Origin of the sequence: Paenibacillus macquariensis (genome assembly GCF_900156375.1) — a bacterium.
In the GTDB taxonomy this organism is placed as follows: Bacteria; Bacillota; Bacilli; order Paenibacillales; family Paenibacillaceae; genus Paenibacillus_AQ; species Paenibacillus_AQ macquariensis.
In genome coordinates, this window is record NZ_FTNK01000004.1 from 288,356 (window position 1) to 465,975 (window position 177,620).

Below are 177,620 nucleotides of genomic sequence, written 5' to 3' on the forward strand. Positions count from 1 at the left end.
TAGCGTGTAGAAGAACAGTATTTACCGGTTCTACTCACCTTGGGGTGAATCGCATGGAATGATAGTGCGTAGGGTTGACTCCCAATCCGAATCCGACAGCTAACTTCGCAGGCGTTAATACGAGGAGGAACACTAACAATGAATACGAAATTTAAAAAAATTAAAATGATGGTAGCTGCAATGGGCGTTGCTTTGGTCGTCCAAAATACACCGATTCACGCAGATACAGTTCATGTAGCCAAAGACGGAGATACCTTCTACAAATTATCTCAGCAATATGGTGTAAGTCTTGATAAGTTGATGAATGCGAATCCGAATACAACGGTGAATAACATCTATGCAGGTATTAACTTAAACATTCCAACCGTGAAGAACACGGTATCTGCTAGTGCTGTGAAATCAACAGCATCTACGGTGAGTGTTATACCAGATCAAAAAGTAGTGGAAGCTTGGGGTAAAACATTTAACTATAGTTCAACAGTACAAGTTAAAGCAACAGCATACTCTGCTGCAGCAAGTGAGAATGGTAAATGGGGTGCCGTTGATTATTTCGGTAATCCACTTAAATTGGGTACGATCGCAGTAGATCCTAATGTCATTCCTATGGGTACGAAAGTATTAGTTACTGGCCATAGTCATAATGGTCTTCCTAACGATGCCTTTGTTGCAACAGCAACAGACGCAGGTTCTGCTATAAAGGGTAATCGAATTGATATATTTATCCCAGGAAGCCAACAAAGTGTTAGTTCATTCGGATTTCAACAAGTTAAATTGTTTATTATAAAATAGATTGAATATGAAAAGACCGAGTGCCAGTAAAATCTGGTTCTCGGTTTTTTTGTATTTCTATGATTAGTTTTCAGTAATGCTATGAATCTATCCATTGTTTCAATCTACGTTGTATAATTTGGTTATAATATACAATTGGTAAGAAGAAAGGGAGCAGATGGAATGAACATAGAAGTCGTATTTGAGCAGTTTCCTATCCTAAAATCAGATGATTTCGTATTGAAGAAGATAGAAGATCATCATCTTGATGATGTGTATGAGATTTATAGTAATGACAACGTTTTTGAATACTGTGGCATAATACCGAAACACAATAGAGATACTGTAAAGAATATGATAGGGCATTTTGAGAGAGACTTTACTAAAAGGTCTAGAGTTAAGTGGGGAGTATTCGCCAGTACTGATTCTGATAGATTACTAGGTATTATTGAACTACTCGATTTCAATCTCAAGATAAATATGGTGTCGATCGGCTATTTTTTGGCGGAAGCGCAGTGGGGAAGAGGGATTGCTACTGAGGCGGTTAGAATGCTAGTAGAATTTTTGTTTACGGATGTTAACGTTAATAGGATTCAAGCTGAAGTCATGCCAGCAAATGAGAATTCTAAGAAAGTCCTATTGAAGAATGGCTTCATCAAAGAGGGTATGCTAAGACAAGCAACATTATGGTCAGGCAAGGGCGTCGTCGATTTAGAAATATACAGTATTTTAAAAGAAGATTATGTACAATGATTGATTATACTGGCTCGGGTTTATCATATTGGTGAATACCCATTTAAGGTCGAAAAAGCTGACCAGTAGTCAGCTTTTCAGTAGATAGGTATTAATCCTTATTGTCCAGAGCCTTTGTACGATTTGTTATGGCTCGGACCATAAACGCAGCGACGAAAAGGATGATTGTCGCAGTTGCAAGGACAACAACAAAGGATTTATCAAAAGCGGTTTGTGCCATTTCAATGAGAATGGCTCCAGCTGTGGCTGGGAGGTTTTCTACTACAATAAGTGCTTCGTCAAGGCTGTCTCGAACGATCGGCGAGACGCCTAGTCCTTCAGGAAGTGTATGGCTAACGGGTAACGATAGCTCAATAAAACAGCAGAAGGATCCGCGTCGGCGGATCCTTCTCACGTCCCCCTCGTCAATTGGGCTAAGGGGTAGGTTAGTGTAATAAATAGAGTAGTACTTTGCAAATACATTTTATTATAAATTTTTGTATTGCTTTAGTTTGAATTTGTATTCTTAAAATAGTTTTCGCTATCTATTCGCACTTTCTCAGGTAAAACACGATCCAGTTCCTTATTTAACCAAGCAAGAGTTTTATTACGTAGAACCTTGCGCATATGCTCTTCTGCTTCAAGCATTGTCAAGTTAATCGTACATAAAGGATTGCTTTGAGTACATGAAGTACATTCTTCATTATCTCTATACATTAAATTCGTTTTTAATATGTTTTTACATTGAAAAATAGTTTTTTTTCCTTCAACCGCTTCAATTACATCCCAAAACGAAATTTCCTCAGGGGTCTTAGCTAATTTATATCCTCCCTTTACACCAGGTGTAGAACTCACAATACCAGCCTTAGACAATTTACCGAAAACTTTCGAGAGATACGTTTCTGAAAGCCCTTGAAATTCTGAAAGATCCTTTATTCCTATGCACTCCTCTTCTGGTATGTCTATTAAATAGACAAGGCTATGCAAAGCATATTCAACCATAACACTATACTGCATATATTAAATCACCTACCTTCATGTTAATAGGCTTACCAAAAACATAGTATAGCATCAATTTCATTTTGTAAATTCACATAATCACATCGCTGTATAAATTGACATACAATTAGGAAAGTATTATTATAGACTACATTAATCGTCGATCATATTAATCGATGATTAATATGATCGACGATTAATGTAAATGAACTTTCATTTTAGGAGGGGATTTCCATGAGTAAACTACTTATTATCAATGCACATCCAGAATTTGATTCTAAAACCTCAGCAAGTCTAGATGTATTTAATTGCTTTTTGAAAGTATACAAAGAGAAGCATCCAAATGACGAAGTTATTGAACAAATTAATCTATACGACGATGAAGTACCCATGTTAGATAAAACTGTTTTACTAGCATGGGCGAAACAAGGAAAAGGTGAAGAATTAACAAGTCAAGAAAAAGACGTTACAGACCGCATGAATGAGATTTTAAAACAATTCAAAAGTGCTAATAAGTATGTAATTGTTTATCCATTGCATAACTTTAATATCCCATCAAAACTAAAGGATTACATGGATAATATTATGATTGCAAGGGAAACGTTTAAATATACCGACACTGGATCGGTCGGTCTTCTAAAAGATGGAAGAAGTATGGTTGTTATTCAAGCTAGTGGATCAATCTATACCAATGATGACTGGTATACCGAAGTGGAATACTCACATAAATATTTGAAGTCCATATTTAATTACTTTGGTATCGAAGATTTTGAAACAATTCGAGTTCAAGGAACAGTTGTTCTGGACAGAGAAGAAGTATTAAAAAAAGGATATAAAGAAGCTGAAGAGCAAGCTTTAAAATTAGCAGCGATATAGGAAATAACAAATATTTTGTCATAGTTCAAACAACCAGAGATAGTTTAAGATCATACGCGGTGAACCGTATCACACATAGTGGTAAAGCAGAAAATGATGAAGCGGCATTGATAATTATGCTTTTGGGGGATTAAGCGTAGATAAAGCTTATAACCTCTCGTATAATGAAACTATCTTCAAAAATGAAGGGACTGAACTATGCGCAGATGTCAATATTTTCAACCTAACTATTAAAATATAATGGAGGTAAAGGTATTGATTACAGAGTTACACACAGAACGTTTACATTTGAGAAAAATGAAGGTATCGGATTCGTCTAGCTTGTTTAAAATTTGGTCTGATCCAGATGTTACTAAATTTATGAATGTTAGTTGTTTCACTAATGAAAATCAAGCAAAAGAAATGATTACTCTCCTTGATGATCTTTCTCAAGACAGCAAAGCTATTCGTTTCTCCATAATTAAAATAGAATCCAATGAAATCATAGGTTCTTGTGGTTTTAATTCCTTGGATTTTGAAAATGCAAAAGCAGAAATCGGATATGACATTGCTAAGTCATTTTGGGGAAGAGGATATGCTTCAGAAGCTATCTATTCTTTGTTAGATTACGCATTCTCATCTTTAAAGATGAATCGAATCGAAGCAAAAGTTGAACCCGAAAACGTGAATTCAATAAAACTTTTACAAAAGCTAAACTTTACGTTTGAAGGAACACTAAGACAATATGAAAGAGTAGACGGAAAGTTTAATGATCTCAATATCTATTCAAAATTAATATCGGATTGATTTGATTATTCCTGCCTATTTTGAATTGTAAGTAGCATACATGGAAACTTACCGTTACAGAGCTTGGAATGAAGGGCATAGTTTACACTGGGTTAGTTCAATATTTTTTTTCATATTCATTATGCGTACAAAAGACCGTCAATAAATGCACGGTCTTTTGTAGTTAAACTTGTTCATATTCATTATTGTGTGGAACCATTGTAATTGCTCTTATTTTGACAACAGGGAACCTGTTCGCTCCATTTGCTAATAAAAAGGCACCCATTGAAGCCGCCATGCTAACATATAGGGTTGTTACAATAACCCCTTACATATCATTTTAAATTTAAAACCATATAATCCCATTTTGATTCTTTGAAAAATAGATGCCGCACTAAGCTATTCTTTTGTAAATGAGTCTGGAATGACAGGAGTTCGTATAGATGCTTGGCACGTGGGTTACTACCTACGACGTGCAAGCTCAGCACATCTAGGTGTGGCTCAGTTTGCACAAAATGCTGCGCCCACTGAAATAATAACTTTCCAATCCCCTTACTTCGATGGTCCGGATGTACAACAATGTCTGCAATATAACATTCTCCAGCCTGTGGTTTATGATCTAATAAAGATAACCCGATCAGCATTTTTAACAGGTTCCATTTTCCCAACCTATTGAAGCTCTTCCACGAAGGAAACTCTTGCTTTTGCTTTTTGTCAGATTCGGGCTTCCATTTGATAGATATCGTTCCGATCACTTCTCCATCTTGCAGGGCGACCATTCTTTGACTTGCCGGTTCGGTAGGGAAATGTTCAAACAGATTTTCGAAAAAAACAGCGAGATCGTCATCATTCATGTTCGTCAAGTGTTGAAACTTTCCGCGAAACCCGTGAACAAGTAGGTGGCCGACCTGTAGATTATATTTGGTCTGCATAGGTTCAAGTGTTATCGGTACTGTAGTCATGATTGTTCCTCCTTTCGGATTTTGTAGCCGATTCGATCAACAATTGCAACTCGTAATGCAACTCGTTCTTGCTGCTAAATAACGATAAATAGGATCTTTCAATAAGGATAAGGGGCCCCGTTATAGTATATGATTGTGCAGTAGCATAGTCGTACAGCTGGTCAATCATTTGTTCGAGCTCATCATCTTCAAGAATTAGGCTTTGCATAGAAAGGTAATTGCCTCCAGGTAAAGAAAAATCGCCAGGCCCTTGAGTTTCTAGACATAAGGTAATTGTGCTCGAACCATCGTATATATAATGAATGTCCGATTCGAACAAATTCGGAACACGCTTCGCTTGTTCAGCCAACAGTTTAGCATTAAGCTTAGTGTGTGAACCCATTTCGATCCAACTCGCAAAGTAGGTGGTGTCTCGCCGCTTTATTTGATACTGGTTGGACTGCGAATTAAAGTTTTGCTGTTCATGCAATAGCCCATTAATCCAAAAACACTTCCAGAATACGAATAGAAAATATTACAATAAATGATGACAATATATCGCGATAATTTTATGGATGCGCATGAAGCAAAGAATTATGGGCTCATCGATGAAATCAGTCCTTTAATTACAAATCTAAATGGTCTCGTGGATTTCATGAAAATGTATAACTTGACACATTAACCATTTGGAGGATATTATAGACACAATAAGTCTTTGAATGAGGTGTTACATTGAGATTTACAAAAGCAACAAATTATGCTTTGCACACCATGCTCACGCTCCTTGACGCTTCTCCGGTTAAGCCGATAGGTGTTCAACAGTTAGCAGAATTACAAGGTGTTTCACCAACCTATTTATCCAAAATTTTAACAAGGCTCGTGAAAGCAGGTATGATCGAGTCTGTTTCCGGAGTCAACGGAGGATATCGCTTATCTCGCAAAAAAGACGATATTACATTTTTGGATATTATCCACGCTATTGAGGGCACCGCATCCTTATTTGAATGTGATTTTGTTCACGGCGACGAATGCTCGATTCAAGCTGTAATGAAGGAAGCGGAAGAAAAAATGGAAAGCCATCTTAAAAACACGAAGTTGACGGATCTGGTCCAAAAGCAAACGCGGGTTTAAGGTTGAGCCATTTTATATTGAAAGGAGGTGTGCAGTTGCTACACCGTGAAAGATTTTTTGTCCAATCATAGATATAATAAGTCTTTAAAATCTATATAAAGGAGTTGAACGTCATGATTTACGAATGCGCCATTATTGGTGGAGGACCGGCCGGGTTGAATGCAGCCCTCATCCTTGGAAGGGCAAGGAGAAGCGTAGCTATCATTGACAACAATCGACCCAGAAATGCCGTTACACATGCGTCTCACGGCTTTATTACGAGAGACGGTGTAACGCCGACCGAGTTCCGCAAAATTGCTCTTGAGGAGGTTAAAAGTTATCCGTTAGTCGATCATCTTCAAAACGAAGTTGTTTCCGTTGACACTACCCAATTCGGATTTGAATTAGTTGATTCTGCTGGCCTTCACCTTCAAGCGCGAAAACTGATCTTGGCAACAGGCGTAAAGGAGATATATCCAGATATTGAAGGCTTTGATCCGCTTTACGGGAAAAGCTTGTTCAATTGTCCCTATTGCGACGGCTGGGAGCTCAAAGATCAACCGCTTGTTGTTGTTTCCGAATATCCAAACTTATTTCATACGGCTAAACTGCTTTTCAATTGGAGCAAGGATTTGGTTGTCTGTACGAACGGCAAGACGTCTCTGTCAGATGAGCACAAAAAGCAGCTTCAATCAATGGATATTGTGGTGATGGAACAACCTATTTCAGCTTTCATTGGCCCAAATGGGCAGCTTGAACATGTTCGCTTTGCAGACGGAACTCAAATTCCGAGGACTGGCGGCTTCGTGACTCCTAAATTTGTGCAAAGTGTTCCGTTCGCAGAACGATTAGGCTGTGAAATGACGACCTCTGGCGGGATTAAAACGGACGGAAAGGGGAGGTCCGCAATACCTGGTTTATATATCGCCGGAGATGCTTCGTACGTGGCTCCTTCCCAAGTGGTTTTTGCTGCAGGGGATGGCAGCCAAACTGCTATGAGCGTAAATATGGATTTGACGGAGGAATATTTTACAATTCGGGGGAGTTCTCCTACGGGATAATTATAGACATGATATATCTTCGATATCTTTGAAAAAATTAAATTGGGATGTACGTTCCAAATACATTCGGTTTCAGACGTGTTGTTTAAGTTTAAAGGAGGTGATGATATCCAGTCGATTCATCATTTTTGAAAATAATACGGCTCTCCGAATTCGGATTCAGAACAGTAAGCTGTTGTTTAAATGTGTGAAAAATTATGAAATGGAGGAAGATACACATGACTATTTGTCACTCTACGGATTCAACCTTTAAAAGTGATTTGAAAAATGAAGGGTTTACATTAGTTAATTTTTGGGCGACTTGGTGCGGACCTTGCCGCTCTTTTGCACCTATACTCGAGAGGCTCGATCAGGAGAAGTATAGCACAGAAGTGAGGGTGCTAAAAATCAATGTAGACGAACAACCAAATACTGCCGCTCATTATGGAATTATGAGTCTTCCAACTACGATTCTTTTTAAAAACGGTGAGCCGATCGATAAAATTGTTGGAGCTGTTCATATTGATAAATTAAAACAGTTCATATCAGATAAAAATAATTAAACAACGTAAAGCTCCCAACGAAAGCTGCCGGCCTTCGTTAAGTTGAGTAGTTAAATTTTAAGAGGAGATAAAATGAATGAAGAAGTTAGATAAAACAGCACAACCTAATTCTTTCATTATATTGATATTGTTTTTTGCGGGATTGGTAATTATGTCAAACTTATATGTTACAATGCCTTTAATCCCCGTACTATCAAAGGATTTTTTGGTTTCAGAAAGTGAAACTGTATGGATAAGCAGCATGTTTACGTTTTGTTTTGCTTTTGGAAGCTTACTGTTTGGACTATTATCAGATCGTTTTGGCCGAAAAAAAATCATGCTTTGGGGATTAGCTGCGTTAAATTATAGGGGGAGTAAGAAATATGCCTTTATTTTCACAAACGATAAGTGACTTTTGGGGTGCGCAATTTTTTAACGGATACGTCCTCTATAGCGATGAAGTCTTTACTGTCGCCATCAACCCTGACCTGAGCGAAGAAAGTCGGGTCATGATTCTGGAAACCTCCGACGGCTGGGTTAGGGCAGTCCTGACGCCTGCGCTGGCTGATAAGATAGGCCTCTATCAAGGACAAGACTTGTCTGAGCCGACCTTCCGCCGGAAATTGAATGACGCGGGAGTCACTCTGCATGGCGCAGATTATCTTTTTTATTTTTCAGAAGTCGATAAGAACGAATTGCTGCAAGAAAACCTGGAAGGTGACTTGCGCCGATTAACAGAGCAAGATGATGCGGTTTTCTCTGAGTTCCAATCCTCCGCCTCGGAACAAGATTTGGATGACGCATATGTGGAATTGGATCACTGGGGAGTGTTCGGCTCTTTTGAGCAAAACCGCCTGATCTGCGCCGCCAGTATGTATCCCTGGGAGGATGCGCAAATTGCGGATCTCGGCGTACTGACTCTGATGCCCTTCAGAGGGGTAGGTCACGCCCGCAAAGTGGTGCGTTCAATCAGCAAGTACGCCTGTGATCAGGGGTACGAACCCCAGTACCGATGCCAGCTCGATAACCTGGCGTCTGTGTCGCTGGCAAAAGCGGCGGGTCTAACGCTGTTTGGAAAATGGGATGTGATTTCTCCCGACTCCACTGACTGAGAGTCCGACTCAAAATTAAATTATCATACTTTGCTGGCCGAACCGGCGCCGCTGCAGCCAGGGTGAAATGTATACATATTTGCGCCTCGTCAGCTCGCCGCGATCGGTAATATGTATACAAGGGGGAGAACATGTCTCGAACACCTATACAAGTTCCAATTGAGTTAAAAGCGGAACTAGAGTAATTAAAACGAGAGTTGTACAGTAGCAGGTAATAGCTTACCGGAGGTTATAAGTCAACTCATTGAAGAAAGAAATCGAAATGCTGCATGTCGGAAGGAAGAACAAAAAAATAAAGATGCAGAGAAACAAAGGCTACGGAAAAAAGATGTTCATTTAAGAAAAAACTCTTGTTCGTATATCGGGCGTATTTCGGTGACTATGCCGATAGGCCCGGTAAAACAACTAAAATACGGACAAAGATCCTGTCGGGCAGCATAACTGACATCCACATCATGGTAAGGTTGGACGAAGGAATTTTAGAGCGAAGACTTTGTGAGATTTGGGAGGATAGTTTAAGATCGAGCGTGGTGAACCTTATCATAAGTAGGGCGAAATTTTTTGCTGACGCCACGTGGCCTGATTGTTCGTGGCAACGGCGAACAATTGGGATCTCAAGCAGCGACTACAGTGCCGCTGAAGAGTTCATGAAGCGGATCGAAAACGAGATGTAGTAGAGAGTGTAGAGACATCCAATTACCTAGGATCACTAGGATCATTCATAAAAGAGATCATTGAATTTAGGCGGGTCATTACACGTTTCTCGTAGAAAGACCATCACTCATTTGAAGTGCACCCCATATAGTTGATATTGGACAACCCTGATGCTTAGGACGATGAAGATGATAAGGGGTGCTTTTTGCAATGATAATTGAAGTTGCTAATCAATTTATTGAGGCAAAGGGGAGCTACCCACTATCTGAGCTCAAATTGAATAAAGAGTTACCAAATGGAACAACGTTTCGGAATTGTATTAATGAGTGAGGATGGAAATGACTTGAAATATAGTGTTATGGTTGATGTGAGATCAGAAAAGGTTGTCAAGTTCAGCAAGGATGTAATGGCGCTGCTTAGTTACTATACGTAGTAATAAGCAGGACGATAAATAGAGAACTATAGCAAGGTAGCCAATCGTTTATGCGATTGGCTATTTGTTATTTTGGGACAATTAATTTTACAACTTCAATACAACTTATCATATATATCCTCCCTATACTGATGAAGTACAGCTGTATTTTGAAAAGTCTGCTAATTACAGGAAGGGAGAACAACAATGAAAAAAAAGATGCTGATATTCAATGCGATTATAATGGTCGTCGTTTCTGCTTGCAGCAGCCCGAGTGGCAGCAATGGAGGTAATGGAGCAAATGGACAAGCAAACACTTCGACAGGAACTGACGAGAAAGCAACAAATTTTCCTAAGAATGGGACAGATGGTAAGAAGAATAATACGGACAAAAAAACGATTGTACTCTCTACCTTTTATCAGTCTAGCTTTTTTGTAGAAGCAAAGAAGCTATATGAAGCCAAAAATCCTCATATTACAATCGAAATAGAGAATATCGAATCCAATGACTCCGACTTTATGGAAAAGAAAGAGAAGTTCGTAAAGACGACAGGAACAGCTATGTTAGCCGGTAAGGGGCCTGACATACTAGATATGGATCAATTGCCAATCGATCATTATGTGAACAAGAAGCTGATAGCGAACCTAGGTGAGATGATCGATTAGGATACGACCTTTAAGAAGGAGCAATATTTCAGTAACATTTTGGACGGAATAAAAATAAACGGAGGGCTATATGGTATGCCGGTTGGCTTCTCCCTCTATGGACTTATTGGAAATGAAGCAATGATCGAGAAGAGCGGTGTAAAGATCGACGCCAGCAATTGGGATTGGAGTGAGTTGGCGAGTATTGCGAAGGAAATATCCAAGAAATCAAAAGATAATCCAGCGGGATTAAGCTTAACAACCTTATTAATTACTGGCACTGATGAACTCATGCTTGGCAATTTAGTCAAAGACCAGTATGCAAAGTTTGTTGATGTCGAGAGCGGAAAGGCTAACTTCGATTCTACCCCCTTTATCGATCTGCTCAAGGAAGTAAAACATCTGGTGGACGAAAAAGTGATAGACCCAGATGCGAATGGGGTCATTTTTCAACAAACTGTTATCAACTCGCCATCGACCTATGTCCAACTATTGAAACCGAATCTGTCAAGCACGAGCGGCTCAGAATACAAGTCAAAATTATACTTGAAACCTAATGCAAAAGACCAGGAATCGGGAGGTTTTTTTAGAACGTTTGTAACAATGGGTATTAACGAAAAGTCGGACGTAAAGGAGGAAGCATGGGATTTTGTGAAATTTGTCATATCGGATGAAATGAGGGAGCACTCAAGCGGCTTTCCTATAAATAAAGCGTCATATAAGTGGGGTGTGGAGAAGGTATTAAAGAAGGGAAAGGTCGGTTCTGGTCAGCCATCATGGGGGCCGTTGAAGGACGCTATCTATGAAATTACACAACAGGATATTGATGAATTGGAGAAGTTTCTGACAACCGCAAAATATTCAGTACCGATTGAGGAATCTAAAGTGATTGAGATATTGATGGAAGAGTCTAGAGCCTACTTCTCGGGACAAAAGACACCAGAAGCAGTAGCAAAGCTCATTCAAAATAGGGTGACCACTGTAATTAACGAGTAGGCATTCTTTTTACAACTTCAATACAACTCCTTCTAACTTACCATATATGTCCCCTCTATACTGATGAAGTAAAGCTGTAGTTTTAAAAAAATGAACAAGCCCAGGAGGGAAGAGCAACAATGAAAAAAAAGATGCTGATATTCATTGCGATTATAATGGTCGTCGTTTCTGCTTGCAGTAGACCAAGTGGCAGCAATAGAGCGAATGGACAAGCAAACACTTCGACAGGAACTGACGAGAAAGCAACAAATTCTCCTAAGAATGGGACGGATGGTAAGAAGAATAATACGGAGAAAAAAACGATTGTGCTCTCAACCTTTTATAATTATGACTTTTTTTTGGAAGCAAAGAAGCTATACGAAGCTAAAAATCCTCATATTACAATCGAAATGGAGAAAATCGAATCTAATGACTCCGATGGGAAAGTAAAGCTAGAGCAGTTTGTAAAGAAGACAGGAACAGCTATGTTAGCCGGTAAAGGGCCCGACATACTAATAATGGATCAACTGCCAACCGATCACTATGTAAACAAGAAGCTTCTAGCGAACCTAGGCGAGATGATCGATAAGGATACGACCTTTAAGAAGGAACAATATTTCAGTAGCATTTTGGACGGAGTAAAAATAAACGGAGGATTATATAGTATGCCGTCTAGCTTCTTCCTCTATGGACTTATTGGAAATGAAGCAATGATCGAGAAGAGCGGAGTGAAAATCGATGACAGCAGTTGGGATTGGAGTGAGTTTGCGAGTATTGCGAAGGAAATATCCAACAAATCGGAAAACAATCCAGCCGGATTAAACTTAGCAAACGGAATTATTATGGCTAATCCTGAACTCTTGATTAGCAATTTAGTAAAAGACCAGTATGCAAAGTTTGTTTATGACGAGAGCGGAAAGGCTAACTTCGATTCTACGGCCTTTATCGATCTTCTCAAGCAAGTAAAACATCTGATGGACGAAAAAGTGATAAACCCAGCTGCGAGAGATATTATTTTTCAACAAGTTCAAATTAACTCGCCATCAGACTATGTCCGAGAGACGAAACCGGATCTGTCTAATACGAGTGGCTCTGATTACAAGCGAAAACTTTACTTAAAGCCTAATGCCAAAGGCCAAGAAGCGGGAGGTTTTTTTAGAACGTACCAAACAATGGGTATCAACGAGAGTTCGAACGTAAAGGAGGAAGCATGGGAGTTTGTGAAGTTTGTCATATCGGATGAAATGAAGGAAAACTCAAGCGCATATGGCTTTCCTATAAATAAAGCGTTATACGAATGGGATGTGGAGAAGGTACTAAAGAAGGGGAAGGTAGATTCTGGTCAGCCATTCGGACCGTTGAAGGATGCTATGTATGAAATTACACAAAAGGATATTGATGAATTAGAGAAGTTTCTGACAACCGCTAAATATCCAGTACAGTATAAGGACTCTAAAGTGATTGAGATATTAATGGAAGAGTCTAAAGCCTATTTCTCAGGACAAAAGACACCAGAAGCAGTGGCAAAACTCATTCAAAACAGAGTAACCACTGTAATTAACGAATAGAAAGACAAATCGAAATGGGCCCTAAAAGGTACTTATAGGGTCCGTTCGCTTTTTAAAAATGGCAAAGGAGGGTTTGAAAATGATCAGACTGCTGCGTAAAGAATGGGCCGTTGCAGTTCTGTTTCTTGCACCTAGCCTAATAGGCTTCTCTATTTTTTATCTCATTTCGTTTGGTATGGGATTTCTATATTCGTTCCAGGATGGATGGAATCAGAGTTGTCAATTGGTGTGCTGGAAATCGTATATACGTGGAAAAATATCGGGTACAACGTTATTTTATTTTTGGCGGGATCACAAAGTATTCCTAAGGATTACTACGAGACGGCCGATATCGAAGGGGCGGGCCGTCACAAATGGTTTCATATTACGCTCGTTTATTTGACTCCGATACATATGTACAAAATACAATGTAATACTGGCATGTGATACGAAATTTAGGTGAATTTAATTTTATTTAATTTATAAGGATTTTCCATATACAGGGTATAATATTGATAGTTTATACAAGTGGTAATTGGGGAGTTTGACTTAATGAATAATGACTATAAGGAACGAAAAGATCACGCAATTCAATACATAGTGGACCATAATAATCAAAGAATTACTCTCGATATGTGGGTTTTATCTGAATCCTAAATGTTAAATAACGCGCTGGTAGAGAAGATAACTAATCTCTCGCCGACGCGTTATTTGTATTCCTTGAAGAGTGGGAAGGAAAGGGGTGATGAATAATCTCAATCCTATTATGTGAATAAATGAAAGTGACAAGATAGGTGATCACACTCACACGAGTAATCGTATTTAAGTTGCTTTGTACTTATGGACAATAACTTATTGATGCGATAAGAATATCGAAAAGAAGTACTGACTTCCACAATAGAATAAAATATATTATTTATCTAAAGAAGGAGTTAGTGCTGAACCTTACTGGAAGAAGCATATTGTTAAGAGAAACTCTTATCCCGATAAGGACGGAGATTTAGGAGGTACGGTACGAAGAAAACAATGGCACATTTGCACGTGAAGAAGAGAAGCGGGCAGAAGATCATAATGTTGAATGGCTACGATTATCGGACGGCAGTTCTGCAGGTGAACATTCTACTGAGCTGATTATACGAGCGCTGGCTAGGTTCGCAAAATGATCCTGACCGGTTTACTTTTAGAAGGCGAAAGAACCTATTGTGCTGCAACGTACTTGTCCTTCATTTTAATAATGATGTAATTCGAAGGTGGGTATATCCTATGTTTGATGGTACGGTGAAGGCAGGCGGTTCCCAAGAAAGCATAGCTGTCCAGATTGACCAGCTGGAACGGCATTATTTGGTAGGCCGGGACATCGAAATTCAGTATTTCATAGAGCAGCTGACAGACGACCAACAACAGGGACGGATATTGAATCTCTATGGTACCGGCGGCGTAGGAAAAAGCTATTTAATCGATGAGTTCCGTCGGCTAGCGATGAATGCGAATGCCGCCTTTCTGTTGATGGACAGCCGCGGGTTCTCTCATACACCGCAGGCCTTCTGCATGCAATTGTTGCGTATGCTCGGCTATCCGATGGAGAAGCTTCAGCAGATTACCGAGCCGCAGTCGCTTCTAGAGCTATGTCATGACATCCTGATTGAAAAGGCGCTGACTCAGAAGCTTGTCCTCGCATTGGACACTTTCGAGGATATGGGTGATATGGAGCTCTGGCTGAGAGAGGCATTTTTCCCACAATTGAACCCGGCAATCCTGATTCTCATTGCGGGAAGATTCCCCTTGCAAGGCATATGGCTCAGTTCTCCGGCATGGCGCCACTGGATACATCGGATGCCCATTGGGGATCTGGATTATATATCCGTTAAGCAATATCTGGAGCGCTCGGGTATTTCTCAGGAGACGATGATAAAACAGATTTGGGTAAAAACTAGAGGACATGCGCTCACGTTGTCTTTGATTGTCTCGACGACGATGGTTCAGAACAATCAGGGCTTGGAATTGGTGGATGGAAGCGAAGTGTTCGAACATATCGTGGGCATTTGGTTAAAGGAGGTTCCGGACGACAATCTTAGGGAGCTTGTAGAGACCGTAGCTGTCCTTCGGCATTTTAACCAGGAGCTGCTCTCCTATGTATTGGATCGGCAGATAAAGACGGATTTATTCCAATGGCTGATCGGACTTTCCTTCATTCGGAGAGTGGATAGGGGGTGGATCCTTCATGATTTGATGCGGGATGCCATCAGCTATGATCTACGTTTGCGGCAGCCTGAACATTACGACTGGTTATGGAAGCGTTGCATCATGTTTTACTACAGTAGGTTGACCAACCAGTCCAAGAGAAAGACGATCGCTTGGGAAGTCGTCGAATGGTACTATTATATCGGCGATCATGTTGTCCGCAATTTCTGTTTTCAGAAATCGACTCCCAATCTCATGGAGACGTTGAATCCGTCCAATTTGGCGGAGGCAGAGCAGTATTTGTACAATCGTCAACTCAATCTGAAGGAAGTTTGCCTTCCTCTCCAGAACCCGGACACGGGCGAGAGGTTCGAGTATATGATTTCTAAAGAAGAATGCTTTTACCCGATTAAGCATATACATCTTCAAGAGCTTTACGAGCTCGATCCTGGCATTGTTAAGCTGATGAGAGATCCTCAGGGGGCAATATGTGGCCTGACGGCAATCATTCCGATTCATACAGGAACACTTGACTATTTGTTAACTCACCCGCTGTCATCCGCTTATTTCCAAAGCCTACCGGAACATAGGCTAAGGGAACTCCGGGTGCCGATTGAACATATTGCGGGTTATTTTGTAAAAACGATCGATGTGACGGATTTTGAGGACGTGGCAATACGTACAACTGCAGGGCTATCGTTCATATCACTGCTTATTTCTTCCGATTTTGTCGTGACGACTGCTCCTCCAGATCTCTCCTTCTTAAAGGAATTCCACCTTAGCTTGGGTTGCGAGCAGGTAAAAAACGTTGCACATTACGATTATGACATTAATGCTCCTACGCCATATTACGTTCTGGATACGAGGGGCGGCAAGCTGCAGGATTATTTGAATAAAATGATAGCGTCATTCGGCCTTTTAGATCATTTCAAGCAACCGGATGATGGTATGTCGATGCTATCCGAGCGGGAAAAAGAAGTGGTGGGGTTGCTGGTGAATGGTTATACGAATCAAGAAATTGCGGCGGACTTATATATTACAGAAGTAACGGTCAAGAAGCATTTGACAGCGGTATTTCGGAAGCTGAATGTCAGGAATCGAACGCAACTGGTTAACAGCTACTTGAAAAAAACATAATCATTGTAATCGGACAAGCTTTCCTTAGGGAGAGCTTGTCTTATTTTTTTTGTTCGTGAGGAGAATGAAGGTATACCCGAATTCGACTATGTTGCTACGTTCGGATAATAGAATGCGCGAAGGTAAGTGGGTAATCTTAAGAAATCAAAGTAATCTAAAATGGAGGGAACTAAGCAATGAAGTTATAGGAAATTATTGGTGTTGTTGGTCCAACATTGTTCGGATACTACAATCATCTTTTTATTAAGGATAGAAATACATTAACGAGTTAGGAGAAATAATCAATGGAATTCGAACTAGGCAGCATTATGAAACTAGTGAAACGCAGGCTGTTGTTCATCATTGTGTTATGTATAGCTGCGATGGGAGTAGCCAGTTTCGTTAGCTATTATGTTATAAAGCCGAAATACGAGGCGACAGCTTCTATTATTATTCAAGGAGACAGGCAACAGAAACCAATCAATGACATTATGGCAGGGCAAAAGCTGGTAACAACTTTCGGGGAGATCATCCGAAGCAGTAGGATAGCGGAAGAAGTCGTCAAAAGGCTGCAACTAAAGATGACACCGGAAAAACTGCTCGAACATGTCAAGACAAGAACAAGCAGTGAGTCACTGTTGACGACGGTCATTGTGACGGATTCGAACGCAATACGAGCAACAGAAATCGCGAATGGTTTTGGGGAGGCATTCAACGAGAATATCCAATCGATAATGGGGGTAGAGAATGTCGTGTTTCTAGACCGGGCGAAGGTTCCTAATGAGGTCATCTCTCCCAAGCCAGCCTTTAATTTGGTAGTGGCCTTCGGACTAGCACTGATTGCGGGGATCGCAATATCCATCCTCCGAGAATTGATGGACAAAACTGTGAACAATGCCAAAGACATTCAACTGGATTTACAGCTACCTCTACTAGGAACGGTGGGTAATTTGAAGGTAAGTAAACAGCGGATCAAGACGAAATCCAAATCAGATGAAGGAGCAAGCAGATATGAAGAAGAATGTGCCAAGATTATATTGCCTGGAACAACCGAAATCCGCTAATGCAGAGCTATTTCGTGCGATCCGATCAAATATTCGCTATACCCGGGTGGGTGGAGAAATCCGATCGTTATTAGTCACAAGCTCTCTGCCTCAGGAAGGGAAGTCGACAGTGGCGATGAATCTGGCTATAGCCATGGCGGAAACCGGTAGGACCGTGCTACTGATGGATGGAGACCTGCGTACGCCAACCGTGCATAAGGCATTTGATCTACCAAATGGGGTAGGATTGAGCAGCATCCTTGTTGATCACACCTGCTTAGATGATTGCATTTATTCTATTAAGGAATTACAAGGGCTTTCTGTACTGACATCTGGCCCTATCTCAGCGAATCCAGCCGAATTACTCGGCTCCCAGGGAATGAAGAGTTTATTTGCGGAGCTTAGCGAGCGCTGGGATACGATCGTTATCGACTCTTCTTCTGTTTTAATTCCATTTTCGGACGCACTTACTTTGGCGAGAATGGCCGAGGTGGTGCTACTTGTTGTGAAATCTGGGAAGGTGTTGCTGAAACACACTAGTTCTGCGAAACAGCTACTTGAGCAGGAAGGGGCACATTTACTGGGAGCGGTATTGAATCACAGTAAGAATAGCAGACACCAAAAAATTCGCGGCGAAGATTTTGAAGATTGGGCCACTTCTTCAGTAATGGGTTAACATATTATGTCATTTGCTTCTCTTCGTTATTTATTTGGAAACATCACTTATGCAGGTGCTCAGTTCGTCATTGTGATATTGCTAAACAAATTTGGGTCGCCAGAAAATGTTGGGCAATATTCGCTTGGGCTTGCGGTGACTGCGCCCATCTTCATGCTGTCGCATCTGCATCTACGATCGGTCTTGATCATTGACAGATCAGGGAAATACGTCTTTGGGGATTTTTTTGGCCTTCGGCTAGTGACAACCACAGTTGCATTTACGATCACAGCAAGCTTTTGCATATTAAGTGGCATTGACTGGAACACAGCATTGGTTATTTTTTTCATCAGTTTGTATAGGATCGTCGAATCGCTCAGCGATATTATATTAGGTATCGTTCAAAAGCAGGAGAGGCTAGATCAAATATCTCTCTCAAGAGCTGCTAAAGGCTTGCTATCCATACTTATCTTCACTTTCGTATTTATCCCTACACAGAGCCTTGTTCTGGCATTATTTATCATGATCCTCGGATGGTTGGCTATAACGATCGGTTATGATGCTCGCAAAGCGAGAGCATTCACGTCTCTCGTTCCTATATTTAACAAGGGTCGACTATGGAACTTGCTGATCGTAAGTTCGCCGCTTGGTGTTGTATTAGCGTTGATGTCGCTTAATACGAATATTCCACTATATGCGATCTCTTACTTTAAAGGGGACTACTACTTAGGCGTATATGCTTCGCTCTCCTACATGATCGTTGCCTGCAATGTTGTCGTTACCGCCCTAGGGGAATCAATAACACCGCGTCTTGCCCGCTGGCACGCTGCCGGCAGACACAAGGAATTTGTTTCTTTACTCCGACGAATGGTAGCTATGGGCGTGGGGATTAGTGCAATCGCATGTTTAATCGGCTGGATGTTTGGCCAGCAACTGCTGACCTTGTTATACAGTCCTAACGTGGCTAAAGAGATAGGGCTATTTCGTTGGTTACTCGTCTCTACCTTGTTGGTGTTTGTTTCGTCCTATCTCTGGTATGCCATTACGGCCACCGGGAAATTCAAAGCGCAGATTCCATTGTTTCTTTGCACAGCGAATACGAATGGGTTAGCCTGTCTTATATTCGTACCTGAATACGGGATGATAGGGGCTGCGATGGGGGCAAGCTTGGCATTATTCGTACAGATGATTGGTAGCGTGGTCGTACTTTCTTATGTGATCCGCCAGGCAAAGAAACAGGTACAACGAGAAGCGGCCGCATAGAGGCTGTTTCCAAATAGGAAAGTAGGGGTTGTATGCGGTCTTTATCAGTTGTAGGGAGAACTCTCATTAAAAAAGATGCATTACATACCCCCTACACCATGAGCAAGTTATTTCAGTTTGCGGTCATGGGCTACATCATATGCCTTCCCGCACAATTTGATATCGGAGGAGCATTCCGAATCGCACCGTCGGATCTCTTCTTACTGTTAGGGTTGTTCGCTGTAGGTTTACACCTTAAATTGGACCGAAGACAGTTCAGCTCATGGCATTGGGGCATGCTGTTTATCTTTGTTCTAGCTTCATTCGTATCCATCTGGCGTAATGGGTTCATTACTCAATACGCCCTGTTGCAAAAGGATGTTGGACTTCTACTCCTTCTGCTGACATATATCATGCTCATTCAGGCAGTAGACAGTTGGGATCGGTTATATACGATGTTACGGGTCTTTTTAATCAGTGTACTATGTCTGAATGGTGTTGCTCTGTTCGCTTTCTTTAGCGGAGTAAAGGTTCCGTTCATGATACAAGACGGACGATTGTCCGGTATGCTGATTGATCCGAATGCATACGGAGGACTGCTTGTGACGGCTTTCGCCGTTCATATTATGACGAGTGGTAGTGGGGTGAAGCTTCTTCAGGGATGGGTAAGCTTAATAGCCACGGTAACCTTGTCCGGTGGTATTATGATGACCTTCTCTCGTTCGTCGTGGATTGGTCTAGTACTTGTGCTACTTACACTTTTGCTGAGTAATCCTTCCAGATTGATCAAGATCGCTATGGGGTTTATCGCGGCTTTCGTGGCATTGCTGCTGTATAAAGGTACGGCTTATCTAGATGTACTCGAGTCAATGTCCAGTCGACCTTCTCAGATTCAGGCCCGCCTCGATATCATTGGTAAGGCGTTGGATTGGATAGCACAAAGCCCGTTGTTCGGGATTGGACTCGGTACATATAACTATGAGCTACGTATTATCATTCATAACACGCCGCTTTGGTTTATGACGGAATTCGGCTTACTAGGGTTGATGGTGTATGGCGGATTCATGGTCTGGTTCTTCATCGTGGGTATCCGTTCTTACCGTACAGCGGATCCCGTTCACAGGCCGATCATTTTGGCATTACTGCTGTCTCATGCCGCGATGATTGGACTCTCAATGGGCATCGAAGCATTATTCCAACGCTATTGGTGGTTCATGATGGCTATGATCGCAGCTTGTATCCGATTAACGGATGCAAAACTGAAAGGAGAGTTGCTACATCGAACCAAGAGGATTGAACGAGCGACCGGACGAACGCCACACCAATCACAACCACCAGAACAAGTACAACAACAAGAGCATATCTGCTGAAGTCAGTGTGCCAGTGAAAGTTGCCTTTGTCGCCTCCATTTATGGGCATTTTGGCAACTTTCATTTACCTTACATGGATTTGTTGCAGCAAAAGGGCTGCGAAGTACATGCTTACGCACAGCCCGGGGAAGAAAGGCAACGGTTGGAACAGAAGGGGATCGTGTGCCACGATGTGCCTATTCAACGCAGCCCGCTGCAAGCGCAGAACTGGAAGGCTCTACGGGTCTTAACTGAAAGTTTCCGAAAGGAAGGATTCCAGTTCGTCCATGTGCATACACCAGTGGCCTCGATACTCGGCCGGATTGCGGCTCATAGGGCAGGCGTACCATGCACATTGTATACAGCGCACGGTTTCCATTTTTTCAAAGGAGCACCTCTCCTAAATTGGATGCTTTATTATCCGTTCGAGCGCTGGATGGCACGCTTTACGGATGTGTTGATCACTATTAATGGTGAAGATTTTGAGCGTGCCCTCAAATTTCCAGTGCGAAATAAAGTTACCTATGTGAGTGGCGTTGGGATTGATCTCAATGTTTACGGTGGCAGGGAGGAACATCCCGCAACCAAGACGGAGAAGACAGAGTGGCGTCGTCAGTTATTCGATTTACCGACGAACGCCGAAGAAGAACCTGCGTTCGTCGTACTGTGTGTTGCTGAGCTGAATGCCAACAAGAACCAGAAGCAGCTGATCGAAGCGCTATGTCAGTTGGGCGATCACGTAGGCAATATTCATCTGGCACTAGCTGGCACCGGTCCATCCGAGCAGACACTACTAGAACTAGCCAATCAGCTCGGCGTTCGGGATCGGGTCCATATGCTTGGATACCGACGGGATATTCCAGATCTGCTGAGAGCGTGTGATGCCGCAGTGCTCGTGTCATATCGCGAGGGATTACCCCGGGCGATTATGGAGGCGATGGCAGCAGGTAAACCAGTTATCGGTACGGATATTCGGGGCCTTCGCGATTTGATTGATCATGAAATAACGGGTATTTTAGTTCCAGTTGACGATGCAGTCGCAACCGCAAAGGCATTTCTTCAACTGAGGGACGATCCGGCTTTAGGCGCTGCAATGGGAGAAGTGAACAAGGAAAGGATCCTTCGCTACGGGTTACCTGCAGTGCTCCGTGATATGGACTCGATTTATATTGAAGCACTGAACGATCCAGCGCGGAATGTGATTTCGTCCGTTATGAGTGCAGGCATCGGGGGATAGGTAATTCGCACATATAAGTACGGGTAGTGTGTGACCATTCAGTTAATAAGGGTGAAAGAAGTGATGAGGAGAATGCGGCTCGTACGTTTGATCTTTTTGGATGCGGGGATTGTTGCGGCTTCAGTGTGGCTAGTGTTTTTGCTTCGGTTTGATTTTCAAATTCCCCAGCTCTATATGCGGATGCTTCCGGTGGCGATATTCATTCACATTGCGGTGCATATGTCAGGCTCTTTCGGTTTCAAAGCGTATAACAGTATGTGGCGATATACCGGTATGGGAGAGATATTATTGCTTCTTAAAGTGAGCGTCCTAACATTCGTTGGAGTTATCATTGTCAATGTATCAGCGCATTTACTTGTCCCCTCTTATCGACTACCGATTTCAATTTATTCTGCATCGGGATATGTGTTTCTGGGCATTACCGGTATACGAATTGTCAGCCGCCTCATGAATGATGGGTTTGTGTCATCGGGAGCGAAGGATTCATTCGAAGGAAATCTTCTAATCGTAGGGGCGGGGAAGGCAGGGATCCTTGTTACCAAAGACATCAAGCATTCCAAATTTAAGTTCATGAACCCGATCGCTTTCATTGATGATGATCCGACCAAACAAAAGCTGGAAATGATGGGATTACCAATTGTTGGTAACAGAAGTTATATTCCTGAAGCCGTCAAGGAGTTAGATATTTCTTTTATTATAATTGCACTTCCGACCGCTCCACAAAGCGCCATGCTGGAGATTATCGAGATCTGTAAATCTACCAAAGCACAGATCAAGATAATGCCTAGCATGACGGATATTTTAGATGGGAAAATGGCAGTTAATATGATCCGTGAAGTGTCCGTAAATGATTTGCTTGGTAGAGCACCAGTAGAGATCAATACGGAGGAGCTACGCGAGAATTTGGGGAGTGAGTGTATTCTCATCACGGGTGCAGGAGGCTCAATTGGTTCGGAGCTGTGCCGGCAGTTGGCTGTATATCGTCCGAAGGAAATGCTGCTATTAGGCCATGGAGAGAATAGTATTTACCTCATTGAACAAGAGCTACGCGAATTATACCCCCAACAGGTGATTCATCCAATCATTGCTGACATTCAGGATGTGTCGCGAATCGAAAGTGTCTTTCAAAATTTCCGACCTACGATCGTTTATCACGCAGCTGCGCACAAGCATGTTCCACTCATGGAAATGAATCCGGTGGAAGCGGTCAAAAACAATGTCATCGGAACGAGGAACGTAGCGGAGGCGAGTGACAAATATGGAGTCAAGCGGTTCATCCTCATCTCATCGGACAAAGCGGTTAATCCGACAAGTGTCATGGGGGCTACGAAGCGAGCAGCGGAAATGATCATTAATGATCAGAATGCATTCAGCAAGACTGCTTTCGCTGCTGTTCGTTTCGGCAATGTGTTAGGCAGTCGAGGGAGTGTCATCCCATTATTCAAAAGACAAATCGAGAATGGCGGCCCAGTAACAGTTACCGATATGGAAATGGTGCGTTATTTCATGACGATCCCCGAAGCGGTGCAGTTGGTTATTCAGTCGAGTGTGCTGGCACAGGGGGGCGAAGTGTTCGTGTTGGACATGGGTAAGCCGGTTCGTATATACGATCTGGCACGGGATTTAATTCGCTTATCGGGCTTGGAGCCCGAAAAGGATATTCCCATCGTGATCACCGGCATTCGTCCCGGAGAAAAACTATACGAGGAACTCCTGACTGAAGAGGAAGGGGGGGTTGTCACAAAAAACTATCGCATCATGGTCAGCCGTCCGCAAGACGTTTCAAGGTCCGAACTAAATATGGTTCTTGGTGTTCTGGAGAACTTGTGCAAGCCATATGAATTTGTACCTGGCAGTCAACAGATCAAAAAACTATTAAAGCAGCTTATACCAAGCTATACGGGCTTTCAAGAAGAACCGCAGGTGGGCACTCAGGAGCTTGAACGAATCAAAACTGAAGTTCAAGCTGGAATATGATCGATGAAGTCGCCAATGGGTACATGGATAAAAAGATTGCAGGGTAAGCGCGGCAGGGAGATTAGAGGTGGAGGTGCAGTCATGAGACGGATTGGAAGATTCGGATTCATTGGTTTTCTTATTCTGATTGTAGTTGGTGGTATCTGGATCTGGGGAGTGTTAAATCCGGAGCATCGATTCCAGAAGGCTGTCCTTAATCCCCTGACGGTACCCAGTTCGAATATTTCTACGGTGTCTGAGGGGAAGGAGCAGTCGGTGGATACGCCAAATAGTCTTCCTAATACGGAAGGGAATGTACTTCTACCGTCTTCGCAAGTGACCACAGCAACACAAGCTACTTCAGATAAGGAAACCTTATCCTTTAATGTGGTGTTAATCGGAACCGATACCTGGGGTGGGGAAAACTCGCGCGCAGACACGATCATGGTAGCACATGTGATGCCGGATCAGCGGAAGGTGAATATCGTCTCTGTGCCACGTGATACTCGGGTTTATGTGCAAAATGTCGGTTATACCAAGATCAATCATGCTCATATTGTTGGCGAGTTAAAGGGTGGTAATCAGCAGGGAACGTTAACGCTCGTTCAGGCCGTCAGCGACTTTATGAACATCCCTATACATCACTACATCAAGACGAATTTCTCCGGGGTACGTGATTTCATCGATTCGATCGGTGGGGTCGATATGGTAATCGATCAGGATGTGACCATAACCCCGGAGATTACAATCAAGAAAGGCGAGCAACATCTGGATGGAGAGCATGCACTCTACCTAGCAAGGGAAAGGTATTCCACCAAAGATGGTGATTTTAGTCGTCAACGGGAGCAATTCAACATCGTTCGAGCCGTAGCTAAACAGCTATTGAAACCCGAGCATATTCCTGACCTAGCTGGGTTATTACTGAAACAGCAGAATGACATAATCGATACAAGCTTTAGCGACAGTGACTTGATCAGCCTCGCTTGGTTGTTTAAAGGTATGGAATCCGATGATTTCACATACGAGCAAATTCCAGGTAAAAATAGTTTCGGTCCAGATCCGTTAGTCGGGAAGAAGGTGTACTACTGGAGTGTCGATTTTGCAGAGGTAAAATTACTTAAGGAACGTCTTTTTACGGAATAAGAGAAGGGCGGGAGATGTACTTACATGTATCGCTATATGAAACGAGGCTGCGATATTGTGGGAGCGATCTTAATGTTATGTCTGTTAAGTCCAGTCATGGCTGTGGTGGCGTTGTTGATTCGGATGAGGCTGGGAAGCCCAATTTTTTTCAAGCAGCAGCGACCAGGACGGGGAGAGAGACCATTCAACATCTACAAGTTCCGAACGATGGCTGAACTGTATGATACGAAGGGCCAGCTGTTATCGGATGATCGGCGTTATGTCAAGTTCGGCGGAAAGATCCGGAAGTTGAGTCTTGATGAATTACCACAATTGTTGAATGTCGTGAAAGGGGAAATGAGCCTGATTGGCCCACGACCTTTGCTCATGCGTTACAGCCCATATTACACAGAACGAGAGAGGACGAGATTCACTGAAAGGCCGGGTATTACGGGCTTAGCGCAGGTGTCTGGACGCAATCTTTTACCGTGGAATGAGCGGCTTTCTTATGACATCACCTATGTTGAGAAGCTAAGTTTTCGACTAGATACTTGGATATTGTGCAAGACAGTACTGAAGGTGATTCGACAAGATGACATTGTAGCAAATCCTGGTAAGCATAGTCTCCCCTTGGATGAGTACAGGATGAATAAAAAGGAGGGATCGGCATGAATGTGCAGTTTAGTCCGCTGCATGAAGACGATATTCACCAAGCATGCCAGCTCTTGCGGAGCTATTTGCCGGAGCAGGTTTACAATCAAACGATATTCGCCTGTACTGGTTACGCCGCTTATCTACAAGCGGCTTGTAGGTGTGGGAGCCATTCAACGACACTGCTGATAGGAGCCTATTCAGGAGATATTCTCATTGGATTCGCTGAATGGCGAAGAATGGAACAGATGTTGGTTCTGAACAACTTGAACGTAGATGCCGCCTATCGGAAAGATGGTATCGGCGGGCTGCTCATGGCATACGGCGAAAAACTAGCCCGGATGGAAGGCATTAATAAGTTGGCTTTGGATGTGTTCTCATGGAATGAACAGGTCCATGCTTGGTATCTACGACTTGGATTTGCGGAGGAAGGACGTACGTATTGGTACGAGGGGGGCTTGATTCAATCGCTAGATGATACGGAAGATGTTACTGCTACTGTTGCTCATGCAGATGAAAAAGACGAGCTGGACTACATCATTGATGATTACCCTATGGCAGAGGCACATCATTTTAAGTATGGTTTTTCTTCTTTTAGGATTAGAACGAAACAAAAGACTTCAGTCGTGGGTCGGCTAGGTGAACAGTATTTTCGCATCCAAATGCAAAGCGGGGAGTGGGATGGATGCTATCATTTGACCAACGTGCTTATCGATCTTGACCGAGAAAGAAAATTACTTTTACTTTCACCGGATGCATTCTTGCGTGAGAGTGACCGACGGTTGATCTTAAGTAATGAAAGTATTCGTATGATCAAAATATTGGAGAATTAGGAGGTGTTGTATGAGTAGCTTCACCGTGCTTCATAGCTCGAGTTCTGAAGAATGGGATGCTTATTTGAATCAGATGCCCGATAAGGATATCTATTTCTCCGCTGCTTATTTTTCGCTGTTCGAAGATGAAGATCATCAAAGGGCAGAGCTATTTGTATATAAGCGGGGGGATCAGCTCATTATGTACCCTTACTTGGTACGATCCATCAGTCATCTTCCCGCCGTAATCAAACTGGGGTTGGAAGGCGAATGGTACGATATCAGCACGCCTTATGGATATGGCGGACCGATATCGAATGTGTCACTGGGAGCTGAACGGACTGAGTTGTACCAACAATTCGGTGAAGTGTTCACCGAATACTGCAAAGAGAAGCGGATCATGACTGAGTTTGTAAGGTTCCATCCATTGATAGGCAATTCCTCCGAATATCAAAGTGGGCTAACGACGGAGTTGATTCGGAATACAGCCTATATGGATTTGACAGTTGGTTCAGAGTCGGAGCTAGTCCAGCATTATTGTAGCAATCATCAAAGAAATATTCGCAAAATAAAGTCGTCGCCATTTACAATTCGAAAGTCGGATCTGAGGGATCGGGTCGAGCCCTTTATCGACTTGTATTATGGAACGTTAGAAGATTTAAAGGCGGATTCCTTCTATTATTTCCCTCGAAAATTTATTGGAGAGACATTTCGTTTACTGGAGGGGAGCTTAGAACTGTTCGAGGTCATGGATGGGGAGAAAATAGTGGCGGCCTGTATTGTTATCCATGAACGACCATGGATGCATTATCACTTGTGTGGTTGGGATCGGGCATATCTACAGTGGTCACCGACCAAAATACTCATCCACGCAGCAGCCGTGTGGGGGATGGAGAATGGATTCGAACGTTTACATCTTGGTGGGGGATATAAAGGGAATGACAACTTATTTAAGTTTAAACAGGGGTTTGGGACTCATCTAGAACCGCTCGATTATTACTTGGGTAAGCGAATATTCTTTCCTGAGCTGTACGAACGCATTCTGTCGCTCAGCGACACTCGACTAGAAGGGAATTACTTTCCACTATATAGGCAACCAGCTATTTTGGAACAAAACACCATGGATCACGCTGTTAAGTAAATCGATGTAATATGTATTCCAACTGGACCAAACTGTCCAGATGGAGAGGGGAGTAACGCATGAGTATTCGTCAACCGAGCATACAACCACGGATCCTGTTATCCCCGCCGCATATTAGCGGACGTGAGCATGCCTATGTGACTGATGCATTCGAATCTGGATGGATCGCTCCAATTGGACCGCAAGTCGACGCTTTCGAGAGGGAGATGGCCACCTACACAGGTTCGAAAGGCGCCCTTGCGTTAAGCTCTGGAACGGCAGCGATTCATCTCGCACTGCGACTGGCTGGCGTCTCACAAGGAGATTACGTGATTTGTTCGACGCTCACTTTCGTAGCAAGCGCTAACCCTATTCTATATATGGGTGCTACGCCTGTATTCGTAGACTCGGAGCCAGAGACATGGAACATGTGCCCACTATCATTTCAGCGGGCTTGCCGAGATTTGGCTGAGAAAGGACTTCTGCCCAAAGCAGCCATCGTCGTCAATTTGTACGGACAGAGCGCAGATATGGAGCCGATTGCTGACATCGCCAATCGGTATGGTATCACCTTGATCGAAGATGCTGCCGAATCGCTTGGCGCTTTCTACCATGGAAAGGCAAGCGGCACTTGGGGCAGATTCGGCATCTATTCGTTCAACGGCAATAAGATCATTACGACCTCGGGTGGGGGCATGCTTGTATCGGACGATATCGATGCCTTAGAACAGGCTCGTTTCTGGTCTACGCAAGCCCGTGACAATGCCCCACATTACCAGCACTCCGAGATGGGGTACAACTATCGGCTCAGTAACCTATTGGCCGCTGTGGGTCGCGGTCAATTAGAACTTCTTGAGGAGCGAGTTGAACGGCGCAGACAAATTAGTCAGACGTACTCGGACCGCTTGGAATCTATATCGGGTCTCCATTTCATGCCGGAAGCGCCGAATTGCCGAAGCACTCGCTGGTTGAGCGCTCTAACGATCGATGAAGAGATCGTCGGTGTCTCAGCCAATCAACTCTTAGCTTGCTTGGAACATAACAATATTGAAGCTAGACCCGTATGGAAACCACTACATCTACAGCCTTTGTTCGCAAACTCCTCCTATTATCCATACTTAGGGGAATATAGCGTGTCTGATAAATTGTTCACAACCGGTATATGCCTACCTTCTGGAAGTTCTTTATCTAAGGAGGATCAGGTACGTGTGATTGAGACGATTGAGACATGTATTCAAAAGAGTTAGTAAGAGATTGTGGTTCTTGATTATTTGGCCTTCCAGCCGGTCGCACCCGTGCCGCTCTCCTTCACATACAAGGTAGTTTGCGCTGCACCATCTGTTCTCATAGCCAGACTACCGACCTGAGCGGTTACGACTCCCTCGGGAGAACCTTCCACCATGAATACTGCAGGAAGTAGTGTACCTCCAGTGAGACGAAGTGCCCGTTTGAAGTTGCCGTAGGTGGAGAACCATTCCGCAATGGAATAAGGATTGTACAAAGTGCCAAGCGACGTGCCCTGCATGGCAATTAACGTTTCGAATTCCAAAATACGTTTCACCTTTATAGCTCGGGTATCGAACACTGCCACATTGTTAAGGTGCAAGGATGGTTTTGCCACACCATAAGAAGAGACCAAAATAACCTGATTGGTACCACTATTTCGGACGATCATATTGTCGACAGTAGCCATTGTATCAGATTCCGTTGTGAATAATTGCAAAGTACTACCTATTAAGTCCTGTGCATCGATTGTTCCAACATAAAGATCTCCTCCGTCGATTCGAACGCCGCTTGCCAGTGTAGAACCGGATCCGTATATTCCTAGCGAGCCTATATGCAATCTTGGTTTGCCACCGGAGGCATTGAACGCAGCGTAGATCGCAGGACCTCCTATGCCATCGAATCGTGCACTCGCGATATCGATAAATTGTGAATAGATCGTCTGTAGACCGTATGTGGCTTTATGATCTGTGGAGCGGATAGTCAAATGGCTAATTTTTATCGTCAGCCCATATGACAACAATGCAGGTTGCAGCGTCCCACCCACACGCATGTCGAGTGAACCGATGTCGAGTATCCAGAGTCTCGCATTTGCATCCGTTAGACCGGCTGATAGATCATTACCGAAGCCAATGGTAGTCAAAGAGTCGAAACGCTGATAAAAACTGCGGGTCCCCATGAAATCGTCTGGTTCCAGATCGAGCGAGTTGGCACCGTTAAAGCCAGGAGCGCCACCACGGCTGTTATTTAGTACCGCTCTGTTGACATGAAGCTGATCTACAAAATGGATGACGAAGTTTTTTCGTCCAGCCGTTTCACAGCGCGCATAACCTATCTGTACATTGATGGATGGGTTTTCTTCCGTACCTCCAACAAAAATATTATCACCATAACAATCATGGGAGTACACCGATTCGATCCTTACATTTTGTGCAGAAGAAATAAACAAGCCATGAAGCTGATCGTTGACTGTTGATTTCACAGTGGCAGCACTTCCATCTATTTCGAGGCTACCAGATATCGTGATGTTAGAGACGTTGAAGATGACGAGAACCCGAGTGTCTGATGGGGGGTTCGAGGCAAGCACCAACTTGGATCCTGGTTCGAAGTGCAGATTGGTTCCAGTTAGCGTACGAACACACCACCAGTCTAAGATTAAAGGATTACGCATACGCCCAGAAGAGACTTTGTATACGCCGGAAGGGAAGATTACAACTTTGCGGCTGGAGGCTCCGGCATTGATCGCATTTTGAATTGCTACGGTGTCATCCTGGATTCCGTTACCTTTGGCTCCGAACGATCGGACGTTCACATAACCGTTTGTCTCAGGATCCAATTTAATAGAAGTGACTGCGCCGTCAGCAATAATGGACGTTGTCACCGAACCGTCTGGAATAGGGGAAGTTGCCATATGCATTCACTCCTTCATTCTATGATTTAGTAGTTTATGTAAATCTAGTAGAAGATGTGTGGTATAAACACCAGTCTAATCGGCCGAAAGGAGGTTTTTATTTGAAAGTATTAGTAACTGGGGGGCTTGGGTTTATTGGGTCTCATGTTGTTGATCGGCTCATAGAAGACGGCATTGAGACTGTGATCGTAGATAATATATCGGGTGCTTCCGGATCGTGTTATAGGAATCCAGCGGCAGTTCTATATGTGAACGATATTCGAGATGAGGCACTCGACGATGTTTTTGATCGAGAGAAGCCGGATGCGGTCATTCATCTGGCTGCGCAGATCGACGTAAGCGAATCACAGCGGAATCCGTTATTCGATGCTAACGTGAATATTTTCGGCACATTGAACGTACTGCGCTTGTGCGAGGTTCATCACGTTCACAAGATCGTATATGCTTCGTCGGCAGCCGTATATGGCAACCCTAAATATTTGGGAATTGATGAATTACATCCCTTCAATCCCGAGTCCTGTTATGGCATATCCAAAAGCGTCCCAGAGTCTTACATTCGGCAATTCGCCAGTATGCATGGGCTAAAGTATACGATTCTTCGTCTTGCTAACGTATATGGACCTAGGCAAAATTCGCATGGGGAAGCTGGGGTCGTCTCGGTTTTTCTGGATCGGATGAAGGCAGGCAAAAGTCTTGTTATCTATGGGGATGGTGAGCAGACAAGGGATTTCGTCTATGTTGAGGATGTGGCGCAGGCGTTTGTAGATGCGGTCTGGGCAGAAGAAAGGGTGGGCAATCAAACAATGAACATTAGTTGTGGAATAGCTACCTCGATAAATACGATTGTCGAGATGATAGGCAACATAACGGGCCGCCAAGTCCTGATAACCTATGAACAGGCAAGGTCGGGCGATATTCTTCACAGTTATTTGAACAATATGAAAGCAAAGGAATTGATGTCATGGTCCCCAGTTCATACACTTAACGAGGGGATGGAGAAGACGATTGCAGCCCGATTGACTGTAGAAAGAGCAGTGGGTAACTAATCGCAAGAATGAAAGGGGAACTCATCATGGAACGCAAAATAAATACGGAAATGTTCGTTCTGCGCAGCATTGCCTGCTTAAGTATAGCGCTGCTGCATGCCTTATATCGGGTCTATGACGACGGAAATACACCTTGGGTGGAGTCGGTGGGTCTACTGCTAACGTTCGGCACGCCGGTATTCGTATTTATTTCCCAATTCGTATTATCATTTGCTTACCCAGATGGAATACCTGCAGGATTCTGGGGGAAGCGGGTCAAGTATATTTTTCTTCCTTATATTTTTTTCGGTGCACTGTACGCAGGTTTAAAAGGATTGGACATGGCGAGCAGGGATGGTATTCCGCTTCTTAAGGCTTCTTGGTATTACCTCTGGCGTCATCTGCTGCTTGGAGATTTTCATGGCTACTTTATCCTCGTTATCTTTCAGTTTTATGCTTTGTACATCTTGTTTCAAAGGTATGAGAAGCGATTCACGCCCCGCACTATGCTGATTGTGTCGTTCGTTATTAACATAGTGTACTTGGGCTTCTTCAACTTCACCCAGCCCGCCGATACGGTAGCAGTTCAATATATCTGGGATAAAATGTATTGGATATTCTCCCCAGGGTGGATTTTCTACTTCACAGTTGCTTATTACTTGGGGCGCAATGAGACTTGGTTCCGGGAAAAGCTGAAACGGTTCCGATTGGCCGTGTACACACTTCCAGTATTAACTGGGGCGCTTGTGCTGTTCGTGAATGGGCAAGGCTGGATTACATCACATTCCTCCAAGAGAATCGATATGCTTCTATTCACATTGAGCATGATCCTGCTGCTCTTCATGGTGGCATCAAGGATGCGGAAAGTGCCGCGTGTGCTGGAGTGGAGCAGTAGGTACTCCTTCGGCATTTACTTGCTACATCCATTGCTTCTGGCTTTGTTCGTCAAACTACCATCATTCTTCGGGCTGCAAAACTTAGGACTATTCAGTGTTGTGCTGCAATTTGTCGGGTGTGTGGTAGGTTCAGCGATTGTGATGAACATAGCGAATCGTATCCCAGGTGGAGCATATGTATTCGGGCGTGTAGGGATTGGACTGAATCGGAGCAAGACAACCAAATCATCAGACACGCCCACAATTTCGAGTGTCGGGCACTCAAACCAACCTACCGTATAGCAGAGATCCTAAGGCTGTATAACTAAAAAGGCCGCTAAACACAAGGGTCTTCGTGTGATTAGCGGCCTTTTATGTGCTGAAAATAGAGTTAACGAACCGAGAACTTCCTGACAATATGACTTACCGTAATCATTACAAAGAAATTGACAGAAAGGGCAATGATTCCAACATTCAAATCTTTCGCTGCCTGTGGTAAGGATGGAAACAAGGTACCTATCGTTGCATGACTGAGCGTAATATAGGCTACGATGGCAAGTCCGCAGATGATGCCAGCGATTGCACCATATTTATTGATAACATTGTTCTTGGTTAGACTAAAGAGAAGCGACGGAAACAACTGTGTGATCAGGCTGTATCCCATGAGAATCAATGCAGACAACGTTTCGCCGCCGTTTAAAGTAAAGTAGACCGCGATAAGTGCAATAACAGGAACGAGGGACTTTGCTATTCGTACGACGTTCTGATCGGATACGCCGGGTACAAACTCCTTATAGACGTTGTTTGCGAGCAGTGTAGCAACACTCATCAATAGCATGGATCCTGGTACTAATGCGGTCAGCAGTCCAGCTCCGCCAATGACCCCAATAAACCATGGATCAAAGGTCTCGATCGACAGTCGCAGTAAAGAGAGATCTGCATCTGCACCTTCCAGTCCAGGTACTTTCAATATCGCAGTAAATCCTACAAAAAAGACGAACAATAACATGAGCGTATATAGCGGGCTGATAATCGCATTTTTTCGAAATACTTTCCCACTACGTGCGGAATAGACTGCACTGAAGACTTGGGGCCACATGTAAAACCCACTTACGAGTAATATGACTGTGGAGATGAACCACGATACACTAAGCCCCTGTTCTGGAAGCTTTAGAAACCCAGGCTTCGCTGCATTAACAGCTTCGAACATCGGTTGCAAGCCACCAAAGTAATGAATCGGGAAATAAATACCTAAGAACGCAATGATGACGATCATCAGGATATCTTTAATGACTGCAATCCAAGCTGAGCCATGTATGCCAGAGAGCATAACATAAATAGTAAGACAAATTGCGCCCATCCACACGGCAGTAGATATGGAGATTGCGCCATATGATGCTTCTGATACAATAATCCCTAACCCTTTAAGTTGCACAACGATGACAGGAATCATCGACACGACACCGACTAGTGCTGCCAGAATGCCTAACATTGGGCTCTTATACTTACTTACAAAGAAATCAGATTGAGACATTAGATTATTTTTCTTGGCATATGCCCATATTTCCGGTAGAAGCCAATATGACAATACATAAGATAATGTAATGTAAATAAGGACGTATAGAGCGGGTGCACCCTTACCATACGCCCAACCACTTCCTCCAAGAAAAGAAAAGGTCGTATAAATCTCTCCAGCCATCAACAGAAAGACGAATATAGCACCGAAACCACGTCCGCCAACCGTCCATTGTTCTAGATTCATATCTTTTCCTTTGGTCGATCTTATCCCAAGCCATATAGATAACACTAAGAATCCTAAAATGATGATAATAGCAATATTCATTCCTGTTCACCTTCTTGATTGCGGGGGTCCAACTTATACATGATACCCAAAATCACGGACGTAAGGACAACCCACATGGCCATCCAGAACATATAAAAGGGCATTCCTAATACATATGGTTCGATTCGGTTAACAAAAGGAAGAAACCCTAATATCCCGATAAAAGGAACTAGAGATAGAATATATATAATCTTCACCAACAACCCTCCACTCTTTCAAAAGTCAATATATAATACCTTACACTATTTACATATAAAATTTAAAGTTAATAGAGCATATCTTTTTTTGAAAGTAGCATTACCTCTGAATGTATAAGTCTTCACATTCATTGATTTAGTCATACATTCAAGAAGGATTTTCCAACCCAAACGTTGAATCTTGTTCATAGAGAATCGTTCTCTAACTGAACATCAAGATGGGCTGGGATAAAAAAGATGCAAGAATATGTGTTATCTGGTGGAGAAATTGTAAGACTGAAACAATATATTGAACGAAAGCACTTGGGTATTGAGCCGAAGCTACGGGCATCCATATTAGCTGATGCGGTGCATCGGATTATTGAGGGCCGTCTACCTTCTTTTCCAGATGAGGTGAAGAAGGCAGTGTGCTACGAGCTTCTTAAGCAGCATCGAGAGACGCTCGTCATTCAGACAGATGATGTGCTACAGCATTGTATGACCTTGGATTTGAGTAACGAAGATTTGTTATCTTCCTTAAGTGAATGGGTGTCTAACAGTTCTACTTTCCCTCTACAGGAAGAGATGTTCAGTGAGATTCTTCTTCAATGGTCACAGAAACAATCGTCTACTATTTCACTCCAAGCATTAGAGAGGGAATGGAGTCAGGGTCAAGAGGTTTCTAGTGTCTCTGTGGAGCTTGCGGTTGCTATGGAAGCCGAAGATACTACTGTACCTATAGTTGTTCCATACTGGAACAGGATAAGATTTAATCGTAGGATATCGATGACAATGGCGTGTATTTGTGCGATTGGACTCGTGATCATGGTGGTCCTATCAATGAATCAACAATCATCAGCACCCGCCACAAATGTAGATACGCTGAATATACAGCAGCCAATTAACAGGGCATCAAATTTAGAAGGTGGAATCCCAGAGGAACTCAAATATGTAGTTATAGATCGGAAGCGATTACAGCAATATTTGCGGAATAGGAACTCAATGTTAGCTGAGGAGCCCTATTTGTCTGAGATTATAGAAGCCAGCAAGAAATATGATATTCACCCACTCTTGTTGTTTGCGATCACTGGCCAAGAGCAGGGATTCGTTCCTAAAGATCATCAACAGGTCGAAGAAATTGCGAATAATCCGTTCAACGTATTTGGAAGTTGGGAGAGTTATAACACCTCGATTACACGGTCAGCTTCCATTGCGGCCAAGACGGTATTTAATATTAGTAGTAAGCGTCCGGGTGGAAGTCAACCCATTCAGTGGTTAAATCGAACTTATGCCGAGGACCCGAATTGGTGGAAGGGCGTCACGTGGTTCTTCAATGAGCTGAAGCGAGAGGTTGAAGATGAATCTTTCGTGTGGCCAGAGTAGGGTTCTTTCGAGGAATTCTTCTTGATTCGACGAACACCTTAAACCTAAACGGCAGAGATGCCGTTTTTTTGTTTGATTATTGTTGTCATATTCCACAGAGTGGAGTGTTTTTTGTGTTAGTACGGAAGTGGTATTTCAAGGCCACACGTACCAATGGTCTATCCTGTCAAAGTTCAAGTGGAGGTTCGCTTGGGCTTTTTTCTGAATAGGTACTGCCATTACCTTTGAAAATGTAAATAAAAGATACAAATGTAATGAACGTAAACTAGTTAGTGTCCCGTGCTAATTTTATAATAAAGATAGTAACAATGAAGCGAGGAACAATATGATAAGTACAAAATCATTGAGTTTCACCTCTAGTGAGATTCCTGATTTACTGATGTTGAATTCTTAGTAATTAAACTATATGAAGGAGTGAAATCGTGAATCAAACGATCGAAAGAGTACATGTCATTTTCAAAACGCATCTAGATATGGGGTATACCGATATGGCGAAAAATGTAGTAGATCGGTATATGAACCATTTTATTCCGCAAGCACTTGAACTGTCGGAACAGTTTGCGAGTGAAGAAGGAGACGTGAAATTTGTCTGGACGACGGGTTCATGGTTGATCAACGAATATTTAAAAGTGGCTTCACCAGATATGCGCGTACGTATGGAAGAGGCGATAATGCAAGGAAGAATAGCTTGGCATGGTCTACCATTTACGAGCCATACAGAAATGATGGATGCAGAATTGTTTGAATTTGGTCTGTCGATTTCCAAAAAATTGGATCGGAAGTACGGCAAAAGAACGATTGCCGCCAAAATGACTGACGTCCCCGGGCATACAATTGGGATGGTTCCATTGTTAGCCAAAAGTGGTATTCAATACTTACATTTGGGTGTAAATATGGTGTCCAAAAATCCGCAAGTGCCTAAAATCTTCGTGTGGCGCGCATCAGATGGGTCGGAAATCATCGTGAATTATGCTGATAGTTATGGCAAACCTTTTCAAATGGATGGACTGAAAGATGCATTGTACTTCGCACATACGGGGGATAACCATGGCCCTTCTAGTATGGAAGAAGTTCGCGAGTTGTTTGTGCAATTGCAACTTGAATACCCTGGGGCAGAAATCATGGCTTCGTCGCTTGATGCGTTTGCTGAGAAACTGCTCGAGCTTAAAAGTAGCTTGCCTATCATACGAGAGGAAATAGGGGATTCATGGATTCATGGGATCACTTCCGATCCATGGAAAGTAGCCCGATATCGCGAATTGCTCCGTTTACGGGAGAAATGGATCACCTTAGGGGTGTTAGATCCGGAAAGTGAGCAATATACTCACTTTTGCAATCATTTAATGCTTATCTCAGAACATACGTGGGGGTTAAATACATCGGTTTATCTGGTTGATTTTGATAATTATTCTGCTACAGATTTTGCTGAAGCAAGAGTTCGTGATGTCTTGGATGATACAAAGATGAAGAAATATAATTACCTTCGTCAGCTCGAAAATCCTAACAGATCGTTAAGTGTATTGGAAAGTTCGTGGCAAGAACAACGGGATTATATCGATCAGGCGCTTTCCTCGTTGCCCGAAGAATTGGCAAACGAGGCAAGACAAGAATTTGAACGTATGACTCCCGGAGAAAGTGCTGAAACGGAGAAAGGTACCGTTGCTATCGAGATGAATGAATGTTACCAGTTGGGACAATTCCATGTGAGCTTTGCTCCAGACGGATCGATCAATAAACTGATTGATCCATTAGGTAAAGTATGGGCGAACGAAGAACATCGATTAGGGACTTTCCAATATGAAACGTTTGGTAAAGAAAATTACGATCGATATTTCGACGAATATGTGACCAATTTAACAATCCACCACAGTTGGGCTGACAACGATTTAGGCAAACCAGGTATTGAGTATGTCGAGCCGAAACCGGCTCATAAACGGTACAAACCAACAGTCAGAACTCTTCATTTAGAAAAACAGACCGATTGCGATATTGTTCATGCAGAATTAAAGTTACCCCAAGATGTTTGTCAACATTTCGGAGCACCTAGAACATTGTCTGTGATTTATACTTTCCATCGGCGAGAGCCCAAGATGGATGTCGAACTGCAATGGAAAGATAAACAGGCGTGCCGCCTTCCAGAAGCGAGCTGGTTTTCTTTTGTACCGCTCGTCAATAATCCTAATCTTTGGGAGATGGATAAGCTAGGCATGCGGGTTTCCCCATTATTTGTCGTGAAAGATGGCAATCGCAATATGCACAGCGTCAACACTGGACTCTATTACGAGGGAGCGGACGGTAGCGCGGTTATAGAAACGTTGGATGCTCCGATCGTTTGTCCGGGAGAGCCGCGTTTGCTAGAATTAGACAATACTTACGCTCCGTTGGACGGAGGATTTCATTTCAATCTCCATAACAATGTATGGGGCACAAATTTTGTGATGTGGTTTGAGGATGATATGAAATTTCGATTTAGTATAACACTCCAGTCGAATCCAATATGATGGAGAAGACCCATTTACCAAGCGATGAAAGTAGTGTATCCTTTTTCTTATGCTGCTAGGTAATGGTCTTTGGATCGGGACATAAGTGATGATTTTCCGGATTATGTGTTTGTGTCAACGAAAAGAGTACCGCAGTAGATCGGGTTTCCGATTAATCTGTGGTACTTTTACTTTCTATAGAAGAACTCTAGAGGGTAACTAGTGCGATAGTCTTTTATCACTCTATAATACATATTGAGTTTTTTAGAAATCCATTGGAGGGTGTGACGATGAGGCTTCAGAAGAATAGATTCACCATTTACCCCAAATTGTTACTAGGTTTTCTAATTGCAATCTTACCCGTATATATGCTAGGTATCTTCCTTAATCATCAGGTAGCCAACAGTTTAAGGGAACAGATTCTGCAGTCCATGCAGTCGAATGTGAAGTTTTACTTATCTTCGCTTGAGAACGAAATTAGCAAAATAGATAAGTTCAAACGATCCTTAGTTGTTGATGAGGATTTAATGACTCTAGGGACTATAGCGCCTGCTTTATCAGATAATGAACTTCGAGAGAGTATATTACGCTTAGAGAGAAAATTGACACTACTTAAAGATTCCAGTTCCTATATTGCTGAAGTTAGTTTCCACATACCACTTATTAATAAGAAGATTAAGCCAGGAACTTATGAAGATGGGGTTCCTTTAGATTCATTAAATCAATTTAGAACTAAAATGCAACAACAGTTATCTCCTTTATTATGGTGGGATAATAAATTATTACTTAGCTCTTATTATCCGGAAAGTGCTTTTTCTAATCGGGTGCCTGTTTTTTTGATTGAAATAGAGATCGATCAAAATATGATTCTCAAAGATTTGAGAAATATGGTAGATCAAGGCGAAGCCATTATTTTTTTTAACAAGGATAATAAGTATATCTCGAATAATAGGCTAGGTGATGTATCGGATGAGATTCATAGTCTTTTAACTCAGAAGAATAGTAGTAGTAACGATCGAGCAATCATTGAGAATAAGGGCAAACGATATTTAGTGTCTTTACAGAGATCACCAATCTACGATTTCACACTTGCCATCTATACGCCAGAATCTGTAATTATGAGAGATTTTGATAAGTTTAACATCTTATTTTGGGTGTTGTTCGTTCTATCTATTCTTGTTATTGTGATGTTTTCTTATTGGATATTTAAAACGATTCGTAATCCCCTTCGTAACATGCTTATTGCATTTCGTAAGGTCGAGCAAGGTGATTTGTCGATTAGAATTTCACAAGTGAGCAATGATGAATTTCTTGATTTATCAGATCAATTCAATAAAATGGTGAATCAACTGCAATCGTTAATTCAAGAAGTATATGAACAACAGATACGTACACAACAATCTGAGCTTAAGCAGTTACAATCTCAGATTAATCCTCATTTCCTATATAATAGCTTTTTTATTTTACACCAGTTGATTGAATTTGAAGACATGGATAATGCAAGGAAATTTGTTGGGTATCTTGGGGATTACTTTCAGTTTATTACAAGAGATGCTAAATCGGAATTGCGACTTAGCCAAGAAGTTAAACATTCAGAAGCATATGTGAATATTCAGTCCATGCGATTTGGTGATCGAATTCGAGTCAACTTTGAGCCGATTCCAGAGCAGTATGGTTTAGTTCATGTACCTCGATTGATCTTACAACCGATAATTGAAAATGCTTTCGAGTATGGACTAGAGACCAAACCTTCAGAAGGTGTGCTACATATTACGAATTTTGTTCGTGATCATCTACTTTATATTCGATTCGAAGATAATGGTACATTATTGACGGAAGAAAAATTGGAGCACTTATCAGACATGTTTGGGATGAATTCAGTTGGGCTGGAAATAACGGGGATCCTAAATGTTCATCGACGGTTGCAAATTAAATTTGGCCGATCAGCAGGACTAGATGTGTATCGTAGTGACTTAGGTGGACTGGGAGTTTTGATGAAAATACCTTTGATGGAAGAAGATGAGACATAATGTATCGTTTATTAATCGTTGATGACGAACCACTAATTATGAATGGACTTGTTAAACTATGCAGCCGACTCACAGAGATTGAACTGGAAGTCTATTCGGCTTCTTCTTCACAAGAGGCGTTGATGTGGCTTGGACGAACCAAAATGGATATTGTATTGTCTGATATTCGAATGCCAGGAATGAGTGGATTGGAACTTCATCAGGAAATCATTAAACAATGGCCGAAGTGTAAAGTTATTTTTCTAACAGGTTATAGTGACTTTTCCTATATTCAACAAGCCATACGCCAAGGTGGCGTTGATTATATTCTGAAAACGGAAGGCAATAGTAAGATTGTGGAGACTATTACTAGAGTAGCGAGAGATCTTGATGAAGAACGGTTATTGGATTCATTGTTAATTCAATCCAAGCAGAAGGAAATGATAGTTCTTCCTTATCTACAAAAACAATACATGAATGAATTGGTACAAGGTGATCTGAAAGCAGTAGACTCTATTCAAGAGAAATTTGCTGAATTACAAATTCAGTTGGACGATAGTGTGCCGTGTTTATTGGTAATCGCTCGAATTGATGATTGGAGAGAACTACATAGTTCAACGGACCGTGCTTTATTTCATTATGCGCTGGACAATATTACAAGTGAATTATTATCCCCTCTTACTAAGATGTTATCTATGAATTTTGGGAAAAACAAAATGGTATGGTTTATGCAACCGAATGATTCAACACGATCACCTGAGGGTTGGACAAGAACGATACTCTTTGTACGCGAGATGTTAGAGGAAATTCAACAGACTTGTCTAAAATTATTGAAGTTACCTATATCTCTAGCATTGGCATCTGATGCGGTTGCATGGACAGAAGTTCCTCAAAAATTTGAACTATTGAATCTATTGTTCCACAGTGGATTAGGCATAGGTAAAGAGCTTATTTTACTTGAGCCCAAGGGCATGACAATACGTCAGGAGAATCAAGGTGAGCTTCGTTTAACGACGATTCATTTTAACAAAATCGAGTATTTGAGAGCTTGCATGGAGAATGGACAGGATAATTCCTTTTTTGTTACTTTAGAAGAACTGCTATCCTTTGCTTCCCTTGCGGGTCCTTTTCCAAGCGATATACAAATGGAGTTATATTTCTTACTTGTATCCGTATTCCTGCCCCATGGCCTACAGCATTCTATAAGTAACGCTCCGTCTAATGAAGACCTAGGCCGATTCACACAATTTGAGCGGTACGAATCGTGGCACCAAATTTGTGAGGAATTTATGCTCATTTCCAAAGGCATATTTGAACGGAAAATGGTTGGTATGAACATGCAAGAACATGAATTGATTAAAAAGATTCAGAATTATATTACGAGCCATATGTCCAGTGATATATCTTTAACGAAAATTGGAGAAGTTGTTGGCCATAATCCGTCCTATTTGTCGAGGGTTTATAAAAAGCTGACTGGACAAGGACTATCAACATATATCAATGAAGTTAGGTTGGAGAAATCCAAGTCTATGTTAGAGCAGAATCGTTTAAAAGTGAATGATATATCCATGGAACTTGGCTTTCTATCTTCGCAGTATTTTTATCGTTTCTTCAAGAAGGCGACCAATCTAACTCCTCAAGAATACCGAGATCTCAAGAAAAATTAAAATGTGTAAATAAAAGATACTAATGTAATGAATGGAAACTAGTTTGTGTCTCACGGAAATTTTATACTAAATGAGTAACGAAGAGAATTTATTTAAAAAGGGGGCTTCAAATATGAAGGGTAAGCAAAGTTTAAGTTTCATTCTCTCAACTCTTTTATTAACATCTGTTATTCTTTCTGGTTGCGGAGAGAATAAAAATGTAAAATCTGAAGGTGCAAGTGAAGCTAAACAACAGGAAACAACAATAAATCCACTAGGTAAGTATGATCCTCCAATTGATGTGACGGCAGCGAAATTTATCACGCAAGATGTCAAATACCCTGATGGACAATCGGAAGAAAATAATGCTTGGGAATCCCTTTATAAAGAAATGGGAATAAATCTGAAATATGATTGGATTGTTAAAGGAACAGATGCACAATATTTTCAGAAATTGAACGTTACCATTGCCTCAGGAGATATTCCTGATTTAATGATGGTGAATTCTACACAATTAAAACAATTGGTTGAAGCAGATATGCTAGAGGATATCACAGATGCCTATAACCAGTATGCTACACCAGAAGTTAAGAGTATATTTGAAAAGGATAAGATGGCTTTACAATCAGCTGCTTTCGATAATAAGCTCTATGCCATTCCGAAAACTGAACCTATGATCGGTGGACAAACACCCGTTTTGTGGGTACGTACAGACTGGTTGAAAAAGTTAAACTTACCAGAGCCGAAGACATGGGAAGACGTTTTAAACACTATGAAAGCGTTTACCACGCAAGATCCCGATGGTAACAGCAAACAAGATACATTCGGAGTTGCATTAAGCAAGGAAGTCGTTAATGGCTATCCTTCAGTAAATGGATTCTTTAACGCATACGGAGCATATCCGCGCATCTGGACGAAAGACTCTTCAGGAAAACTTATTTACGGTAGTATTCAGCCTGAAGTGAAAACTGCGCTTGCTCAATTAGCCGATATGTATAAAGCCGGAGAATTGGATAAGGAATTTGGTGTTAAAGACGGATCAAAAGTTGCTGAATCCCTAGTGAACGATCGTGTAGGTCTTCTCTTTGGACCTAGTTGGGCAGTTCAGTGGCCTTTGCAAGATAATAAAAAGAAAAATAACGAAGCAGAATGGAGAGCGTTAGCTATACCTTCTATTGATGGGGGCGATGCTGCTGTACAAATGCCGTTTGGTGCATCATTCTATTTCGTTGTGAAAAAGGGAGTAACACATCCGGAAATCGTGATAAAAATGGCGAACTTATTTACGGAGAAGTTATATGGTCAATCAGCTGATTATTTGAAGTATGGTGTAGATGCCGAAGGTATTACTACTGCGAAATATTCATTTGTTGATTTGGCTGCACCGGATAAGGATTTAAAGCGGTCACAGAACGTTGCGGAAGCGCTTAAAAACACAGATCCTTCAAAGCTGAATCCAGAAGAAAAATCAACTTATGATAAAATCATTACCTTCCAACAGGAGGGAGATCTGAATTTCTATGGTGAGACTTATCAAAGTGGGCCTGATGGCGCTATGATGGTTCTGCAAAAACTATGGGATGGAAAAAAGATCGTGTCTGAGGGATATGGTGGTGCACCGACAGAAACGATGGGAGAGAAAAAGGCAACACTTGATAAAATGGAAACAGAAATTTTTACCAAAATTATTTATGGTGCAGCATCCATTGATTCATTCGATAAGTTTGTAGAAGATTGGAAGAAGCTGGGCGGAGAACAGATTACTAAAGAAGTTAACGAGTGGAATGCTTCACAAAAATAATGTCCAAGGAGAAGGGGGGAGTAGGAAGTTAACAACTTGCCCCCTTCGATATTGTAGAGAACATGATTGAATAAAAAGGAAGTGAACATCTTGTTGAAAAAGGGATTTAAAAGGCAACTTCCACTACACTTGATGTTATTGCCGGGAATTGTACTTGTATTTATCTACTGCTATATCCCTATGGTTGGGGGAATTATGGCTTTCCAGAAGTTCATCCCATCAAAAGGGTTATTCCATTCCAAATGGGTGGGGCTAAAGAACTTTGAGTATTTATTCAGTATGCCAGATTTTTATCAGGTATTATGGAACACCGTGTTTATCGCTATTTTGAAAATTATTTTTGGATTAATTGTACCTATTACGATTGCTATTCTTTTGAATGAAGTGGGTAAAAGTGTCGTTAAAAGATGGGTTCAAACCTTAATTTATCTACCTCATTTTTTATCGTGGGTTATTTTGGGTGGTGTGTTGATTGATATCTTATCACCTTCATACGGATTGTTAAATCAATTTTTAGGTATATTCTCGATCAAACCCATATTTTTTCTTGGTGATAATCAATGGTTTCCTTTCACGATAGTTCTCTCTGACGTATGGAAAGAATTTGGTTTTAGTACGATCGTCTATTTAGCGGCATTGACAGCTGTTAATCCGAGTTTGTATGAAGCTGCGGTAATTGATGGAGCCAATCGATGGAAACAGACGTGGAACATTACAATTCCAGGTATCCTGCCAATTATTGTGCTAATGACTACATTAAGTTTAGGAAACGTTCTAAATGCGGGGTTTGACCAAGTATTTAATTTATATAGTCCGCTTGTATATGAGAGTGGGGATATTCTGGATACACTAATCTATCGAATAGGGCTAATTGATGGACAATATGGTGTGGCTACTGCACTCGGCTTGTTCAAATCACTCATTTCATTTGCGCTTGTATCCATATCATATTGGCTTGCTTACAAGATTGCAGACTATAGAATTTTTTAGCATAGGGGGTGCGCCATTATGGTAGAAGGAAAATCACTAGGACTTAAATTGTTCCGAATCTTTAATTACACCTTATTAATCTCGCTTGCCGTGGTATGCCTAGTTCCACTAATTCATATATTAGCAGTATCTTTAAGCTCGAATGTTGCCGCAAGCGCAGGGATTGTGAAACTGTGGCCCAAGGATCTGACTTTCAAATCGTATGCGTTTGTTCTATCTAAGGGCGAGTTTCTCTTATCCCTTTGGATATCTGTTAAACGTGTCTTGATAGGTACCGTGGTTAGTATGCTATTGACGATATTAATTGCGTACCCTCTTTCAAAAAGTGGTAGAGAACTCAAATTTAGAACAGGATATGCTTGGTATTTTGTATTTACAATATTGTTCAGTGGGGGATTGATTCCCTGGTACATGACGATTCGTACTACAGGATTATTAGACTCGATCTGGGCTTTGGTACTACCCAATGCAGTACCTGTATTTAATGTGATTCTATTATTGAATTTCTTTAGAGGACTGCCAAAAGAATTGGAAGAGGCTGCATTTGTTGATGGATCAGGGTATTGGAAAACCTTATGGCGTATATATGTTCCATTATCGATGCCATCGATTGCAACCATTGGGTTATTTACAATTGTGAGTCATTGGAATTCTTGGTTTGATGGCCTCATTCTAATGAATTCACAAAACAACTATCCATTGTCGAGTTATTTGCAGACCATCATTGTGCAATCCAGTCTAACGAATATGTCCGCGGAGCAGTTGAAAAATCTAGCATCCGTATCAGACAGAACCGTGAAATCAGCTCAAATTTTTGTTGGGGCATTACCAATACTTGCATGCTACCCATTTCTTCAGAAGTATTTTGTAAAAGGTATGGTTCTTGGTGGAGTAAAAGGATAGATAACAAAATAATAAATAATATACGGAATCTATAGAAGGTTATCTATATAGATGAAAGGGAGATATTTATGTTGCAAGGAACAAAACCGTGGAAAATTTATGCAATACATCATTCGCATACCGATATCGGATATACAGAGCGCCAAGAAAAGATTCAACAATATCATGTTGATTTTATTCGTCAAGTACTTCATATTTTGCGTGAAATTCATTCGGGTCGGCGGCCGGAATGGACAGGATTTAAATGGGTATGTGAGACATTTTGGCCGGTCGAAACATTTTTGGACAAAGCATCTGATCAGGAAAAGATAGAATTTGAAGAAGCTGTACGGCGTGGAGATATTGGGCTTTCTGGAACGTATTTAAATATGAGCGAGTTGATTGGAAAAGAGCTGCTTGAATCTATGATTCAACGTATTCGTGATTATGGGGAATCGATTCAAGTACCTGTGAAATCTGCGATGACTGCTGATATTACGGGATTCAGTTGGGGATATGGTCAAGTTTTACTTGATGCAGGAGTTCAAAATTTAATTACTTGTATTCATGCGCATCATTCCATGTACCCGTTATGGAAGAAACAACAGCCGTTTTGGTGGGAGATGCCAAATGGAGAGCGCTTACTGACATGGAATGGGGAACATTATGTGTTTGGTAATGACCTTGGATTAATTCCTGGTATTGGTGGATCTTATACGATTAAAGATGAATTCGATACAAGCAAAGGGATAACGTTTGAAATCGCGGAAGTACGGATTCAGCGGTATATTGACCGATTACAAGAAGATGGTTATCCATTCTCATTTGCACCAGTCATGTTTTCTGGTTTGCCAACAGACAATAGCTCTCCTAATGTACAGATGATGGGTTTTGTGAATCAATGGAATGAGAAACATGGTGATCGAATTTGGATAGAGCCTTCTACACTGGATGAATTCTTCACTGAAGTTCGCGAACATGCGGAGAACCATCCGAATGATATTCCAGTTCATCGTGGGGATTGGCCAGACTGGTGGACAGATGGTGTAGGTTCAACACCGAAGCACGTTCAGGTATTCCGGGAGGCACAACGCGTCTATCAAAAAGTGAAAAGACTTGATCCGAACCGTGAAATCGTATCATCAGAGTCGATGAAAGAAATGGAATATCAGCTTACTCTATTTGCAGAGCATACCTGGGGTTATCATTCCTCAGTTACAGAGCCTTGGAATCCCTTCGTGCAAGAATTGGGGCTACGTAAAGAAGCATTTGCTGCGAATGCAAGTACTTTGGTACATCGTGCGTTATATGACATTCTTGAGCAAAAGGGGGATGCACTCCTTTCTCCGGATCGACCTATGCGATTCAAGTTGCATAATCCCTATCATTATACACAAGAAGATGTCGCTCATTTCATTATGGAAGGATGGCATTACGACCTAATTAAAGATGGATTTGAAGTTCGTGATGAAGGAAGTGGTGAACTGTATTCTGCGCAACTTAGAGTAGCACCCCGAGGTGTTATCGTCAGTATTCCGGTTGTACTTCAAGCAGGTGAAGAGAAAACAATCCATATTCAATCTGTTAAGAGTGGGAAAGTAAAGACGGCATATCGTGACGATTATGTTGGTTCGGACCGAATGATGGATATCGATGTGTCACACGCGAAGCAAGCATTTAAGATGACATCAACCTATATCGATACGCCGTTTGTAAGAATAGAGTGGTCCAAAGGTGCAGGTATTACATCTTGGGTAGATAAACGCACTCAGAAGGAAATGCTACGGGGCGATCGTAATCATAATGCCTTTACGCCGGTATATGATGTGACCCATGCTTCAAAGATTGAAGACATGTATGAAGTACGTCGAAAAATGGGCCGTAATCGTAAAGGACCTGACGCGGTTACTTCAATAGGTATCCTAACAAGTGCAGAGGTTATTACACAAGGGGATGTTTATGGCACGGTTCAACTCACATTTAAGGTAGACGGGTGTGCTCATTATTCATTACTTATCACGGCGTATATGGATCGACCTCGTGTTGATGTGGCCGTTAGAATGCATAAAGACAGCGTTTGGGATCCGGAGAACTTATATATTTCGCTACCCTTTGGAAGTCCAATGACAAGTGATAGTGAAGAATTGTGGATTGATAAGATGGACGCATTAGTGCGTCCGCGAAAAGACCAATTAACAGGCAGCTTGGCAGATTACTACTGTTTAGGCGAAGGTATCGCTTACGTAAAAGAAAACAACGGTATAGCCATTGCGATGCCGGATACACCACTAATCCAGCTAGGCTCGCTTAAACATGAGTTCCGCTTGCTGAATGGTGATGAAAAGTTAGATCAGGATCCAGGTCATTTATATTCTTGGGCTATGAATAATTATTGGGAGACGAATTTTGCTGCGACTTTGGGTGGATTCTATGAGTTCCGCTATCTCGTTACATGGGGTGAGGAGTTAAATTCTCCTGAAGCAGCTATGGATATATGCCGCAGTATGAATGCCGGAATACTATCTTGGAGAATTCGATAATTGAGGGCATCGGTGAGGATATTATAGTCGGCGGAAATTCAGAAGCATTCCTTATGACCAACTTGAATGTTGTTTCAAACAAATAAAATTGTAGGAGAGAGGAGAATCTTGCGTCGTGAAAGATCATCGATTACCACAAATCGACATACCTAAATTTCCATTGCCTCACACCATTCAAGAGGTTTTACAAGAGGTGGAGCAGAGACTTGTCCATCGTCCAAAGCTGAGTCGATTATTTCGGAATTGCTTTCCAAATACATTAGAAACAACAACAAAACTACTAGAGGATGGTTCAACCTTTGTAGTTACAGGGGATATTCCCGCCATGTGGCTTCGAGATTCTGTAGAACAAGTTATTCATTATGTTCCTTTTGCCATAGACGATGTAGCGTTGCAACGTATTCTAGAGGGAGTTATTAAACGTCATATGTTCTATATTCAAATAGATCCGTATGCTAACGCGTTTAATGAAACATCTAACGATTGGCATTGGAATTCTGCAGATGAGACAGAAAGTTCTCCATGGGTATGGGAACGTAAGTTTGAACTTGATTCCATGTGCTTCTCGTTCCGACTTGCATACCAATACTGGAAAGAAACAGGCCGGACAAGCATATTTGATGAACATTTTAAGATTGCATTGAATACCATGCTGAGAGTATGGTGTGTTGAACAACAACATGCTGTACTTTCAGAATATCGTTTTCAACGACATAATGGCATTATGATTGATACCTTGCGGAAACAAGGGCTTGGAATGCCTGTAAATGATATAGGGATGATCTGGTCGGGTTTTCGACCTAGTGATGATGCATGTGATTTTCACTTCAACATTCCAGCTAACATGTTCGCTGTAGTGACACTTCGACAGATGCAAGAAGTTGCCCGTGATGTCTATCGGGACGAGATTTTAGTTGCCGACATGGCTCAATTGGAAGAAGAAATTCAACATGCTATTGAATTATATGGAATGGTTGATCATCCGAAATATGGCCGGATGTATGCTTTTGAGACAGATGGTTTCGGCAATCACGTCCTTATGGATGATGCAGGCACACCTAGCCTCATGTCAGCCCCTTATATTGGGTATGTTGATGCAAATGATCCTGTGTATTTAAATACTCGCGCGTTTATATTGAGTGAAGATAATCCTTATTACTATAAGGGAGAAATGATAAGTGGAATTGGAAGTCCACATACACCACCGGATTACGTATGGCCTCTTGCTTTTTCAATGCAAGGATTGACGGCTGTGGAACCGGATGAAATTTTGCAAATGATTCATTTGCTAGAATCGACAGATGCAGACACTGGATTTATGCATGAGGGATTTCATAAAGATGATCCATCGATATTTACACGCGACTGGTTTGCCTGGTCGAACAGTCAGTTTGCGCAATTGGTATGGAAGGCATTGCAATTAGATATTTTAGACAAAAAGTGATGGTATCATTATCGGCGATTGCGTTTATTAAGTACAAGAATTGTTACTTTTGTGAAATAAACGAGATGAAATAAGAATATGGGGGGCCACCTAATAGGGTGGCTTTTGCCATAAAAGATAATACATAAAATTGAGGAGGAACAATCCATGTTTAACAAATTTCCTATTAACCCAGTTCGAGAACAATTCACAGAGCATCCGATCTTTAAAGGATATGAATATATTGAATATACAATTCAACATATCATAGCGCACAAGAATGACGCCACCGATTGTCCTACGCTAATTGTTGTGGATGGTACACATGGTGCAGATTATCAACAATTCATTCAACAAGTTGTTGCAGCGACCGAGAAAAAAGGATGGATATTGAACATCCAGAGTACTGCAGGATACTTGAAATCTGGTGAAAGTTTACGTGAACAGTTCGCTGAGAATATTACGGATAATCGGACGTTTGGATTTGTTACGGAAGCTAACATCTCAGACTATTTCTTATCTGATGCTAGATCATTATTGGCGAACCGTATAAATTCGATAAATAATGAAGAGAAGCAAGTTACGATTGTATTTGGTCCAGGAGCATATTGGCTTGCAGGTGGACAAAGCAGCTTTATGATTTTCTTAGATGTATCTAGGGAATATCAGCAAATTGAGCATAAGAAGCAATTATTGAATTTTGGACTTTCATGGAACCGAGACTCTGTAGAAAAGTATAAAATATGTTATTTTGTAGAATGGCCTATTTTGGAGGGATATCGTAAACAAATCTTTAAACATATTAATTTGTATGTGGATATGAATAAACCAGTAGAACCCGTGGTCACATTGAGTGAGGCCCTAAGAAAGATGATAAGGAGTATAGCTTGCGCACCACTTCGTGTTAAACCGTTCTTCGCACCAGGGCTATGGGGTGGTCAGTATTTAAAAGAAATGGCTGATTTACCTGAATCATGGGCGAACTGTGCATGGGGATTCGAACCGATTGCACCGGAAAACTCTATTCTCATTGGCTACGGTGAGGATGTTATTGAAGTACCGTTCTTAATTGTGATGGCGTTAGAGTATAAGGCTATTATGGGAGAACGACCTGTTCGATTGTTCGGTGATTATTTCCCAGTTCGGTTTGATTATCTGGATACGATGGATGGGGAGCATTTATCATGTCAAGTTCATCCTAAGCAGGAATATGTGCGAGAGAAGTTTAATGAATTCATGACTCAGCAAGAGTCGTACTATATTATGGAGCACAAAGATAATGCTAAAGTTTATCTTGGCATGACGGAAAGTAGTACAAAAGAGAATTTCCATCAAGCTGTAGAACAGGCGCAAGAAACCGGTGTGCCGATGGATTTTACGGAGTATGTTAACGAATGGGACGCGAATAAGGGAGACCTGTTTCTGATTCCGCCAGGTACTGTTCATTGCTCGGGAAAAGACAATTTCGTACTCGAAATCTCCTCAACCACATGGTGGTTTACCTTTAAAATTTATGACTATTTGCGCAAAGATGTAGATGGTAAGCCTCGACCTATCAATATTGAACATGGATTTGAAAATATTGATTTCGATAAAACTACGCCATGGGTAAAAGAAAATCTCATTCCTTCACCGATACGAGTACAGAGTCAAGGAGAGAACGAAGAATTTCTTCTGGGACAACGAGATGATTTGCTATTCTACGTAGCTAGAGTTCATCTCCAAACGGAATGGAATGATGATACACAAGGGGAATTTGTTATGTACAACTTAGTAGAAGGAGAGAAAGTACGTATTGTTTCTACTGAGGATGAATCTGTTTTTGTTGAATTAAACTATGCAGAGTCATATATTCTGCCTTCGGTATTCGGTGCTTATAAAATAGTGAATATGAAGGAAACACCTTGCAAGCTAATCAAAGCAGGGGTTTCACCAACGTGGGATGTGAGTCTCCTTGACCACTAATCTTGTCTTTGCCTTGGATGTCGGTGGAACATTTGTGAAAGCTAGTATTGTGGAACGTGGTGTGGTTTTAAATAATACCATCTCACAATATCATGCATTCGCGAAGGAGTCTGAGTCTGTCATCATTTGTCAACTCGAGGCTATCATTTTGGACCTGTTGGAGCAATATCAGCGCTTGAAACGAAATTCAATCACAGCAATGAGTGATGAATTCATTTTTCTGAAAGATGAATCGATATGTATAGGATTGACGTTCCCGGGCCCGTTTGATTATGAGAGTGGAATCAGTTGGATTCGGAATCTCGATAAATTTGAATCGTTGTATGGAGTGAATGTACGAGAGAAGCTTTTACAGAGATTGCAAGAATCAGTACTATCCAAGATTGTAAAGGATATTAAAATACAATTTCAAAATGATGGGAGACTATTCGGACTTGGTGCCAGTAAGTTATTCCCGGAAGATCGAATTCTAGCAATTACGTTAGGTACAGGGATTGGATCGGCGTTTATCGATCGAGGAACTATAGTAACTAAAGGTGCAACGGTTCCTTTGGAGGGCTACTTATATAACCAATCCTATCGAGGGACAACGGCGGACGAGTGCTTCTCAAGGCGCGGAATTCTTAAGTTATTTGATGCTACGGATTCTCTTTATTCAGGAATGGATGTCAAGGAGTTATCACAGCTGGCCAAGGGGGAAGATCCTAAGGCGAAGCAGTTGTTCGTACAATTTGGTGAAGAGTTGGGCGTATTTCTCCGTCCATTTATTACAAGTTTTGAAGCAAATCGTCTTCTCATTGGAGGACAAATTGCAAAGAGTTTCGAACTATTCGGTGAGGGCCTGCATAACCAGCTACAACAAAGTGGGGTTCTCATAGAAGCATTGGACGACGCGCTACATCACACTTTTATTGGTGTGTCACGTTTATTTGAATCGTAACGCGTAATATGTAATAGAGACGGGATGAAGAAAGCTACTAAAAGGAGAAAACAATGAGAACAAGAAAAGACTTACAACATTACCCTTATATGAATGCAAGCTTGCCTATTGAAGAAAGAGTTGCGGACCTTATATCGAGAATGTCACTTGAAGAAAAGGTAAGACAGCTTGATATTTACTCGGGAAATGAAATTTCTGATTCAGTAGAAGGCTTAAATGCAGATTTGCTTAACTATAAAAAAATGGAAAAGGTATCAGCCGGAATTGGAATCGGATGCATCCAAAACCGAAATTCCAAAGCAGAGACTGCTAATAAAATTCAAGAGTATATCATCCAAAATTCAAGATGGGGGATTCCGGTACTCTTTAGTGAAGAGGGACTTCACGGTTTTGGGTGGAAAGGCTGTACAGTGCTCCCTCAGCAGGTTGCACTCGCATCAACATTTGAGCCAGAACTCGGATATAAACAAGCGAGAGTCATCGCTTCCGAAGCGCGCAGCTTTGGTATACATGAGGTTTGGGCACCTGTTCTCGATCTAGCTAGGGAAATCCGATGGGGACGAGTGGAAGAAGGATACGGAGAGGATCCTTATCTAGGGTCTCTGTTCGCGGAGAACATAGTAAAAGGACTTCAAACGGATGACCTTACAAGACCTGATGCCGTGGTGTCGGAACCCAAACATTTTACAGGTTACGGTGCTCCTAGAGGAGGACACAATTGTGCTCCGGCCATGATGGGGCATCATGACAATGCCTTCTACTGTCTGCCTGTATTTGAGGCTGCATTCCAAGCGGGTGCAATGAATACAATGTGTTCCTACAACTCCATTGACGGCACTCCTGTGGCTAGCGACCATTCGCTGCTTACTGGTGTACTTCGCGACAAGTGGGGCATGAAGGGCTTCGTACGAGCGGACATGACGGCTGTCTCCATGCTACATACCATGCACTTTGTTGCTGAAAGCAATCGGGAAGCTATCAAAATGGGCCTTGAAGCCGGCGTTGACATGCAGCTTTACGACTTTCCGCATGATATATACCAGGACAGCATTATTGACCTTGTGAAATCAGGCGAGGTGGACGAGAAGATTGTAGACACAGCCGCTGGACGTGTCCTTACAGTTAAATTTACAGTAGGGCTCTTTGAAAATTCATATACGGATATCGAACTTTCTTCGAAAGTTGTCCACTGTGAGGAGCACGTGCAGACAGCTCTTGAAGTTGCAAGAAAGTCGATCTGCCTGTTGAAAAACAGCAAAAATACGCTTCCCCTCAAAAGAGACATCGGCAAGATTGCAGTGATCGGACCAAGCGCGGATGTTCCCCGTTACGGAGATTACAGCAGCCCTGTTGTGCCTGAGCATGCGGTTACGCTTTTGAAAGGCATCCAAAACATCGTTTCGGACAAGACCGAAGTTATCTATGCCAAGGGCTGCGAAATTCTGGAGACCGACCTGATGACTATACCGGGTAAATGGCTCAAGGACAATGATGGCAACGACGGACTTGTAGGTGAGTACTACAATTCTCTTTCTTTCGAGGGAGATCCTGTTTGTGTGCGAAATGATAAACAGATAAACTTCAACTGGATTTACACAAAACCTGCTGACGGCGTAAACGCAGATAACTTCACCGTTCGTTGGACAGGTAAAATTAAACCGTGCGATACAGTGGATGGTTACATTGGACTCAGCAGCATGGACAGCATGCGTTTGTGGATCGACGGCACGCTGCTTGTTGACGGTTGGGGTGACCTTGACTCCAATCAGATGGTTGCGTTCAAATTTGTCGAAGGCGAAGAGTACGATGTTAAGGTTGAGTATCTCAATGATTCACGTGGGGTAAGGGTAATCCTCGGTTACAGCCTTGGCAACGATTATATGGACGCAGCGGTTAAAGCGGCAGAAGAGGCGGATGTTGCAATTGTTGCGGTGGGTGACAACGATCAGACTAGTGGAGAGAACCTGGACAGAGCGGACCTTAATCTTCCGGGCAGACAACTTGAACTCGTCAAGAGAATTTATGAAACAGGAACGCCTGTTGTTCTTGTCCTCCAAAACGGACGTCCGATGTCGATCACATGGGAGGCAGAGCATCTGCACGCGATTATAGAGGCATGGTTTGTTGGCGAGCAGGGCGGAAATGCCATTGCAGAGGTTATTTTCGGAGATGTCAATCCTGCTGGTCGCATTCCCATGTCTTTCCCGAGATCAGTTGGTCAGCTACCTGTATACTATAACCGTACACCATTCTATGGACATAAATATGTTGAAATGGACTGGCTCCCACTGTACCCATTTGGGTTTGGTCTGAGTTACACAACATTTGCGTATTCGGATCTTGACATTTCAGCAAAGGAAATTGCTCCGGATTCAACAGTAGATGTATCGTTTAACGTAACTAATACGGGAAATGTCGCAGGTGAGGAAGTTGCTCAGCTTTATATTAGGGATGAATTCAGCAGCACGGTCAGACCAGTCAAGGAGCTTGCAGGGTTTAAGCGAATTCTCCTTGAAATAGGCGAAACAAAGCGCATCACGCTGACACTGGGATACAGACAACTCCGAACACTTACTAGAAGCCATGATTGGGTTGTGGAATCGGGTAAATTTGAGGTGATGGTCGGACCTAACTCGGACGAAGCTCCATTGACAGGAGAGTTTTTCGTGCGGTAATAAATTTGTAAGAGTTACTACTGCCGGTTTTGATCCGAAATTAGGGAGGTAGTTCATTTGCCTATTCGATAAGGAATATATATAGTCAGCTGCCATTATTGGCGGCTGTTTCTTATTGTTCTATGAGATGAATGATTGTGTATTATAGGTTGAACCTTTAAGAAAAATTCCTATTATATATTTCACCAATATAAAATTTGACGGTAAGATGAATACACTTACTTAGATGGATGAAATGGCGTAAGGACACCAATATTGCTCGCAATCGGGCTGAATTATCAGGAAAGTTAACAAGCGTGTTAGATTCCAGATCGTTGACTAACTCTCATAAAAGGCTTTCAGAGATACTGAGTAAAGAGATGACGGTACTGGATGTTGGTTGTGGAACGGGATCAATTACACGTGGAATAGCTGAAATGGTAGGACCAAATGGACGTGAAAATATCATGGGAACCACAGCCTCCCGCAAGAATGCTTTCTTTCTATTCCGCATATTTGAAATGGCGTTCCGATGCAGGTATGGATAATGAGATTGCCGATCACCTTCCTGCTATGTTTCAAAAAGCGGGTATTGAAGAGATCTCAATAACCCCTCACCATGAGGTAAGTGATCGAACAATGCCTAATTTCCATACACGTATTGGAATATGGGCAGATACTGCTTCTAGCAGAGGAGTACAAAAGGAAAGAGACGGATAAATCACTGAGAATGATTATTTGACGGCGGAAAAGGAATATCGGGAATGGATTATTCAAGAGGCTACATCATTAACGATGTATATGTTAGCCGTTGAGGGTGTGAGAGTTGTATAAAGGAGGACATCATGAACTAAAACGGCAGAGATGCCGTTTTTTCTGTATACTCGTCACATGTGGAGTGCGTAATATTGATGGTATTGTAAGAATAGATGAAATTTGACAGAATTGCTCTGATAAGTTCAACGAAAGATGATACATATTATGAATACTATGTATCACCCTTTTGCTTCTTTTGCGCAGGAAGGTATTCACGTAGGTCTTGTTGGCCGTACGCTTGAAAATTTACAACAAGTTGCAGAAGAACTTAAACAGTATGATGTGAAGGTAGCAATCGCTGCAGCGAATGTAGCGGATTTAGACTCTATCACCACAGCGGTTGAGTCCATTCGTGGCGAGCTTGGTGCAATCGATATTTTAGTAAACAATGCCGGCATTTCAAAATTCGGCAAATTCATGGACTTAACGCCTGAAGAATGGACAAATATTATCGATGTCAATGTAAAAGGTGTGTACTACACAACACGTGCGGTATTACCGGAAATGATTGAGCGCAACACAGGAGACATCATTAATATCTCATCAACAGCGGGTCAAAAAGGTGCACCAGTTACAAGTGCATACTCGGCTTCAAAAGCTGCAGTTATCGGACTAAGTGAGTCATTAATGCTTGAAGTGCGTAAGCAAAATATTCGTGTTACAACATTAACGCCAAGTACGGTTGCAACAGATATGGCTGTTGCACTCAACTTAACAGACGGTAATCCAGAAAAAGTGATGCAAGCAGAAGATTTAGCAGACTTAATGGTTGCACAACTAAAACTTCATCCACGTGTATTATTAAAACATGCTGGACTTTGGTCGACCAATCCTTAATAAAAATATTCGAAATATCAAGACGCTATCCGATGTATTTTGGATGGCGTCTTCCTGTTAAACTAAGCTAATATGAGATCTCATTTTCTCTTCAACTAACGAGGTGCTATAGTTCAATATGGCAGAAGTAAATATTGATGGTTCTGAAAGAAAAGATGAGATGTGACAATATCGCTCAAGTTACAAAGCGGTGAACAATTTGATGTAGCACATTTACCTTAAAACATATAAGATTTTCTAATAAAGTGAGATGCCTGAATTATGAAGGAGAAAAACAGATGACCATAATCGACAAATTAGCAACTTCACTTAACCGCAAAGACGAAGGTCCTAATCAGGAACTGGCGAAATATATTGCCGACCGAGATGATAGAGGAGCTGTGAAAGAACTTGTTGATAACTTGTATAACAATGACAAGAACATTCAAAGCGATTGCATTAAAGTTCTCTATGAAATTGGAAATCTCAAGCCGTCTTTAGTTGTTGAATACAACAAAGAGTTCGTAACATTGCTTGATCATGGGAACAATCGACTTGTTTGGGGGGCTATGACAGCACTAGATGCGATAACTCTTGAAAATCCGGAAGTCATTTATTTTGCACTTGCAAAAATTGTTGATATTACTGACAAAGGATCGGTAATCACCAAAGATCACGGAGTAAATATCCTGATTAAACTTTGTTCTGTCAAACAATATGCTGATAATGCATTCACATTACTCATCGAACAGCTTAAGAGATGTCCGACAAATCAACTTCCAATGTATGCGGAGAATGCAATATCCATCGTTAACGATAAAAACAAAGCCTTTTTCATAAAGACGCTTTTCTCACGACTCGACGATATTGAAAAAGACACAAAACGAAAGCGAGTAGAGAAACTGATTAAGAAATTGAGTTGATTCTATCATTTATGTAAGATGTGACAGTATTAGAATGAAGTCTGATTCTTATCGCGATATGATGACTCAATGCAAGAGAGTTTGTTCGTTAGTAGGAGGAGATTAGTACGGTTGGGAATGAATAAACCAAGATGTATCGGTGCTAAGGCCTCTATTCGGTAGGGGCCTTTTGATTGTTGCATCTATTTTAAAACTTTGGATCAATATGATAGGCCAAAAAATACAAAACCTTACAGTTTGAATAAGGGATATAAGTTTGTCTAATAAAGTTAAAGCAGTGTGATTAGTAGCGAATACTGTCACATCACGATCCTGTCCATTGTACGCTACCCACACATGTGGAGTGTACAGTAAGACTTGAAAGGAAAGACACAGCCGACGCTGAAACCCGCTTGCGAATTAATCTCGAAACAGTCGCCATTGTATTTAACCTAATAGTGAATTAGCGTGTAAGTGGTACGATGTTCTATTAAGACAATGTGTTCTTAGAATTAAAAAAGACGCCGTAAAAGGGGTGCCTGTAAAGTCGTAGGTAAATGCCATTCCATTAGTATTAAAAGCTTGGACTCCTTGTCCGCTCGTCACACGCGTGGTGCCCAATATTGATGGTTCTGAATCAATGAATAAGATGTGACAATGTTGTTCAAATGCATTGTCTGTTCAATTCTTTCTTGATATTCCATCTGCCGACTCTCCGCTTTTATGAATGCCAGTCAGGTTCACTCTGCGTTCACATACTTTTGATATGCTCTCCTAAGTCGGGGGTTAGTGATCAAAAATATGCAGAATGTTGGGGGTTTATTATGTCATCGTATAAAGGTAAGTTTTCTGTCAAAATAATGTTACTGTTGTTACTGGTCACAATTGTGGGGGCGAGCTTATTAGGGGCTCAGACACATGCTTCAGCAGTACCTTCTGTGTCTACCACGCTATCTGCTAAATCAAAGGAAGCAGCGGATTTGAACGACGTTGCTCAACTAACGGCATTTATTGATGGTATCATGAATGTGCATATGGATAATTTCAAAATTCCAGGGGCGGTCATCTCGATTGTTAAAGATGGGAAGAGCCTGTTCTCGAAGGGATATGGCTACTCCAACATCAAAGATGGTACGTTAGTGGATCCCGAGACCAACTTGTTTCGGATTGCCTCGACAACGAAGTTATTTACTTGGACGGCAGTGATGCAATTGGTTGAGCAAGGTAAGATAGATCTCGACACGGACGTCAACCGATATTTAACGACGATGACAATACCGGAGACCTATCCGCAACCGATTACGATGCGTCATTTGATGACCCATACGGCCGGGTTCGAGGAAGGGGGCGTCGGCTATCAAATTACCACGGATATGAAGAAACTACCGGTATCGATTTCTGAGACGCTTGCTAAACATATACCGGCTAGGGTTAGACCTCCAGGGGAGATGATGTCTTATTCTAACTATGGCGCCGCGTTAGCAGGACTCATTGTCGAAGAAGTCAGTGGTATGGCTTATAATGACTATATACAGAAGTACATCTTTGAGCCGCTCGACATGAAACATGCTACGGTTCAGGAGCCTGTTCCAGCGTCTTTGGAGCCTTATGCAGTGCTCGGGTATGCTCGCGAGAACGGCCAATATGCAACTAGGCCGCTTACGTTCGAAGGAGGTTTTCGTCCCGCGGGATCCGGCTCAGTCTCGGCAAACGATATGGCTCATTTCATGATTGCCCATCTTCAGGATGGACGTTATGGAGACCAACAAATGCTCAAGCCGGAAACCGTGAAATTGATGCATTCACCGTCGTTCCAGTTTGACAAGCGGTTACCGGCAATGGACCTTGGCTTTATTGAGATGAATATGAACGGACTGCGCGTTATTTCCCATGGGGGCGCTGATGAGTTATTCAATACAGAGGTTTATCTTGTGCCCGATAAGAAACTCGGTATTTTTGTTTCCTATAGTGGTGGTGACGGGGGAGTAGCAGCGAGAGGGTTGATGCAAGCCTTTTTCGATCGTTACTATCCTCGGAAGGAAGACAATCAGCCTCCTACGTCTGCCATGCTTGAGAACTCCGTGCAAAAATACGCCGGTTCCTATCAATTCACGCGGCGTAATCACAGCGATATAGATAAGTTTTTCAATTTTCTGACAAAGATTAGCGTTACGGTTTCTGAAAACCGACTATCCATTGGAAGTGGAACCGAACAGCAAGTATACGCCCCGATCGGAACGGACTTATTCCAGGAAGTCGGAGGCACAAATAAGATGGGATTCCGCACCGATGCAGAGGGAAAGGTCACGTATCTGTTTCTTGATGTATTTAATCCCTTGCCTCTTGAGCCAACACCACTGATAGATCAAACGAAGTTCTGGCTTCCACTGCTTGGCATCTCGGTAATTATGTTCATCAGCGTCTTGGTGGGGTTCGCATACCGCAGACGAGAAATGAGAGAGATGCCGAAAGGGCAAAAGTGGGCACTAAGGTTTTCGGCGACTACCTCTGCTTGGGGGTTAGTGACCTTGGTCGCGACGTTCCTCGTGGTGTTAAATATGGATCTAATCGTGCGACTTAGCCGCATTACGCAATCGTTACAAATATATCTGTTTATGCCCATCATACTTGTCGGATTAACTGTGGCATTATTGGTATTAAGCGTACTGGCATGGAAAAACAAGTATTGGACAGTGCTGAAGCGCGTGCATTATACACTCGTAGCGCTATCCGCAGTATCGTTAAGTGTGTTCTTCTATCATTGGAATCTACTGGGTTGGCATTTTGGTTGAAGCAATATTTTTGCCCCTTCGGGGGCAATTAAGATCCATAATTGGAGGTATACGTTCTCATGGCTAAAATTCTTATCGCGGATGATGATGTGCATATTCGTGAGCTGATCACTTTATTCTTGCGGAATGAAGGATTCGAAATCGTGGAAGCAAGCGATGGTGCGCAAGCATTAGCAATTGTGGAAAATGATCAAATCGATCTGGTGATCCTCGACATTATGATGCCCGAATTGGACGGTTGGGAATTGTGCAAGGAGATCCGGCGCTTAGATTCAAATATCCCCCTCTTGATGGTCACGGTTAAGGGGGAATCGGGGCAAAAAGTAAAGGGATTTCAACTTGGTACCGACGATTACTTAACGAAGCCATTCGATCCGCTAGAGCTTGTTATGAGAGTGAAGGCGCTACTGAAACGGTATATGATTGTCTCTTCACAAACGATTCAACTGGGTGAAATTCTACTCAATCGACGTAGCTTTCAAGTGATTCGGGGAGATGAAACGCTCAATCTTCCGTTGAAGGAGTTCGAGCTGCTCTTCAAGCTAGCTAACCATCCCGGGCAAATCTTTACACGGGAACAGTTGATCACACATATCTGGGGGAAGAATTACGAAGGCGATGACCGAACCGTCGATGTTCACATTAAGCGTCTTAGGGAAAGGTTTGCCGGTGATTCGAATTCTTTTCAAATTGAAACGGCTCGTAGTCTAGGGTATCGGTTAGTGATTACATGATCAAAACCTTATATGTCCGTATTATTTGCACGTTTCTAGCGATCATTATCTTCAGCCTACTGTCGTCTTTCTTTATTGGGCGCTTTCTATTCCAGAAAGAAATAGATCATACAGGACAGAACGACATGATCGAAGTAGGACAAGAAATTATTCGTCTCTATGAACAATCAAGACCTGATGATCAGGATGCCTTTCTAAAGCGTATGGTGAAGGTATCTGCACATCCGATTCAAATGTATGATGCATCTGGCAACGTGACGTTCTATGACTTAGACGATACGAATAACGTTGAAATTGCGTCTGTTGCGGTTGAAGAGGTGTTGCGAGGAGAAGTGTATCGTTCTCCAAGTGAAGTAGAACAAACTTTCATCGGTCTTCCTATTTCATTGGAAGGTGAGCCTCATGCCATGTTCATGCAGTATTCCTCGCAGAACGAGAATATCATGAACCAGATGATGTTGATTGTATTGCTGGTCGGCCTGTTGATCGGAAGTCTATGTATTCTCATCGCGGCACGGTATTTGGTGAAGCCCATTCTAACGTTGACGCATGCGACCAAACGGCTTGCGAAGGGCGATTTCGACGTAGAAATAAAAACGAAACGCTTGGACGAAATGGGAACGTTGACTCAAAGCTTTAATGAAATGGCAGCTGAACTTAAACAGTTGGAGCAGATGAGGCAGGATTTCGTTTCGAACGTTTCTCACGAAATTCAAACCCCACTTACGTCTATTTCTGGGTTTGCTTTAGCTTTGAAGAATACTAACTTGGTAGCCGAGAGTGATCGGAATTATTATTTAAATATCATTATATCTGAGAGTAGTCGACTATCCAGACTTAGCGATAATTTGCTTGCGCTCGCATCCCTAGACTCGGAGCATCATCCATTCGAGGCAATGACGTATAATCTGGATGAGCAAATTAGGCAAATCGTCGTAACTTGCGAGCCCCAATGGTTGGCTAAGGGCATTCACATCGACTTAGAACTGCCTGATGCAGTCAAAATAACGGCAGATCGGGACGAGCTTAACCAGGTGTGGATGAATTTACTCGGCAATAGTATCAAGTTCACCCCCGCGGGAGGGCATATCGAAGTACGAATGACCCATTCGATGAATGAGATCCTCTTCACAATAACCGATTCGGGTATCGGAATAGCGCCAGAGCAGCTCGATTATGTGTTTGATCGGTTTTACAAGACGGACAGGTCAAGGAACCGCAATATCGGGGGAAATGGCTTAGGGCTTGCTATCGCTAAGAAAATTGTAACGCTTCATCGTGGAAGCATTGAAATGCAAAGTCAGGTAGGTGTAGGTACGACAGTGGTTGTTCATTTACCGATTCGATAAGGAATATATAGTAAGCTGCCATTATTGGCGGCTGTTTCTTATTGTTCTAAGAGATGAATGATTGAGTCTTATAGGTTGAACCTATAATATCAATTCCTATTATATATTGTACCAATATGAGGATTGACGATAAGATGAATACACTTAGATGAAGGAGATGGCATATGGACACCAATATTGCTCGCAATCGGGCTGAATTATCAGGAAAGTTAACAACCGTGTTAGATTCCAGATCGTTGACTAACTCTCATAAAAGGCTTTCAGAGATACTGACGAAAGGGATGACGGTACTGGATGTTGGTTGTGGAACGGGATCGATTACACGTGGAATAGCTGAAATGGTAGGACCAAATGGACGTGTGGTAGGGATGGATAGTAATCTAAATCTAATCGAAAAAGCACGTCAAGATCATGGTGATATACCAGGATTAACATTTGAAACAGGTGACATCTATAACCTTCATTATGAAGGACAATTTGATATTGTTACTTCGGCTCGTGTATTAGTATGGTTGTTTGATCCGCTGAAAGCTTTACACATGATGAAATCTGCCGCGAAAATAGGTGGTCGTATTGTGATTGCTGATTATAATCATGAGAAAATATCATGGGAACCACAGCCTCCCGCAAGTATGCTTTCTTTCTATTCCGCATATTTGAAATGGCGTTCCGATGCAGGTATGGATAATGCGATTGCCGATCACCTTCCTGCTATGTTTCAAGAAGCGGGTATTGAACAAATCTCAATAACCCCTCACCATGAGGTAAGTGATCGAACAATGCCTAATTTCCAGACACGTATTGGAATATGGGCTGATACTGCCTCAAGCAGAGGAGCACAAATGGAAAGAGACGGATACAACACTGAGAATGATTATTTGACGGCGGAAAAGGAATATCGGGAATGGATCATTAAAGAGGCTACATCATTAACAATGTATATGTTAGCTGTTGAGGGTGTGAGAGTTGTTTAAAGGAAGACATCTTGAACTAAAACGGCAGAGATGCCGTTTTTTCTGTATACTCGACACATGTGGAGTGCTGTTCACTGTTGGTGCGGACGGACAAATAGTTTAGATGTATTAGCGATATTTGTCCATCGGCATATCCTACAGTATTATGATCTGCATGCTGATTTATAATTTTTGGTAGTGATTTAAGAGATTCTCTACTCTATCTTGGATCAATTGTTTTAATGATTCAGGCTTCACGGATATAACATAATGACCATATCTCATCAAATAGTTAGCTATAAACTCCTCTTCGCCCAGATTGTAGAATCCCTTAATGACTGTTTTATTACCATGTTCTAATTTCATAGAAGGATAATGTTCTTTATAAAAAATATCCTTGGCTTGTTCTAACATCTCTACTTCAAAGTCAATACTCTTCTCAGATTGATAAATTTCTAATGAACGACTAAGGAGTTCATCAATAGAAAAGTGAGATTTTTTTTCCTTTTCTTCTATACGTGTAATTCTATCGCATCTGAAAACTCTATATTTATTCGTATTTAACTCTATTCCAGTAGCATACCATTGCCCAAACCTAGCGGAAATTTTGAAGAATTGAACGTGGTAACTTTTTGCCTGATTATCTTTTAAATATTGAATCTTACAGCTGCTCTCATTTAGAATGCTTTTTAGAATGTGATCTAAAAAACGACTAACATTATGATGCTGATTTATTTCAAAATGTAGGACTTTTTTCATTTGGTGAATCTGATTGATTTGTTTTTTAGAAAGACAGTTTTCAAACTTTTCATTTAGTTGATTTACACTTAAATGAAATGGTGTTGATTGATAAGATTCTAACGTCAACATTGCAAAGTACAGAGCATACACTTCATCTATCGTAAAAATAATGGGGGATAACAATCTACTTTTTAAAATGCCATATCGTCCATGTCTGCCATGTTCCGAATAAATAGGCATACCTAAATGTTCTATTGAGCTAATATCACGTAGAGCTGTACTTTTTGAAATGTTATATTTTCCCATTAGATCACTTAAATTAAAGAACTCTCGGTTGTTTAAGTATCTGGTCATGTCATTTAATCTTTCTGATTTCTTCATAATAAATCTCCTGATAAAGGTGTCATATTTTGATACCTTTATATATTATCATAAGTTTAAGACGATATATCAAAAGGAGAATGATACCATGAGTACAACACTAGAAATAGCTATTTTCTTATCCATGAATGGAAAAGCAAAAGAAGCTATAAATTTTTACAAAAACCATTTCAACGCAGAGGAATTGTTACTCGTTACCTATCAAGACATAGCAAAACGTGACAGTTCCTTACAGCTTACTGATGAGAATAAGAATTATATTTCTCACTCTGTATTATCAATCGGAAGAACAAAAGTCATGATAGCAGAAGATACTATGAATACCAGTGAAGAATATACAGTTGGTAATAACACTTCATTATGCATTCAAAGTGCTGACTTATCGGAAATTGAACATTTTTATAATAGCTTAATTACAGATGATCGAGTGAAAATCATTGTTCCTTTATCGAATAATGTGTTTAGCAAAGCGTACGGTATTATTGAAGATCCGTTCGGTATTCAAATTCAATTAATGTTTGATGATAGATTATAATAAAGAACACACGTATAGATTGTTCTCACTGTGTACTCGACTCATGTGGAGTGCTTAATATTAATGGTTCTTAATGAATAGATGAGATGTGACAGGATTGCTCAAAGGTATTAGTTATAAGGGGGTGATATAACAATAGCAACAGGTTACTGGTCATTGCAACCTACATAATACTAGTTTACTCCTATTCTGTAGAGAGAGGTATTGAAACAGTGAAGCTGTTGTAAATTAGATGGATAGCCAATGACTTTCATAAGAATGTGGCGGTTTACAATATCGTCTACTTTGACTATACTTCTGTTGTAAATGACACATTGTATGATACGTGGATAAATAGAAAGGACAGGTGTAACGAATGAACAAAAAAATTGGCTATGTAACGATTTTAGTAAAGGATTATGATGAAGCTATCCAGTTTTACACAGAAAAAATGGGGTTTGAGTTGTTGGCGGACAACTCTTTTGGAAATGGAATGAGATGGGTATCCGTTGCTCCTTCCAGCAACAATGAGACCTCCATTGTATTGGTCGAAGCTGATACAAGCGAGAAGAAAGAGAGACTGGGAAGTCAGGCTGCTAATCATGTGTTTCTTGTGATCAACACGGATGATTGCCGTCGTGATTATGAAGTAATGAAATCGCGAGGTGTTCATTTTTTCGGTGAACCGAACGATGTTCCATGGGGAGTCGAAGTCGTCTTTGAAGATTTATACGGCAATCGATTTGATCTTGTCCAGCATAACGGATTTTAGTTGAGGTGAAGCTTGAACTAAATTTCCGCATAGGACACATGTAACAAATAATATATGATGTTTTTAGAAGGGAGGAAGTAAAGGGTTCCGGTTTAGCCTTTTGGGGAATGATAACGCAATTTCCTCTCACGACTAAAGTCACGACTGCATTGAATGAATAATCTTACAAAATTCAAAATTTTAAAGCCTGCAAGTGAAGTTTTTGAAGCCTTCGTAGATCCTTTAAGAATTGGGGGATTTTGGTTTTCATCAAGTTCTGAAAGATGGGAACAAGGAAAGACGGTTACATTGAAATACGACGAATACAATGCAGAAGTGGATATAAAAGTAACGAAAATTGAAGTGAATGAGAAAATTGTGTTCATGTGGGGGGCGTCTGAGGAAGAACATATTGTTACGATTTCGCTGAAAGAGCAGGATGATATGAGTACCATTATAGAAGTTAACGAAGAAGGTTTTAAAGAAAATGATGATGAATTAATACATAAATTGATAGATAATAAAGAAGGTTGGGTTTATATGCTGACCTGTTTAAAGGGTTATTTGGAATTTGATGTTAGAAATTTGAGAGCAGGCTTAGTGAAGTGATTGTAAATGATGTAAGGGCAACAACATATAGTCCCTTCAAGTAGAGAGTAATAAAAAGAGTTGGTTAAACGGCGATCGCTTCACGGTATTCTACCGGGAAGCGGTCGCCTAATTTTTTCTGGAATCGCTCATTATTGTAGTATTCAATGTGTTCAGAAATGAGTCTCCGAGCACTTTCCTCGCTATCTGGATTCAATGACTTGAAGTTCTGCTTGTTCTAAATGCATGCGAATTAACAGACAAATTTCGGATTCATCCTATACAATTAAGATCTGATTGATGGTGAATCATCATCCTACTTCATATGGAATTAAATCAATGCTGATCACAATCAATTCAATAATAAATTGAAAAATACAAACATGGTTTATTTCAAATATAGATTTGGCTGAATCTTATATTAGAGAACATGAAGTAACCTATACAAACGTCTTCGCGATGGCTGGTAGTGCAGAAATTATGGAGTACATATAGGATCCAGTTCATTTAAGTGAAATTATTGAGGTTATTCAAATTACCGAATTCATGCTACAGATATGAATGATTTACTGACGATTTGAAGTTGGCTATTTGAAAAATATAAAAATAATGATTTTCAAGTGTATACGGACAAAGATTTCTATACGGATGTTTATGTGAAACTTAAAAGTAATGTAAAGGGGTATTATTTCTAAAGTTGTTTTAGAAACGGAAGGTTGCTTGTATTTAGTATTTAGTATGATTGATGTGTTGGTTATTGTATTATGGAGGATAGAACGACTGCCTCAATAGGTATTTGTAAAACACAACATAGGAGGATATATGTCCTGGAGTAAATTGAAGCAACAGCTAGAGAGTTTTCTCAGTCCTGCGTTAAATGGTAGGGTTGAATACACGGCAACCAGCTACCGTTATTTACCTGATAAAGCAGGAATTTGTTATATTGCCGTAGATAAAAAGAACGTACTCAATATGAGAGACATAACGACCTTAATCAGATGGTATCAGACGGATCTAGAAATTAAGAATGATTCAGATATCCAAATTCCGATCAATAATGAAGAAATTGATGCGGTTAGACAAGATACTAAGGGGACCGTACCGGAGGATCGTCTAATCGTAATTGCTAGAAGTAGAAAAATATCAGTATATGCAAAAGAGCTTTTGTCAGCACAGTCATCATTATGTAAATCTAACTTTAACGTTGTGGCTACTAAGTATTTATCCACTTCTATAGAGGATAGCTTAGAGAGCAATGATATTTTATTGAATATTCTAGCTTTGGTGGACAGACGAGTTGGGAAAAAGCGAATTATAAACATGACCGAGAAGATGAAGATGAAGCATCCAATTGTGCAGTATTTCTATGAACTACGGGTTAGTACGTTATAAAAATAAATGACTCTTTCACCTCCCATCGGGAGGTTTTTTCTTGAGACCTTACGCTTACTAACAGCTTAGTGTAGGTTGTGGAACAATAACAATTCTGCTGAGAAACAATCATAGGATTGAGGAGCAGCTTATAATTATTTACACAAAAACACGCCATTCATTGGCGTGTTTTTGTATGTTTGGTGGATCGACATTATGGATCAACCAGCATCCAAAGGTGCTTATCGTATAAGGGATCATAGAAGTCTAGGTCATAACTAGGTCTTTAGCATACTGCTTACCTGCCGAGAGAAGGCTTGCACTTAGTTCAGGATTATTAACAGACCGTGCAAGAACAAGAGAGCCGACCATGGTGCTAAACAGTGCGCTACCTTTGACCGTGTCTATTTCAGCCAGATTGGAGATGAAAGCAATCATTCGCTCCAGTTCTTGAGTGAATACCTGCCGAACCTCTTCTGAAGAACGGGATATTTCGCCAGAAAGGGCAGGAAGAATGCAGCCCATCTCCGTATTGTCGCGGTGATACGGACTTAAATAATAATCAATGACAGTATGGATTCGGGGGTTGTGCTTCTCCTCATCAGCGACTTTCTGCAGAAGTGTGATGGTATCACTGATGGCATATCGGCAGGCTTCGGCGACTAGCTGTTCTTTGTTGTCAAAGTGTGAATAAAACCCTCCATGAGTCAATCCGGCGCCCTTCATAATGAACGGAACACTTACATCGTGAATACCATTGGTGCGAAAAGCCTGAGCCGCACTTTCAACTATCTTATTGCGAACTTTTATCTTATGTCCTTTAGGATACGGTATTGTAATCACTCCACAGCTTCATAATTCTTCTTTTTTAAAATATTATAGTCGTCATAATAAAGCCTGTCAATTTAGTGGTTCCGTAACTGTTTGCTCAAGAAACGAGAATCATGGTTGTTGACGTATTTAAAATATGATGGTTATAATATATTACGGTCATCATATTATAAAACAACTTCAACAGGAGGTATCAGGATATGAATAAGTTGGAATCCGTAGAAACGTTAGTTATTGGATCAGGTCCGGGAGGTTATGTGGCGGCGCTGCGATCTTCACAGCTCGGTATGAAGACGGCGATTGTCGAACGCAGTCAGATTGGGGGAGTCTGCACGCATGTTGGTTGCATTCCATCCAAAGCATTAATTGCAGAATCGCATCGCTATAATGTGCTCAGACAGTTCAATAATACAGATGCGGCAACATCATTTAAGAATGCTCAGGATTTCAAGCAGGGGATTGTGAATAAGCAGGCGGGCGGAGTCAGTTATTTATTAAAGACTGCTGGTGTGAGAGTTCTGGAAGGAGAGGCAAGTCTACTTGATGAACATACAGCAATTATTAATCAATCTGGAACGGAGCAGACCATTACATTCAAGTACGCCATATTGGCAACGGGATCTCGTCCGATTGAGCTGCAAGCATTTCCGGTCGGAGGGCGTATTTTATCTTCTACAGAAGCTCTATCGCTTCCTGAGGTTCCGACCAGTATGGTCGTTATAGGCGGTGGATATATTGGTATCGAACTTGGGCAAATGTATGCGAAGTATGGAACGAAGGTAACGGTTATAGAGGGCGGAGAACAAATACTACCGGGGTTCGAAACAGATCTTGTGGGTCCAGTTGTCCGGCAGATGAAGGACGATGGTATTCACATAATTACTGGGGCGACAGCTGAGAAAGTGGTGCAGAATGCGGATTCAATTACACTGTATTATTCACATAATCAGGAGCAGCATCATGTGACGGCGGCATATGTGTTAGTCACGATCGGCAGAAAACCAAATACAGACGGTAAGCTAGGGCTCGAGCGTATAGGCTTACCGGTGACGAGAAGGGGGTTGATTGCGACGGATGAACAATGCAGAACGGCTATCCCTCATATTTTCGCAATTGGAGATATTACAGCTGGTCCAGGACTCGCACACAAGGCGTCATATGAAGCCAAGATTGCGGCAGAAGCTATTGCAGGCCATGCCTCTGTAGTTGATTATAAAGCCATTCCGCTCGTTGTCTTTTCGAATCCAGAGCTATCAAGCGTTGGCATAAGTGAAACGCAAGCAAAGGCCCAAGCCATCCCGATTGTTATTGGCAAAGCCTCTTTCGGGATAAACGGTAGAGCACTGGCATTGAGGGAAACCGAAGGATTTATCAAAATTGTGGCGAACCCGACGTCAGGCATTGTGATCGGTGCGCAAATCGTTGGGGTGGAAGCATCAACACTCATATCGGAGCTTGGACTTGCTATCGAGATGGGGGCCACCGTGGAGGACTTGGCTATGACGATTCATCCCCATCCCACATTGGGAGAAGTGATTATGGAGGCTGCCGACAACGCGGTCAGAAAAATGATGATGACAAATAAACAAGAGCAGTAGATTTAACAACATATAGAGAATAGGAATGGGAGAGATTTAAGGATGAAGATTAAAGTAGGTTTTTATATCGGGATTGCGATTGCGCTGATACTGGGAGGAACGCTCCTTGCTGTGAATGGAAAGGATGCTGTCAGTCAGGCTGAGAGCAGGAAACAGGGTATGCTTGAGGCGGAGCAAATGACAATATTGTATCAGAAGAGTCTTGGTTCGATTGTAGAGGTCGGTGTGGCTGTAGGCGATTCTATAAACAAGGGTGAGGTGCTTTTCAAGGTTAAATCAGCTGAAGATGGAGAAATGGATGTACTTGCGGCGGATGACGGACTCATTAACAGGATTGCTGTAAAGCCGGGAGATCAAGTACAGCAAGGAGCGCCGATGGCGGTTCTGCAAAAAAATAACTATTATACAGACCTCTACATACAAGAAAGTGAAATTCAAAAGCTTGAGGTGAATCAAAGCCTTGGTGTTCATTTTCCATATTTGGATCATGAAGCAGAGGTGACTGGCGTTGTTACTTCGATCTCAGCCGCTCCTCAATTTGCGAGCTTGCGCATGACACGTGAAAAAGGGCAAGCAGATTTAAGTATGTATCTTGTGCGAATATCTATAGATTCGAATGCTGACTTGCTTCCGGGTATGACAGCGGAGGTGAGACTTGATGAAATCACTGATTGACGAGTGGAAGCACGTAGCGGGCAGTAAGTATTGTCGCCTGATATTTATCGGACCGTTTCTCGCGGCCTTGTTCTTTGGACTCATGTTTTCGCAGAACCAAATTACTGAATCGCCTATAGTTGTCATTGATGAGGATCACAGTTCGTATTCACGGCAACTGATCTCGCAAATAAATGCTTCCCCATACATGAACGTCACCAATGTGTATGCCAGCCGCCTGAACCCAGAAATATTGTTGGAAAATGAGCAGGCTGTAGCGGTCATCATGCTTCCCAAAGAGCTGGAACTGCGTGAGCAGCAGGGGATGTCATCGAATATCGGCATCTTAATGGATAACACGATGCCCTCAGGGCTAACCGGCATCAGGACCGCGATTCAGGAAGTTATTCAAACGGAAAATATGACCCTATCTATGACCCGTCTGATCCAAAAAGGGATGGATGCACAAACATCCAAAGGGCTTGTCTCTCCATTGTCCCTTCAGCAGCGGATGCTGTTTAATCCGACAACAAGTTATGTAGGCTTTATGGTACTTGGATTTGTGAATATTGTGGTTCTGATGATTACAACAAGCGCAGCAGGCTCGATTGTTCCTCGCTTGCGTCAGGAAGGGAAGCTCTTTGCATACGGAAAGTCGCCTTTTCAGCTTTGGATACGTAGCGTACCTTACGCTGTCTTGACCTCCCTTTCGCTACTCCTATGCTATGGATTATTAAAGCAGGTGGGGGGGATGCGGTTTGAAGCGGAGCCTTATCTATTTATCATTCCACTGCTTGTCTATGCCTTTGCCTTGTCACTCATGGCTATGTTAATTGGCTATTCTTCCAAAGACCAGTCCAAAGTCAATTTACGAACCAATTTCGTATTGTATCCGTCATTTCTTGCTACTGGAATTCAACTGACTACACTTGCGTTACCAGAGCCCTTTCAAATTTCCGCATGGGTATTACCCATGAACTGGCTTAACCGCCTTATACGCGGCATGGCTTTTCGGGATGGGGCGCTAACAGCCTACAGTCAGGAGTTGGGCGCGCTACTGATTATTATTGGCGTTGTGTCCTTGATCATTGGATTGCTGGTACTACGAGAAGCAGGGAGAGCTTATCCCGGCCGGGAATCACTTGTGAATCCGGACGCTCTTCTGAGCAGTAGTTAATTAAATATGGAATGAATTAAAGGTTGGATTAAAGATTGGATTCGGAAGGGGGGAACTGGAAAATAGCATGTTCAAGAGGGCGTCTTTAAGCGGACGTTCTCTTTTTTTATGTGAAAATCAAACGTACGCATGCAGTGTGTTGAAGTTATGGCTCTACTAGTAAAGAAAAAAATATCGAATTTCATAGAATGGTGCTACAATAACTGATTAGAGATACATTTAGGAGATTATTTTTTATGTAGATAGTCTTATAGCGATATGATAACAAAATATGACAAGTGGGGCTAGTGTAACAATGAATTACAATCAGTATTTATCAGCTCTACTAATAATTGCTACCTGCGGCACCTTAAGCATGGTCTTTCTCTCATGGAAAAGAAGAGAGCTTCCGATTGCAATTAGTTACGGCTTGGGTATGTTGGCTGGCGCATTCTACACCTTCGGCTATGCTTTTGAAATTGTTAGCCCTACTTTGGATCTAATGCGTGTCTGGCTGCGCGTAGAATATATTGGGATACCCTTTGGCTCTACGATATGGATTATTATGATATTGCAATATACAGGCCGGCAGGCGTTTATACGCAAATGGTTTGTTGCATTGCTGATGGTCATTCCCATCACTACGCTTGTGGCTCATTATACGAATGGGTCACATCATTTATTTTATAAGAGTATGACGCTGGATAGTTCAGAGAGTTTCCCGCTGGTTTCCTTGATTAAAGGGCCATTGTATTGGTTACATGTGATGAATTCGTATATCCTTTTTATCATAGGTATGGGGTTATTGATCCAAATGTATCGTAAAGCGACACCTCGAATGAAGAAGCCAATTGCCTTTATGATGATAGGATCCTGCGGACCCTATGGAGGTACACTTATCTATTTAAGCGGTGTTACCAACATATCTATAGATTTCACTCCATTTGGGTTTCTTTTCTCAGGTGTGTGCTACATGTGGGGGATTTATCAATTTAATATGCTGAGGCTAGCTCCCTTTGCTATGCAAAAGGTATTTGAATCGATGCAGGATGCGGTCATTGTACTGGATATGGATCATTGTATTGCTAGTTTTAATCAGCCGGCAAGTCAGGCAATTGAAGGTTTAAACCGTAATCATGTGATTGGACAGCCTGCTGTACAGATCTTCTCCTTGTATCCCAAGCTTGTGGAGAGGCTTGTTCAGCAAGAGCCATTCTCGGATAACCAAATACAAATTACTGAAAAAGTGGATGCGAAATTCTATAATGTTCATTTATCGCTTATTAGCGACAACAAGCAAAGAATCGTGGGTAAGATGCTTTTGTTAAGTGATGTAACGGAAACAGTTCGTAACGAGGAAGCGCTACTACATAAATCAAGACAGCTGGCAGAGCTGAATACTTTCAAAGACAAGATGTTTAATGTAGTCGCCCATGATATCCGCGATCCGCTTGCCGTACTCATCAACCTGATGGAGTTAATGGAGGAAGAGATGCAGACTTGTGGTGAGAGTCATGATGAAATCGTCCATGAAATGGGGCATCAAATTCAGAATACATTTACATTAGTAGAAAGCTTGCTAGAATGGTTTCATAGTCAGAGGGGCGGCATGGTGTTTAACCCGGTTATAAGGGATTTAGCCCACACGGTTCAGACGAATGTACGATTGTTACAAGTTCGGAGCGCGGGCAAGAATATTAATATCATATCCGAAATATCGGATAGTATCTATGTGTTCGCAGATAAAGAAATGCTAGATTTAATTATCCGTAATCTTCTATCTAATGCCATTAAATTTACGGAATATGGTGGGAGTATTCGATTAAATGCCGAGTATGCGGATGGCAAAATAATTATCTCTGTAAGCGATACAGGCTCAGGCATACCGGCCGAACAAGCCGAATCCTTATTGCAGGAAGCCTATCCGGTCTCATCTGTGGGAACAGCTGGCGAACGAGGCGTCGGGCTGGGACTCACCCTATGCAAGGAATTTGTTCGCTTAAACGGAGGAGAAATTTGGTTTGATAGTGCGCTTACGCAAGGTAGCACCTTCTATTTCTCCCTCCTGACGCCTCCAGTAGCTTCAGATCAATCTGAACATCAGGTTGGAAGGTGGGAAGTCGTATGAAGGTTGTTATTATCGATGACGAGAAGGGTATGCATATCGTTATGAAGCGAATGCTTGGCAAGGTTGATGAAGTCGAGATCGTGGGGATCTTTCATGAAACGTCGACGGCCTATTCCTTTCTAACAATCCAAGATGTGGATTTGATCTTTATGGATATTAATATGCCGAAGGAAAGCGGTCTTGAGTTCGCCGGGCGGTTAAGAGACAGTGGCAGACAAATGAAAATCGTGTTCGTTACCTCACATAAGGAATATTCACTTCCTGCATTTGATGTATATGCATTTGATTACATAGTGAAGCCGGTTAATCAAGACAGGCTTTATCACACTGTGAAGCGGGCGCTTTCCGAGATGCCGTCACCTAAAGATTCGGTGGAACAGGACTCTTGCTCTACGCGAGTTCTGTTTAATTGTCTAGGTGGTATGGAGATTCGAAATGCTCAGAACGTGTTAGTCAAGTGGAAGACTAGCAAAAGTGCGGAGCTATTTGGTTATTTGATAATGCATAAAGGCAGACTTGTGTCCAGAGCGCGAATCATTGAAGATATGTTTGGCGAGATGCCTGTAAAGAACGGTGAAACCTACCTAAACACAACCGTCTATCAGCTTCGTAAATTGTTGGATAATTATGGACTCAAGGAGATCGTACATTCCAGCAGTAGCTATTATGCGTTAGATCATAACCAGGTTGATGTCGATTTCCTTCGTTTTGAAGAAGGCTGCAAGCAGATGGCTGTAGTGGATGATACCTGTATCGAACAGGCACTGGAGCTTGAACAGCGCTACACCGGGGATTTATTCGGGGATCGTGTTTACCCTTGGGCTCGGAGTGAGGTCGAACACCTATCGTTAATGTATACAACCTTTACCCAGCGGTTATGCGAGGCTTTATTAATGAGAGGTGATACGCAAACAGCAATCCGACTATTAATGAAGCTAATCAACCATAACGAGCTAGAAGAAGGAATAATTATGCTATATCTGAGGGCATTGGCTCTAACGAAGAACAAAGAAGCATTGAACCGACAATATATTCAATACGAGGAAACATTGTATATAGAGCTTGGGATAACCCCATCCTCTGAAGTATCTGCATTATATAGCCATCTGATGTCAGAGCTGGATTCATAGAATACGGTTAGATGAAGAGCCCTTCACATGAGGGGCTCTTTTTGATGTCGAGGTTTGTCATTCTGCTGTCATTGGGGTTGGTTATGCTTGTCTTAGTTAGGAAAAGTATGAAGATTTGAAGGGGGAAATGGCGTGCATAGTGTGTATAAGAGAGGAATTTCCATCATCTTAGTGATGTTGATGGTAGTAGGTGGATTGAATGGACTGTTTATTGGAGGAGGTAAAACGTATGCTGCGGGAGGCTTCGCTGGGGGTACAGGTACAATAAATGATCCTTATCAAATTGCAACCGCTGATCAGCTTGATGAAGTCAGGAATCATTTAGAGTTCGGCAATTATTTCGAGCTGACAGCAAATATTGATTTGAGCGGCTATACAACTGGCGATGGATGGAAGCCAATAGGTGATTCAAGATATGGATTTCAAGGAAACATGGACGGAAACGGTTTTAAAATCACGAATCTAACGATTAATAGGCCGAATGATCACATAGTTGGGCTTTTTGGTCAAACAACTAGTAGAAGTTCGTTTACCAACATCATGCTTGAGAATATTCGTGTACAGGGAAATTACAATGTAGGTGGATTGGTTGGAATCAGCTGGGGATCCATCCGCAACAGCTATACCACAGGAACTATTAATGGAGTTGCTTATGTAGGAGGCTTGGTTGGTGGAAATTGTGGATCCATTAGCAACAGCTATTCCACCGGAAGTGTGAGTGGCACGGAAGGTGTTGTTGGCGGCCTGGCTGGTTCAAGTGTTGGAACCAGCATTAGCAACAGCTACGCCACAGGAAGTGTTACTGGTCCTTCTGACTTAGGCGGCTTGATCGGGTATAATCTTGTAACAGTCAGCAACAGCTTCTACGACAGTGGAACAACAGGACAAGCAGATACAAGAAAAGGCGATGGAAAGACAACTGTAGAAATGAAGACGCAAAGCACTTATTCGAGTTGGAATTTCAATTCAGAGTGGTATATGCTCCCTGGTCAATATCCTCAATTATGGGCGCTTACATCTTTGACAAAAGGAATAGAAATCGGAAAAACAAAGTTGAGCAATATTGCAAATGGTATGGAGTATTCGCTTAACGGTGGCCAGTATATAGAGATCACGGATACCTCTATCGATATTACTGTAAATGTGGGAAATACGATCTCTGTCCGTGTAACTGCAGCTCCATCAAGCGCAAAAACATTGACGGTCGATCGGACGGACATCAGAGGACTTACTCCGCCTGTTTTAAGTGAGGACACGGAAAATAACTATAGAGCGATTGACACTGAAATTACATTCACGGACGATCCAGTGTGGAGTGGATTGATCACGGCGGTGACAGACGGCGTAACCCCGCTTGTTAAAGAAACGCAATACACAATCGATGCGGGGAAGATCACGATAAAAGCCGATGTACTGGCTAAAGGTAATCATTCTATTAAGATAACGGCAACCGGGTATGATGATGCTGTAGTGAACCAGCAGATAATGCTCTATTCATCTCCTGTTTTAACGGCGGACACAGAAAATAACTATACCGTGAATAGCATTGATATTATGTTCGTGGACGACTCAGTGTGGCGTGGAGTGATCACAGCGGTGACAGACGGCGTAACCCCGCTCGTTAAAGGAACGCAATACACAACCGATAATGGAAAAATCATAATAAAAGCCGGGGTTCTGTCACTAGGTGATCATAAGATCACTGTAACGGCAACCAATTATGATGATACAGTGGTAAACCAATCAGTGGGACATTTTTTTACAGGTGAAGGAACCGGGTCACTAAGTCATCCTTATCTGATTGCAACGGATGACCAGCTCAATGAGGTCAGACTTCATTTAGAAGAGGGCATTTATTATAAACTGACAGCAGATATTGATTTGATGGACTATGCAGCTGGCGATGGATGGATGCCGATAGGTAAAGAATATTACAATGAATTTAAAGGAAACATGGACGGAAATGGATTTAAAATCACTAATCTAAAGATTAATAAAACGAATAGTGATAGTGTAGGACTTTTCGGTAGAATAGGCTATGAGGGTAAAATATCCAATTTATCTCTAGAAAATATAAGTGTGATTGGTAGTAATAGTTACTCCGTAGGCGGCTTGGCTGGTTACAATGGAGGAACAATTAACAACAGCTACACCACTGGGATTACGAAAGGATTAAATGATATAGGTGGCTTGGTAGGGACTAACTATGGAACAATCAGCAATAGCTACAGCACTGTAAATGTTAATGGTGTTTCTAGGGTAGGCGGTTTGGCTGGTTCCAATCAAGGGGCAATCAGCAACAGCTACGCCATAGGAATTGTGAAAGGGACATCTGAAGTAGGCGGCTTGGTTGGTAACAATCGAGGCGAAATCAGCACCAGCTTCTACGACAAAGCAACAACAGAACAATTAGATACCGAAAAAGGTGATGGTAAGACAACTGAAGAAATGAAGATGCAAAGCAGTTATGGAAGTTGGCTGAACTTTTCTAACGTATGGGCAATAGATCCACAGCGTAATAATGGTTATCCCCATTTGAGAGCTTTCTACCTGAATGTGACCTATGACGGTAATGGACACACCGACGGGAGCGTGCCGATGGATAGTAAATCCTATACGAAAGAAGAGCCAGTTAGCGTTATTGCTAATACAGGTAATTTAGGCAAGGAGGGCTACACCTTCGCGGGGTGGAACACGTTAGCGAACGGAAGTGGCATAAACTATGAGCCAGCAGCCACATTTAAGATAACAGAGAAGAATATAACGCTGTATGCGAAGTGGACGCTTAATAATTCGCCTATTATCAAATACACGGTCAGCTATGAAGTATACGGAGGCAGCGCAGTAGCGAATGTGAAAGTTGACTATAATACGACGATCACAGAACCAACAGCACCAACGAAAGCGAATTACAGCTTTGGTGGCTGGTATAAGGAATCTGAGCTAACGAATAAGTGGGACTTTACCACAGATAAGGTGATTGGGGATACAATGCTGTATGCGAAGTGGACACTTAATAATTCGCCTATCATCCAATACACGGTCAGCTATGAAGTATACGGAGGTAGCACAGTAGCGAATGTGAATGCTGACTATAATACGACGATCACAGAACCAACAGCACCAACGAAAGCGAATTACAGCTTTGGTGGCTGGTATAAGGAATCTGAGCTAACGAATAAGTGGGACTTTACCACAGATAAGGTGATTGGGGATACAACGCTGTTTGCGAAGTGGACGTTTAATAACTCATCCAACAATGGCGGAGGCGGTTCAATACCAGCACCAACGCCAACACCAACAGTACCTACAGAAGCTCCACCGATAACACCAACACCTAAACCGTTCTTCAACGAAAAGGTTAATAACGATGTGATCAAGGCGCTAGTAGAAAAAGCAAATACTGCACCCGCAGTAACATTTAAGGATGTACCTGCAAGTGCTCCAAATGCTAGAGCAATCGAGTTAGCAGCTAAACTTGGGATCATTAAGGGGAATACGGATGGATCATTCCATGCCAATGCTACGATAACTAGGGCAGAATTTGCGACTATGTTAGTAAGAGCGCTTGGATTAACGTCTGAAGGTACTTCCAGCTTTAAGGACACTAAAGGTCATTGGGCGGCAGATACAATTGTAACGTTACAAGCTAGTGGTATTATCAACGGTTACGTGGATGGAACGTTCAAACCGAATCAGACCATCACAAGAGCGGAAATCGTGGCTATGCTATCCAAAGTAATGAACACTACATTAGTAAAAAATGATAAGTTCAATGATATTTCGGGTAACTGGGCAGAGGCTGAGATTGCTACGTTATCTGATATGGGAATCGTAAAGGGTTCAACAGATGGTTCATTCAAACCTAATTCCAATGCTACGAGAGCTGATTCGTTAGTTATGATTCTGCGGATGTTGAACGCAAGTCTTGGCGGTTCACTAGACATAGATTAGTAAAATAGGTATCACACATACGGTAGGTACTGGAACACAGTACCTACCGTATTTTTGTGTTTTTTTTATATATGTGGACTCTGTGTACACTACACATTCGTTAAAAGCTAGTGGTATTATAAACGGTTATGTGGATGGAACGTTCAAACCGAATCAGACCATCACAAGAGCGGAAATCGTGGCTATGCTTGCAAAAGTAATGAACACTACGTTAGTAAAAAATGATAAGTTCAAGGATGTTTCGGGTAACTGGGCAGAGGCAGAGATTGCTACGTTATCGGATATGGGAATCGTAAAGGGTTCAACAGATGGTTCATTCAAACCTAATTCCAATGCTACGAGAGCTGAGTCGTTAGTTATGATTCTGCGGATGTTGAACGCAAGTCTTGGCATTCACTAGACGTAGAGTAGTAAACAGGTATCACTCTTACGGTAGGTACTGGTAAACAGTACCTACCGTGTTTTTGCGCTTTTTTAATATATGTGGGGAATCTATCAATTCAATATACTTAGATTGGCTCCCTTGGTCTGCAAAAGGTGTTCGAATCAATGCAGGATGCGGTCATCGTATTTTCCCTTGGGCTCGGAGTGAGGTCGAACATCTATCGTTAATGTATACATCCTTTACCCAGCGCTTATGCGAGGCTTTATTAATCAGAGGTGATACGCAAACAGCAATCCGACTAGTAATGAAGCTAATCAACCGTAACAAGCTAGAAGAAGGAACAATTATGCTATATCTTAGGGCATTGGCTCTTACGAAGAGCAAAGAATCATTGAACCGACAATATATTCAATTCGAAGAAACATTGTATAGAGAGCTTGGAATAACCCCTTTCTCCAAAGTATCTGCACTATTTAACCAACTGATGTCAGAGCTGGGTTCATAGAATAAGCTTAGATGAAGAGCCCTTCACATGAAGGGCTCTTTTTGGCATCAAAGTTTGTCATTCTGCTGTCATTGGGGTTGGTTATACTTAGTTCTTGCAGCAAGTGAGGAGGGATGTAATTTGAAGGTTGTCATTATCGATGATGAGAAGGCCATGCATTTAATCATGAGACGAATGCTCGCTAAGGTGGATGAGATCGAGATTGTGGGAAGCTTCCAGGAGACCACGACTGCATACTCATATTTGGAGAATCATGAGGTGGACTTGGTATTTCTAGATATTAAGCTGCCACGAGAGAATGGTATCGAGTTTGCCAAGCGATTAAGAGGGAACGACAGACGAATGAAGCTAGTGTTTGTCACGTCCTATAAAGAATATGCATCGGCTGCATTCGAAGTGAATGCCTATGATTACATCGTGAAGCCCGTGGAGCAGGGCAGACTTCACAAAACTGTGTTAAGAGTACTTTCCGAAGCGGGGACTTGACCAATGGCTCCTTGGACTATTTTGCCGAAGTTTGTCATTCTGCTGTCATTGGGGTTTGTTATGCTTGTCTTAGTTAGGAAAAGTATGAAGATTTGAAGGGGGAAATGGCGTGCATAGTATGTATAAGAGAGGAATTTCCATCATCTTAGCGATGTTGATGGTAGTAGGTGGATTGAATGGGTTGTTTGTTGGAGGTGGCAAAGCATTTGCTGCGGGTGGCTTCGATGTGCAGCAGCATGCTGAAAAATAAAGATTATAGTATTACGAGGTATATCTTAAAATTTCACACCTCCCCCCCAAAATCGGGGATATGTTATTTGTAGATGCAGTGTTAGTATGAAAAAACTTTTCAAGGCGGAAGGTAGTGGATGCGACAAAATTTTTAAATGGAACATCTCGTATGTTAACGCATGCTTTAACTACAGCATAGCGACAATATAAATAGATTCAGCGGAGGTAACTACATGATAAGAAATGGTTCAAAGCGTTTAGTATCAGTTTTTATGGCACTTATTTTAGTTTTTTCAATGTTTGGCAGTTTGGTTTCAGCGGACGGAGGTGCACCAACGCCTGCTTTGACAAACGTAATTAACGATATTAACTTTGGCCCATACCGGGGTAAGATTGTAAACTACAGTGACAATACTGGTACCGTAGATTTCTATCTACCGCCTGGTACTAATTTGGGACAAACACCCTATTATATTAATCTTGTCATTTCAGATGGGTCCTCGATTTCTTATAATAATGGGGTCAAGGACTGGCCAGTCCCTGGGTCACGTCCCTGGTATGTTCACGATCCTATGATATTCAAAGTAGCCTCTGGGGATGGGACATACCGGAATTACACGTTAAAGGGGTACGCTTCAGAATTACCTACTTCAAATGATCTCACGAGTTTCAGTATTAATGGGATTGCTGGGAAAATTAATAATGATACCGATAGTGTTGAGGTTACTGTCCCATACGGTACAGACTTAACCAACATTAAGCCTCAATTCAGTCACAACGGATTTTACGCTGAGATTAATGGGGTTGCTCAGAAATCTAATGTTGATGCTGTTGATTTTTCTTCGCCCGTACTTTATAAAATACACAGTGTATCCGATGCGAGTACTCACGATTACTTGGTGACTGTCAACGTACTTCCCCATATGACGCTAACTTTAACCACGGACAAGGCTTCCTACAAACCTGGAGAGCCTGTTGTAGTTACTGTATCAGCCAGTAATACTACCAATGTCAACAAAGATGGCGTCCAAAGGATTAAAACCTACTTGGAGTTCGATCCAACTAAGTTCTCTGTGGAGTCTTACGTAGACGAGGATGATGAGTATACAAAGGGGTACAAACCGCTTGTAGATACAGAAGATGCGTTTATGAATGCTCCATATATACTTAAAAAGCCATCGCCTAGTGCGAAGTATATAATCTTAGACTTGCATTCAGATATTCCTTTTAAGGATGGACCTGTATATCAAGTAACTTTAGATTCTCTAGATACTTTAGGTAGTTATGTTGCTCCGCTAAGCATCTATATTGGTAATGTTTCCGCAGGTGGTGATTATATACAGGGGTCACCTATTATTGTTAATACCTTGGTTAATGTAGTGGCACCGAGTTCGGAGAAGCAAATAACCCAATTTTCATTGCTAGGAAATGAGGGGTCAATTAATCAGGATGTTAGAACGGTAGATGTACTGGTACCTTTTGATACCGACTTAGATGATGTAGCATCACAATTCACTGTTTCTGCTGGTGCATCTGTCAAGGTAGGAACAACTGAACAAGTTTCAGGAACTACACCTAATAATTTTACGAGTTCAGTTACCTACACTGTTTACGCAGAAGATAAATCGTACCAAGATTACTTGGTTAGTGTAAGTCGTGCAGCAGTCATACCAACACCAAACTCATCGAAGGATTTAGGCACTTTCTCAGTTCTGAATAAATCTGGGATTATCAATCAGGCTGCTAAAACAGTAGATGTACTAGTACCTGCTGATGCAGATTTAACTGCATTAGCATCGCACTTCACTACTACAGGAGCATCTGTTAAGGTAGGAGATATTACACAGGAGTCTGATGTAACATTGAATAACTTTACACATCCTGTTACCTACACAGTTTACGCCGAAGATGAATCGTACCAAGATTACAAAGTTACTGTTAATCTTGCACCACCAGTGGTTGTTGAACCACCAGTTGTAGTTACCCCGCCAACTGGTAACCCATCAACGGGTTCGGGTTCAACGCCTACTGCAACACCAACACCAACACCAACACCAACACCAACACCAACACCAACAGCACCAACGGCAACTCCCAAGCTATTCTACAACGAAAAGGTTAATATCGATGTAATCAAGGCGCTAGTAGAAAAAGCCAATGCTGCACCAGCAGTAACATTTAAGGATGTACCTGCAAATGCTCCAAATGCTAAAGCAATCGAGTTAGCAACCAAGCTTGGGATCATTATGGGAAATACGGATGGCTCATTCCATGCTAATGCTACGATAACTAGGGCAGAATTTGCGACTATGTTAGTAAGAGCGCTTGGATTAACATTTGAAGGTGATTCCAGCTTTAAGGACATCAAAGGTCATTGGGCGTCAGGTACAATAGCAACGTTAAAAGCAAGTGGTATAATCAACGGTTACGTGGATGGAACCTTCAAACCGAATCAGACCATCACAAGAGCGGAAATCGTGGCTATGCTTGCAAAAGTCATGAACACTACGATAGTGAAAAATGATAAGTTCAAGGATGTTTCGGGTAACTGGGCAGAGGCTGAGATTGCTGCGTTATCCGATATGGGGATCATAAAAGGTTCAGCCGATGGTTCATTCAAACCGAATGCGAATGCTACGAGATCCGAGTCCTTAGTTATGATTCTGCGGATGTTGAACGCAAGTCTTGGCCATTTACTAGATATAGAGTAGTAATCACATATCCGTTAGGTGCTGGTAAAACAGTACCTAACCTTAGATTGTCGAGAAACCCCCGTCTTTGTATAAAGACGTAGGGTTTCTCTTTTTTTAACGCCAGTTAAGGCCCTAAGTAAGGGTGTTAGCCCTATGTCCCACCTCCAGGTGTAAAGCAATCCTTTTCATATTCTGGGCACAGCACTCATTATCGCTTGTTGTGTCGCATTACGAATTCCCCGTAAACGGCAATTCTTGTATTTCCGGGCATATATAAAGATCTCTTTCAGATGCATCCCCCATTTGGGGGATATTTTTGTTGTTGATTTAAACGTATAATAGCGACACAACGGCATAAATCGACAATTGGACACACAAGCAATCGCAATTGAAACAACTGTAAAGGGAGTTTATACAATAGACGGATACAGTGGAAAATCAGGTATTTTGTTTCTTTCGCTGTTATGCCGTCGATATTTGTCATTCTGCTGTCATTGAGTTGTTGTATGTTTGTCATAGTTAGGAATAGGTTGAAAATTTGAAGGGGGAGGCGGTACTGTAAGTGACCCTTATCAAATGGTAACCGCTGCTCAGCTTGATGAGGTCAGGAATCATTTGGGTAGGCATTTATTTCGAGCTGACAGCAGATATTGATTTGAGCGGCGATGCAACTGGCGAAGGATGGAAGCCAATAGGTGGTGGTATCGTCAGTATGTTCCAAGGAAACAGTTTAACAATGACGGTTACACAGCGATCACAGTTACCTCTATTAATAATATTAGTGTAAATGTAGGAAATACATTTGCTGTTCGTATAGCTAGAGATCCAGCAAGTGGAAGAGTAAAGACGGTATCATACAAATAACACCGACTGTTTTAAAAGAGGGCAAGGAAAATAACATTGCGTGAATGGCATTGATATTACGTTCACGGACGACTCAGGATCGAACGGAGCGATTACAAAAGTGAAAGACGGAGCCACTCTGCTCGTTGCAGAAACGTAATACACAGTCGATGGAGGGGATCACCATAAAAGGCGGTGTGCTAACACCAGGTAATCATACTATCAATGAAACGGCAACCAATTATTATGATGCAGTGGTAAACCAATCAATGGGCCATGTGTATACAGGTGAAGGAGAAGGTTCACGATGTCATCCTTATCTGATTGCAACCGCTGCTCAGCTCAATGAGGTCAGGTATCATTTAGAAGTGGGCAATTATTATAAACTAACAGCAGATATTGATTTGAGCGGCTATACAGCTTGTGATAGTTGGTTGCCGATAGGTGATATTAATAATAAATTTCAAGGAAACATGGACGGCAACGGTTTTACAATCACAAATCTAACGATTAATAGACCAAATAGTGGCTATATTGGACTTTTCGGTTATACAGGTAGTAGAAGTTCAATTTCTAATTTGGCTTTAGAAAATACGGATGTGGATGGTTATTATGATGTAGGCGGCTTGGTTGGCAATAACAATGGAACAATCAACAACTGTTACACCATGGGAATTACGCGAGGAGGTTATTGCAACATAGGAGGCTTGGTTGGTAACAACAATGGACTAATCAGCAACAGCTACAGCACTGGAAATGTGAGTGGCATGTTTTATACAGGTGGATTGGTAGGGCTTAACGCTGGACTAATCAGCAGCAGCTACACCACAGGAAATGTTGAAGGAACATCAAAAGTTGGCGGATTAGTTGGTTCCAACGAACAAGGGACAATCAACAACAGCTTCTACGACACAGAAACAACAGGTCAGTCAGATACAGAATAAGGTGAAGGCAAGACAACTGAAGAAATGAAGATGCAATGCACTTATGAAAGTTGGGAGAACTTTTCTAACACATGGGCAATAGATCCACTGCTTAATAATGGATATCCCCATTTGAGAGCTTTCTACCTCTATGTGACCTATGACAGCAACGGTAGTAGCTATAATTCAGCATCCACATTCATTTAAAGATGTACCTGCAAGTGCTCCAAATGCTAAAGCCATCGAGTTATCAGCTAACAAGAGCGGAAATCATGGCTATGATGTCAAAAGTTATGAACAACGGTAGGTACTGGTAACAGTACCTACCGTATTTTTGTTTTCCATATTAATGCTCAGCTTCTATTATTGGAAGAATGGTTACTCGACTCATCTGGAGTAATTAATCTAGGTACCGTTACCGCGTATTAACTTCAATCATCCAATGAAATAGGTCTGGAAGTGCGCCATTTTGTATGCCTGTTAAAGTCTGATAAAGTTTGTTCGACAGCTCGCCTGTCTGACCATTCTGGATAACCAGTTGTTGTCCATGCAAATACAGTTCGCCAATCGGAGAAATGACTGCCGCCGTACCAGTTCCGAAAGCTTCTTCCAATGTTCCTTCCCGGCTAGCCTCATACACTTCCTCAATCGAAATATCCCCCGTGACTACTGGAATGTTCCAGTGCTGCAACAATTGCAGTATGGAATCTCGCGTTACCCCATCTAAGATGCTGCCTTTTAGCGCTGGCGTATAGACGATCCCCTTGATTTTGAAAAACACATTCATGCTGCCCACTTCTTCGATATATTTGTGATGCACGCCATCAAGCCATAATACTTGAGCATAACCATTTTGCTTGGCATCCTCCTGTGCCTTGAGGCTTGCTGCATAGTTGGCTGCTGTCTTGGCTTCGCCCATGCCCCCGATAACTGCGCGAACAGACGTTGATTCCACATAGATTTTCACAGGATTCAAGCCCTCCGCGTAATAGGGGCCTACAGGCGACATGATGATAATAAACTGAAAATGTGAGGATGGCGATGCGATCAACTCAGGCTGAGTTGCGATGACAAAAGGGCGAATGTACAGGGAGGTTCCTGACCCAATCGGAATCCAGTCCTGATCAATGGAGATCAGTTGTTTCAGTGCATCGAGCGCGAAGCTCTCGTTGATTGGAGGAATGCTTAGTCGCTCGTTAGAACGGTTTAATCGTTGCATATTTTTTTGCGGCCTAAACAGAAGAATTCGTCTATCCTCGGTTTTGTAGGCTTTCAATCCTTCAAACACAGTTTGCCCATAATGAAATACTTTGGCAGCGGGATCCAAAACAATCGGTTGATAAGGAACAATCCGTGCATGATGCCAGCCTTTCTCTGTCCTGTAATCCATCATAAACATATGATCCGTGAAATGAATCCCAAATCCAAGTTGATCCTGTGTCGGTTTTGTTTTCTTGGCTGCGCTCCGCTCCATGTGTATATCCAAATGCTGTTTCATCAAGATAATCTCTCCTTTGCTCCTTGATTAGGTGTGGAATAATATTACATTTAATAATTGAATCCTACCATGTCATCAAATATACTTAAAATATCTATTTAATTCGTTTTGCATACCTTTTAGGTATGGCTGATGGAGGGGAAGTTATGGATATACGTCAGTTAAAATATTTTTTGATGGTAGCTGAAGAAGGGCAAATCACTCGTGCGGCCAAGCGGCTTCATATGGAGCAGCCACCTCTGAGCCGACAGATGCAAATGATGGAACAGGAATTGGGTGTGAGATTATTTGATCGCAACCGTTCGGGCTTAAAGTTGACGGAAGCGGGTGAGTTACTTAGGCAAAGGGCTGAGTCGCTGCTGTTGCAATTGGATGAAACGACCAAGGAGGTGAAAGAGATTGAAGAAGGTGTTCGGGGCGTCCTTTCGATTGGTTCGGTCGTATCGTGCATTTCCCTTTTGCCAACGCATATTGGGCGGTTTAGAGAGCAGTATCCTCAGGTAACGTTTAAAATATCAGAAGGGGACCATTACCAATTAGGGGAGCAGCTTGAGAATAGAAAGATTGAACTCGTTATCGCCAGGTTGCCGTTCGAAGCGCAGACATCAACTTATCAGTATGACATTTTGCCATTGTCTTCAGACCCGTTTGTGGTAGTCATTCCAAGCTCATGGGTGTCATATTCCGGTAAAGAGTCGATCAGTATGCAACAATTAGCCAGTTTTCCCTTTCTCACATTAAAGACGGATCGCACAACACGGATGCATGAGCAGGTCATGGATGCATGCCGACTACATGGCTTTGAACCGGACGTCATTTGCGAATGTTCCAGCGTGGCAATCATTATGTCGCTCATCGCTGAAGGGATCGGGGCTACGGTATTCCCGAAATCGGTCATGTCTTCATTTCCGGCTACGGTTGTGAAGATGCTTGATATAGAAGATGCAGACTTTCAGTCGGACGTCGGTATTATTTGGTTGAAGGATCGCTATTTATCCAAAAGCGCGCAGCATTTCATCGATCTGTTCCGAATGGATTAACCATTCAACGGTAAGACCGCTTTATATTGATGATTCTCAATGTTACGATAGGGTAAGGTTAGATTACGTATTTGAGAGGAAGTGTAAGTATGACGATAGCTCCAGATAAAAATAAGCTTTATCCAAATGAGAATATCAGAACTGTTTGTTACATTCGGAACTTGCCGAGCAGATCCAACGTTGAGATAGGTGATTATACATATTACAGCGACAATACCAAGTCACCAGAGCGTTTCTATGATAATATCCAACATCATTATGAGTTTTTAGGTGATAAGTTGGTGATTGGAAAGTTCTGCGCGATCGCTGAAGGGGTAACGTTTATTATGAACGGTGCTAATCATCGGATGGATGGATTAACCACATATCCTTTCAATATTTTTGCCGGAGGTTGGGAGAAGGTCACTCCTACGATCGAACAGTTACCATTCAAAGGTGATACTTTGATTGGCAATGATGTTTGGCTAGGACAGAACGTCACGATTATGGCGGGAGTAACCATTGGTGACGGCGCAATTGTGGCTACGAACTCAACGGTTGTGAGAGACGTTGAACCCTACACCATTGTTGGTGGTAATCCTGCAACTGTTATTAAAAAGCGGTTCAGTGATGAGATGATTAAATTATTGTTGGAGCTTCAATGGTGGAATTGGGATGAGAAGAAGATATTTTCCAATCTCGAGCAATTAGTTTCGGTTAATGATATTGGATCACTCAAGAAACTGTTGAATGAGGAATAAGTCATGATGGATCTTAGTGGAGAAAATAGTTAAGAGGGGCGTGAGCCCCTCTTTTTCATGGATTTGTATTGGAGTTGGCGTGGAATCAGAATAGCTATTAATAACATTGTATTACTCCATAATACCGTCTTTCTCAGATTTCTTTAATCCTTTAAACACCAATTCGTAGGAGTGATCAATCATATTGAATAATTCCAGATCTGAAATAGTACCATCGATCATGATGGTGTTCCAGTGGTTTTTGTTTAAGTGATAACCAGGAGTAATTGAAGCGTATTGTTGTCTTAAGCTTTCCGCTATAAATGGATCGCATTTCAGACTGATTTTAAGTTGATTGTTATGCTCGTTAATCAATGCAAACATCTTGGAGACGACTTTTATAACAAGAACATCGTCACCGAAGGGATAATCCTCTAGGCTTCCCTTTTTTGACAAACAGTAACTGGATAATGATTTTATGTCCATATTTATTTAGTTCTCCTTTTAGTATATGTACTATATAAGTTGAGTTGAATAAATTGCATACTAGTAATATATCTTTTAATTTTACAGTGACCAAATGAACTTAATCAAGTAACACTTCCAAAGGGGATCACTTGTTAGATAGATAAGAAGCGTGATTATTTGTATGTTAATATATGATTGAACTGGAATGTACCATAATTTTCTAGTGTGATGACTTATTCGTTCATGGGAAGCACTGTCGCTACACTACGAAGGAGTGATTAAGATGGGATATATCTTACGAGTATTGCTATTATACTGTGGTCTGCTTCCTTTTGTTTTTTCGATAATGACATTGGTATTGATGGAAGGAAATTTGAATTTGACTATCCTTGTTGTTGTGATGATGCTCGTAAGTGGAGTAGCAACCGGGGTATTAGCCGCATGGGATAGACATCTTCCGGAGAGTTTAGGGAAACGATATTTGCCGGTTGTCTATCCACTTGGATATACAGGTATGCTATGGACGGTATGTATGTTATTCAGTGGTGGGTTTTATGGAAGTTCCACATGGGTTGTGTATTCTTTCTTGCAAATACCATTTCTCCCTATTAGTTTTATGGCATCATTCCAAGGGGTCGGAATCCTATATGCCATTGCACCAATTACTTATTATTTGGCTTTTTCACTTGGATTTGTAATTAAAGAGAGAACACGTCAGCCGAGAATCGTAATTCAGCGTAAACAGCTGATTTTGGTATCTATCGTTGTATTATTAACATTCAGTGTTGGGAGTACTGTACAGTGGCAGCGAAGTCAGACCGTTCTTTCATCCTATGGATTTAAGTATGGTGGAGGTTACTCGAGTACTGACTTATGGCCGTATGATGTATTAAATCCAAGCAACCGATTACCGAGGCTTGAAGATAAATCCACATTCAAGATTGAAGATCCCAAAGACATGCTTGTCTTGGATGGAGCGGAAGCGGCTTTCCCTGTCTACTCCGCTTTTGCTCAGGCAACATATCCGCAAGAAGGTTTAGTGGATAACTCTAAGGGGGAATACGTCAGCTTTACCAACACCATTAATGCTTACGAACGGCTACTAAAAGGAGAAGTTGATATTTACTTTGGGGCAGAACCGTCTGCCAATCAGCTGCAAATGGCAAAAGATAGTGGTCATGAACTGGTCATGACACCTATTGGCAAAGAAGCATTCGTATTCTTTGTGAACAATAACAACGCGATCAAGGGTTTGACGGTGCAAGAGATTAAGGACATATATTCGGGTAAGACCCGATTTTGGAAGGATGTTGGCGGGAGAAACAAGAAGATTATCGCTTTCCAACGTCCTGCAAATTCAGGAAGTCAGACCCTATTGGAAAAGATTATGGCAGACACACCTATCATCCAACCCCTGAAAGAAGAAGTGCCTCGGGGGATGGGAGGAATACTAGAGCAAGTGGCAGATTATCGGAATTATGAAGATTCGATAGGGTTCTCATTTCGTTTCTTCGCAACAGGGATGAATCAAAGTAAGGGTATTAAATTACTTGCCATCAATGATGTAGAACCCAATGCAGTTAATATTTCAGATGGAAGTTACCCATTTACCGCTAATTTATATGCAATCACATTGAAGAGAGATAAGCCTAAGTCGATGGTTGTGCCTTTTCTAGCATGGATGCAAGGACATCAAGGGCAACAGTTGATAGAGAAAGTGGGATATGTGAGATTGAAATCTCCATAATGGATAAGCCATTGATTCGTGCACACGATGTCCATACGGAGGAAGCCTAGCAGCAACAAGCAAGAATTGCACGGCAACGTCAAGCTACACACTTTATGATATTTATGAAAGGAGGGGGATAAATGGATTGGTTCGAACGGATGAATCGAGCGCTCGATTACATTGAAGCTCATCTCGATGGAGAAATCGACAATCAACAAGCGGCACAGTTGGCTTTGTGTTCTGTGTATCATTTTCAAAAAATGTTCTCGATGATTATGGATGCTTCGCTCGCAGAATATATTCGACGTCGGCGATTAACCATGGCTGCCTTCGATATTCAGCATAGCCAACACAAAATTATTGATATTGCATTGAAATATGGTTATGAGTCGCCTGAAGCATTCGCGCGTGCCTTCCAAGCGCTACATGGATTGACTCCTACCTCGGCGCGTGGGGAAGGGGTCATGCTGAAGGCGTATCCCCGGCTCTCTTTTCAAATATCAATTCGAGGAGATGTAGCTATGGATTATCGAATTATTAAAAAAGAAGCATTTGCAGTGTATGGCATCGATCGTGTATTCATGGCGGATCAAGGGGAACATCTTATAGACATACCCCAATTCTGGATCGACAGCATGCAGGATGGAAGCCTTGAGAAGCTCTCTCTTTCAGCACAAAAGGAGCCAGAAGACGAACGTAGTCTGATTAATGCCGTATGTTGGAGCAATGATGGTAAGATGGATAGTTCCTTTCGATATATGCTGTTCACCTATATGGCAGATCATTGTAATGCGGAAGGATATACGATGTTGGATGTTCCAGCATCCACTTGGGCTATCTTTAGAACAAGAGAACACTCGCAAGAAGACACAAGTATGGTCATTCAAGAATTGATTAAGAGAATCTATACAGAGTGGCTACCTACAGCATCATATAACCATGTCGATGAATACGAGCTAGAATTGTATTATGGACAGGATGCACAATGTTATTCTGAAGTATGGATACGGGTCATACCAAAGCCATAAATCGTGTGTCCATGAACGACATAACGCGATTAGCTTGGTTGTAGGTCGAAGTTCACCCCTTTAAAGTTCTAAATTGGGAACAGAGTAACGAGTTTTGGATTGTAGCGAAAGTATTACTGAAGTTGGAAATTCAGCCTGATTTCTTATGAATAGTCCTGATTTGTGATTTGCGTACATTAAACAAACAAGAAAATAGATTACATTATATGGATTAAAACCCAAGTACACCCTTGATTATAGAGATATAATTGGGTGTTTTTTTGTTTCAAAAGATATTAAAGCGCTTACAAAGATCTGTTTTTGATAAATATACGGTCGCAAATCATGTCGAAAATTGTTTTTGTCCTGATTTTGTAGGACGCTAGTCTATAGTCCCTAATTCGGTATGAAATGAACTTAAATTTCTACATTCACCCAATTTTAGATCTGTCAATTTTGTAGACGCAATCGTTATTTTAAAAGGGTGGGAGGCCATTCTTAGCGTTATAAAAATGAATCTTATAATCAAACCCTTAATGAATAACATAAAGCGCATTTATTTTACAAAATGCTCCGTTTTGGCACCTAAAAATGAAAATGATGTTCGATTATCTACATAAATTAGGAACCCGTGACCATGTCTTTATTCCCTCAAGAAATATTAGGATCTATGGCATACTATTAATCAAAGGGTAAGCAAAACTGGCATCTTCCTTAAAAAGTTGTTTATAAAATTTGTGATAATTACGGATTCGTGACTTCAAGATGGGTCGAACAGAATAGTGAATCTCCATTATTCAATGTAAATGAACGCATAACTTGACGAATGGAGGAAGTCAGATGAATATTTCCCATCGGGAGCAGAAGCGAGTAAAGCTTAAGCAATTTTTGGAAATACTATCCGAAGATCCTTTGCTATTAAATCAAGATGGACTAAATGAAATGAGACCGTTATCTGAGATTCTTATGATCTCAGGGTATCAGCCATGGCATGAACCTGTTGATATGGCTAGCGTGTTATCACTGTTAATGAGGAAGTTGGGCGTTGGTGCCGGTTCAGCAGATATGATGGAATACATGATGAATGGCGGATCTGTTGAGGATTTCATGAATACAGAGACACAAGTGGTACATCGTCGAAATTAATAAGAGTCTTATGACAAGATATCTATAGGAAGTATACACGTCCACAAGGTCGCGAAATGAATAGCCTTAATTAAATATTAATTCATAAAGAATGATTATCTGTAGAGCATCATGCTGCTACGGGTAAATTACATATAAAAGGTCGCGTTTTGAATAACAATATGTAATTTTTATTCGAAATGAATTTAAAAATTGTCGAAGCTGTCAAGGAGTTCAGACTTAACTAGTAACGGAGGTAACAATTTGGAACTTAAACAATATTGGTTAATCGTCAAAAGAAGGATTTTATTGATCGCATTGATTATCTCGGTAAGTTGCCTAACAATCGGCATTTACTCCTATTACTTAATCACACCACAATATGAAGCTTCGGCTAAATTAATTGTCAATCAGTATAAGGATAGTAGTTCGTTGCTATCGAGTATAGATCTCGGATCCATAAATTCTACGATTGGACTTATCAAAACCTATAAAGAAATTATCAAAACACCACGGATGATGAAGATTGTCGTCAAAGAATATCCTGATCTTGGTGTTACATATGGTGAGCTCATCGGAAAGGTAAGCGTAAGTTCAGTGAATGAGACGCAAGTCATGTCCATCTCTGTCCGGGATGATTCCTATGAGAAGGCAGCCAATATAGCAAACGCAGTAGCTGTTGTATTTCAAAAAACAATTCCTGATCTGATGAAGGTGGACAATGTTTCTGTCTTGGACAAAGCCGATCCAAAGGAAAACCGCGGTCCGATAGCCCCTAATCCAAAGATGAATATTGCCGTTGCCTTCATGTTGGCATTGATGTTCGGGGTAGGTCTTTCCTTTCTGCTAGATTATTTGGATGACACGCTCAAGACGGAGGAAGATATCGCGTTGGTATTAGGGGTTCCAGTATTGACTGCTATTCCGAGATTTAAAGATAGTGATATCACTGATCGGGGCAATAAATTTCCGCTAAAACCAACAGCTGGGGGGGATACCAATGTCTCGCTTGATTCCTAAAAAACTAATTACCGAAAGTTACCCGAAATCTCCAATTTCCGAAGGATATCGGATGCTACGGACAAACATCGAATTCTCAACGATAGATTACAAGCTGCAAGTTATTATGGTCACCTCATCTAAACCAAGTGAAGGCAAGAGTACGACTAGTGCCAATATGGCAGTTGCATTTGCTCAATCCAATAAACGCGTACTGCTCATCGATGCGGATTTAAGGAAACCATCACAGCATCATTTATTTGGTACATCTAATCGGGTCGGCTTAACGACTATTTTGTTTAAACAGAAGGAACTAAGCGAAGTCATCCAACCAACTAACACGGAGAACTTATGGATTATTCATGCAGGTCCTACTCCTCCCAATCCTTCAGAGTTACTGTCGTCCAAACAAATGGCTACACTGCTATCGACAGTAAGGGGAATGTACGATGTGATCATTATCGATACCCCGCCGATCTTGTCCGTTACAGACGCGCAAATTGTTGCTACTCAAAGCGATGGTGTTGTACTCGTTATTGACTCGGGGAAAGTGAAAAAAGACGTAGCACTCAAAGCAAAAGCTTCTCTTGAGCACGTGAACGCCAAGCTTATTGGTGTCGTTCTAAACAATATTAACCGAAATGAATCAGATTCCTATTCCTATTATTACGGAGAAAAAAACGACGCTTAGTCTAATGACTCCAATTTAAGAAGTGTTGAATAGGAAGGTAATGTCTCCTGCACCTCTATCACCGGAGGCACTCGGTCACACTGTGGGTCAATAGACCTTAGACGTTCGTCGTCAAGGGTGTGATGTGAGGAAGGGTTAAATGCCCTAGATTTAGTGTTAAGGATAGCTCCGTTTCATGTTTGAAAGTTCGAGCTATGCTTTCTCTAACAAGGATGGCATAGCTCGCATTTTTAGCATCTCGTGTACAATGCGAATAAAAAAATAGGATAGGGTGAATTCAAATGAAAAAAGTAACCAAAGCCATTATCCCCGCCGCTGGACTCGGCACACGATTCTTACCAGCAACTAAAGCGATGCCTAAAGAGATGCTTCCCATTGTCGATAAGCCAACGATCCAGTATATCGTGGAGGAAGCTATTGAATCTGGTGTTGAAGACATCATCGTGGTGACAGGTAAAGGAAAGCGGGCGATAGAAGACCACTTTGATATCGCATTCGAGCTAGAACATATTTTACAAGAAAAAGGAAAGCTCGACATCTTGGAGAAGGTTCGGAAATCTTCAAATGTAAATCTTCATTATATTAGGCAAAAAGAGGCCAAAGGTCTTGGACATGCTGTATGGTGTGCTCGTAATTTTATCGGAAACGAGCCATTCGCTGTTCTACTTGGTGATGATATCGTCGAAGCAGATGTTCCATGTACAAGACAGCTGATCGAGCAGTACGAACGTACGGGACGTTCGGTCATTGGTGTACAGACTGTAGGCGCGGATCAGACACATCGTTACGGTATTGTAGATCCGGGTGAAAGAATAGATAATCTGTATCAAGTTAATCGTTTCGTGGAGAAGCCACCTCAGGGACAAGCTCCTTCCAATCTAGCTATTATGGGCAGATATGTCCTGACACCTGATATATTTGAATATTTGGGAAGACATGAGCTTGGCGCAGGCGGAGAAATCCAACTTACGGATGCGATTCAGCGGCTAAACGAGGATAAAGGTGTTTATGCCTATGATTTCCAAGGCACTCGTTATGATGTGGGAGAGAAGCTCGGATTTATTATGACTACACTTGACTTCGCTCTGCGGAATAATGAACTTCGATACCAGCTAATGGCTGGAATTGAGGAAATGATGAAGCGTGAACTTGGCAAAGAATTAGTTGCAGGAAGGATGGATTAAGGATGAGATATTCACAATATCGGGAAGAAGCAGTTATTGGAATTTCTGATTATTATTCGAATACACGGGCAAAGGAAGAAAGGTTCAACTTCTATTCATTGTTCAAGCGTACCCTTGATATCTTCGGTTCTCTTGCTGGATTAATTCTATTAAGTCCGTTGCTTGCCTTAGTCGCTATCCTCATCAAATTAGAGGATCCATCAGGTTCTGTCATTTTCTATCAGACGAGAGTAGGTAAGAATGAGAGACTATTTCGGATGTATAAGCTTCGTTCTATGTATACCAATTCTGAAGAAAAGTTGAAAGATCTACTTGATCAGAACGAGATTAGTGGTGCTATGTTTAAAATGAGAGACGATCCACGCGTAACAAAAGTTGGGAAGTTTATTCGTAAAACAAGTATTGATGAGCTTCCGCAATTATTTAATGTGCTACGAGGCGAAATGTCCTTGGTAGGGCCAAGGCCACCTCTTACTAGAGAAGTTGCGGTATATACGAATCATGATAAGAAACGTTTAGCGGTCACACCAGGTTGTACAGGATTATGGCAGGTTAGTGGTAGAAACAATCTGGATTTCAAACAAATGGTTGAGCTCGATATCACTTATATTGAGAAAAAATGCATTATTTTCGATATTAGAATTATTTTGCGAACGGTGAAGGCTATGGTTGGATCCAAGGACGCATTTTAACTTAGAGATGGAGGGGAGATTATGGTCAAAGTCCTTCATATTTCAGAGTTTACTAAGGGTGGTATTGAAACCCATCTTAATGAAGTATTAAAATACCAATCGGTGAATCATGATATTTATCTCATGGTATCGGAGCAGAACTCAAACCGTCATTCATTACAAATTAGCCCTGATCGATTACATTTGTACCCTTATAAAAGGAGCCCTAAATACTTCCTTAAAGCGATGCAATCGATTCATATGAAGATGAAAGAGATTAATCCGGATATTGTACATGTCCATGGAACGTTCGCAGGGTTTTTCCTGCGGACGTTATTTTTTTTCAAGAGGAAAAGACCTGTAGTCATTTATTGCTCACATGGTTGGGCATTTCTTATGGACACGCAGTCGTGGAAAAAAAAGATATTTGCAGGCGTAGAGAGATTGTTATCGCTACGTACAGATTTCATCATTAACATTTCAAAGCATGAATACCAGATGTCGATGAACTACGGTTTGCCTTCTAAAAAGTCAGTGGTTGTGTATAACGGAGTATCAGATGCTCCACCTTCGAATGAATTTCCATTCGATGTACCGAAGGATAGGATTAATCTACTATATGTAGGTCGCTTCGACCGGCAAAAAGGTTTTGACTTGCTGCTCGAGGTGTTTAATGAGAATCCATTCGCGGATGTTAATCTCTATTTAGTAGGCGATACCGTATTGAAGGATTTCGAATACACTTATCCAAGCAACGCAGTCAAAATCGGCTGGGTGGACAATTCGGAAATCGATCGTTATATGAAAGCATGCGACGCTGTGATCGTTCCTTCACGATGGGAAGGGTTCGGCATTGTTGCGATCGAGGCTTTACGGAATAAGAAGCCTGTTATTGCAAGTAATCGTGGTGCACTTCCGGAGATTATACAGCATGAAGTCAATGGTTATATCTTTGATTTCGATAACAAGGTTGAGTTGGTTAACATTATTCAGGGGTTAAGTAAGGACAAGCTTGAATGGATGGGAGAGATCGGTGAGAAGATCTTTTATGAGAAATTCCATTCAGATAAGATGAACCAACAGATCGTACGACTATATGAGGATGGATTGAAGAAACAAGGTGGTCGATATTCCATCACGATAAAAAAATATGTCTAGATTTACGGGGATGAAAGAGATGATGAACGAAAGCTTACATAGCAATCATACGTCAAATGAAGAACTAGCTGGAAAGAAGCCAAGTAAGGAAAGTTTCTTTTTGGCTCTTTATCTCAGTATCTTGCTGGTACTGACCGTCTATCAGGATTTCCCTCTTGTTAATACGATCGGTGAGATAGGCAGATCGCCTATTATATTGCTGCTACCTCTCTTTATATTTTGTGAGATTGCGATGCTTTCTAAATATAAGAGGTTGATGGTGGTATCTAAGCTACAGAAGTACTTGTTCGCATTTATTGTTTATTTAACTTTTGTCAGTTTGGGATACATACTCGTTCAATTCATGCAGGGGAGTTACAGCTTCTGGTCTGAGAGCCTGCTTGGCAAAGGGATCAAGGTCTTAGTTTATTTTGCATTAATTCTGCTGTATATCCGGCATATGCAGCTCGTGTTCTCAAAAATAAATAGCTTTAAACTCCTGTATGGTTGTTTCCTTGCGGTGATGAGTCTCTTGTTAGTGATTATGATTGTGGAATTGGTTACCATGCCCAATGCGTTAACGTTCTTGCATTCGGGTAGCAATCCTTATTGGAGGGTGAGACTGCTTACTTCGGAAAGTAGTACCACGGGGTCTATTATCGTCGTGTATTCTTCGATACTAGTGTATTTGAGTCGATACTTAAATCGCTTTGCAAGGATTCTATCTAACGTATATACAGCAGGAATTTTTCTGTTCTATCTGTCAGTTACAGGATCCAAGGGGTTCCTAATCGTATGTTTATTGACGTTAGTCGTGACGATGATTAAATTTCTTGATTTCAGAAAAAAGAGGAATTTCATTGTCCTTATTGGTGTTGTCTTAGCCATGTATATGTTTATTGCGTATTTCTCAGCAGGATTGATCAGCTCGTTTAGTAACGATATGGAGAACTATACCTCGTCATATACGAGGATGGGAACGATAATCATCGCTATCATTACGGTCTTTCACCATCCGCTGGGGGTAGGTACCGGAGCCTACTTAATGTATTTCGATGACTATTTGAACGACTCAATCCTCTTCATGTCTCATTTCTATTACAACATCTTTGGGATCGGCCAGATTAATACGGGAGAGTTACTTCAATACTCGAACTCGGATAAAAATTTGGGTGTCAAATCGGGATTCTTCCAATGGTTTATGTTTGGCGGGATATTCTCAGTTGTTTTCTTTTATCTGGTCGCTAAAAACTTGATTGTGAAAGTGAAATCGAGCATCATCCTGTATTTGGCACTTGTTTGCATGTTGTTCTCGTTGCTCTTTGTGGCGCTTGAGATTAAATATGAGATTTGGCTGTTGTTTGCATTTATCAGCACTTTTCTAGGGAAGAACGAAATAAACCAATCCAAAATGTCGGGGGTTTCTAAATGAAAATACTTGTTGTATGTAGTGATTTTCCTTATCCTGCGGATCATGGCGGCAGGGTCGATACGTGGGGCCGCATTAAGGTGTTAGCTGAACTTGGATGGACGATTCATCTCGTTGTTTGTGGGAAACAAGTGCCTACACCCTCGGATATGAAAGTGGTATATCGCTACGTTGAAGATATAAAGCTGTGTGATCGGAGAAGTAAGCTTACAGATATGCTACATGTGGTTCCTATGCAGGTACAATCGCGTAACGAGTTAAGACACGTGAACATCGACGAGGATTATGACTATGTATTGCTGGAAGGAGACTATGTCTATCCCATCCTAAATAATCCGTTAGTCAAACACGCGAACGTTATTTTACGAGTTCATAACGATGAAGCGGTATATTTCAAGGCGTTAGCTAGAAGTACCCATAATGCCATTCATAAGCTGTATTATCACATGGAAAGTAGCAAGTTCTCGATATTACAGAAGAAGATGCGGAAGAAGGTTGATAAGTACTTATTTATTTCGAATAAGGAGTTTGAAATCTTCCATAGACTTTATCCTGCAACCCATAGTTTGTTTTTACCGCCTCCGGTCACCAAGGAAACATTCCTTGAGAGTACATTTGACAGCAAACATGTTGTATTTATCGGATCACTCTTCATGCCGAATAATCGAGAAGCGATTGTATGGTATCTGGAGCATATTCATCCTTTGATGTTGAAAGAGCCTGATTACAAATTTATCGTTGCTGGGAATAGTAGGAAGCAAAGCTTGAGTTGGCTCGACTCTTACGATTTGACGAATGTCATCGTACATGACACACCAGAGAGTCTGGACGATATTTACAAACAGGGCTATCTGTTTGTGAATCCGATGCGAAATGGAGCGGGTGTAAAGCTAAAGACGATCGAAGCCATTCAGAATGGATTGCCAGTCATCTCAACATCCATCGGATACGAGGGTACTGGGCTTGTGGATAACGAGCACATTATGGTTGCTGATAGTCCCGAGGAGTTCTATCGCAGAATAAAGCTATTGTTCGATAATCCCGAAAGAGCGAGAACACTACTAGAGTCGTCGCAGGGATTCATACGCACCCACTACGATCATAAAGAGGTATTGAAGGGGTACATAAATTCGTTGAATACAAGTTATCAAATGAAGCAGGTGCTATGAATGGATAAAGGAAAAATCAATGTTATGTTTGTGACCCATGCGGATAAAAAGGGGGGTGCCGAACAAAGTCTCATTCATTTGATCAATTACTTGGATACTTCGCAATATCGAATTCATCTATTGAGTCCTGAAAATGCCGATTATTTAAGTGAAATTAGAACAGAATACAAGCACTTTCCTCTTCGTCTGAATAGCATTAAGAAGAAATTAGGCTTCGGTTATTTGGAAACGGTATTTCGAATCAAGTCATATGTGATCAGAAATCACATTGATATTGTACATGCCAATGGTTGGCGAGCACCCTGGTATACGGCGCCACTTAAATTTCTAACCAAGTGCAAATTGGTATGGCATCATCGAGATCACACACATTTACGCATGTTTAATCGGGTATTACCCAGGTTCTTTGATCAGGTCATATGTATTTCGCAATTTGTAGCGAACTCCATCGAGGGCAAGAACAAGACTATCATCTATAACGGCGTCGATACAGAGCTTGGATTAACGATGAAGAATCGGAGCTTTATGGAGGATGATACGCTTGTTATTGGAACATTTGGACGGATCGTAGAGTGGAAGAGATATCATCTTATGATTGAGGCTGTCAAGAAACTGGCTGATAACAAGAAATATAACTGGAAGCTGCTGATTGTAGGTGACACTTCTGTCGATGGATCGGATGGATATTTCAATGACATGATCCAGAAGGTCATTGAGTACGATTTGGAAGATAACGTTATTTTTTATGGGTACAGCAAGAAACCACTTGAGCTCATGAAGGAATGTGATCTGACCATTAACTTCTCGTTAAATGAACCATTTGGAAGAGTCATTATTGAATCCATGCTTGTACAAACACCCGTCATCGTTGCAGATTCTGGTGGAGCTCCGGAAATCATTCATCTGACAAAGGGAGGTTTCATCGTGAAAGATGGAGATGTTGAGGAACTCTATCAGACGATTCAGCTTGTTTACGATAAGCGGGTTAACTATCAAGAACTCTCAAGCCAAGGGCATACAAGTGTAATGAATGATTTCAACATGAACACGATTGCCCGAAAGGTAGAGAATACCTACCATTTGTTATTGGCTAATCAGATGAAGTCAGAAGCGGTGGGATGAGGGAATGAGTATCACAACGAAGCAATTCAGTATAGGTAAATTGTTAGCGGTGTTGAAGGGAGCTGTAATCCTTCCGTTCAAGACCAGCTCCGTGGGACGGTTGAGTAGGATATCAGGTCGTCTTACTGTGAAGAACAAGGGTGAATTCGTCGTTGGACGGAATGTATCCTTTCATGCGAAACCTTTTCAGTCTTCGATTTCTGTTAATAAACGAGCTACGCTGTGGGTGGGGGATAATGTGTTCTTCAACTATGGCATAGATATCGGATGTACGAAATCGATTCGGATTGGGAGCAATACCATCATCGGTCCAATGGTTAATATGATCGATTCGAACTTTCATCCCGTGGATGTGGATGATCGTTCTCAGAGTAGAGATATCATCATTTCGGATAATGTCTGGATTGGTAGAGGAGTACTTATTTTACCTGGTGTAACGATCGGATGCAATACCGTGATCGCAGCAGGTAGCGTAGTTACACGTGATATTCCAGCCAATGTGTTGGCCGGGGGTACACCTGCCAAAGTCATTCGCGAGATTCATGTTCCGAATGAATGGATCCGCAGATATAACTAAAGGGTCAGCGGGGATATGTACAGTAACGAGTAGTGTTAGGGAGGGGCTTCACTTGAATGTAAGTCAGGTTAGGCATGTCATAAAGAAGATTAACCGCGTATTAAGAGGTCATTTGTTTGCGCTAAGAGTGACGAAGAGCGGCTCGATGCTTCAAGTGGCTGGTTCTCATATCATCTCGAAATGTGGCCATTCGAAATTAATGTTAGGGAGTAGAGTCATGCTCTACGATCAAGTTAATTTCTATCTAGACGCCCCTGGTGCAGAGATTGTGATCGGTGATTGTACATATATTAATCGTCGGACAGAGATCATGGCAAAGGATTCGGTTACAATCGGTACGGGTTGTGCGATCTCATGGGACGTTGTTATTACAGACACCGATTATCATCAGATAGAGGGGACGATATCGACGAAGCCTATTGTGATTGGTGATAAGGTATGGATCGGATGTAAATCTATTGTTTTAAAAGGCGTACACATTGGTAATGGAGCTGTAGTTGCGGCGGGTTCAGTTGTAACGAAGGATGTGGATCCCTATACACTTGTAGCAGGGATACCGGCCAAGGTGATTAAAAGGGATGTCCGGTGGAATTGATATTCTAGCAAGTTTAGGGAGAGTAAAGCGATGAAAGTATGGATGTGGCCGAAATCGAGCGAGTTGAACTTTTACAATGACTTATTAACAAATTCGTTATGCGGTGCAGGAATGGACATTAAGGATTTGAAGCATGGCAAGCTAATGCTGAAGGTAGGCCAAGCGAAACCGGGCGACATTGTCCATATTCACTGGATGCACCATGCTTACCAGAATCGTAATCCACTATTGTTTATCGTGAAATCGTTCATTTTTATTATAACGATGATGTATTTGAAGATGCGGAATATACAGTTGATCTGGACGATTCATAATCTGTACCCACACAACGCCAAGTATCACAGAATGGAGCGCTATATGCGTCGCTTGATTTGTCGTTTCTGTAATAAATTGATAGTAGCTTCGGAGTCTATTAAACGAAAAGTAATGACTGAATTCGATGTTCCAGCTAAGAAGTTATTCGTGGTGAAACATGGCCATTATTTGGGAGTGTACAAGCGTGAAGGTACAGATTTCAGACAGGTCTATAACATTCCCGAGGATGCTGATGTCTACTTATTTCTCGGTGCAATCAAAGCATATAAGGGTGTCGAGGATCTAATCGAAGCCTTTAATGCTGTGAAGTCGAAACAATCTTATCTAATTATTGCAGGCAAAGCAGACGTAGAGATGACAGCGTATCTTAAGCATGTTAAGGATATCGATAATATCATTATGGAGCTACAGTTTATTCCCAATGAATCGATTGCCGATCTAATTAGCGCTGTAGATGTTATGGTGATGCCGTACAAAGAGATTACAACTTCAGGTTCAGCGATACTTGGTCTATCGTTCAAGAAGTTGATCATCATGCCAAACAATGACTTCATTGATGAATATTTCACGGAAGACATGGTCGTTAGATATGATCCATCAGATGATAACGGACTAACTAACGCAATGAAAGTCGCATTGAATGTGAAAAAAGAGAACAAATCACCAAATTATGAAAAAGTATTGAAGGAATTGGAATGGAGCACCATTGCGCAAAAGATAAAAAACGTTTATCAAGGATGGGGATGAACGATGAATATTACAGTAACGGTAGCCATTTGCACGCATAACCGAGCGAAGGATACAGGAGAGGCCATTGAGAGCGTCTTGATTCAAAGTTTTCCTAATGAGGAAATTGAAATTATCGTCATCGATAATCGATCGACAGATAATACCGTCGAGGTAGTGAATAACTTAAGACTTCGGCATGGTTCAAGGATACGTTATATATTCGAAGATAAACTGGGATTATCCGTTGCCCGTAATCGAGCCATTCGGGAGGCAAGAGGTAAATACATTCTCTTCTTGGATGATGACGCTTTGGCTTCAATCGAGTGGGTGCGGAACATCGTAGAAGTGTTTGAAAGTGATTCGACCATTGGATGTGTAGGAGGCAAGATCGAACCGATCTGGGAAAACAAGGAACCGGACTGGATTCCGCAGGAGTATCGATCGGTATTCACGATTCTCGATTATTCAAGTGAAGTGAAGGAAATGCCGTCGCCATCTATTCCATATGGGGCGAATGTTGCTTTTCGAGTAAGTGTCTTCGATCATATGAAGCCATTTCGTGAGGACTTGGGACGGGTCGGAACAAACTTGTTGTCGAGCGAAGAAAGCGAATTGATTGCGAGATTACGTGAAGGATACAAGGTGTACTATACTCCCTTTGCCCCGGTCAAGCACAAAATAGCAAAGGAACGAACGACGAAGAAATGGTTCTTGAAACGGATGTTCTGGCAGGGAGTGAGCGATGCGGTGAAACGCAAAGATAAGAGCTCCATAGCGATTCTGAAGCATACGATTCGTATGTTCCAGGCTATTCTTTCATCGATACTCACGATTTTTCATTTCAAAACGTTTATTCGACAAGTTGTAAAAATATGTTACCGCAACGGGTCACTTGTGGGTATCTTGCGATATAACGGTAGGGGTTGAAGTAGAACATGGCAGAGCTCACCATTCGCAAAGAAATGAAGGATAGCGGACTCTTTCAAACGATTCTCCGCACAAGTGCAACCAATCTCCTAGTCATGATCATCAGCACACTGACCTCGATTGTGACGGCCCGCATGTTCGGTGTTGTGGGTAAAGGGGAGTTCTCGGCCATTCTATTTTGGCCAACGTTACTAGCAGGTCTTGTGGGGTTTGGTCTTCCAACCTCATTAATTTATAACCTCAAGCAAAACAAAGGTAATGGAGCTGATTTCGTCCGGGCGGGGTTTCTGTTCCAGATTCCTGTCAGTGTGATTGTCGGGTTCGTCGCTTGGATGTGGTTGCCCGTATGGCTTGGTAATTATCCGGAAGCTGTTATTCAGACCGCTAGGTGGTATACGGTACTGATGCTTCCCATATTACTTGCAGTCAATTTAATCTCGGCTCTGGCTCAGAGCACAGGCAAGTTCAACGTATATAATGGCATTCGATTATATTTTCCATTGATCAATCTGATTGGACTTATGGTGTTATGGTCATTGGATAATTTAAGTCTTCATTCAGCTGCACTGGTGTTTCTAGTAACCAGTGTATTTGTTATATTGTGGGCTTTATACAGTGTAAGAGAAGAGCTTCGAATTCATTGGTTCAAGGGCTTGGGAAATCTACAGGCAGCAAAGACGCTATTCGGATACGGTAGTAAAGTATTCGGAGTAGAGCTGCTAGGAACACTGTATTCTCAGTTCGATAAAATCATTATTCTTTCTATGCTAACAGCAAGAGACCTAGGATTGTACACCGTCGTCTATGCATTATCACGTGTATTCAATGTTGTGCAGACAGCTATTACGAATGTTATTTTTCCGAAGGTCACCGGTATGGATAAGAATACGATTATATTTACGGTTGGTAGGGCATTCCGGTTATCCATGCTCTTGATGACCATCGTAGTTATTCCTTGCATGTTCATCGGTCGGTATCTAATGGGTGTACTGTTCGGTGCACCTTTTCTAGAGGCGAGTGGATCTTTCTATCTTCTGTCTATTGAATGCATTCTCGGTGGTGGATCATGGATACTTGCCTCCTCGTTTAATGCGATGGGAAGACCGGGTCTTGTATTAGTTCGTCAACTGATCGCACTGGCTGTAACGATCGGGTTGTTCTTCGTATTGACGCCATTATACGGGTTAAATGGAATCGCGCTTGCGTTATTCATTGGAGCGATCATTCGACTAGCGGTGACGATGGCAGCGATGCGGATCGTCTTTCAGGTGAAGCTGAGCGGGATGATATTCGACAAGGATGATTTTCGTTTTCTAGTAGAACGCATGCAAGACAAAATAAAAAGCAAGGGAGCGCGCTAATATGCAAGGGAAACCTAATGGTCACCCGATGGATTTATTGAAAACAGAGCTGCGTAAAATTCTGAATGTGATCCCGTCGGGATCGAGTATTTATTATATAGACTACCCTGTTTATAACAATGGCGGGGACTTATTGATTATGAAGGGCACCGAGGCGTTCTTTAGAGATCATAATATTCACGTTCAAGCGCGATACAGCGTTCTTGATTTCCCAGATGAACTCGTCATACCAAAGGATCAGATCATAGTCCTTCAGGGCGGAGGGAACTTCGGAGACTTGTATCCAGTCCATCAGAGATTGCGTGAGAGAATTGTTGCTGAATATATCAATAATCGGATCGTATTACTTCCTCAGACGATCTTTTTTAAAGAAGAATCGGAATATGACCGTACGGCGCAACTTTTTAATAACCATAGGGATACTCATCTTTTTGTAAGAGATACCTTGACCTATGGGGTAGCTATTCAGAAATTTCATAACTGTCACGTCTACTTATCGCCTGATATGGCGCATCAACTGTGGCCGATTACTCCGAAAAGTAGACCTGATAAAGACCTACTCTGTTTCTTCCGGACGGATATTGAGAAGACAAGCGAGCAGTTACAATTCGAATCGGATGGACAGGGCGATTTCTTAGATTGGGCTTCCTTATACAATCGAGTGGAGAAAAAGGCTATCAACATGATCGCCAAAGTCATGAGAAAAGGGAGTGGCCCTCTACCGATGCATGCTATCTGGGATAAGTATAGTGATTACTTAGTGAGCAAAGCGGTCAGACGCTTCAGCGGTTATCGCAATGTGCAGACTTCAAGGTTACATGGTCATATTCTAGCTTGCTTAATGGACAAGCCCAACACATTACTCGATAATTCATACGGCAAAAATTCAAATTACTATAATACCTGGACTAGCGGAATCGAATCGTCACAACTCGTAGTGAAAAGATCTAAGATTACGCGGTTATATGAAGAGGCGTTGCTTAAAAAAACGAAGCTTATGCTATCGAAGTAAAGTTACAGTGCGGAGATGTCCGCTACGGTGACGGATTGTCCTTACGATCGCTGTTGCCCTCAGATTTCTTGATCATATACCGCTTATAGCGGTAGAAATCCAATGGCAAAGGCGAACACTGCCGTTTCTCCAGGACAATTCCGCCCCCTTCGCTAGAATCTGCACGGTAAGAGAGAGAGTAATGTTTTAGAGATTTAAGTGAGGCAGAAACGCCTCACTTAATTAAGAGAGTATGCAGTGAGTATGCATTTGAATTTGCATTTTATTTTTAGTGTTAACACAGGAAAAATAACGAAATCTGTGATGAAAAATGTTGGATCAAACAGAATGTAGCGAAGGTGACGGAATTGTCCTGAAGAAGCGACAGCGTTCGCCTTTGCCCTCGAATTTCTACCGCTATAGCGGTTTAATCAAGAAATTAGAGGGCAACAGCGATCGGAGGGACAATCCGTTGCCGTAGCGGCTTGCTTCACAAAAACTTAGGCATCAAGAAGCTAAGTTTCACAAAAACTTTTAGGAGGATTCATTATGAAAATTGTTCTTCTATCCGGGGGATCAGGCAAACGCCTGTGGCCGTTATCCAATGAATCACGTTCCAAACAGTTCTTGAAGGTGTTGGGAAATATCGATGGTGAACGGGAATCGATGGTACAACGCGTGTGGGGACAGATTTCCAATGCTGGACTTCGCGATCATTCGTATATCGCAACAAGTAAGTCACAGGTTGAAATGATTCACAGCCAGCTCGGAAGCGAGATCGAAGTGATCGTGGAGCCGGAGAGAAGAGATACATTTCCAGCCATCGCGTTGGCAGCTACCTATTTATATTCGGTTCAAGGCGTTAGCTTAGATGAGACTGTTGTTGTGATGCCTGTTGATCCATACGTGGAGGAGTCATTCTTCCACAAGACAAAAGAGTTAGAACATGTTCTTAATGAGTCGGGTGCGGATTTGGCGCTTATGGGCGTGAAGCCAACGTATCCTTCTGAGAAATACGGATATATCGTTCCAAATGTCGGTACTAAGGCTGATGAGCCTTTCATAACCGTTCAAAGTTTTCGAGAGAAACCCCGTGAGGAAGAAGCGGTAGCCATGATTGAACAGGCTGCACTTTGGAACTGCGGCGTTTTTGCTTTTAAGCTTGATTTTCTCATTAACATTCTGATCGAAAAGGGTTATCCGATCCAGTACGATGAGATGTCGAAACAGTATGGAAGAATTCCTAAGAACAGTTTCGACTACGAAATCGTGGAGAAAGCGACTCACATCGTTGCACTTCCCTATGAAGGTGATTGGAAGGATTTAGGTACGTGGAATACATTGACTGAGCAGATAGAATCCTCACTCATTGGCAAAGGAATTATCAGTGGTGAATCGACAAATACGCATGTCATCAATGAACTGGATATACCGATTACACTCCTTAACTTATCCAACGTGATTGTTGCTGCAAGCCCGGATGGGATTCTGGTGTCGGACAAGGCATCCAGTCCTATGATTAAAGAAGTCATGAAACATTCGGATCAACGACCGATGTATGAAGAACGACGTTGGGGACGTTATCGCGTACTCGATTACTTGAAATATCCAGACGGACAAGAAGTGTTAACGAAACGAATCTGTGTCGCGCCGGGTCAGAATTTAAGCTATCAATACCACCTACTTAGAAACGAAGTATGGACTGTCGTTGCTGGTGAAGGTGAGATGGTACTGAATGATAAGCACCTTCTAGTGAAGGCTGGAGACGTCTTAGTCATTTCCAAAGACACTAGACATAGCCTGCGGGCAAATACGGAGATGGATATCATCGAAGTGCAAACGGGCACTGAACTTATTGAAGAGGACATCGTGAGACTTGCATTCGATTGGAACGAGATTATGCAACTGTGCACTGTGTAAATGAAACAAACTTAATGAAGGAGTGTTGACAATGAACATTACGGTTATCGGAACCGGTTATGTAGGTCTCGTGTCAGGCGTCTGTTATGCGGAACTCGGCAACCAAGTCATATGTGTAGATAAGGATCCGCGAAAGATTGATATGTTGAATGCCGGTGGGATACCGATCTATGAGCCGGGACTGCAAGAATTAGCTACGGCCAATCGCGAGGCTGGAAAACTATCATTTACGGGGGATCTACCCAGTGCTGTACGACAATCGGACATTATCATCATAGCGGTTGGAACGCCACCATTACCAAATGGAGAGGCAAATCTTGCTTTTATTGATCAAGTAGCGCTTGAAATTGCAGGTGCGATGAACGGTTACAAGATCATTGCTGTGAAAAGTACTGTACCTGTTGGAACAAATGAACGACTTGCTAAATTAATCCGATCCAGATCGGACAAGACCTTTGATAGTATTTCATTGCCAGAGTTTCTACGAGAGGGTTCGGCGATCGGGGATACTTTGCATCCCGACCGAATCATCATTGGTGCAGAAAGCCAGAGTGCTGCTGACACGATGTCTGAACTTCATAAGCCACTAACGGAACAAATCGTTGTGACAGATATCCGTAGCGCAGAGATGATAAAATACGCATCTAATGCCTTTCTAGCGACAAAGATATCATTTATTAATGAGATTGCCAACATTTGCGAAAAGGTAGGCGCAGACGTGACTAAAGTGGCGGAAGGGATGGGTTATGATAAGCGAATTGGTCCATCATTCCTGAAAGCTGGTATCGGATATGGAGGTTCTTGTTTTCCAAAGGATACAAGTGCATTAATTCAGATTGCTGGTCATGTGGATTATGAATTTAAGTTACTACGCTCCGTTGTGGAAGTGAATCAGGGTCAACGCTTTAACGTCATTCGCAAGCTGGAGAATATATTTGACGGTGAGTTGGAAGGGAAGACGGTTGCTGTGTGGGGATTAGCATTCAAGCCCAATACGGATGATGTTCGTGATTCACCCGCCTTGGAGATCATTCAGCATTTAGTTGATAACGGTGTAAAAGTGAAAGCTTATGACCCAATTGCGATGGAAAGCTTCCAAGCTTTATTCGGTAAGGACGGCGTCGAATGGTGCGATGGAGCGCTTGAAACCGCTAGAGATGCGGATGCATTGTGCTTATTGACGGAGTGGGATGAATTCGCAAAGGTAGATCTATTACAGCTACAAAGTGTATTGAAACAGCCGATTCTCATAGATGGTCGAAATGTATTTAAAGAAGAGCATCTGTTGGGAACAGATTTCATTTACTATTCGGTGGGTCGTCCTAATCTAAACCAGGGCGTCAAACAACAGATGCCCGTGCTGAAATTTTAGAGTACTAATCAAATCCATATCCATATCCATATTAAGGGGTGAACGAAATGACATTTACAAAGAAGATGATCGTATCCGCGCTCGTGCTATCTATGTTTACTGTTTCGCTTGGAGGATTACCAATGAGTCAGAAAGGATTCGTGAAGAATTTAGGCTTAATTCAAACGGTAAACGCTGCGGAATTGGAACAGCTGTCGAACCCACTAATTGAGCGAATGATCCAGTTGTACGATGCTCTCGTAACGGGTGGTCCGGCGGATGTAAAGTCTGTAATGAACCTGCGGGATGAACTTGTTGGGTTTGATTATATGGCCAATCGACAGTTGTTTGATCCTATTTGGAATAAGATTAGAGTTAGGATTCCAGAATCCGTCGATCAAACGGAACTTAAGGCTGGTATATTCCGACTCATTCAGGCTGTCGGTTCAATTCAATCCAAGACGGATTTGGATGCATTTCGCTCGAATCCTGATTTCCAAGCTATGCTGAAGATGATCGCCGCTGCTAGTGGCAATATGAATATCGGTACAAATGATCTTCTCGTATTCCTGTTTGGTGACGGTGGGAACCGAATAGGTCTAGAAGGAAAGGTTAGAAATATAATTGAAAATATGTCTTTAATTGAATTGATAGGTTTAGTGGGTAATAGTCAAGCTGTAACTGAGGTATTGCTGCAAGCCGTTGATAAGCAACTAAGTGAAACGGATACCTATAAAATAAGTTCGATTCTGAACAAATTGGACATTTCATCTCAGGATATCAGAACGTTGGTAATTAACATTCAGGCTAAACTTAAGAAGGATGATGCCGCCATTAATGCGATAAGCTTTGCTTATATTCGTACAGCCACACAGGCAACTGCTGAGATTAGTGAGAACGGTCGTAAACAAAGTTACAGCCTGAAGTTGTTCGAAGAGGAAATTCCTTCACTTGTACTGAAATGGAGTAAAGTTTCAGGCAGCGATGATGTGATAGTAGCTCCAAATGGTGTAGTTACGATTCCTGAAGGTGTTCAAAGCGGATCAGCTGTTATTCGAGCGATGATTGTGAATCCGTATGGCAAATTTGCCAAAGTGATTTTTGAGAAAGAGGTCACGCTGGTAGATGACACCGTAGTGCAAGAGAATATATTCCCTGTAGAGGAATACCTGCAACGGTGGAATAAGATAACTGATGCGTTAGTTGCAGGTGGCTCTTCGGATGTAAACAATGTTCGTAAGTTACGTGATGAATTGATCGGGCTGAGCTTCGCCAAAGATCAAGAATGGATTGATCCGATCTGGAATCCGATTGCTCAGAATTTACCAGAATCAGTAGATCAAGTTGCGTTGAAGAACAGCTTGTTTGATATTATTAAATCCGTGGGCTCAATTCAATACGACGTAGAAGCTGCTCAGATGGAAGCTGTTCGAGCAAACCCAGAATTCAGAGCAACATTGAAGACGATTGCGACTGTTGCTGGAGTTCCAACGCTTACAATCGATGACATCCTGATCATGATGTTTGGTGATGGTCGTGAAAATGGTGGAGTTGAAAAAATCGTCCGCAACACGTTAGCGAATATGAGCTCGAATGAACTGGATAAGCTATTAAGTAATAAAGATGGGCTAGATACAGTTAAAAGTACAGCGTTGTCAGAGGTCCTGTCGGATAAGAATGGTTATGCTGTAAGTGATGCAATGTTCAATCTTGGTATTAGACCGGATGATATTGCTTCCATGGTAACTAAATTTAAAAGCAAACTTAAGAACGATGAGAAGGCTATTAAAGCAATGAATGCTGCTTATATTTATTCTGAAGCGGAATCAACCGTTAAGATTACTGATAACGGACGTCAACATGCATATGGGATGACGGTTCTAGGCGTTGAGATTCCTTCATCTAGTTTGAAATGGAAGAAGGTCTCCGGTAGCAAAGATGTTAAGGTAGATTCGAAAGGTGAAGTTAAGATATCGAATAAAGTGGAGAACGGAACGGCAGTTATTCAAGCATCACTGGCCCATTTCCTCGGAGGTAGTTCGAAGGTAATCTTTGAGCAAGAAGTTACGCTTGTTAACGATGACTTCGGGAAAGACCCAGCTGCAGAGATTCAAAAGATCGTCAAGACATTCGAAAGTACTGTTACCGAACTTAAACAGAGACTGCGTGTTGCAACCACAGATTCGGAAAAAATACAATTGCTTGTAGAAGTTGTTCAAGCTGGAAATGATAGTTTTGATCAGATTAGCCCTATCGAATTTACGAAATCGGTTAAGACTAAAGCCATTAATAATATCAAAAAACAGGTCACTCAAATGAGTAATCTCATCATCGAAAGTTTAATGAAATTCTAAATATAAGCCAGTTCTCCTTTGTGAAGGAGGACTGGCCTATTTCTTTTATTATCAATAGTAACGGAAAATTAGGATTATAGTTCCTGCGGAAGAGGTAAAGAGGATATTGAAGGGATCGAAATTTGATAAGAAAGTGGTGTTTAACATAACGATGGGAACACAACGTATACGAAAAAAAAGACGTCGTCGAATTCGGAAACAGAATCCTCTTATAGTTATTTTAGCCTCTATCACGATTATATTGCTTTTTGTATGGGGTGGATTGTATTGGAAGGAGTCCTCAGAGAAAGCGCAAAGCGATGATCAAACCAATGGGAAAGAAAGAAGCCAAACATCGAAGCTAGAGGCAGATAAACGATCAACAAATGAACCGTTAGGCATGAATTTAGGGATGGAAGAAGAACCGCTTATGATAGGTGAGATGGGTGATTCTATTGGAATATCGGATGATCGAATATCGGATGATCACACAGAGGTTGGCGGCGAATCCATATCACAGTCTTCAAATGAAGCGGAGAAGAATGAAGAAATAGGTGCGCAATCTAATAGTCAGCCTCCAGTGACGTCGGGTACATCTGTTCTAAGTCAGCCCAAACCTCAGTCTGGAACTCAAGCCACAGTTCAAGCTCCAATTCAGTCCGAGGCTCAGCCTCAACAACAAAGCAACGCTCAAAGTAATTCTCAAACCAATGTGTATACATCACCACCTACGACGAAGCCGGATTCGTCCAGTACAGTGGAATTAGATTCGCCTAGCACAGGAGAAAAGGACTTAGCTAGCAGTAAACAAACCGATGCGGTCGTAACTCCACTACAGAAATACGAACAAGAAATGATAAAGATTGAGGCGAATTGTAGGAAGGATATGAATATGGTCTTAAATGGGGCAGAGAATAGTATCCAGAAGTTGGATGTGAGGAATTTCGATAGCGTTCAATCATGGAAAGAAAATACAACCAAGGAGATAACAACTGCGGAATCTACATGTGAAGTTACATACCAAGATCTAATTCGAAACGCAGAGAAGGATGCTGTATCTACAAGTGTAATTAATGAGTGGAAACAGACGTATAACACGTTAAAAGTGGGGCTTCAAGATGAATCAAGAGCGAAGATGCAACGATTAATGGGAGGATAAGTTACTCATCCTTTGGTAAGTTTCGGTCACGGATCACACGTTCGAGCAATATACGAATCAGGTCAAGATCGTCTTTTTCCAAAGGAATCCCATCCCAGTGAAGCTGTTCGTAATTTAGATATTCTTTCGCATTATGATTTAGTTCTGCTGGGGGCTCAGGATAATCAGTCAGCCCTAGAAGGTAATCCGCAGAAGTGCGTAACTTTCGAGAAATCGTATGAATGGATTCTAGCGTGGGCTGGCGGTATCCAGATTCATACCCAGCATATGTACTTTTTGCAACTCCAACGTAATCCGCTACTTCCTGCATAGTCAATTTCCTCTGTTTACGCAACTGTTTCAGTCGCTTCGCGAACATCACATGGCCTCCTCTCAAAAGACTTCTAAAAGTCATTTCTTTAAGTGAGATACTAACAAGTACTCACTAGTATTAAATGCAACCATAATTATAGCATGTTCACCAGTTCTATGCGCGATGACTAGTGAAATATTTTTGAGTATTTCAATTTATGAAATATGAATAGAGCTATTCGAAATCGCTTCTATTACTATGAACATAGGGGAACATAACTTCCTGATCGTGCAGTGCGTTCATCACACCATCACTGATATAGGGCGAAGGGTTCCACCTTCCAAAATTAAGCATGGCACGTATGATCACCTCTCAGATTTACTTGCAATGTGCTCTACCAGTAACACAAATCAACCACGTCCATTGGACGTGGTTGATTTGTGTTACTGCTTATCGTTCTACAGTCATTATCTTTAAGGGAAGCTAGCGGACAGTAGCTTCCATCAGTTTCTTGAGAAGTTGTATTTTGCCGCGTACTTCCGCTTTCATATAAATTCTGCCGAGGTGCTTCTTAATCGCCGCTTCGGTCACGTTTAAGCTCTCAGCGATTTCTGCGTTGGATTGGGTTGACATGACGAGAAGAGCAACTTCACGCTCTTTACTTGTGAAGTTGAATATTCCTTCGGGTAGCGATAGAGCCAAAGAGACACCGACCTGTTGGAGCAACAGGTCGAAATACTTCCTTTGTCTTTCTCCACGCAAGTCTAGAAGATAAGTGGGTGATGGAAGATTTGGTCCAAAGTCGAAATGGGTGGCTCCTTCCACTTGATGAAAGCCCATCCGCTTCGTGATTTCCTGATGATAGGGAAGCGGGCTCGAGAACAGAAGTAATCCGCGCTTCATGAGCAAAGAGAGCAATAAGTGCATTAATGCCGTACGGGAAGGTATGGCACCGTCATTTCTTAAATCGATGTGATAGATATACCAGCCTGCAGGTTGGTCGGGATCAGTCCGATATTGTTCCAGCTGCTCATGCGTAAGCGTAGCGAAATAATGTTTGGATATCGGCAATCTGTCGAAGAGATTATTGTTAAAGGAATCGCGGGTGATACACTAGATTATATATTGAAATCACCAGATTTAAGCTTGAGTTCTACTGAGCTTGGATTGGATCTAAGTATACGAACTGAAGATGGGAATAAAGCACCATCAGGGCATTTCGTATTATTGTATGGAGATACAATAATAGCAAATGCAGAAACGGATAACGATGGTAAAGTCAGTTTGTGGCCAAGCAGTGAAGAGGGGCCCAACTTAGCATCTTCAAAAGAACTGGCTTATTCGCAGTATACTTTGCAGTGGAGAGAACCAGCGGTGGGTAATTACAAGGTTATGCTGCAATGGATAAATTTAAAGAATGAGAAGGCTTTTAATCCCATCCCCGTTCATTTTATTTTCTTTGACGGATTGGAAAGTCAATTTGGTTACTGATTCGAGCGAGGTGTCACCTAGACATTTCCTGGGTCGGCTGTGAATGAGATTTAGGCGCCGCATGTCGAACGTGAGTCGTGGTCGTTCATTAGATAGAGAGTAATTTTCGTCCGATGAATAAGACTACGAGGGAAGAAGCTATGGAAGCCAACATAGGAGCAAGACTAAATAGCAGGTCAAGGATAACACCTTGATCTGCTATTTATAGTGAATTACTTTCTTTTTGAGGATATCGGTCTTCTAATCAAAATATTGTATTTGTCCTTTGATGACGAGGGCACGTTGACCGCGGAACTAGGAGAAGGAAGTAGTAGGTATGGGTATGGGGGGACTTGCGGGAAAAGAGACGGTTATTTTATAATGTTAAGTAACAAAGGAGGCGATAGGAATGGCCAATCATTTAGCCAGATTAATACCGACTCATGCAAAGCCTAATATTAGGGCGATACTTTGTATGGGGTGAACAGTTATCGTTAACATTATCGCCTTAGCGTACTTATATCGTTTCTAATAGTGGGCTTTGCACCTTATTTTCTTGTTAATAAACAATAAGGAGCTGAAAAGCAATGGTCAATCCATTCATTAGAAACCATCAATATAACTTAATTAAGAAGCAGACTGGTTTACTAGAGCATGCTTGCAACACCGTTTCCGATCGGAAAGTGGTAGACGCGGTAAGATATAGTGCGCAATCCAAAATTATAGAGGCATTACCAGATACGAATGATCTTCAAAAGCAGACATTGGAGAAGATTTCGACGTTAAATACGTCTGGAGAATTCCAACATTATTTGAGTTCGCTGGTACCTTACATGGCGGAATTCGCCCCATTGACGGAACCGCAGGTTAAGAAGCTCTTTCCCAAAATCAAAAAGTTAAAGGTTCCCGAGTTAGCTGAAATCGATTTCCGCTATATGACTTATCTTGGCTGGATCGATATCGCAACGAATAAATTGTTCATCGTGTATCATCTGAACGGGCAAATCGTAGGTGTAGTAGGAAAATATACTCCTGCGAATAAGAAAAGCTATTGCTGTTTATGTAATCGGCATGAAGAGGTTGCATTTTGTGTGGTGACTACGAAATCGAAACCTGCTAACGCTTCGCCCGATTACTATAAAGCCATCGGTAAATATGTGTGTCTAAACAGCGAGACATGTAACAAGAACATCACGGATGTTACCGCATTGGAGAAATTCATTCAAGACGTGGAATAAGAAATAGTTATACTGATCTATGGGTTCAACCTCGTGATACGTGGGTTGGGCCCTTTTTTTCATTTAGCTGGGAAAAGGAGTGCTATGAAGATGATCCCCAAGATGTTGCATATATGATGTCTTCTTTATTGTTGTACAATAAGGAAAGTGTACAATTCATGTTCAACTAGCTGGTATAGCGCTTAGTACATTGCAAGGGCTCAAGACATTTTTCACTTTTATTGTAATGGAGGCTTTGGCTGTGAAGAACATTGTAGAATCGGAGTGGGCTGAGTCCCATTTTCCATTATATATGGCAGACAGTATTCACTCGATTTATAGCACCACAAATCTCCCAATGTATACTTTTAATGATAGTTTAACTGTTCTGATCGCAGTTGTCGGGGGTAAAGGCAACCTTATGATTGATGATCAAATGTACGAATTGATGGAGGGGAGCGTTATCTTGCTTCCGGCGCACACGGAGGCCGTTCTCAGTGCAAATCTTCAGCATCCTCTTCATGTTTACAAGCTAGTAATCAATACTCGAGTGCAAGAGGGGGCTCTGCTTACAGGTGCATTGATACGGAAAAGCGAGGCGGCCTCAAATGTCATTATTCAATTCTTCCCTTATGAACCTGCGATTGTGGCGCATGTAGAGGAACTTTATATCCATCGATTACCAGACAATGAAGTCCGCCATGTGCAGAATCAAATTGTGTTTCACCAAATTATTCTTCGATTACTGGAGGGGCAAGAGGCCAAATATGTTGCTAGTGAACAACCATCGATGGAACGCAGCATTACTTACTTGGAGAACCACTATAGCGATAAGATAACACGTGAGCATTTAGCCGAGATTGCAGGCGTAAGTCAATCCTACTATTCGATTCTTTTTAAGGAGCATACCGGATTCTCACCTAGTGAATACTTGTCTCGACTTCGTGTTCATCGAGCTAAGGAGCTATTAATTAGCGGATCAGGTACGCTCAGGGAGATTGCACAGAAGGTCGGTTATAAGGATGAGTTCTATCTCAGTCGTCGGTTTAAGCAACAGACGGGAGCTGCGCCTTCTGGTTACAACCGTGGATACTTCAAGCGCGTGGCCGTATTGCTTACGCCCTACGCCAGTCATCTGATGTTACTAGGATTGGAACCAGCTGTTATTATTTCGGATAGTAGCGAATATGTGAGTACGTCCGGTCTGCATCCGCCAGAAACGATGATGTTTATTCATGCTAATTCTTCTGCGGAACAGGTGAAGTCGTTATTGCTTGATAGCAACATCGAGCTGATTATTGCCGCAAGCCAACACCTGGATCAATATGGACTGAATGCGGAACATTTACGGGCTGTAGCGCCTATTGTGGAAATTTCATGGATGGACATAGGCTGGAAAGAACACCTGCGTATCATTGCTCAGATAATACAGAGAAGAGATCGGGCAGAGCAATGGTTAGCCGTTTTTGAGGAAGAGGAACAGGCAGCTCGGTTGATGGTGCAGGATAACGGAGTAGCCAATGAGATCATCACGATTCTGGTTATTAAGCCAGAGGCATTGTTCGTTTACGGCGCACGCAATGCAGGATATGTGATCTATCAATCGCTTGGACTACAGCCCCCTACAAGGATCAAGCAGCAAATAGAGAAGCTTGGGGATCAATTCCATTCCATTTCCATTGAAGTATCAGAGCTCGCAGATTATGCGGGAGATCGGATACTGGTTATTGTATTTCCGGATGTAAATGGTTCAACCGCGCATTCAGAAGAGATATTTAAGTCGAACGATTGGCGCAAGCTTTCAGCCGTACAGCAGAAGGGTGTACATTTACTAGATCGAGATGAATGGATTCCTTATAATCCGGTTTCAATACGTTTGCAGCTTCAACGTGCGGTATCTTTATTTACAGGCAACCAATAGTCCAAGTGATTTCTCCAACAAAAAGGCATGGTTTGACGCAAAATGGAACCCTATAATAGTTTTACGCAAATGAAAATGATTATTATTATCATTGACATCAAAACTAGATAGCAATAGAAAAGGGAGAGAGTCATCATATGAAAAAGCTTTCTGTTCCATTCGTTCTGTTCTTAGTCATTCTTTTGAGTGCTTGCGGGGGCAATCCAACGAACAAATCTAATAATGTAGGGAGCCCTTCCGCTGTATCTTCTACGGACGCGCCGTCAGGTAAGGAATCAACATCAACCACTTCCGATTCGTCAGACACCTTCACCTATCAATCCGAGAATGGGCCTGTTGAGGTTCCGACGCATCCACAGCGCGTCATTGTAATCACTCGATTCTTAACAGGTAATGTTATGGCGTTAGATGTGCCACTGGTCGGCGTGGACGAAATGTCCAAGTCTAATCCGAATTTCGAAGAAAAGTTAGCCAACACAGAGGTAGTTACGGACGAAAGTCTAGAGAAGATCATTGAGTTGAACCCGGATCTAATTATAGGGCTCTCGGATATCAATAACATCGACAAACTTAAGCAAATTTCTCCTACGGTTACGTACACGTATGGCAAAGTTGATTTCTTAACGCAGCAACTTGAAATTGGAAAGTTGTTAAATAAAGAACAAGAAGCTCAGGCCTGGATCAATGACTTTAATGATCGTAGCCATAAAGTGGGGGAACAAATCAAGGCGAAGATTGGTGCTGATGCAACCGTTTCGGTTATCGAGACGTTCAATAAGCAACTCTATGTGTATGGAGAGAATTTTGGCCGGGGAACAGAAATTCTCTATCAGCAGTTCGGGCTCGGCATGCCTGTGAAAGTTAAGGAAGCGACGAAGAAAGATGGGTTCTTCGCCGTATCGACAGAAGTTCTGAAGGATTACACCGGCGACTATGTCATTTTCAGCAAAAATGCGGATGAAGACAACTCGTTCCAGACTACGGAGACGTACAAGAATATTTCTGCTGTCAAGAATCAACATGTTTTCGAGGCTGATGCGAAGGCATTCTACTTTAACGATCCACTTAGTATGGAATACCAACTGGAGTTTTTCGTTCAACATTTTCTCGGCCAATAAGGAGACGATGAGAGTCAAAGAGGTGCATAAAGAGGTTAGCCATATAGGCTGACCTCTTTTTATTATGTATGAAAAAAGGATGCAAACCTAGGGTTTCAGTATGGAATTCGGAGTGATTTAAATGATTAATACCCAATTTTAATGAGTATTCAATCTTTGTTTAAATTCAGTTTACAAAGGTGAGTTATCATCACGATATAAACAGTTATATAGGAGGAATTGCAATGGTTCATGTACAAAAAAGAATAATAGAGCCCAGTCATGGTGATTGGGCCGTCGAAGCGCGCGGACTCGTCAAGAATTTTGGAGACAATCGAGCAGTGGATGGCGTAAATTTAAATGTTCGTGCCGGTACAATCTACGGCGTGCTTGGTCCGAATGGGGCAGGTAAGACCACAACAATTGGAATGCTGGCGACTTTACTTCGTCCGGATGCAGGTTCGGCGCGAATCTTCGGGCACGATGTGGTGAAGGAGTCGCAGATTGTCCGTCAATTGATCGGGGTGACAGGTCAGTATGCATCGGTCGATGAATCACTTAGCGCTACTGAGAACCTGATCATCTTCTCTCGGCTGCTAGGGCTGGGGCGTGCAGAAGCGCGGCAAAAGGCAGACGAGTTACTTGAGGAATTTGGCTTGACGGAGGCAGCGAAGAGACCGTTGAAGAACTTCTCCGGGGGCATGCGTCGTCGATTAGATCTGGCGGCAAGCCTCATTGCGCAGCCACCCCTTATTTTCCTTGATGAGCCGACTACTGGGTTAGATCCACGCACACGTACACAGATGTGGGATACGATTCGTCGGTTGGTGAAGACGGGGTCAACCATACTGCTAACAACACAGTACCTCGAAGAGGCCGATCAACTAGCAGACCGGATCGCCGTTATCGATCATGGCCGAGTTGTCGCTGAAGGCACTGTGGATGAACTGAAAGCGTCCGTAGGTACTTCGTCATTACAATTGAGTGTCCAGAATTTACAAGACATTGAGGTTGCCCGCCAGTTCGTTGAACGGGTGCTCCAAATCCAGTCAAATGTATCGTACGAATCCGGAAAGATTACAGCACCGATGGCGAACGCCGACCTTGTTACAGACCTTCTTATCGCTCTGCGTGAGGCTGGAATTCCCTTGGCAGAAATGAGTGTACAAAAACCGACCCTTGATGAGGTATTTCTAACGATCACAGGTCATGGTGTTAAGGAGGGTGCGGTATCGGCATCCTATGAATCGAAGAAAGCGGAGGTGGCAAAAGCATGAAAAGTACTTCAATTAAATCGGGTTTCGATCGTGAACTAAAAAATCACACGAGCTTCAGACAGACGGTGCGCAATTCGTTGACGATGGCCTATCGAGGTCTACTGAAAATTCGACGCACACCGGAACAATTATTTGATGTTACACTCCAGCCAATCATATTCACCCTGATGTTTACCTACATTTTTGGTGGGGCCATCTCAGGTGATATCGTGAGTTATTTGCCCGTAATTATCCCAGGTATCCTCGTACAGACCGTGATAACGACCTCAGTTGTCACAGGTGTCCAATTGCGAGAGGACATGGATAAAGGTGTATTTGATCGATTCAAGTCACTGCCTATTGCGCGTATTGCGCCATTGGCGGGAGCATTGTTGGCAGATACCATCCGGTATAGTATTGCTACTATTCTTACCTTAACCATGGGATATATTATGGGCTATCGGCCCGAGGGTGGTCTAGAGCACGTCGCTCTTGCGGGGATTCTTGTAATTTTCTGTGCCTGGTCGATTAGTTGGATTTTCGCCTTCTTCGGCGTGATTGCCCGTACTGCCTCAAGTGTACAGGGGATATCGATGATTGTGCTGTTTCCGCTCACGTTTCTTTCCAACGCCTTCGTGCCAGTCAATACTATGCCGAACTGGCTCCAGTGGTTTGTAAATATTAATCCGATTTCGCATCTCGTCACTGCAGTAAGAGATCTTGCCAACTCTGGAACGATAGGTTGGGACCTGGTCATTTCTCTGATTGGATCTGCTGTTATTGTTGGGATCTTTGCACCCATTACGGTACGTGCATACATGCGTCGGACATAGTAGATATACCCTCATCAATAGAATCGCATCACAAGCAATAATATAATTAGGGGGATCTTCCCCTAGGCTATTGCTCCAGCAGCATTATTAACTAAGCAGCGGTGATGCTATTTCTCATAAAAATCATGGTAATAATATTGTTTATTTCTATTATTTCCGTTCAAGCTACTGAATGGTATGATAGAAAGTGGGGTGAATATAAATATGAATATGAAAATGAACAATGAGACAACCAGCGAAGAAGAAAACAATAATCAAGAAACGATGTCTGAAGAAAACATGGTTGAGCTTCTAAAAGCTGTCCACCATAATGGCATCGTGTCTTTGAAACAGCACTTTAACGAAGTCCAAGGACAAGTGCTGAATCTGGATGCTTATGGTCCTATTTTTGTGTATCATGTGAAGGATGATTCGAACGATGTATATTCTTGTGGTTTCTTCCTTCGAGAAATGGTTGCAAGATTCCAGTCAGGTAATGATCCAGCAATTTGGATGGCTTCTTTCTTCTATGAGTTGATGAAGATTAAGGGAGGCAAGACACTTCCAGAACCAGCCTCAAGCGAAGATGATGCGAAAGCAATCATTGACAACGTGTTAGTTCCTAAATGTATTCAAGAAGTACGTGAGGAATTTGCTCCGGAAGAAGTACATGCGGGTCTAGGTTGGAACCAAGAATACGGTCCGATCTTCGAAGCGGGATTCCCTGCGATCAAAGAAGGAAATAACGTGTGCGCGTTCCCATTACATCTATTATTCACACATTTGCAATTGAATCGTGACCCATCAGAGCTACTACTTCAAGGCTTGTACCAGATCCGTAAAGAACATGGTATGGACTAGGATGATCTAATTATTATGTGAGCTTAAGTGTGAAACTCATCCTAGGTTACACAAGACAAAAAAGCTACTTCTTCGGAAGTAGCTTTTTTGTCTTGTGCAGTCTTAAAGAAGGCGAATCAAATATTCATATATAACCCTAAAGCTTGAAAGAACCATTCGTGGATAACGTAACTATGACTGTGAAGAGGTATAAGTGTAAATCCAATGATCTCAACTTCGTTTATTGACGATGGAGGATTGCGATCATTATAAAGTTCTTGTGTTTAAAGGATTTTTAAGATACGGAGCATAGGGGGATTACAACTCGCACATGCTCGTCTTCCCATCTTGGGATGTCCAAATCCTTATTCAATAGCTGACGAAGCCTACTCAACGAGGATTTTAGCGGTGATTCAGACGCCGTGCTCCTCCGTGATGCTTACACATGTAGTCTTTACATTTACTCCGTCCGCGCGGACCGAACCCCTGACCTCATCGCTGCTAGGATGTAGCTAATTATTTCTATTGCATTCTCAATTTAAAAGGAATAAAATACCATTATGTTTACATGTTTAAAAATTTAAACATAAGGAGTGTTTCATGAAGCATCATAATTGCGACAACAAACTGATCCTAGATAAGTTCACCCAAAGCACCTTGATATTCCAAGCGTTGGGAGACGTGAACCGCCAACAAATTATCGCTCTTCTTATTGAACTGACAAGTTTGAACGTAACGCAAATCACCGAACGAATGGAGATTTCCCGACCTGCCATATCCCATCACTTAAAGATTTTACGGCAAGCCCATCTTGTCGATTGTGTCCACAAAGGCAAAGAGCGATTTTATAGCTTGAGCTCCAGTATACCTGATGTCCTGCAAGTTATTAAGAGCCTAATAGAAGCGATAGAATCTCAAAGGAGTTGAAGCTTGATGTTGAGCAACAGACGCATCGTGTTCGACCGATATGGCGGCCCTGAAGTCCTTCATATGCTGAAAGAAGACGTTCCCGCGCCTAAATCCAATGAAGTCTTGGTCCAGGTTCTCGTAACAGGGGTTGCTCATGGCGACATTATGATAAGAAAGGGTGTCCTGACACCCCCTTTTCAGAAGCTTCCAGTGACGCCTGGCTTTGAAATCGTCGGGGTTGTAAAAGAAGTTGGAAGTGGTGTTACCTCGGTGCGCGCAGACCAGCTTGTAGCTGCATTAACCGTCATCGGAGGTTACTCGGAATATATTTGTATCAAGCACGATGAATTGGTTCCGCTGCCTGAAGGCATAAAGCCGGAAGAGGCCGCTTGTATCGCGCTTAACTATTCGACTGCCTATCAAATGCTTCATCGGTACGCGAAAGTGCAGAAAGGTGAAAAAGTATTGGTTCACGGCGCTGCAGGAGGTGTTGGAACAGCTTTACTTCAGCTCGGCAAACTCTCCGATTTGGAGATGCTCGGTACGGCATCCCAGTCCCGGCACCCCTTCATTTCCAGTCTGCATGCCACGCCTATCGACTATAGGAACACAGATTTTGTAGAGGAAATCCGATCACGATTTCCGAAAGGTATCGATGCTGTATTCGACCCAATTGGCGGCAATAATTATAAGAGATCCTACCAAGTATTGCGTAAAGGCGGACGGCTGATCGGATACGGATTTCAAAATGCGGAATCCAAACCTTTTGTTCTATCAAGTTTCATGCGACTGATGTCTTATAAATTAGTGCCAGATGGCAAGCGAAGCATTTTTTACAGCATTGCCGTAACTAGAAATTCAAAACGCGTTTGGCTTAAAGAAGATTTGAACATTTTATTTCAGCTTCTCGCTAAAGGAGCTATTCAACCTGTTATACAGCAGATATTCCCTTTGTCCGACGCTAAGGCCGCTCACGAACTCTTCGAATTAGGTGGGGGCACGGGAAAAATTTTATTGTCTTGTCGCTCGCAGTAAGGATGATAGTGTAATGGATAAATGTGGGGTAAAGTAGTGGTTGGTTATACTACCCCAAAGAATTGAATAACCAGTATAAAAATTTATCACGGGGGCTTAGCTCAGCTGGGAGAGCGCTTGCATGGCATGCAAGAGGTCAGCGGTTCGATCCCGCTAGTCTCCACCAATATCTTAAACCAGACGGCAGAGATGCCGTTTTTTTTGTTATGTCAACTTATTAATTATGTCCTTCTATTCCCAAAACTATGAATGGGATACAAAAAACACGTCAGTCTTTATTCGGCTGGTCATAAGGATTAAAACCCCAAACCCGATGGTAAAGGCGTCAGACTGGATCATCCAACAAGCAATTGATTAAGTGTTGAATCGAGTGTTGATCTAGAGTTTTCGGAAGCGCAACCATGGTTTGCACCCTAAAAGGCGGGGGTTATCCATAATTCACTGAAATGCTGACTAAGTATGTAAAAGGTAAAATCAATTAAAACGTCGAACCTAATAATAAATATTCAAAACGCGCGATTGACAGTGCAGAACGGTGGTTATGATGTCTAATTCAATTTTATCTACTAAACTATATATCCCTGAGCCTCGTTCTAATGTCGTCTTACGCCCCCGCCTAATTGAGCATCTGAATGATTGGATGCACCGTAAGTTAACTCTCGTCGTGGCTTCCGCAGGCTATGGAAAAACTTCGCTCGTCAGGGAATGGCTCGCCGTGTGCTCGCAACCGGTCGCATGGCTGTCACTGGAGGAAGCAGATAATGATCCTGTCCGCTTTCTGAGATACTTCATTACCGCTCTACAGACGATTGCGGCGAATATTGGAGAAGGGTTGTTAGGTTTGATCCACTCCGCTCAATCGTTACCGGTTGAATTGATAATAACTGCCTTGCTCAATGAAATAACCTCCATTTCGTATCATTTCATACTCGTCCTAGACGATTATCATGCTATAGATGCTTTGCCGATTGACAATGCTATCTCCTTATTGCTCGAGCATATGCCGCCACAGATGCATCTGGTCATTGTCACCCGAGAAGTTCCCCGTCTACCCTTGGCTAGATTGCGTGTCAGAGACCAACTAACCGAAGTGCGTACAGCCGACTTGAGCTTTACCTTCAACGAAACGGCCGAATTTCTAAGCAGGGTAATGGGGCTAAACCTTTCATCCGAAAACATCACTTTGCTTGAATCTCGCACAGAAGGCTGGATTGCGGGTCTGCAATTAGCGGCACTTTCCATGCAGGGGCATAAAGATCCAAATAGCTTCATTAAATCTTTCACTGGCAGTCACCATTACGTACTAGACTATTTGGTTGATGAAGTAATCCAACAACAATCTGAATGCATTCAGACTTTCTTGCTGCGCACCTCCATCCTCGATAGGTTGTGTGGCCCTCTTTGTGATGCCATTCTCCATAATGGAGTCGTGGAGCCTATTGTCCCTTCTACTTCTGGGCAAGAAATCTTGGAGTATCTCGAACGCGCCAACCTATTTATAATCCCGCTGGACAAGGAGCGGGGTTGGTACCGCTATCACCATCTGTTTGCTGAATTGCTGCGAAATCGACTGTACCAGAGCATGAGCTCAAATATAAACGATAAAGTAAGGGGTGTAACTAATTTACATATACGCGCCAGCATCTGGCATGAAGACAATGGACTGGGGATTGAAGCTTTTCACCATGCCGCTGTCGCGAAGGATATCGGGCGCGCCGCTCGAATAATAGAAGGAAAAGAGATGCCCTTACATTTTCGTGGAGAGGTGTTCCCGGTAGTGAATTGGCTGGATTCCTTATCACACGAGGAACTTAATGCATGGCCATCGCTATGGGTGATTTTTGCCTCCGCGTTACTGATGGTAGGCAAATTGATCGGTGTTGAACAGAAACTACAAGCAGCTGAGACAGCCCTGCTGGGTGTCAAGCAAGAAGAAAAGACGAAGGACCTTATCGGACATATTGCCGCCATACGTGCCACGCTGGCTGTCAGCAATAATCAAGCAGAAGTCATTTTTGCCGAGTCACGTCGTGCATTGGAATATTTGAACCCAGACAACCTGCCCGTTCGAACAGCCACCCTCTGGACAATGGGTTATGCTTACCAGCTTCAGGGGGATCGTACTAAAGCCGGTAAGTCGTATACCGAGGCATTATCGGCCAGTCAGAAGATCGGGCATGTCATGATAACCATTATGGCAACACTCGGTTTAGGAAACATACAAGAAGCGGAAAACCAGCTTTATACTGCGTTTGAGACCTATTGGCGAGTTCTGAATATGACAGGTGATCTTCCCTTGCTGGTTGCTTGCGAAGCGCATCAGGGCTTAGCCCATATTTATTATGAATGGAACGACTTGGATGCTGCTTTGCTACATGGAGAACAGAGTGTCCAACTAGCGAAACGGTTTGAACATATGGATAGAGCCGTTGAAGGAGAATTGTTTCTAGCAAGACTGAAGATGATTCGGGGAGAGACGAGCGGGGCATCCGCTATATTGGCTCAAGCGGATCATTTAGCTCGAAAACATAATTTTGTGTTGCTGGTACCCAAAATCGCTGCCATACATGTACTTTTGTTACTTCGTCAGGGCAAGCTGACTGAAGCCGCAGATAGAACGCAAAAGTATGATCTTCCCATCAGCGAGGCTCGGGTATATCTTGCACAAGGGGAAACGTCCGCAGCACTTGCAGTGCTGGATCCAATGAAGGAGCAGATTGAAGCAAAGGGATGGGAAGATGAACGGCTCAAGGTATTCATTCTACAAGCAGTTGCACTGCATGCGCATGGTGAAAAGTTAAAGGCGATGCAAATACTGGCAGACGTTCTGACAAAGGCTGAGTCTGGCGGTTTCATTAGAGTTTTTATTGACGAAGGTAATGCAATGAATAGATTATTGTGCGAAGCAGCTACATATGGAGATATGCCAGACTATTTAAGCAAGTTGCTGGCTGAGATGAGAGCAGAGGAACTGAAAAGTGAAGTCCAATCTAATCCGCGCCTAGTCCAGTCTGCCAATCACCTTATCGATCCATTGAGTCAGCGTGAATTAGAAGTACTGCACCTTATTGCGCAAGGACTATCGAATCGTGAGATTAGCGAGCGACTCTTCCTCGCCTTGAGTACGGTGAAAGGGCATAATCAGAGTATCTTTGGCAAACTACAGGTTCAAAGGCGCACCGAAGCTATAGCTCGTGCTCGTAAGCTAGGTTTGTTGTAATCTATAGAATGTCCGCCCTCCTAGTATTACTACAACACTATGCTAAAACAATACTTTAGTAGCTATAATTCAAAACCGTGCAGAGATATACTACTAGCATATTGAGTAAGTGGCTTAAAGGGTTATAACTTGCCCGATGATCGTGACCGGTCATTCATTCTAGGAGGGAATAATATGAAAGCGATTGTATACACAAAGTATGGCTCATCAGATGTTCTTCAGCTCAAAGAGATAGAAAAACCTATTCCCAAGGACAATGAAGTATTGGTCAAAATTCATGCGGTATCCGTTAACCCATTGGACTGGCATTTCATGAGAGGCAAGCCCTATATCATGCGCATGCAGACAGGGCTGCGCAGACCAAAGTACAATGCTATAGGAACAGATGTAGCAGGTCGGATCGAAGCGGTGGGCAAGAATGTGAAGGAGTTTCGACCGGGAGATGACGTATTCGGTGTGTGCAATGGAGCCTTTGCCGAGTATTCATGTGCAGCCGAAGGATCGCTAGTTAAGAAACCAGCCAATATGACATTTGAGCAAGCAGCAGCTGTTCCGATCGCGTCTTTCACCGCTCTACAAGGTCTTCGCAATCAAGGACTGATTCAGTCCGGGCAGAAGGTCTTGATTAACGGTGCTTCGGGTGGTGTGGGCACCTTCGCCGTGCAGATAGCCAAATCCTTAGGAGCGAACGTGACCGGCGTGTGCAGCACGAGGAATGTAAACATGGTTCGATCAATCGGCGCTGATCATGTCATCGATTACACCCAAGAGGACTTCACCCAAAGTGAGAGTCGTTATGATCTAATCTTCGATACGGTAGGAAACCGTTCGCTCTTAAATTGCAGACGTGTACTGAGCCCTAAGGGGACCCTCGTTATCGTCGGATCGCAGAGCAAGGGCCGATGGCTTGGGCCACTGGCTCGTTCGCTCAGAGGGATTCTGCTGTCACGGTTCGTAAGCCAAAAAATGATGATGTTTATGGCGACATGGAGCAAAGGGGATCTTGTGACGATGCAAAAGCTTCTAGAAGCTGGAGAAGTAACACCGGTCATCGACAGATATTACAAATCGAGTGAAGTAAAGGAAGCTATCCGATACTTAGAAGAAGGACATACCCAAGGGAAAGTCATTATAACCTGGGAACATACGAACAAGACCTAACAATCTAGGTGAAACCTTGCTCAATGTGGATTAACAGTTAGATGTTTTGCGTATTGAAGAAGCATGAGGGATTTTGGGGTAGTGAACCACCCAACTGGGAGTACGTGGTTGGGTATTTAACAACCCCAAAAGAATTAAATACCAGCAGTAAGATTTATCACGGGGACTTAGCTCAGCAGGGAGTCCACGTATGGTTGGTTACACACCCAAAAACAATTGAATATCAGCATTAAATATGGGGCTATAGTTTAGGGGGGGGAAATAGGTCGCTGGCAGCGATCAGTTGGCGGTTCGATTCCGCCTAGCTCCACCATACTTTAAATCAGAAACGGCAGAGATGCCGTTTTTTTTTATTGCTTTGATTGTGTTGTAGCACTCCACACATGTGGAGTGCTTAATATTGATGGTTCTGAAACAGTAGATGAGATGTGACAGTATTGCTCAAGTTACAAAGAGGTGAACCGTATCACAAGAGACGGCTAAATCTTTTAGTGTTAGCGTCCGCTTCTTTCAACTTCTAGACATGGAAAGAGTTTTTGGTGGAAGCAGAAATTCTCAAGTACAAATAATCGGCAGTCGTCAACATATCGCTGTTGTCACAAAACGACCCCTTATCTCGTTTTATAAGCAAAACAAAATAAGGAGTGGTTGCAATGAAAGAATTGATATGCATCATCGTTGGCGGAGGATATGCGGGCATTAATGCGGTTAATGCGATTCGTAAAACGTTTAAGGGTGAGGCAAGCCAGCGTCCGCTTCGACTTATTCTAATCGACAAGAATCCCTATCACTTTCGCAAAGTTTTGCTTTTTAAGCCTGCGGCTGGAAACGAAGATATAATTGTCCCACTGACAAGGTTGTTTCCCGAGGGGGTTGAATTCGTTCAGGCTACCGTAACCAAAATCGAATCAGAGAAGAGAAGGCTGCTTTATCAGGATGCCGAAGGAAATGAGAATTCGATGAAATATGACATTCTCGTTTTGACGGTAGGCAGCGTCGTACGGCAACCCGACCCTGATCAGGGGGGGGTGGCATTGGCGAGCTTGGATGCCGCGTGGAAGATCAGAGAGGCGTGGCGCACGAATATGCAAAAAGCCGTTAAGGAATCCAACGCGAAAGAGCGTCAGAGATTAATGACCATTGCCGTTGCGGGAGCAGGCATAAGCGGCATCGAGACATCTGCCGAACTGGCTCATTTCGTTCGAGAAGATGCGCAGCAATTGGGACTTGATCCGGGTGCTGTGAGGATAAAACTATTTAACACGAACAAGAGGCTATTCCCGGATGGCCCGGTCAAGGTAGGACTTAAACTGGAACGTTCACTTGAAGCTTGCGGAGTAACTATCTTACATGGGAGCAGGGTGTTACAGGAGAAAGAGGGAACGCTAACCTTATCTAGCGGAGAAACGATGTCCGTCGGTCTATGTGTTTGGACGCTGGGGCTGTTACCCAATCCAATGCTGCGAAACATCGGGTTACCGGTCACTCCGGAAGGATACGTGATCGTAGATGCAAGTTATCGGGTTCAGGGTGCTCAGGGTGTATACAGTATCGGCGACTGCGCCCGAATCGTAGACCCTGCTAGCGGACGGGCGGACGGGAAGACGTGTAAGGAAGCGACCGCTCAAGCGGCAAGGCTTGGAAAGATTTTGTCGTCGGATCTTGAAGGGCGCCCTGCACCCTCGCATAAGGGGTTTATAGACTTTTTCTGCTTTGGCTTAGGTCCGGGGCATGGAATGGCATGGACATGTATATGGGGGGTAGATATTATTTTTACGGGAAAGCTGGGTTGGCGACTGAGAAAATTCACATGGGATACGCCAAGTCTGTTAAAATAATAATGTAATTAGAGGATTAGAGGCTAAGATTGGAAGTGGTAAGATGCAAGAGTTATATGAGCAGTATAAAGGGCTGCTGTTTACGCTTGCCTACCAACTGACCGGGTCGGCTTCCGATGCGGAGGATGTTGTGCAGGACGTATTCCTGAAGATAAATGACGTAGATCTGGAGCGTTTGGTTGAACCGAAAGCATATCTGTGCAAAATGGTGACTAATCGCTGTCGGGATTTACTCAAATCGGCGCGTAAACGGCGGGAACTGTATTTCGGACAATGGCTTCCCGAGCCCATTCTTACTCCCAATGATGAATCGTTTGAAGCGGTTGTTCGTGACGAGCTGTTGTCTTACGCTATGCTCGTGTTGCTTGAAAGGCTATCCCATACGGAACGGGCGGTGTTCGTGCTTCGTGAAGCGCTCGGCTTTGAATATTCAGATATTGCTGAACTTGTTGACAAAAGTGAAGCGAATTGCCGCAAACTGTTCAGCCGTGCGAGAGGAAAGATGGGGATTACCCTCGATGAGCAGGTCCACTCAGAAGCGGCGAGCGAAGAGTGGGTCCGTCGATTCCTGAAGGCTCTCGAACTGGGAAACGTGGACACGGTTGTATCCATACTCGCCGAAGATGTCGTGTTGGTCTCTGATGGAGGGGGCAAAGCGTTCGCCGCCGTCCATCCTATTGAATCGCGCGATCTCGTCGCACGGTTCCTTCTCGGTCTAATTCGTAAGGCTCCTCATTACGAAGGAGGCGTGCATGTCGAGATGACGGATATAAATGGCCAAACAGGGCTTGTTGTCCGTTCAGGCGAGGGCATCGAAGTTGTTGTGCTGATACACGTTGAGAGAAATGCGATTTGCAACCTATACTTTGTTAGGAATCCGGATAAGCTGAGGCTTTTATTGAAATGAAAAAGAGTATTCGATATGGAGATTCGTATCGTGCATGGTGGTATAGCGAAAGTTGTGAACAGTAACCACACATGTGGTGTGAGGAAACTGAGACATTGATTTATAGGGATGACTTGGGGACGAAGGTCGTCCCCAAAGCATCATAAAGGATCCGAATAGATCATACAACTGATAACATAAACCCTTATTTAACAAGGATATTCGTACAATATCATACTGTAACCTACCTCATCTCTATCGCTGGCAGCGATGAGGTCAGGGGAGAGGATCCCCCTAGGCTCCACCTTTAATTTTACCTTTCAAACCCTTACTATGTAAGGGTTTTTTTGTTTTAGAATATTGCTTTATAGGTTAATGAGTTTATATGGGCGCTACCGACAGGTGTTCACTTTTTTCAGAATATTAAGGATGCATTGGTAGTTGGGGATCTAGGAAAAGGGTTCATAAGTAGTTTCTCGTACGGTGTGCTGAGTGCTGCTTTCATGGCAATTGATAACTCCAACATTTTTTATTTGTACAATAACAAAATAAATATATCTAATATAAGCTCTATAAAAGCCAAAGTATGCCCACGTTGTTTATTGGAACATGAATATATTGGAAAAATTTGGAGTTTAGTAAATGTTACGGCTTGTCCGTTTCATCAAATTGAATTGATTAATAAATGTGAAAATTGTAATGAAAATATCTCATGGATTAAATGTATTATTTTCAGATGTAGATGTGGACATAATCACAAATATTCAACTGAATAAAGAGAAAGGATCGTTTCTCTGAGTTTTTTTCTCAAAGAGAATCGATCCTTGTTTTGAGTTGGGTTACCTTGTTTATGTCGTACTGTTCCGGTAAGCAGAAGGAGAGACTCCCGTGTTCTTCTTGAAGCTCTTGGAGAAATGCGCCAGCTCCATGCCGACCTGCTCGGCGATGCTAGAGATGCTGGAATCAGAATAGGACAGTAGCCGTTTGGCATATTCCATCCGTTTGAGCTGAACATACTGCATCGGGGGGATCCCCACGAATTTTTTGAAATAAGGAATGAAATAGTTCGGATGCAGGTGCACAATCTCGGCCAAATATTCAACCTCAAGTGGCCAATTCAGGCGTTCATCAATAAGAGTGAGAACATCCGCCAGCCTATCCTGGACGTTCGTCTGAATGAATTCCTGCATGAAATCCAGATACCCACCGGATTCCAGGCACAATGCCAGGAGGTTCATCAGTGAGGCCTGGGTGCGCATCTTGGAGAAGAAATCATTCTCATGAAAATTGGAAATCATCTCTGTAAACATATTCCGTACGGCGTCCTGGTCCGACGCATCGCTGATGTATAGTTTGTCAGCATCATGAAACAGCGGCCATTCGCCGATACGGGCATCGAAATGGCAATAATAGCGGGTGTACGGATTGTCACGTGATGTATCAGTGGTCTGCGTGGTGCCTGCTGGCATAATCATTAGCTGCCCGGGCTTCGGATAATAGCGGACTCCGTTGAGCGTCACCATTCCCTCACCTTTGTCGATAAAATAGAACCGGCCAAAAGCCGGTGTTTCATTGGTGCGATTCCAGCCCGGATATTTGGTGCTGATCTGAGCATAGGACACGTTGACGGTCAGATTCTCTAGCAAACCGCTCGTAAGAAGGGAAGGGCGATTCATCGGCAGCACTCCTAGTGAAAGCGTTTTATATCCATTATAGCGAATGTTATCGATTTATCTAATACATCTTAATTATTTACAAAAGAATCTTAATTTCAGACATGTTCACTTTCCGATAATTGGTATATCCTCATGTCATACTTATGAAAAAGGAAGTGATCCATTATGACAGCCGTACGTTATGGAATTATTGGAGTAGGGAATATGGGCCGCGGGCATGCGATCAGCCTGCTGGGTGAGATCAAGGATGCAGAACTGGCGGCGGTTTGCGATATTAGCGCTGAGCGTCTGGAATGGGCTGAAGTGAATCTGCCGGAAGGTGTGAAGCGGTACAGCAGTCCTGAAGAGCTGTTTGCCGAAAAGACAGTAGATGCCGTACTTATTTCGACACCACATTATGATCACCCTACGCTTGCCATAGAAGCTCTTAACGCAGGATATCATGTCCTGATCGAGAAGCCTGCTGGTGTATACACCAAGGCTGTTCAAGAAATGAACGACACCGCTGCGGCTCATCCCGAGCTCAAATTCGGAATTATGTACAACCAGCGGACGAACCCGCTCTATCAGAAGCTGAGAGAACTGATTCAATCCGGCGAGCTTGGTGAAATTCGCCGCACGAACTGGATCATCACAGACTGGTATAGAACACAGAACTATTACAACTCCGGCGGCTGGCGAGCGACTTGGGGTGGAGAAGGCGGAGGCGTGTTGCTGAATCAGGACCCGCACCAGCTCGATCTGTGGCAGTGGACGATTGGGATGATGCCCAAGCGTGTACGTGCATTCTGCCATTTCGGCAAGTACCGGAATATCGAGGTTGAAGATGATGTAACCGCTTATGTGGAGTATGAGAATGGCGCTACTGGCCTATTCATTACGACAACGGGTGAAGCACCCGGAACAAACCGTTTCGAGATTAATGGTGACAACGGGAAAATCGTAGTAGAGAACGGCTCTCTGACCTTCTGGCGTCTGCGCACACCTGAGTCTAAATTCAACGCTGAGTTTACGGGTGGTTTCGGAAATCCGGAATGCTGGAAATGTGAAATTCCAGTGGAGAAGGCCGACGGCGATCAGCACAAAGGCATTCTGCGGAATTTTACCCAAGCGATCCTGCATGACGAACCGCTGCTGGCACCGGGTGAAGAAGGCATCCATGGCCTGACGCTTTCCAATGCGATGTATCTATCTTCATGGACCGACAACTGGGTAGACCTACCGATTGATGCCGAGTTATTCCATGAGAAGTTGACCGAGAAGATAAAGAATTCTACCTTTCAAAAGGAAGCATCCGAGGACAAGGCTCTCGAAGTAAGAGGAACCCATTAATCAACCATAGATACAGGAGATGATCTCAGATGCAACATTCCAATATCGCTGTTCAAATGTATACCCTTAGGGATTTTTCCCAGACGCCCGAAGAGCTAAGAACGACTTTTCAAAAGGTGGCGGCCATCGGGTATACTGCTGCTCAAGTGTCCGGCATTGGGCCGATTGACCCGGTTCTAGTCAAGGAATATGCCGACGAAAGCGGCCTGAAGATTTGTGCAACTCATGTTCCGTGGAATAGGCTGGAGAATGATCTGGACGCGCAGGCCCGGCAACATCAGCTGTGGGATTGCAAGTATGTCGGTATCGGCGGATTGCCGGATGAATACCGCACCAGTCAGCAAGGTTTTCGTACCTTTGCTAAGCAGGCATCGGAAATCGCGTATCGACTCAAGGAACAGTATGGTTTGCAATTCATTTATCATAATCATGATTTTGAATTTGAACGTTTGGATGGCGTAACGGGAATGGACATCCTTCTGAACGAGTCGAATCCTGAGACTTTCGGTTTTGAACTAGACTTGTACTGGGCACAATCTGGTGGGGCCGACCCTATCGAATGGACGCGCAAGTTAGAAGGGCGGATGCAGGTCGTTCACCTTAAAGATATGGCTATCGTGAATAGAAGACAGTCTTTTGCCGAGTTGGGTGAAGGGAATATGAACTACAAGGGAATATTAGATGCTTGCCGTGAGACTGGTGTGGAATGGTATGTGGTCGAACAGGATGTATGCCTTCGTGACCCCTTTGAGAGTGTCTCGATCAGCCTTGATTATTTGAGACGCTACATCCAGGAGAGCACGAAATGAGTCGTAAGGACGGGATGAATTATGCGCCCCGCCACGAAGCTAAACCGGTAGTACAGGCGGGGTCGTTCGTCATAGCGGCCATGGCACTGAACCACGGTCATATCTACGGCATGTGCAACGGTCTAATGGAAGCAGGGGCGCAGCTGAAATGGGTCTATGATCCAGATCCAGCAAAGGTGAAACACTTCATGGACACATACCCTGGTGTAAAAGCTGCCCGGTCAGCGGAAGAGGTTCTAGAAGATCCCACTGTCCATCTCATTGCCGCGGCAGCAATTCCCTCGGAGCGGGCAGCGCTTGGCATGAAAGTGATGGCGCATGGCAAGGATTACTTCACGGATAAGACCCCATTCACGTCTCTAGAACAGCTAGAGGCAGCCCGACTCCAAGTGGAACGGACCAAGCAGAAGTATATGGTTTATTTCAGTGAACGACTGCATGTAGAAAGCGCAGTTTATGCCTGACAGCTAATCCGCGAAGGACGGATCGGTCGGGTGCTTCAGGTGATTGGCTTAGGACCGCACCGACTGGATGCGCCAAGCCGTCCAGACTGGTTCTTCAATCGTAAGCAATACGGAGGTATTCTTTGCGACATTGGCAGCCACCAGATTGAGCAGTTTCTATATTATGCTGGCTGTAAGTCGGCCGAGGTACTCCACAGCAAAGTGGCAAATTACAATAATGCGGGTTATCCCGAACTGGAAGATTTCGGCGATGCGACGCTTGTTGGCGACAACGGCGCAACTCAGTATTTCCGCGTGGACTGGTTTACACCTGAGGGGCTGGGCACTTGGGGAGACGGTCGTACTATGATTCTGGGGACAGAAGGTTACATTGAGCTGCGGAAATATACTGACCTCGGCCGTCTCAATACAGGTGACCATGTCTTTTGGGCCGATGCGAAAGGTGAGCATTACGAGCATGTTGCGGGCAAGATCGGATTTCCATTCTTCGGTGAGCTGATTCTGGATTGTCTTAACCGGACGGAATTGGCGATGACCCAGGAGCATGCCTTCAAGGCTGCAGAGCTGTGTCTGATCGCACAAGCCCAGTCGATCAATCTAACACCGGATCAATTACGTTAGCGCAGCAGCGCAGAAAGAAGAGCAAAAGATGAACAACACTAAAAAATTAGGTGCAGCGATTATCGGCTGCGGCACTATTTTTCCTTTGCATGCCAAAGCACTGGCCAATCTTCAGGGTGTGGAGCTTCTTGCTGTTGCTGATAACGATCTATCAAAGGCAGAGCAGAAGGGACTGGAATTGGGATGCTCGGCAACCGATGATTACCGTACGATTGTCGAAAGAGACGATATTGATGTAGTGCATTTATGCACTCCGCATCATCTTCATGCTGAAATGGCTATCGAACTGCTTAAGGCAGGCAAGCATGTGCTTACTGAAAAACCTTTGGCTGCGAATCTGGACTCGGCTCGCCGCATGCTGGAGGCAGCCGCAAATAGCAAGGGGCAGCTTGGCGTAGTATTCCAAAACCGTTACAATGATCCATCTGTCCACATCAAACAGACGATCGAATCAGGCGAATTGGGAAGGCTGATCTGCTTGAAAGGCGTCGTCACCTGGCACAGGGATGAAGTCTATTACCGATCTAGTAATTGGAGAGGGCGCTGGGCCACCGAAGGCGGCGGGGTACTCATGAATCAGACCATCCATACCCTGGATCTACTTCAATGGTTCGGGGGGAATATCGCTACGGTGCAAGGCAGTGTGACAACGGATGTTCTGGATGGCGTAATCGAGGTTGAGGACTCAGCCCATGCCTGCATTGAGTTTAGCAATAAGGCTAGAGCGCTTTTCTATGGAACGAATGCTTACTTGGTGAATTCACCAGTTGAACTGGAAGTAGTCTTCGAGCATGGAACCCTACTGCAACGTAGAGATAGCCTGTATCTCTGGAAGGATGAACAGGAGACTCTTATATGTGATCCGGCATCGAGATCGTTCGGAGCTAAATCCTATTGGGGTACCGGACATTTCCTACTGATTGAGGATTTCTACAACCATATCCGCGAGAATCGCAGGTTCTGGATCGACGGCGAAGAGGGATTCAAGGCGCTGAAGTTGGCGATGGATATTTATAGCTCATCCAAAGCAAGGTCATAGAATGAAAAAGGACACGATCGAAATTGCTTAATGCCCAGCGATGTTCAGAATGACAGTAAATAACCTTCTTCTCGGTTATCGCCCTCTCGGGATGCTCACATGCGAACTTATATGCAACAAGGGGTTCGAGTCTTGTTCCCCTATTCGGCAGCTTCACCCCTTCATAGGATAAATTCTCAGTTTCAATTAGAATTTCTGCATGGAACTTTAATGCTGTTGCCATAGTTATAGTAGCCTCCCCAAATAAAATGAGGATTAATGTGTATGATTCACATTAACCCTCGTTCTTTCAAACTGATATATTTTTGATGGCCGATGACGATGTGGTCGAGAACTTCTATACCTATGATCGTTCCGGCTTCCTTTAAGCGATTTGTGGTTGAAATATCTTGGGGGCTTGGATCTGGATTTCCGCTAGGATGATTAGGCGACTGGAGTGAGTCCAATTCAGTTCATGAGATCGGTTTCTAAATAGCCTAAAACTATATCATGATTTCGAATGTTTTATCATTCTGACCTTTTATCGGAAGGGCTATAATATAAGCAGCAGATGAGTAATAGCCTGCATCAAAAAAAGAATAGGGGAAAATGTCATAGTCATTGATCTTCTGACTGAACAAGTGGTAACTGGCAGCTATCAAGAAATCCAAATTATTGTCATTAACTTATAAGTAGCGGGAGGATAGGATGGAAAAATAAATAATAAGGTTTATTTACCTGCCGAATGACCTCTGGCCTTGATAATTGACCATTGTTCTCACCTCTACAATCATGGTAGAGATGACTCATTATACTTTGCCCAGATAATTTTCAAATTTAACTTACTCCACATATTCAGTTTATTGAGAAAATAAGCAGTACTCCTGCCCCACGGTGATAGGTCTTTATGGTCATATACTAGATAGAGGCTCGGAATTAGATGGTCCGCTATGAATTATGCCAAGAGCGACGGGGAAGTCGAGTCTACTCTGAATAAAACGATTGAAGAGAAGAATAAGCTAAAATTCCCTAAAGTACTCGAATTAGTTCAGAAGAAGTGGCAGCATAATCTGAATAAAATGAACGGCCTATAGTTTCTTAGTGGGTGGTATAGTATACTAATTTAGTATACTATATACATTTAATTGATAATTTTACCCATTTTTTTAAAATATATATCATGGAAAAACGTTCGCAGCTACTGTCAGTTACAATCCTGACCTCATTCATGACAGTCTGGAACAGCTGTTCGAATTGGTGCAGAATCTTAAGAAAATGGTGTTGTTTACAACCTTGATCTGTATGCGCTTTCAAAGACTAGCTTTTTCCTGTATTCGCTTTCTCTCAGAGTATTTAAGGAAGGGGATTTTGCGAAGCGCATTCAGGATACCGACTCGGATTAGTTCGCTCAAATTTCTACGATTCAATGAGACGGCTGAGAATATAGAAGACCTCATCCAGGAGGTCTATATTACCATCTTTCAGAAGTAAGAAGCCGATCTGGAATCGCTTCAGGCTCAAATTAAACCGCACTTTTTGTACAATACGTTATCTTCGATCAGCAGGCTCGCCCGTTTAGGAGAAACGGAGAAGCTTTACCAAATGGTCAGCGTGCTAGCAACGTTCTACCGTCTTACCCTGGTTGAGGGGGAATCTATCATCCCGATTCGCGAGGAACTCCGGCAGGTCCGATCTAATATTGGCATACATAAGATAAAGCATCTAGACAGGCTTGCCGTTAACTTTGATAATCAATTCTCTGTCTTGGAATACATACCGTAAAGTTGATTTTGCAACTGTTTGTTGCTCTGAAGCATGCCATGTTCGAAGAGCCTCTTCATATCCGGCGTTGCTCAAGCTGCAATTTGGAGAATCATTTGGGTATCACGATTCAGAGCGAATTGGGCTTTGGAACGACGGTTCAGATTGCCATTCCGTTATACCGGGAGATGCCTGTTGAAAGTGAAATCAGCTAAAGGATTCATACACGAATCTAAATCATAAATTAACGGAGGGTTATATGATGTCTATTTTTGCAGTGGAAGGTAATCAATTTGTTCTTGATGGCGAGCCGATTAGAATCATTTCAGGCGCAATCCATTATTTCCGCGTTGTTCCCGAGTATTGGCAGGATCGTCTGATGAAGTTGAAAGCTTGCGGCTTCAACACGGTAGAAACCTATGTACCGTGGAACTTTCACGAGCCGCACGAAGGGCAGTTCAACTTTGAAGGCATGGCTGACATCGTCAAGTTTATCGAGATAGCAGGCGAACTGGGACTGCATGTCATCGTTCGCCCGAGTCCGTATATTTGCGCGGAGTGGGAATTCGGCGGAATGCCGGCTTGGCTGTTGGCTGATCCCGGTATGAGGTTACGCTGTTTCCACCAGCCTTTCCTAGATAAAATTGATGCCTATTTTGACGTTTTGTTGCCGAAGCTTGTTCCACTGCTCTGTACGAACGGCGGGCCGATCTTCGCGATGCAAATCGAGAATGAGTACGGAAGCTATGGAAACGACGTGCAATATTTAGAATATTTAAAAGAGAGCAAGATCAAACGAGGCATCGACGTGCTGCTGTTCACTTCCGATGGACCAGAAGACTTTATGCTGCAAGGCGGTATGGTACCGGGTGTGTTGGAGACTGTCAATTTTGGTTCACGGCCGAAGGAAGCTTTCGATGAGCTTCGCATTTACCAACCTGAAGGCCCGATCATGTGCATGGAGTATTGGAACGGCTGGTTCGATCATTGGTTCGGGCAGCATCATATCCGGGATACCGCCGATGTGGCGAAAGTATTCGACGAAATGCTGGCGATGGACGCTTCTGTCAACTTCTACATGTTCCATGGAGGAACGAACTTTGGTTTCTGGAGCGGAGCAAACGACGACGGTATTAAGTATATGCCGACGATCACAAGCTACGACTACGATGTGGCGATCAACGAATCAGGCGATGTGACAGAGAAGTTCTATGCCGTACGCGATGTTGTAGCCAAATACGTCGAACTGGGACCGCTGGAGCTACCTGAACCGATCAAGAAAAAAGCATACGGCCAAGTGAACATGTCGCAGCATGCTTCGTTGTTCGAATCACTAGATAAGTTGTCTACGCCGGTGCAAAGAACATGCCCGGACCCTATGGAGATGTTGGGACAAAACTCCGGCTTCATCTTATACACAACACGAATTTCTGGACCACGTAAAGAAACAGAGCTGAATTTGCAGAATGTGCATGATCGTGCGCAGATCTTTGTCAACGGTGAGTTTAAAGGCGTAGTGGAGCGCTGGAATAAAGACGCGAAGCCCATTTCTTTCAGTATCCCATCTGAAGGTGCACAATTGAGTGTGCTCGTCGAAAATATGGGGAGGATAAACTACGGCCCATACCTGCGGGATATGAAAGGGATTACCGAAGGAATCCGTTTTGGCGCGCAGTTCCTGTACCATTGGACGATCCATACCCTGCCTTTGGAAGATTTGTCAAAGCTGGAATATGCCTCATCAGAAGCGAAACACGAAGGCCAGCCAGCATTCTACAAAGGGACGTTCCGAGTGGATGAAACGGCAGATACATTCCTTGAGCTGAAAGGCTGGAACAAAGGTGTGGCGTACATCAACGGGTTTAACCTTGGCCGGTATTGGGAAATGGTAGGGCCGCAGAAAACATTGTACATCCCGGGTCCTCTCCTCCGAAAAGGAGAAAACGAGCTTGTGTTGTTCGAGCTGCATGGTGCCAAAGAGTCGGTCGTCACCCTTGGCGACAGCGCTATTCTCGGGTAGGAAGCATTGGGGTGTTAGTGCAGATTGATCATTCCAATGAAGGTAGGGAGAATACCATGAACCAACTTAAGGCCGTTTAATCGGAGTACGATCAAGAAAATCATCCAGGAAGGGCGGATATTGATTAGCCCTTAAGAATTGAGCAGCAACAATGGGTGGCTCCTGAAATCATCAGGAGCCATCTTTTTTAAAGATAGAGAAAATCGCAGTTCGAATGTGAACCAAGATCGGCTTATAAACATTTAACAAAGAAGATCGCCTGTTCTAGTGCGTTATTGAAGGGTATCTTCTTTGTCATATTTTAAGTTAACATTTCTTATTTTTACTGAAGTAATTAGTGATCGGACCCGGTAATAAGTGGCATATATATGTATGGAGGGGTATTCATGTTCAGACATAGAGAAATAGGGATTACTAAGCATTTTATCCGGACTTTTGTGTTGATTATCATTGTTCCATTCATCTTATTTATCACAATATTTTATAAATATTATTCAACATCATTAATTCAAAGGTCAATGGATCAAGTTGATCAACAGCTGGATATAGCATCGGACAATATGAACGCTGAGGTGAAACGGGCTTCACTTACCATTGCTACAATCGCTAATGTGAATGATCATATGATATTAGATGAAGTCTCAGAGTGGAGCAAAAGCTCGACTTCGGTCGGAAAAATTCAACTTGCTCGTGAGATAGATTCATACTTAAATAGTATCTCGAATTATAGTAATGATATTGTGAGCGTTATTTTTACTTTAAAGGATGGAGGATATTATTATTTTAAAAATCCTCCTGTTATGTCTGAATCTTCCATTCGTAATCTGCCATGGTATCAAGAGGCACTAAGGAGCAGCAATGGAACATTATTCATTGTTGACAGTCTGAACGGTATCACTTCGGATAAACAGGATAAGTTTACCTTTTTACTTCATCCGGAAAGGTCTTTGGACACAGAGGTGGAGATGATATATTTGACGACTCACGCCTCTATTCCTGATTTCAATCGTTCAAATCCTGAAATTGAACAATTCATTATTGATCGTAACGGTAATCGAATTATGAATCAGAACAATCATGATAAGGTAGACCCTGAAATTATGGTGGAAGTATCCAAAATGATGCAGAAGCAATCTCGCAATCGTGATGATGATTATTCCTTTCTGAAGATCAATGGAGAAAATAAACTTCTTAAGCTTTATTCGTTTGAGAAGACAGATTGGAGAATCGTCAATATTTTGGATGAGAGTATTGTTACGAGGGGTGCAGATCAATTTTTAAAGTTATCCATCATTTTTATATTTAGCAGTTTTACTTTTTTTATATTATTTATACTTTGGTTTTTTCGAGGTATACATAGCCCGCTACAGAATCTTATTAAAGCGATGAGAAAGGTGGAAAAAGGTGATTTTCAGATTGAAGTTAAGGCAGATGGAAGAGGTGAGATTAAGCGACTGGGCTATACCTTCAATCGCATGGTTTCGCAGATCAGAGATCTGATTGAAGAACGTGATATGAAGGAACGTGCGCGTAGTCAGGCTGAAATCGAAGCTTTGCAGTCACAAATTAATCCACACTTCTTATCGAATACTTTAAATTCCGTTCGCGTTATGGCTATGATCGCGAAGACAGACAATATACGTAAAATTATCGACAGTCTATCTGCCCTTTTGACTCATGTATTTCGTGAACCCAACTCGTTAGCTCCAATCGGCCAGGAGATCAGAATACTTGAGTCATACGTACATATTATGCAGGTTCGTTATGGAGGCAAGCTAAATATCCAGTTTAATATTGATGATACGCTATTAAATTACAGCATGCCTAAAATGCTTCTTCAACCGATTCTTGAGAATGCCATATTTCATGGATTAGATCAACAAAATGTAAACGAACTCATTGAGGTGAATGCGATTCGACATGAGCTTGGAGTATGTTTTACAATCACTGATTATGGTAGAGGAGTGACAGGTGAGCAAATTAGAGACATGCTGAAGCAGGGGGGGGGATACCAGAGTGGCAATTTTAGTGGCTTAGGTGTACATAATGTTCTAAAACGAATTGAACTTAATTATGGTCATCCGTACGGTTTGAAAATGGATAGCGAGTTAGGTAGAGGCACCACCGTTACGATTCTGCTTCCACTGTCATGAACATGTATATTTCATTGAAAGGACGAGCCATATGATGAATGTAATGATAGTTGAAGATGAGACGATTATGAGATTGGCATTAACTACTTTGATTGACTGGGGATCTAATGGGTTTCGAATTGTATATGAAGCAAGTAATGGTTATCAAGCATTGCAGTATATCAAGGAGAATCGTGATATTGACATTGTGATTACAGATTTGAAAATGCCTGTGATGGATGGCTTAGAACTTATTGATGAGCTTAATCAGTTGGATGGCATTTCACCACATGTTGTCATTTTAAGTGCGTACGATGATTTTGGATTTGTACGGAAAGCATTTAAGAAGGGGGTAAATGACTATATTCTTAAATCGGAGATGGATCCGAATGTTGTACTCGATCTCATGTGTAGGATCAAGCATGACTGTGAGGTTGAACAGACAATGTCAAAACAGTCGAGAGAAATCTTTAATGGCGAACGGATACGCTTGAAACAGCAAACCATTCGGGAATGGCTTGAAATTGGCGTGAATCCTCAGTTGGAGCCTTCTAATCTGGAGGATTTGAATATGAGGTTTGAATGGACCAACATTACAGTCTCAGTGATTCGAGTAGAAGGCTTGGCTGAGGTACAGGAGCGGTATGGTTCGTCTATTGGGAAGTTTGTAAGTTCCGTATTAAAGTCTATTGATCAGGTGCTAACCGAAGTAGGAACAGGTGAAGTAATCAGCTGTAATCCGTATGAATACGTGGTGCTCTTATCGTTTCGAACGAGTAGTTTAATTTATGTGCGACAGAGTATTTCGCAGATTCTGGATCAAATCATTTTTGTACTGAGGGAATACACCAATCTTCAAGTCACGATAGGAGTAAGTGAACTGTGTGAAGAGTTAAGGCAAATCCCGGAGTTTTATCTTCAAGCTCGAAAAAATGCCGATTTGCGCTTTGTTATTAATAAGCATAGGATCATTTACCCTGAGGATGCTAGACATTTCTTGAAGCAGTCGGGAGAGACCTTGATCGGGAAAGAGCAAACCTTGCTGGATGCATTGAAGGAGGGGAAAGAGCAATCGGTGCTGCAAGAACTAGACAAAATGTTTACACTGATAAAGCGTTCTGCCTCCATGGGAAATGAGGTACTGCGTGCCCGATATATGGAACTCTTAATGATATTAGTGAAGTTCATGTATGATAACGGTTTTGTAAATAGCCAAGAAATTAAAAGGATAGAGGACGTATACCAAATGGCTTGGCAGATTGACTCCGCCGAACGTTTGCAAACCAGGATTCAAACTTGGTTCTACAGCTTCTTCAAGAGATAGATAAGCAGGCGGGTCAGATGAATCGGGTTGTGGCAATTGCACAAGAGTTTATTATGGAGCATTATAATGAAGATAGTACACTTGGAAAAGTAAGTGGAATCGTGCATTTAAGTGAAGGTTATTTCAGCACATTGTTCTCAAATGCGGTAGGTGAGACTTTCAAAGAATTTGTTACAAAAGTACGCATGAAAAAGGCCATGGAAAGCATGAAGAAGGAGCCTTATCTAAAGATATATGAAATCGCAGAGCGTACAGGATATGCTAGTACGGAGCACTTTAGCCGGGTTTTTAAGAAGGCGACTGGAGTGAGTCCAAATCAGTTCATGAGATCGGTTTCTAAATAGCCTAAAACTATATCATGATTTCGAATGTTGTATCATTCTGACCTCTTATCGGAAGGGCTACGATATAAGCTGCAGATGAGTAATAACCTGCATCAAAAAAGAATAGGGGAAAATGTTAATAAATAGAGTTTGTAATCTTTCCTAATCTTTCCACGAATTTATACTTCATCAGGGGAATGGGACTGCGCCCCGACACTACATATTCAACAAGTGACTTACTTCATCTAAAAGACAAAAAGCAATGGTACTTGCATTGTTTGTAGGCGGTTTCACTTCGTTCAACTCAAAGGAGGTGATGCTGATCGATGGCAATTGCCGAAAACGCAGGCAACTGTTGAGCAGAACAAAACTTTAAAATTACCGCACAGGCTATGCCTTCAGATGCTCAACTTAAAACTGTAACCTGGTCTTCCGGTAATGTGCTGTTGCGACGGTAAACGGTAATGGGCTTATAACAGGTAATGGGCTTATAACAGGTAAAGCTCCGGGCACAGTCATTATTACCGCTGCAACGGGTGACGGAAAAGTGACTGCTACATGTACGGGTACGGTTCAAGCGCCAATACCGATTGCGAAGGGGTGAACAATCCGAATCAGGTCGCGTTTATGTATATCTAAATCCAATGACGGATACAGCAGGCACAACAGTTTCAACAAAAGAAGAATGATCGTCGGAAAGAAATGCACCAAGACGATTCGAAAGAATAGTACTCAACTCAATATGACAAATTGAAATTGTGAAAGCCTACTCGAGAACGCTGACTCGTGTAGGTTTTTTGCATTCAGCAAACATGTTGACAGGACAAGTTTTAGTAAAATATAGTAATTTTATATTAAATTTACACGAGTAAATTATATTCATTTCTTTAGGAGGTATGCAAATTGACAACGATTCAAACAGTGCACTCGGAATTGATCCAGAAGTTTAATGATGAGGGTTACCTATTGCTGAAGGGTGTATTGAGTGAAGACAGGGTAAGGCGATTAAATGCTGTTGTCGATGGAATTGTAGACGAAGAACCTGAATCACTTTCTTACAATGTGTATAACAGTGTAGAACGACATGAAGAAATTGCCTCTCTAATCGATGAACCTACGGTGCTACCCCTAATCGTTCAATTACTAGGTTATAACATTCAATTGCATATCTCTCATCTTACCGTTCGGAAGCCTAATCCGGGGGATGTACAGACAGCGACGAATAGCTTCATCAACTGGCATCAGGATGGACCGCATCCGCAGTTTCCAAGCATCGGAGGACTTACATCGACGTACTATATTAAAGTGTGTTATATCCTGAGCGATATGTCCGAACCGAACCGCGGTAATACGAAGATTATTCCAGGATCGCATAACCGTGTGTACCGACCGGATTCGGACAATGTAAGAGAACAGCTAACGGATGAAATTCAGATTTGTGGAGATCCAGGCGATGTATTTATTTTCTCACAGAATTTGTGGCATTCAGGTGCACCTAACCATTCAGCACTAACTCGACGTCAATTATTTCTTGGGTATAGTCCTATTTGGATGCGTCCCATTGATTATAAGATTCCTTCAGAACGACTGCTGAAGGATGCGAGTCCTATTCGTAAGCAACTATTAGGTATCATTAGTGATAATCCGTTCAACTATTATGTGCCTGACGATTCTATGGTTCCAGTGAAAGAATGGTTACAGAAGAACAAGTCAATGGTCTGGAATGATGGAATAATAAATAGCTAATTCCTTGTAATGGATGAACGGAGGAAGTTCATTATCATGGTGACAAGACAAGAAGTAGCAGATCGCGCCGGTGTGTCCGTTGCCGTGGTCTCGTATGTGTTAAATAATCGCAAAATCGTGAAGGAAGAAACCAAGCTCAGAGTACAAGAAGCCATTCGAGAACTTGGATATCGTCCGAATCAGATAGCACGTAGCTTGAAGACTAAGAAGACACAGCAAATTGCTGTGCTAATTCATTATATCGGGAATCCATTCGAGGCAGGTCTGTTACTCCACATCGAAACAACTGCCAAGCTACATGGATATTTCGTATTTGTGCAGACGTACGAGTCGGATCGAGAAGAAGATTTGCGAGCCTTGTTGATGGGGCGGGTAGATGGGGTTCTCCTACTGGGTCAATCTTTTAGCCAAGAAACATTCGAATATTTCAGTGCCCTTGAAGTACCCATCGTATCCGTTATGCAGCCTTCTGATTGGGATGGAGGGAAAAGGAACAACACTCCTTATGTTGACATTGAATGGCTACCCAATATGAGTAGCCTTCTTTCTCATTTGCGTCAGCAGGGACATGAAAAGATCGCCTTTATGACTGTCGGCGGTAATAACCTTCACTATGCCGTTCGATATCACGCTTTTTGCGAAGGGATGCGGCTTGAATGTCTAGATTTAAATGGTTCTGCATCGAGAATACTTGATGGCTCGGGTCGATTTGAACAGGCTCGAGCGGTGCTCGGTCGTTTACTTGATGATGTAGTGGGAGCACATCTAGACTTCACGGCAATCGTGTGCGCGAATGATTTGATGGCTGCAGGATGTTTAGCTGCATGTCATGAACGAGGAATCCGTGTACCTCATGATTTGGCCATTGCGGGCTGCGAGAATATTCTAATGTCTTCGCAACTATCTCCAGCAATAACAGCGATCGACTATCCCCGTCAGTTAGCAGGAGAAGCCGCGATGAATATGTTGTTTGACCGAATGAATGGGTTCAAGACAGATCCGATTCTACTTTCTGGTAGCCTAATCGTCAGGGGATCAACCTCATCTGATGAATGAAAAGGGAATACAAGCATATCATCTAAATAAGATGGTTGATGATTATTCCACTTTGAAGGTGGAACACATTTAGGGTGATTATGATCTTGGGTAGGAACTATTCTTCTTATTTGCAAGAGGACACATTCGGAGGGATAACACGTATGAAGTTCAGTCTATCGACGAAAGTGATGTTGATCTATGGGTCCGTTTTATTAGTGATCATCACGCTGACCTTTGGGTTATCTTACACAGGAACGGTAGGTAAGCTAGGAAATGATTTGAATGATACGAATCTAGCGTTATTGAAACAAGTGGATCAAAAAATTGAAGTGGCTTTTCGCCAGACGGAAAAAGATCTGCTAACGTTAATGAATGAGCTTGAGTTCGTTTATTTTATGTACGATAGTTATATGGATGAGGGTCAGAGATATAGCAATTTTTACGGATTAAACACAAAGCTACGAAATTTCATTAATACCAATCCCCAATTCTCATCTATTTTTGTATATTCTTCTGTAAGCGATCACATGTTGACGGACAAAGCATATATGAAAGATGCCCCCTTAGTACATAACTGGTTGGATGATTATTTGGACATGCCAGAATATTTCAAGTGGTTAACAACTCATCAGGTCTGGGATGGTAACGGAAACCAAGACGTCATTACTTTAATGAGATCTTACCCGGCAATCAGTAGTCCCGGATATCGCAAGGGAATGGTAGCTGTCAACATCAATGAAAAGGTTATCTACGATATGGTTAATGCTGTCTACGAGGATAGTAACATGGGCCATATGTTTATTATCGATCGTGATGGAAATATCGTGACGCACGACGATAAGACTCAAATCTACCGTAATATCAAAGAACTTCCTCATATCAAAAGCGTACTCGCAAAGCAAGGAAGCGGCACTTTTACAGGTGAGCTTGATGGTGTTCGTCAATCGATATTTTACCGTGACTCGAACTATACAGGTTGGAAATTGATTAGTATTGTACCGGAGTCACAAATCTATGAGCCGATTAGGGTGACACGTAATCTGCTGATCGCGTTAGCTGGAGGTATGATTCTACTAGCGTTGGTCGTACTTTTTTACGTGAGCCGTTGGACCTTTAAACCACTTCAACAATTAGTAGGTAAAATGTCAGGAACTTATACATTCAATCAAACAGAGGAACATACGGATGTCGGTCTGACCTATCTGGAAAGAGTATTCGATCAGCTATTGCTGGATCGGGAACATCTTCAACAACACGTTCGGGATTCGAAGCCGGTTCTGAAGTGGAGAATTATGATGGATATGCTTGTCGGTTATCGAACGGATTATTTGGCGGTTCTGCACCATTTGGAATTCGTAGGCGTTCATTTATTTCCAGATCGATTTCTTGTCTGTACGGCGGAGGTTAATAAAGAGGGAATAGTCTTAGGATCCCAAGATGAAACGCTGTATACCTATGCATTCTGTAATGTCGCAGAGGAACTGATTAATGTAGAGAATGCAGGCATTGCCATTGATGTGGGAGGTGGGCGTGCAGCCGTCATCTTAAGTTTCGCAGAAGGGGATGCGGAGCAGAATCACTTACGTGCGCTTGCGATCATGGAACTGATCATCGATATGATGAAGAAGCAGTTTGATCTGGTCGTGACGGTGGGTGTGGGTCGTGGTTACAGTGAGATGAAGGATATTCCGAAGTCATACGACGAGTCGCAAAAGGCACTTCATTACAAAATGGTATTCGGTCAACACTCGGTCATCTCGATTGAAGATCTGCAACCCCTGGATAGTCAAGATTATTATCGGCTCATTCGTATGGCAGATCGAATCACGGATGCGCTGAAAATCACTGATTTGGTGAAGTTGCAGGAGTATGTACACGAAACCTTTTGTGAGGCAATCGATAGGAATCTATCCCCTGATTTGATACGTCAACTTTCATTCGATCTCATCATCAAGTCGGTCCAATCGGTTGGCTCTACGGGGATCGACCAGAAAGAATCCATGAGCCAACTTGAGAATATCTACGAGCTAATCAACCGTAGCGGGAACTTGAGAGAAATGGAGAGGATCGTATTTCAGTTTCTTGAGGTGTTGGCCACACAAATCAAAGCCAAACGAAGCCAAAGGGGCAGTAACGAGACGATTGAACGAATCCTTCTCTATATAGGAGACCATTTCCATGAGAATGATCTTTCTTTGGATCGTCTAGCGCAAGAATTCCATTTGAGTTCAACCTACATTAGTAAACAGTTTAAAGAATACACAGAAAGTAACTTTATTGATTATCTGATTGGCATACGTATGAATGCTTCCCAGAAGCATCTAGCGGCTAAGGACATGAAAGTGAATGAGATATCTGAAGCTGTTGGTTATCAGAACACCCGTAGCTTTCTTCGGACTTTTAAAAAGTATACAGGCATGACACCGATAGAGTATCGGAACCAGTCACAGGCTGGGGATAAGAATGAATCAGGCACTCATTATGATTGAAAAGATAAACATGTATCGGAGATAATCTTCTTTCATTTGGAGGATTAACCTGTACATGTTTTTTGATTGTTGTAAGTTATATGATCAAAAAAACCGCGTCATTATAGGGATTATCCCTTCGTATCACAAGAAAGTGAACCATGTATAAGAATCGTGACTCTGCATTTCACAAGAATAGTCATCAAGTTCAGAACGTGTCTATTTCACATGTGTCGATCTCACGGTACGATCGAGTTGCCCACAAAGAAAGGATGAACCCAATGAACGATAAACGTTCCACTCTCCGTAATCGCTTCATACGTGACCGACACTTGTATCTGATGTTGTTGCCTGTAATTTTGTTTTATCTCGTATTCAAATATGCTCCCATGATCGGCGAGATGATAGCATTCAAAGATTATCGCTTAGGGGATGGGATATTCGGGAGCAAATGGGTGGGATTCAAACATTTCGAAAGTTTATTCGGAAGTATCGATTTCTGGCGAGTTCTTCGTAATACGTTGGTATTGAATGTATACAGTCTTGTTTTTGGTTTTCCTGTACCTATCATTTTAGCACTGTTACTTAATGAGGTTCGAAAAGAATGGTACAAGAGGACCGTACAGAACCTACTATATTTACCCCACTTTATTTCATGGGTCGTCTTAGGAGGAATCTTCATTGCGATCCTTTCTCCGAGTACAGGTGTTGTTAATGCGGTCCTTGAGAATGTATTCGGTATCGAACCTATTTACTTTATGGCTGATTCGAGATGGTGGCCAGTTGCCTACACACTGTCGGGTATTTGGAGAGAAGCTGGCTGGGGAACTATTCTCTATTTAGCAGCGATGGCTTCGATTGACCCTCAGCTCTATGAAGCAGCGAAGATTGACGGGGCGAGTAAGCTACGTCAGATCTGGCATATAACACTACCGGGAATACGAAGTACTGTTGCTATACTGCTAGTTCTACGTATGGGTAATATGTTAGATGTGGGACTAGAGCAAACACTCATCTTACAAAATCAGTCGGTGTTGGATGTTGCCGATGTCATTAGTACTTACGTTTATAGAGTTGGTCTGCAAAATATGAATTACAGCTATACAACAGCATTGGGGTTGTTCCAATCACTCGTGAGCTTGATTCTGGTAGTAGGTGTAAATAGGTTAACCCGAGTGTTCGGGGAGAGGGGGCTCTGGTAACTCATGATCATTCGTCGAAACAATCGATCTGTCTGGTCTCGAGCAGGATCGACTGCAAATTACACCGTACTCGCTCTCTTTTCACTCATTGCCTTATATCCATTATGGTACGTTATCGTCTCTTCATTTAGCAGCAGTAGGGCCATAACGGCAGGTGAAGTATCTTTATGGCCCGTTGAGTTTAACATACAAGCCTATCTTCGACTATTCGATGACGGTCAACTCTTTGTCGCAATGGGGAATACAATCGTGGTCACCCTTGTAGGGACGCTACTAAATATGGTGTTAACGACATTAGCTGCTTATCCGCTTTCCAGAAAAAGACTTAAAGGTCGTAATCTACTTCTGATGTTTATCATATTTACAATGTTGTTCACTACAGGCGTCATTCCCAATTTCATACTCGTGAAGTCATTGGGACTCATGGATACGTATTGGTCATTATGGTTTCCGGCACTCATCAGTACCTATAATATGTTCGTTATGAAAACATTTATGGAAGGGTTACCTGAAGAAATAGAGGAATCAGCGGCGATCGATGGAGCTGGGGATTGGCGGATTCTAGTTCAAATTATTCTGCCTTTGTGTAAGCCGATTATGGCCGCACTGTCGTTGTTTTATGCAGTGAGTTGGTGGAATTCGTATTTCAACGTGTTGTTATATATTACAAAGAGTACCCAGCAGACATTAACACTTAAGCTCTATCAAATGATTCTCCAAGTGAATCAAAGTCTTTTGAATAATGGTAGTGAAGGTGTAGATCAAGTCATGCTGACACCGGAAGGAATCAAAGCCGCAGCCATTGTAATCGCGGTTACTCCGATACTCATTGTGTATCCTTTTTTGCAGAAACATTTCGTCAAAGGGGTATTAATCGGTTCCGTGAAAGGATGATATCATCGGACCTTCGGTTCTTGATATATAGTAGGCAAAACGAATTGAAAAGGGGATGAAACGATTGAGAATTTCGAAGCATGCGTGGAAATCGGTTCTAGCGGCGATCTTATGTGTCATGATGTTGGGAGCTTGCAGTAATAATGCTACGTCGGTGAATCCCTCGGAATCACCAGAAATAACGACACCCGTAGCTACAACTGTAGATAATGAATCAGCAGAACCGAAGAAAGAAATCAGTATTTCAGCCTTTGATCGAGGGAGTGTGCCTACAGAGGAAGGAAGCTACGAAAGTAACCGGTGGACGAAATGGATAAATGAGAATTCTCCAGCTACAGTGAATTGGATTCCAGTGGATCGAGGGCAGGCTCAGCAGAAATTAAGTACCCTTATCGCATCTGGAAGTGCACCCGATCTAATCTGGGAATACGATAGAAATTATATCGCTCAATTGGCGAATCAGGGGGCTATCCAGCCCATCGACAGTTTTATCGAACAGTACAGTACGACCCTGAAGAAATATTTAGAGGAACATCCTCAATTGAAATCGGCTATGACGATCAACGGAAAGATGTATGCGGTTACAAGTGAGAGAAGCATTGAGTCCATAGCTAATAATGGCATGTGGATTCGTCAGGATTGGCTAGATAAGCTACAATTAAAGGCACCAACAACGGTGGAAGAACTGATTGAAGTAGCCAAGAAATTTAAAGACTTAGACCCAGACGGTAATGGTCAAGATGATACGGTACCCATCGTATTTAACGGTAACGCAGTCCAAATTATGCGTGCTTTCTTCTTCACTAATGAGAACCAGTGGTACTTGGAAGATGGGCAAATGAAATATGGCAGAACGTTAGATCGTTTCACCGATTCACTTGCCTTTCAGAAATCATTATTCGACCAAGGACTGATTGATAAAGAGTATATCACCGATAGTAATTTCCAACGTGCACGTCAACTATGGACGACAGGTAAGGCAGGGATATATTTCGCGAATTGGAGTATGGATAATGAAATTCGTGATCTAAAGGCGAATGTACCTGATGCCAAGTTAGCTCCCCTAGAGTCGGTAGCAAGTAAATATGGAAAAAATGGTTTGTATCAAGAATTGCCTTCTAACGTTCTAGTCGCATTCAATAGCAACATGGATAAGGATCGAATCGAAACGGCCGTCAAATTCTTAGATTGGATGTTGGAAAAAGGTTGGGTGAGTATGAAGTTCGGTGAGGAGAATGTCCATTACAAGCTAGTGGATGGTGAAGTTCCGCAAAGGCTTGATTCAGACAAATATCGTCAGGAAGTAGCCTACGCGAATGAATATGCTATTCTAAGTCAATGGAATACCAAGTCGGAGTGGATTCCGATCATGGCGGCTCAAGATGCTCTTTCTCAAGAAATCGCTCAATCTAAATCCCAAGCTTTAGAAGTAGCGCTTAAGAATGAATATCGTAGGGATATCGCATTTAGCCCAGATCTTCCTGAAGTGAGTCAACTTATTGCTACGTTCGCTCCTATTGCAACACAAATTGAAGTCAAGGTAGTAACAGGTGGGAAAGCATTAAGTCCTGAAGAAGGAATGGAGCAAGTTCGCAAGGAATGGAAACGCCTTGGTGGTGAGAATGTAGAGAAATTAGCACAAGAATGGTATGAGACGAACAAGGAATTTTTGAAATAACATTGAAAGTTATCATCTGCGAAGACGGATTCTAAAGATTAGATTAGAATCCGTCTAACATTCATCATGGGACTTCTTATAACAAAGGAGTGATATATACATGATCAGATTGAAGCATGTGCTTGTCGGTTTTATTGTGTTTATTCTCCTATTTTCCTTATCCTTATCCTCTTTCCTAACGAGAACCCCCGAATCCATAACATATGCAGATGATAATATCCCTGAATTGACAGTAGGTGATTTCGAAAGTACTGACGAAGCTTGGGATTTCTTGATCGGTAGCGGGGGTGCTCTAGGAAACGGTGAATTCAGTCGAGATTCTGCGAACTTTCACACAGGGAGTTCCTCCGGAAAGCTGCAGCTAGATTTCAGTAGCATATCGAGTTATACGAACAGCTATGTTTCTTTAGAGAAGTACTTATTTAAACGTGTGCTACCAACGAACGCGCTGGAACTTAGCTTTTGGATAAAGACAGCGGACATGGCGAAGTTCGATCTGATATTGGTTGACAATACGAATCAGAACCATCAACAAACGATCATTCTGGACCAATCATTGGAGTGGCAGAAGGTGACTATAAGCTCCTTTACTTCAGGGATCAATTATACGAAGTGGGGCGGGAGTAATGATGGTGTGTGGCATGGTCCTTTAAAGAAAATTCATTTCAAGTTGACCAAAGCATCCATGAAATCAGGTAAAACGTCGGGATCTATCTGGCTAGATGATATACGAGTGAAGGTCGAACCCCCTGATCTAGCGATAGCCCAAGTTCATGTTGGAAATGTTTTCGCAGGTGGTCAATCAGCGGATTTTGACATTCTGACTACAGGTGATGTTATTCAATGGAGTACAAGTAATGCGTGGGGAGAACCGATATCTTCGGGGACCGCTCCGGTCACGGAAAGTAAATTAAGGCTTAATTTACCGATGCCAGAAGATGGATATTATAGACTGAAAGTAGAATCGTATCACAACGAAAGCTTAGTGAAGACCATAGAAACGACGTTTGCCATACTTCCTGAATTTGACCTATCTGCTGTAACGGAATCTCCATTCGGCGTTCAAACACATTATGGTATCAATTGGAATAAGGAAATGATTCCGCTTCTGAATTATGCGGGCACCAAAAACGTACGGGAATCCTTCTATTGGTCAGAAGTTGAGGTAAATAAAGGTCAATACTCGTTCAATCCGAAGTTTACCCTTCCTATGCAGTCTTTTAAAGAATTCAATATTGATCCATTCATGGTCTTGGCGTTCAGTAATAAATATTATGATGAGGGCAAAACTCCCTATACAGATGAAGCGCATACTGCCTATGCGAACTATGTAAAAGCCATGCTTGGAAAGTTTGGAGATCAGTTGAAAGCGGTAGAAATATGGAATGAGTTCAATTTGCCTTATTTCGGTGGCAATGGTCCCGCAGCTTCAAGAGCGGATGTCTATTTCAATGTGCTGAAGAAAGGTTATGAAGCATCTAAATCGAGTAGTCCCGAACTGAACGTCGTTGGTGGAGCTACGGCAGGTATTCCCCAAGAGTGGCTTGAAGATGTATTCGAGCTTGGTGGGTTGGATTATATGGATTCGCTTTCTGTTCATCCCTACCGCTACCCGCAAACTCCTGAGGGATTGATAGCAGAGATAGACAGCTTGAATCAACTTGTGAGAGATCACAATGACGGAGAGACCATCCCTCTGTGGTTCTCGGAGATTGGTTGGCCAACTCATTTGAACCCAACAGGTGTAGATGAGAACACACAGGCTGCTTACTTGATCCGTACGTATGTGCTGAGTATCGCGGCAGGTGTCGAGAAAATATTCTGGTACAACTTGATGGACACTGGAACGGATAAACTTAACAATGAACATAATTTCGGAATCATCCATAATACGGGTGATGTGTTAGGCTCCTATACACCTAAACCATCCTATATGGCTCTTGCTACACTTACAAGACAGTTAACGGGTGCGGATGTTGTAAGTCAAGATATAACGGATGGACTTTATCACTATGGTTTCGAAAAGAATAATGCGAACATTCACGTTCTCTGGTCTTTGGACAAAAAGGATGTAACCTTGAACACACAAGTTCCGCTCACTGTGACGGATATGATGGGGCGGAAGATCACATATACACCGGTTCAAGGAAAAGTATACCTAACATTAACTGGTGAGCCACTGTTTGTTCAAGGAAACATGGACAGTATTGTTCAAGCTAGTCCTATGTCCCTGTCTAGCACCCCCTCTTATACGAATGACACCGTAGCACTTACGCTTCATGTTAATGACCTCGGGCATGAAGAGGCGCTTACCGCCGAGGTGAATTTTCAAGGTGTAACGAAAGAAATTCCCATACATGCAACCGGAGATTACAGCGTTCAGTTTCCGGGGATTGAACAGATTGGAAGCAAAATGGCGACGGCATCGGTACGCACGACTGAAGGAGTGTTTGCAGGGTTATCTGATAACGTTATGATCCAACAGGCAGAACAAATATCGTCAAAGCATGTGGTGAAGAATGGTGCAGACATGATGGAAATAACGTTTGTGAATGAAAGACCGACAAAACGTCATTTAAAACGGATAGATTGGAGCATTGGGTCTGCTACGGGTTCGGAAGTTTATAACTTAGTTATCCCTGGAAATACCGTGCGAACAATCGACTTCCCTTTGTCAGGAATAACAGAGGGAGCACTGCAATCCTATCAATTTAAGCTGTATTTGAAAGATGGGGCGGTATTGCAAAGTGATGGGAGTGTCAAGCTTGTTCCAACCGAATCAAGAATTCCGCTGGTATTTCGAACGGTTGGCTCTTTAGATGATCTACAGGATGTGGTGGGAATTGATCTAATAACAGATGTTCATTCGAGAAAAGGCTCCCATAACGGTCCAGAGGATTTCAGCGGCACATTGTGGACCACTTACGACAATGATCATCTATTCATGACTGCTCGTGTTTATCTAAAATAAATTGCACATCTTAATATTGCACATCATCAAATACATAATGCGATCAGAAACCTTTATATTAGAAGGTTTTTTTGTTATGTTCAGATTTTATAATGCACAGCACTATTCTTTGTGGTAATATTTCATTTATGAGATATCTCGAAAAATATGAGATATCAGTATTGCACAGATTGATAGTGGTATGGAGGGGATTAGGATGAATGATAAATCTCACATTGCAGAAATCTTTCAATTGAAGAGTGATAATATCCGTTTTGTGCTAGTCCCTGTGTGGTTAGAGTGGATGCGCAAACGCGATGGCAGTATTATCGAAAAGCAAGTTGCAGCAATTGGTTTAAAAAACGTTTCAAAGGACATTCATATCATCCACGGTTTATCTGCATTTATATTAGGGGAAGACAGCAGATGGAGAACCAAGAAGTACAATACACAGCGAAAGCATGTAAGCAATGTCATTCAGTTTTTAAACTACCTAATAAAGAACAAGAAGAGATTAAAACTTACCAAACTGTCTGACCTTACCATACAATTAGGTACTGATTTTCTAACCGACTTAAGTTTTAAAAAACAAGAAGTACATACAGAGGATGGAATAATTGAGAAGGAAATAAGCATCAACAAGAAAACAGTACTAAGCATCGGTAGAACACTTACTTATTTCTATGTATGGTTGCATAATAATGAATTGCTTCCTAATGTTGATGGAGAGTTACTACAGGAATTCAAGCGTAAGAACCATCATAACAACGAGTATTATTATGAATCAATTTTTGAACCAATATACCCCTCTGAACAACCTAGAAAGTTAGAACACTACTTCCCCATCAAATATCTACCATTACTTTTGGAAATCGCCATTTTAAAAGCAAATCCAATTACTTTAGGAATATATCTTCAGGTATTCGGAGGATTGCGTGTTTCCGAAGTCGTCAATATTAAACGAACTCAATTTGCCAGAACCGTTAACAAGGGTGATTTCCTGTTAAACATCGAATCGAGGAACATGAGAACAGATTTGAAAGGAAGCTCTGGAGGCGGATATGCCAAGAAACAAAGAAGACAACTTATCATTCAAATCAAAGACTGGGGAGATATCCTGTATAGACAGCATTTGGATTTATACAAAGAGTCAGATAAGCTGTCAGATTACACCCCTAAGGGAGCTCTGTTTGTAAATTTTCAAGGAAGAGCATTGTCAGAACCCAGCTATCGTTATTACTTCAATAAACTTAAGCAGAAATTTTGTGATCACTTATTTAAGTATGGCAATGCAGCCGATAAATTGGTTGCTAATCACCTTAGAATCATAGATTGGAATACTCATATTGGAAGGGGAACATTTACAAACATGATTACTGAACAAACCGAAAACATTGCAGAACTTGCATTTTTAAGAGGCGATTCCGATTTAATGTCAAGTGTAGCTTACTTAGCCAAGACGACAAGAGCAAGAGATAGAATTGAAAATAATATCTCGACAATGCATGAAGATTATGTGCCCAGTTTAATTAATAAACAAACTCCCCAAAGGAGGACATAATGTATTTCAAGTCAGGTCAATTGCGGAAGTTTTTTAAAGAAAAAGGATATATTGTGGGAGAAAAAGCGGCATTCACCATGATGAAGAATCACCCTCATGTCATCAACGATGTCGTTATCATGATTCCAAAGAAACATGCACAAGAGCTTGTAGAACAATACCTATTAGTCCCTGAAGGCTATATACTGGCTACGGAAGTTCCTAAAACCTACAACATCGCAGTCAGCAAGATAGACTCATTAACGGAAGCTGGTACATTAGGCAAATGCATTCGTCTTCTCAATGGTTTTTGGAGAGTTTATGTCGATTCAAGCAAGCTTGACGAACTACAAAAAGAGTTCATTACTTATCAGCAACTACATGAGCACTTCCAAACTCTCGGTATTACGATTGGTATTGAATATATTAGAAAAATAATGAACACTCACCCTAAGGTGATAAACAGTCAGAAATACAAACAAAAATTACTACATAAGGACGACATGATAGATATTATCAATCAGATAATCCCACCTGCTGGATACCTCTCAGTAGACGAAGCTTGCAAACACACTGGGCTTAATAAAAACTTAATTCAAGAACTAATAAAAAATAAAGCGATTGATAAATTTACCTCGAAATACGGGAAACAGAGAATTTTTGTTGATCCACAACAACTGCAAGAAGTATCAGATCGAGAAACAAATTATTATTCAGTGCCTGATGCAGCGTTATTATTAGGCACATCTACTACTCACTTATATAGACTTATTCAAGATGGCATTCTCGAAAATTTTAAACTCGAGAAAGTAAAACAGAAAAGAAAGTATTACCTTAACAAAAACGAAATTCATCAATTACATACTAAATATTCAAAAATTAAAGATGAAGCTCGAAAACCATTTAATAAAGCCATTTTTATCAAACAATTTAGTGACGAGATATTACAGAAACCAATCCCAATTGAGCTTTCTTTAAACAAAGAATTATTCATTAAATTTATCACTCAAATTCTGAATGATTTAAACGATCGAGAAACAAGTCTACAGAACAGAAGATGGGAGTTGGGTAATGCATTAGATAAGATAATTACCCATTTGCCAAGCTTAATTCATACACTGAGCAAAGACTTCCTTGTTACTATGATGGATGAAGAACAGCTGCCTCATTACGTAAAACAAGATTTCATCAGATTCTATAAGTATGCGTGTAGGATACAGCGTACAAGCCCCCAAAAGGTCTATATAACAAGAAATCGAATAAAAAGATCAATAAGCGAATCCAGCGATGACGAAATATATCCACCTGCGGTTTACGACCGGTTTTATACTCATGCAAAAAAGGTAGATCTCCATATCCCATATGCCATTCAAAAGAGGACCTATGCTAATATGTGGCTGTTCTCGACTTTTCTATTAACTGATATGTGGAGAGCAACGGATATATTTTACGAATTTCCGCGCATCGACATAGACATACTGAATATTCCTGATTTCGCATGGTTTAAAACAAAAAAAATGAATCATAACCAGATCCATCTTGTAATAGAACAATTACGTTTATTATTAAATTTTGCGAATGTAGGAAAAACAGGTGCCGAATTGCTTTTCTTAATGATTCCTGAATTAGAAGAATCCATCGCAACCGCTGCCGTCATATGCGAATTACACAGCAGGGACGTACCAATCAGCGACGTGGTTCAAAAAAGCTTCCTTCTAGGCACTTTCTTTGAGGGAATCACATCCGGGAAATTAAAGACTAGTTCTTCAGGAAGAGTAGTTCATATGAAATACTTCGCTACAGATGAATTATTAAAGCGAACCAAATTCAGCTCTCACAAACTATGTAAAAGCACGATGACATATGTTTATTTTTATGTAAGTGAAAAAGGTGAAGCCGGCGATATCGACACTCGTAATCAAGCGGAAAAGCTTCTATCGGGAGGGCGTTCGCATCAACATGAAAATTCCGTGATCCCTTATGTAGTTTTTTCAAATAAAGACGGTTCCATGGATACCGTATCTATCAACTTATTCAGACGTGGTCATTTTGGATGGTTGTATAACACAATGGTCTCGCACGTTAATAGTAGTTTATCCATTCAGCAAAGCATGGAAGAAAGAACCCAGTCAATCGAAGAATTAAGAGATGAATTTTCTTTGCGCGAACTTGATGATTGGGCGGTAGGCATTCTTCAAAATAAAAAAAATGAAGAATATGTGGTACGTCGTCTTATGAAAATGTCCAAAATTGAATTAATAGAAGAGGTCATAAAAATCTACAAATGTGAAAAACCAAGCCGTGATGGTCTAGGTCAATGTTTCGCTTTTCCTGATTGCCATTTTCCTGGACGTACCTCATGCATTGGTTGTCCTGAGTTCATCCCTCAGTATCAATTACTCAAGCAAGCACATTCTGAATTCTTACGACTATCAGATAGCATTAGAAACAATGTTTTTGAAGATCTCCGATTGAGAGACTCCATGTTTTTATGTCGTCTATATATTGTTATTGGAGAAGCAGTAAAGGCATTTGGTAGGGATAAGGTCAATGCATATATTTCTTTAGAAACGATAACTAATGAGTGGCAAGAAGTGAAACCATATCTCGAAATACCGGAGAGGGAGTAATTATGGAGTTAAAACAAGTGATCAATTCTAGCGGCACATTAAAAACTATCTTGATTGAGGATGTAGTGTTCCAGTCCCATGAAGTTTCTAAGTATAAAGATATTTTTGAAAGTTTAAAAGTACTTGGAATCATTGAACGCGGGGAATTTAGTGATCGACATTGGTACAGCTTTGACGAGATAAAGAACGTAATTGTCCCCTTACGCTTTGAATTAGATGTATACGCAGAATTGCAATTATCACTCAAATGTTTCATCGCAAGCCAACTGGCCATGTCAAAATCATCAAGCACTGTAAAGATCACTCTAGAAAGTTTAAAAACAATCATGCTTGAAACAAACGGCTTTAAAATTGATAAACTCAACTCTTTTTTATCTGAATTGGAGGTCACATCACCTAAACAAGCTTACCGATATAGTCGTTACATGATAAACTATTTGAATTTCTATCCTATAAAAAATAGAGAGAAATTCTTAGAACGCTGCTACACAATTTCTCGAATAGAGTCAAAAAACAGAGATTTGCCTGAATTAAATGATATTATCGAATTCGACAGGATCGTGAATGATTACTTTCGAAGATCCCCCATAGAAGATCATTTAATGTTTAAACCCATCCAAATTTTCTGGGTTGTTACAAACATCATCCCTTTGCGACCGTCCGAATTCGCCCTACTAAAAGCAAATTGTTTAGTTCCCAGGAACGGAAAATATTATATAAAGGTTCCAAGAATTAAGAACAGAGAAGGCGACACCATTACTTACCCAGAAATCCAAATCACTGAGGACATCTATTTCTTTATTCAAGAGTTTATCCTACGTCAAGAGCAGATGGGTATCGAGTCCCCCTATCTTTGTTCTTTGGAGTTTCATGAACTTTTTTATGAACCAAATTGGCGACGCAAAAATACTGATGGATCGGAATCATTTCAAGATAGAGTGACATCCACCCAACTACATAATTTACTTAAAAGATTTTATAAACAAGTCGTTGAAGGCATGTACAACGAGCACACTTCTATGCAAATAATACCTGCTCACACTAGACATTTCGCAATAATTAATATGTTCCTCCAAGGCTATAACATGCTATCCATTGCAAGAATGGCGGGGCATTTAGACTTAAAAACCCAAGACAATTATTATAGTCATGCAAGAACATTTGCACAATCGCATGTATATAATTTATTACGTACAAGCATGGGTGAGAAAATAGGGGAGAATATCCCTAACGGTATATTTGGTTGGAGACAAAAACTTCGAGATAAGTCGGCACGATTTATCAGGTATTCACACGATGAGCTCAGTGAAAAATACCGCAAAGTAAAGTATGGATATTGTGAGAGTGAAAACTTTCCTTACGATTGCGTAGAAGATTGCCGTGTTTGTCTTTCTCATTTCATCTTCAAGCCAAGACTAGATGAAGAACGCCAAGCCGGAACCTGGTTAGAAAGTTACTCCAAGGAATTACAACAAAAAATCGAAACTACACTCGATTTGATGATTACTACAAGCAAAAGTCTAAGCAAGCTATCAAACCCACTTACTGAAGCCTCTTTCTCAAACGCTTCTAGACAATTACAGAAATACATGGACCACAAATTATTAATAGACCTAAAGATTAGTGAAGGTGATTACAATGGCGGGGAAGTCTAATTTCACAGATGAACAGCTCATGGATTTAGCTGATGAAATCAAAGCGAAATACAAAGGTAAGGAGTTAACCCCCTCTTTATTAGAACGAGAAACAGGGATTGGCCGCATGACGTGGAAAAGACGTATTGACGATTACCTCAATGAATTGAATAAACCTCTGGTTCGAGATATGGGCGAAAACACGGATGATACGATTTTATTCCCCAGTATTGAGACCATTTTCACCAGGCACGGATATAACGTAGATAAACACGTCAAGTTGATTAATGCGCTTCATGAACTAGAGTTGTTAATCCAAGATCTTCATAAAGAGAATCAACTAAACAAAGAACAATCGAAGAAATACGAAAAAATAAAGGATTCTTTTGAGGAGCAAAGCAAAAAAATACAAGACTTAAAAAGTCAGAAACAATACTACGAAACAAAGTACAACCAGCTTGTAGTCTCTAGTTTAGAAGCACATTTGCGTAAAGAGCATGGCATTTCAGCAGATATAATCAATTTCAACTCAAACAAGAAAATCTATGAAAAGCTTGATACTTTAGAAGAAAACTTCTCAGAACCAAAGGAAACCTCATCACAGAAAAAAATCAATGAATTGGAAAATAATTACGGTTTTTAGCATGGTATTTCATCTTCGCATCTCTTTTATCATCGAAATAGCATATTAGACTTTAAAGGAGCTATGGCTTATTCGCCTAGCTCTTTCCTATTATTTCAGTATTTTCAAAATCAGCAGGCGCACTCCGAACCAACCGTGATGGAAAACTCAGTTTTTATGATGAGTTTAGCAGAACCTATGTAATGATAAGAAACATCTCTGCTTTCCGATTTTTTCTATTAATCTCCCATGGAAGAACTCTTTATCTTCTATCATCTGTGGTGCGGCGCTTGCGCTGCATGTATGGCTAAACCAGCTAATAGAATGTCAAGTTAAACATTTTAAATCAAAAAACACTTCATGTTATACTAAAAATGCACAACACAAATAACCCTCCTCATTCAATGTGGAAGGTTTTTGTTTCATTTGAAAATGCTGCTGTTAAATAGTTTCTTGGAACGGTGTTTTCGTTTTTAAAATCGCATAAATCCAGTGTAAAAGCTTATTAGCACAAGCTATAATGGCTACTTTATACGGCTTACCTTCCTCACGTTTTAAATCATAGAAGGCTCGTAAACGTTTGTTTCGTGCAATAGTTTCTTCGGTTGTTTTCTTTTTACGACTATCTCGAATCGAACAGCGAACGGCTGTGTAAAGCATATGCCGAAGTCTAGCTGAACCGCGTTTGGTAATATGATTGTTCGTGCCTTTAAAGCGACCTGATTCAAATACACTTGGGTCTAGACCCGCGAAGGCTACTAACTTTTTGGGATGATTAAACCGGTCAATTTCCCCGATTTCTGAAAGTATCGTGGCAGCGATTTTTTCACCTACGCCGGGAAGTGACTGGATTAATTCATATTCTTCGAGTTGTGCCGCCAATTGATCAATCTCACAATCTAACGTAGAAAGTTGTTGGCGGTACGCTTGAAGTAAATCAATATACATCTTCAGACTGACGAGAAGGCTTTGATAAAGCGTCGACTGAAATGGGTTGCGTTCGGCAGCTGCGATTAATACTTCAGCTCTTTCTTGCGCCCAATTAAATGAACGTGCTCTACAATGCCTATCAATAAATTGTGCAATCTCTTCTACACCTGCGTCTAGTACTGATTCAGATGTTGGGTAGGACTGTAAAGTCCTTAATGAAATCTCAGCGTACAAATCACCAAAAACTCCTTTATACTCAGGGAAAACTTGATCTAATACAGCTTGAAATTGCAGCTTTGTTTGAACCATAATTCCCGTCATATTTTCGTGTTGCCTTGTTAGATGCCGAAGGTTTAAAATCTGAATACCACGCTTTTTCTGTGGCTCTAAATCCTCTTTGTAATACAGTTCACCTAAGTGATAGGCATCAATGGCATCTGTTTTCGTTTTTCGTAAGTTAGAGCTTTTCGCTCGGTATGAAACGAGTGGATTGACGACAATAACAATGTACTCTCGTGCCTCTAAAAACTGTACAACTGGGGCATGATAGTGACCTGTCGCTTCTAAAACAATAGGTGGTTTCATCCCTGTTTTACGCTCTAAATCTAGTAAATAAGCATGTAACTCTTCCAATCCTTCCACCGTATGATTAACTTTCACACTGTTTTTATAGGGCATTTTTTTATCCAAGAACATTTGTACCTGACTTTCACCTTTTGCGATATCCAGGCCAACAACTGGATTCATAAATTATCTCCTCCTTAGGTAATGGATTGACCGGTAACCTCTATCTAGCTTGTCATTCATATGTTCGATTGTTATACGGGATCACACTGTCCCAACCAGCCTAATCATGTGTTAACAAGTAGAGGGTGAACATGTTAGTTGTCGGGATTAAATCCCACGGGCAGGTACGTTTTACCCCGGCTACTATCAATCTATAAATTGAATAAAAAATAGTCAACCAGATTTCTCTGGCTGACCTTATAATACGAACGGGCAGGATAGTTCAATAAAAAGACAAGTTTATTTAAAAAAACTACAAGATTATTTACCAACTCTATTATTGATAATTATGTTAAGGTAAAAAGAGAAGGGGGCTTTAAAATGAGAGTTCACTATATTGAAGGTACATTAGAAGAAATTATAGAAAATAAAAGAAGTTATAGTGTTGACAATCTATATGTGCGAATTGGTGAAAAAATAAAGTTAGGTTTAGCATTGTGCGAAGTAGTTGAGATTGTACACTACCCTGACGAGGTTGGCGAATATAGAGTAGATGTTTTTGTGAAAGTAATAAAAAAACTCCCTGATACATTTTGGGATAGAAACATATTGGACATATTTTTAAAAAAATGAAACTTATATTGTGAAAATGTACTTATACTAACGAGTTGCGTTTGTTCAACAAGCACAGTCGCTTCTTGTGCTAACGGGGGGATTGCTTAAAAGGAAGTGGAATTATAATTATAATTTGGATTCTTTAGGAGGGTAATGAATGAAAGTAAGACTAAGCGATTTTAATGAGAATTGGGCAAACTTTATCAAGATGAAGCTGATTTTCTAAGAACTATATTTACGGATGAAATCGTACGTTTCGAGCATTTTGGAAGCACTTCAATACCAGGCTTACAAGCGAAGCCTGTAATTGACATGATGTGTATTGTAAAAGACATTAACAATGTTGATTTACATAACGATAAAATGAATCAGCTCGGATATGATGTGGCTGGAGATTGGGGCATCCCTGGAAGAAGGTTATTCCGAAAGGGTGGTGAAGAAAGGACTCATCACATTCATTTTTATCAAACAGACAACCCACAAATTGAACGGCATCTTATATTTAGAGATTATCTGAGATGTCATCCTGAAGAAGTAGCAAGATACAGTCGGTTTAAGGAAGAATTAGCTGAACGTTTTGAAAACACAAGTGAATATAGCCCAGCAAAAAAAACATTTGTTATGGAAATGGAACAACTTGCACTATCTTGGTACAGTAAAAACCAAGAAAATAATTAATATGTTATTGAGCTAACGGGACACTATAGTTGAATAAGGAATTACTGGATTCGGCCAACATATTAATAGTTGGTCTCTTTCTGTCGCATCCGGACGATTAAACGCAGTATAAGCTAGCGTTATTTATTTACTTATAAGAAGGGATTTTGCCATTTGTTGTCGAAAGGAGTTGTTAAAGGGGGGTGAAATGGATGGCAGAGTCGACTCCACCAACTACTAGTAATGAGGAAAACATTTTCATTAGTAATTTAATTGAGATAACTAGAAAAAAAGATGAAGAATTAAAAGTATTTATCGAGTGTAACTTTTTTCCTGAGAAATCGACATTAAGTATTGAAGCTATTAGCAATAATATTAATATTTTAAAAAAAATGAATAGTTCACAGCAGGCACTAGTTAAAGGAAGGGCTAGAACTTTCGAAGAAATAAACGATCCCTCGAAGTATTTCCCTTCTCTTATTGCGATTATTACGTTAATACTTAGTTTATATGCTTTACTAAGAGAATTGAGTGGATTATTGAGTGGTAATGTTACTTTGTTGGTAATTTTATTGAGTTTTCTAGTTACTGCGTATTTAGCGCTTTTCACTATTAGGACGCTTTCTAGCACAATGAAAAGACGGACGACAGCGTTGTTCTTTAATGCTCTTTTAAATAGTATTAAATTTGAATAAATAAAAAGCACCCTCTGGGGGTGCTTTTTATTTATTCTTAGTGACTTTCTTCTCTAAAAGCAACATCGAAATGGGTTGAAGTTGTATCCAGCCGAGGAAAGAGCCGAGCTTGTGCCGCAACATTCATTGAACGCAAGACACGTATGTATCTAGCCCTAAAGATGCCAGACCGTACAGCGCATTCTATGGAGATTGCATTCGGTGTAATCGCTAGCCAGTACCCTCAAAAAACCTTTCTAACAACTACGACAGATCGAGGGAAAGAATTTGCCTGCTATGACGCCTTAGAAACCTTTCATGAACTGGACGTCTACTTTGCCGATCCCTATTCCTCTTGGCAACGAGGATCTAATGAAAATGGGAATGGACTTCTTAGAGAGTTTTTCCCAAAAGGTCATGACTTTGCAGAGGTTACCAATGAGGAACTGGCTCATGCCATCCATCTCATTAACGACCGTCCTCGAAAATGTCTAGGCTGGAAGTCTGCTCACGAATCTTTTATGGAACAGGTGTCGCACTTAGCTTGACAATCCGTCACATGAAAATAGATGTTCAAAAATCTACAGGATCGGAGTCGGTTCAAGGTTTTCATATTTATTATAGATAGTATCGATGTAACCCTTGAGATAATTATTAACCACATCAAAACTGTTCTTGAGTTCCTCATAATGTTGACGAGGTTTTAGAGGAATTATTGGTATTATACACTACTCGAAGTAAAAAGAAGTAAAAAGCATATTCGAGTTTTATCTATTATGCTTTTTACTTTGAATAGAATCAAAAATAAAGTTAAACAGAGTCTTTTTATTAAAAGGAGTTATTATTAATGGGTTTATATTTATATAAACTATGAAAGAAGCATCATATCGATTAGATCTATCGCTAAGGATTTAGATCCTCCTATACCTTTTAAATACTTCAAAGAACCATCTGATGACCAATCCATAGAACTGAGTTTTTTAACATGTTTGTTCATCAGATTGTAATCTATCCTACCACGATCATTCATACTTTTTGTCAATACCTTAGAGCCAGCAATAGAGAGAGCATCTAAACAAACGATATGAGTAATACGATACTCCCCGTAATCAATCCATTCTTTAGAGAATATATCTTTAATACTTCGATAGTAATTAAGGGCAATTTGATATTTCTCTTCGTTGTTTATCCCTAACATCTTTTGTTCCTTGAATAGATAATGAACGGTTCGATAGAGGTTTTGAAGAGTTACGTGACGACCTCGGGATCTTTTCCCTACAATACTCCCTATATTATGGAAAGGGCTTTCGGGTCTAGTAATGAGTTCTGTTGCAATCCAGCTATATTCATCAGAATCACGACGTAGATATTTACTCAGAGAGGTCCCAATCCCCTTGGCTTTAGTGTTAATGGTGTCAAACAATTGTATCTCTTCATCCTCATCAAGATGGTGAAATGCTAAAAAAGGAATATTTAATTCAGAATTCGTTTCTTGAATGTATCGCTCAATACCACCAATCCGATGTTGACCATCCATGAGGGATGCTTTTCCTTTACATACTAGCCGACCATAACTGGTTCTGATATTATCATAAGCTGAAAATTCCCAGTTACCTGCAGCATTTAATAAGATAGGAGTAAATAGTGCGTCGTCTCCCTTAGACAAATATATAGCAAAATCAGTACTTCGCTTATTATCTACAGGACGTTGATAGCCTTTTCCAGCAGGGTGATCGTAATGTTTAACGTAAGTGACATTCAGAGCAGTGGAGGAAGGTAAATAACTTTGATAGGCTACTTTACCTCTCATTTTATATTGCAGAACGTTTTCAATAACAATAGGTCTTGGTAAGTTATTCATAGAAGTCTAATCACCTTTTATTAATTTTATAGTTGCTCTTATAAAAAAATAATAGTCCTTAAATTATATAATTACAAATAGAAATATATAACATGAGTATCTTTATACCTATGTGCAACTTACCTACTCTTAAATAGAGGTGGTTGCTGTGGACGTACATATTATTAGATATGTAGGAGAAAGAATTAGAGGAATACGAAAGAGTAAAGGGTATACTCAAGAGCAATTAGGTGAGAAAGTCGGATTGCCGCAGTCTTATATTGGAGGGATAGAAAGAGGCGATAGGAATATATCCTTAGAGACCTTAGAAAGAATTCTAGATGCGCTAGAGCACACTCCTACAGGTCTTTTTCGCTTTTACAACGACGAATATCTCTCTGAAGATAGACGAGCAAAAGAAGTAGCTTTAAACAGCTTAAATGAGTTGTTAACAAGTAGATCCGTTCATGATATTAATATGATTCAACAACTTGCTAAGAATATTTTATTCACTATAGATTCGCATGTGGAAAAACACTAATTTATATCGCAAGCTCATAACTTAATCTAGCACGTATCGATTCCACTACTCTAGTAATTAATAACGGATGGAGTATATTATGAGGTTCTGTCTTTTCGATTTCGAAAACCTCCATTCACTTTTAATCTTCTTAATAAAACGTTTATTACAGGGAAAGGTGATTTTCAAAAGCCAATTTACATTAGAAGATGCTTCGTAAAGTAAAGACGGATGCTGCCAGTTATCGGTCTAGATATTTCTAAAGAAGAAAGCACTTTTCAATGAGAGTCTATCTAGAGATGAATTTTCAACAAATAGACCATGATAACGAACAAAAATTAATTCTTCTGGATTATTATCTTTCTGTAGACGCGGCAATAGCCGGAGAAAGTGGATGGGTAGGTATAATTCAATGGTACTCAGATGATAACGTGAAACACCCGGGAATGAGACTTGCATTAGACCTTATGTTGAGGTCACCTGACTACTCAATAAAAGATATATTTAACACCATTAGAGGATTTCAAAGGAGCTATACACAAAGAATAATCGAGGATTTCGCGGAGATAGATTTTAGTAAAACGATTGAAAGGATAGATATTCCTGTTGTTTTTATTCACGGAAGAAAAGATGTTCATGTTTATGGAGAACTAACGGATAAATACTACAATTCGCTAGTAGCACCTGCTGGAAAAGAACTCTTATGGATGGAAAAGTCATCCCATATGTTCCATCCTGATGATGCTAAAGAAATTGAAAACATATTAATAAATATCTTAAATTCAAATAAAGCCGTGTTGTAAGTATGTTCAAGGTAGCATGGTACATCACATAACAATGTTTTTCAGCATCGTCGCTGACGCTCCTTGGACGCCTAGAGGAATTTTCCGAGAAGTGGAATCAGGCGACACATCCAACCGAATAAGTGGCGAAGCCACCCGGACAATTGGTCCTTAAGCCGTTTGGACGTCAGAAATACGCAACGTTATCCGAAACCACCTAAATGTCTAGTGATAAAAAAGTGTGGAACCAGTAAAAAAAGCGTGGAACTACATGAAAAGTTCCGAAGAATTATTTTCGGAACTTTTCTTTAATTGGAGGAATAGATGGTGGACTGTATTCAGAAAAAATAAAGTATTAGACTAAGTTAATTGTAGTAACGTAAATAGAGGGTCTTAGTTCATTATATGAGCCAATCTCCTCTATTTTTATGTTTATTAGAAATATTAACTATTGCTAGTTCACATTTCGATGTTCAAGTATGGTAGAAGTAGGGTATTGACGCCCGATGTCGAAATTATACTAATTCACATTACTAAAGGTTGTTCCAAGTGGAGGATAAAAAAAATGGACGAAAATTTGCTTGAGAAAGTATTTGATGCTGGTGCAAATACGATATGGGCTGAAATGAAAAAGTTGAGAGGGCAGGCTTCAGAACAAAAAGAAATAATGAGAAGGAGATGGGTATGGGAACTAATTCAGAATGCTTCTGACTGTACGCCTAATGATAAGAAGATAAACATCAATATATCAATTAATAACGAAAACAAGTTAGAGTTTTCTCACAATGGAGTTCCATTTACCTATGAAAACCTAGTTGATTTAATAACACAAATATCTTCAAAGGAAGGCGATGTTGAGGAGAAAACAGGGAAGTTCGGAACTGGTTTTATCTCAACACATTTATTATCCGAAAAAGTTACGATAAGTGGCGTACTTAAAAAAAGCCCCGACATGTACATGGATTTAAATTTATTAATCGATAGGAGTGGAATTTCATACACAGAAATAAGAGATAATATAAAGGATACACTGAGCACAATTGTGAAGATGAAACAAAATAACAATAATGAACATAATATAATGATGCAAGATAGATGGAAGACTAGCTTTAGTTACGACTCGAGTAACTCTCTAGAGACACGAGAAGCTATTACGGAGGGTTTAACAGATTTGAATAAGTCGGCACCCTTTGTATTAGCAATAAATAATTCAATCTCATCGATTGTGTATGATGGAATTGAATTTACAGTGGATTCTGAAATAAAAGTCACCGAAGGTCGGCTAATTAGAATAAATAAAAAGTCAAAGGATAGAATAGATCGATTTAATATATTGATTAAGTCAGAAGGTGAGTTATCAATACTCGTATTTGTTCAGGAGCAAAATGGAAGAGTCACTGAGGTATTACCTTTTCCAGATAAAATACCGAAATTATTTTGCAATTTCCCTCTAGTGGGGACGGAAGAATTCTGCTTCCCAGTTATTATAAACTGCTCAAAGTTCGATGTTGAGAGAGATAGAAATGGAATCCTTGAGGGTAATCAAGAAAATAGAGAGTATCTCGAAAGAGCTGTAAAACTATATGATGAGCTCTTAAATTTAGGTTGTAAAAATAAGTGGAAGAGCATGTATAATTTATGCTATCTTCCCAAATCAAAAGATTCGACTGTACAAAAGCATTTTAGGGCTGAAATAGTAAATATATATGAGCAGTTACCGATTGTGGATGTTAATTTAAATGGGAATTATAGCGGTAGAGCTGCATTGAAAAATAACACACAAGATTTAATTGGAATACCGAATTGGTATGTTTCAGAAGAAGTAAGTAATGAATTCTGGGAACTAGTTAATTCATATGCAAAATTCCGTATCCCTACAAAAGATACATACCTAGAATGGTATAAAATTGGTCAAGTCAAAATTGATATACCCTATATTAATAAAGAAATGAAAAATAAGAGTTTAGAAGAGTTTAAAGAGAAGTTTAATGGAAACATAGATCCGCTACATGCATGGTTAAACAAATACTACTCCTTGTGGATTAAGATTAAAGGTGAGGATGATTTTACTCAAGATGCATGGGTTCTATGCCAAAATGACAAATTTATAGAAGCATCAAAGATTTCACTCGATGACAATATAGATAATGTTTTAAAAAAAATAGTAAGTGATTTAGGTGACAATTTAATTGAAAGTCTGCTGGTTAGAGAGGTAAAGCTACCAGAGGACATCATAAAAAAGAAAATAGACAATAGAATTGTAGCAAAAAGAATTCAGGATAAAATTAATCAAATTCTCTCAGAGGAAACCCTAAGTAATAAACAAAGAAGTATTGAACATCAGGGTATATTTAATAGGTTAACTAATTGGTTCCTTGAAAATCCTAAACCGAGCGAAGAACTATTTGATCAGCTTTATAACAAGAGGAATCTTCTTTCTACGCCAGAAGAGAACATAAGAAGATTTAAAATTGCTGAAAAAATAGAAAGTAATAATATCGAGTATGAGCAATTAGACGACATGATTAATAACCATAATAGAATCGCTGAGTTGATAGATAATTTGAGTAGCATGTCTGGTGAAGAAATAAGGTCTCAATTAGTACATATTTCATCAAATTCTAGTTATGCTCGCGAGAAGTTTAATTCGATGTTAGAAGAAACAATTAAAAAAGTGTACATTTATTTATATGATATAGAAAAATATCATCTTGCTGAATCTTTAGAAGATTGGATAGAAAAAAAGTACTCAGAAACAGTTTTTCGAGCAAAGAAAGATGGAAAAGAGATTAGAATAGTTATTCGACCTGGTTATCAGAACAAAATAATTTTTTATTATGATCAAGAGATTGAGGCTCTAGATGATACTAATTACGAATTATGGACGTATGATGGTCAAGGAAATACACGAATGATCACCTTAGGAGATATACTTAGAACAACTGGGTTTACTGTAATTCCACTGGATAGCATATAGTCAATGCTATATTTTAGGGAGGATGTATGATTGATTTTATTATGAAGAAAGTAGAACAATCGGATAGGAATAACATTATATATATTCACCCGGTTGCTTCAGAGGAAACGATAAGTAAATATATATCGGCCTTTTCAAATTCAGAAGGAGGATTTATCGTTTTTGGAGTAAAAGATGATGGTAAGAGGCTAACGGTTAGAAAATTTGCATTTACTATCGATGAAAATGTGGTTAGAAGCTTCCTAGATGAACATGTTGAGTGTTCAATTGTAACTTTTGAGTATCGTGGTACAACATTAGCCTGCATTAAAGTAAATAAGAGCAATGTTGAAATAAAATCTAAGAACGTTGCTTATATTTTCGATAAGAACATGGAGGTTATTGAATTGTTGAAAACTAAGGTGTTTTTATCGTATTGTCACAATGATAGTTGTATTGCTGATATAGTGGAACAAAAAACCTTGGAGAATACTAATGGAAGAGTCGTGATCTCAAGGGATATTAATAAATTGAAATTCAAGGATAGTCTTGATGAATATATGCAGACTATAAAAGACCATGACTACGTTATTTCTATTGTTTCCGATGGATATTTAAGGTCGCTTAACTGCATGTATGAAGTTTCAGAACTTATGAGGGATAGTAAATACTATGAAAAATTATTGTTCGTTATAATGTCTGATAAGGATATAGAGCATTACGATAATAAAGAAATGATAGTTAAAGCCGATGTTTATTCAATTAATAGGTTCGACTATATAAGCTTTTGGGAAAATGAAAAAAGAGCGGTGGATGCTAAAGTTGAAAAGATTAAGAATCCTGCACTCATGTTAGAATTGACTGAAGAATCAAGAAGAAGAGAGTTTATAACGCTGAACGTAGGTGCTTTTATAGAAAAATTAAAAGATGGGTTAGGTGTATCTTTTCAAAACATGTATTCATCGGATTTTAATGAATTTGCTTCAATTCTCTTGAATCACAATAATAAGACTTAGTGATTTTTTAAAATAATGTTCATCGGCTAGCAATTATCAAGGGTTTTATTCGAGAAAATAAAGTTGGGAACAGCAGGTTCAAGCATCTCAAAGCCTTCGTGAGCATCATATCCAAAGGGGCTGTCCCCTAACTGGGACAGCCCCTTACAACATATGGTGTTAGCCGACGTCCTGATTATGGTTTCAACTTTAGATAACAGGTTTCCAATATTCTTTTCATGGTATTTCTTGATGGTTCCTCGCTTTGAATTTTTAGTGTTTATCATTTGCTTCGGAAAACCCAATAAAATCAATAAAATTGGTTCCACAGATTTTTATCACCTGACACTAAACCGAGGAGATCACAAAAATGATTTGGGAGTCATCGTACTGGAAAGATGATTTGTTAGAACTTGCCGAGAAGATAAAAAAAGTATATCTTTAAACGCCATTTTCTGAAGAGTTAGTTGTATCCTTAGTGATAAGAACAGCAAACTGTCTAGAGTCTTCGAAGAAGTGGTGGCATCGGATAAACCAGCTAATCAAAGTCAACTCTATCATTGATATTATTTTTATAGATAAAACAAAGACGTACCTAAATAAACCTACCCAGTAGGGAAGATTTTTTTGGAAGGTAATTTCCAATTGTGAACTTAAGCAGATTTAAAAGCTTGACCAGACGTCCACATACCAAAAACAATGCGTAAAAGCTTGTGAGAAGTAGCAACAATTGCGACTTTTGCCGGTTTGCCTTCATTACGTTTTTGCTGATAAAATTGAAAGAGAATCGAATTTCTTGGACCATGAATTTGCCTGGAAATCGCACAAACGGTAGCCTGGTAAAGAGCTGTTCGGAGGTACGAAGAGCCCCGTTTAGATATTCGATTCTTTTTAGATTTGAAGGTTCCTGATTCGTGAACAGCTGAGTCTAGCCCGGCAAAAGCTGTCAGTTGTTTAACGGATGGGAACCTTTCTATATCTCCAATTTCAGCGATGAGCATGGCAGCTGTTAAGGGTCCTACCCCTGGAATCGTTCGGAGAAGGTGATAGGTTTCAATAGATTCAGCCATCGACTCCATTGTTAGTAAAAGATCATTCATGCAGTCTTGATAGGTCTTTAACAGTTGAATATAGAGTGTCTGAGAGCAATCTTTTGAGCCTGAATAGCATGAAGATCAGGAAGACTATTGTTAGCAATTTCAAGTAATTGCTGGAGTTTAGATTCATTCCAAGTGCGTTCCCTGCGATTGGAAAGGAGCACCTTAATGATCTAATATCATAGCTTTTATCCTTTACTCTAGGATACGAAGCTAGTCTCTTTTTAATACGCTCTTGCTTTATCGCACAATCATCCCCGCAATCTCTCGATTTTTTTCTTAATAAAGTAGTTCCATTAATATAATGTACTTTTCCGCATTTACACTGGCATTTGTAATTCATGTAAGACTTATAAAATTGTATCCAGCTATCAAAAAAATGGTAGCGTCAATATTATGCTCAACACTTCTTTCCCCATTTATAAACATTTGCTTATTTTGTTCTAGGTCTGCAATTAGTTCTTTAGCAACTTCTTCTTGATATGCTTCAAAACCACTGATTATAGTAAAACATCCATGTTTCTTTCCAATAGGCAATACGCTGTCCATGTATTTCAAGACTTCCCCATTTATAATATAGACACTAACGATCTATCGAATACTTATATATTATATAACTTACTTTCTTTTAACATATTTCTCTTGTAATTCATTAATGTATTTTGCCCATTATCCATCTTAATACATTTATTGCTCCATCTCCCTAAATTCCAATTTCTCTGTCTAATCACCAGTATAATATTATATATTTGTGAGAAATAACACATAAACTAACTGGTGCTATATTTCAATAGGGGGTGAAGCCTTATTCTTATTCAACTAATGGACAAGTTAGTTTATCATTCACGAATTACATTTCTCTGCAGACCAAGAGAGACTTTTTTACTGACGGGGGAGCTGCAATACTTTTGTACACGAATACACATGTTTGCTGCTTGAATTGCATGTTCTAAGATTAATCGCCCTAACTCGTTCTGATGTTACCAATTTATAGCGTTCTTTCCCTTTTGGCCAGGTGCCTAATAAGCAACACTTCGGGCTAAGTGGAAACGTCATCTCCACAGATGGGCTACTTCTAAATCCATCCCCAAAAAAATTGGAAGTATTCTTCGGGTTCAAGAGAACAACGGGATTATCCGAAGTTACAAAGTAAACACCTGATGGTGCGATAAGGAACTCCCATCTCATATTAAAAATTACTTCCGATATTTTTTCTGCCAAATCGATCATCAATTGTATACTTCTCTCCTGTGGCACTTCGATGGTATAACGATCCGACTGAATAAACTCAATTAGACCATCAATATCATGATCGTTTTCTTCTCCATTGAGCCTATCGACTTCTTTTAAGACTCCATGAAGATATTCGGGATGCGCACTGGCCACTTGCATAATCATTTTGCTTATATCACTTGTAAATCTATTTACGTTTTCTCGAAAGTTTGGAACTCTTGTGTGCATATAATAAATAAATTCAGATAACAGAGCCTTTTCGTGAATTGTTATTGATTTGTTATTAATAGTAATATTGTGAAGAATCTTTCCTGCTTCCCCCTCAAAGAGACTGAAAGCATGCTCAAGTTCTTGGCTCACCTCACCATCATCGGTTCGGACATTATAATATCCATTACCGTGAGCCACATTTTTCGGTGCTTTTGCCTTAGGTTGATCGTCTGGAGTATGGACCCATAAATATGGCTCATACGGCGGAACCACAGTCTTGTCCAAATATTTTTTTAAATAAAACTGCGGTATATAGTGTTGCGCCCTGTATTTGCCCATAAATTCACCCTTTCAACGTGGTTATATCCCTATTGTATACTATTTTGTGCCTTTATCTCTTCGTTACCGTTAATATCTTACCTCAACATTTTCAATCATAAAAAGTGTAGATACCAAGCAGCAAACTGCTTTTCGGTCGGCTCTTTTTGACCTGCAATTAAACTAACAGGACACAATAGTTGAATGATACACATTGATGAGCAGGTGCTACGGTATTCTGCCTTTTTCATTGAACTAACGGGCAGGATAGCGTAATGAACGTCACTTCTTCGCTTACAACCTTTCCCTGTAATAAACGTTATATTAGTAACTAGGGTGATTGGGAAGGAAGATCAGGCTGTTAAATAGTCCAATGATGGAAACAAGGTGAAAGTACAAATTAATAATAAAATTTTCGAAAAAAGGAGTCGTTAAAGAATGAAACGAATATTTTCAGTGGTTTTTCTTATTTTTCTACTAGTAATTACTTCTTTACCTGCTTATGCTGCAGCTGCAACAAACATTCAAATCAAGGTTGACGGTGTTGTTATTCCATCCGAGGTGGATCCAGAAATCAGGAACACCCGTACAATGGTACCTTTGCGTGTTATC

The 177,620-nt window shown here is 41.6% G+C and carries 148 protein-coding genes, 2 tRNA genes, 5 pseudogenes and 1 riboswitch (1 of these 156 cut by a window edge); of the genes and pseudogenes, 133 read left to right on the forward strand and 22 right to left on the reverse strand.

Going from position 1 to position 177,620, the window contains the following annotated elements; translation table 11 throughout:
- Nucleotides 1-129: riboswitch (cyclic di-AMP (ydaO/yuaA leader) on the forward strand (it extends 48 nt beyond the left edge of the window).
- A 9-nt stretch (nucleotides 130-138) separates the two neighbouring features.
- Nucleotides 139-789 carry a 3D domain-containing protein gene (locus tag BW961_RS09920; protein ID WP_068585264.1) on the forward strand — a complete coding sequence of 217 codons (651 nt, stop codon included), beginning with the start codon at nucleotides 139-141 and terminating at the stop codon, nucleotides 787-789.
- Between the two features lie 162 nt (nucleotides 790-951).
- Nucleotides 952-1,521 carry a GNAT family N-acetyltransferase gene (locus tag BW961_RS09925; protein ID WP_068585261.1) on the forward strand — a complete coding sequence of 190 codons (570 nt, stop codon included), beginning with the start codon at nucleotides 952-954 and terminating at the stop codon, nucleotides 1,519-1,521.
- 91 nt (nucleotides 1,522-1,612) lie between these two features.
- On the opposite strand, the gene BW961_RS09930 is transcribed toward BW961_RS09925, so the two are convergent.
- On the reverse strand, nucleotides 1,613-1,915 hold the full coding sequence (locus BW961_RS09930) for a hypothetical protein (RefSeq protein ID WP_068585260.1): 303 nt from the start codon (nucleotides 1,913-1,915) through the stop codon (nucleotides 1,613-1,615).
- Between the two features lie 92 nt (nucleotides 1,916-2,007).
- Nucleotides 2,008-2,517, reverse strand: a complete 510-nt coding sequence (locus tag BW961_RS09935) for an RrF2 family transcriptional regulator (protein WP_068585256.1) — start codon at nucleotides 2,515-2,517, stop codon at nucleotides 2,008-2,010.
- A gap of 216 nt (nucleotides 2,518-2,733) precedes the next feature.
- Between BW961_RS09935 and BW961_RS09940 the strand changes: the two genes are divergently transcribed.
- Both BW961_RS09940 and BW961_RS09945 read left to right on the forward strand, forming a co-directional pair.
- Entirely contained in the window at nucleotides 2,734-3,375 is a 642-nt protein-coding gene (locus BW961_RS09940; RefSeq protein ID WP_068585254.1) for an FMN-dependent NADH-azoreductase, read from the forward strand.
- Nucleotides 3,376-3,630: 255 nt separating this feature from the next.
- A complete protein-coding gene (locus BW961_RS09945) occupies nucleotides 3,631-4,161 on the forward strand; it encodes a GNAT family N-acetyltransferase (RefSeq protein ID WP_068585252.1) in 531 nt (176 codons plus the stop codon).
- Nucleotides 4,162-4,475: 314 nt separating this feature from the next.
- On the opposite strand, the gene BW961_RS09950 is transcribed toward BW961_RS09945, so the two are convergent.
- Nucleotides 4,476-5,102: a GNAT family N-acetyltransferase gene (locus BW961_RS09950; RefSeq protein ID WP_068585248.1), complete on the reverse strand. Its 627-nt coding sequence runs from the start codon at nucleotides 5,100-5,102 to the stop codon at nucleotides 4,476-4,478.
- A complete protein-coding gene (locus tag BW961_RS09955; protein ID WP_211269763.1) occupies nucleotides 5,077-5,484 on the reverse strand; it encodes a hypothetical protein in 408 nt (135 codons plus the stop codon). Before BW961_RS09955 ends, BW961_RS09950 begins: the two co-directional genes overlap by 26 nt.
- Nucleotides 5,485-5,628: 144 nt before the next feature.
- Between BW961_RS09955 and BW961_RS31895 the strand changes: the two genes are divergently transcribed.
- The 23 genes and pseudogenes from BW961_RS31895 (at nucleotide 5,629) to BW961_RS10065 (ending at nucleotide 28,849) form a co-directional block, all read left to right on the forward strand.
- Nucleotides 5,629-5,763: an ATP-dependent Clp protease proteolytic subunit gene (locus BW961_RS31895; RefSeq protein WP_425298677.1), complete on the forward strand. Its 135-nt coding sequence runs from the start codon at nucleotides 5,629-5,631 to the stop codon at nucleotides 5,761-5,763.
- 50 nt (nucleotides 5,764-5,813) lie between these two features.
- Nucleotides 5,814-6,212: an Rrf2 family transcriptional regulator gene (locus tag BW961_RS09965; protein WP_068585246.1), complete on the forward strand. Its 399-nt coding sequence runs from the start codon at nucleotides 5,814-5,816 to the stop codon at nucleotides 6,210-6,212.
- Nucleotides 6,213-6,325: 113 nt separating this feature from the next.
- Entirely contained in the window at nucleotides 6,326-7,252 is a 927-nt protein-coding gene (locus BW961_RS09970; RefSeq protein WP_068585244.1) for an NAD(P)/FAD-dependent oxidoreductase, read from the forward strand.
- A 218-nt stretch (nucleotides 7,253-7,470) separates the two neighbouring features.
- The gene (gene trxA, locus BW961_RS09975; RefSeq protein ID WP_068585241.1) at nucleotides 7,471-7,794 is read left to right on the forward strand and encodes a thioredoxin; all 324 of its coding nucleotides are present in this window, start codon (nucleotides 7,471-7,473) and stop codon (nucleotides 7,792-7,794) included.
- A 76-nt stretch (nucleotides 7,795-7,870) separates the two neighbouring features.
- Complete coding sequence (locus BW961_RS09980) at nucleotides 7,871-8,185, forward strand: MFS transporter (protein ID WP_068585238.1); 315 nt, start codon at nucleotides 7,871-7,873, stop codon at nucleotides 8,183-8,185.
- Complete coding sequence (locus tag BW961_RS09985) at nucleotides 8,157-8,885, forward strand: GNAT family N-acetyltransferase (RefSeq protein ID WP_068585234.1); 729 nt, start codon at nucleotides 8,157-8,159, stop codon at nucleotides 8,883-8,885. The genes BW961_RS09980 and BW961_RS09985 overlap by 29 nt, the downstream gene beginning before the upstream one ends.
- 949 nt (nucleotides 8,886-9,834) lie before the next feature.
- Nucleotides 9,835-9,972, forward strand: coding sequence for a hypothetical protein (locus tag BW961_RS30425; protein ID WP_156510126.1), 138 nt, complete (start codon nucleotides 9,835-9,837; stop codon nucleotides 9,970-9,972).
- Nucleotides 9,973-10,158: 186 nt separating this feature from the next.
- On the forward strand, nucleotides 10,159-10,617 hold the full coding sequence (locus tag BW961_RS31150) for a type 2 periplasmic-binding domain-containing protein (RefSeq protein WP_244555918.1): 459 nt from the start codon (nucleotides 10,159-10,161) through the stop codon (nucleotides 10,615-10,617).
- A gap of 36 nt (nucleotides 10,618-10,653) precedes the next feature.
- On the forward strand, nucleotides 10,654-11,592 hold the full coding sequence (locus BW961_RS31155; RefSeq protein WP_280175195.1) for an ABC transporter substrate-binding protein: 939 nt from the start codon (nucleotides 10,654-10,656) through the stop codon (nucleotides 11,590-11,592).
- 119 nt (nucleotides 11,593-11,711) lie between these two features.
- The gene (locus tag BW961_RS10000) at nucleotides 11,712-13,139 is read left to right on the forward strand and encodes an ABC transporter substrate-binding protein (protein WP_068585228.1); all 1,428 of its coding nucleotides are present in this window, start codon (nucleotides 11,712-11,714) and stop codon (nucleotides 13,137-13,139) included.
- A gap of 201 nt (nucleotides 13,140-13,340) precedes the next feature.
- A pseudogene (locus BW961_RS31900) lies at nucleotides 13,341-13,544 on the forward strand (sugar ABC transporter permease); the annotation flags it as partial.
- Nucleotides 13,545-14,318: 774 nt separating this feature from the next.
- The gene (locus BW961_RS10010) at nucleotides 14,319-16,436 is read left to right on the forward strand and encodes a LuxR C-terminal-related transcriptional regulator (protein ID WP_139331598.1); all 2,118 of its coding nucleotides are present in this window, start codon (nucleotides 14,319-14,321) and stop codon (nucleotides 16,434-16,436) included.
- Nucleotides 16,437-16,720: 284 nt separating this feature from the next.
- The gene (locus BW961_RS10015) at nucleotides 16,721-17,479 is read left to right on the forward strand and encodes a YveK family protein (protein ID WP_068585219.1); all 759 of its coding nucleotides are present in this window, start codon (nucleotides 16,721-16,723) and stop codon (nucleotides 17,477-17,479) included.
- A complete protein-coding gene (locus tag BW961_RS10020; protein ID WP_068585215.1) occupies nucleotides 17,427-18,134 on the forward strand; it encodes a CpsD/CapB family tyrosine-protein kinase in 708 nt (235 codons plus the stop codon). Before BW961_RS10015 ends, BW961_RS10020 begins: the two co-directional genes overlap by 53 nt.
- A gap of 6 nt (nucleotides 18,135-18,140) precedes the next feature.
- Nucleotides 18,141-19,376, forward strand: a complete 1,236-nt coding sequence (locus BW961_RS10025; RefSeq protein WP_068585213.1) for an oligosaccharide flippase family protein — start codon at nucleotides 18,141-18,143, stop codon at nucleotides 19,374-19,376.
- A gap of 32 nt (nucleotides 19,377-19,408) precedes the next feature.
- Nucleotides 19,409-20,725: an O-antigen ligase family protein gene (locus BW961_RS10030; protein WP_068585210.1), complete on the forward strand. Its 1,317-nt coding sequence runs from the start codon at nucleotides 19,409-19,411 to the stop codon at nucleotides 20,723-20,725.
- Nucleotides 20,726-20,738: 13 nt separating this feature from the next.
- A complete protein-coding gene (locus BW961_RS31560) occupies nucleotides 20,739-21,941 on the forward strand; it encodes a glycosyltransferase family 4 protein (protein WP_082867466.1) in 1,203 nt (400 codons plus the stop codon).
- Nucleotides 21,942-22,004: 63 nt separating this feature from the next.
- Nucleotides 22,005-23,918, forward strand: a complete 1,914-nt coding sequence (locus BW961_RS10040) for a polysaccharide biosynthesis protein (protein ID WP_068585205.1) — start codon at nucleotides 22,005-22,007, stop codon at nucleotides 23,916-23,918.
- An 81-nt stretch (nucleotides 23,919-23,999) separates the two neighbouring features.
- On the forward strand, nucleotides 24,000-25,040 hold the full coding sequence (locus tag BW961_RS29875; RefSeq protein ID WP_068585202.1) for an LCP family protein: 1,041 nt from the start codon (nucleotides 24,000-24,002) through the stop codon (nucleotides 25,038-25,040).
- A gap of 24 nt (nucleotides 25,041-25,064) precedes the next feature.
- Nucleotides 25,065-25,691: a sugar transferase gene (locus BW961_RS10050; protein WP_068585200.1), complete on the forward strand. Its 627-nt coding sequence runs from the start codon at nucleotides 25,065-25,067 to the stop codon at nucleotides 25,689-25,691.
- Nucleotides 25,688-26,503, forward strand: coding sequence for a GNAT family N-acetyltransferase (locus BW961_RS10055; protein ID WP_068585196.1), 816 nt, complete (start codon nucleotides 25,688-25,690; stop codon nucleotides 26,501-26,503). The genes BW961_RS10050 and BW961_RS10055 overlap by 4 nt, the downstream gene beginning before the upstream one ends.
- 10 nt (nucleotides 26,504-26,513) lie before the next feature.
- A complete protein-coding gene (locus tag BW961_RS10060) occupies nucleotides 26,514-27,623 on the forward strand; it encodes a GNAT family N-acetyltransferase (RefSeq protein WP_068585191.1) in 1,110 nt (369 codons plus the stop codon).
- A gap of 59 nt (nucleotides 27,624-27,682) precedes the next feature.
- On the forward strand, nucleotides 27,683-28,849 hold the full coding sequence (locus tag BW961_RS10065; protein ID WP_068585189.1) for a DegT/DnrJ/EryC1/StrS family aminotransferase: 1,167 nt from the start codon (nucleotides 27,683-27,685) through the stop codon (nucleotides 28,847-28,849).
- A gap of 20 nt (nucleotides 28,850-28,869) precedes the next feature.
- Here the strand turns inward: BW961_RS10065 and BW961_RS10070 are convergent, their stop codons facing one another.
- The gene (locus BW961_RS10070) at nucleotides 28,870-30,516 is read right to left on the reverse strand and encodes a glycosyl hydrolase family 28-related protein (RefSeq protein ID WP_068585184.1); all 1,647 of its coding nucleotides are present in this window, start codon (nucleotides 30,514-30,516) and stop codon (nucleotides 28,870-28,872) included.
- A gap of 101 nt (nucleotides 30,517-30,617) precedes the next feature.
- Between BW961_RS10070 and BW961_RS10075 the strand changes: the two genes are divergently transcribed.
- Both BW961_RS10075 and BW961_RS10080 read left to right on the forward strand, forming a co-directional pair.
- Nucleotides 30,618-31,562, forward strand: coding sequence for an NAD-dependent epimerase/dehydratase family protein (locus BW961_RS10075; protein ID WP_068585181.1), 945 nt, complete (start codon nucleotides 30,618-30,620; stop codon nucleotides 31,560-31,562).
- A gap of 26 nt (nucleotides 31,563-31,588) precedes the next feature.
- Nucleotides 31,589-32,719: an acyltransferase family protein gene (locus BW961_RS10080; RefSeq protein ID WP_068585178.1), complete on the forward strand. Its 1,131-nt coding sequence runs from the start codon at nucleotides 31,589-31,591 to the stop codon at nucleotides 32,717-32,719.
- 88 nt (nucleotides 32,720-32,807) lie between these two features.
- Here BW961_RS10080 and BW961_RS10085 read toward each other — a convergent pair whose 3' ends face one another.
- Entirely contained in the window at nucleotides 32,808-34,259 is a 1,452-nt protein-coding gene (locus BW961_RS10085) for a sodium:solute symporter family protein (RefSeq protein ID WP_068585175.1), read from the reverse strand.
- Nucleotides 34,256-34,456 carry a DUF3311 domain-containing protein gene (locus tag BW961_RS10090; protein ID WP_068585172.1) on the reverse strand — a complete coding sequence of 67 codons (201 nt, stop codon included), beginning with the start codon at nucleotides 34,454-34,456 and terminating at the stop codon, nucleotides 34,256-34,258. Before BW961_RS10090 ends, BW961_RS10085 begins: the two co-directional genes overlap by 4 nt.
- Before the next feature lie 237 nt (nucleotides 34,457-34,693).
- Here BW961_RS10090 and BW961_RS10095 point away from each other — a divergent pair, with 237 nt between their 5' ends.
- The 19 genes from BW961_RS10095 (at nucleotide 34,694) to BW961_RS10185 (ending at nucleotide 63,531) form a co-directional block, all read left to right on the forward strand.
- Nucleotides 34,694-35,818 carry a glucosaminidase domain-containing protein gene (locus BW961_RS10095; RefSeq protein WP_068585170.1) on the forward strand — a complete coding sequence of 375 codons (1,125 nt, stop codon included), beginning with the start codon at nucleotides 34,694-34,696 and terminating at the stop codon, nucleotides 35,816-35,818.
- Between the two features lie 422 nt (nucleotides 35,819-36,240).
- Nucleotides 36,241-38,319: a DUF5054 domain-containing protein gene (locus BW961_RS10100; RefSeq protein WP_076576773.1), complete on the forward strand. Its 2,079-nt coding sequence runs from the start codon at nucleotides 36,241-36,243 to the stop codon at nucleotides 38,317-38,319.
- Nucleotides 38,320-38,588: 269 nt separating this feature from the next.
- Nucleotides 38,589-40,328 carry a sensor histidine kinase gene (locus tag BW961_RS10105; RefSeq protein WP_068585168.1) on the forward strand — a complete coding sequence of 580 codons (1,740 nt, stop codon included), beginning with the start codon at nucleotides 38,589-38,591 and terminating at the stop codon, nucleotides 40,326-40,328.
- Entirely contained in the window at nucleotides 40,328-41,974 is a 1,647-nt protein-coding gene (locus tag BW961_RS10110) for a response regulator transcription factor (RefSeq protein ID WP_068585165.1), read from the forward strand. Before BW961_RS10105 ends, BW961_RS10110 begins: the two co-directional genes overlap by 1 nt.
- 112 nt (nucleotides 41,975-42,086) lie before the next feature.
- Nucleotides 42,087-43,754: an extracellular solute-binding protein gene (locus BW961_RS10115; RefSeq protein WP_068585162.1), complete on the forward strand. Its 1,668-nt coding sequence runs from the start codon at nucleotides 42,087-42,089 to the stop codon at nucleotides 43,752-43,754.
- A 132-nt stretch (nucleotides 43,755-43,886) separates the two neighbouring features.
- The gene (locus BW961_RS10120; protein WP_068586046.1) at nucleotides 43,887-44,744 is read left to right on the forward strand and encodes an ABC transporter permease; all 858 of its coding nucleotides are present in this window, start codon (nucleotides 43,887-43,889) and stop codon (nucleotides 44,742-44,744) included.
- Between the two features lie 18 nt (nucleotides 44,745-44,762).
- Nucleotides 44,763-45,647 carry a carbohydrate ABC transporter permease gene (locus BW961_RS10125; protein WP_068585159.1) on the forward strand — a complete coding sequence of 295 codons (885 nt, stop codon included), beginning with the start codon at nucleotides 44,763-44,765 and terminating at the stop codon, nucleotides 45,645-45,647.
- Between the two features lie 68 nt (nucleotides 45,648-45,715).
- The gene (locus tag BW961_RS10130) at nucleotides 45,716-48,166 is read left to right on the forward strand and encodes a glycoside hydrolase family 38 N-terminal domain-containing protein (RefSeq protein ID WP_068585156.1); all 2,451 of its coding nucleotides are present in this window, start codon (nucleotides 45,716-45,718) and stop codon (nucleotides 48,164-48,166) included.
- Nucleotides 48,167-48,281: 115 nt separating this feature from the next.
- Complete coding sequence (locus BW961_RS10135) at nucleotides 48,282-49,610, forward strand: glycoside hydrolase family 125 protein (RefSeq protein WP_068585153.1); 1,329 nt, start codon at nucleotides 48,282-48,284, stop codon at nucleotides 49,608-49,610.
- Between the two features lie 147 nt (nucleotides 49,611-49,757).
- Nucleotides 49,758-51,554: a class I mannose-6-phosphate isomerase gene (locus BW961_RS10140; protein ID WP_068585149.1), complete on the forward strand. Its 1,797-nt coding sequence runs from the start codon at nucleotides 49,758-49,760 to the stop codon at nucleotides 51,552-51,554.
- Nucleotides 51,544-52,494 (forward strand): ROK family protein, encoded by a 951-nt coding sequence (locus BW961_RS10145; protein ID WP_068585146.1) that lies wholly within the window; start codon nucleotides 51,544-51,546, stop codon nucleotides 52,492-52,494. Before BW961_RS10140 ends, BW961_RS10145 begins: the two co-directional genes overlap by 11 nt.
- Nucleotides 52,495-52,547: 53 nt before the next feature.
- On the forward strand, nucleotides 52,548-55,169 hold the full coding sequence (locus BW961_RS10150; protein ID WP_068585142.1) for a glycoside hydrolase family 3 protein: 2,622 nt from the start codon (nucleotides 52,548-52,550) through the stop codon (nucleotides 55,167-55,169).
- 435 nt (nucleotides 55,170-55,604) lie between these two features.
- Entirely contained in the window at nucleotides 55,605-55,868 is a 264-nt protein-coding gene (locus BW961_RS31170) for a hypothetical protein (RefSeq protein ID WP_244555921.1), read from the forward strand.
- Nucleotides 55,869-56,129: 261 nt separating this feature from the next.
- Nucleotides 56,130-56,801, forward strand: a complete 672-nt coding sequence (locus BW961_RS10160) for a 3-ketoacyl-ACP reductase (RefSeq protein ID WP_244555922.1) — start codon at nucleotides 56,130-56,132, stop codon at nucleotides 56,799-56,801.
- Nucleotides 56,802-57,079: 278 nt separating this feature from the next.
- Nucleotides 57,080-57,703 (forward strand): hypothetical protein, encoded by a 624-nt coding sequence (locus BW961_RS10165; protein WP_082867461.1) that lies wholly within the window; start codon nucleotides 57,080-57,082, stop codon nucleotides 57,701-57,703.
- Nucleotides 57,704-58,506: 803 nt separating this feature from the next.
- The gene (locus BW961_RS10170) at nucleotides 58,507-60,474 is read left to right on the forward strand and encodes a serine hydrolase (RefSeq protein ID WP_068585135.1); all 1,968 of its coding nucleotides are present in this window, start codon (nucleotides 58,507-58,509) and stop codon (nucleotides 60,472-60,474) included.
- A 59-nt stretch (nucleotides 60,475-60,533) separates the two neighbouring features.
- Nucleotides 60,534-61,208, forward strand: coding sequence for a response regulator transcription factor (locus tag BW961_RS10175; protein ID WP_068585131.1), 675 nt, complete (start codon nucleotides 60,534-60,536; stop codon nucleotides 61,206-61,208).
- The gene (locus BW961_RS10180; protein ID WP_068585128.1) at nucleotides 61,205-62,557 is read left to right on the forward strand and encodes a sensor histidine kinase; all 1,353 of its coding nucleotides are present in this window, start codon (nucleotides 61,205-61,207) and stop codon (nucleotides 62,555-62,557) included. The genes BW961_RS10175 and BW961_RS10180 overlap by 4 nt, the downstream gene beginning before the upstream one ends.
- A gap of 164 nt (nucleotides 62,558-62,721) precedes the next feature.
- A complete protein-coding gene (locus tag BW961_RS10185) occupies nucleotides 62,722-63,531 on the forward strand; it encodes a methyltransferase domain-containing protein (RefSeq protein ID WP_068585125.1) in 810 nt (269 codons plus the stop codon).
- Nucleotides 63,532-63,693: 162 nt separating this feature from the next.
- Here the strand turns inward: BW961_RS10185 and BW961_RS10190 are convergent, their stop codons facing one another.
- Nucleotides 63,694-64,632: a helix-turn-helix transcriptional regulator gene (locus tag BW961_RS10190; RefSeq protein WP_068585122.1), complete on the reverse strand. Its 939-nt coding sequence runs from the start codon at nucleotides 64,630-64,632 to the stop codon at nucleotides 63,694-63,696.
- Nucleotides 64,633-64,720: 88 nt separating this feature from the next.
- Between BW961_RS10190 and BW961_RS10195 the strand changes: the two genes are divergently transcribed.
- The 3 genes from BW961_RS10195 (at nucleotide 64,721) to BW961_RS10205 (ending at nucleotide 66,506) form a co-directional block, all read left to right on the forward strand.
- On the forward strand, nucleotides 64,721-65,167 hold the full coding sequence (locus BW961_RS10195) for a VOC family protein (protein ID WP_068585119.1): 447 nt from the start codon (nucleotides 64,721-64,723) through the stop codon (nucleotides 65,165-65,167).
- A gap of 355 nt (nucleotides 65,168-65,522) precedes the next feature.
- Nucleotides 65,523-65,918 (forward strand): VOC family protein, encoded by a 396-nt coding sequence (locus BW961_RS10200; RefSeq protein ID WP_068585116.1) that lies wholly within the window; start codon nucleotides 65,523-65,525, stop codon nucleotides 65,916-65,918.
- 153 nt (nucleotides 65,919-66,071) lie between these two features.
- Entirely contained in the window at nucleotides 66,072-66,506 is a 435-nt protein-coding gene (locus BW961_RS10205) for an SRPBCC family protein (protein ID WP_068585113.1), read from the forward strand.
- Nucleotides 66,507-66,570: 64 nt separating this feature from the next.
- Here the strand turns inward: BW961_RS10205 and BW961_RS31905 are convergent, their stop codons facing one another.
- Nucleotides 66,571-66,702, reverse strand: a complete 132-nt coding sequence (locus BW961_RS31905; RefSeq protein ID WP_139331600.1) for an IS3 family transposase — start codon at nucleotides 66,700-66,702, stop codon at nucleotides 66,571-66,573.
- 605 nt (nucleotides 66,703-67,307) lie between these two features.
- Here BW961_RS31905 and BW961_RS10210 point away from each other — a divergent pair.
- Nucleotides 67,308-67,877: an SF0329 family protein gene (locus tag BW961_RS10210; RefSeq protein WP_068585110.1), complete on the forward strand. Its 570-nt coding sequence runs from the start codon at nucleotides 67,308-67,310 to the stop codon at nucleotides 67,875-67,877.
- A gap of 246 nt (nucleotides 67,878-68,123) precedes the next feature.
- On the opposite strand, the gene BW961_RS10215 is transcribed toward BW961_RS10210, so the two are convergent.
- Nucleotides 68,124-68,690, reverse strand: a complete 567-nt coding sequence (locus tag BW961_RS10215) for a TetR/AcrR family transcriptional regulator (protein WP_068586040.1) — start codon at nucleotides 68,688-68,690, stop codon at nucleotides 68,124-68,126.
- 197 nt (nucleotides 68,691-68,887) lie between these two features.
- Here BW961_RS10215 and lpdA point away from each other — a divergent pair, with 197 nt between their 5' ends.
- The 14 genes from lpdA to BW961_RS30435 all read left to right on the forward strand — a co-directional run bounded on the left by lpdA (nucleotide 68,888) and on the right by BW961_RS30435 (nucleotide 85,680).
- Entirely contained in the window at nucleotides 68,888-70,285 is a 1,398-nt protein-coding gene (gene lpdA, locus BW961_RS10220) for a dihydrolipoyl dehydrogenase (RefSeq protein ID WP_068585107.1), read from the forward strand.
- A 42-nt stretch (nucleotides 70,286-70,327) separates the two neighbouring features.
- Entirely contained in the window at nucleotides 70,328-70,960 is a 633-nt protein-coding gene (locus BW961_RS10225; RefSeq protein ID WP_068585104.1) for a biotin/lipoyl-containing protein, read from the forward strand.
- Entirely contained in the window at nucleotides 70,944-72,116 is a 1,173-nt protein-coding gene (locus tag BW961_RS10230) for an ABC transporter permease (protein ID WP_068585100.1), read from the forward strand. Before BW961_RS10225 ends, BW961_RS10230 begins: the two co-directional genes overlap by 17 nt.
- Nucleotides 72,117-72,411: 295 nt before the next feature.
- A complete protein-coding gene (locus BW961_RS10235) occupies nucleotides 72,412-74,223 on the forward strand; it encodes a sensor histidine kinase (protein WP_068585097.1) in 1,812 nt (603 codons plus the stop codon).
- On the forward strand, nucleotides 74,220-75,353 hold the full coding sequence (locus BW961_RS10240; protein ID WP_068585094.1) for a response regulator: 1,134 nt from the start codon (nucleotides 74,220-74,222) through the stop codon (nucleotides 75,351-75,353). Before BW961_RS10235 ends, BW961_RS10240 begins: the two co-directional genes overlap by 4 nt.
- 132 nt (nucleotides 75,354-75,485) lie before the next feature.
- A complete protein-coding gene (locus tag BW961_RS10245) occupies nucleotides 75,486-79,307 on the forward strand; it encodes an InlB B-repeat-containing protein (protein WP_068585091.1) in 3,822 nt (1,273 codons plus the stop codon).
- 82 nt (nucleotides 79,308-79,389) lie between these two features.
- Complete coding sequence (locus BW961_RS10250) at nucleotides 79,390-79,707, forward strand: S-layer homology domain-containing protein (protein WP_068585087.1); 318 nt, start codon at nucleotides 79,390-79,392, stop codon at nucleotides 79,705-79,707.
- 58 nt (nucleotides 79,708-79,765) lie between these two features.
- Complete coding sequence (locus tag BW961_RS31565) at nucleotides 79,766-80,197, forward strand: bacterial transcriptional activator domain-containing protein (protein ID WP_076576776.1); 432 nt, start codon at nucleotides 79,766-79,768, stop codon at nucleotides 80,195-80,197.
- A gap of 120 nt (nucleotides 80,198-80,317) precedes the next feature.
- Nucleotides 80,318-80,683 carry a LytR/AlgR family response regulator transcription factor gene (locus tag BW961_RS10260; RefSeq protein ID WP_068585080.1) on the forward strand — a complete coding sequence of 122 codons (366 nt, stop codon included), beginning with the start codon at nucleotides 80,318-80,320 and terminating at the stop codon, nucleotides 80,681-80,683.
- A 109-nt stretch (nucleotides 80,684-80,792) separates the two neighbouring features.
- The gene (locus BW961_RS30430; protein WP_156510125.1) at nucleotides 80,793-80,933 is read left to right on the forward strand and encodes a hypothetical protein; all 141 of its coding nucleotides are present in this window, start codon (nucleotides 80,793-80,795) and stop codon (nucleotides 80,931-80,933) included.
- Nucleotides 80,934-81,147: 214 nt separating this feature from the next.
- On the forward strand, nucleotides 81,148-83,625 hold the full coding sequence (locus BW961_RS10265; protein ID WP_068585077.1) for an S-layer homology domain-containing protein: 2,478 nt from the start codon (nucleotides 81,148-81,150) through the stop codon (nucleotides 83,623-83,625).
- A gap of 580 nt (nucleotides 83,626-84,205) precedes the next feature.
- Nucleotides 84,206-84,394: a hypothetical protein gene (locus BW961_RS10270; RefSeq protein WP_068585073.1), complete on the forward strand. Its 189-nt coding sequence runs from the start codon at nucleotides 84,206-84,208 to the stop codon at nucleotides 84,392-84,394.
- Between the two features lie 202 nt (nucleotides 84,395-84,596).
- Complete coding sequence (locus BW961_RS10275; RefSeq protein WP_068585071.1) at nucleotides 84,597-85,394, forward strand: GLUG motif-containing protein; 798 nt, start codon at nucleotides 84,597-84,599, stop codon at nucleotides 85,392-85,394.
- A gap of 139 nt (nucleotides 85,395-85,533) precedes the next feature.
- Nucleotides 85,534-85,680, forward strand: coding sequence for a hypothetical protein (locus BW961_RS30435; protein WP_156510124.1), 147 nt, complete (start codon nucleotides 85,534-85,536; stop codon nucleotides 85,678-85,680).
- Nucleotides 85,681-85,788: 108 nt separating this feature from the next.
- Here the strand turns inward: BW961_RS30435 and BW961_RS10280 are convergent, their stop codons facing one another.
- The gene (locus tag BW961_RS10280; protein WP_068585068.1) at nucleotides 85,789-86,871 is read right to left on the reverse strand and encodes a branched-chain amino acid aminotransferase; all 1,083 of its coding nucleotides are present in this window, start codon (nucleotides 86,869-86,871) and stop codon (nucleotides 85,789-85,791) included.
- 146 nt (nucleotides 86,872-87,017) lie between these two features.
- On the opposite strand from BW961_RS10280, the gene BW961_RS10285 reads away from it, so the two are divergent.
- Both BW961_RS10285 and BW961_RS10290 read left to right on the forward strand, forming a co-directional pair.
- Nucleotides 87,018-87,911, forward strand: a complete 894-nt coding sequence (locus BW961_RS10285; RefSeq protein WP_068585065.1) for a LysR family transcriptional regulator — start codon at nucleotides 87,018-87,020, stop codon at nucleotides 87,909-87,911.
- Nucleotides 87,912-88,000: 89 nt separating this feature from the next.
- Complete coding sequence (locus BW961_RS10290) at nucleotides 88,001-88,651, forward strand: Vat family streptogramin A O-acetyltransferase (RefSeq protein ID WP_068585062.1); 651 nt, start codon at nucleotides 88,001-88,003, stop codon at nucleotides 88,649-88,651.
- A 111-nt stretch (nucleotides 88,652-88,762) separates the two neighbouring features.
- On the opposite strand, the gene BW961_RS10295 is transcribed toward BW961_RS10290, so the two are convergent.
- On the reverse strand, nucleotides 88,763-89,116 hold the full coding sequence (locus BW961_RS10295; protein WP_068585058.1) for an MmcQ/YjbR family DNA-binding protein: 354 nt from the start codon (nucleotides 89,114-89,116) through the stop codon (nucleotides 88,763-88,765).
- A 265-nt stretch (nucleotides 89,117-89,381) separates the two neighbouring features.
- On the opposite strand from BW961_RS10295, the gene BW961_RS10300 reads away from it, so the two are divergent.
- The 21 genes from BW961_RS10300 to BW961_RS10400 all read left to right on the forward strand — a co-directional run bounded on the left by BW961_RS10300 (nucleotide 89,382) and on the right by BW961_RS10400 (nucleotide 113,619).
- On the forward strand, nucleotides 89,382-90,845 hold the full coding sequence (locus tag BW961_RS10300) for a PstS family phosphate ABC transporter substrate-binding protein (RefSeq protein WP_068585055.1): 1,464 nt from the start codon (nucleotides 89,382-89,384) through the stop codon (nucleotides 90,843-90,845).
- 122 nt (nucleotides 90,846-90,967) lie between these two features.
- Nucleotides 90,968-91,855: an AraC family transcriptional regulator gene (locus BW961_RS10305; RefSeq protein ID WP_068585053.1), complete on the forward strand. Its 888-nt coding sequence runs from the start codon at nucleotides 90,968-90,970 to the stop codon at nucleotides 91,853-91,855.
- 819 nt (nucleotides 91,856-92,674) lie between these two features.
- Nucleotides 92,675-92,980, forward strand: coding sequence for a hypothetical protein (locus tag BW961_RS10310; protein WP_068585050.1), 306 nt, complete (start codon nucleotides 92,675-92,677; stop codon nucleotides 92,978-92,980).
- A 243-nt stretch (nucleotides 92,981-93,223) separates the two neighbouring features.
- The gene (locus BW961_RS10315) at nucleotides 93,224-93,979 is read left to right on the forward strand and encodes a YveK family protein (RefSeq protein ID WP_082867457.1); all 756 of its coding nucleotides are present in this window, start codon (nucleotides 93,224-93,226) and stop codon (nucleotides 93,977-93,979) included.
- Nucleotides 93,960-94,649 (forward strand): CpsD/CapB family tyrosine-protein kinase, encoded by a 690-nt coding sequence (locus tag BW961_RS10320; RefSeq protein ID WP_068585048.1) that lies wholly within the window; start codon nucleotides 93,960-93,962, stop codon nucleotides 94,647-94,649. Before BW961_RS10315 ends, BW961_RS10320 begins: the two co-directional genes overlap by 20 nt.
- 281 nt (nucleotides 94,650-94,930) lie before the next feature.
- Nucleotides 94,931-95,833, forward strand: coding sequence for a UTP--glucose-1-phosphate uridylyltransferase GalU (gene galU / locus BW961_RS10325; RefSeq protein WP_068585046.1), 903 nt, complete (start codon nucleotides 94,931-94,933; stop codon nucleotides 95,831-95,833).
- Nucleotides 95,834-95,835: 2 nt separating this feature from the next.
- A complete protein-coding gene (locus BW961_RS10330) occupies nucleotides 95,836-96,525 on the forward strand; it encodes a sugar transferase (protein WP_068585043.1) in 690 nt (229 codons plus the stop codon).
- 21 nt (nucleotides 96,526-96,546) lie between these two features.
- Entirely contained in the window at nucleotides 96,547-97,662 is a 1,116-nt protein-coding gene (locus tag BW961_RS10335; protein WP_082867456.1) for a glycosyltransferase, read from the forward strand.
- A gap of 19 nt (nucleotides 97,663-97,681) precedes the next feature.
- A complete protein-coding gene (locus BW961_RS10340; protein WP_156510123.1) occupies nucleotides 97,682-99,073 on the forward strand; it encodes a hypothetical protein in 1,392 nt (463 codons plus the stop codon).
- Complete coding sequence (locus tag BW961_RS10345) at nucleotides 99,070-100,239, forward strand: glycosyltransferase family 4 protein (RefSeq protein ID WP_068585035.1); 1,170 nt, start codon at nucleotides 99,070-99,072, stop codon at nucleotides 100,237-100,239. Before BW961_RS10340 ends, BW961_RS10345 begins: the two co-directional genes overlap by 4 nt.
- Nucleotides 100,240-101,361, forward strand: a complete 1,122-nt coding sequence (locus BW961_RS10350; protein WP_068585031.1) for a glycosyltransferase family 4 protein — start codon at nucleotides 100,240-100,242, stop codon at nucleotides 101,359-101,361.
- A 4-nt stretch (nucleotides 101,362-101,365) separates the two neighbouring features.
- Nucleotides 101,366-101,938, forward strand: a complete 573-nt coding sequence (locus BW961_RS10355) for an LbetaH domain-containing protein (RefSeq protein WP_082867455.1) — start codon at nucleotides 101,366-101,368, stop codon at nucleotides 101,936-101,938.
- Between the two features lie 52 nt (nucleotides 101,939-101,990).
- Nucleotides 101,991-102,533, forward strand: a complete 543-nt coding sequence (locus BW961_RS10360) for an acyltransferase (protein ID WP_244555923.1) — start codon at nucleotides 101,991-101,993, stop codon at nucleotides 102,531-102,533.
- 30 nt (nucleotides 102,534-102,563) lie between these two features.
- Entirely contained in the window at nucleotides 102,564-103,595 is a 1,032-nt protein-coding gene (locus BW961_RS10365) for a glycosyltransferase family 4 protein (protein WP_068585029.1), read from the forward strand.
- A gap of 3 nt (nucleotides 103,596-103,598) precedes the next feature.
- Nucleotides 103,599-104,504: a glycosyltransferase gene (locus BW961_RS10370; protein ID WP_068585026.1), complete on the forward strand. Its 906-nt coding sequence runs from the start codon at nucleotides 103,599-103,601 to the stop codon at nucleotides 104,502-104,504.
- Nucleotides 104,505-104,512: 8 nt separating this feature from the next.
- Nucleotides 104,513-105,865 (forward strand): oligosaccharide flippase family protein, encoded by a 1,353-nt coding sequence (locus tag BW961_RS10375; protein ID WP_068585022.1) that lies wholly within the window; start codon nucleotides 104,513-104,515, stop codon nucleotides 105,863-105,865.
- A 1-nt stretch (nucleotide 105,866) separates the two neighbouring features.
- Nucleotides 105,867-106,877: a polysaccharide pyruvyl transferase family protein gene (locus BW961_RS10380; protein ID WP_068585019.1), complete on the forward strand. Its 1,011-nt coding sequence runs from the start codon at nucleotides 105,867-105,869 to the stop codon at nucleotides 106,875-106,877.
- Nucleotides 106,878-107,405: 528 nt separating this feature from the next.
- Entirely contained in the window at nucleotides 107,406-108,776 is a 1,371-nt protein-coding gene (locus BW961_RS10385) for a sugar phosphate nucleotidyltransferase (protein WP_068585016.1), read from the forward strand.
- 31 nt (nucleotides 108,777-108,807) lie between these two features.
- Nucleotides 108,808-110,148 (forward strand): UDP-glucose dehydrogenase family protein, encoded by a 1,341-nt coding sequence (locus BW961_RS10390; protein ID WP_068585013.1) that lies wholly within the window; start codon nucleotides 108,808-108,810, stop codon nucleotides 110,146-110,148.
- 47 nt (nucleotides 110,149-110,195) lie between these two features.
- Nucleotides 110,196-112,481 (forward strand): hypothetical protein, encoded by a 2,286-nt coding sequence (locus BW961_RS10395; protein WP_068585011.1) that lies wholly within the window; start codon nucleotides 110,196-110,198, stop codon nucleotides 112,479-112,481.
- A 106-nt stretch (nucleotides 112,482-112,587) separates the two neighbouring features.
- Nucleotides 112,588-113,619, forward strand: a complete 1,032-nt coding sequence (locus tag BW961_RS10400; RefSeq protein WP_068585008.1) for a hypothetical protein — start codon at nucleotides 112,588-112,590, stop codon at nucleotides 113,617-113,619.
- Between the two features lies 1 nt (nucleotide 113,620).
- Here the strand turns inward: BW961_RS10400 and BW961_RS10405 are convergent, their stop codons facing one another.
- Nucleotides 113,621-113,977: a helix-turn-helix domain-containing protein gene (locus BW961_RS10405; protein WP_068585006.1), complete on the reverse strand. Its 357-nt coding sequence runs from the start codon at nucleotides 113,975-113,977 to the stop codon at nucleotides 113,621-113,623.
- A 417-nt stretch (nucleotides 113,978-114,394) separates the two neighbouring features.
- Nucleotides 114,395-114,982 carry a helix-turn-helix transcriptional regulator gene (locus tag BW961_RS10410; protein ID WP_156510122.1) on the reverse strand — a complete coding sequence of 196 codons (588 nt, stop codon included), beginning with the start codon at nucleotides 114,980-114,982 and terminating at the stop codon, nucleotides 114,395-114,397.
- On the opposite strand from BW961_RS10410, the gene BW961_RS10415 reads away from it, so the two are divergent.
- The 15 genes from BW961_RS10415 to BW961_RS10485 all read left to right on the forward strand — a co-directional run bounded on the left by BW961_RS10415 (nucleotide 114,965) and on the right by BW961_RS10485 (nucleotide 131,594).
- On the forward strand, nucleotides 114,965-115,402 hold the full coding sequence (locus BW961_RS10415) for a hypothetical protein (protein WP_076576779.1): 438 nt from the start codon (nucleotides 114,965-114,967) through the stop codon (nucleotides 115,400-115,402). The genes BW961_RS10410 and BW961_RS10415 overlap by 18 nt on opposite strands.
- 566 nt (nucleotides 115,403-115,968) lie before the next feature.
- Nucleotides 115,969-116,619 (forward strand): FusB/FusC family EF-G-binding protein, encoded by a 651-nt coding sequence (locus BW961_RS10420; RefSeq protein WP_068584995.1) that lies wholly within the window; start codon nucleotides 115,969-115,971, stop codon nucleotides 116,617-116,619.
- A 241-nt stretch (nucleotides 116,620-116,860) separates the two neighbouring features.
- A complete protein-coding gene (locus tag BW961_RS10425; RefSeq protein ID WP_244555924.1) occupies nucleotides 116,861-118,519 on the forward strand; it encodes a helix-turn-helix domain-containing protein in 1,659 nt (552 codons plus the stop codon).
- A 137-nt stretch (nucleotides 118,520-118,656) separates the two neighbouring features.
- Nucleotides 118,657-119,637 carry an iron-hydroxamate ABC transporter substrate-binding protein gene (locus BW961_RS10430; protein WP_068584989.1) on the forward strand — a complete coding sequence of 327 codons (981 nt, stop codon included), beginning with the start codon at nucleotides 118,657-118,659 and terminating at the stop codon, nucleotides 119,635-119,637.
- 224 nt (nucleotides 119,638-119,861) lie between these two features.
- Nucleotides 119,862-120,893 carry an ATP-binding cassette domain-containing protein gene (locus BW961_RS10435; RefSeq protein WP_068584986.1) on the forward strand — a complete coding sequence of 344 codons (1,032 nt, stop codon included), beginning with the start codon at nucleotides 119,862-119,864 and terminating at the stop codon, nucleotides 120,891-120,893.
- The gene (locus BW961_RS10440; protein ID WP_068584983.1) at nucleotides 120,890-121,705 is read left to right on the forward strand and encodes an ABC transporter permease; all 816 of its coding nucleotides are present in this window, start codon (nucleotides 120,890-120,892) and stop codon (nucleotides 121,703-121,705) included. Before BW961_RS10435 ends, BW961_RS10440 begins: the two co-directional genes overlap by 4 nt.
- Before the next feature lie 204 nt (nucleotides 121,706-121,909).
- Nucleotides 121,910-122,545 carry a hypothetical protein gene (locus BW961_RS10445; RefSeq protein ID WP_244555925.1) on the forward strand — a complete coding sequence of 212 codons (636 nt, stop codon included), beginning with the start codon at nucleotides 121,910-121,912 and terminating at the stop codon, nucleotides 122,543-122,545.
- A 579-nt stretch (nucleotides 122,546-123,124) separates the two neighbouring features.
- The gene (locus tag BW961_RS10450; RefSeq protein ID WP_068584981.1) at nucleotides 123,125-123,451 is read left to right on the forward strand and encodes an ArsR/SmtB family transcription factor; all 327 of its coding nucleotides are present in this window, start codon (nucleotides 123,125-123,127) and stop codon (nucleotides 123,449-123,451) included.
- Between the two features lie 6 nt (nucleotides 123,452-123,457).
- Nucleotides 123,458-124,468 (forward strand): medium chain dehydrogenase/reductase family protein, encoded by a 1,011-nt coding sequence (locus BW961_RS10455; protein WP_211269762.1) that lies wholly within the window; start codon nucleotides 123,458-123,460, stop codon nucleotides 124,466-124,468.
- A 90-nt stretch (nucleotides 124,469-124,558) separates the two neighbouring features.
- Nucleotides 124,559-124,634: transfer RNA gene (locus BW961_RS10460), tRNA-Ala, on the forward strand.
- Between the two features lie 378 nt (nucleotides 124,635-125,012).
- Nucleotides 125,013-127,688 (forward strand): winged helix-turn-helix domain-containing protein, encoded by a 2,676-nt coding sequence (locus BW961_RS10465; protein ID WP_068584978.1) that lies wholly within the window; start codon nucleotides 125,013-125,015, stop codon nucleotides 127,686-127,688.
- Between the two features lie 174 nt (nucleotides 127,689-127,862).
- Nucleotides 127,863-128,849: an NAD(P)-dependent alcohol dehydrogenase gene (locus BW961_RS10470; protein ID WP_068584975.1), complete on the forward strand. Its 987-nt coding sequence runs from the start codon at nucleotides 127,863-127,865 to the stop codon at nucleotides 128,847-128,849.
- A 237-nt stretch (nucleotides 128,850-129,086) separates the two neighbouring features.
- Nucleotides 129,087-129,162 (forward strand) — tRNA-Ala (locus BW961_RS10475).
- Between the two features lie 340 nt (nucleotides 129,163-129,502).
- Entirely contained in the window at nucleotides 129,503-130,687 is a 1,185-nt protein-coding gene (locus tag BW961_RS10480; RefSeq protein WP_068584971.1) for an NAD(P)/FAD-dependent oxidoreductase, read from the forward strand.
- 43 nt (nucleotides 130,688-130,730) lie between these two features.
- Nucleotides 130,731-131,594, forward strand: coding sequence for an RNA polymerase sigma-70 factor (locus tag BW961_RS10485; RefSeq protein WP_068584970.1), 864 nt, complete (start codon nucleotides 130,731-130,733; stop codon nucleotides 131,592-131,594).
- Nucleotides 131,595-132,421: 827 nt separating this feature from the next.
- Here the strand turns inward: BW961_RS10485 and BW961_RS10495 are convergent.
- On the reverse strand, nucleotides 132,422-133,249 hold the full coding sequence (locus BW961_RS10495) for a helix-turn-helix domain-containing protein (protein ID WP_068584968.1): 828 nt from the start codon (nucleotides 133,247-133,249) through the stop codon (nucleotides 132,422-132,424).
- A 165-nt stretch (nucleotides 133,250-133,414) separates the two neighbouring features.
- Between BW961_RS10495 and BW961_RS10500 the strand changes: the two genes are divergently transcribed.
- The 4 genes and pseudogenes from BW961_RS10500 to BW961_RS10515 all read left to right on the forward strand — a co-directional run bounded on the left by BW961_RS10500 (nucleotide 133,415) and on the right by BW961_RS10515 (nucleotide 137,514).
- A complete protein-coding gene (locus BW961_RS10500) occupies nucleotides 133,415-134,581 on the forward strand; it encodes a Gfo/Idh/MocA family protein (protein ID WP_068584965.1) in 1,167 nt (388 codons plus the stop codon).
- 29 nt (nucleotides 134,582-134,610) lie between these two features.
- Entirely contained in the window at nucleotides 134,611-135,390 is a 780-nt protein-coding gene (locus BW961_RS10505; RefSeq protein ID WP_068584963.1) for a sugar phosphate isomerase/epimerase family protein, read from the forward strand.
- Nucleotides 135,387-136,475, forward strand: a pseudogene (locus BW961_RS10510) (Gfo/Idh/MocA family protein). Before BW961_RS10505 ends, BW961_RS10510 begins: the two are co-directional and overlap by 4 nt.
- Nucleotides 136,476-136,503: 28 nt before the next feature.
- Entirely contained in the window at nucleotides 136,504-137,514 is a 1,011-nt protein-coding gene (locus BW961_RS10515; protein WP_068584960.1) for a Gfo/Idh/MocA family protein, read from the forward strand.
- Here the strand turns inward: BW961_RS10515 and BW961_RS29885 are convergent.
- A complete protein-coding gene (locus BW961_RS29885; protein WP_139331603.1) occupies nucleotides 137,459-137,737 on the reverse strand; it encodes a hypothetical protein in 279 nt (92 codons plus the stop codon). The two genes, BW961_RS10515 and BW961_RS29885, sit on opposite strands and share 56 nt — an antisense overlap.
- 46 nt (nucleotides 137,738-137,783) lie before the next feature.
- A pseudogene (locus tag BW961_RS10520) lies at nucleotides 137,784-137,939 on the reverse strand (JAB domain-containing protein); the annotation flags it as partial.
- Between the two features lie 504 nt (nucleotides 137,940-138,443).
- Between BW961_RS10520 and BW961_RS30440 the strand changes: the two are divergent.
- The 17 genes from BW961_RS30440 to BW961_RS10605 all read left to right on the forward strand — a co-directional run bounded on the left by BW961_RS30440 (nucleotide 138,444) and on the right by BW961_RS10605 (nucleotide 163,476).
- Entirely contained in the window at nucleotides 138,444-138,587 is a 144-nt protein-coding gene (locus BW961_RS30440) for a hypothetical protein (protein ID WP_156510121.1), read from the forward strand.
- Between the two features lie 406 nt (nucleotides 138,588-138,993).
- Nucleotides 138,994-139,275 carry a histidine kinase gene (locus BW961_RS31910; RefSeq protein ID WP_082867452.1) on the forward strand — a complete coding sequence of 94 codons (282 nt, stop codon included), beginning with the start codon at nucleotides 138,994-138,996 and terminating at the stop codon, nucleotides 139,273-139,275.
- A 241-nt stretch (nucleotides 139,276-139,516) separates the two neighbouring features.
- Nucleotides 139,517-141,274: a glycoside hydrolase family 35 protein gene (locus BW961_RS10535; protein ID WP_068584954.1), complete on the forward strand. Its 1,758-nt coding sequence runs from the start codon at nucleotides 139,517-139,519 to the stop codon at nucleotides 141,272-141,274.
- Nucleotides 141,275-141,660: 386 nt separating this feature from the next.
- Complete coding sequence (locus BW961_RS10540; protein ID WP_068584951.1) at nucleotides 141,661-143,427, forward strand: cache domain-containing sensor histidine kinase; 1,767 nt, start codon at nucleotides 141,661-141,663, stop codon at nucleotides 143,425-143,427.
- Between the two features lie 31 nt (nucleotides 143,428-143,458).
- Entirely contained in the window at nucleotides 143,459-144,730 is a 1,272-nt protein-coding gene (locus tag BW961_RS10545; RefSeq protein WP_076576790.1) for a response regulator, read from the forward strand.
- On the forward strand, nucleotides 144,703-145,074 hold the full coding sequence (locus tag BW961_RS10550; protein ID WP_076576793.1) for a helix-turn-helix domain-containing protein: 372 nt from the start codon (nucleotides 144,703-144,705) through the stop codon (nucleotides 145,072-145,074). The genes BW961_RS10545 and BW961_RS10550 overlap by 28 nt, the downstream gene beginning before the upstream one ends.
- Before the next feature lie 882 nt (nucleotides 145,075-145,956).
- Nucleotides 145,957-146,799, forward strand: coding sequence for a phytanoyl-CoA dioxygenase family protein (locus tag BW961_RS10555; protein ID WP_068584945.1), 843 nt, complete (start codon nucleotides 145,957-145,959; stop codon nucleotides 146,797-146,799).
- A 36-nt stretch (nucleotides 146,800-146,835) separates the two neighbouring features.
- Entirely contained in the window at nucleotides 146,836-147,855 is a 1,020-nt protein-coding gene (locus BW961_RS10560) for a LacI family DNA-binding transcriptional regulator (protein WP_068584942.1), read from the forward strand.
- 143 nt (nucleotides 147,856-147,998) lie between these two features.
- Nucleotides 147,999-150,326: a helix-turn-helix domain-containing protein gene (locus tag BW961_RS10565; protein WP_169810282.1), complete on the forward strand. Its 2,328-nt coding sequence runs from the start codon at nucleotides 147,999-148,001 to the stop codon at nucleotides 150,324-150,326.
- A 260-nt stretch (nucleotides 150,327-150,586) separates the two neighbouring features.
- Nucleotides 150,587-151,507, forward strand: a complete 921-nt coding sequence (locus BW961_RS10570; protein ID WP_068584937.1) for an ABC transporter permease — start codon at nucleotides 150,587-150,589, stop codon at nucleotides 151,505-151,507.
- A gap of 3 nt (nucleotides 151,508-151,510) precedes the next feature.
- The gene (locus BW961_RS10575) at nucleotides 151,511-152,401 is read left to right on the forward strand and encodes a carbohydrate ABC transporter permease (RefSeq protein WP_068584934.1); all 891 of its coding nucleotides are present in this window, start codon (nucleotides 151,511-151,513) and stop codon (nucleotides 152,399-152,401) included.
- A gap of 55 nt (nucleotides 152,402-152,456) precedes the next feature.
- Nucleotides 152,457-154,079: an extracellular solute-binding protein gene (locus tag BW961_RS10580; RefSeq protein WP_411830741.1), complete on the forward strand. Its 1,623-nt coding sequence runs from the start codon at nucleotides 152,457-152,459 to the stop codon at nucleotides 154,077-154,079.
- 100 nt (nucleotides 154,080-154,179) lie between these two features.
- Nucleotides 154,180-157,050 (forward strand): DOMON domain-containing protein, encoded by a 2,871-nt coding sequence (locus tag BW961_RS10585; protein ID WP_068584931.1) that lies wholly within the window; start codon nucleotides 154,180-154,182, stop codon nucleotides 157,048-157,050.
- Nucleotides 157,051-157,246: 196 nt separating this feature from the next.
- Nucleotides 157,247-158,590, forward strand: coding sequence for a hypothetical protein (locus tag BW961_RS10590; RefSeq protein WP_068584928.1), 1,344 nt, complete (start codon nucleotides 157,247-157,249; stop codon nucleotides 158,588-158,590).
- A complete protein-coding gene (locus BW961_RS10595; protein WP_068584926.1) occupies nucleotides 158,590-161,199 on the forward strand; it encodes a helix-turn-helix domain-containing protein in 2,610 nt (869 codons plus the stop codon). Before BW961_RS10590 ends, BW961_RS10595 begins: the two co-directional genes overlap by 1 nt.
- Before the next feature lie 2 nt (nucleotides 161,200-161,201).
- Complete coding sequence (locus tag BW961_RS10600; RefSeq protein ID WP_082867449.1) at nucleotides 161,202-162,854, forward strand: hypothetical protein; 1,653 nt, start codon at nucleotides 161,202-161,204, stop codon at nucleotides 162,852-162,854.
- Entirely contained in the window at nucleotides 162,838-163,476 is a 639-nt protein-coding gene (locus BW961_RS10605) for a hypothetical protein (protein WP_068584923.1), read from the forward strand. The genes BW961_RS10600 and BW961_RS10605 overlap by 17 nt, the downstream gene beginning before the upstream one ends.
- 420 nt (nucleotides 163,477-163,896) lie before the next feature.
- Here BW961_RS10605 and BW961_RS10610 read toward each other — a convergent pair whose 3' ends face one another.
- A complete protein-coding gene (locus BW961_RS10610; RefSeq protein WP_068584920.1) occupies nucleotides 163,897-165,132 on the reverse strand; it encodes an IS110 family RNA-guided transposase in 1,236 nt (411 codons plus the stop codon).
- A 360-nt stretch (nucleotides 165,133-165,492) separates the two neighbouring features.
- Between BW961_RS10610 and BW961_RS10615 the strand changes: the two genes are divergently transcribed.
- The 4 genes and pseudogenes from BW961_RS10615 to BW961_RS10630 form a co-directional block, all read left to right on the forward strand.
- Entirely contained in the window at nucleotides 165,493-165,744 is a 252-nt protein-coding gene (locus BW961_RS10615) for a hypothetical protein (protein WP_068584918.1), read from the forward strand.
- 139 nt (nucleotides 165,745-165,883) lie between these two features.
- Nucleotides 165,884-166,404, forward strand: a pseudogene (locus tag BW961_RS10620) (GrpB family protein).
- Nucleotides 166,405-166,595: 191 nt separating this feature from the next.
- On the forward strand, nucleotides 166,596-167,078 hold the full coding sequence (locus tag BW961_RS10625) for a hypothetical protein (RefSeq protein WP_068584915.1): 483 nt from the start codon (nucleotides 166,596-166,598) through the stop codon (nucleotides 167,076-167,078).
- An 80-nt stretch (nucleotides 167,079-167,158) separates the two neighbouring features.
- Nucleotides 167,159-167,605: pseudogene (locus tag BW961_RS10630) on the forward strand (IS30 family transposase); the annotation flags it as partial.
- A gap of 320 nt (nucleotides 167,606-167,925) precedes the next feature.
- On the opposite strand, the gene BW961_RS10635 reads toward BW961_RS10630, so the two are convergent.
- Nucleotides 167,926-168,918 (reverse strand): DGQHR domain-containing protein, encoded by a 993-nt coding sequence (locus BW961_RS10635; protein WP_068584911.1) that lies wholly within the window; start codon nucleotides 168,916-168,918, stop codon nucleotides 167,926-167,928.
- Nucleotides 168,919-169,066: 148 nt separating this feature from the next.
- Here BW961_RS10635 and BW961_RS10640 point away from each other — a divergent pair, with 148 nt between their 5' ends.
- The 4 genes from BW961_RS10640 (at nucleotide 169,067) to BW961_RS10655 (ending at nucleotide 174,171) form a co-directional block, all read left to right on the forward strand.
- Nucleotides 169,067-169,438 (forward strand): helix-turn-helix domain-containing protein, encoded by a 372-nt coding sequence (locus BW961_RS10640; protein WP_244555927.1) that lies wholly within the window; start codon nucleotides 169,067-169,069, stop codon nucleotides 169,436-169,438.
- A gap of 278 nt (nucleotides 169,439-169,716) precedes the next feature.
- Complete coding sequence (locus BW961_RS10645) at nucleotides 169,717-170,220, forward strand: alpha/beta fold hydrolase (RefSeq protein ID WP_139331604.1); 504 nt, start codon at nucleotides 169,717-169,719, stop codon at nucleotides 170,218-170,220.
- Nucleotides 170,221-170,764: 544 nt separating this feature from the next.
- A complete protein-coding gene (locus BW961_RS10650) occupies nucleotides 170,765-173,176 on the forward strand; it encodes a sacsin N-terminal ATP-binding-like domain-containing protein (protein ID WP_068584906.1) in 2,412 nt (803 codons plus the stop codon).
- A gap of 26 nt (nucleotides 173,177-173,202) precedes the next feature.
- Entirely contained in the window at nucleotides 173,203-174,171 is a 969-nt protein-coding gene (locus BW961_RS10655; protein WP_068584905.1) for an RNA-binding domain-containing protein, read from the forward strand.
- A 632-nt stretch (nucleotides 174,172-174,803) separates the two neighbouring features.
- Here BW961_RS10655 and BW961_RS10665 read toward each other — a convergent pair.
- From BW961_RS10665 to BW961_RS10675, 3 genes are all read right to left on the reverse strand, one after another.
- A complete protein-coding gene (locus BW961_RS10665) occupies nucleotides 174,804-175,250 on the reverse strand; it encodes a transposase (protein WP_342190352.1) in 447 nt (148 codons plus the stop codon).
- A gap of 336 nt (nucleotides 175,251-175,586) precedes the next feature.
- Nucleotides 175,587-175,796, reverse strand: a complete 210-nt coding sequence (locus BW961_RS10670) for a hypothetical protein (RefSeq protein ID WP_068584900.1) — start codon at nucleotides 175,794-175,796, stop codon at nucleotides 175,587-175,589.
- 333 nt (nucleotides 175,797-176,129) lie between these two features.
- Nucleotides 176,130-177,029, reverse strand: coding sequence for a DUF4238 domain-containing protein (locus tag BW961_RS10675; protein WP_068584897.1), 900 nt, complete (start codon nucleotides 177,027-177,029; stop codon nucleotides 176,130-176,132).
- Nucleotides 177,030-177,620: the final 591 nt, after the last annotated feature.

What these genes read in the sequence shown, in the direction of transcription:
- BW961_RS09920 (WP_068585264.1), top strand. Translation starts at nt 139, where the DNA reads ATGAATACGAAATTTAAAAAAATTAAAATGATGGTAGCTGCAATGGGC.
- BW961_RS09925 (WP_068585261.1), top strand. Translation starts at nt 952, where the DNA reads ATGAACATAGAAGTCGTATTTGAGCAGTTTCCTATCCTAAAATCAGAT.
- BW961_RS09935 (WP_068585256.1), bottom strand. Translation starts at nt 2,517, where the DNA reads ATGCAGTATAGTGTTATGGTTGAATATGCTTTGCATAGCCTTGTCTAT.
- BW961_RS09940 (WP_068585254.1), top strand. Translation starts at nt 2,734, where the DNA reads ATGAGTAAACTACTTATTATCAATGCACATCCAGAATTTGATTCTAAA.
- BW961_RS09950 (WP_068585248.1), bottom strand. Translation starts at nt 5,102, where the DNA reads ATGACTACAGTACCGATAACACTTGAACCTATGCAGACCAAATATAAT.
- BW961_RS09955 (WP_211269763.1), bottom strand. Translation starts at nt 5,484, where the DNA reads ATGGGTTCACACACTAAGCTTAATGCTAAACTGTTGGCTGAACAAGCG.
- BW961_RS31895 (WP_425298677.1), top strand. Translation starts at nt 5,629, where the DNA reads ATGACAATATATCGCGATAATTTTATGGATGCGCATGAAGCAAAGAAT.
- BW961_RS09970 (WP_068585244.1), top strand. Translation starts at nt 6,326, where the DNA reads ATGATTTACGAATGCGCCATTATTGGTGGAGGACCGGCCGGGTTGAAT.
- trxA (WP_068585241.1), top strand. Translation starts at nt 7,471, where the DNA reads ATGACTATTTGTCACTCTACGGATTCAACCTTTAAAAGTGATTTGAAA.
- BW961_RS09980 (WP_068585238.1), top strand. Translation starts at nt 7,871, where the DNA reads ATGAAGAAGTTAGATAAAACAGCACAACCTAATTCTTTCATTATATTG.
- BW961_RS09985 (WP_068585234.1), top strand. Translation starts at nt 8,157, where the DNA reads ATGCCTTTATTTTCACAAACGATAAGTGACTTTTGGGGTGCGCAATTT.
- BW961_RS30425 (WP_156510126.1), top strand. Translation starts at nt 9,835, where the DNA reads ATGGAACAACGTTTCGGAATTGTATTAATGAGTGAGGATGGAAATGAC.
- BW961_RS31150 (WP_244555918.1), top strand. Translation starts at nt 10,159, where the DNA reads ATGAAAAAAAAGATGCTGATATTCAATGCGATTATAATGGTCGTCGTT.
- BW961_RS10000 (WP_068585228.1), top strand. Translation starts at nt 11,712, where the DNA reads ATGAAAAAAAAGATGCTGATATTCATTGCGATTATAATGGTCGTCGTT.
- BW961_RS10015 (WP_068585219.1), top strand. Translation starts at nt 16,721, where the DNA reads ATGGAATTCGAACTAGGCAGCATTATGAAACTAGTGAAACGCAGGCTG.
- BW961_RS10020 (WP_068585215.1), top strand. Translation starts at nt 17,427, where the DNA reads ATGAAGAAGAATGTGCCAAGATTATATTGCCTGGAACAACCGAAATCC.
- BW961_RS10025 (WP_068585213.1), top strand. Translation starts at nt 18,141, where the DNA reads ATGTCATTTGCTTCTCTTCGTTATTTATTTGGAAACATCACTTATGCA.
- BW961_RS10030 (WP_068585210.1), top strand. Translation starts at nt 19,409, where the DNA reads ATGCGGTCTTTATCAGTTGTAGGGAGAACTCTCATTAAAAAAGATGCA.
- BW961_RS10040 (WP_068585205.1), top strand. Translation starts at nt 22,005, where the DNA reads ATGAGGAGAATGCGGCTCGTACGTTTGATCTTTTTGGATGCGGGGATT.
- BW961_RS29875 (WP_068585202.1), top strand. Translation starts at nt 24,000, where the DNA reads ATGAGACGGATTGGAAGATTCGGATTCATTGGTTTTCTTATTCTGATT.
- BW961_RS10050 (WP_068585200.1), top strand. Translation starts at nt 25,065, where the DNA reads ATGTATCGCTATATGAAACGAGGCTGCGATATTGTGGGAGCGATCTTA.
- BW961_RS10055 (WP_068585196.1), top strand. Translation starts at nt 25,688, where the DNA reads ATGAATGTGCAGTTTAGTCCGCTGCATGAAGACGATATTCACCAAGCA.
- BW961_RS10060 (WP_068585191.1), top strand. Translation starts at nt 26,514, where the DNA reads ATGAGTAGCTTCACCGTGCTTCATAGCTCGAGTTCTGAAGAATGGGAT.
- BW961_RS10065 (WP_068585189.1), top strand. Translation starts at nt 27,683, where the DNA reads ATGAGTATTCGTCAACCGAGCATACAACCACGGATCCTGTTATCCCCG.
- BW961_RS10070 (WP_068585184.1), bottom strand. Translation starts at nt 30,516, where the DNA reads ATGGCAACTTCCCCTATTCCAGACGGTTCGGTGACAACGTCCATTATT.
- BW961_RS10080 (WP_068585178.1), top strand. Translation starts at nt 31,589, where the DNA reads ATGGAACGCAAAATAAATACGGAAATGTTCGTTCTGCGCAGCATTGCC.
- BW961_RS10085 (WP_068585175.1), bottom strand. Translation starts at nt 34,259, where the DNA reads ATGAATATTGCTATTATCATCATTTTAGGATTCTTAGTGTTATCTATA.
- BW961_RS10095 (WP_068585170.1), top strand. Translation starts at nt 34,694, where the DNA reads ATGCAAGAATATGTGTTATCTGGTGGAGAAATTGTAAGACTGAAACAA.
- BW961_RS10105 (WP_068585168.1), top strand. Translation starts at nt 38,589, where the DNA reads ATGAGGCTTCAGAAGAATAGATTCACCATTTACCCCAAATTGTTACTA.
- BW961_RS10110 (WP_068585165.1), top strand. Translation starts at nt 40,328, where the DNA reads ATGTATCGTTTATTAATCGTTGATGACGAACCACTAATTATGAATGGA.
- BW961_RS10115 (WP_068585162.1), top strand. Translation starts at nt 42,087, where the DNA reads ATGAAGGGTAAGCAAAGTTTAAGTTTCATTCTCTCAACTCTTTTATTA.
- BW961_RS10120 (WP_068586046.1), top strand. Translation starts at nt 43,887, where the DNA reads ATGTTATTGCCGGGAATTGTACTTGTATTTATCTACTGCTATATCCCT.
- BW961_RS10125 (WP_068585159.1), top strand. Translation starts at nt 44,763, where the DNA reads ATGGTAGAAGGAAAATCACTAGGACTTAAATTGTTCCGAATCTTTAAT.
- BW961_RS10130 (WP_068585156.1), top strand. Translation starts at nt 45,716, where the DNA reads ATGTTGCAAGGAACAAAACCGTGGAAAATTTATGCAATACATCATTCG.
- BW961_RS10140 (WP_068585149.1), top strand. Translation starts at nt 49,758, where the DNA reads ATGTTTAACAAATTTCCTATTAACCCAGTTCGAGAACAATTCACAGAG.
- BW961_RS10150 (WP_068585142.1), top strand. Translation starts at nt 52,548, where the DNA reads ATGAGAACAAGAAAAGACTTACAACATTACCCTTATATGAATGCAAGC.
- BW961_RS10160 (WP_244555922.1), top strand. Translation starts at nt 56,130, where the DNA reads ATGAATACTATGTATCACCCTTTTGCTTCTTTTGCGCAGGAAGGTATT.
- BW961_RS10165 (WP_082867461.1), top strand. Translation starts at nt 57,080, where the DNA reads ATGACCATAATCGACAAATTAGCAACTTCACTTAACCGCAAAGACGAA.
- BW961_RS10170 (WP_068585135.1), top strand. Translation starts at nt 58,507, where the DNA reads ATGTCATCGTATAAAGGTAAGTTTTCTGTCAAAATAATGTTACTGTTG.
- BW961_RS10175 (WP_068585131.1), top strand. Translation starts at nt 60,534, where the DNA reads ATGGCTAAAATTCTTATCGCGGATGATGATGTGCATATTCGTGAGCTG.
- BW961_RS10180 (WP_068585128.1), top strand. Translation starts at nt 61,205, where the DNA reads ATGATCAAAACCTTATATGTCCGTATTATTTGCACGTTTCTAGCGATC.
- BW961_RS10185 (WP_068585125.1), top strand. Translation starts at nt 62,722, where the DNA reads ATGGACACCAATATTGCTCGCAATCGGGCTGAATTATCAGGAAAGTTA.
- BW961_RS10190 (WP_068585122.1), bottom strand. Translation starts at nt 64,632, where the DNA reads ATGAAGAAATCAGAAAGATTAAATGACATGACCAGATACTTAAACAAC.
- BW961_RS10195 (WP_068585119.1), top strand. Translation starts at nt 64,721, where the DNA reads ATGAGTACAACACTAGAAATAGCTATTTTCTTATCCATGAATGGAAAA.
- BW961_RS10200 (WP_068585116.1), top strand. Translation starts at nt 65,523, where the DNA reads ATGAACAAAAAAATTGGCTATGTAACGATTTTAGTAAAGGATTATGAT.
- BW961_RS10205 (WP_068585113.1), top strand. Translation starts at nt 66,072, where the DNA reads ATGAATAATCTTACAAAATTCAAAATTTTAAAGCCTGCAAGTGAAGTT.
- BW961_RS10210 (WP_068585110.1), top strand. Translation starts at nt 67,308, where the DNA reads ATGTCCTGGAGTAAATTGAAGCAACAGCTAGAGAGTTTTCTCAGTCCT.
- lpdA (WP_068585107.1), top strand. Translation starts at nt 68,888, where the DNA reads ATGAATAAGTTGGAATCCGTAGAAACGTTAGTTATTGGATCAGGTCCG.
- BW961_RS10225 (WP_068585104.1), top strand. Translation starts at nt 70,328, where the DNA reads ATGAAGATTAAAGTAGGTTTTTATATCGGGATTGCGATTGCGCTGATA.
- BW961_RS10230 (WP_068585100.1), top strand. Translation starts at nt 70,944, where the DNA reads ATGAAATCACTGATTGACGAGTGGAAGCACGTAGCGGGCAGTAAGTAT.
- BW961_RS10235 (WP_068585097.1), top strand. Translation starts at nt 72,412, where the DNA reads ATGAATTACAATCAGTATTTATCAGCTCTACTAATAATTGCTACCTGC.
- BW961_RS10240 (WP_068585094.1), top strand. Translation starts at nt 74,220, where the DNA reads ATGAAGGTTGTTATTATCGATGACGAGAAGGGTATGCATATCGTTATG.
- BW961_RS10265 (WP_068585077.1), top strand. Translation starts at nt 81,148, where the DNA reads ATGATAAGAAATGGTTCAAAGCGTTTAGTATCAGTTTTTATGGCACTT.
- BW961_RS10270 (WP_068585073.1), top strand. Translation starts at nt 84,206, where the DNA reads ATGAGGTCAGGAATCATTTGGGTAGGCATTTATTTCGAGCTGACAGCA.
- BW961_RS30435 (WP_156510124.1), top strand. Translation starts at nt 85,534, where the DNA reads ATGACAGCAACGGTAGTAGCTATAATTCAGCATCCACATTCATTTAAA.
- BW961_RS10280 (WP_068585068.1), bottom strand. Translation starts at nt 86,871, where the DNA reads ATGAAACAGCATTTGGATATACACATGGAGCGGAGCGCAGCCAAGAAA.
- BW961_RS10285 (WP_068585065.1), top strand. Translation starts at nt 87,018, where the DNA reads ATGGATATACGTCAGTTAAAATATTTTTTGATGGTAGCTGAAGAAGGG.
- BW961_RS10290 (WP_068585062.1), top strand. Translation starts at nt 88,001, where the DNA reads ATGACGATAGCTCCAGATAAAAATAAGCTTTATCCAAATGAGAATATC.
- BW961_RS10295 (WP_068585058.1), bottom strand. Translation starts at nt 89,116, where the DNA reads ATGGACATAAAATCATTATCCAGTTACTGTTTGTCAAAAAAGGGAAGC.
- BW961_RS10300 (WP_068585055.1), top strand. Translation starts at nt 89,382, where the DNA reads ATGGGATATATCTTACGAGTATTGCTATTATACTGTGGTCTGCTTCCT.
- BW961_RS10305 (WP_068585053.1), top strand. Translation starts at nt 90,968, where the DNA reads ATGGATTGGTTCGAACGGATGAATCGAGCGCTCGATTACATTGAAGCT.
- BW961_RS10310 (WP_068585050.1), top strand. Translation starts at nt 92,675, where the DNA reads ATGAATATTTCCCATCGGGAGCAGAAGCGAGTAAAGCTTAAGCAATTT.
- BW961_RS10320 (WP_068585048.1), top strand. Translation starts at nt 93,960, where the DNA reads ATGTCTCGCTTGATTCCTAAAAAACTAATTACCGAAAGTTACCCGAAA.
- galU (WP_068585046.1), top strand. Translation starts at nt 94,931, where the DNA reads ATGAAAAAAGTAACCAAAGCCATTATCCCCGCCGCTGGACTCGGCACA.
- BW961_RS10330 (WP_068585043.1), top strand. Translation starts at nt 95,836, where the DNA reads ATGAGATATTCACAATATCGGGAAGAAGCAGTTATTGGAATTTCTGAT.
- BW961_RS10335 (WP_082867456.1), top strand. Translation starts at nt 96,547, where the DNA reads ATGGTCAAAGTCCTTCATATTTCAGAGTTTACTAAGGGTGGTATTGAA.
- BW961_RS10340 (WP_156510123.1), top strand. Translation starts at nt 97,682, where the DNA reads ATGATGAACGAAAGCTTACATAGCAATCATACGTCAAATGAAGAACTA.
- BW961_RS10345 (WP_068585035.1), top strand. Translation starts at nt 99,070, where the DNA reads ATGAAAATACTTGTTGTATGTAGTGATTTTCCTTATCCTGCGGATCAT.
- BW961_RS10350 (WP_068585031.1), top strand. Translation starts at nt 100,240, where the DNA reads ATGGATAAAGGAAAAATCAATGTTATGTTTGTGACCCATGCGGATAAA.
- BW961_RS10355 (WP_082867455.1), top strand. Translation starts at nt 101,366, where the DNA reads ATGAGTATCACAACGAAGCAATTCAGTATAGGTAAATTGTTAGCGGTG.
- BW961_RS10365 (WP_068585029.1), top strand. Translation starts at nt 102,564, where the DNA reads ATGAAAGTATGGATGTGGCCGAAATCGAGCGAGTTGAACTTTTACAAT.
- BW961_RS10370 (WP_068585026.1), top strand. Translation starts at nt 103,599, where the DNA reads ATGAATATTACAGTAACGGTAGCCATTTGCACGCATAACCGAGCGAAG.
- BW961_RS10375 (WP_068585022.1), top strand. Translation starts at nt 104,513, where the DNA reads ATGGCAGAGCTCACCATTCGCAAAGAAATGAAGGATAGCGGACTCTTT.
- BW961_RS10380 (WP_068585019.1), top strand. Translation starts at nt 105,867, where the DNA reads ATGCAAGGGAAACCTAATGGTCACCCGATGGATTTATTGAAAACAGAG.
- BW961_RS10385 (WP_068585016.1), top strand. Translation starts at nt 107,406, where the DNA reads ATGAAAATTGTTCTTCTATCCGGGGGATCAGGCAAACGCCTGTGGCCG.
- BW961_RS10390 (WP_068585013.1), top strand. Translation starts at nt 108,808, where the DNA reads ATGAACATTACGGTTATCGGAACCGGTTATGTAGGTCTCGTGTCAGGC.
- BW961_RS10395 (WP_068585011.1), top strand. Translation starts at nt 110,196, where the DNA reads ATGACATTTACAAAGAAGATGATCGTATCCGCGCTCGTGCTATCTATG.
- BW961_RS10405 (WP_068585006.1), bottom strand. Translation starts at nt 113,977, where the DNA reads ATGTTCGCGAAGCGACTGAAACAGTTGCGTAAACAGAGGAAATTGACT.
- BW961_RS10415 (WP_076576779.1), top strand. Translation starts at nt 114,965, where the DNA reads ATGTTTGGATATCGGCAATCTGTCGAAGAGATTATTGTTAAAGGAATC.
- BW961_RS10420 (WP_068584995.1), top strand. Translation starts at nt 115,969, where the DNA reads ATGGTCAATCCATTCATTAGAAACCATCAATATAACTTAATTAAGAAG.
- BW961_RS10430 (WP_068584989.1), top strand. Translation starts at nt 118,657, where the DNA reads ATGAAAAAGCTTTCTGTTCCATTCGTTCTGTTCTTAGTCATTCTTTTG.
- BW961_RS10435 (WP_068584986.1), top strand. Translation starts at nt 119,862, where the DNA reads ATGGTTCATGTACAAAAAAGAATAATAGAGCCCAGTCATGGTGATTGG.
- BW961_RS10440 (WP_068584983.1), top strand. Translation starts at nt 120,890, where the DNA reads ATGAAAAGTACTTCAATTAAATCGGGTTTCGATCGTGAACTAAAAAAT.
- BW961_RS10445 (WP_244555925.1), top strand. Translation starts at nt 121,910, where the DNA reads ATGAATATGAAAATGAACAATGAGACAACCAGCGAAGAAGAAAACAAT.
- BW961_RS10450 (WP_068584981.1), top strand. Translation starts at nt 123,125, where the DNA reads ATGAAGCATCATAATTGCGACAACAAACTGATCCTAGATAAGTTCACC.
- BW961_RS10455 (WP_211269762.1), top strand. Translation starts at nt 123,458, where the DNA reads ATGTTGAGCAACAGACGCATCGTGTTCGACCGATATGGCGGCCCTGAA.
- BW961_RS10465 (WP_068584978.1), top strand. Translation starts at nt 125,013, where the DNA reads ATGTCTAATTCAATTTTATCTACTAAACTATATATCCCTGAGCCTCGT.
- BW961_RS10470 (WP_068584975.1), top strand. Translation starts at nt 127,863, where the DNA reads ATGAAAGCGATTGTATACACAAAGTATGGCTCATCAGATGTTCTTCAG.
- BW961_RS10480 (WP_068584971.1), top strand. Translation starts at nt 129,503, where the DNA reads ATGAAAGAATTGATATGCATCATCGTTGGCGGAGGATATGCGGGCATT.
- BW961_RS10485 (WP_068584970.1), top strand. Translation starts at nt 130,731, where the DNA reads ATGCAAGAGTTATATGAGCAGTATAAAGGGCTGCTGTTTACGCTTGCC.
- BW961_RS10495 (WP_068584968.1), bottom strand. Translation starts at nt 133,249, where the DNA reads ATGAATCGCCCTTCCCTTCTTACGAGCGGTTTGCTAGAGAATCTGACC.
- BW961_RS10500 (WP_068584965.1), top strand. Translation starts at nt 133,415, where the DNA reads ATGACAGCCGTACGTTATGGAATTATTGGAGTAGGGAATATGGGCCGC.
- BW961_RS10505 (WP_068584963.1), top strand. Translation starts at nt 134,611, where the DNA reads ATGCAACATTCCAATATCGCTGTTCAAATGTATACCCTTAGGGATTTT.
- BW961_RS10515 (WP_068584960.1), top strand. Translation starts at nt 136,504, where the DNA reads ATGAACAACACTAAAAAATTAGGTGCAGCGATTATCGGCTGCGGCACT.
- BW961_RS29885 (WP_139331603.1), bottom strand. Translation starts at nt 137,737, where the DNA reads ATGGCAACAGCATTAAAGTTCCATGCAGAAATTCTAATTGAAACTGAG.
- BW961_RS30440 (WP_156510121.1), top strand. Translation starts at nt 138,444, where the DNA reads ATGAATTATGCCAAGAGCGACGGGGAAGTCGAGTCTACTCTGAATAAA.
- BW961_RS10535 (WP_068584954.1), top strand. Translation starts at nt 139,517, where the DNA reads ATGTCTATTTTTGCAGTGGAAGGTAATCAATTTGTTCTTGATGGCGAG.
- BW961_RS10540 (WP_068584951.1), top strand. Translation starts at nt 141,661, where the DNA reads ATGTTCAGACATAGAGAAATAGGGATTACTAAGCATTTTATCCGGACT.
- BW961_RS10545 (WP_076576790.1), top strand. Translation starts at nt 143,459, where the DNA reads ATGATGAATGTAATGATAGTTGAAGATGAGACGATTATGAGATTGGCA.
- BW961_RS10560 (WP_068584942.1), top strand. Translation starts at nt 146,836, where the DNA reads ATGGTGACAAGACAAGAAGTAGCAGATCGCGCCGGTGTGTCCGTTGCC.
- BW961_RS10565 (WP_169810282.1), top strand. Translation starts at nt 147,999, where the DNA reads ATGAAGTTCAGTCTATCGACGAAAGTGATGTTGATCTATGGGTCCGTT.
- BW961_RS10570 (WP_068584937.1), top strand. Translation starts at nt 150,587, where the DNA reads ATGAACGATAAACGTTCCACTCTCCGTAATCGCTTCATACGTGACCGA.
- BW961_RS10575 (WP_068584934.1), top strand. Translation starts at nt 151,511, where the DNA reads ATGATCATTCGTCGAAACAATCGATCTGTCTGGTCTCGAGCAGGATCG.
- BW961_RS10580 (WP_411830741.1), top strand. Translation starts at nt 152,457, where the DNA reads ATGAAACGATTGAGAATTTCGAAGCATGCGTGGAAATCGGTTCTAGCG.
- BW961_RS10585 (WP_068584931.1), top strand. Translation starts at nt 154,180, where the DNA reads ATGATCAGATTGAAGCATGTGCTTGTCGGTTTTATTGTGTTTATTCTC.
- BW961_RS10590 (WP_068584928.1), top strand. Translation starts at nt 157,247, where the DNA reads ATGAATGATAAATCTCACATTGCAGAAATCTTTCAATTGAAGAGTGAT.
- BW961_RS10595 (WP_068584926.1), top strand. Translation starts at nt 158,590, where the DNA reads ATGTATTTCAAGTCAGGTCAATTGCGGAAGTTTTTTAAAGAAAAAGGA.
- BW961_RS10600 (WP_082867449.1), top strand. Translation starts at nt 161,202, where the DNA reads ATGGAGTTAAAACAAGTGATCAATTCTAGCGGCACATTAAAAACTATC.
- BW961_RS10605 (WP_068584923.1), top strand. Translation starts at nt 162,838, where the DNA reads ATGGCGGGGAAGTCTAATTTCACAGATGAACAGCTCATGGATTTAGCT.
- BW961_RS10610 (WP_068584920.1), bottom strand. Translation starts at nt 165,132, where the DNA reads ATGAATCCAGTTGTTGGCCTGGATATCGCAAAAGGTGAAAGTCAGGTA.
- BW961_RS10615 (WP_068584918.1), top strand. Translation starts at nt 165,493, where the DNA reads ATGAGAGTTCACTATATTGAAGGTACATTAGAAGAAATTATAGAAAAT.
- BW961_RS10625 (WP_068584915.1), top strand. Translation starts at nt 166,596, where the DNA reads ATGGCAGAGTCGACTCCACCAACTACTAGTAATGAGGAAAACATTTTC.
- BW961_RS10635 (WP_068584911.1), bottom strand. Translation starts at nt 168,918, where the DNA reads ATGAATAACTTACCAAGACCTATTGTTATTGAAAACGTTCTGCAATAT.
- BW961_RS10645 (WP_139331604.1), top strand. Translation starts at nt 169,717, where the DNA reads ATGAATTTTCAACAAATAGACCATGATAACGAACAAAAATTAATTCTT.
- BW961_RS10650 (WP_068584906.1), top strand. Translation starts at nt 170,765, where the DNA reads ATGGACGAAAATTTGCTTGAGAAAGTATTTGATGCTGGTGCAAATACG.
- BW961_RS10655 (WP_068584905.1), top strand. Translation starts at nt 173,203, where the DNA reads ATGATTGATTTTATTATGAAGAAAGTAGAACAATCGGATAGGAATAAC.
- BW961_RS10665 (WP_342190352.1), bottom strand. Translation starts at nt 175,250, where the DNA reads ATGAATGATCTTTTACTAACAATGGAGTCGATGGCTGAATCTATTGAA.
- BW961_RS10670 (WP_068584900.1), bottom strand. Translation starts at nt 175,796, where the DNA reads ATGGACAGCGTATTGCCTATTGGAAAGAAACATGGATGTTTTACTATA.
- BW961_RS10675 (WP_068584897.1), bottom strand. Translation starts at nt 177,029, where the DNA reads ATGGGCAAATACAGGGCGCAACACTATATACCGCAGTTTTATTTAAAA.